Consider the following 227,611-nt stretch of genomic DNA (forward strand, 5'->3'; position numbering starts at 1 on the left):
AGCTACCTCGCCGGCCTACACCTGCGCGCCTCGATGATCTGGCTCAAGGACCTCACCCGAACCACCCATTGATCACGACTCAATACGCGCCCTAGTTTCAAGGCTAGGACTGGGCAGTCTGATGCTGCTCTGCGGGCCCGTTTCAGGGTGCGGGGCGGTATTGGGGAACCATCCACCAGCGGGTAGCCCCACTCGTCCAACGTGATGTGGTCGGGGAGGAGTTCGGCGCACAGGCCATGGGCCTGGCAGGACGTCCAGTCGATGTCGATCTGTTGTTGGTCCATGGTCAGTGGGCCTCGTTCGGGATCGGGAGCAGGGGTGTGGTGCTGGTCGCCGTGCACAATCCCCTTGCGTGGGCGTCGAGTTCGGCCGCGAACGTGGTCAGGGCGCTGCGGACCAGGCGGACCGTGCCGTCGGGGTGGTGGCAGGCGCCCCGGCCCTCGACCAGGCCCGACCAACGGGCCACGTCCTGGCGGGTGTTGCCCTGGGGGCCGGGCGTGGCGAGGGTCTGGAAGGCGGAGGCGATGCGCGGGAGGCCGTTGAGGCAGGGGCCGCACTGGCCGGCCGACTGGAGGGCCAAGTAGCGCAGGACGCGGGCGGTTTCGGCCACTCCGCAGCGGTCTGCTGGGAGGGCTGCCAGGACGCCTGCCCCCAAGTCGGCCGCGTTCAGGGTGCGTTGGGCCGCCTCGGTGGATGGAATCCAGGTGCCGTGGTAACCGCCGACCAGTACTGCGGATGTTCCTTGGAGAGGCAGCAGTCTGTTCAGTGGCAGGCCGAACGGGGCTTCCACCACGCGGACTTCGCGGCCCGGCACGTGCAGGGTGCACAGTGTGCTGCCCGGCTGGGCGGGGGTGCCGGCGGTGCGGAACCAGTCGGCGCCGTAGCGGGCCACCAGGGCCAGGTGGGCCAGGGTCTCCACGTTCTGGACGAGGGTGGGGGCCTTGTGCACTCCGCGTTCGCGGACCGGCGGGCGCTGGTGGCGGGGCAACGGGGCGTTCCCGGAGACGTATTGCGCGAGGGCCGAGGCCTGGCCGGACAAGAAGCGTTTGGGCAGGCGGAGGACCCGTACGGGCAGGGGGTCGTTGCGTTGGGTCAGGGCCGCCTCCAGGTAGGACGCGCCGTCCTCCACCGCCAGGTGGACCTCCCCCGCGCCCACTGCCCGCGCCGCCAACTGCAGGCCGTCCAGGACCAGATGGGGAGAGAGGCGCAGGAGTGTCTTGTCCTTGCGGCTGGCCGGTTCGCCTTCCGCGCCGTTCGCTACGACCACGGCTGCGCGGCCGGTGCGGCGGCTCGCGTCGGCGACCGCGACCAGCTTGCGGTACATCGGGAACGCGGCGCCTCCGCGGCCGGTGAGGCCGGATTCGGCGACGGTTCTGAGGAGGGCGTCGGGATCGCCGTAGGACAGTCGGCCGTAGCGCTGTTCGTGGGTGGCGAGGTCGGCCGCGCTGCCGCCGGGGGCGAGGAGGCGGGGGGACATGTAGACGTCGGTGAAGGTCGTGGTGGTCATGAGCGGGCTCCTTCGGCTGTGCGGAGCAGGGCTGCGGGGGTGCGGCGGGCGGCGCGGGCGGAGTGGGCCAGGCGGATGCCGAAGGCGGCGACCACGGCGGCCACGCAGGACACGGTCAGCCAGGTCATCCAGTCGGTGCCGGTGTCCGTGCCGATGCCGATGCCGTGGATCAGGGCGACCGGCCAGGAGGCGTAGGCCAGCCAGTGGACGGTGCGCCAGGCTCGGTGTCCGATGCGTTCCCGGAGGAGGCTGGTGACCAGGACCGCGAGCATCAGGTCGAGGGCGACCGTGCCGAGGCCGAGCCAGAAGGGTTCGTAGTCGGAGACGAAGGGGACGACCGCGTCCACGACGGTGATGTTCACGTAGCCGTCGATCACCGCCATCGCGATGTGCAGGGCCAGGAAGGCGGTCGCGGAGAGGGAGAGGGTGCGGTGCAGGTTCACCGTGCCGAAGCGGGGCAGGCCGGGGAGCCGGGTGCGCAGGCGGACCGCGATGCCGAGCAGGACCACGACCGTGAACAGGACGAGGCAGACGGCGCCGGTGGCGCGGTTGGCGTACCAGAGGGTCTCGGAACTCATGCGGCGGCCACCGAGTGTGTGGGCCAGCCCGGGGTCGTGACGACCGTGCCGTCCTGCGCGACCAGGCGGGCAGGGAGGCCGAGGCGGGTCAGCCAGCGTTCGGCGCCCGCGCCCTTGACCAGGGACGCCGTGCTCGCCGCGTTGGCGTCGGCGCTCGTCGCGGCGGCGACCGAGACCGTGCGCCAGGGGCTGCGGACGGGGAGGCCGGTGCGCGGGTCGACGATGTGGTGCAGCTCGTGGCCGCCCCGGCGCCAGTTGCGGGCGGCGGTGCCCGAGGTGGCGAGGCCGCCGGAGCGCAGGGCGACCGTGGCGTAGGTGCCGTGGGAGGGGGTCTCGTCGACAGAGCCGGTGATGTCCTGGACCCGGATGTTCCAGCCGCCGGCCGGGGGCTCCCCCGCGATCGCCGTGTCGCCGCCGAGGCTCACCAGCACTCCGCAGCCGGCCACCTCCGCGAGCATCGCGACGGCCCTGTCGGCGGCCCAGGCCTTCGCCGTGGCACCGAGGTCCAGACGGATGCCGGCCGGGACGGTCACCGTGCCCGTCGTACGGTCCAGGTCGATCATGCGCCAGCCCGGGGCCCGCTTCACGGTGAGCCGGATCGGGCGGTCGTCCTCGCGGACGAGGGTGAAGTCGCGGTCGTAGCCGATCGCGTTCATCGCCGAGCCGACCGTGGGGTCCACCGCTCCGTCCGTCGCCTCGGCGGCGCGCAGGGCGACCGCCAGGGCCTCGGCGAGCAGCGGGCTCACGGTGACCGGGCGGCCCGACGAGGCGTCGAGCGCGGCCAGTTCGGAGTCGGAACGGAACCGGCTGCAGGCCGCGTCGACCTCGGCGAGGTGCCGGGCGAGGAGCAGGTTGCAGGAGTCCAGCAGGGCCGGGTCGGTGACGACCAGCCGGACGCTGGTCCCCAGGGCGTGCCAGTCGGCGGCGGCCGTCGTGCGCGGGGGCGCTGTGCGCGGGATCGCTGTGGTCATCACGACGCTCCCGACGTGGAGTCGGTGGAGCTGCCGGAGGACGACGTCACACCGGACGAGGACGACTGGAGGTCCGACGAGGACGAGGACGAGGACGAGGACGAAGAAGACGACGGCGAAGAAGATGAGGAGGATGAAGTCGATGAAGAGGTCGAGCTGTCCGACGTGGACGAGGTGGAAGCAGAGGCGGACGGCGACGGTGTCGAGGACGACGACGAGCTGGTCGTGCCCGTGCTGCTCGCCGTCGTGTCCGCCTCCGCGGCCGACTGCATCGTGCCGACCAGGGCGAACACCCCGGCCGCCGCGGCCAGCGTGACCGCTGCCGTGGCCGCCGCGATGCGCCGCTTGCCTCTGCGGACCGCCGCAGCGGCCCCACGCTCCTTGACTGTCATGACCGTTCCCCTCCGCAGTGACTCTCTGTCACTCACTACGGTCGGGGAACAGCCTGAGAGAAGTCTGTGAGGCGCCCATACGCCTCCCGAGAACTCTCTGAGAGGAATCTTAAATTGCTTGAGGCTTCAACAAGCCTTACGCGGTGAGGCGGGCGATCGCCTCGTCGACGGTCAGTTCCTCGCGCTCGCCGCTCCTGCGGTCCTTGAGCTCCAGGACGCCCTCGGCGGAGCGGCGGCCCGCGACCAGGATCTTCGGTACGCCGATCAGCTCCGAGTCGGTGAACTTCACGCCCGGGGAGACCCCGGCCCGGTCGTCGACCAGGACGCGCAGGCCGGCCGCGCGCAGCTTCTCCGAGACGTCGAGGGCGAGTTCGGTCTGCAGGGCCTTGCCGGCGGCGACGACGTGGACGTCGGCCGGGGCGACCTCGGCGGGCCAGCACAGGCCCTTGTCGTCGGCGGTCTGCTCGGCGAGGGCGGCGACCGCGCGGGAGACGCCGATGCCGTAGGAGCCCATGGTCACGCGGACCGGCTTGCCGTGCTGGCCGAGGACGTCGAGCTTGAGGGCGTCGGCGTACTTGCGGCCCAGCTGGAAGATGTGGCCGATCTCGATCGCGCGGTCGAGCTTGAGGCCGGTGCCGCACTTGGGGCAGGGGTCGCCCTCCTGCACGACCACGACGTCGACGTACTCGCCGACCTCGAAGTCACGGCCCACGACGACGTTCTTGGCGTGCGTGCCCTCCTTGTTGGCGCCGGTGATCCATGCCGTGCCGGGGGCCACACGCGGGTCGGCGATGTACGTGACCTTCTCGCCGAGGCCCTGCGGACCTACGTACCCGCGCACCAGGTCGGGGCGGCCGGTGAAGTCCTCCGCCGTCACCAACTCGACTGCGGCGGGGGCGAAATGGGCCTCGACCTTACCGAGGTCGACCTCGCGGTCACCGGGGACGCCGACGGCCACGATCTCGCCGTCGACCTTCACCAGGAGGTTCTTCAGGGTGGCGGAGGCCTCTACGCCGAGGTGGGCGGCGAGGGTCTCGATGGTGGGGGTGTCCGGGGTGGGGATCTCTTCGAGCGCGGGCACGCCGGTGGCGTCCGCGGGCTTCAACTCGTAGGTGATCGCTTCGGTGTTGGCGGCGAAGTCGCAGTTCGGGCAGTCCGCGAAGGTGTCCTCGCCGGCCTCGGCGGGGGCGAGGAACTCCTCCGACTTGGAGCCGCCCATCGCGCCCGCGGTGGCGGCGCAGATGCGGTAGTCGAGGCCCAGGCGCGCGAACACCTTCTGGTAGGCCTCGCGGTGCAGGGCGTACGACTTGGCGAGGCCCTCGTCCTCCGTGTCGAAGGAGTACGAGTCCTTCATCAGGAACTCGCGGCCACGCAGGATGCCGGCGCGGGGGCGGGCCTCGTCGCGGTACTTGTTCTGGATCTGGTAGAGGATGACGGGCAGGTCCTTGTAGGAGGACGCCTGGTCCTTCACGATCAGCGTGAAGATCTCCTCGTGGGTGGGGCCGAGGAGGTAGTCACCGCCCTTGCGGTCCTGGAGGCGGAACAGTTCGGGGCCGTACTCCTCCCAGCGGCCGGTCGCCTCGTACGGCTCCCGGGGCAGGATCGCGGGAAGCAGCACCTCCTGGGCGCCGATCGCGTCCATCTCCTCGCGCACGATCCGCTCGACGTTCGAGAGGACCTTCTTGCCGAGGGGCAGCCAGGACCAGATACCGGCCGCCGTACGGCGGACGTAACCGGCCCGCACGAGCAGCTTGTGACTCAGGACCTCGGCGTCCGCCGGGTCGTCGCGCAGCGTCTTCGCCATCAACTGGGACATGCGCTGGACCGGTGCGTTCGCCATGGTTCCTGTACTCCTGCCGGGAAAGGGTGATGGCTAGGAGGTTAGCCGGGCTCGCTGTGCCGGTGGAAATCGGTTAGCGGCGGCGGAGCGGCAGGGGGGCGCCCATCACGGCGTACGGCTTCGGGGCGCTGGGGAACAGGACCTGGCGGGCGAGGTCCTCGTAGCCGAGGGAACGGTAGAGGCCGCGGGCCGGGCTGTCGGTGTCGATCGCGGAGAGGATCGAGCGGGGTTCGGTGGCGGCGTCCGTGATGGTGGTGATCAGGGAACGGCCGACGCCGCGGTTCTGGTAGTGCGGGTGGACGTGCAGCTCGGTGATCACGAAGGAGTCGTCGAGCCAGGTGTCGTGGCCGCCGGTGCGGAGGTACGGCTCTACGACCGTGGACCACCAGTGGGTGCGGTTGTTGGGCATGCCGTAGACGAAACCGACGAGGCGCTCCGCTGAGGTGGCACCAAGGGCTCTTGCACCTGGGTAGGTCATGTGGCGCAGGACGATTTGCCTACGTACGGCTACCTCGTCTGCGCCTAGGCCGAATGCGAGGGCCTGAACGGCTAGGGCTTCGTCTACGTGGGCCGAGAGGTCCAGGGGGCCGATCACGACGTCTTGGGGGTGGCGGTGACCGTGACCGGGAAATCGCATGTGGGGAGAGTACAGGGGTGTGACGGTTGTCTTTCGGGTGCGGGCCGGTTGTGGTTGCTCGCGCAGTTCCCCGCGCCCCTTGGGGGTCGCCCCTCAGCGTGTTTCAGAAGAGGACGCTCATGAAGGCGCCGACCTCTTGGAAGCCCACCCTCAGGTACGCCCTTCTCGCCGGTGTGTTGAAGTCGTTGACGTAGAGGCTGACCACCGGGGCCACGTCCGCCAGCGCGTAGCGCAGTACCGCTGCCATCGCGGGGGCCGCCACGCCCATGCCCCGGTACTGGGGGGCCACCCAGACGCCCTGGATCTGGCAGGCCTTGGGTGTCGCGGCGCCGATCTCCGCCTTGAAGACGACCTTGCCGTACTCGTCGAGACGGGCGAACGAGCGGCCGGAGCCCACGAGTTCGGCGACTCGGGCCTGGTAGAGGAGGCCGCCGTCGCCGGCCAGTGGGGAGACGCCCACCTCCTCGGTGAACATCGCCACGCACGCCGGCATGATCGTGTCCATCTCGTCCTTGCGGATGCGGCGGACATACGGGTCGGGGGCGATGTCGGCGGGCATGCGGTCGGCGACCATGAGGGGCTGGTGGGCGCGGACCTCGCGGGCCGGACCCCAGCTGGGTTCGAGGAGCCGCCACAGCTGGGCGGTGGCCTCGGCGGGGCCGACGATGGAGGAGCAGCGGCGGCCGGCCCGGCGGGCGCGGTCGGCGAAGGCGCGGACGGCCCTGGGGGTCGCGCAGATCGGGACGAGGTTGGCGCCCGCGTAGCAGAGGGACGTCAGCATGCCGTCCTCGTACCAGCCCCACATCTCGCCGCCGAGCCGCCACGGGTCCAGGCCCGCGACCTGCACCCGCGAGGTCACGAAGGCGTTCGTGACCGGCTCGCGGTCCAGTACGGCGAGCGCGGCGTCCAGGTCGCTCGGTTCGAGCACCCGAGAGGTGGTCTGGGTCAACACGTACGGGAGCCTCACCCTGGGGACTGCTGATCTCCGCACTTTACCCGGCGAAGTCAAGACTCGCCGCCCGACGGGGGCCCCGGCCATGTCATCCCCGGGACGCGAGCCCCAGGAACGCCTGCCAGGTGGTGGGGGCGAGGGCGAGGACGGGTCCGCCGTCTTCGGGGAGCCGCTTGGAGTCTCGTACGTGGATGGTGGTGGGGCAGGGGGCGATCTCTACGCATTCGCCGCCCTCGCCACTGCTGTAGCTGGATTTGTGCCAGGCGAGCGCGACCTCGACGCATTCGCCGCCGTCGCCGCTGCTGTAGCTGCTCTTGAACCACAACAGCCTGGACGACTCTTCGACGTTCATGTCTCTCCCAGCAACTTCTCTACGAGGGCCAGCGATTCGCGCGGGGTCAGGGCCTGGGCCCGCAGGAGGCTGTACTGCTCCTCCAACTCCCTGACCGTCGTGCGGTCGGTGAAGAGGCGGCTGTGCCGGTGCGCCTCCACGTAGGCGATCCTGCGCCCTTTCTCCGTCTCGATCAAGCTGAACGGACCAGCCAGCGCGGCATGCTCCTCGCGGGCGTCCGGCATGATCTGGATCTGTACATGGCGGCGCTCACCGACGAGCAGGATCTGCTCCAACTGCCCCCGCCAGACGGCCGATCCGCCCAGGCGCTTGCGCACGACGGACTCCTCCATCACGAAGGACATGGTGGGCTCCGGTTTCTGGGCGAATACCTTCTGCCGCGCCAACCGCGCCTCCACCCGCTGCTCGATGGTCACCTCGTCCAGCAGGGGCCGCCGCATGGTGAACACCGCCCGCGCGTACTCCTCCGTCTGCAACAGACCGGGAACTCCCTGCACGGCGAAGAAGTGCAGCGCGACCGCCTTCTTCTCCAGCGCCGCCGCATCCTGGAAGAACGCCGGATACTGCGCCCTCTCCATATCCTCGATGAACTCGCTCAACACCCCCTCCGCGCCCAGCACTTCATCAGCCTGCGCGATAAACCTCCCGGATGGAATCCGCCTCCCCTGCTCGTACGAGGCAATCGTCGACGCCGAGTACCCGGTGAGCGCCCCGAGTTGCGCACGCTCCATCCCCGCCCGCACCCGGAACCGCTTCAACTGCCGCCCGAAGACATGCAGTACCCCCGAACCCGCCTCCGCCTCCGGCGCTTCCCCCTCAGCTGCTGCTTCTTCTTCGCTCATGCACACCTCATTGCCCTCACCCCACCGCCGGTCACGGCTCACACGCGTACAACTGGCCGCCGTACGCGTACAACGCGTGACGGTCACGGCGTCGCCGCTGTTCAACGCTACGCACGAGGCGGGAGCGTGGTGGCATGAAGTCACCGACTCCCCTGGACCGGCATATGCCACAACTCCCGGCGCCCCTGCACGAGTTCGCGATGCGGTTCACGTCCACCCCGCGCGGCGCACGACTCGCCAGGCGGCTTGTCTCCCACCGGCTGCACGACTGGGGTCACCCCTACGACGGTCCCGCCAACGAAACGGTCACGCTGATCGCCGCCGAGCTGGTCGCGAACGCCGTGCGGCACGGGCACGTCCCCGGGCGGGACTTCCACCTGCGCCTCATCGAAGTGCCGTCGTCGCCCGGAACGCCGTACGTCCTCCGTCTGGAGGTCACCGACACCCGTGGTGAACGGCTGCCCGAACCGCAGCGCCAGGACCCGGGGGACGGCGAATCGGGGCGCGGGCTGGTGTTGGTCGAGGCACTCGCCACTCGTTGGGGCGTTGTGACGCGTGCTCCCGGGAAATCGGTCTGGGCGGACGTACACCTGTGCCCCGGCACCACCTGAGGGGATGCCGGGGCACAGTCCACGGAAGAGGGGGAAGCGGGCTTCGAACTTGAGCGGTACGGCCCCTTGCCGCTGCCATCCAGAGCAGACCCTCCCCGCAGAAATGTGACACTTCAGCCCCGAGTGTCACATTTCCGTGCCCCACCCCCCGGCACCGGGCATCCCCGTACACCGCCCCACGGCGAAGACCCGGGAAAAGGCCTCAGCCCGCGATCGACACCGAGGGCTCGCCGGAGGCGACGCCGTCCGCCTCCATCTGCTCGGCGATCTTCATCGCCTCCTCGATCAGCGTCTCCACGATCTTCGACTCGGGCACGGTCTTGATGACCTCGCCCTTCACGAAGATCTGGCCCTTGCCGTTGCCGGAAGCGACGCCGAGGTCGGCCTCGCGGGCCTCGCCGGGACCGTTGACGACACAGCCCATGACCGCGACCCGCAGCGGGACCTCCATGCCCTCAAGGCCCGCCGTGACCTCCTCGGCCAGCTTGTACACGTCGACCTGGGCGCGACCACAGGACGGGCACGACACGATCTCCAGGCGGCGGGGCTTGAGGTTCAGCGACTCCAGGATCTGGTTGCCGACCTTGACCTCCTCGACCGGGGGCGCGGAGAGCGAGACGCGGATGGTGTCGCCGATGCCCTGGGAGAGGAGGGCGCCGAAGGCCACGGCCGACTTGATCGTGCCCTGGAACGCCGGGCCCGCCTCCGTCACGCCGAGGTGCAGCGGGTAGTCGCACTGGGCGGCAAGCTGGCGGTACGCCTCGACCATCACGACCGGGTCGTTGTGCTTCACCGAGATCTTGATGTCCTGGAAGCCGTGCTCCTCGAAGAGGGACGCTTCCCAGAGGGCGGACTCGGCCAGCGCCTCGGGGGTCGCCTTGCCGTACTTCTTCAGCAGCCGGCTGTCCAGCGAGCCCGCGTTCACGCCGATGCGGATCGGGGTGCCGTGGTCCTTCGCGGCGCGCGCGATCTCCTTGACCTTGTCGTCGAACTGCTTGATGTTGCCCGGGTTGACGCGGACCGCCGCGCAGCCGGCCTCGATCGCGGCGAACACATACTTCGGCTGGAAGTGGATGTCCGCGATGACCGGGATCTGCGACTTGCGGGCGATGGTGGAGAGCGCGTCGGCGTCGTCCTGCGTGGGGCAGGCCACGCGGACGATCTGGCAGCCGGACGCGGTCAGCTCGGCGATCTGCTGGAGCGTGGCGCCGATGTCCGACGTACGGGTGGTCGTCATGGACTGCACGGACACCGGCGCGTCACCGCCGACCGCCACGGACCCGACCTGGATCTGCCGGCTCTTGCGGCGCTCGGCGAGCCTGGTCGGAACGGACGGAATGCCGAGAGAAATCGCAGTCATCTGCTGTGCAACCCCAAGTCGTGGATCAAGGCCCCGGTCCCGGAACAACGGGCTCCAGGCTTCGAGATTACGTCACCTGTGCGGGCCCGAGCACATCCCGCCGGTAAACCCACCCATTGGAGGGCGGCCCCGCACAAGGAATGCGAGGCCGCCATGAACCAGGGGTTACTAGGAGATTTTCACCGGGTTGACCACGTCCGCCACGAGGACGAGCAACGTGAAGCAGACGAAGAGCCCCGCCACCACATAGGCGACCGGCATCAGCTTCGCCACGTCGAACGGGCCCGGGTCCGGGCGCTTGAGCACCTTCGCCAGGTTCCGCCGCAGCGACTCCCACAGGGCGCCCGCGACATGCCCGCCGTCGAGCGGGAGCAGCGGGAGCATGTTGAAGAGGAAGAGTGAGAGGTTGAAGCCGGCTACCAGCATCAGGGCCATGGCCAGTTGCTGGGTCGGCGGGATGTCCAGGGTGAAGATCTCGCCGCCTACGCGGGCCGCGCCGACCACGCCCATCGGGGAGTCGGCCTGGCGGGGGGCGCCGTCGAAGGCCGCGTTCCACAGGGCCGGGATCTTGCCGGGGAGGGCCGCGATGGAGTCGACGGCCTCGCCCATGCGGTCGGTCATCCAGGTGACCGAGTCGCCGAGGTCCTGGCGGACGATGCCGGTGGCCGCGCTGAAGCCGAGGAAGCCGGCGGTGACGTACTGGCCCTGCACGATCTGGCCGCTGGAGTCCTTCTTGGCGACCTGGTTGGAGGCGATCTTCGCGTGCAGGGTGACGTCCTGGCCCTTGCGGTCGACGACGATCGGGACCGTCTTGCCGGGGGCGGCGCGGATCAGGTCGGAGAGTTTGTTCCAGTCCGTGGTCTTGACGCCGTTGAAGCTGAGGATCTTGTCGCCGGCCTTGAGGCCCGCCGCCGCCGCCGGGGAGGCCGGGTCGGACTTCTTGCAGGTGTCGCGGTTCTGGCTCTGCGCGATGACGCACTGGGAGACCGAGCTGACCGTGTTGGTCTGCTGCGAGATGCCGAAGCCCATCAGGACGGTGAGGAAGAGCGCCACCGCCAGGATCAGGTTCATGAACGGGCCCGCGAACATCACGATGACCCGTTTCCAGGGCTTGCGTGTGTAGAACAGGCGGGACTCGTCGCCGGGCTCCAGCTCCTCGAAGGCCGCCGAACGGGCGTCCTCGATCATGCTGCGCCAGGGCGAGGTGGAGCGGACCTCGATCCTGCCGTCGGGGCCTGGCGGGAACATGCCGATCATGCGGATGTAACCGCCGAACGGGATGGCCTTGAACCCGTACTCGGTGTCGCCCTTCTTCCGGGACCAGACGGTCGGGCCGAAGCCGACCATGTACTGGGGCACCCGGATGCCGAAGAGCTTCGCCGTGGACAGATGCCCCAGCTCGTGCCAGGCGATCGAGACCAGCAGGCCGACCGCGAAGACGACTATGCCGAGGATCATCATCAGGGCTGTCATGCGCGGGCCTCCGCGTTCGCCGTGGTCGTCTGCGCTGTCAGTTCGCGGGCCCGGGCGCGTGCCCAGGTCTCCGCTTCAAGGACGTCGGACACGGTCAGCGAAGTTCCCGCGGCCGGTGTCCCGTGTTCCTCGACCACCCGTGTCACCGTCTCCATGATTCCGTTGAACGGCAGCGCGCCCGCGCGGAACGCCTCCACGCACTCCTCGTTGGCCGCATTGAACACCGCCGGGGCGGTGCCCGCGAGCTGTCCCACGTGCCGGGCGAGGCCGACCGAGGGGAACGCCTCGGTGTCGAGCGGGAAGAACTCCCACGTCGACGCCTTGCTCCAGTCGAACGCGGGCGCCGCGTCCGGGACCCGCTCGGGCCAGCCGAGCCCGATGGCGATCGGCCCGCGCATGTCGGGGGGCGTCGCCTGGGCGAGTGTCGAACCGTCCGTGAATTCCACCATCGAGTGGATATACGACTGCGGGTGCACGACCACCTCAATGCGATCGAAGGGAATGTCGTACAACAGGTGCGCCTCGATCACTTCGAGCCCCTTGTTCACCAGGGTCGCGGAATTGATCGTGATCACCGGGCCCATGGCCCAGGTGGGGTGCGCGAGGGCCTCTTCCACGGTCACCCGCGCCAGGTCCGCCTTCGTACGACCCCTGAAGGGGCCGCCGGACGCGGTGACGACGAGCTTGCGGACATCGGCGCGGGTACCGGCGGCGAGCGCCTGGAAGAGCGCCGCGTGCTCGGAGTCCACCGGGATGATCTGGCCGGGCTTGGCGAGCGCCTTCACCAGCGGGCCGCCGACGATGAGCGACTCCTTGTTGGCGAGCGCGAGGACGCGGCCCGCCTCCAGGGCGGCGAGGGTGGGCGCGAGGCCGATGGACCCGGTGATGCCGTTCAGCACGGTGTGGCAGTCCGGGGAGCCCGCGAGCTGCGTGGCCGCGTCGGGACCGGCCAGGATCTCGGGCAGCGGCTCCCCCGCGCCGTACCGCGCCGAAAGGGCCTCCCTCAGTGCCGGTACGACGTCCTCGCGGGCGACCGCGACGGTCCGCACCCTGAGCTGGTACGCCTGCTCGGCCAGCAGCCCGACCCGGCCGCCGTTGGCGGAGAGGGCGGTGACCCGGAAGCGGTCCGGGTTGCGCCGCACGAGGTCGATGGCCTGGGTGCCGATGGACCCGGTGGACCCCAGGATCACCAGGGCCCTGGGACCGTCGCCCACGACGGGGTCGTAGACGAGATGTGGGTCGGCGAGGGGTGCTGGACTGTCGCTCATCCCTCCATTGTTGCCGCATCGGGTGGCCGGGGGGACAGCGGTTCCCTCGCTCGGGTGGCTTATCGGCTCTCGTCGGTGATTGAAGGGAAATCCCCCTTTGTGAATACGGCGTGAAGGTCGTGTGATAACACTTCAGTCCTGCGCCGGTGGACGACCGGCGCGTGGACGACATCCTGGGGGGATTCTCCATGCGGATACGCACTGCCCTGCCCGCGCTCGCGGGCGCCGCGATACTCACCGGCACACTCCTGAGCACCCCGGCCGAGGCCGCCGGCGGGGTCACGATCTACCACGTCTGGTTCGACAGCCCGGGCTCGGACAACCGGTCCAACACGAGCCTGAACGGCGAGTGGGTGCAGATCAAGAACACCAGCCGGTCGGCGATCTCCCTCAAGGGGTGGATCCTCAAGGACGTCTCGAACCACCGGTACGCCTTCAAGAACATCAAGATCGGCGCCGGCAAGTACATCAAGGTGCACACCGGCAAGGGCACGGACACCGCGTCGAACACGTTCCAGAACCGCGCCGCCTACGTCTGGAACAACACCAGCGACACGGCGACGCTGACCAGAGCGAGCGGCAGCAAGGTCGACACCTGCTCCTGGACGACGCGGGATCCGAGCGACAAGTACTGCTGATCCGGGGTCAGTTGACGGGTCGGTGCACGTTGTCCAGCTTGCTGGGTCCGGGGGTCGCGTCGGCGATCCACGGGCCCTCGCCCGACGGGTCGACGATGCCCTCCTCCAGCCAGGTGTACGCGCCGCCCATGACGCCCTTGACCACCTTGCGGTCGAGGTCGTCGGTGTTGGTCCACAGGCGGCCGAAGAGTTCCTCGACGCGGATGCGGGACTGGGCGCAGAAGGCGTCGGCGAGTTGGTAGGCCTCGCGGCCGTGTTCGCCCTGGGTGCGCAGGAGTTCGGCCCGTACGCAGACCGCGCTCATCGCGAACAACTCCGCCCCGATGTCGACGATCCGGCCCAGGAAGCCCTGCTTGGTCTCCATGCGGCCCTGCCAGCGGGACATGGCGTAGAAGGTGGAGCGGGCCAGCTTGCGGGCGCCCCGCTCGACGTAGCGAAGGTGCCGGGAGAGGTCGACTTCGTGGCGGAACTCACCGTAGGTGCGCGGGAGTTGACCGTTGCCCGCGACCAGCTTCGGGAGCCACTTGGCGTAGAACACGCCCGCGTTGGCGCCCGCCTTCGCCTTGTCGGACAGGGACTTGTCCGGGTCGATGAGGTCCCCGGCGACCTTGAGGTGGGCGTCGACGGCCTCGCGGGCGATGAGGAGCTGCATGATCTCCGTCGAGCCCTCGAAGATGCGGTTGATACGGAGGTCGCGCAGGACCTGTTCGGCGGGGACCGCCTTCTCGCCGCGGGCCGCGAGGGATTCGGCGGTCTCGAAGCCCCGGCCGCCGCGGATCTGGACCAACTCGTCGGCCATGAGCCAGCCCATCTCGGAGGAGAAGAGCTTGGCCAGCGCGCCCTCGATACGGATGTCGTTGCGGTCCTCGTCGGCCATCTGCGAGGACAGGTCGAGTACGGCCTCCAGGGCGAAGGTCGTCGCCGCGATGAAGGAGATCTTCGCGCCCACCGCCTCGTGCTCGGCGATCGGCCTGCCCCACTGCTCACGGGCCGCCGACCACTCGCGGGCGATCTTCAGGCACCACTTGCCGGCGGCGACGCAGGACGCGGGGAGCGAGAGGCGGCCCGTGTTGAGGGTGGTGAGGGCGATCTTCAGGCCCGCGCCCTCGGGGCCGATGCGGTGGGCCGCCGGGACCCGGACCTGGTGGAAGCGGGTGACGCCGTTCTCGATGCCCCGCAGGCCCATGAAGGCGTTGCGGTTCTCGACGGTGATGCCGGGCGAGTCGGTCTCCACGACGAAGGCCGTGATGCCGCCCTTGTGGCCCTCGCTCTTCGGCACCCGGGCCATCACGACCAGGAGGTCGGCGATCACGCCGTTGGTGGTCCAGAGCTTCACCCCGTCGAGGACGTAGGAGTCCCCGTCGGGCACCGCGCTGGTCGCGAGGCGCGCCGGGTCGGAGCCGACGTCCGGTTCGGTGAGCAGGAAGGCGCTGATGTCGGTGCGGGCGCAGCGGGGCAGGAACTCCGCCTTCTGCTCGTCCGTGCCGAACAGCTTCAGCGGCTGCGGTACGCCGATCGACTGGTGCGCGGAGAGCAGCACGCCGACCGCCGGGCTGGCCGAGCCCGCGAGGGCCAGCGCCTTGTTGTAGTACACCTGGGTGAGACCGAGACCGCCGTACTTGGTGTCGATCTTCATGCCGAGGGCGCCGAGTTCCTTGAGACCTGCGATGACCTCGTCGGGGATGCGGGCCTCGCGTTCGATGCGGGCGGAGTCGATCTGCGTCTCGCAGAAGGCGCGCAGCTTCGCGAGGAACTCCTCGCCGCGCCGGACGTCGTCGTCCGGCGGGAGCGGGTGGGGGTGGATGAGGTCGAGCCGGAAGCGGCCGAGGAACAGTTCCTTGGCGAAGCTGGGCTTGCGCCAGTCCTGTTCCCGGGCGGCCTCCGCCACCTGGCGGGCCTCGCGTTCGGAGACGGTCGGTTTGCTGGGTGGAGCGGACATGAGGCTCACCTCGCCGCGAATCGGGACCTCGGTCCCTTGTGGTTACCGATGGGTGCTACCCGTTCGTATGTACCCGATCCGCCGCGAAGCGGCCACCCTTCGCGCAGCCGTTCAGCCGATGTCGACGGAGTACGCCTTCGTGTCAAGGCGCCCCGAGCCCTTGAAGACCTCGGTGCCGGACTCGATGCCGGAGACGTACTTGTCGTTGCTGAGCAGCTTGCGGCGGACCAGTGCCTGCGTGAAGTCGTCGATGTCGAGCGTGGCCTTGGTGGTGTTGGCCCGGCGGACGAAGGAGTACACGTTCCAGCCGATGTTGCCCTGGTAGATGTCCCACATGGCGCCGTCGAGGCTGACGCTGCCGTACTTGGTGCCGAGCGGGCCCGCGCCGCCCTGCCGGTTGAGCCAGATCATGATCTCGTCGGTGGGCTGGTCCGCCCAGTCGGCGGTGTTCTTGGAGTGCAGCCACAGGTCGTAGGCGACGTCGAGCGTGCCGGGGTTGCCGCTGAGCGCGAAGTCCCAGGTCGTCCTCACGGGCTTGCGGTCGCCGACCCGGACCGGCAGTCCGGTGGTCGCCTTGTCGACCTTCCAGCCCCAGTGCCAGCCGAGGACGGTACTGGCGAACGTCTTCACGTCCGCGTCCGTGCCCTTGCCGCTGTTGGCCCAGCTGAAGGACGTGCCCCACGAAATGGTCGACCCCGACTGGGAGTTGTCCCACACACACTGGCTGCCAGTGGCCTTGTCCCGGCCCCACTGGTTGTTGTTGACGTAGTACTTGCCGAGCGTGACCGTGTCGTCGGCCGTGCACTTCTTGCCCGACTCACCCGCCTGGGCGACGGTGACACCGGCGACGGCCGTAAGGGCGACCGCGGCGGCGGCGAGCACCTTCGCCTTCTTCGAGAGGCGGGGTCTGCGGTGTTGCATCGGGGGTCCTTCCGGGGGACGGTTCGTCTACGGCCCGTCAGCGGCCGTTACGACCTCTCAGTGGTCGCCGACCCGCCCCGAGGTTGCCTTCCTGTGCGGAGAATGTCGTTCTGTTCGATGTCCGGAGAAAGTGTCGAAGCGCTTCGACAACCTATGGACACCCACACCGCCTGAAGCTAATGTCGAACCACCCTCACTCGCCCTTGTCAGCAACGCGCACTGTCGAAGCGCTTCACAAAGCTTGGAGAGCTGGATGGTCACCCTCGCCGAGGTCGCCCAGCACGCCGGAGTCTCGGCGAGCACGGTGAGCTATGTCCTCAGCGGCAAGCGGTCCATCTCCGGAGCCACCCGGCAGCGGGTCGAGCAGAGCATCCGCGAGCTGGGCTACCACCCGAACGCGGGGGCCCGCGCCCTCGCCAGCAGCAAGTCGAACATCATCGCGCTGATGGTGCCGCTGCGCACGGACATGTACGTGCCGGTGATGATGGAGATCGCCATCGCCGTGGCGACCACCGCCCGCCTGCACGGCTACGACGTGCTGCTGCTCACCGGCGAGGAGGGTCCCGACGCGGTCCGCCGGGTCACCGGCAGCGGACTCGCCGACGCGATGATCCTGATGGACGTCGAACTCGCCGACGAGCGGCTGCCGTTGCTGCGCGGCACCGACCAGCCGTCCGTGCTGATCGGCCTCCCCGCCGACACCACCGGACTGACCTGCGTCGACCTGGACTTCGGGGCGACCGGCGCGCTGTGCGTCGAACACCTCGCCAAGCTCGGTCACCACGACATCGCTGTCATCGGCGAGGCACCCGCGGTCTACGAACGGCACACCGGTTTCGCCGAACGCACCCTCGACGGACTCCGGTCCAGGGCGAGGGAGTTGGGCCTGCGGGTGCTGCACAGGCCGTGCGAGGGCGGGTACGACGCGATGACGACGACCCTGGCCCGGATCTTCGACGAGCGCCCCGGCACCACGGGCTTCGTCGTGCAGAACGAGTCGGCGGTCGAGCCGCTGCTCGCCCTGCTGCGCCAGCAGGGCCGGGCCGTGCCGGAGGACGTGTCGGTGGTCGCGGTCTGCCCCGACCAGGTCGCCACCCAGGCCTCGGTGCGACTGACGTCCGTCGCCATCCCCGCGCAGGAGATGGGCCGTTACGCCGTGGAGCACCTGGTGGCCAAGCTGGACGGGCGCGGCAGCGACGAAGTCGTGCTGATCTCTCCCGAGTTGACGGTGCGGGCGAGTACGGGACCGGCACCGTCGGCTTCTTGACCAGCCACGCTCCCCGTGTTTGTGCGGTTACCCCCTTCTGACGTCCTCCAGGAGCGCTCCTCGTGAATCAGCCTGCCGTAATCCAGTCCGAGGTCAGTCTCGCGCAGTCCTCCCCCACCGTCGGAACGTTCCGCGAGCGGGACGGCGCCCTGGAGTGGAGCGGGCGTCAGGAGACATTGCGGATCGAGCCGTGGGGGCCCGACGCGGTCCGGGTCAGGGCCCGGCTCGGCGGTCCGCTGCTCGACGGGCTGCCCGGCGCACTCCTGGACGAGGCACCGCCCACCGGGGCGACGGTCAAGATCGAGGACGGTCAAGGGACCCTGACCGTGGGCGCGTTGACCGTCCACGTCGACGCCGAGGGCCTGGTCCGCTTCCTGCGCACCGACGACTCCGCCGAACTCCTCGCGGAGGCCCGCGCCCACTTCTGGTGGCCCGGCTCGCGCCTCTACACGGCGGTCGGCAACGGCCATCACCGCCTGGAGCAGCGGTTCGCCGCGTACGAGGACGAGAAGCTGTACGGCCTCGGCCAGCACCAGCACGGGCGGTTGGACCAGAAGGGGCTGGTCCTCGACCTGGTCCAGCGCAACGCCGAGGTGGGCATCCCGGTGCTCGTCTCCAGCCGCGGCTACACCCTGCTGTGGAACAACCCGGCGATCGGCCGCGTGGAGCTGGCCGGCAACGGCACGCGCTGGGTGGCCGATTCGGCCCGGCAGATCGACTACTGGATCACCGCGGGCGACCCGGCCGACGGCCAGCGCCGCTACAGCGCGGTGACGGGCCGTACGCCGATGCTGCCGAAGTGGGCGGCGGGCTTCTGGCAGTGCAAGCTGCGCTACCGCACGCAGGCCGAACTCCTCGCCGTGGCACGGGAGTACAAGCGCCGGGAGCTGCCCCTCTCGGCGATCGTCTGCGACTTCTTCCACTGGACGCACCTGGGCGACTGGAAGTTCGACCCGGCCGAGTGGCCCGACCCGGCGGCGATGGTCGCCGAACTCGCCGACATGGGCGTGAAGTTGGTGGTGAGCGTCTGGCCGTCGGTGTCGCCCCTCAGCGAGAACCACTCGGTACTGGAACAACGCGGATACCTCATCGGCACCCAGTACGGGCCGATGGCCCACGCCGACTGGCCGGACAAGGGGGTCGCCTCGACCGTCCAGGTCGCCTTCTACGACGCCACGAACCCCGAGGCCCGCGCGTTCCTGTGGTCGAGGATCCGCGACAACTACCTTGTGCCGTACGGCATCACGGCCTTCTGGCTGGACGCCTGCGAGCCCGAGCTGAAGCCGGGCTTCCAGGAGAACCTGCGCTACTGGGCGGGACCGGGCCTGGAGGTCGGCAACCTCTACCCGGCCGAGAACTCCCGTACGTTCTATGAGGGGTTGCGGGCCTCGGGCTCGGGCGACGACGAGATCATCACCCTCAACCGCTCGGCGTGGGCGGGCAGTCAGCGCTACGGCGCCGCGCTCTGGTCGGGTGACATCGGCACCGACTTCCCGACCCTGCGCCGCCAGATCGCCGCGGGTCTCAACACCGCACTGTCCGGCATCCCTTGGTGGAACACGGACATCGGCGGCTTCCACGGCGGCGACCCGGACGACCCGGCGTACCAGGAGGTCATGGTCCGCTGGTTCCAGTTCGGCGCGCTGTCCCCGCTGATGCGTCTGCACGGCTTCCGCGACCCGGGCATGCCGCTGGGACCCGACATGACCGGCGGCCCCAACGAGGTCTGGTCGTACGGCGATCGGGCCCTGCCGATCCTGGAGAAGTACCTGCGGCTGCGCGAGCGCCTGAAGCCGTATGTCCTCGATGTGATGCGGGCCGCGCACGAGGAGGGGCTGCCGGTGATGCGGCCGCTGTTCCTGGAGTTCCCCGACGACCCGGCGTCCTGGTCGGTCGACGACGCGTACCTCTTCGGCCCGGACCTGCTGGTCGCGCCGGTGCTGACGGCGGGCGCCACGGTCCGTACGGCGTATCTCCCTGCGGGCGCGTGGTGGACGGACGCGTGGACGGGCGAGCCGTACGAGGGCGGTACGGCCGTGACGGTCGACGCCCCGCTGGACCGCATCCCGCTGTTCCTGCGGGACGGGGCGGCGTTGCCTGTGGCGGAGTAGCGGTGCGGGGAGGGGAGTTCGGCGACGAGAGCGGCCTCCCCTCCCTGCCGTGACGCTTCCTTTGCGCGGAACTGTGGCCTCCGTCACAGCCGTGCCGATCTTGTTCTGCTGAACTCCTCCGATGGTGTTACGCAAGCTGGCCACCGCTGCGGGCCTCGCCGCGTTCGCCCTCTATCTCTGGGGTCTGCTCCTTGTCGTCGGCGCGGTGCTGCAGGCGGAGGACGGTGGCACCGACTCGTCACCCCTGCGGCCCTGCCGCACGAACGGCTGGCAGTACGACAAGAAGGTCCTGAGCGTCACGGACTACTCGGTCGACTTCGTCCCGCTCCGGTTCGTCTGCGAGACGTCGGGCGGCGGCAGCTACGTCGCCGACACGGTCCCCGGTTACCTCAACCCAGCGGTGGGCGGCCTCACCCTGGCCGCCCTCGGCTGCTGGGTCGCCGGACTCGTCATGGCGGAGCCGCCCGGCCCTCGCGGAGTACGAGGACCGGGCGGCTGAGCGACCTACCGAACTGCCGGGTGGGTCAACTACTGGTGACGCTCTCGCTGTTGGTGGTGAAGTCCAGGCCGCCGGAGGAGGACGTGATCTCGAAGCCGAACTGGAGGTCTCCGATGGTCACGTTGCCGAACCAGCCCTTGGTGTCCTTGATCCACTTGAGGATCGGCAGGATGTCGACCGTCCCGGACGTCGAGTTGGAGCTGCGCACGAACGAGAACACGTCGTTGCTGCCGTTGTTGCCCTTGTAGACGGTCCAGGTGGAACCGCCCAGCGTCAGACTGCCCTGCGAGGTGCCGAGCGGGCCGACCGCTCCGGTCTTGTTGACCCAGAGCATGATCTCGTAGGCGTAGTTGGTGTCCCAGATGTCGTACGACGTGTTGTACGCGCCGGACGACGGCACCGTGACGTTGTAGCTGCTCTTGAGCGAACCGAGCGAGGTGATCGACTTGTTGATCACCTTCTTGGCGTTGGGGTAGGACTTGATGCCGCCGGTGTTGGGGTGGTTGGCGTTGACGCCCCAGTTGGTACCGGAGTTGGCCCAGATGCACTGGCTGCCGGCGCCGGAGCCCCAGATGTCGTTGTAGAGCGTGTAGCCGTTCAGGGTCGTGGTGCCCCACTGGTCGCAGGAGCTCCAGACGGCGGCGGAGGCGGGGGCCGAGGCGAGGCCGACGGTGGCACCGAGCGCGAGGGCGGGGGCGAGAACGGCCGTAAGAGCGCGGCCCAGCTTGCGTGTTGCCATGGTGTCCCTTCCATGGGTGGGGGCAGAGTGCGAGTGGCTACCGCGCCCCCAGGGTGAGGACGCGGTCTTCTCCGGCGACGAGGTCGAGCGGCTCCGCGCCGGAGGAAGTCCGGAGTTCGACGCGGTGGGTACGGGAGGGCCGGACGACCGCCGTGGCGGAGTGGGGTGTCCAGCTCAGGTCGACCTCCGCCCCGAACCTCGTGCGTACGCCGGTGAGTTGACCGTGCGGATACGCCGCCGGCAGCGCGGGCAGCAGGACCAGCCGGTCCGGGGTCGACTGCACGAGCGCCTCGACGAGTACGCCGGGCAGGGTGTGCGCGGCGTCCGCGTTGTAGACGTCACGGTTCGGGTAGTGCGCGCTCATGAGGGAGGCGTGGAAGAAGTCACCGTCCAGCACCTGCCCGAGGGTGTGCGCGACCCGCTCGGCGTCCCGGAGGCGCGCGGCGACGAGCGCGTGGTGGAGGTACCCGTGCGCGGAATCGTTCTCGGCGCCGCGGAGTTGGAGCGCCCGGTGCGCGGCTGCGGCGAGCTGCGGGGTGTCGTACGGGTTGATCTCGTCGAGCGGCCAGACACCGTAGAGGTGACTGAGGTGCCGGTGGTCGTAGGCGTCGTCCAGCCCCGGCCGCGCCCATTCGGCGAGGGCGCCGTCGGCGTTGACACGGTGCGGCGGAAGCCGTTCGGCGAGGGCACTCCAGCGAAGGGCTTCCGGAGTGTCCGGGTGATAACTGGCGGCCGTTTCGAGGGCGTGCCGGGCGGCGGAGAGGTCCATCGCCGCGTTGATCGCACCCCAACTGGCGTTCGCGGGCCGGTTCTCGGGCGAGTAGGAGGGCACGACGACGAGTTGACCGTGCGCGTCGGTCCGACTGAGGAAGTCCTCGTAGAACAGGGCGACTTCGGCGAGTGCGGCGGCGGTGCGCGGATCGCGTGCGCCACGGGTCTCGTCGTGATCGACGAGCGGCTTGAGCAGCCAGTCCGCCCCCGCGGTCCACAGGTGCAGCGGGTACTCACGGCTGAAGTGGTACGACAGCCCGGACTCCCCGTCGGTGTGCGCGGGCGCGACGACACCCCGGGCACCGAAGACGGCACGGGCGTTCTCCCGCCAGTCGTCGAACTGACGGTGGATCAAGGAGGCGAGGGCGTCGGTGACTTCGGGGAGGGCGGCGCTCGCGGCGGAGGCGGTCTGGAGGTTGAGGTTCGCGTCGTTGGTGAACGCCCCTGACCAGGCCGTGTTCCAGTCGCCGGTCCACAGCCCCGTGAGGCGGGGCGGGAGCAGCCCGCTGGCGGAGAGGAGGTGATACCGGCCGGCGGCGAAGAGCCGCTCCAGCAGGGCGGGGCTGCGGGTCCGCTTCAGCAACTCGCTTCCGGGCAGGGCCCGTTCGGCGTCATCGGCATGGAGATCGAGGGTGACGCGGTCGTAGGCCGTGCGGTGGAGGGGAAGGTGCCGGTCGAGGAGAGCGTCGTACGACTGCCGCTCGTCGATCAGTTCTCGCAGGGCGCGTGTTTCCGCCACGACGTCCAGCTCGCCGGTGTGGCGTCGGACGCGGGTGAGGAGGAGGACCTCGGTGGCCCCGGTGAGATGAACTCCGTGCGGTGCGAGTCGGGTCGCTCCGCCGGTGACCACGACCAGGGTCACACCGGTGTACGCGCGCTCGCTGTCGGGGTAGCGGACGCGGAGCGTGAGCAGGGCGCCGTCGGAGGTCAGGAGGGTGCCCTGGCCGACACTCAACCCCTCAGGTGCTCCCGGGAGTTGATGGTCCTGCGCGAGGTCGAGGGTGAGGTCGGGGGCCGTGACGTGCTGGACGATCACATCGTCCGCCCGGGAGACGAAGACCCGGCTGCGCCAGCCGTCGCAGCGGGCGCCGACCTCGCCGGTGGTGAAGTCGACGGACCGGCGGTAGTCGCGTGCTGCGCCGGGCGGCCTGCGCAGCCGGATCTGGAAGGCCGGGTGGAAGGGCTGCACCCACTGGAGCGGGCGGCCGTCCGTGAAGTCCTCGGCGGCGGCGAGATCACCGGCGAGCAACCGGTCCTGGAGGGAAGGGAGTTCCGCGGCCAGTTGCGGGGACCGGGCGTGCTCTGCGCCGTTCGGGCGGACGAGGGTGTGGTGGGTGACGATGACGCGGTCGTCGTGCGGATCGCCGAAGACGAGCGTGCCGTGGTGACCGTTGCCGCTGAGGAAGGCGTCCTCCCAGCGGGGGGCGGGGAGGGGTTCCCAGGTGGTGTGGGCGGGGTGGCCGGTCATGGTCGCAGCACCGCCGCTCCGTACCGGCCGAGGGTGACCTCGTCCTCGGCGGTCTCGTCGGTGAGCAAGTCGTGGTGGGCGCCCGGTAGTTCGACCGTGACCGGATCGCGGCCGTGGTTGAGGAGGAACAGCAACTCCCCGCGCCGTACGGCCTCGACGCCCGGCGGGAGTGCGGCGAGCACCGGACGGGCGCCCGCGTCGGTGGCGATGCGGGCGAGCAGGGCGCGCAGCGCGTGGGGTTCCGGGAGCGTAGAGACGTACCAGGAACGGCCCTTGCGCAGGACGGCGGGGAGGCCGTCCAACTCGCCGCCCTTGTAAGGGATCGTCTCGTCGACGGCACCGGCCTCGGGCTCGATCTCCTCGGACCAGAGTGTGCCACGGAAGCCCTCGCACTCGGCGGTCTCCCCCGCGTCCAGGGGCCACCACTCGTGCAGGGTGCGGATGCCGAACAGGGCGCGGAGGCGGGCGTCCATGCCGCCGGGCCGTACGCGGTCGTCCTCGTCGGCGATGCCGGTGAGGAAGCCGGAGACGAGGGTGCCGCCGGCGCGGACGTACGCGAGGAGGTTGTCGATGGCCGTGTCCGTGAGGAGGTAGAGCTGGGGGACGACCACCAACTTGTAGGCGGAGAGGTCGTGTTCGGGGTGGGCGAAGTCGGTGGTGAGGTGGGACTCCCAGAGGGCGCGGTGCCAGGCGCGGACGATCCCGGGGTGATCGACCTCGGTGGAAAGCCGGCCGTCCTGCGCGCCGGCCCACCACGCGTGCCAGTCGTGCAGGATCGCGATGTCCGAGGTAATGTGACCATCCGTCACTTCACCGCCTATGCAGGCGAGTTCGGCGCCCAGCTGCTTGACCTCCTGGAACGTGCGTCCTCGCTCCCCCGCGTGGCTGAGCATCCCGGAGTGGAACTTCTCGGCGCCCTGCCGGGACTGGCGCCACTGGAAGTAGCAGACGGCGTCGGCGCCGCGGGCCACGGCCTGGAGGGACCAGAGGCGGTTGAGGCCGCGGGGCTTGGGGTGGTTCACACCGCGCCAGTTGACGGGTCCGGCCGCCTGCTCCATGAGCATCCAGGGGCCGTGCGCCTGCGAGCGGGTCAAGTCCTGTACCAGGGCGGCACTTTGGGCGCCCAGCGGGTCACGCGGATCGGGGTAGAGGTCGACCGAGACGACGTCCTCCTCCTCGGACCAGCGCCAGCCGTCCTGGCCCACCCACAACGGCATGAAGTTGGTGGTGACCGGGAGGTGCGGGGTGTGCCGGCGGACGATGTCCCGTTCGGCGGTGTAGCACTCCAGGAGCATGTCGGAGGTGAAGCGCCGGAAGTCGAGCACGTGGGTGGGGTTGTTGAGGTAGTGGGCGTGGCGCGGGGGCAGGATGCCGTCCCAGGTGTCGTAGCCCTGGCTCCAGAATGCCGTGCCCCAGGCCGAGTTGAGGGCATCCAGCGCGCCGTATCGCGCGCGCAGCCAGCCGCGGAAGGCGACGGCGGCCTCGTCGCCGTAGTCGAAGGTGCAGTACTCGTTGTTGATGTGCCACATCGTGAGGGCGGGGTGGCCGGCGTAACGGGCGGCCAGGTCCTCGGTGATGGCGGCGGCGTGGCGGCGGTAGACGGCGCTGGAGTGGGAGAAGTGCTGCCGTCCGCCCCACCATTCGATCCGGCCGTCCGCGTCGCGGGGCAGCGTCTCCGGGTGGAGCCGGCCGAGCCACGGGGGCGGCGAGGAGGTGGGCGTGGCGAGGACGACCCCGATCCCACTGCCGTGCATCAGATCCATCAGCCGGTCCAGCCAGCCGAACTCCCTTGCCCCCGGCTCGGGTTCGAGTGTGGCCCAGGAGAAGACGCCGAGGGTGACGGAGTTGACGCCGGCGTCCTTCATCAGCCGGACGTCCTCGTGCCAGGTCTCCTCGGGCCACTGCTCGGGGTTGTAGTCACCGCCGAAGAGGATGCGGCCACGGGTGGCGTCGCTGAGGTGAGGCATCAGATCCGCTCCCCGTACTGGATGCCGCGCCCGTTGGTGGCGAGGTACACGCGGCCGTACACGCGCGGGTCACCGGTGATGGACTGACCGGTCCAACCCCACTGGTGCTGGTCGTCGTTGATCCGCGTCCAGGTCTTCGCCTCGTCGTCGGAGCGGTAGACGGCGGTGATGGTCTCGGTCGAACCGACCTGATAGATCGCGGGGTAGTCGGCGCCGGGGGCGGGTCTGCCGAAGCCGAGGGTGTAGGAGGCCCAGCAGCTGGCGACCTTGGCGAAGCTCACTCCCCCGTCTACGGACCGGTACAACCCATTCCATTTGACGCTCAGCCACAGGTCACCGGACCTGCCGGGCGCGGCGACCAGCTGGAACTGACTGTCTCCGGCGGGCAGCCCACTCGCACGCGCAGTGAACGAGAGGCCGCTGTCAGTGCTGGCGTATAGCGTTCCTGTGTCGGTGTCGTATGCGTAGAAGAGCGTCGGGTCGGCCGGGTCGGCGACCGGCGTGGCGCCCTTCGGGAAGGAGGAGATCTCGGACCAGGTCGCGCCGTTGTCCGCCGAGCGGTGAGCCGCGTACTTCGTGCCGTCCCAGTGCACGAAGGACCACAGCAGCGTACCGCCGTCGGCGCTGGTGGCGATCGGCCCCGGTGCGTCGTGGGCGAGGGAGGGCTGGGCAGCGAAGGGCGCCCAGGTCCGGCCGCCGTCGCCCGAGTACGCGCCGTTGCCGTTGTCGCCCCAGCCCGTGCGGACGACGTAGGTCGGCCTGTCCGCGGCCTGCGCGATGCCCGTCGCCGACCCGAACACGGGGTTCGTCGCCATGCCGCGCGACGGAGACGCCGTGAGCCGCTCGTGGTACATCACGCCGATGTCCCGCGAGGCGCTGATCAGGTGCGCCTCCCCGACCGGGGGCGAGATCAGCTGGATCACGGACGTCTCCTCCAGGCCACGTGTCCGCGGCGCCCAGTGGGTGAGGTCACGGGTGCCGTAGAGGGTGGCGCCGGTGCCGTAGACGACGTGCTGCGAGTCGTACGGGTCGACGGCCACGGCCTGGATCCACCAGCCGAACTTCGGCTGGTCCGCACCCCACTTGAGGAAAGGAGTCTCGGACACGTCGAAGACAGCAACGTCCTTGAGGGACGTCCAGGTACGGCCGCCGTCGGTGGTCCGGTACAGGGTGTCGACGGCCGCCCAGCGGTTGTTGGTGGAGACGACGACGGTCCCGGCGCGACAGGCGTCGACGGCGACCCCGCCGTAGCCGAAGGTGTCGCTGCCGCCGGGTTGGACGGGGGTGGCGTCCGTCCAACGATCGCTGGCGGGTGCCAACTTGTGCACACTGCCGGTGGACTGGCCGTTGGGCCCGGGGGCGTCGGCGTAGGTCACGTACAACTCGCGGCTGCGGGCGTCGTACGCGGCCCGGATCGGGACCTTGGCGGAGGTTCCGGTGGGCTGCCCGGGGACGGCCGTCCAGGCGGTGCCGTCAGTGCTGCGGTAGAGGTTGACGGCGGTCGCGCTCCCGTCGCCGTCACCCCACCCGGCGTAGACGGCACGGCCGACGGCGACGAGGAAGGTGACGCCCTGGCCGCTCGGGCCGGCGGTCGCCGGGAAGCCGGTTACCGCTGCCCAAGTGGCGCCCCGGTCGGTCGACTTGAGCAGTCCGTCGTGCCGGGTGCCGAGCCACAGGGTGTCACTGTCACGCGGATCGACGAGCAGCCGCTCGCCGGCACCGCGCCCGTCCTCGTTGCCGCCGAGCTTCACGGTGAGGTCGGTGCGGGTCCAGGTGGCGCCACGGTCCTCGGAGCGCAGGATCGCGCCGTTGCCCGCCCAGGACTGGGCGTACGTACCGACGGCGAGGTACAGCCGGTCCGGATGCGCGGGGTCGACGGCGAGGGCCTCCACCCCGAGGAGATTCCAGTCGTCCCAGCCGAGTTGGTCGGTGAGGGGAATCCAGCGGGCGGTTCGCTCGTCCCAGCGGTAGGCACCGCCGATGTCGGTACGGGCGTAGGCGAGACCCCGGACGGAGGGGTGGAAGAGGACACCGGTGACGAATCCGGTACCGCCGATGGCGGCGTTGCGCCAGCGGTAGGAGGGGGTGACTGTGGTGGCTTCCGCCGCCTGCGCCCTCGTTGTGAGGAGCGGCACGCTGCTGAGCGCGGCGACGGCTGCGGTGCCCGCGAGAACGGCACGCCGGGTCATTTCGGACGCGCGCATGACACACCTCGTTCTACAGAGAAACGGTCAGGGGAGTTTCCTAAGGGGCGCGGGGCTGTATCAATGTGCGGCTCCGCCGCGTGGGCGCGACCAGCCACAACGCACCCGCAGCCAACCGACAAGCTCAGCCCTTGACGGCGCCCGTCAACATCCCCTTCTTGAAATGCCGCTGCACAAACGGCGAAAGCACAGCCACCGGCAGCAACGCCATCACCATGACCGCCATCTGCACGGCCAACCCCGACAACTCCCCCGTCTTGATCGCCTGCCCGAGCCCCACCGGAGCCTCCTGCTTCTGCACCAACTGGATCATGACGTTCTGCAACGGCATCATGTCCTGGTCGTTCAGATACAGAGACGCGTTGAACCAGGCACTCCAGTACCCCACGGCGTAGAACAGCGTGATGACAGCCAGCACCGCACGCGACAACGGCATGACAATCACCCACAGAATCCGGAAGTCACCGGCGCCGTCGATCCGCGCGCTGTCGGTGAGTTCCTGCGAGATGCCCATGAAGAACCCGCGCAGCACAAGGATGTTGAAGACGCTGAGCGCACTCGGCAGGATCAACGCGAGATAGCTGTCGGTCAGGCCGAGCGACTGAACCAGCAGATACGTGGGGATGAGCCCGGCGCTGAAGAACATCGTCGCCAGCATCATCATCAGGATCCACCGGTGCCCGACCGACCCGATACGCGAGAGGCCGTAGGCGCACAGCACGGAGACCGTCATCGAGAACGCCGTGCCGACGACGGTGATGAGGACACTGATGACCGCCGCGCGGGTGACCTGGCCGCCGCTGAGGAGTTCCTTGTAGGCGATGAGGGTGATGCCCTTGGGGACCATGACCAGACCGCCGGCCTCGTCGATGGTCTTGCGTGAGGAGAGGCTGGTGACGAGGACGATCCAGAGCGGGAAGAGGATGCCGAGGCAGGCGAGGGTGAGGACGAGGCCCTTGCCCGCGAGACCGGCCCTGCTGGGTTCCTCCTCCCAGGTCGGGCGGGGCGGCGCGGCCCAACGGCCGGGCTGCCGTGGGGACTTGACTGGCTTGACGGGTTTGTCGACGACGGCGGTCATTTCTTGTACACCCCCTGCTCGCCCATGAGGTGGGCCACTTTGTTCGCGGCGAGGACCAGGCCGAGGCTGATCACGCCCTTGACGAGTCCGGCGGCGGCCGCGTAGCCGAAGTCCTGGTTGCGGACGCCGTTCCACCAGACGAAGGTGTCGAGGACCTCCGCCGCTCCCGGTCCCACGGCGTCGCGTTGGAGCAGGATCTGTTCGAAGCCGACGGTCAGGGCGTCACCGACGCGCAGCACCAGCAGCAGTGCGATCACCGGTCGCAGCGCGGGCAGGGTGACGTGCCACATGCGGCGCCAGCGTCCGGCGCCGTCCATCGCGGCGGCCTCGTACAGATCGGGGCTGACCGAGGACAGCGCGGCGAGGAAGACGATGATCCCCCAGCCGGCGTCCTTCCACACGCTCTGCGCGGTGATCAGGAACTTGAACGTGTGCGGGTCGGTCATGATGTCGAGGCCGTCGTAGCCGTGTTGCCGCAGGAGCTGCGAGAACAGGCCCGCCCCGCCGAGGAGTTGCTGGAAGACGGCGATGACCAGCACCCAGGAGAAGAAGTGCGGGAGGTAGAGGATGGCCTGGGACAGGGCCCGGACCCGGGGCCTGACCACGCTGTTGATGAGCAGCGCGAGCAGGATGGGGATCGGGAAGAACAGGACCAGTTGGAGCGAGAACAGGACGAGCGTGTTCTGTACGGCGCTCCAGAACGCCGAGTCCGCGAAGATCTGCTGGAAGTTCTCCAGGCCGACCCAGGGGCTGTGCAGCATCGAGACGATGCCGTTGTCGCTGACGTAGGGGTCGTAGTCCTCGAAGGCGACGATGTTGCCGAGGATCGGCAGGTAGTTGAAGACCAGGATGAGCAGGACGGCCGGCAGGGTCATCAGGAGCAGGACGCGGTCGCGTCTGAACCTGAGCCGCAGGCTCACCTTCCCGCCGGGACGTTTCCGCCGGGTGCCGGTGGCTGTGCCGGACGCCACCGGGGTCCTGTCCGTCGTGTCGGCCTCGGTCCTGCTCCGAGGCACCGTGCTGTGGGACACGGCCGTTCTCCTCGCCTCGGTACCCGGTCAGCTCGTCGCGGTGCCGTTGTCGTCGAGCAACTTCTGGTACCAGGCGCGGAGTTGGTCGCCGCCCTTGCTCTTCCAGTCCGATACGGCCTGCTGCATGTCGCTGATCTTCTTCCGGCCGCGGGTGATGTCGTCCTCCAACTGCTCGAAGTCGTTGGAGAGGTTGGTGTAGCGGCTCGGCTCGGTGATCTGCTGGCCGTAGAAGCTCGACTTCTTTGTGAAGGCGCCCATCCGCTGCTGCCACTCCACCTGCGCCTTGGCGACCTCGGGGAAGTCGGGGTGGGCGATCGTCGCGGCGGGGCTGGCGACCATGACGTAGGCGTTGATGACCTCGTTGTTGCCCTGGTCGGTCTTGGTGGGCACACCGTTCTTGACGGTGTAATGGGTGCCCTCCACACCGTAGTTGGTGAGCATGTACTCCTTGGTGCCGTACGGCGCGGCGGTGACGTTGGCGACGGCCAGCGCGTCACGGACGACGGACTCGGAGGCCTTCTTGCTGATGAAGGCGAAGATGCCGGCCGGTTCGCCGGCCCAGAGGGTCGGGGCGCCGCCGTCGTGGCCGAAGATGTCCATGCCCCAGATCTTGTAGTCCGGGTTCTGGGTGGCCTGTTCGGCGGTGCGGCTCCACCACTGCGAGATGTCCTGGGCGTAGATGAGGAACTCGCCCGCCGCGAACTTGGGGCCCGGGTCGGTGGCCGCGCTCTTGCCCAACTTGGCGTCGGGGTGCACATATCCGGCGGCGAACAGCTTGCGGGTCCACTCCAGCGCCTCCAGGTACTCCTGGGTCTCGATGCGGTTGACCAGCTTGCCGTCGACGAGGTTCCAGCCGAGCGACTTCTCGCTGCCGGAGAGCACTCCCCAGGCGTTGAACGCGGTCCACTTCATGTCCAGGCAGGCCCAGCGCTTGGCCCTGGCGTTGGTGATCTCCTTGGCCAGGGCCATGAACTCGTCGGCGGAGGTGGGGACTTGGTACCCCTCCTTGTCGAAGATGTCCTTGCGGTAGAGCGGCACGATGTTGGGGACGTACGAGGACGGCATCGGCAGTCCGCGCAGCTTGCCGCCGAAGACGCAGCGCTGCCAGGCGTCGGACGGGATCGCCGCGAGGTTCGGGTAGTCCTTGACCTTGTCGCCGGCCAGGTAGGGGCCGAGGTCGGCGAACTTGCCGATGATGGCGCTGGGTATCTTGCCGCCCATGTTCCAGCCGGGGACGACCACGACGTCCGGGATGTCGCTGGAGGCGAGGACCGCGCCGAGCTTCTGGTCGTAGGTGTTGCCGTCCTGGTTCTGCCAGGTCACGTCGACGCCGATGAGGGCGTTCATCGCCTTGTAGTAGGCGTTGTCGCTCTTCGGCGGGGAGCCCCAGAACGGCGACATGACGGAGACCTTGCCGCCCTTGCCGAGCTTCTTCGGGACCGAGGTCTTCAGCGTGGCGAGGTCCAGCTTGCTGGAGAAGCCGATCGCGGAGCCGTTCTTGGAGGGGAGATCCGGGGTCACCACGTTGCCGGCCACGAACGCCGGCAGCAGCTTCTTGACGCCCTTGCCCGCCGAACTGCCCCCGCCCGAACCGCTGTCCGAGGCGCCGCAGGCGGAGAGCAGCGGGACACCTCCCGCCACCGCTGCGGCGACGACCGCCGTGGAGGCGAGGAAGCTTCTCCGGCTGGGAGCGGAGGCGGCGGAGGCGTTCGGCGTCATTGCGTCAACCCTTCATGGCGCACCAGGACACCCGGCGGTGGAGCCGTCGGCTGCGGTGTCTTGAGTGGAACAGAGCACTTAGTCGAAGCGCTTCGATGTTGCTGCGAGGTTAAGTGAACACCCAGGGGTGCACAAGGGTCGCTCCCAAGATTCCTCCGAGGTGTAGGGGATGACCTGTTCGTATGCGCTGCTTGAAATAACGGTGAAGGTCTCTTGACACCCGCCGCTCATCGAATCAGCATCGAAGCGCTTCGAAAGCGCCGCGCCGCTCCATCGCAAGGGGACCCCCACGTGACCGCACAAACGCCGCCCACGCCGCCTTTCCGCGACCCGCAGCTGCCGTTCGCGAAGCGCATCGACGATCTGCTGGCGCGACTCACCCTCGACGAGAAGGTCGGGTTCCTGCACCAGTACGCGCCCGCCGTGGAGCGCCTGGGCGTCGCCGCGTTCCGCACCGGCCAGGAGGCCCTGCACGGCGTGGCGTGGATGGGCCCGGCGACGGTCTTCCCGCAGGCGGTGGGCCTGGGCGCGACCTGGAACGAGGAGCTCGTACGACGGGTCGGCGAGGCGGTGTCCAAGGAGGCCCGCGCGATGCGCGCCCGGGACGACCGCGTCGGCCTCAACGTCTGGTCCCCCACGGTGAATCTGCTGCGCCACCCGCTGTGGGGCCGTAACGAGGAGGGCTACTCGGAGGACCCGAAGCTGACCTCGGCGATCGCCACGGCGTACACCCGCGGGCTGCGCGGCGACCATCCGACGTACTGGCGCACCGCGCCCGTCCTCAAGCACTGGCTGGCGCACAACAACGAGACGGGCCGCGACGTCTCGTCGTCCTCCGTCCGCCCGCGCGTGCTGCACGAGTACGACCTGCGCGCCTTCCGCGAGACGGTCGAGGCGGGCGCGGTGGCCGGGGTGATGCCTGCCTACAACCTGGTCAACGGGCGCCCCAACCACGTCTCGCCGTATCTGCGCGAGCACCTGCGCACCTGGACCGACGAGGATCTGCTGGTCTGCTCGGACGCGGGCGCGCCCTCCAACCTGGTCGACTCCGAGCACTACTTCGACACCCACGAGGAGGCGACGGCGGCCTCGCTGCTGGCCGGTGTGGACAGCTTCACCGATCACGGCACGGACAGCTCGACGATCGTGGCGCGGATCCAAGGCGCCCTGGAGCAGGGCCTGTTGACGGAGGCGGACATCGACGCGGCGGTCCGCCGTCAGCTCTCGGTCCGGTTCCGGCTCGGTGAGTTCGACCCGGCGCACGACCCGCACGCCGGCATCGAGGACTTCGACACCCCGGCGCACCGGGCGCTCGCCCAAGAAGCCGCCGAACAGGCGGTCGTCCTCCTCAAGAACGACGACGACCTGCTGCCCCTCGCCCACGACACCCGGCTCGCCGTCGTCGGTCTGCTCGCCGACGAGTGCAAACTCGACTGGTACAGCGGCACGTTGATCCACCGCTCCACTCCGCTGGAGGGCCTGTACGAGCGGTTCGGCGCCGAGCGCGTCGAGTTCGCGGAGGGCGTGGACCGGGTCAGGCTGCGGACCTCCCAAGGCACCTTCCTGCACGTCCCGTTGACGGAGGTGGCCGACGAAGTGCGCGGCGCGGAGGGCGCGTTGGACCCAGCTCTCCTCGCGGGCCGCACCGACCTCCCGCCGCTCACCACCGACTCCACCGGCACCGAACTCGCGCTCGTCGACTGGGGCGAGGGTGTCCTCACGCTCCGCGCCCCGGACGGCCGTTACCTCTCGGTCGCCGAGGACGGTTACGTCCGCGCCTCCGCCGACCAGCCCGGAGGCTGGGTCGTCCAGGAGACATTCCGCCTGGAACCCCACGGGAACGGCCACCTCCTGCTGCACATCGGTACGGGTCGGCACGTCTCTGTCGCCGCCGACGGCGTGAAGGTTGCCGAAGAGGGCGCGGAAACCTTCGAGTTGGTGGTCGTCGAGCGCGGCGAGGACGCGGTGACCCGGGTCGCGGTCGCGGCGGACGTGGTGCTCGTCGTCGCGGGCAACGACCCGCACATCAACGGCCGCGAGACCGAGGACCGTACGACGCTGCGCCTCCCCGCCCACCAGGAACGCCTGCTGCGCGCGGCCCGCGCCGCGAACCCCAGGACGGCGCTGGCGCTGGCCTCCGCGTACCCGTACACGGTCGACCCCGCCGCCCTCCCCGCGATCCTGTGGTCCGCCCACGGCGGCCAGGCGGCGGGCACGGCCCTGGCCCGCGTCCTCGCCGGCGACGTCTCCCCCGCCGGCCGCCTCCCCCAGACCTGGTACGCCGACGACACCGACCTGCCCGGCCTCCTCGACTACGACGTGATCGGCGGCCGTCAGACCTACCTCTACTTCGAGGGCGCCCCGCTGTTCCCGTTCGGCCACGGTCTGTCGTACGCGTCCTTCTCCTACGGCGACCTGACCGCTCGGGCCGAACTCGGCGCGGTGCACGTGCGGTTCACGGTCACCAACACGGGCGACGTGACGGCCGACGAGGTCGCGCAGCTGTACACGCGCGCCGCCGACCCGTCGGTCCCGCGCCCGCGCCGCGAGCTGACCGCCCACCGCCGCGTGACCCTCGCCCCGGGCGAGCAGGCGGAACTCTCCTTCGAACTCCCGCTGTCCGCCTTCGAGTTCTGGGATGTGGCGCGGGGCGGCCCGCGTCTGGAACCCGGCCGGTACGACCTCCTCGTCGGCGCCTCCAGCGAGGACATCCGCCTGCGGACGGCGGTGGCGCTCGACGGCGAGCCCGCCGCACCCCGTGCCGTCCTCCAACACGGCCTGGACGCGGCCGACTTCGACGAGCAGTCGGGCGGCGAGATCGTCGACCGGACAAAGGCGGCGGGCGGCGCGGTGACGCCGGTGCGGGGCGGTACGGCGGAACTGGTCTACCGGCACTGCGACTTCGGCGCCGGTGTCACGGAGGTGACCGTGGAGGTGGCGGGCGAGGGGGTCGTGGAACTGTCCCTGGACGGCGGCCCGGCACTCGCCGAACTCGCCCTGCCCGCACCCGCGTCGGGCCCGTACGACTACACCACGCTCGGCGCCGGGATCGTCGCCGAGGGCGTGCACGACGTGCGCATCGGACTGCGCGGCCCGCTGCGGCTCGCGCACGTCGGCTTCTCCGGCTGAGGGTCCGGAAGCAGGCCGACGGAAAGGAGGGGCCCGGCACCGGAAGGCATCGGTGCCGGGCCCCTCCGGAGAGCCTATATGAAAATGGTTACCGTTTACTAGAGTCGGTTCACTAGAGCGCGAGCCCGGTCAGCACCAGCACCCGCTCGTAGGTGTAGTCGTCCATCGCGAACTTCACGCCCTCGCGGCCGAAACCGGACTGCTTGGCGCCGCCGTACGGCATCTGGTCGGCGCGGTAGGACGGGACGTCGCCGATCACGACTCCGCCGACCTCAAGGGCGCGGTGGGCGCGGAAGGCGACCTGCACGTCGTGGGTGAACACCCCTGCCTGGAGGCCGTACTTGGAGTCGTTGGCGGCGGCGAAGGCGGCGGCCTCACCGTCCACCTTCGTCACGGTCAGGACCGGTCCGAAGACCTCCTCGCAGGAGATCGTCGTGTCGGCCGGTACGTCCGTCAGCACGGTCGGCGCGTACGAGGCGCCGTCCCGCTTGCCGCCGGTGAGGAGGGTGGCGCCCGCCTCGACGGCCTCCTGGACCCACGACTCGACGCGCTGCGCGGCGGCCTCGCTGACCAGTGGCCCGACGTCGGTCTCGGCGTCGGACGGGTCACCGGTGACCTGGGCCTCGACGGCGGCGACGATGCGCGGGAGGAGGCGGTCGTAGACGGCCGCGTCCACGATGACCCGCTGCACGGAGATGCAGGACTGGCCGCCCTGGTAGTTCGAGAAGGTGGCGATGCGGGTCGCGGCCCAGTCGAGGTCGGCGTCGGAGGAGTAGTCCCCGAGGACCACGGCCGCGCCGTTGCCGCCCAGCTCCAGGGTGCAGTGCTTGCGCGGCACCGAGTCCATGATCGCGTAGCCGACCTTCTCCGAACCGGTGAAGGAGATCACCGGCAGCCGCTCGTCCTGGACGAGGGCGGGCATGTGGTCGTTGGCGACCGGGAGGATGCTCCAGGACCCGGCGGGCAGCTCGGTCTCGGCGAGCAGGTCGCCGATGACCAGGCCGGAGAGCGGAGTGGCCGGGGCCGGCTTGAGGATGATCGGCACGCCGGCCGCGATCGCGGGGGCGATCTTGTGGGCGCACAGGTTCAGCGGGAAGTTGAAGGGCGCGATGCCGAGGACAACGCCCTTCGGGAAGCGCCGGGTGAGGGCGAGCCGGCCCTGGCCGCCGGCGTCGGTGTCGAGGCGCTGGGCCTCGCCGCCGTTGAACCGCCGGGCCTCCTCCGCGGCGAACCGGAACACGGACACCGCCCGGCCGACCTCGCCGCGCGCCCACTTGATCGGCTTGCCGTTCTCGGCGGAGATGAGCTGCGCGATCTCCTCGGTGCGCTCGACGAGACGCCTGCTGACGTGGTCGAGGGCGGCGGCGCGGACATGGGCGGGGGTCGCGGCGAACTCGTCCCGTACGGCGTACGCGGCGGCCACCGCCTCCTCGACCTGGGCGTCGGTCGGCACGGTGACCTTGCCGACGAGTCGTCCGTCCCACGGGGAGGTGACGTCGAAGGTGTCCTCGCCGGTGGCCTGGCGGCCGGCGAGCCAGAAGGCGTGGGTGGAAGTCATGTCCGGCCCTTCCGCGTTGGGGGTGGTCTTGGGGCTTCTCGGTCCACCGTAGGGGCGGGAGGACTGCGGTGCGTTTAGCCGAGTCGTAGTGGTACCGGACGGGAACACTACAGTTCGGCAGGGCCCGCCACTCCGCGACGGCCATCAGTCCACAGCGACCACTGCACCGCGGCGGCCATCACTCCGCCGCGGCCGTCGCCTTGAGCGCCAGCCACAACTCCATCCGTACGTCCGGATCGTCCAGCGACCGCCCGAGGATCTCCTCGACCCGCCGCATCCGGTACCGCAGCGTGTGCCGGTGCACCCCGAGGTCCGCCGCCGCCGCGTCCCACTGGCCGTGCCGGGACAGCCACGCCCGCAGCGAAGCGACCAGATCGCCCCGCCCGGTCGCGTCGTGCTCGGAGAGCGGTCGTAGCAACCCGTCCGCGAAGGCCCGCACCGCGTCGTCGGCGAGCAGCGGCAGCACGGAACCGGCGGCCAGTTGCTCGTGCTCGACGAGCACCCGCCCGCGTCGCCGGGCCACGGACAGCGCCTGCTCGGCCTGCTTGTAGGCGGTCGCCGCGGCGATGGGTCCCGCCGGTGCCGAGAGCCCCACGACCAGGTCGTCGTTCTCGCCCTGCTCCCGCCCGTCCGAAGAGGCGCGCCCGGCCTCCCGTACCGCCGCGTACTCCCCGCACGCCTCGACCGCAGCGCCCCCGTCCACGGCCAGCACCACCAGCCGTTCCGGCCCTTCCGGTACGACGAGCACGGCCTCCCCCGACCTCGCCGCCGCCGACTCCACGACCTCGGCGAGCCCGCCCAGCGGGTCGCGGTCCGCCGCGGCGGACTCCCCCACGACCACCCGGAACGGCGCGTCGAGGAGCCCGCCGTAGAGTTCCCCGGCGACCGCCCGCGCGTGATCCGGGTGCCCGGCGAGCAGCAGTCGCAGCACCGCCGCCCCGATCCGCTGCTCGGCGGCCTGGAGCGACCGGGAGCGTTCCGTGGTGAGGGTCAGGAGCGCGATCGCGGAGTGTACGGCGTACCGCTCGGCCGTCCCCAGCGCGGACTCGGTCCCCACGGCGAGCGCGGCGCGCGGGCGGCGTCCGGTGCCCAGGGTGTGCAGTTCGACGCGGTCCTCGTTGTCCGGCCCGCCCACCACGGACGAGGCGGGCGCGGGCCGGTCCCGCAACCGCTCCACGTCCGCCGTGAGCCGGGCGGCGCGGCGGCCGGCCCACTCCGGTGCGGTGGCGACGACGGCGCCGGACGCGTCGTAGAGCGCGGCCCATCCGTCGACCTGCGCGGCGAGCGCGCCGAGGAGCCCCTCCGGGCCCTCGGTGAGGGCCTGCTTGGTGAGCTCGCGCTGCGCGGCGAAGCCGGCGGTCACGGCCCGGTACTGGTCGGCGGCGATCGCGGCGGAGACGGCCTTGCTGATCGCGAGGAAGGGGGTCCGGCGGGGCACTTCGAGCAGCGGCAGCCCTTCTTCCCTGGCCGTGTCGACCAGCGCTTTCGGAATCTCGTCGTAGTTGACCCCGACGGCGAACCCGAGCCCGACGACCCCGGCCCCCACCAGCCGCTTCACGTACCGCCGCATGGCCTTGGGATCCTCCGCGTCCAGCTTCAACGCGGTGATCAGCAACAGCTCCCCGCCCTCCATGTACGGCACCGGGTCCGCCAGCTCACTGACATGCGCCCAGCGGACGGGCACGTCCAGACGGTCCTCGCCGGCGCGCACGGTGAGCTTGAGCGCGGAGTGGTGGACGAGGGAGGCGAGCGTGGGGGGCATGGGGCCTTCAGATCGGAGGACATCGAGCACATCGGAAGACATCGGAAGACATCGAAGGACATCGAGCACGGGCGATCATGGCGATCTTTTGGCCGTCGCGTATGAACGGCCTGTGCCGATTCTGCCTCACCGTACGGTCGGGCCGTACCTGTTTGTCCGGTTCAGGGGGCTGGTTCGCGCAGGTCCACGAGTGACGGGGGCGCGTGCTCTCCCTTCACGCTGGTCAGGGAAAGCACGGCGTGGCCGGCCGGCACTCCGTGCGCCAGCTCGGACGCGGACCAGCGTTCCCGTTCCACCTGGCGGACGGTCACGGCCTCCGTGGTCACGGCCTTGCCGGTGATCAGCTTGCGGAGGGCATGGATGGCGCGGGTCATGGGCTGATCGGCGAAGACGGTGTGCTTGGCGACGTCCCTGGTCTCCACCCACTCGGTACCCCACGCGTGTGCGAAGCGGCTGCCGTCCCAGGTGGTGACGCCTGCCAGCGCCATTCGGCAGCCGACGGCGCCGTACAGCGGGCCGTGCAGGGCCTCGGGCACGTCACCGACTGTTCGCAGGGCAAGGACGACACCCGCGTCCTCGGACCGCAGCCGCTGGATCCGGCGCAGCGACTCGGTGGTCACCGTGCCGGTGGCGTCATCGAGGACGAGACACGCGAAGTGCCCACGCTCACGGCCGCGCACCACCGCGGCGAACTGCGCGAGGACCAGCCGGGTGAGCAGCCGGGCCGCCTCATCGTGCCCATGCTCGGGCAGGTCGATACGGACACGCAGCGGATGGTGGGCGACGGCACGCAGCGAGAACGGCCGTACGGTCCCGCCCCCCGCTCCGAAGAACTCGGCGAACACCGGACGATCGAGCAGGGCGAGCCGGTCGGCGAGGGCCTGGCCGGGGTCGTTGCCACCGCCGGCATGGCGCATGCGGGAGTCGAGTTCACGGCGCATCACGCCGTGTTGGTCGTCAGTGAGTGCCGCGCTCAGCTCCGCCAGCGCCCTCGGCTCGCTCTCGAGGAGTTCGCGCAGCACAGGCAGTGTGGGGAACCTGCCGTACACGGCCCGGTAGGGCCCGAGGAGCTGGGCCAGGGCGCCGGCGGCACGCTGGGTGTCCACGGTGTCGAGGTCGCCGACAAGAGCCTCCGCGAGCAGGGCGGCGGCTTCGTCGGGGTCAACGGCCTCGGCGTACGGGTCCAGGTCATGGACGGACGCCGGGTCCCCCACACGGACGATCACGTCGAACCCGTCGTCCGGGCCGAGAGGCGCACCGGTCGCGGACACCACGACAACGGCACACCGGCCGGTGAGAGCCTGCAGGGTGAGATTCTCGACCACCGGCCGCACCACGTGCCGCGTCTTTCCCGAACCCGAAGGTCCGACGACGAGCAGCGAAGTCCCCAGCGTGTCCGGGCCGAGCGCGGTGCCGGCGCCACGATAGGCGAGCGGGATGCGCTCACCCGCCACCCAGGTCCCGATCCGCACCTGCCCGGCGAGCAGGTCGTGCCGCGCGACGCGGCCGGGGAGGTCACGGGAGCCGGAGGGGTGGATCCAGGCGCCGCCCGCGGCCCGCAGCACGGTCTGGGTGAAGGAGGCGAGGTCACCGGTCCGCCGAGCCCGCCGCCAGGCGTGCTCGACGCGCGCGCAGTCCACGTCGTTCATCCGCCCCGCCAGTACCTCGGCGGTGAGGATGTCCGCGGCCTCGAACTGCCCCGCTTCCCGCAGCTCGGGCCAGTGCGCCCGTGACCCGACGGCCGGCGCCTGCTCGGCGACAGCCGTCTGAGCCGCGGTGCCGGGCGCGGCGTACCGCTCCCGGACGAGTGGCAGCCAGCCGCCGATACGGGCGAACGGCCAGACGACGAGCACGCCGATGACCACGTAGAGCAGGTTGCCCATCAGCGGTGTGGAGATGAATTCGTAGCCGCCCGGGAGAAGGGCGATGAGGTGGTACACGGGACGGGCTACCGGAAGCGCGTTCCAGCCGACGGCGGGGAAGATTCTCGGGACCACGACCAGGTTCAGGGCGATCACGGCGCCCAGCAGGGCGAGCAGCGCCCGCGTCGGCTGCGGGCGGCGGGTGACGAGGTGCCTGATGATGTCCGGCCAGCTCCCCAAGCGCCCCATGCCATAGGCCAGGATGCCGAAAAATACGCCGTCGGCGACAATCACGGCCTCGACACCCTTGCCCTTGGGCGTGGTGGTGCCGGCCCACCACCAGTCGCCGGGGGTGAGCACCCTCAGCAGCGCCCATTGGTAAGGGATGCTGCCGTGCCGCCACAGCGACCACAGCAGCATGCCCACGACGAGTGGAACGACGACGCCGACGATGGTGATCGGTGACAGCCGCTCCGGGTTCTGTTCCGGCTTGGGCTTGCGGTACCCGAGCCGCCAGATACCGGGTCCTGCGGCAGGCCGGGGCTCGTTGAGCCAGTCGGCCACGGCGGGGCCGACCGCGCCCGGTGCGTGCGTCGGCCTCGGCGGTACGGCACCCTTCCCGGGCACATCCGCCGGCCCCGCCGGACGCGGCACAGGGTTCGCATGCGTGCCCCGCGCGTCCCGCGTCCCGTCGCTGTCCATCGTCCTCGCCCCTTGACCAGCCGTTCCGTACACCGTCAGCGAGTCAATCTAACGCGCCCACAAGGGGAGTTCACCGCTTACACGGCCTGACAGCCGCACTCCCCCGAACGGGCCGCCATGTCCACCACGGACAAGCCGCCCCGCCGACACCGCCCACATGGAGCATGCCCACCCCCCGCCCCCCGCCCTAGCCTGCGAGAAAAGAAGGAAAAGGAAAGCGCGAAAGCGTCCGCACCACCCCAGGAGCCCCTCATGACCGCACTTCCGCAGGAGCGCCGCGTCCTCACCGCCATCCCCGGCCCCAAGTCGCAGGAGCTGCAGGCCCGCCGTACCGCCGCGGTCGCGGCCGGTGTGGGCTCCGTGCTGCCCGTGTTCACCGCGCGTGCGGGCGGCGGGATCCTCGAGGACGTCGACGGGAACCGGTTCATCGACTTCGGGTCCGGTATCGCGGTGACGAGCGTCGGCGCGTCCGCCGAGGCCGTCGTACGGCGTGCCACCGCGCAGCTCGCCGACTTCACCCACACCTGTTTCATGGTCACGCCCTACGAGGGGTACGTCGAGGTCGCGGAGGCGCTCGCCGAGCTGACCCCCGGCGACCACGCCAAGAAGTCCGCGCTGTTCAACTCCGGCGCCGAAGCCGTCGAGAACGCCGTGAAGATCGCGCGGGCGTACACCAAGCGGCAGGCCGTCGTCGTGTTCGACCACGGGTACCACGGCCGGACCAACCTCACCATGGCGCTGACCTCGAAGAACATGCCGTACAAGAACGGCTTCGGTCCGTTCGCGCCCGAGGTGTACCGCGTGCCTGTGGCCTACGGCTACCGCTGGCCGACCGGTGCGGAGAACGCCGGTGCCGAGGCCTCCGCGCAGGCCATCGACATGATCAACAAGCAGATCGGCGCCGACAACGTCGCCGCGATCATCATCGAGCCGGTCCTCGGCGAGGGCGGTTTCATCGAGCCGGCGAAGGGCTTCCTCCCCGCGCTCAGCGCGTTCGCCAAGGCCAACGGGATCGTGTTCGTCGCGGACGAGATCCAGTCCGGGTTCTGCCGTACGGGTCAGTGGTTCGCGTGTGAGGACGAGGGTGTCGTCCCGGATCTGATCACCACCGCGAAGGGGATCGCGGGCGGTCTGCCGCTCGCCGCCGTCACCGGGCGCGCCGCGATCATGGACGCCGCGCACGCCGGTGGCCTCGGGGGTACCTACGGCGGCAACCCGGTCGCCTGCGCCGGTGCGCTCGGCTCCATCGAGACCATGAAGGAGCTGGACCTCAACGCCAGGGCCAAGAACATCGAGGCCGTGATGAAGACCCGCCTCGGTGCCATGGCGGAGAAGTTCGACATCATCGGCGATGTCCGCGGGCGCGGCGCGATGATCGCCATCGAGCTGGTCAAGGACCGTACGACCAAGGAGCCGAACCCGGAGGCGACCGCCGCGCTCGCCAAGGCGTGCCACCAGGAGGGGCTGCTGGTCCTGACCTGTGGCACCTACGGCAACGTCCTCCGCTTCCTGCCGCCGCTGGTCATCGGGGACGAACTGCTGAGCGAGGGGCTCGACATCATCGAGCAGGCGTTCGCACGTATCTGAGCCATCCACTCCCGTGTGCTCCGGTCCCAGGGAACCCGTGGCTCCCGCACCGGAGCCGCACCCCATGCGCCCCACCCGCCCCAGCCCTTTCCTCCACAGGGATTCACAGGCTGGGGCGGCGGGCGTCAGGCCGTGTGAAGAAGGTGTGCGGGGTGCATGACGGGACGCGAATCCGCCTGTCGTACCCGCCGCCCCTGCCGTAGGTTCTACCCAGATGAGAGATACACCCCGCCCGCAGGGGACTGTGGGTGATTACAGGACGAGGCCTCCCCAGCTTCGCCCTGGTCGTGCCCTCGCGCACACAACAGGAGCCTCTGGCTCCGAATCTCCTCACCGATCGGACAGTCGCCCGCCCCAAACCCCCCGGGGCGCGCGACCCGCCGATCCGGTCGGCCGGCCCGGAACCACCCCCCCTGTTCCGGGTCGGCCGACCTCCTTCTTCTGGCTGTTTATCGCCCTTCCCGCGCTGCTCTTCGCGCTGATCACCTGGCAGGTCGCCGCCAAGGGCCCGCTCCTCCGCCTGGACGCCCGCCTCAGCCGCGCGCTCGTCCACCCGGACCTCTTCTCCAAACTCCTCGCCGACCTCGGCGACGTCCGGGTCGCGCTCCCCGTCCTCGCCGCGGTCCTCGGCTACGTCGCGTGGCGCGCCCGTGCCGCAGGTACGGACCGCTGGTGGCGGCCACCCCTCTCGGCGGCGGTGCTGATGGCCCTGGTGCCGGCGCTGGTCGTCCCCCTCAAGGAAGTGATCGCCCGCGGCGGCACCCCGGCGGTCCCGCCCGGCACCGGCTACTACCCCTCCGGCCACACGGCCACCGCGATGATCGCCTACGGCTCCGCGACCCTGCTCCTCCTCCCCTGGCTCCGGGCGGCGTACGCCCGCCGGGGGTTGGTCATCGCCTGCGCCCTCGTCAACGTCGGCGTCCCGTTCGGTCTGGTCCGGCACGGCTACCACTGGCCACTGGACGTCGTGGCCAGCTGGTGCCTGTGTACGGTGCTGCTCGCCTCGTTCTGGTTGTTCCTGACCCGGGATGTCAGCCGAAGTAGCCGTCGAACGTCTTCTGGAACTCCCCGTTCGCGTAGCGGTCCCAGTTGATCGACCAGGTCATCAGTCCGCGCAGCGCGGGCCAGGTGCCGTGGGTCGCGTACGAGCCGCAACTCACCTTCTTCGTCAGGCAGTCCAGGGTCTTGGTGACCTCGGCCGGGGCGACATAGCCGTTGCCCGCGTTGACCGACGCCGGCATGCCGATGGCGATCTGGTCGGGGCGCAGGGCAGGGAAGACGTTGTTCGTGTCGCCCGCGACCGGGAAGCCGGTGAGCAGCATGTCGGTCATCGCGATGTGGAAGTCGGCGCCGCCCATGGTGTGGTACTGACCGTCGAGACCCATGATCGGGCCCGAGTTGTAGTCCTGGACGTGGAGCAGGGTCAGGTCGTCGCGCAGCGCGTAGACGACGGGCAGATACGCCCCGCACCTCGGGTCCTGGCCGCCCCACTTGCCGGTGCCGTAGAACTGGTGGCCCATCTGCACGAAGAAGGTCTCGGGCGCCATGCTCAGCACGAACTTCGCGCCGTACTTGGCCTTCAGGGTCTTCAGGGCCGCGATCAGGTTGACCACCACGGGAGTTGTGGGGCTCTTGAAGTTCGTGTCGCTCGCGTCGAGCGAGAGGGAGTGGCCCTCGAAGTCGATGTCCAGGCCGTCGAGTCCGTAGGTGTCGATGATGTTCGAGACCGAGGAGACGAAGGTGTCCCTGGCCGCCGTCGTGGTGAGTTGGACCTGGCCGTTGGCGCCGCCGATGGAGATCAACACCTTTTTCCCCGCCGCCTGTTTGGCCTTGATCGCCGCCTTGAAGTCGGCGTCGCTCTCCACGTTGGCGCATTCGCTGACCGGGCAGCGGTTGAAACGGATGTCGCCCGAAGTGGCGGAGGTGGGTTCGCCGAAGGCCAGGTCGATGACGTCCCAGCTGTCCGGGACGTCGGCCAGGCGCGTATAGCCGGAGCCGTTGGCGAAGCTCGCGTGCAGGTAGCCGACCAGGGCGTGGGTCGGCAGGCCGGAGGTGGGGCCCGAGCCGGTGGACGTCGTCGCGGTGACCGCCGTGGACTTCGCGGACTCGCCCGCGTCGTTGACGGCCGTGACCTGGAAGCTGTACGCCGTCGCGGCCGACAGTCCGCTCACGGTGGCCGAAGTCCCGCTCGCCGTCTGGACTTTCACCCCGTCACGGTAGACCGCGTAGCCCGTCGCGCCGGTGACGGCCGACCAGGAGAGAGCGACGGAGGAGGAGGTGACGGTGCCAACGGCGAGGCCCGTCGGGGTGGTTGGCGGTTGGCCTACGTCCACCGCGGGGCCGGTGAGGGAGAGGTCGTCGGCGTAGTAGGCGCCGGTGGCGTACCAGCCGTGGGTGTAGATCGTGACCTTGGTGGTGGACGGGCCGGTGCGGAAGCTCGTCGTCAACCGCTGCCAGTCCGGGGCCGATGGGGTCCAGGTGGAGACGTCCGTGGTGCCGGTGCCGCTCGCGCCGAGGTAGACGTAGCTGCCGCGGACGTAACCGGCGAGCGTGTACGGGGAGTCCGGTTTCACGGTCACCGTCTGCGCGCACTGGGCGTAGTCGTTGCCGGCCGGGGTCGCCTGCAACGCCGAACCGCCGCCGTGCACGGGCGACTTGACCGTCGTACCGCTGCTCGCGGTACAGGACCAGCTGTCGAGGCCGGACTCGAAGCCTCCGTTCTTCGCCAGGTCCGCGTCGGCCGCACGGGCGGCCGACGAGAGCGCGGTGATGCCAGACACGGCCAGGGCCGCGACCGTGAGCATGGTGAGGACGGGTCTGGTGCGGTCCACAAGTGCCTCCGGGCATGGGGGAATTGGAGGGGTGGAGCGCGCCCAATTTGGTCCAGACCAATTAGGTTGTCAAGACCCTGATCTGTTAACCGTCCTCCCCCTCCGTGGCCAGCCCCGCCGCCGCCTCGTGCATGGCGAGTTCGAGGAGCGCCGGATCGGTGAGGGTGCCGGAGCCGTCCGGCGGTACCAGCCAGCGGACCCCGCCGGTCGACCGGCCGGGGTACGGCACGACGATCCAGGTGCCGAGTCCGGCCGTACGGATTCCGGTGCCGAGCCAGCGGGCCGCGGTGCCGGGCGGCACGAGGAAGCCCATGCGCGCGTCGCCGAAGTCGACGAGTACCGGGCCCAGTTGATCGATGACCCGGGTCAGCACATCGAGCGTGGGATAGCCGAGTTCACCCGGCAGGATGAGTACGTCCCAGGCCTTGCCGGCGGGCAGCAGCGCGACCCCGAGGGGGTTGCGCTCCCATTCCCAGCGGCAGGCCTCGGGATCCGGAGCCACGGATGCCAGCCACTCGACGGCCGTCTTCGCCCCAGTCATGAGGAGACCTCCCTTTCTCATGTCGACGCTGGTCGCGTCACAGGAGAGAGGGAGGTACCCGGCGGGCATTACGCGGGTTCCGGCTCCTCGTTGGAGTGAACCGGATCACACCCGCAGGAAGCCGCGCGGCTCAACTGTCGAAGCCGAGGCCCAGCTTGTCCATCGTCTTCAGCCACAGGTTGCGCCGGCCGCCGTGGTCGTCCGCGCGGGCCAGCGACCACTTGGTGAGCGCGATGCCGGTCCAGGCGAAGGGCTCGGGCGGGAAGGGCAGCGGCTTTTTGCGGACCATCTCGAGTTCCGTGCGCTCGGTACGCTCCCCCGCGAGCAGGTCCAGCATCACGTCCGCGCCGAAGCGGGTGGCGCCGACACCGAGTCCGGTGAAGCCCGCCGCGTAGGCCACCTTGCCCTGGTGGGCGGTGCCGAAGAACGCCGAGAAGCGCGAGCAGGTGTCGATCGCGCCGCCCCACGCGTGCGAGAAGTTGAGGCCCTCCAGCTGCGGGAAGCAGGTGAAGAAGTGCTCGGCGAGCTTCGCGTACGTCTCCGGCCGGTCGTCGTACTCGGCGCGCACCCGGCCGCCGTACGGATAGATCGCGTCGTAACCGCCCCACAGGATGCGGTTGTCGGCGGACAGCCGGAAGTAGTGGAACTGGTTCGCCGAATCCCCGAGGCCCTGGCGGTTCTTCCAGCCGATCGACGCCAACTGGTCGGCGGAGAGCGGCTCGGTCATCAGCGCGTAGTCGTAGACCGGGACGGTGTACGAGCGGACCCGCTTGACCAGGTTCGGGAAGATGTTGGTGCCGAGCGCGACCCGGCGGGCGCGGACCGAGCCGTAGGGGGTGCGTACGGCCATGCCGGCGCCGTACGGCTTGAGGGCGAGGGCGGGGGTGTGTTCGTAGACGCGGACGCCGAGTTGGAGGCAGGCGCGCTTCAACCCCCAGGCCAGCTTGGCCGGGTTGAGCATCGCGACGCCCCGGCTGTCGTACAGACCGGCAAGGAAGGTCGGCGAGGCGACCTGTTCCCTGACCGCTTCGGCGTCGAGGAACTCGGTGCCGTCGGCGAGGCCCTTGCGCTCCAACTCGCCGTACCAGTGGTGGAGTTCCTCGGCCTGGTGCGGTTCGGTGGCGACGTCGATCTCGCCGGTGCGCTCGAACTCGCAGTCCAGGGAGTAGCGGACGACCGCGCTCTCGATCTCGTCGAGGTTGCGGGCGCCCAGCTCCTCCAGTTGGTGGATCTCGTCGGGCCAGCGGGTGAGGCCGTTGGACAGGCCGTGGGTGAGCGAGGCGGCACAGAAGCCGCCGTTGCGGCCTGAGGCGGCCCAGCCCACCTCGCGGCCCTCCAGCAGCACCACGTCCCGCTGCGGGTCGCGCTCCTTCGCGAGGAGCGCGGTCCACAGTCCGCTGTAACCGCCGCCGACGACCAGCAGATCGCAGGTCTCGCCGCCGGTGAGCGCGGGTTCGGGGTGGGGTTTGCCGGGGTCGTCCAGCCAGTACGGGACCGGCCGGGCTTCGGAAAGGGATTTGGTCCAGTTGTTGGTACGGCTCATGGCGCTCGGGGCCATGATTTCAACTCCCTACAGGGATAGTACGGTTACGCCTTTACCTTGTTGCGGCGGTTGGTGATCGCCATCGAGAAGAGCACCAACAATACGGCGACGAGGAACATGGCCGTACCGATGACATTGATCTGAACGGGTGTGCCGCGCTGTGCCGAACCCCAGACGAACATGGGGAAGGTGACGGTCGAACCCGCGTTGAAATTGGTGATGATGAAATCGTCGAAGGAGAGCGCGAAGGAGAGCAGCGCGCCCGCCGCGATTCCGGGGGCCGCGATGGGCAGGGTGACGCGCAGGAAGGTCTGCGCCGGGCCGGCGTAGAGGTCCTGGGCGGCCTGTTCCAGGCGCGGGTCCATCGACATCACGCGGGCCTTGACGGCGGTGACGACGAAGCTGAGGCAGAACATGATGTGGGCGATCAGGATGGTGTAGAAGCCCAGTTGGGCGCCCATGTTGAGAAACAAGGTGAGCAGCGAGGCCGCCATGACGACCTCGGGCATCGCCATCGGCAGGAAGATCAGCGAGTTGATCGCGCCACGTGCGCGGAAGCGGTAGCGGACCAGCGCGAAGGCGATCATCGTGCCGAGGAGGGTGGCGCCGATCGTCGCCCAGACGGCGATCTGGAGGCTGATGCTCAGCGAGCCGCACATGTCGGCGACACCGCACGGCTGCTTCCAGGCGTCCAGCGAGAACTGCTGCCACTCGTAATTGAAGCGCCCCTTCGGCTTGTTGAAGGAGAACACCGTGACGATGACGTTCGGGAGAAGGAGATATCCGAGCGTCAACAGCCCGGCGATGACGACGAAATGGCGCTTGAACCAGCGTACGACGGCCATTTAGACCAGATCCTCCGTCCCGGACTTGCGAATGTAGACGGTCACCATGGCGAGGATGGCGGCCATGAGGATGAAGGAGAGTGCCGCCGCTGTCGGGTAGTCCAGAATGCGCAGGAACTGCGTCTGGATCACGTTTCCGATCATGCGGGTGTCGGTGGAGCCGAGGAGTTCGGCGTTGACGTAGTCACCGGCCGCCGGGATGAAGGTCAGCAGGGTGCCGGAGACGACGCCGGGCATCGACAGCGGGAAGGTGACCTTGCGGAAGGTGGTGAACGGCTTGGCGTACAGGTCGCCGGCCGCCTCGTGCAGCCGTCCGTCGATGCGCTCCAGCGAGGTGTAGAGCGGCAGGATCATGAACGGCAGGAAGTTGTACGTCAGTCCGCACACCACCGCGAGCGGGGTGGCGAGGACGCGGTCGCCCGAGGTCCAGCCGAGCCAGTTGGTGACGTCCAGGACGTGCAGCGTGTTGAGGACGCTGACGACCGGGCCGCTGTCCGCGAGGATCGTCTTCCAGGCGAGCGTGCGGATCAGGAAGCTGGTGAAGAACGGCGCGATCACCAGGATCATGATCAGGTTGCGCCAGCGTCCCGCGCGGAAGGCGATGAGGTACGCCAGCGGGTACCCCAGCAGCAGACAGAGGATGGTCGCGGCGGCGGCGTAGAAGACCGAGCGCAGGAACTGCGGCCAGTACTCGGACAGCGCGTCCCAGTAGGTCGCGAGGTGCCAGGTGACCTTGTAGCCGTCCTCCAGGGAGCCCGTCTGGATCGACGTGGAGCCCTGGTAGATCATCGGCAGCGCGAAGAAGACGATCAGCCAGAGGATGCCGGGCAGGAGCAGCCAGTACGGCGTCCAGCGGCCCCTCCTCTTGCGCGGAGGCTTCTCCTCCGGCGCGGGCGCCAGGGGCGGCGCCTCGGTGACAGCGGCCATCAGGCGGCCTCCTCCTCGATGTCGACGCCGGCGTCGATGTCCTGGGCCGCGTCGAGGCCGAAGGTGTGGGCCGGGTTCCAGTGCAGGACGACGTCGGCGCCGGGCACCAGCCGGGTGTCGCGGTCGATGTTCTGGGCGTAGACCTCGAACTCGGGGCAGACGGGGCTGTCGATGACGTACTGGGTGGAGACGCCGATGAAGCTGGAGTCGGCGATCTTGCCGGTGATGCGGTTGCGGCCGGCCGGGATCTCGCCCGCGTCGTCGGCGTGCGTGAGGGTGATCTTCTCGGGGCGTACGCCGACCAGGACCTTGCCGCCGGTCGTCGTGGGCGCCGAACAGCGCGCCTCGGGCAGGACGAGCTTGCCGCCGCCCGCCTTGAGGATGATCTCGTCGCCGCTCTTGGAGTCGACCTCGGCCTCGATGAGGTTGGAGGTGCCGAGGAAGTTGGCGACGAAGGTGGTGTTCGGGTTCTCGTAGAGGTCGCTGGGCGAGCCGAGTTGCTCGACGCGGCCCGCGTTCATCACGGCGACCGTGTCGGCCATGGTCATGGCCTCCTCCTGGTCGTGCGTGACGTGGATGAACGTGATGCCGACCTCGGTCTGGATGCGCTTGAGCTCCAGCTGCATCTGGCGGCGCAGCTTGAGGTCGAGGGCGCCGAGGGGTTCGTCGAGGAGCAGCACCTTGGGGTGGTTGATGAGCGCGCGGGCGACGGCGACACGCTGCTGCTGGCCACCCGACAGTTGGTGCGGCTTCTTGCGGGCCTGCTCGCCGAGTTGGACCAGGTCGAGCATGTCGACGACCTGCTGCTTCACCGACTTGATGCCGCGCCGGCGCAGACCGAAGGCGACGTTCTCGAAGATGTCGAGGTGCGGGAAGAGAGCGTAGGACTGGAAGACGGTGTTCACCGGCCGCTTGTAGGGCGGGAGGTGGGTGACTTCCTGGTCGCCGAGGTGGACGGTGCCGGAGGAAGGTTCCTCCAGGCCCGCGATCATGCGCAGGGTGGTGGTCTTGCCGCAGCCGGAGGCGCCGAGCAGGGCGAAGAAGGAGCCCTGGGGGACGGTCAGGTCGAGCGGCTGGACTGCGGTGAAGCCGTTGTCGTAGGTCTTGCTGATGCCGGAGAGGCGGACGTCGCCGCTGGTGTCCTTGGTGTTCATCGTCGTCACGCCCCTGTGAGCTTTGCGAACTTCTGCTGGTAGGCCGTCTCTTCCTTCGAGCTCAGGGAGCGGAAGGCGTGGGACTTGGCCTGCATGGCCTTGTCGGGGAGGATCAGCGGGTTGTCCGCGGCCGACTTGTCGATCTTGGCGAGGTAGGGCTTCACGTCCGCGACCGGGCTCACGTAGTTGATGTAGGCGGCGAGTTCGGCGGCCGGTTCGGGCTCGTAGTAGTAGTCGATCAGCCGCTCGGCGTTCGTCTTGTGGCGCGCCTTGTTGGGGATCAGCATGTTGTCGGTCGACGTCATGTAGCCGGCTTCCGGAATCACATAGCCGACGTCCGGGTTGTCCGACTGGAGCTGCACGATGTCGCCGCCCCAGGCGACACAGGCCGCGAAGTCGCCCTTGGTGAGGTCGGACGTGTAGTCGTTGCCGGTGAAGCGGCGGATCTGGCCCTTGTCGACGGCCTTCTGGAGGCGGGCGATGACCGCGTCGTAGTCGTCGGTGGTGAACTTCGCCGGGTCCTTGCCCATGTCGAGCATGGTCATGCCGACGGAGTCGCGCATCTCGGTGAGGAAGCCGACGCGGCCCTTGAGCTTGGGGTTGTCGAGCAGGTCGGAGATCGACTTCACCTCGACGCCGTCGAGCGCCTTCTTGTTGTAGGCGATGACGGTCGAGATGCCCTGCCACACGTACGAGTACGCCCGGCCCGGGTCCCAGTCGGGGCTGCGGAACTGGTCCGACAGGTTGGCGAAGGCGTGCGGCAGGTTCGAGGCGTCCAGTTTCTGGACGTAGCCCAGGCGGATCATGCGGGCGGCCAGCCAGTCGGTGAGGACGATGAGGTCGCGGCCGGTGTCCTGGCCGGCGGCGAGCTGCGGCTGGATCTTGCCGAAGAACTCGTCGTTGTCGTTGATGTCCTCGGTGTACTTGACCTTGATGCCGGTCCGCTTGGTGAACGCGTCCAGCGTCGGACGGTGCTTGCCGCTGTCGTCGACGTCGATGTACTCGGGCCAGTTGGAGAAGTCGATCTCCTTCTCCTTGGCCGAGTGGTCGTCGGCGGACACCCCGCCCTGCGTCTTGCCCGCCGCGGGGATCCCGCAGCCGCTCAGGGCCCCGAGTCCGCCGACCGCGAGCGCGCCGCCCGCGGAGGCGCGCAGCACCGATCGGCGGGTCATCGCGGACCTGCTCTTGCGGAAGCTGCGCCGCACGGCGGCCACTTCGGCCGGGGTCAGGCGGTCGGGCTCGTACTGCTTCATGCGCGTGCTGCCCTTTCGGGAGGAGACGGCTGCGGTCGACGCGGCCGTCAGTTCTGCTGTCGGTCCCCGAAGATCGTGCGGTGCCAGTCCTTCCTGGCGACCGCGGTGTTGTCGAACATGACGTGCTTGATCTGGGTGTACTCCTCGAACGAGTAGGCGGACATGTCCCTGCCGAAGCCGGACGCCTTGTAACCGCCGTGGGGCATCTCGCTGATGATCGGGATGTGGTCGTTGATCCACACGCAGCCCGCCTTGATCTCGCGGGTCGCGCGGTTGGCCCGGTAGACGTCGCGGCTCCACGCGGAGGCGGCGAGCCCGTACGGGGTGTCGTTGGCGAGCGCGATGCCCTCGTCGTCGGTGTCGAAGGGCAGCACGACGAGCACGGGGCCGAAGAGCTCCGACTGCACGATCTCGCTGTCCTGGGCGGCGTCCGCGACCAGAGTGGGGCGATAGTAGGCACCGTTCTTGAGATCTCCCTGAGGAGCCTCACCACCGGTCACCACGCGCGCGTAGGCACGCGCCCGGTCGACGAACCCGGCGACGCGGTCGCGCTGGACGTGCGAGATCAGCGGGCCGAGGTCGGTACCGGGGGCGAAGGGGTCGCCGACCCGTACGGACGCCATGAGGGCGGCGGTCTTCTGGACGAACGCGTCGTAGAGGGGCCGTTGCACGTACGCGCGCGTGGCGGCCGTGCAGTCCTGCCCGGTGTTGATGAGCGAACCGGCGACGGCTCCGTTGACGGCGGCGTCGAGGTCGGCGTCGTCGAAGACCACGAAGGGTGCCTTGCCGCCCAGCTCCAGGTGGAGGCGCTTGACGGTGGCGGTGGCGATCTCGGCGACGCGCTTGCCGACGGCGGTGGACCCGGTGAAGGAGGTCATGGCGACATCCGGGTGCCCGACGAGATGCTCACCGGCGACCTTCCCGGTGCCGGTGACGATGTTGATGACACCGTCCGGGATGCCCGCGTCGGTGGCGGCCTGCGCGAACATCAGCGAGGTGAGCGGGGTCAGCTCGGCGGGCTTCAGCACGATCGTGTTGCCCGCGGCGATCGCCGGGAGGATCTTCCAGGCGGCCATCTGGAGGGGATAGTTCCAGGGCGCGATGGAGCCGACGACACCGATGGGTTCACGGCGTACGTACGAGGTGTGGTCGCCGGAGTACTCACCGGCCGACTGCCCCTGCAGATGCCGTGCGGCACCCGCGAAGAAGGCGGTGTTGTCGATCGTCCCGGGGACGTCGAACTCGCGGGTCAGCTTCAGGGGCTTGCCGCACTGGAGGGACTCGGCGCGGGCGAAGTCGTCCGCGCGTTCGGCGAGCACGGCGGCGAAGCGGTGCAGCGCGTCGGACCGCTCGCCGGGCGTGGCGCCCGACCAGCCCGGGAAGGCGGCGCGGGCGGCGGCCACAGCCGCGTCCACGTCGGCGGTGCCGGCCAGCTCGTACGTGTAGACGTCCTCGCCGGTGGCCGGGTCGACGACCGTGTGGGTACGGCCCGAGGTGCCCTTAGCCGGGCGGCCCGCGATGAACTGCGCGCCGTCCGCGAAGTACTCCTGTGCGGGGAATCGTTCCGGGGTGACGCTGCCCGGGTTGTGCATGTCGCTCTCCTCCGCCTTCGCCCCGCTTCGTCCGCTGGCGGGTGGCGTAGCTCCAGCTCGATTTGAGTGCTGATCCTGACAGAGCAAAGGGACTCCAACAAGTGATTCCGTTGTTGCCTTTTGGTTACGCGACGGAATCTGTCGACCAGGTGTCGAGTCCGGGTGGAAAAGGGGGGACGGAGTGTCAGTGGTGCCTGCAAGACTCGCGTGTATGGAAAAGATCACGGGGAAGCTCGCGGGAGAGGTCGCGCGAAAGATCGATTCGCAGGAAGCCCTGATCAGGGAAGTGCGCGCCGGGACCAGGGTCAAATACCTGCGCTTCTGGGGCCACCGGCCGCATCCGGACGGCCGCGTGGGCGCGAGCTGTCTGAGCCAGTGGTGGCCGTCGCCGTTTTCCGTGGCCGGGGTGACGTATGCGACCGCCGAGCACTGGATGATGGCGGGCAAGGCACGGCTGTTCGGCGACGAGGACGCCCTCGCGCGGGTGCTGGCGGCGGGTCATCCGTCCCTGGCCAAGAAGGCGGGGCGGCTGGTGCGCGGCTTCGACGAGGAGACGTGGACGCGGGAGCGGTTCGGGATCGTCGTCGAGGGGAGCGTCCACAAGTTCGCGGCGGACGCGGAACTGCGGGCGTATCTGCTGGGCACGGGCGAGCGTGTGCTGGTGGAGGCTAGTCCGGTGGACCGGGTGTGGGGCATAGGCCTCGCGGCGGACGATCCGGCGGCGGAGGATCCCGAGCGGTGGCGGGGGCCGAATCTGCTGGGGTTCGCGTTGATGGAGGCGCGGGGGCGGTTGCGGGAGGGGTGACGGGGGCGGAGTGTGCGGCTCCGGGGCCGGCGGCTTGAGGGGGGGGCAGCGGGGGCTCGGCGGCTGTGGGAAGGGGGCCGGTGGTCTGAGTAGCCCGGGCCGCTGGAGCGGGGGAGCTCGGTGGCTTGGGTGCGCAGCCCCCGGCCACCGGGATACCGGACGCTGTTGGCGAATCCACGGGCGGCCGGGTGCCGATTTCGCGAATGTGACACTCACGGTAGGAAGTGTCACGTTTGCGGCGAGAGCATCCAGGACCTCCGGCACGGACTCACTCGGATCAGACCTGGGGCTGGAGCGGTGCCGTCAGGCTGGGGGCCGAGTTGAAGGACGGGTCGGAGTTCGTGGTGTCGGTGTCGTTGCCGTGTTTGACGGCGAACGCGATGAAGATGATCATCAAGGCGATCGTGGCGACGCCGAGAAAGGTCCCGACGATGCCCGTGATGAAACCCGCCTGGGCCTGACCTCGGTTCGTGGCCTCGCCCCGGTCCGCCCGCTTCTTGCCCTTGACGCCGAGGATGATCGCGGTGACACCGAGAGCCAGGGACACGACGCCGTAGATGCAGAACAGGCAGCAGGACAGGATGCCCAGCACCATCGCAGCGGTGCCCATGTTGTTCTGCGGCGCCATCGGCATACCGGGCCAGCCGTAGCCCTGCGGGTAGCCGGGGTAGCCGGGGTAGCCGGGGTAGCCGGGGTAGCCGTAGCCGCCGGGCATTCCCGGGGCGCCCTGCATTCCGGGGCCGCCCGGCATTCCTGGACCGCCGGGGGCGTTGGGCTGGCCGTAGCCGGGAGCGCCGTAACTGGGGAGGCCGGGCGGTGTGCCGGGCTGACCGTAGCCGGGGGCCTGGGGAGGCGCGCCGGGTGCGGGCGGGGCGAAGCCGTCGGACGGCAGGGAGGTCACCGTGGCCTGGTTGTGCACGGACGGCGACTGCGGCGGAGGCTGCCGGTCCTGCGGAGCGGACCACTGCCCGGGCGCGGGCTGCTGTCCGGGCGCCGGCTGCTGCGGCACGTTCTTCTCCAGCGACGGCCTGCTCTCCGGCGGCGCCCACGGGTCGCGGTTCGCTCCCGTGCCGTCGTCCGGCTGTGTCTGGTCCCCCACGTCTCGTCCCCGTCCCCGTCGGTCGATCGTCAGACCGACCATGCTAGAGCGTTCCGCCGGCGGTGCCGCCACGTGGGGCGGCCACGGGAGCCGTCCGCCCCACCGGACACCACGGACGGCACCACCACTCCCAGCCGGCCGCTGCCCACCGGCCCCGACCCACCACCCCGGCGCGCCCCCGCCCGTCCCGGCCTACGATGATCCCGAGTCATCGATCAGCCGATCACCCGCGTCCCGCTCGGCACAGCCCGGGGCGCCGTTCCGGGGAGGAACCTTGTCCGACCACAGCGCCGTACCCGTCGCCGGTCAGGCCCGCGAGCTGCATGCCTTCATCGCCGGGCTGCCGAAGGCCGAGTTGCATGTCCACCATGTCGGCTCCGCCTCCCCGCGGATCGTGTCGGAGCTGGCCGCCCGTCACCCCGACTCCCAGGTGCCCACCGACCCCGAGGCCTTGGTCGACTACTTCAGCTTCACGGACTTCGCGCATTTCATCGATGTCTATCTGTCCGTGGTCGACCTCATTCGGACGCCGGAAGACGTGCGGCTGCTGACGTACGAAGTCGCCCGAGACATGGCCCGGCAGCAGGTGCGGTACGCGGAGTTGACCATCACGCCGTTCTCGTCGACGCGGCGCGGGATCGACGAGCGGGCGTTCATGGACGCGATCGAGGACGCCCGCAAGGCGGCCGAGGCGGAGTTCGGGACCGTACTGCGGTGGTGCTTCGACATTCCCGGTGAGGCCGGGCTCGTGTCCGCCGAGGAGACCGTGCGGATGGCCACCGACGACCGGCTGCGGCCCGAGGGGCTGGTGTCGTTCGGGCTCGGCGGGCCGGAGATCGGGGTGCCCCGGCCGCAGTTCAAGCCGTACTTCGACCGGGCCATCGCCGCCGGCCTGCGCTCGGTGCCGCACGCCGGTGAGACGACCGGACCCGAGACGGTCTGGGACGCCCTGAACGACCTGCGTGCCGAGCGCATCGGGCACGGCACGAGTTCCGCCCAGGACCCCAAGCTGCTCGCCCATCTCGCCGAGCGCGGCATCGCGTTGGAGGTCTGCCCGACCTCCAACATCGCCACCCGCGCCGTCCGCACCCTCGACGAGCACCCGATCAGGGAGTTCGTACGCGCCGGGGTCCTCGTCACGGTCAACTCCGACGACCCGCCGATGTTCGGCACCGACCTCAACAACGAGTACGCGGTCGCCGCCCGCCTCCTCGACCTGGACGAGCGCGGTGTCGCGGACCTGGCGAAGAACGCCGTGACGGCCTCCTTCCTTGACCCGGCCGGCAAGGCCCGTATCAACGAGGAGATCGACACGTACACCTCGGCGTGGCTCGCCCCCTGACCACCGGCGTTCCCCGAGCAACCAGCACAATGAGCTCATGCAGAACGTGACCGCCGTGGCCCATCGCGGCGACCCCTACCGCGTCCGTGAGAACACCACCGACTCACTGCGTTCCGCGCTCGAACAGGGCGCGGACGCCGTCGAGTTCGACGTACGGCTGACCCGTGACGACGTACCCGTGCTGCTGCACGACGAGACGCTGAAGCGGCTGTGGGAAGTGGACCGGCCGCTGAAGTCGCTGTCGGTGGACGAGGTGCGCGGGCTCACCGACGGCGGGGTGCCGACGCTGGAGGAGGCGCTGGCCGCGACCGAGGGCGGCCGGGTGATGGTCGACCTGCCCGGGCCCGCCGACGCGCGGGCCGTGCGGCGGGTCGTGGACGTGATCCGGGAGTGCGGGGCGGACGACCGGGCGTACTACTGCGCGGGCGCCGACGCGATGCTCGCCGTCCGCGCGGCCGACCCGGCCGCCGAGATCGCCCTCACCTGGACCTCGCTCGCGCCGCCGCGTCCCGCGGTGCTCGACGCGGTACGGCCGCGCTGGCTCAACTACCGCTTCACCCTGGTCGACCGGGACCTCACCGCACGCGTCCACCGGGACGGCTACCTCCTCTCGGTCTGGACCCCGGACACCCGGCGTTCGATGCGGCGCCTCCTCGACATGGGCGTCGACTCGATCACCACCAACCGCGTCGACGTGCTGTGCGGGCTCAGGAAGGGCTGAGGGCCGGCTTCGTCAGCCGTACTTCCTCCACCCCGAGCAGGCCGAGGAGCGGCACCCTGCCGACCCGCTGCTTCGGGTCGACCACCAGTCCTGCGGCCCGGATGCGGTCGAGGAGGAGTTCGGCGAGCGGCATGACCATGTGGCGGCCCCAGCAGCGCTCGGAGGAGTGTCCGAAGGGAAGGTAGCCGGGAGTCGTGTCGGGGTCGAGACCGTCCCAGCGCTCGGGGCGGAACTCCTCGGGGGCCTCCCACAGGGCCGGGTCACGGTGGGAGAGGAGCGGAAGAAGGAGCACGTCGTCCCGCGCGCCGATGCGGCTGTCGACGGCCGGGTACTCGGGTGAGGCGTTGCGCAGGATGTTCCACGACGGCGGCAACAGGCGCAGGGACTCGTGGATGATGTTCCGGTTCGGCGTGGCGTCGTCGAAGGGGGCGCCCAGCCAGAGGGCGTTGGCCACCAGCGTCGAGATGGTGAAGCAGACCGGGGCGGCGGCCCTGCGGTAGATGCCCATCGCGTGGCGGCGGTCGTGGTAGCCGGTGGCCTCGGCGGCCCGGGAGGCGAGGCCGGTCAGCCGCTCGCTCGGGCGGGGCCAGCCGGGCAGGGCCGCGCCCACCGCGATCACCGACCAGGTGAGTTTGGTGGTCAGTTCGAGGTTGCGGCTCATCAACATCCGCAGCCGGTAGGGGTCCTGACCGAGCATCAGGTCACGGAGGAAGAGATGCCCGGTGAGCGGCCAGGGGCCGGTCAGGTCAACGTCCTCGGGCAAGGGGCGCTTCAACGCCTCCCGTACGTCGGCGCCGACGGTCCGGATCACCGACGCGCCCTCGTTGCGGGAGATGGAACGCCCGTGCAGCGGCTTGAAGGTGGGCCGTTCGGCGTCCGTGGCGCGGCGGGCGGCCAGGATCCGGTCGGTGACCTCGGTTCCGGCGACGCCGATCGTGTCGGGTTCGAGCCGGAAGACGTCCTGGCCGAGGTGATCGCGGAGGAGTGCGGCCAGCCGGGGGGCCAACACGGTGGTGCGGGCGGCACGCGGCGGTGACGACAGGGACATGGGGATCTCCCGGTGTGGCCCCGCCGCGACATCGTTGTCGACATCGCGGCGGGGGTGAGCTGCCGGTCAGTACCAGAGGTACCAGGCCTTCGACTTCAGGCTCTGTCGTGCCGAGACCTTGTTACGGATGGCGAAGAGAAGCTTCATCACTGCACCCCCTCTCCACACGGGAACTGGTGTCCGTTTTTCGGTGACCCGCTGAGCCTTCCCCGGGTGGATGAACGGAAAATCAGCGAGAGATCAATGAATTGGTCAAGTCTGTTCGCTCATCGCCGCCCCCCAACTCCCGTGGCGGGGCGATGGATTGGGCACTCCCCCGCCGCGAACGGCTCGCAGCCCATGTCCCGCACCAACCGCCTTACGACGGCCAGGGCTTCGTCGTCGTCCCCGCTCAGGGGAACGCCGAGGGGGCGGCGGCGAGTTGTTCGGCGGCGGAGGGGCCGCCTGCGGTGAGCAGACGGAAGCCGTCGCCGACCGGGTTCGTGCAGTCGACCAACACCCGTCCTTCCAGGGGGAGTTGCCGGGCCACGTCGACCACCGCCTCCCAGGGCGACGTCATCAGTACGGCGCCGGTGCCGAAGTCGGCGGCCTCGCGGAGGCTGCCGGATACGCCTCGTCGCCGCCGCGCCGGCGCCGCCGCCCGGCCCAAGTCCCGTCCACCGAACAGCACTTCGTGTCCGGCCACGATCCACTGTGTGCCCAGCGCGTCCGCCATGCCGCCGAGGCCCGGGCCTTCGCGCACGGTGACGAGGTCATGGCCGCGCGGGACGACTACACGCGGGATGCCTGAGCCGCGGTCGCCGGGTCGGCCGGGGTGGTGCGGGTGGCGTACTGGGGGATCGGGGTGTCGTCCTTGCCGGTGTCGCGGGTCAGGCCGTAGCGGGTCGCGCCCTGGGCGGGGCCGGTGGAGATGTCCTGCTCCACGGCGTCCCAGGTGGTGGGGAAGACGTTGAGGCCGTAGTCGGCGCCGCGTTCGTTGACGGTGAGGGTGACGCTGCCGTCGACGTAGAAGTACTCGTTCTGCCACATCTGTTGGGTGCCGGTGGGCACGACGTCGTAGCCGGTGGTCGAGTTGCCCATGCCGGTGGCGGTGGTGTCGGTGGTGCTGACGGGGTCGTCCATACGACGTCCGCCGCCCGACGCCACGTGGAAGAGCTTGCCCTTCAGGCCGGTCCAACTGGGCATGACCAGGGCGCCGGAGCGGTACTGCGGCGAGATCTGCCAGCGGACGAGGACGTAACCCTGGCCGCTGAGCGTCACGTTGTCCCCGCGATGGTTCATGGTGGCGTGCGCGCCGCCGGTGCTGGTGATGCCGGACGCGGGGCGGTGCGGGAGCACGGCGGGCGGGGTGTTCGGGTCCGGGGCCCGGTCCACGGCGTCGACGACCGAGCCGTAGGGGCCGGCGGCGGTGGTCGTCTTCGAGGGGGAAGAAGACGAGGAGGAGGAAGGGGAAGGGGATGAAGACGGGGATGCGGACGGTGAGGGGGACGCGGTGGTCGGGGTGGTGGACGAGGGCTGAAGGGTGCCCGCTGTCGCCGTGGGGGCCAGGGCCTTCGGGGGTGGGTCGTTCGGGGACTGGGTGACGACGTAGACACCACCCGCGGCGATCGTCGCCCCCGCCGCAACGGCGACGGCGGGCTTCGTCAACACCCCGAGCACCTTGGCCGACCAGCCGGCGGACGCACCGCCCGAACCGGCGCCCCCGGCGGAACCTACCGCCCCGGAGGCTCCGGCGGAACCGACGACGCCGGAAGCACCGGAAGCGCCTGCAGCCCCGGCTGAGCCGCCGAAGCCCGCAGCGCCTACCGAACCTCCGGCGCCGGAAACGCCCGCGGCCCCGGCCGCACCTCCGACGCCCGAAGCACCTACGGCCCCTGCCGAGCCGGCGGAACCTACGCTCCCTGCCGCACCCACCGAGCCCACGGAACCCGCCGCGCCTACGGCCCCGGCAGAGCCGACCGCACCTGCGGAACCGGCGACGCCCGCAGCACCAGAAGCCCCAGCCGCACCCACCGAGCCGACCGCACCTGCGGAGCCCGCGACGCCCCCGGCACCCGCAATGCCAGAAGCGCCCGCCAAGCCGGCGAACCCTGCGCCGCCGACGGAACCCGCAGCACCCGCAATGCCAGAAGCCCCAGCCAAACCCGCGAACCCTGCGGCACCCGCGCCCCCGGCGAAGCCCGCAGCGCCCGCTACGCCAGTGGCCCCGACGGAACCCGCAGCGCCTGCCGCGCCCGCGGCCCCGGCCGCACCCGCCGCCCCCACGGAACCCGCCGCACCAACTGCCCCCGCGGACCCCACGAATCCAGCGGCCCCTGCCGAGCCCACAAACCCTGCCGCACCCGCGAAACCGGCGGCGCCCGCAGCGCCCGCCGCACCCGCCAACCCAGTTCCCCCCGCCGCCCCTACCGCCCCACTCGCCCCCGCCACAAACGCCGCACCCGCCACCCCCACCGCAGCCGCCGCCGTCTTCGCCCCGAACGCCAACGACAGTGTGAAGCCGAGGGGGAGGGGCACGAGGGCGATGCCGACGAGGAGGCGTTCCGCTGGTACGACGGACTCGCGGGGGTCGCCGCAGTAGGTGCAGCCTCGTAGGTGGCGGGCGAGGCGTTTGCGCCAGACCGAGTCGCGGCGGCCGTCCCAGCGGGCGGTGACGTCGCGGAGGTCGGGGCAGGCGCCGTCGAGGGCGCGGACGACGCCTCGGGCGGTCTCCAGGCGTTCCTTCATCCGCTGGACGCGTACCGCCGCGTGCTGGCGGCTGATGCCTACCGCCGACGCCAGTTCGCGGCGGGTGAGTTCGCCGGCGACCTCCAGCCACCACAGGGAGAGGAGTTGGCGGTCCTCGTCGTCGAGCCAGCGCACCGCCTCCGCGACCTCGCGCCGTTGGCCCTCCAACTGGAGCCGCAGGACCGTGAGTTCGGCGAAGTCGGCCGCGTCTCCCGCTAGCCCGTCCGGGAGTTGGTCGGGGGACTTGCGGCGGCGCGCCCGGTCCCGGATCTGGCGCATGGCGATCGCGACCAGCCAGGAACGGAAGCTGTCGGGGTCGCGGAGTGAGGCAAGGTGGTCGACGGCTCGCAGCATCGTCTCCTGGACCACGTCGTCCACATCCGCATGGCCGTTGAGCGCCCGGCCGACCACGTTGTAGACCAACGGCAGCCAGCCCGCGACCAGTTCGTCCAGCGCCCGCCGGTCACCGGCCTGCGCCGCCGCGATGGTGGGGCGCCACTGTCGTCCGTCCATGTCGCTCCCCGCCCTCCCGGGCATCATCCGCTGTCGCCCGACGTCACTTGCTGTACAGCAGCGTCCCGAAGCCCAGTTGGTCGTAGCCGCCGCTGTTCGGCCCGTAGTCGCCGCCACCGCCCTCCGCACGCACCTTCTCAGCCATGAGGGTGATGAACGGCGTGTTCAGGCGTCGGCGGCGGGCGTAATGATTGTGCAGAATCTCCCAGACCGGGCGAACGGCACCCCTGGCTATGTCGGAGATCACAGGCTGTTCCATGTACCGGCCGTTGCCCTGGCCGCTGCGCCAGGCGTACGTCGTGAAGGGCACGGCCGCGCCGAGGTTGTACTTGGCGACGTACTCGGCGGCCTTCATGAACCGGTTGTCGAGGTAGCCGTAGAGGTCGACGCCCTGGTTCCAGGCCATCTCGCAGATCGCGCCCATGAGGCCGATGCCCATCATGGTGTGGCCCTGGTCCCGGCCGCTCTCCTGCCACTGGGCGAGTTCCTGGCCGCCGTAGACGAAGGGGATGGCGTGCCGGAACGAACCGTTTCCCGCGCCGGACTTCATGTAGGTGACCGCGCGCTGGAAGGTGGCGCGGTCGTCGCACAGGATGCCGGTCGCCATGAGGGAGGCGACGTTGCACAGGTCCCAGTTCGCCCAGTAATTGGTGATGTTGGCGGTGTTGTGGCGGGTGAGGAAGTCGATGTTCATCGGCTTGAAGACGGTGCGCAGCATCTTCTTGAAGCGGGCGGACTCGAAGTGCGGGTGGTCGCGGACGAGTTCGGCGGCGTTCGCGAACTGGTAGCCGTAGATGCCCGCGGCCAGGAAGCGGTCGGCGTTGCCGTTGACCGAAGTGAGGGTGGCCGACCAGGCGTTGAGGATGGCGACGGCGGTGTCGCCGTTGGCCTTCGTGCCGGCGATCTTCCAGCGCAGGGCGTTCTGGTAGGCGGCGTGGATGTCGTTGTAGAGGGTGCGGTAGTTGTCACCGCCGCCACGGACGACCACGGCCTGCGGGCGGGGCTGCCACGTGCTGGACGAGTGGGGGTTGCCGGTGAGCCGCGTCCAGCCCTTCAGCCAGGGGTCCTTGCGCGCGGCGACACGGACCTTGGCGCGGTGCAGGTCGCCGGCGTTGTGCAGCATGCCCGGGTGTGCCAGGGCCTTCGGCCTCGCGGTCGCGGTGCCTATGGCTGTGCCTGTGGCTGTGCCGGTCTGCGCGGCGTCGGCCCCTCCGCCGGAGAACGCGGCGATCCCGCCGCCCACTACTCCCGCCGCCACGACTCCGCCGCCGAGGGTGAAGAGGCCCCGGCGGGTGAGGCGGTGCCTGTTGGTGGGCCGGCGTGCGCTGGTGGCCATGTGGGTGGCTCCGGTGCGTGAGGAGACTGGGGACGCAGAGGGAGACGGAGTGAAGACTTCCGCGATAACAGTTTTTGCGACGCCAAGTGCTGCGCCAAGTGCTGCGCCGAGTGCGACACCTGGTGCGTCGCCGGGTTGGATCCCATAGAGGGTATCCCCGGCAAACCCCTTGCACCGCAGGGCAGTTGGCCCGGTCCGCACCAGGGGTGGGTGCCCTCCTCGCCGACGATCCGCCTACGGCCGCGGAGGACGAGGCCGATCACCGACAGCCACCGGAGATCCCAGGAACAGCCGATGCGCCCCCGCCGCCGCACCACCACCCTCACCACCTCCCTCGTCCTCGCACTCGCGGCCGGCCCGCTGGCCGCACCCGCGTTCGCGAGGCCTTCGAGCCCGTCTCCGTACGGCAGTTGCTCAGGCCTCGGCAGGTCGTGGCGTCGACGGTGGCGAAGGGACCGGAGTCGACGCGAGCGCCAGTGCCGCTTCCAGGCGCTTGATCTTTTTCCGGACGACGTACAGCGGCACGATTCCGATGACCCCGAACGACATGTCGATCACCGTCCACCAGAAGGGGATCCCGCGGATCATCCCGAACTCGACGACCCAGATGTTGCGGACCGGGTCGCGGCAGGGGCCGTAGAAGGCGACCGCGATGACGAGGTGCGCGAAGGCCGGCCGGTCCGTGCCGTGGAGGAGGAAGGGGTAGTCGGTGTCGGCCGTGTCGAGGGACCTCAACACGTCCTCGGTCCAGCGGAGTTCGTGGACCAGCGGGAACGCCGTGGCACCGCTGAGCACCAGGCAGACGACGAACAGGACCAGCCAGGCGCGGATGCCCTTCAAGAGGGCGGCTCTTACTGCACGCGTGTCTGTACCGGCGACGGAGCGATGGAGCGGGCGGTCGGCGAGGAAGGGGTGGAGGCGGAGAGTGAGCCTGTTGACGACGTCGACGCCGATCTCGATGCCGATGCCGATGCCGACGGGGGCCTGGAGGGTTCCATGGTGGGGACGGCCGTGGCGCTCGGGTCCCGGGAGCCTTCGGGGGAGCTCGGGCTGGGGCTCGGTGCCGTGGACGCCGACCGGCTGGGCGGGGGCGTAGGGCTGCTGCTCGCCGGGGGTGGGGCCAGCGGGACCGTGGGGGTCGTAGGGGAATCGTGGTGGGCCAGGCGGGACGGGAGGGCGGCGAGGACGAGTACCGCGCAGGTCGCGCCGGCGCCGGCCGCCGCGCGGAGCAGGCGGCGGCGGTTCGCGCCGCGGCGGATCGACTCGTAGCGGCCGGGGGGCGGGCCGAGGTACTCGGCGGAGGAGGGGCGCAGGATGACCGTGAGGGGGTCGTCGGGGTCCATGTACGGGCTCTCCTCCCCCTCGTCAAAGTGTGTGGTCAAGGCTTCTCCTCAGATGGGCGCGGAGCAGTTCGCGGGCCGCGTGGAGGTCGGCCTTGACGGTTCCTTCCTTGCGCCCGGTCAGCACGGACACCTCGTGGATCGGCATGTCAGCGTAGTAGTGCAGGAGGATTGGGACGCGCAGCCGTTCGGGCAGCGACTGCACGAGGAGCCGTACGGACGGGTCGGTCTGTTCGGTCGGCGGGCGCAGCGCCTCCTCGGTGGTGACGCGGCGCACGGCCCGGCGTTCGCGCTCCAGTTTGCGCCAGTGGTCCCGGACGAGGTTGGCCGCGGTGACGTAGAGGAAACCGCGGGGTTCCGCCACCTTCGTCCAGCGGGCCCAGAGCCGGGTGAACGCCTCGGAGGCGATCTCGTGGGCCGTCTCGTCGTCGTCGACGAGACGGCGGCACCAGCCGGCGAGGCGCGGGTAGACGGCGGCGAACAGTTCGGACGCTGCCCTCTCGCGGGACCGTTTCAACGCTCTCCATGGTCGTGACGTGGTGCGTGCGCCGGTGCGGCGCTCGTGGGGGAAGAGTCCGGGCCGACGGCGTACGTTCCCTCGGCCCGGACTCAGAAGGTACTCAGGCGGTGCTCAGGACCGGCTCAGGAGATCGCCGCGGTGAGCGCCGCGAAGACGATCACGTTGTCGAGGTAGCCCGTACCGGTACGGGTTCCGCCGCAGGTGATGAGCCGCAGTTCGGGCCGGTTCACGTTCCCGTACACCTCGTCCGTCGGGAAGTCGGCCTTGGCGACCGTCCGTACGGCGGTGACGGTGAACGTGGCCGTCGTGCCGTTCTCCAGGCCCGCCTCGATCCGGTCCCCCTTGCGCAGCCGCGCGAGGTGGCGGAAGACCCCGTCCCCGTACGCGCCCACGGTCACATGCCCGAGGATCACCGACGGCCCGGTCTGGCCGGGTGTCGGCGAGTGCCGGTACCAGCCCGCCCGGTCGTGCGCCGTGATCGGCGGCACCTGCACGGTGCCGTCCGCGGCCAGCCCGAGCTTCATGACCGGGGTGTCGACCCCGATGGCCGGGACGCGCAGGGTGACCGGGACGGAACGCGCGAGGGCGTGCGCCTTCTTGGCGCCGGTCTGCGTGGAAGGCTGCCCGGAAGGTGTCGAACTCCCTTGCTGGGAAGCCGTGTTCGCGGCCGGGGTGGTCCCGTTGCCGCCGCCGCAGCCGGCGAGCAGTGTCGCCGTCGCCGCGGTGACGAAGGCGCGCCTGGAGAGCGAGGTCATGCCCCGGTCGCCCTCCGACGCCGTACGACGACGAAGGCGCCGCCGCCGACGAGCAGCGCGGCGGCTCCCCCGCCGGCCAGCCCGGTCGTCAGGTCGTTCGACGACTTCGACACCGGCACGACACCGGTGTCCGGGGCGCCGCTGGGGACGGTGCCGACCTGGCTCGGCGCCACGGTCGGTTCGGCGGAGGGCGCGGCGCTCGCGCCCCGGGTGTCGGCGGTGGCGCTGGGGACCGGGCTCGGGGCCCTGGTGGCGGTCGGCGCCGCGGAAGGCGAGGCGGAGGGGGCGCGGGTCGGGGACGCGGAGGCCCCCGTCGCGAACGCGGGCACGGTGCTCGCCAGGACGGCGCCGCACGCAAGTGCCATGGCGCTGAGGACAGTTCGGCGCATGAATCGCTCTCTCTCGTCGGCCGCCCCGCCGGTCCGTGTCCATTGGACGGGTCCGGCGGCGGGGCGGGTTACGGATCGAGCGGAGAGACGAGGCAGCGGGAGGGCGGGTTGTAAAGAGCAGGCAAAGTTTTCGGGCGGTGAGTTCGACGGTGGGTTGGGCCGCGGGTCGGGTCGCGCGTCGGGCGCCGGTTCACATGTTGATCATGTGTCCGGCCAGGCCGTGCACCGCCTCCTTCACCGCCTCGCCCAGGGTCGGGTGGGCGTGCACGTTGCGGGCGACCTCGTGGACGGTGAGGTCCCACTGCTGGGCGAGGGTGAGTTCGGGGAGGAGTTCGGTGACGTCGGGGCCGATGAGGTGGCCGCCGAGCAGTTCGCCGTACTTGGTGTCGCTGATCAGCTTCACGAAACCGGTGGTGTCGCCGAGGCCGTGCGACTTGCCGTTCGCGGTGAACGGGAACTTCGCCACCTTGATGTCGTGGCCCAACTCCCGTGCCTGCGCCTCGGTGTAGCCGAAGCTGGCGATCTGCGGCTGGCAGTACGTGGCGCGCGGGATCATCGCGTAGTCCAGCTCCATGGTCTCCGCGTCCGCGAGGGTCTCGGCGGCGATCACACCCATCGCCTCGGCGGCGTGCGCGAGCATCAGCTTGGCGGTGACGTCGCCGATGGCGTACAGGTGCGGGACGGAGGTGCGGCAGCGGCCGTCGACGTCGATCGCGCCGCGCTCGGTGACCCGTACGCCCGTGTTCTCCAGGCCGAAACCGGTGACGTTCGGGGCGAAGCCGATCGCCTGCAACACCTTGTCGGCCTCCAGCACTTGCTGGGTGCCGTCCTTGCCGGTGACGGTGACGCGGACCTGCGGGCCGGACTCGTCGATCGACTCGACGCGGGTGGAGGTGAGGACGTCGATGCCCAACTTGCGGTACTGCTTGGCGAGTTCGGCGGAGACCTCGGCGTCCTCAAGGGGGGCCACACGGTCCAGGAACTCGACGATCGTGACCTTCACACCGTAGTTGTGCAGCACATACGCGAACTCGATGCCGATGGCGCCGGCGCCCGCGATCACGATCGACCGCGGCAGGTCGTCGGCGAGGATCTGCTCCTCGTACGTCACGACGCGCGCGCTGCGCTTGGTGCCGGGCAGCAGCCTGGGGGTGGCGCCGGTCGCGATGATGCAGTCGTCGAAGCGGATCGTGCGCGACTCGCCCTCGTAGCCCGCCACTTGGAGCGTGTGCGGGTCGAGGAACGTGCCTCGGCCGTCGATCTCCGTGATCCTGTTCTTCTTCATCAGATAGTGGACGCCCTTGACCCGGCCGTCCGCGACCCGGCGGCTACGGCGGAACGCCTCGCCGTAGTCGAAGGAGACCTCCCCCTCGACCCTGATGCCGAAGGTCTTCGCCTCGCGGGTGAAGATGTGCGCCAACTCGGCGTTCCGCAACAGGGCCTTGGTCGGGATGCAGCCCACGTTGAGACAGACGCCGCCCCAGTACTTCTCCTCGACGACCGCGACCCGCTTGCCGAGTTGGGCGGCGCGGATGGCGGCGACATAGCCGCCGGGGCCCGCGCCGAGTACGACGACATCGAACCGCTCGCCCTGTGAGTCCTGCGTGTCCCGCGCGTCCTGCTGGTCCATCGAAAGATCCTTTCCCACGGGGAGGCCCATGGTCTCGTGGAGATCCTCTTCGGTGTCCAGGATGCCGCGCCCGTCGACGATCAGGCGAACCTCTCGTCCGTGGCGGACGGCGCCGCCCCGCGCCGGTACACGTCCTTGAGGTAGAGCACCAGGGCCGCGCCGAGCACCCACACCGGGAGGATCACCAGGGCGCGGACGAGGCCGTCGTCCTGGAACCGGGACAGGCCCTGCATCGCGCGGACGCCGACGCCGACCGGCAGGATCTCGGAGAGCGGGCGCAGCCAGCCGGGCAGATAGGCGGCCGGCATGATGCCGCCGCTGCTGCTGTTGCCGAGGATCAGCATGAGGATGGAGGCGAGGATGACACCGGCCGAGCCGAACAGCCGGAGCAGCACCATGGTCGTGCCGCCGACGGCGGCGCCCATCAGCGCGATCACCACGACGAGGGGTACGAAGGAGCCGGGCAGCGCGCCGAAGCCCGTACTGCCGGCGATGGTGGCGATCAGGAGACCGCCGACGGCTCCGAACAGGGCCAGGCTGGCCATCCGCCAGCGGTACTGGAGCCGGGGCGCGAGCTGGTAGGTCGTCATGCCGAAGAGGTAACCGGCGAGGACCAGGCCGAAGGCGGCGTAGAAGACGGAGAGACCTCGGGTGTCCCCCGCCGCCGCCGGGGCCACGTCCTCGACGGCGAGTTCGTGCCGCTCCGCGTGGGCCACGGTACCGAAGGCGGTGGTCACGGTCGCGGTGACGGCGGCTCCGTTGGCGCTGCCGTAGAGCAGTTTTCCGTCGCCGAGGTAGGCCGCGTAGACGGTCCTGTCCTGTACGGCGTCCCGGGCGGCGGACTCGTCGGGGTAGGTCTCCACGGTGAAGCCGCCGGGGACGATCCGCTCCAGGTCCTGGGTCAGGTGGATCTGTGTCGTGCCTGTCTCCGTGGTGCCGACGCGGAGCTGGTGCGGGCGCGGGGCGTGGAAGGCGGCGAGGTAGACGCTGACGAACATGGCGCCGATCAGCAGGACGACCGCCACGGGGAGCAGGACGGCACGCAGGTTTCCGGGGCCGGGCGGCGGATGGGCCACGTCCAGGGCGTGCTGGTGCGGCTGTCGGGGAGCGTGCGTGGCTTCGGCGGCTTGGGTGGCTTCGGTGGTGACTTGTTCGGACATCGGGCGCGGTCCTAGATTAGAAGGCAACTGATATTATTTGTACATCACAATCAGCTGCCTTACAAAAAGCTCTCCGCAGAAGAGGTCCACTCCGTGAACCACCCCGACCGCCGTACCGGCTATGTGGCCTGGCAGATCGGCCAGATCATGGCGGCCCGGATGGAGCGCGCCCTGCGCCCGCTCCGGCTGACCCTCGCCCAGCACCGGGCCCTGATGCAGGCCGTCCTCGACCCGGGGGTCTCCAGCGCGACCGCCGCACGCCGGGCGGCGATCACCCCGCAGTCCATGGGCACCGCGGTCAACGGACTGGTCGAGCGCGGGATGCTGGAGCGCCGTACCACCCCCGGCGACCGCCGCACCCAACGCCTGCACGCCACGGAGGCCGGCGTACGGCTCGCGGCCGAGGCCGCGGAGACGGTGGACGCCGCCCACGCCGAGGCACTCCAGGCACTGACACCGGCGGAACAGGAGCAGACGCACGCGCTGCTGCTGAAGCTGCTGGTGTCGCTGAACCCCTCGGCCGTGGAGGGCGGCGACAAGCCCTGAGAGTCTCGGTGGCCGGTGCCGCCGAACGCGCCCGCGCCCGGCGGCACCGTCGGGTCAGGTCGGTTCAGGTGCTCCAGACCTGGAACTCGGAGATCTGGCCGGCGGGCCAGCCGGTGTTCGCGGTGATGTTCACCCGGAGGTACCGCTGGGTGGTCGCGGTGAACGTGAGGGTGACCGTGTTGTTGGTGGTGGGGTCGAAGGTGTACGTCGCCGACGACTTGAGGGTGGTGAAGCTCGCGCCGTCGGTACTGCCCGAGAGGGTCAGCGTCTGGTCGCGGGCGCCCCAGGTGGCGGGGAGTTGGAGGACGACGCGGCTCGCGCTCTGCGCGGAACCGAGGTCGACCTGGACCCACTGCGGGAGGGCGTTGTTGGCGCTCTCCCAGTAGGTGCCCTGGTTGCCGTCCGTCACGTTGGACGACGGGTAGACGTCGGTGTGGCTGGACTCGGTGGTGGCCGCGCCCGCCACCAGGTTCCTGCTCACCGTGCCGGCGCCGGTGCCGGTCAGCGCGACCGTGGTCGTGCCGTTCGACGCGTTGCCGGCGATGCTGAGATCACCGGTGCGGGTGCCGGACGCGGTGGGTGTGAAGGTGACGGCCACCGTGCAGGAGGCGTTCGCCGCGATCGACGAACCGCACGTGTTGGTCTGCGCGAAGTCGCCCGTGACGGTGATGCCGGAGACGGTCGCGGCGGCGGTCCCGGTGTTGGTCACCGTGACCGTCTGCGCGCTGCCGGCGGTGTTGAGCGCCTGGGTGGGATACGTCAGCGAGGTCGGGCTCGCCGACAGGGTCGCCGGTGAGGAGCCGCCGTCACCGGGGAACACCTCGAAGTCCGACAACTGGGCAGCGTCCCAGCCGGTGTTGGCGGTGATGTTCACCCGCACGTATCGCGCCGTGGCGGAACTGAACGTGATGGTCACCGTGTTGTTGTTGGCGCTCGGGTCGAAGGTGTACCCGGCCGACGCCTTGATCGTGGAGAAGCTGGAGCCGTCCGTGGAGCCCTGCACCGACAGGGTCTGTGTGCGGGTCGACCACGCCGTCGCCGGCGGGAGTCTGAGCACGACCCTGCCGACGCCGTAGTTCTGGCCGAGGTCGACCTGGGCCCACTGCGGGAACGAACCGTCCGTGCCCTCCCAGTACGTCGACGCGTCCGTGTCGGTGAGGTTCGAGGCGACGTACGGGCTGGTGCTCGAACTCGCCGACGCGGGACGCCCGGCGGCGATGTTCGTGGTGCTGTCGATACCGGTGCCGGTCAGGGAGACGGTGGTCGGGCTGTTGTTGGCGTTGCCGGTGACGGTCAGGCTGCCGGTGCGGGATCCGCCCGCCGTGGGCTTGAACCCGACGTTCACCGTGCAGGACGCGCCGACCGCGAGGGTGGAGCAGTTGTTGGTCTGGCTGAAGTCACCGGTCGCCGCGACGCCCGAGATGTTCGCCGACGTGGTACCGGAGTTGGTCACCGTCACCGTCTGCGCGGTGGCCGACGAGCCGACCACCGTGGCAGGGAAGGACAGGCTCCCCGGATCGGTGTTCAGCACCGGTCCCGGCGCGGTGCCGGTCCCGGAGAGGCTGACCGTGTTGGTGATCCCGCCCGCGTTGACAGTCAGGGATCCGCTACGGCTGCCGGTCGCCGTCGGCGCGAACCTCACGCTGACGGTGCAGGAGCCGTTCGCCGCGATCGACGAACCGCACGTGTTGGTCTGCGAGTAGTCGCCGCTGGTGGAGACCGACGAGACGGACACGGCGCTGCCGGTCGGGTTGGAGACCGTCACGGTCTGCGCGGCGCTCGTCGAACCGGTCGCCACGGAACCGAAGTTGAGCGCGCCGGGGGTGGCCGTCACGCCCTCCGGCGGGTAGGGCGGGTAGACCGGAGCAGGCCAACCACCGCAGTACGGCGTGCCGTTGATGCCGGAGTTGCCGCCGCCGTCGGTGACGACGAAGTTGCCGCCCGAGCAGTTGTACACCGGGGACGAGTAACCGACGCCGGTGGCCGTGACGTCGGTGAACGTGGCGGCGCCGCCGGTCTGTTCCTGGAGGGCGAAGGTGCCGGTGCCGGCGATGGTCACGTTGCTGAGGTTGACGCCGCTGATGGTGCCCTCGACCCACTGGACGGCTTCGTAGGGACTCTGCTGGATCAGCGCGTTGGTCACGTCGATGGGGCCGGTGATCGCGCCCTGGCTGCCGTCGAACCACAACGCGCCCACCCCGAACTGCCAGTTGGGGTCGAGGCTGCCGTCCCGGATCATGGTGTTGCCGGAGATCGTGGTGGTGCCGACCGGCGTCGACGTGAAGCGCTGCCCCACGTGGATGCCGCCGCCCTGGGCGAGCCCGGTGTCCACCACGCGGTTGCCGCTGACGGTGTTGTCGTGGCCGCCGTAGATCGCGATGCCGTTGGCCAGGATCTGTAGCGACACGGTGTTGTTGGAGATCGTGTCGTTGGCGTCGGCTCCGATGGCGGAGTCCGCCCAGGTGGCGACGCCGTCGTCGCCGGTGTTGCGGATGTCGCTGTCGGTCACCTTCGAGTGGGTGACGCCGCCGTGGAAGTTGACGCCGTCGGCGGTGGTGTCACGGATGCGCATGCCGGTGAACGTCAGGCCGTCCATCGGCCCGTCCATCCAGGCGCCGACCTTCAGGTGGTCGATCCACAGGTTGGCGACGGTCGAGTCGCTCAGCGCGCCGCCGATGCCGTTGACCTGGGCGCTGTCGTCGCGGTCCTGCACATTGCCGAAGACCGCGAAGTTCTGGAGGCGGACGCCGGTGCTCGCGTTGGGCGCGGAGTTGCCGTAGAAGCCGGGGGCCGTGCCGGTGACGGTCGAGTACCACATGCCGGCGCCGGCGATCGTGACGTTGTTGACGCTGATGTGGCCGGGGATGTTGAAGGTGCCCGGCGGGATCCACACGATGCCGCCGGGGCCCGCCGAGCTGATCGCGGCGTTGAACGCGCTGGTCGCGTCGGCCACGCCCGTGGCGTCGGCGCCCTTGCCGGTCACCGACACGGAGCCCGAGGGGGCGGTCAGGGCGGCGCCGACCTGCTCGAAGTCGGCGAAGTCGATCGTGTACGAGGACGCGGTGTCGCCCGAATCGACCTGCAACTTGAAGGTCGTTCCCGCCGGATAGGTGGTGGAGAACAGACGGTGGGCCTCGTCGTAGAAGTGGTGCGGGTTGCTGCCGGGCGTGTTGGTGAAGGGGTAGCTGCCGTAGTACCAGCTGTAGGCGTTGGTCAGGGTGAAGTCGGGCTGCTTGACGCCGTTCACGTACAGCGACAGCGCGGCGGTGTAGACCGAGCCGCCCGAGGTGTCGGGGATGCTGTACCGGAAGTCGATCGAGTTGGTCGCCACCGGCGTGGTGAACGTGACGTACTGACCGGTGCCCTGAAGTGTCGTCGCCTTGCGGTACGACGCCTCGTCGGCGAGCTGGCCCTGGGTGTAACTCGGGCCGATGTTCGTGCCGTTGGTGGCGGAGTTCTCCGCCTGCACCTCGACGTACGGCAGGCTCGCGCCGCTGCCGCCGGTGGCGGTGGACGCCGCCCAGGCGGGTGCGGCGGCCAGAGCGAAGACGCCTACGACGGCCAGCAGCGCGGCGCTGACCGCCCAGACGAGGGCTCGTCTCAGTTCTCGGACGGAATGGAACATTGACCACTCCTTACGTAACCAAACACCGGAAAGGTAGCGATGCAAGGGGGACCGTAATATCGGCGGCATGATCACGCAATAACTAGACAGAGCTTTGCAACAAATAAAAATGACACCTGCAAGATCCCGGGAACCGCACACAGGACGGCGTCGGCGAGATGCGTGCCGGAAGCGCCCGACAGGTGCAGCACGTCGGCCACGAAGGACGGGACGGCATCTGATGCCCCTTCGCAGAGCGGGGCAATGATTCACGCAAATATGCGCAAGATTATTGCAGAATTACGCAATTAGCAGATAGCGGGGCAACGAACAGCCCAGGTAGCATCCGCCACAGGAACCGGAACAGGTCATTCACCGGCCCTCGATCGGCACACGAGGACGGCTCAGCCGCTCGGACATCGTGCGTGTTTCCACGGAAGGGCCCGTCCTGGACATGTCCGGCAGTCACTCGCCGCGGAGCGTCCTGCGGTAGGCGACGCAATCCTCGTACGCGGGGAGCAGGCCCCGGGCTTCCGCGTCGGCGAGCGTCGGCGCCTGCTCGTCCTTCGGGGACAGCAGCGGTTCGACGCCGGCCGGCCACGCGATGGCGAGGTCCGGGTCCAGCGGGTGGATACCGTGCTCGCGCCCGGGCGCGTATCCCTCGGAACAGAGGTAGACCACCGTCGCGTCGTCCGTCAGGGCGAAGAAGGCGTGGCCGAGGCCCTCCGACAGGTAGACGGCGTGGTGGGTCAGGTCGTCGAGCCGGACTGCCTCCCACTGCTTGTACGTCGGAGAGCCGACGCGGATGTCGACGATGACGTCGATGACCGCACCGCGTACACACTTGACGTACTTGGCCTGGCTCGGCGGAACATCGGCGAAGTGGATGCCGCGCAGGGTGCCCCGCTTGGAGACGGAGCAGTTGGCCTGCGCGAGGTTGAGGTCCTGGCCGGTCGCCTCGCGGAACCCGGCGCCGCGGAACCACTCGTGGAAACCGCCGCGGTCGTCCGGGAAGACCTTGGGCTCCAGCACCCAAGCGCCCTCAATGCCCAGTGGTCACACGTGTTGGTCCTTGCTCGCGGGGTTCGGTCACTTCTTCAGGGCCCGACGGACCTTGCCCGCGGCTCGGCGCAGGATCGTCGACGCCGTGGGGCGGGAGGCAGGGCGGCGCCGTCCGGGATCCTTGGCTGCCAGGTCGGCCGCAACGGCAGTGAGACGTTTGACGACGACACCTCCGCTCGCGGCGACATCGAGGGCCAGCGGGAGGGCCACCGGCTTGCCGGCTCCGGCCGAGGGCGGAGTCAGCTCCAGTCGCCACTGGCCGTCCGTCAACTCGTCGAGCGGGAGGTCGGCACTCAGGTCGGCGTCGCCGGTCACGCGGGCGGTCAGCGTGGCGGGGAGGGCGACCTCACGACCGCTCGCGACGTCCGTCAGCTTCAGAGCTGCCGAACTCCCGTCCTGGACGTGGAACGGCAGGACGACGACGAGGCGGCCGGGGTCCGTCGTCACGGTGACGTCGGCGGGGACGAGACGGGCGAACTCGTACGGGAGCCGGTCGGTCCGCTGGTCGACGTCGAGTGAGAGGTTGCCGTGCGGGTCGGTCCAGTACGGCAGGACCAGGTGGGCCGGGGAGCCGACAACCGCGCCGCCGCGCCCGCGCCCGGCCGCCTCGCCGCGGACGGCGCCGAGGCGGGTCTCCTTGGACCACCCGCAGGAGCTGATGCGGACAAGGACGTCCCAGATACCGGCGTCGAGTCCGGCGCCGTTGGCCGCCGACGACGGGTCCACCCGCGAGCCGGCCCGCAGCACCTGCCGGAAGTGTCCCTCCTGCCCCTTCACGGCGACCTTCTCCCGGGTGAGCTCGACCGGCTGGAAGAACTCCGCGCCGGAGGTGCGCTCACGCAGGACGAGATCCGCCCTCGACTTGCCCAGCGGTGCGGAGGTGTCCGCGCCCAGCTTCGCGACGGCCTCCATGCTGTCCTGCGACAACGGCGGGACCAGCAGGTCCTTCTTGCCGTCGTTGCGGAAGGTGAGCGGCTCGCCGCCGGAGGTGAGGGTGGCGGTGAAGCCCACGGTCAGCACGCCCGTGTCCCAGGTGAGGCTGTCCAGGGTGCCGGAGGCCTTGATCCCGGACTCCCAGCGGGCGAATTCCTCGATGTCGGCGAACCGGCCGGCGGTGATCAGCGCGGCGACGATCTGCTGCGCGGGCGGAAGACCTGCGGCGACTCCCGGGCCGAAGCGCTCGACGACCACCTTGTGGATCTCGTCGAACAGCTCCCGGCGGTAGTCCTCCGGCAGCTTCAGCAGGCGCTGTCCGCGCATGCGCTCGACCATCTCGTTGCGCAGCCAGCGCCGGAAGAGCTTGTCCCGCAGCGGGCCGGGCTCGGTGAGTTCCTCGACGACGTCCAGGGCCTCGCGGAGGTTCTTGAAGTAGCCGACCGGGTCGAAGCGCTGGAAACCCGCGTTGGAGGCGTCGTCCCGCTTGATGTGGTAGTAGCACAGGTAGTCGCTGAGCACCGCGACGTTCTCGGCCCGCAGGTACGCCTCGGTGACGAAGACGTGGTCCTCAAGACGCCGGCGCCCCTCCATGTAGCGGAGGTTGTGCCGGTCGAGGAACTCCTTGCGGAACATCTTGTGGGGGGTGAGGCTGTCGATCAGCGGGGCGTTGTCGACATTGGCGTGCGGACGGTTCTTGCGGAACAGTTCGCGGGGGACGCCACGGCCCTTGCCGACCATCTTGCCCACGATGACGTCGGCCCTGTTCTCCACGCCGTAGTTGTACATGCGTTCGAGAGCTTCGTCGCCCAGCCAGTCGTCGTTGTCCACGAACTGGATGAACTCCCCCTTGGCTGCCGCGATGCCCGCGTTGCGGGGCTTGCCGGACCAGCCGGACGCCTCCTGATGGATGACGTGCATGTTCGCGTGCTCGGCGGCCAGCCGGTCCAGGCGCGCGGGAGTGCCGTCGGTGGAACCGTCGTTCACGAAGATCGCTTCGTACTCGTGGTCCGGCAGGCTCTGACGCAGAAGAGAGGCGATGCAGTCCTCGATGTACTCGCCCGGGTTGTAGACCGGGATCACCACGCTCACCTTGATGGGCATGTGTCTTGTTCCGCCTCAGCTGCTGGGAGTCATTCGTCAGGACCCGGCGCATGTCACCGCTCGGTAGACGTTCGATTAAGGCTAGCGGGTGGCGGACCCACCACAGTCACAGCTGAAGTCTCTCGTTCCCTCCGGCGGCTCGGGCACACGCCGGCGCCGAAGTCCGAGGATCGCGCGTCGTCCCCCTACAACCCCACGATCTTGTTCCACTCCTTCGCGAACTCCACCCGCTCCGTCGACGTGATGTCCCGCGCGATCGCGAGACGCTTGCGCATCGTCGTGTCCGGGAAGATCAGGGGGTTCTCGGCGAGGGCCGCGGTGTCCTTGTCCTTGGCGGACGCGAGGACGGCCTGGGCGGCGGGGACGGGGCAGACGTAGTTGACCCAGGCGGCGAGTTCGGCGGCGACCTCGGGGTCGTAGTAGTAGTCGATCAGGCGTTCCGCGTTGGTCTTGTGGCGGGCCAGGTCGGGGATCATCAGGGAGTCCGCCCAGAGTTCGGCGCCCTCCTCGGGGACGACGAAGCGGATGTCCGGGTTGTCGGCCTGGAGCTGGATGACGTCGCCGGAGTAGGCCTGGCAGGCCAGGACGTCGCCGCTGACCAGGTCCTTGGTGTAGTCGTTGCCGGTGAAGCGGCGGATCTGCTTTCTGCCGAGCTGCGTCCGCACCTGGTCGCACACCTTGTGGAAGTCCGCAGCGGTCCACTGGGTGATGTCGACGCCGTTGCCCTGCATCAGCAGCGCAAACGACTCGTCCAGCCCGGAGAGCAGGGTCACCCGGCCCTTGAGGTCACTGGCCCACAGGTCGGAGACCCGGCGGATCTCGCGGCCGAGCTTGCGGCGGTTGTACGCGATACCGGTGATGCCCGACTGCCACGGCACCGTGTACCGGCGGCCCGGGTCGAACGCGGGCGAGCCGAGCTGCGGGTCGAGGTACTTCGCCACGTTGGGCTGCTTGGCCCGGTCCATCCGCTGGACCCAGCCGAGGCGGACGAACCGCGCGCACATCCAGTCACTCATGACGATCAGGTCGCGGCCGGTCTGCTGGTGGTTCATGAGGGCCGGGCTGATCTTGCCGAAGAACTCGTCGTTGTCGTTGATCTCCTCGATGTAGTCGACGGAGATCCCGGTGCGCTTCCCGAAGGCGTCCAGCGTGGGCCGCTTCGTCTGGTCATTGTCATCGGTGTCGATGTACAACGGCCAGTTCGCCCAGGTCAGCCGCTTGTCCGTGGCGGACAGATCGGCACCGGACCGGTCCCCCGCCTTCACATACGCGGCGGGCACACCGCACCCGGCGAGCGCGCCGAGCGCGGCGGCGGAGCCGAGTGCGCGCAGCAGGGAACGGCGGGAGGGCGGGAACGACTTCGGAGTCCGGGGCACCCGCGCAGCATGACCCGCCCGCCCCTGTCCGATCAATGGACGCTGCGTCGAGCGGGTTCCTGCGGACCAGACACCTTGTCGATCGGTCGGCTGTGAGGTAACCGCCTGTTCACACGGCGGGTGCGCGATGCGAGACCCCGGTCGCCGCGGGCGTCGGCACCGGAACGGTCACCGGCACATACCCCGGCAGGCTCACCTCCACCACCAGCCCGCCCCGGGGACGTGTCCGCGCCCGCACCCGACCCCCGTGCGCCGCTACGACCGCCGCCACGACGGACATGCCGAGGCCGAGCCCCTCCCGGCTACGGACCCGCTCCGCGCCCAGCCGCCGGAACGGCTCGAAGAGTCCCGCCGCCTGGTCCGCCGGAATCACCGGCCCACTGTTCTCGATCCGCAACCCGGGCCGGCCCAGCGCGTCGAGCCCCGTCCACACACTCACCCAACTCCCCTCCCCCGACGGGAGGTTGTGCCGTACGGCGTTGTCGGTCAGGTTGACCACCAGCCGCTCGATGAGCTGCGGATCACCGTGCACGGGAGCGGATTCGAGCCGGGCCTCGACACGCAGGTCCGCCTCAAGGAGATCCGCGGCGGGCAGCCGGTCCCGCACGACCGCCGCGAGATCGACGGACTCCCGCACCTTCAGCCCCCGTTGGCTGCGCGCCAACGTCAACAGCGCCTCGATCAGCCGCTCCTGCTCCTGCCCGGCCGCCCGCACCCGCACCCGCGCCAGCGCCGCACGCAGCGCCCGCACGGAGGCGTCCGGATCGGCGAGAGCGACGTCCACGATGGTCTGCTGGAGGGTGAGCGGGGTGCGCAGTTCGTGCGAGGCGTTCGCGACGAACTGCTTCTGTGCCTCGAACGCGCCCTCCAGCCGCGCCAGTACGGCGTCGAAGGTGTCCGCCATCGCCTTCAGCTCGTCGTCGGGACCGGGCACCGCGAGCCGTGCGTGCAGATTGTCGGCGGAGATCCGACGGGCCGAGGCGGTCATCGTGCGCAGCGGCGACAGCACCCGGCCGGCCATCAGCCAGCCCAGCGCGAGCGAGGCCACGGTCATCACGGCGAGCGCGATGACGGCGTAGACGACCAGTTGGTGCAACTGGTCGCTGCGGGCGGCCTCGGCGACGGCGGTGAGCGTCGGCGCGCTCACGGCGGGCACGCCGCCGACCAGTCGGGTGCTCGCCCCGGACCTGGCGGACACACCCCCGGTGGTCTGCGCGAGCAGGTAGACGAAGGTCAGCAGGAGCGCGCCGGCCCCCACGAACAGCGCGCCGTAGAGAAGGGTGAGGCGCCAACGGACGGTGCGCGGCCCGTGCAGCCGTCGCAGGACCCATGCCCTCATCGGATGCGGTACCCGGCCCGGTCCACCGTCTCGACCAACGGCGGTTCCCCCAGCTTGCGGCGCAGTCTGCTGACGGTGACCTTCACTGTCTGGCTGAAGGGATCGGCGGCCTCGTCCCATGCCCGCTCCAGGAGTTCCTCGGTGGACACGACCGTCCCCTGCGCGCCGAGAAGGAGTTCGAGTACGGCGAACTCCTTGGGGCTGAGCGGCAGTTGGCAGCCGGCCCGGGTGGCTTCCCGGCGGGCCGGGTCGAGCCGGAGTTCGCCGCGCACCAGGACCGGCGGCAGCGCGGGCTGCGTACGACGCGCCAACGCCCTGATGCGGGCGACGAGTTCGGTGAACGCGAACGGCTTGGGCAGATAGTCGTCGGCGCCGAGCCCGAGCCCCGCGACCCGGTCGGCGACCGTCCCGGACGCGGTGAGCATCAGCACCCGCGCCCGGCTTCCCCCGGCGGCGAGCGTCCGGCACACCTGGTCGCCGTGGACACCGGGCAGATCACGGTCGAGCACGACGACGTCGTAGCCGTTGATCTCCGCGCGCTCCAGGGCCGTAGGGCCGTCGAACGCGAGGTCGACCGCCATGCCCTCGCGGCGCAGTCCCGCCGCCACGGTCTCGGCGAGTTCTTCGTGGTCCTCGACCACCAGCACACGCATGGCCGTCAGTGTGACGGGCGGGCGGTTACACGGGTATAAGGGCGGCCGTTCCGTCGCTGTAACCGTCCGGGCGGTTGTGTGGATCCCGTCCAGCGACACCCGCACACAGCAGGAGGAACAGATGCGTCCACTCGCGACCAGGCCCCAGCGGCTCGCCCTCGGGATCGCCGTCCTGTCGGCCGCCGCGCTCGGCACGACGGCGGCGCAGGCGTACGGCACGACAACCGCGGAGCCCCGTACGACCGTTGTCTCCGGCTCCGGCGTGACCACCGCGAAGGGCACGGGTGGCGAACACTTCGCGTCTCCCCGGCAGGTGGCCTTCGCGGTCGCCTACCACCCGACCGCGAACGCCCCGGGCGATCTCAACACCGCGAACGGCGACTTCGCCGCGTGCATGCGGGAGCAGGGGCAGGCCGTCTTCCCCGGCTTCCACGCGGCCAAGGACGCCAAGGGCCACATCAGCCTTCAAGTGAAGGTCGGCAAAGGGGACTTCGACCCGACTTCGGGCGGCTACAAGAAGGCCGTCGAGGCGTGCGGGCCCATCCTGCGCAAGGCCGGCGTCACCTTCCCGAACCCGGCCGGCCCGCCCCCGCTGCCGACCCCCGGCAAGCCGGGCGAGCCCGGCAAGGGCACCTCCGAACTCCCCTCGCTCACCCGAGCCTTCGAGCGAGCCTGACCATCCGGAGGGGGAACACCGCGGCCCCGGACGGGAGTTGATCCCGTCCGGGGCCGCGCAGATGTCCGCCCGACCGCCGGAGGCCTACGCCTCCAGCGACGTCATCACGTGCTTGATCCGCGTGTAGTCCTCGAACCCGTACGCCGAGAGGTCCTTGCCGTAGCCCGACTTCTTGAACCCGCCGTGCGGCATCTCCGCGACCAGCGGGATGTGCGTGTTGATCCACACGCAGCCGAAGTCCAGCGCCTTCGACATCCGCATCGCCCGCGCGTGGTCCTTCGTCCACACCGAGGACGCGAGGGCGTAGTCGACGCCGTTGGCCCACTCGACGGCCTGCGCCTCGTCCGTGAAGGACTGGACGGTGATGACCGGTCCGAAGACCTCGTTCTGGATGATCTCGTCGTCCTGCTGGAGACCGGAGACGACGGTCGGCGCGTAGAAGTATCCGACCTCACCGACCCGGTGGCCGCCCGACTCCACCTTCGCGTGCGCGGGCAGCCGCTCGATGAAGCCGGTGACCTGCTTCAGCTGGTTCGCGTTGTTCAACGGCCCGTACAGCACGTCCTCGTCGTCCGGCTGCCCGGTCTTCGTCTCGGCCGCGGCCTTGGCGAGCGCGGCCACGAACTCGTCGTGGATGCCCTCCTGCACGAGCACGCGCGTCGCCGCCGTACAGTCCTGCCCGGCGTTGAAGAACCCCGCGACCGAGATGTCCTCGACGGCCTTGGCGATGGCCGCACTGTCGAGGTCCTCGAAGACGACGACCGGCGCCTTGCCGCCCAGCTCCAGGTGGACCCGCTTGAGGTCCTTGGACGCGGACTCGGCGACCGACATGCCGGCCCGCACCGAACCGGTGATGGAGGCCATCGCCGGGGTGTGGTGCTCGACCATCAGGCGGCCGGTGTCGCGGTCGCCGGTGACGACGTTGAAGACACCCTTGGGGAGGATCGAGCCGAGGATCTCGGCGATCAGGACGGTGGAGGCCGGGGTGGTGTCCGACGGCTTCAGCACGACCGTGTTGCCCGCGGCGAGCGCCGGCGCGAACTTCCACACCGCCATCATCATCGGGTAGTTCCAGGGCGCGACCTGCGCGCAGACGCCGATCGGCTCGCGCCGGATGATGGAGGTCATCCCCTCCATGTACTCGCCCGCGCTGCGCCCCTCCAGCATCCGGGCGGCGCCCGCGAAGAAGCGGATCTGGTCGACCATCGGCGGGATTTCCTCGGAGCGGGTGAGCCCGATCGGCTTGCCGGTGTTCTCCACCTCGGCCGCGATCAGCTCCTCGGCCCGCTCCTCGAACGCGGTGGCGATGTCGAGCAGGAACTTCTGCCGCTTGGCCGGGGTCTCGTCCCGCCAGGCCGGGAAGGCCGCCGCGGCGGCGGCCATCGCGGCGTCCACGTCCGCCGCCCCGGACAGCGGCGCGGTCGCGTACGCCTCGCCGGTCGCCGGGTTGACCACTTCGGTGGTCCGTCCGTCGGCGGCGTCCCGGAACTCACCGTCGATGTAATTGCGCAGACGACGCAGCTCGGTGCTCACTGCCGGCCCTCCAAGTTCAGGTGTCCAATCACTGAGACACCCACCCTAATCGCCCGGCCCACGTTTTCAACACCCCCGATCGCGCCAAGGCTGCGAAATCCGCAAGTCTTGACCGCGTAAACAACGAATTTCATTGAAGCGGCCTTGCGGAACTGTCGAGACGTCGTGCACAGTGAAGCCGTGGCCAGTCGCAGCGCAGAACACAGGGACTCCCGCGAGTCCAGGAGCGGAACTCCGCACCTGGATTCCGTCTCCCTCGCCATCATCGAACAGCTCCAGGAGGACGGCCGCCGGCCGTACGCCGCGATCGGCAAGGCCGTCGGCCTCTCCGAGGCGGCCGTGCGCCAGCGCGTCCAGAAGCTGCTCGACCAGGGCGTCATGCAGATCGTCGCCGTCACGGACCCGCTCACCGTGGGCTTCCGCAGACAGGCGATGGTCGGCGTCAACGTCGAGGGCGACGTCGAGAACGTGGCGGACGCGCTGACGGCCATGCCGGAAGTGGAGTACGTGGTGATGACCGCGGGCTCGTACGACCTCCTCGCCGAGATCGTCTGCGAGGACGACGACCACCTGCTGGACGTCATCAACAAACGCATTCGGGCGCTGCCCGGCGTGCGCTCCACCGAGAGCTTCGTTTATCTGAAGCTCAAGAAGCAGACCTACATGTGGGGAACCCGATAACCGTGAGCAAGGACCTCAGCCGCACCGCGTACGACCACCTGTGGATGCACTTCACCCGCATGTCCTCGTACGAGAACGCGCCCGTTCCCACGATCGTCCGTGGTGAGGGCACCTACATCTACGACGACAAGGGCAAGCGCTACCTCGACGGTCTCGCGGGTCTGTTCGTGGTCCAGGCCGGTCACGGCCGCGCCGAGCTGGCCGAGACGGCGGCCAAGCAGGCGCAGGAGCTGGCGTTCTTCCCCATCTGGTCGTACGCCCACCCGAAGGCCGTCGAGCTGGCGGAGCGTCTCGCCCACTACGCGCCCGGCGACCTGAACAAGGTCTTCTTCACCACCGGCGGCGGCGAGGCGGTCGAGACCGCCTGGAAGCTCGCCAAGCAGTACTTCAAGCTCCAGGGCAAGCACACCAAGTACAAGGTCATCTCCCGCGCGGTCGCCTACCACGGCACCCCGCAGGGCGCCCTGTCCATCACCGGCCTGCCGGCGCTGAAGGCTCCCTTCGAGCCCCTCGTACCCGGCGCGCACAAGGTCCCGAACACCAACATCTACCGCGCCCCGCTGTTCGGCGACGACCCGGAGGCCTTCGGCCGCTGGGCCGCCGACCAGATCGAGCAGCAGATCCTGTTCGAGGGCCCGGAGACGGTCGCCGCGGTCTTCCTGGAGCCGGTGCAGAACGCGGGCGGCTGCTTCCCGCCCCCGCCGGGCTACTTCCAGCGCGTCCGCGAGATCTGCGACCAGTACGACGTGCTCCTGGTCTCCGACGAGGTCATCTGCGCCTTCGGCCGCCTCGGCACGATGTTCGCCTGCGACAAGTTCGACTACGTCCCGGACATGATCACCTGCGCCAAGGGCATGACCTCGGGCTACTCCCCGATCGGCGCCTGCATCATCTCCGACCGCCTGGCCGAGCCGTTCTACAAGGGCGACAACACCTTCCTGCACGGCTACACCTTCGGCGGCCACCCGGTCTCCGCGGCGGTCGGCCTCGCCAACCTCGACATCTTCGAGCGCGAGGGCCTCAACCAGCACGTCCTCGACAACGAGGCCAACTTCCTCCAGACCCTCCAGAAGCTGCACGACCTCCCGATCGTCGGCGACGTCCGCGGCAACGGCTTCTTCTACGGCATCGAGCTCGTCAAGGACAAGGCCACCAAGGAGACCTTCACGGACGAGGAGTCGGAGCGCGTGCTCTACGGCTTCGTCTCCAAGAAGCTCTTCGAGTACGGCCTCTACTGCCGCGCCGACGACCGCGGTGACCCGGTCATCCAGCTGTCGCCGCCGCTGATCTCCGACCAGTCGACCTTCGACGAGATCGAGGGCATCGTCCGCCAGGTGCTGACGGAGGCCTGGACGAAGCTCTAGCCTTCGGCGATTCAGCGGTTTATACGGCCAGGGGTGCACCCGCACGAGTGAGAAGGGCGCACCCCTGGCCGTGTGCTGTCCGGGGTCACGCCCCCCGCTCCTTAGCGTGCCTGGTAACCGATCGGCCCCGTCCTCGTTCCCCCGCTCGGGGGACGCAGTACGGAAAACGGATCTGAACGAGGTGTACGCGCATGGTGGCCCCGCCGGACAACGACGTGCTCTGGGCACGTGCCCTGCACTTCCAGCACCACGACGGAACGCCCGCGCTCAGCGGTGTCTCGCTCGGTGTCCGGGAGGGCGAGATCCTCGCCGTCAACGGCCCGCGCGGCAGCGGCAAGACGACCCTGCTGCGCTGCCTCTCCGGTCTTGAGCGGCCCGGACAGGGCGAGGTCTGGTTCAACAGCGTGCCCGTGCACACCATGGGCCCGATGACCCGCGAACGGCTGCGCCGCGACCGCTTCGGCTGGATCGACCCGGCGCCCGTGCTCGTCCCGGAGCTGAACGTCTGGGAGAACGCGGCCCTCCCCCTGATGCTGCGCGGCACCAGCCGCCGGCGCGCCAAGACCGCCGCCCTGGAGTGGCTGGACCGCCTCGACATCGGCGACCACGCCCGCAAACGCCCGCACGAACTGCGCCAGGCGGAGCGCCAGCGCGTGTCGATCGCCCGCGCGCTGGCCCCGGCGCCCACGGTCCTGTTCGCCGACGAGCCGACGGCCCCGCTGCACCGCGCGGACCGCGCCCACGTCCTGCGCACGCTCACGACAGCCGCCCGCTCGCACGGCATCACGGTCGTCCTCGCGACCCACGAGGCGGAGACCGCGGCCCTCGCGGACCGTACGGTGTCGCTGCTGGACGGACGCCGGGTGAACACGGTCCACCTTCCCCCGGTCACCGAAGCGGAAGGCCGGGCCGAGTGCTCGCTCTCCGTCTGACCCGCGGCTCGCGCCCCGCCGTCCAACTTCGCCGCCTGCTGGTCTCGGTGGCCTCGGCGGGCACGGGCTTCCTGCTGCTGTGCACCCTGGGCTACGCGATGGGCCACCCCGACTCCCCCGCCGCCTCGGCGCTGCGCCTCGGCTGGTGTGCGACCCCGCTGGCCGCCACCGTGTACTTCGCGGTGGCGGTCGCCCGCACCGACCCGGCGACGAAACCCCGCCCCGGCCTCTCCGCGATCGGCCTCGGCCCGGGCCGCCTGATGGCGATCTCGGCGACCACGACCGCCCTCGCCTGCACCCTCGGCTCGATGCTGGCGCTCCTCTTCTTCCTCCACCTCCGGGGCGACCTCACGGGCATGCCCTTCGACGGAGCGGCGGCGGAGTTCCTGGCCTCGGACCAACCCCTGCCCCTCCCGGCCGCGTTGACCCTCCTCGCACTCGTCCCGGTGACCGCCTCCGTCGCGGTGGCCCTCGTCCTACGGCCCCGGGACATCCGCCCGGCCTCCGAGAAGGGCCCGGCGCGGTCGTACGGCCGCTTCGGCGTACAGGGACGCCCGGACTCACGGGAGACCTTCGGGGCGTACGGCCGCTTCGGGGCGCGCCTGCGGGGCGGTGGCCCTCGTAGCGCGGCGGAGAACGGAACCACCGAACAGCCCGAGCCCACCCCCGACCCGGACCCCTCCCGCCCCTCGGCCCCCCGTGAGGCCCCCCGCGGGCTCCCCTGGGGCATCGCGGTGCTGGCCGCCGGACTCGCCGGGGAGGCGTACGCGAGCCGGGCGAAGGACGGCGGCGGGCTGTCGCTGCCCGGCGGGCTCGCGGACGGGCCCGCGAGTGTGCTGGTCGGCTGGGTGCTGACCGCGATCGGGCTGGCGCTGGCCGGACCGGGCCTCACCCACCTCTGCGGCCGGCTGCTCCAGTCCGTCGCCCCGGGCGCGCTGCGGCTGCTGGCCGGGCGGGTGCTGATGGAGGAGGCGACGCGGATCGGGCGTCCGCTGGGCGTGGTCTGCGCGGTGGCGTCCGGCGCCTTCGCGATGACCGCGCTCTACGACCCGCACGCCCCGGCCTTCGGCCCGCTGACCACCCTCGGCGGGCTCCTGGTGACGGGCTGCACGGTGGCGACCCTGCTCACCGCCGCCCTGGAGGCCAAGCACGCCCGCGCCGACACCACGGCCGCGCTGCTCCGCCTCGGCGCCCCCGCCACCATGCTGCGCAGCGCGGCAGCCCTGCGCGCGGGCGCGCTGCTCGCCCTGTTCCTCCCGCTGACCCTGTTCGTGGCCGAGCTGGCGGCTCTGCCGCTGGCCGGCCGATGAGTTTCGCGTCGGCCGCCGGTCTACCCACCGAACAGCACGCACGCCCGATGGGAGAGGCCCCGCATGTACCAGCAGATGATCTTCGTGAACCTGGCCGTGAACGACGCCGCCGCGTCGAAGAAGTTCTTCACCGAGCTCGGTTTCTCGATCAACCCGCAGTTCAGCAGCGACGACACCACCTGTGTCGTGATCAGCGAGACGATCATCGCGATGCTCCTGGAGAAGAAGCGCTACAGCGACTTCACGAAGAAGGAGATCGCCGACTCGGCCAAGACCAGCGAGGTACTGCTGTGTCTGAGCGCCGAGAGCCGCGAGAAGGTCGACGAGCTGATCAACAAGGCGGTCGCGGCCGGCGGCACCGCCAACGACGACGTCCAGGACCAGGGATTCATGTACGGCCGCTCCTTCGAGGACCTCGACAGCCACTCCTGGGAGGTCGTGTGGATGGACCCGGCGGCCGTTCAGGGCTGACCAACTCGGTGCCTAGCATGGGCGCGTGCAGACGAGCCCGGCCCATGCGGCCCACCACGACGAACGCGAGATCGAGACGGTCGAGGACTTCGACGCGACCGTCTCGGCCCGCGGCACCCTCGCCGGATACCGCGTGCAGGCCGTCGATCTGACGGACCGCACAAGGGAGTTGCTCACCACGGACACCACGGGCGCCGTCTTCCTCGGCTGCCCGATGCGCGACGAGGCGGCGGCGAAGATCCGGGCCGACGGCGCCCTGGTCTTCCCGCCGGTCCCACACCTCCCCTTCGACCCCTACCGCGGCCATCTCTACACGCCCACCGAGCTGTTCGCCTCGCTCGACAAGGGGTACGAGCAGACCCCGGACGCGCTCGCGTACACCTGGTTCCAGCGGACCAAGGCCGACGGCGACGTCTACGCGTCCATGCTGCGCTCCGTCCACGACGACTCCATCTCCGACGCCCTCGACGAACTCCTGCGCGGGGCGCGGGTGGTGGGGGTCATGGGCGGCCACGCGATGGCGCGCGGGACGGCGGCCTACGGCGGTGCCGCGCGCCTCGGCCGTGAGCTGAGCCGCGCCGGGTTCACGGTGGCGACCGGCGGCGGACCGGGCGCGATGGAAGCGGCGAACCTGGGCGCATACGCGGCACCCTACGAGGACGCGATGCTGGAGGAGGCGTGCGAACTCCTCGCCGAATCCCCTTCGTTCAGCCCCTCGATCACCGACTGGGCGCAGCGCGCCTTCGAGGTCCGCACCCGCTGGCCGAAGGGCAACCACTCGATCGGCATCCCGACCTGGTTCTACGGCCATGAGCCGCCGAACGCCTTCGCCTCGCACATCGCCAAGTACTTCGCCAACGCCACCCGCGAGGACGGCCTGTTGGCCCGCTCGAACGCGGGTGTGGTGTTTCTGCCGGGCGCGGCCGGGACCGTACAGGAGATCTTCGACAACGCGACGCCGAACTACTACGAGTCGCGGGGCGAGCCCACGCCGATGGTGCTCGTGGACCGGGAGCACTGGACGGAGCGGCTGCCCGCGTGGCCGCTCCTGCGTGCACTTGCCCGGGAACGGTCAATGGAGGCCCGTATCGCCCTCGTTGACCGGATCGAGGAGGCTCCGGAGGCATTGAAACGCCTCACTGTGTAAAACACAGGTAAAGGCAACTGCCGCACACCGCATATGCATTGACACTGCTTACGCAGCACTTATAGACCAGTGAGACTCCTGGGGGTGGTGATGCCTCACCCGCTGCCTCATCTCCCCCTTACACCCCCCGCAGTTGCACATCCCGTGAAGGGCAAACGTGTCCATATCTCGACGTTCCGTACGCATCCTCGGTGTCGCGTCCGCCTCGGCCGCACTCGCGCTCGGATTCGCGGGCAACGCGCTCGCCTGCAACATCAAAGAGTTCTCCGCCGAGGCCACCTGTGACGGCTCCAAGGGTGTCATCCACGTCACCGACAAGGACGCCGGCGGCACCGAGGCCACCGTTACGGTGTTCCTGGAGAACAACAGCGCCGATGTCCGCAAGGTGGGCGAGCAGACGGTCAAGGGCTCGGCCGAGGGTGTCACCATCTCCTTCGCCGAGGACTGGCAGCCGAACGCTGTCTACCGCGTCCACGTCTCGGCCGCCAACGGCCTCGACAAGGACCTCACGGAACTCCTGACCACCCCGTCCAAGGCATGCGCGACGGAGTCCCCCAGCCCCACCCCGACGGAGGCCTCTCCGACGCCGTCGGAGACCGCCTCCACCCCGGCCGAGTCCGACACCCCGACCCCGTCGGCCTCGGAGAGCAGCAGCACCGCCCCCGCGACGACGGACAACGCGCCGTCTCCCGCGGCCGGCAGCTCGAACCTCGCCGAGACCGGTGCCAACTCCAACACCGGCATGATCGCCGGTATCGCGGGCGCGTTCGTCGTCGTGGGCGGCGGAGCCGTCTACTTCGGCATGCGTCGCCGCGGCGCGGCCAACGGCCGCTGATCCACCCGCTGTTGCTCTTGTTGTGGCCCGTCCGGTTCGTGGGGGCGGGCCACACGCATGTCCGCGTCTGCGACAGGATCCGCCGGACAGGCCCTAGGCGTCGCCGAGTACGACGATCTCGGCCGCGTCGAACTCCACCCCGACCGTGCCCCCGACCTCCGGCGCCTCCCGCAGCGCGCAGGCCGCCTCCAGCCTCGGCGCGCCCTCCGGCTGCAGTTGTACGGCGACATGGGTGCCCTTGAAGGTGCGGGCGGCGACCGTGCAGCGCAGGCCCTCGTCGGCGGGCAACAGTCGTACGCCCGCGGGGCGTACGAGGAGCGGGTGGGTGCCCTGGGGGGCGCCCTCGGGGACCGGCACCTTGCCCCAGGGGGTGTCGGCGGCCTCTCCCGCGACTGTCGCCTCCACCACGTTGTCGAAGCCGAGGAAACGGGCGACGAACTCGTCGGCGGGGCGCTGCCAGACCTCAAGTGGCGTACCGGACTGGGCGATCCGCCCGTCCCGCATCACCACGACCCGGTCCGCGAGCGCGAACGCCTCGCCCTGGTCGTGCGTGACCGCGAGCACGGTCGTGCCCAACACCCCGAACAGTTCCCGGAGTTCGACGACCAGCCGCTCCCGCAGTGACCGGTCGAGCTGGCCGAGCGGTTCGTCGAGCATGAGGAGACGGGGGCGGGGCGCGAGGGCGCGGGCGAGCGCGACCCGTTGTTGCTCGCCCCCGGACAGCCCGGCGACGGCACGGCGGGCGGCACCCGGCAGTCCGACGAGGTCGAGCAACTCGCCCACCCGGGCGTCCTGTTGTTTCTTCGACGCCCCGTGCATCCGCAGCCCGAAGGCGACGTTGCCGGCCACGTCCCGCTGCGGGAACAGCTGATGGTCCTGGAACATCAGACCCACCCCGCGCTTGTGCGCGGGCACTCCGGTCTGGTCGCGTCCGTCGAGCAACACCCGCCCGGAGTCGAGTGGTTGCAGCCCGGCCACCACCCGCAGCAGCGTCGACTTGCCGCTGCCGCTGGGCCCGAGCACACACACGATCTCGTGCTCGGCGACACCCAGGTCGACGGTGTCCAGCACGGGCCGCCCACCGAACCGTACGGTCGCACCCGCGAGACTGAGCAGCATCAGAACTCCCCGGTCCGGTCGGTGCGCAGCCGCTCAAGCACCAGCAGAGCCACCGCGCACACCACCATCAGAATCGTCGAAAGGGCCATCGCCTGGCCGTAGTTGAGATCACCGGGCCGGGACAGCAGCCGGGCCACCGCGACCGGCAGGGTCGGGTTGTCGGGCCGCGCGATGAACACGGTCGCCCCGAACTCCCCCAGCGACACCGCGAACGCGAACCCGGCGGCGATCAGCAACGCCCGCCGCACCAACGGCAGATCGACCTCGCGCCACACCCGCCACGGCGATGCCCCGAGCACGGCCGCCGCCTCCCTCAGCCGCCCGTCCACCGCCCGCAGTACGGTCAGCATCGTCCGTACGACGAAGGGGACGCCGACCAGCGCCTGCGCGAGCGGCACCAGGATCCATGAACTCCGCAGATCCAGCGGGGGTGTGTCGAGCGAGATCAGGAAGCCGAAGCCGACCGTGACCGCCGACACCCCGAGCGGCAGCATCAGCAGCGCGTCGAAGCCCCGCACCAGGCGGCCCGCGTCGCGCCGGGTCAGAGCCGCGGCGGCGAGACCGCCGATCACCACCGCGATGGCGGTGGCGGCGACGGCGTACTCCAGCGAGTTGCCGATCGCGGCGATCGGCGGGACCAGGAACGTGCCGCCGTCGTCGTGGGTCAGCGCCCGGTAGTAGCCGAAGTCCGGTGAGTCCAGGGACCGTTGCACCAGCACGGCGAGCGGCAGCACGAGCAGTACGAGGACGGAGACGAGGACCCCGGCGAGCAGGGCCCACTGGCCGGCCCCGCGCGGGCGCCGTGCGGTCACCGACGGGTCCACGAGCCGTAGGGCCGTCTCCCGGCGTCGTACCGTCCAGGAGTGGACGCCGAGGATCGCGCCCACCGCGACGAACTGGACGATCGTCAGCACGGCCGCCGTGGACAGGTCGAAGATCTCGGAGGTCTGGCGGTAGATCTCCACTTCGAGGGTCGAGAAGGTCGGGCCGCCGAGGATCTGCACCACGCCGAAGGACGTGAAGGTGAAGAGGAAGACCATCAGCGCGGCGGCGGCCACGGCGGGCGCGAGCGCGGGCAGCGTCACCTTCCGCCAGGCCCGGAGCCGGGAAGCGCCGAGCATCCGCGCGGCCTCCTCCTGACGCGGGTCGAGCTGGGCCCAGAGGCCGCCCACCGTCCGTACGACAACCGCGTAGTTGAAGAAGACGTGCGCGAGCAGGATGGCCCACACGGTGGTGTCCAGCCGTACGCCCCACAGGTCGTCGAGGAGTCCGCCCCGGCCGACGAGCGCGAGGAACGCCGTACCGACGACGACCGTCGGCAGCACGAAGGGGACCGTCACGACGGCCCGCAGCACCTGCCGGCCCGGGAAGTCGAAGCGCGCGAAGACATACGCGCCGGGGAGCGCGATCAGCAGCGTGAGCGCGGTGGACGCGAGCGCCTGCCAGGTGGTGAACCACAGGACGTGCCGGATGTCGGACTGCGCGAGCACGTCCCCGATCCGGCCCCACTGCCAGGCGCCGTCGACCTTGAGACCGCGCGCGACGATCGCGGCGACCGGGTAGGCGAAGAACACCGCGAAGAACGCGACGGGCAGGGCCATGAGGCCGAGCCGCGTCGCGCTGCCCTTACGGGAGGACCTCCGCGGGGCTGCTTCAGCTACTTCAGTACGAGCGAGGTCCACGACTTGACCCACTGGTCGCGGTCGGCGGCGATCTTCGCGGGCGCCATGGTCGCGGGGTCCGGGGCCTGGCGGCCGTACTTCACGAACTCCTGCGGCACCTGGGCGCCTTCGATCACCGGGTAGACGAACATGTTGAGCGGCATGTCCTCCTGAAACTCCTTGGTGAGCAGGAAGTCGATGAAGGCCTTGCCCCCCTTGGTGTTCTGGGCGTTGCTGAGCAGTCCCGCGTACTCGGTCTGCCGGAAGCAGGTGCCGTACGACACCCCGGTGGGCGCGGTGGTCGGCTTCGGGTCGCCGTAGATGACCTCGGCGGGCGGCGAGGAGGCGTACGAGACGACGAGGGGCCGGTCGCCGCCCGCCTTCTTGCCGCCTGCGGAGCCGGAGAACTCCTGGTCGTAGGCCTGCTCCCAGCCGTCGACGACCTTCACGCCGTTGGCCTTGAGCTTCGTCCAGTACGCCTGCCAGCCGTCGTCGCCGTACTGTGCGGCGCTGCCGAGCAGGAAGCCGAGGCCGGGTGAGGAGGTGGCGGCGTTCTCGGTGACGAGGAGGTTCTTGTACTCGGGCTTGACCAGGTCCGCGAACGAGGTCGGCGGGGTCAGCTTGTGCTTGCTGAACCAGGCCGTGTCGTAGTTGACGCAGATGTCGCCGGTGTCGATCGGGGTGACCCGGTGCTTGGTCTCGTCGACGCGGTACGCGGGCTTGACGGTGGCCGAGCCCTTCGCGTCGTAGGACTGGAAGAGACCGTTGTCGAGCGCACGGGAGAGCAGGGTGTTGTCGACGCCGAAGAAGACGTCGCCCTGGGGGTTGTCCTTGGTGAGGATCGCCTTGTTGACGGCCTGTCCGGCGTCGCCGTCCTTGAGGACCTTGACGGTGTAGCCGGACTGCTTCTCGAAGTCCTTGAGGACGCTCTTCGAGACGGCCCACGAGTCGTGGCTGACGAGGGTGACGGTCTTGTCGGATCCGGAGCCGCCGCCCTGGTCCGACCCCGACCCGCACGCGGAGAGCGTGACCAGGCCGAGGCCGACGAGGACAGCACAGTACTTCTTGGTGTTCACGGTGATGACCGAACTTCCTACCCAGAATGACCTGGGCGAGGTTCAGAGGGTCTGCGGCCCGATTGCCGCACTCTCAGCGCTGCGCGCTCCCCTGTCGGATATGAAGATGTACGTACAGGTCGTACGAGTGAAGGTTACCTCTCGGTGGCCGCGAGCTGGCCACACGCTCCGTCGATCTCCTGGCCCCGGGTGTCCCGGACGGTGACCGGCACCCCGTGGGCCGCGATGGCCTCGACGAACGCCTTCTCGTCCTCGGGACGGGAGGCGGTCCACTTCGAGCCAGGCGTCGGGTTCAGCGGGATGAGATTGACGTGCACGGGCTTGCCCTTGAGGAGGCGGCCGAGGCGGTCACCGCGCCACGCCTGGTCGTTGATGTCGCGGATCAGCGCGTACTCGATGGACAGGCGGCGGCCCGACTTCGCCGCGTACTCCCAGCCGGCGTCGAGGACCTCGCGCACCTTCCACCGCGTGTTCACGGGGACCAGGGTGTCGCGCAGCTCGTCGTCGGGCGCGTGCAGCGAGATCGCGAGCCGGCACTTGAAGCCCTCGTCGGAGAAGCGGTGGATCGCCGGGACCAGTCCGACCGTCGAGACGGTGATCCCGCGCTGCGAGAGGCCGAGGCCGTCCGGCTCCGGGTCGGTCAGGGCGCGGATGGACTGGACGACCCGCTTGTAGTTGGCGAGGGGCTCGCCCATGCCCATGAAGACGATGTTGGAGAGGCGGGCGGGTCCGCCGGGAATCTCGCCGTCGCGCAACGCCCGCATACCGTCGACGATCTGGTGCACGATCTCGGCGGTGGAGAGATTCCGGTCGAGTCCGGCCTGTCCGGTCGCGCAGAACGGGCAGTTCATCCCGCAGCCCGCCTGCGAACTGATGCACATGGTCACCCGGTCCGGGTACCGCATCAGCACGGACTCGACGAGCGTCCCGTCGAACAGCCGCCACAGCGTCTTACGGGTGGTGTCCTGGTCGGTCGACAGATGCCGCACGACCGTCATCAGCTCAGGAAGCAGCGCCTCCTGGAGCTTGGCGCGCGAACCGGCGGGGATGTCGGTCCACTGCTCCGGGTCGTGCGCGAACCGCGCGAAGTAGTGCTGCGAGAGCTGCTTGGCGCGAAACGGCTTCTCCCCGATCGCGGCGACGGCTTCCTTGCGCTCGGCGGGCGTGAGATCGGCAAGGTGCCGCGGGGGCTTCTTGGCTCCGCGGGGGGCGACGAATGTGAGTTCTCCGGGCTTAGGCATGGCCCTACCAGTGTCGCAGACATACGAAGAGGGACTCGCCGCCCTGTGGACAACGAGCCCCTCGTACGCAAAACAGCAGGTCAGCTGGTTTTGTGGCGGCCTTTCAGCCGGACCCGACGAAGAGCACGAACATCAGCCACACCACCGGAGCCGTCGGCAGCAAGGAGTCCAAACGGTCCATGATGCCGCCGTGCCCCGGCAGCAGCGTGCCCATGTCCTTGATGCCGAGGTCCCGCTTGATCATGGACTCGCCGAGGTCGCCCAGCGTGGCGCTGGCCGCGACCGCGAGGCCCAGGAGGAGGCCCTGCCACCAGCTGCCGTCGTCGATCAGGAACTCCATGCACAGCGCGCCCGCCACCATCGCGAAGGACACCGCCCCGAACAGGCCCTCGCGGGTCTTGCCGGGGCTGATGCGCGGAGCGAGCTTGTGCGTGCCGAAGCGCCAGCCGACGGCGTAGGCGCCCGTGTCGCTGACCACGGTCAGCAGCAGGAACGTCATGACCCGCCAGGCGCCGTCGTCCGCGGTGAGCATCAGGGCGACGAACGTGGCCAGGAACGGCACGTAGAACGCCGCGAAGACGCCCGCCGTGACGTCCTTGAGGTAGCCCTCGGGCGGTTCCGTCATCCGCCAGACGAGGACGGCGAGCGCCGTGAGCGCCATGGCGACCCAGGCGCCCTCGGCGCCCCGGACGTATCCGGCGACGACCATCGCCGCGCCGCCGACCGCGAGGGGCACGAGGGGCGCCTTGATGCCCTTGCGCTCCTCCAGCCGCGAGGTCAGCTCCCACAGGCCCACGACGACGGCGACCGCTATCACGCCGACGAACACGGCCTTGACGACGAACAGGGACGCGATGATCACCGCGCCGAGTCCGACACCGACCCCTATGGCCGCACCCAGGTCCCGGCCCGCGCTCTTCTTCTGCGGGGCGGGCGCCGGTGGCGGGGCGTCGGGCATGGGCTCCGGATTCTGCGGCACCGCCTCGTAGGGCAGCGCGTGCGGCGTGTCAGAGGGCTGCGTCCGCGGGTCGTACGGCGGCGACTGCCGTACGTCGTACGGCGGCTGCTGTGTCTCGTCGCGGAACAAGGGGCCGCTCAGCCGAGCGGCCCCCCGGTCGTCATCCTGGTGTCCGCCGTATGCGGGCTCGTCGGGCACGATGGGCATGGGGCGAGTCTGCTGCGCCTCAGGCGCATCGTACGTGGGACCCGCCGGGGCAGCCCCCTGGACAGGCCCCTGGTCGGACGGCCCCCAGTACCCGGCTTGTGGCGGTGCCCCCCAGGAAGAGTCGTTCATCAGACCTCGAGCAGCTCCGCTTCCTTGTGCTTGAGGAGCTCGTCCACCTGGGCGACGTACTTCGCCGTGGTGTCGTCGAGCTCCTTCTCCGCGCGACGGACCTCGTCCTCGCCGGACTCCTTGTCCTTGACGAGCTTGTCCAGGGCGTCCTTGGCCTTGCGGCGGACGGCGCGGATGGACACCTTGGAGTCCTCGGCCTTGGTCCGGGCGACCTTGATGTAGTCCCTGCGGCGCTCCTCGGTCAGCTCGGGGAACGTCACTCGGATGATGTTGCCGTCGTTGCTGGGATTGACGCCCAGGTCCGAGTCACGGATCGCCTGTTCGATGTTCCGCAGCGCGGTCTTGTCGAACGGGGTCACCACGGCCATGCGCGGCTCCGGCACGGAGAACGAAGCCAGCTGGTTGATCGGCGTCAGCGCTCCGTAGTAGTCCGCCACGATCTTGTTGAACATCGCCGGGTGCGCACGGCCGGTGCGGATCGCGGCGAAGTCCTCCTTGGCGACCACGACGGCCTTCTCCATCTTCTCCTCGGCCTCGAGGAGGGTCTCTTCGATCACCACTTGCTCCTGCGTGTCTTGAGTAGGCCCGGCTGCTGTGCTGTGTCGGCGTCGGCGGCCGGCTGCGTCGCGTCTTCTTTCTGCACGGTTCCCGACCGGCAGGACATTGTCCATCCCCCGGTCAGGGTCATCAGCCCTGGCTGCCTTGGTCACCCACAAGCGTGCCGATCTTCTCACCCTTGACGGCGCGGGCGATATTGCCCTCCGCCAGAAGCTCGAAGACCAGGATCGGAAGCTTGTTGTCGCGGCACAGGGTGATGGCGGTCATGTCCGCGACCTTGAGGTCCTGGGTGATGACCTCGCCGTAGCTGAGCGAGTCGAACTTGACGGCCGCCGAGTTCGTCTTCGGGTCGGAGTCGTAGACGCCGTCCACGCCGTTCTTGCCCATCAGCAGCGCCTCGGCGTTGATCTCCAGGGCGCGCTGGGCGGCGGTGGTGTCGGTGGAGAAGTACGGCATGCCCATACCGGCGCCGAAGATGACCACGCGGCCCTTCTCCAGGTGGCGCACGGCGCGCAGCGGGATGTACGGCTCGGCGACCTGGCCCATGGTGATGGCGGTCTGGACGCGGCTGTCGATGCCCTCCTTCTCCAGGAAGTCCTGGAGGGCGAGGCAGTTCATCACGGTGCCGAGCATGCCCATGTAGTCGGAGCGGGCCCGGTCCATGCCGCGCTGCTGGAGTTCGGCGCCGCGGAAGAAGTTGCCGCCGCCGATGACGACGGCGACCTCCGCGCCGTCCCGTACGACGGCCGCGATCTCACGGGCGATCTTGTGCACCACATCGGGGTCGACGCCCAGGCCCCCGCCGCCGGAGAAGGCCTCTCCGGACAGCTTCAACATGAACCTGCCGCGTACCTTGCCGTCGTCGCTCTTCTGGGCCTTGGTGGTCATGACGTTCTCGCCTCTTTTACGTGGTCGCACATACGAAGAAGGCCACTGCCGGTGGGGTGTCGTTCGCATCCCATGCTCGGCAATGGCCTCCTCGTCAGATCTGCTGTCGTCCGCCACGCGCGTGTGTGCGGCGGGATACGCCAGCAATACAGCCGACTGCTGACGACCCTAGCGGGATTCCGCCGGGCGCCGCGCGTCGATCGCGGTACGGACTCAGATGCCGACCTTGATGCGCGTGAAGCGCTTCAGGGTGACACCCGCCTCGTCCAGAACCTTCTGGACGGACTTCTTGGGGTCGAGCGCGTACGGCTGACCGAGCACCGTCGCGTCCTTGAAGAAGCCGTTGACGCGACCCTCGACGATCTTGGCGATCGCGGCCTCGGGCTTGCCCTCGGCGCGGGTGGTCTCCTCGGCGATGCGACGCTCGGACTCGACGACCTCGGCCGGCACGTCCTCCTTGGCCAGGTACTTCGGCGCGAAGGCGGCGATGTGCTGGGCGACACCGCGGGCGACCTCGGCGTTCGGCTTGTCCAGCTCGACGAGGACACCGATCTGCGGCGGCAGGTCGGGCATCGTGCGGTGCATGTACGCGGAGACGTAGCCGTCGGTGTACTGGGCGAAGCGGTCCAGGACGATCTTCTCGCCCAGGTTCGCGTTGGCCTCGTCGACGAACGCCTGAACCGTCTTGCCGGGCTCGATCTCGGACGCGAGGAGCGCCGCGATGTCGGCCGGGGAGGTGGCGGCGACGTGCTGGGCGATCTGGCCCGCGACGGCCTGGAACTTCTCGCCCTTGGCGACGAAGTCCGTCTCGCACTTCAGCTCGACCAGGACACCGGAGGTGTTGTCGTCGGCGATGACGGAGACCACGGCGCCGTTCTCGGCGGAGCGGCCCTCGCGCTTGGCGACACCCTTCTGGCCCTTGATACGGAGCGCCTCGACGGCCTTCTCGACGTTGCCGTCGGCCTCGTCCAGCGCCTTCTTGCAGTCCATCATGCCGGCGCCGGTGAGCTCGCGGAGCTTCTTGACGTCGGCGGCGGTGTAGTTCGCCATGATCTGAAAATCTCTTCTCGGAGTTCGAAGTCTCGAAGTCGGCGGCGGCCGCGTGGTGAGCGGGCTTCCGCCAAAGATCTACGGGCTACGAAGATCTAGGGGCTGTGAGTGAACGGCGGGTGGCGCGGTCGGCACCACCCGCCGTCACTTCAGCTCAGCCCTTTGGCCCGGAAGGTCAGGCCGTTGGCCGGGAGGGTCAGGCCTGCTCGGCGTCGGCGACCGGAGCGGCCTCAGCCTCGGCGGCGGGGGCCTCGACGACCTCGGCAGCGGCCTCAGCGGCAACCGGAGCCTCGTCGGCCTGCTCGGCGTCGGCGACCTTCTCCGTCTCGGCGGAGGTCTGGACCTCGGCCTCGGCGGCGGGAGCCTCGTCGGCCTTCTTCTCGCCCTCGAGCAGGTCGCGCTCCCACGCGGCGAGCGGCTCGCCGGCGGCCTTGTCACCCTTGGCCTCGGCGGCGACACCGGAGCGGCTGATGAGGCCCTCGGCGACGGCGTCGGCGATCACGCGGGTGAGCAGGGTGACGGAGCGGATCGCGTCGTCGTTGCCCGGGATCTTGTAGTCGACCTCGTCGGGGTCGCAGTTCGTGTCGAGGATGGCGACGACCGGGATGTTGAGCTTCCGGGCCTCACCAACCGCGATGTGCTCCTTCTTGGTGTCCACGATCCAGACGGCGCTGGGAACCTTGGACATCTCGCGGATACCACCGAGGGTCTTCTCCAGCTTGGCCTTCTCGCGCGAGAGCACGAGAAGCTCCTTCTTGGTGAGACCGGACGCGGCGACGTCCTCGAAGTCGATCTGCTCAAGCTCCTTGAGGCGCTGCAGACGCTTGTAGACGGTGGAGAAGTTGGTGAGCATGCCGCCCAGCCAGCGCTGGTTGACGTAGGGCATGCCGACGCGGGTGGCCTGCTCGGCGATGGCCTCCTGCGCCTGCTTCTTCGTGCCGACGAACATGACCGTGCCGCCGTGGGCGACGGTCTCCTTGACGAACTCGTAGGCGCGGTCGATGTACGACAGCGACTGGAGCAGGTCGATGATGTAGATGCCGTTGCGCTCCGTGAAGATGAAGCGCTTCATCTTCGGGTTCCAACGACGGGTCTGGTGACCGAAGTGGACGCCGCTTTCCAGCAGCTCCCGCATCGTGACGACGGCCATGGCCGTTCTCCTTGATTTTCTCGGTTGTGCCGCGAGCACCGGGACGGCACTCGCGCCTGACGCCCACATGCGCGTGCCCAGAGGACCGAGGAGCGCTGACACCGGATTTCGTCTCTCGACGGAGGACCGGATGTCGGGGCGTGCGAAGTCGACCCGGTGACCCGGATCGCCAAAGGAAGTGTACGGGACCCGCGAGGTACCGGGTGACGCCGATGTCCACAACCGCCGGCCGGTCCACAGCTCCCGGCCATGATCGCCTCGGATACGGCACGGTTTGCACCATGCGAACACGACGGCATCCACGACATCCGCACATGGCCCTGGCCTTGGCGCTGACCCTCTTCCTCACCCTGCTGACCTGCGCGGCCCGGGCGGACGACGCCCCTCCGCCACCGGGAGTCCCGCCCCCTCCCGTACCGGCCCTGGCCCGCACCTGGCCCGTAGGTTCCCACCCCTTGGTCCTACGAGGCTGGGAACCCCCGGCGACGCTCTACGCCCCGGGCCACCGAGGCGTGGACCTGGCGACCCCGCCCGGCGCTCCGGTACGAGCGGTGGCCCCGGGCCGGGTGTCCTTCGCGGGCCGGGTGGCGGGGAGGGGCGTGGTGGCGGTCGAGCTGACGGGAACGGATCTACGCACGACGTACGAGCCGGTGAGCGCGACCGTGAAGAAGGGCGCCGAGGTGGAGGCGGGCGAGGCGGTGGGAACGGTGGAGATCACCGGCTCGCATTGCACGACGACGTGCGTGCACTGGGGCTTGCTGAGAGGGGAGGTGTATTTGGACCCGCTGGCGTTGCTGCCCCCATGGCTGCTGAATCGGGGCCCATCCCGCTTGTTGCCGGTGCTGGGAGCTTCTTAGGGGCGCGGGGCTGTATCAATTTGCGGCTCCGCCGCGGGGCGCGACCAGCCCCCACCGAACCGGCAGCCAACACTCAACCCTGAAGGCCCCGCAAAGCCATACTCACCGCAGCCTCAGTAATCACCGAGGGATCCTCCGCAGCCCCCAGCTCAATCCTCCGCACAGCCGCATCGACAACCCCTTGCAGCAACATCGCCGCCAGCCGAGGCTCCCCCTGCCCCATCTCCGCCAACGCCTCGACGATCATCGCGACCAACCCCCCATGCGCGGCCCGAATCTTCTCCCGAGCCCCCGCATCGAGTTCGCTCGCGGAGATGGCGACAACAGCCCGATGCCGCCGATCCCCGACCAACGCAAGCTGCTGCCGCACGTACGCTTCGACCTTGCCCTCGGCGGAGCCGGCCCGCTCCATCGCCGCCGACACATCCGCCGCCCAGACGGGAAAGTCGACCTCGCACAACTCCTCGACCACGGCGGCCCGGGAGCGGAAGTACTCGTACACGGACGACCGCGCGAGCCCCGTCCGCTCGGCCAGGGCCGGAAAGGTCAGCGCCTCCGTCCCGCCCTCGGACAGCAGGGAACGAGCCGCGTCCAGCAGGGCGGCTCGCTGCATCGACCGGTGCTCGGCCACGGAGGCCGCTCGAATCCTTGGCACGTCAACCACTCTACGGACGGTCCACCCCCGGCGGGAGTGACCGGGGCCCCGCAGGCACGATTCTGCGAGGTCGAGAACGCCGTACGGCTTGCGCTCAACGGCCGAAACTCGCCAGCTTGGCGCGCAGTTGCAGCACGGACTTGGTGTGGATCTGGCTCACCCGGCTCTCGGTCACCCCGAGCACGTTGCCGATCTCGGCGAGAGTGAGACCTTCGTAGTAGTACAGCGTGACGACGGTCTTCTCGCGCTCGGGCAACGTGTTGATCGCCCGCGCCAGGAACCGTCGCAGCTCCCGCCCCTCGGCCACCTCCACCGGGTTGTCGGCGGCGGTGTCCTCCAGGGTGTCCATCAGGCTGAGCCGGTCGCCGCCCTCGCCGCCGGCGTGCAGCAACTCCTCCAGGGCGACCACGTTGGCCAGCGACAACTGGCTGAAGACGGCGTGGAGTTCCTCCACCGCGATGCCCATCTCGGCGGCCACCTCACCTTCGCTGGGGGTGCGCCTGAGCCGCGCCTCCAGCGTGGCGTACGCCCGCTCCACGTTCCGCGCCTTCTGCCGCACCGAGCGCGGGATCCAGTCCAGCGCGCGCAACTCGTCGATCATCGCGCCCCGGATGCGGGTGATCGCGTACGTCTCGAACTTGATCTCCCGCTCGATGTCGAACTTCTCGATCGCGTCGATCAGTCCGAACACCCCGGACGACACGAAGTCGGCCTGTTCCACATTGGGCGGCAGCCCGACGCTCACCCGTCCCGCGACGTACTTCACGAGCGGCGAGTAGTGCAGGATCAGCTGCTCGCGCAGCCGCTCGTCGCCCGTCGTCTTGTACGACCGCCACAGCTCGTCGAGCGTCGAGGGAGCGGGCGGCCGGACGCTGCCACCGTCACGGGCGGCTGGGGGGATCGCCGCCCGGTCGGACCCGGAGGTGTGCTGGGGCATTCGTCGCCTTGTGCCGTTCTGCCGTGAAGTGGGGTTGCCTGGGTGAGCTGTCGGACTGATGTGGAGTTACCGCTCTGTTTGCCGGTCTGTGCCGGAATCCCCGTGAGCGTAGCGTGACTGGAGTGTCGCGGTGTGCGAAGGGCAAGGCCCGGACCGGGCACGGACGCGTTCGAAGGGGTGCCGGAACAGGTCACTCCGATTGCTCTGCGTGATCATCGGAATGCGCCAACTGCGGGAATTCCCAAGGGTGTCGGGGTTCCCCCGGACGGCCGAACACGCTCGGTCAGCGGCGCCCCCGATCAGCCCGGACCGAGATCATCGCCTGGCGTGTCAACTTCCAGCCGTCGCCGTGTCGTTCGACGTAACCAAGTGCTCGGAGTTCGTACAGTCTCGCGATCGCGTCGTCCTCCGTGGTCTGCGCACCGCGCGCGATCTCCCCCGGTGGCGCCGCCCTGTTGCCGGGCAGTGCGGCGAGGATGCGCCGGGCCGCCGGTTCCAACAGGTCGCGCGGGAGCACCGGCCCGCGTCGGTCCGGGGCCAGTTCGCCCATGTCACCGACCAGTTCGACGACTTCCGCGGCGTCGGTGACCAGCACCGCGTCCCCGCGCAGGAGTTCGTGCACACCGGCGGAGAGTCCGCTGGTGGCGGGGCCGGGCACGCCCATCGTGTGGCGCCCCAGCCGCTGCGCCGCCCGAGCCGTGACGAGGGACCCGCTCCGATACGCGGCCTCGACGACCACCGTGCCCCTGGTGAGCGCCGCGATCACCCTGTTCCGGAGGATGAACCTGCTCGGCGTCGGATGCTCGCCGGGCGGCAACTCGCCCACCACGAGCCCCTGTTCGGCGATCCTGGTGATCAACTCGGTGTGGCCGCGCGGGTAGGGCCGGTCGACGCCGCAGGCGAGTACGGCGACGGTGGCGCCGCCCGCGCCGAGGGCGCCGCGATGTGCGGCACCGTCGACTCCGTAGGCGCCGCCGGACACGACGATCCAGCCCTCCTCGGCGAGGTCGGCGGCGAGGGTGGCCGCCATGTGCGCGCCGTACTCGGTGCAGGCGCGGGCGCCGACGACCGCGACGGACTTGAGCGCCCAGACCCGCAGGCTGGGCCGCCCCCGCACCCACAGTCCGATGGGCCGCGCGTCTCCGAGATCGTCGAGCTGGGCGGGCCACTCGATGTCCCCGGGACACACGAACCGGACACCGGCATCCTGCGCGACGGCCAGGTCCCGCCCGGAATCGACCAGTCCGGCCCGTGCGCACAGCCCGGCCCACCGCTTGTCGGTCACCCCGACGAGCTGCGGCCCAACGTCCCGCAGGCGCCGGGCCACTTCCACGGCCCCCAGCTCACGAATCCAGCGACCGGCCACTTCGTCGCCGGGTTCGATCACCCGGGCGAGGTGGACCCGGGCGTGGAACTCGTCGCCCGGGTTCTCGTGCGCGGTCATGCCAGTGCCCCGAGGGACATCGTCACGCCTCGTGAAATACCTGTGCGCAGTTGCAGGGCGAGGAGCACGTCCGTGTCATCGGGCCGGTCGTGACCCTTGAGATCCGCGACCGTCCAGGCCACCCGCAGGACCCGGTCGATCCCGCGCGCGGTCAGCGCACCCCGTTCCAGACCGCGCTCGGCCTCGTCCATCGCCCCGCGCACGGCGTGCCAGCGGCTGCGCAGTTCACGGCCGGGTACCTCGCTGTTGGTGCGCCACGGAGTGTCCGCGAGGCGTGCCGTCGTCCGCTCCCTGGCCGCCCGCACCCGGTCCGCGACCGCGGCCGTGGACTCGCCCCGCGTACCGAGTCCGGTGAGCTGGTCCCGCGTGACGCGGTCCACCTCCACCCGCAGGTCCACCCGGTCGAGCAGCGGCCCGGAGAGCCGGGCCTGGTACCGCCGGATCGACATCGGCGCGCACTCGCACAGATCGTCGGTCTGCGAGAAACGGCCACACGGACAAGGGTTGGCCGCGAGCACCATCAGAAACCTCGCCGGGAACCGGACGACGCCCGCACTGCGCGCGATCACCACATGCCCTGCCTCCAGGGGCTGCCGCAGCGCATCGAGGGCTTGACTCCTGAATTCGGGTGTTTCATCCAGAAAAAGCACACCTCTATGCGAAAGCGACACCGCACCGGGCCGCGCGATCCCCTGCCCTCCCCCGACGAGGGCCTGCATCGTGGCCGAGTGGTGCGGGGCGCAGTAGGGAGCGGTGTCGATCAGGGGTTTGCCCGGCGGCAGCAGGCCCGCCACCGAGTGCACCGCCGTGACTTCCAGCGACTCCTGCCTACTGAGCCGGGGCAGGACGGCGGGCAACCGTTCCGCGAGCATCGTCTTCCCGGCTCCCGGCGGGCCCTCTAGAAACAGATGATGGCCGCCGGCCGCCGAGACCTCCACCGCCGTCCGCGCCGAGAACTGGCCGACGACATCCGAGAGATCATGCCCCGCGTCGTGCTGGGCCGCGCCCATGCTGTGCATCCCCGTGGCGGCGCCCGTGCCGGGCATGCGCAGTCCGGCGAGAAGCGGGTCCGGGCGTCCCAGCTCGTCCGGTTCCTCGTCAGGTACGGGCTCGTCCGCGAGTACGGCGATCAGCTGACGCAGGCTGCGGACGCCCAGCACGGACACCCCGGGCACGAGGGACGCCTCGGCGGCGGCGCACTCCGGCACGACGACCTGCTCGTATCCGGAGTCCGCAGCGGCCAGCACCGCCGGCAGGATCCCCCGGACCGGGCGGACCCTTCCGTCGAGGCCCAGTTCGCCGATCATCACGATGTCGGCGAGCACCCGGGGATCGATCCGTTCGGCCGCGCCGAGTACCGCCGCGGCGACGGCCAGGTCGAAGCCGCTGCCGCTCTTCGGTACGGACGCCGGGCTCAGGCCCACCGTGAGTTTCTTCTGCGGCCAGGCGGCGCCCGAGTTGACCACAGCGGCCCGCACCCGGTCCTTGCTCTCCGTCAGGCTCTTGTCGGGCAGTCCCACCAGGGTGAACGCGGCGACGCCCGGTTCGAGGTCGGCCTGGACCTCGACCACCACGCCCTCGACGCCCACCAGCGCCACCGAACACGTACGAGCGAACCCCATCTCAGGCCACCCCTCGCGCGTGCTCGACCACGGGCCCGCCGCGCCGGGGCAGGACGACGCCCACCAGGTCGATACGGACCCCTCCCGGCGGGGCTCCGCCGTGCGCGTGGATCCACCGCGCGGCGAGGCCGCGCAGGCGCTCCGCCTTCTCGGGGGTCACCGCGGCCATCGGGTGCTCGAAGGCACCGGCCCGTCGTGTCTTGACCTCGCAGACGACCAGGACGTCGCCGTCCCGCGCCACGATGTCGATCTCGCCCGTCCTGCCACAGCGCCAGTTGCGCTCCAGGACGGTCATCCCGGCCTCGACCAGCCGTCGTGCGGCCAGCGTCTCACCGTACTTGCCGAGTGCACTGCGTGCGTTCATCTCGCACCACCTCCGCGCCAACCGTGACGCGGAACGGTCCACCAAGTGGATCTTGGTGGACCGTTCAGTGGTTGTGGAGAACTCCGTCACCCGCACGAGCGACGGTCATCCCGCGGAGACCTGACAAAGACCCGCCGTCAGCCGCCCGGCAGCTCCAGATCGCTCTTGTTCAGCTCCTCGATGTTCACGTCCTTGAAGGTGAGCACGCGGACCTGCTTCACGAAGCGAGCCGGTCGATACATGTCCCACACCCAGGCATCCGCCATGGACACCTCGAAGAACACCTCGCCCTGGACCGAGTGCACCTGCATCTCGTAGTCGTTGGTGAGGTAGAAGCGCCGCTCGGTCTCGATCACGTATTTGAACAGACCGACGACATCGCGGTACTCCCGGTAGAGCTTCAGCTCCATCTCGGTCTCGTACTTTTCGAGGTCCTCGGCGCTCATGGCATGTTCCCCTTCAGCCGTGCGATCCCACCATTGTGCGCCAGTCCCCTGAGCCCCTAGACGATTTCGGTGTCAAGGGTCACGGGCCCGGCCGGGGGACCTTCGTCGAGCAGCCTACGGAGCAGCTCGGCGAGTCTGGTCGGATACACCGTCTCATGCGCCCGGTCCAGTTCCCGGCACGTCCACCAACGTGCTCCGGAGACGCTGCGTCGCTCCAGCTCGGTGAGGGCCGTGGCGCCGGGCACGCCCTCGGCCGCAGCAGCCGTCCTGGCCAGGTAGTACCACTCGTCCTGGTCCCAGCGGCGGCCCGCGAACGGGAAGGAGCACGTCCGGGTCCACAGCACCGGACCCAGCTCCACCTGTGTGATGCCGGTCTCCTCCGCGAGTTCCCGAAGGGCGGCCTCCTCGCGGGTCTCGTCGCCCTCCAGGCCGCCGCCGGGCGTGAACCACCAGTCGTCGGCCGGATCGTCCGGTTCGTGGCCGTGCAGCAGCAGGATGCGGTCCTGGGGGTCGAGGAGGACCACCCGCGCGACCTTGCGCAGCCCGCCCTCGTACGAGTCGCCGTGCGCGCCCTCCTCGGTGGCCTCAGTGGGCACCGGCGGGCTCCGTACGGGTGCGGGAGCGGCGGCCGGCCAACAGCTTGGCGACGGGGCCGTAGGCGCCGCCGCCGAGGACGAGCACCGCGCCCGCGACGATCAGGGCGACGATCACACTCAGGGGGCCGGGATGCGAGAGGCCGCCGAGTTCCTCGAAGCCGGTGGGGCGCTCCAGCATGCCCTTCATCGGCCAGACGACGGCGTCCACGCGGGCGTTCACGGCGCTGCTCGCGACGGTGCCGCTGGCGACGTCCGTGAGGTGGGTGCTGGAGTCCAGGGAGCCCTGGCGTTCGTCGCCGAGGAGGAACAGTCGGCCCTTGGGGACCTTCACCGTCGGGATCGTCTTGTCCTCGACGGCGCCGCCCTTGAGGTAGCCCTCGGCGATCTGCTTGCCGTTGACGACCAGCTTGCCGTTCGTGCAGCAGGAGACGGTGTCCCCGCCGACGGCGACGACGCGCTTGACCACGGGGGCGTTCGTCACCCAGGTCTTGTCGGTGAAGACGACGACGTCGCCCCGGCGCACCTCGCCGCCGTCGATGCGCTGCGCCAGCACCCGGTCGCCCATGTCGATGGTCGGCGTCATCGAGCTGGTGGGCACCGTGTACGGCCGGTAGACCACCGCTCCCCAGCCGAATCCGCCGAGGAACAGCACAAGGCCCAGTGCGACGGCCAGTCCGGACAACCGCTGTCCGGTCCGGCTGCCCACCGGGCCCTTGCCTGTGCCGCCGCCGGTACGCGGGGCCGTACGTGTTGCGCTCTCGCCACCCATGGGTCCGCACCCTACCCGGCGGTACCGAGGGTGGTCAGCCCTTCCTCCGGGTCCAAGGTCACAAGCTCTACACGGCCTTTACCCGACCTTGGCGGACCGCTTGCGGCGCCACAGGGCCAGCGGCAGCACACCGACGAGGGCGAGGCCCTCCGGAGCGGCCGTCAGCAGGCGGGAGGCCGAGGCCTGGGTGTTGATGCCCGTCTGGTCGAAGGTGTCCGGGATCGGCAGCGTGCCCCAGCGGTTGATGGGCCAGGCCTTGACGATGGCGCGGCCGACGACCTCCTTCACCGGGACCATGCCGTGGTGCTTGTCGGACTGGTTGTAGCGCGAGTCCCGCGAGTTCTGCCGGTGGTCGCCCATCACCCAGATGTCACCCTTGGGGACCTTGACGGTGAACTGGCCGCCCTGGTCGTCGTTGGTGCACGGGGTGTTGCCCGGGTAGACGTACGGCTCGTTCAGCGCCTTGCCGTTGACCATCAGCGGGCCGGTGCCGCTGCAGGAGACGGTGTCGCCGCCGACGCCGATGACCCGCTTGATGAGGTCCTTCTCCTGGGCCGACGGCATCAGACCGATCCAGCTGAGCACCGTCTGCAGGGCGTTGGGGTTGGCCGTGGGCTCGCCCGCCAGCCAGTCGTCCGGGTCGTGGAAGACGACGACCTCGCCGCGCTCGGGCTCGGAGCCGAACCACGGGGTGAGCTTGTCCACCAGGACGCGGTCACCCTGCTGGAGGGTGTTCTGCATCGAGTCGGAGGGGATCGAGAACGCCTGCACCAGGAACGTCTTGATCAGCAGCGCGAGGACGAGCGCGATGACGATGAGGATCGGCAGCTCCTTCCAGAAGGAGCGCGGCTTCCTCGCCTGCGAGGTCGGTTCGCCCGGCCCCTGTTCCTCTACCCGGAGAGCGTCACCCGGCGCCGTACCGTCCTCGTCCGCTCCGGCGTCACTCCCGGAGGTCACGGCGCTGTCCGCGGCCGGGACGGGTGCTTCCACGGGCTGTCCGTGCTGCTCCTCGCCGTCGTGTCCGGACCGTGCGCCAACCGCCACATCCCCCACGCCAACTCCTTACTCTGTGCCGCCGCCTGCCCCATCCTCGGCGCAGACCCACCACTCCCATAACGAGCGGGAGTTCCGCAGGGCTCGGGAGTTGGACCGATCCGTTCGGATCGACCGGGGCAACCCTATGCGACAGTTCGGGGGCGGCGGTCGTCCCCGACACGGAGTTGGAAACCGATGCGAAGGTTTTAGGTTCATCGAGGCTGGTCCAGTGGCCCATGGGCCAGGCGATCATCTTGGCCCTCCCCACCACCAGACTGAGCGGGACCGTGCCTCCGTAGCTGGTGTTCTGGTGGGCGCGGGAGTCCGCCGAGTTGCCGCGGTGGTCGCCCATCACCCACAACCGGCCCTTGGGGACGGTGATGTCGAACGCAGTTTCGGACGGTGCGTTCCCGGGATACAGGTAGTCGCCCTCGGTCAGGGGAACGCCGTTGACGGTCACCCGCCCTTGCGCGTCACAGCACTTGACGTGGTCGCCGCCGACGCCGATGACCCGCTTGATGAGGTCCTTCTCGTTGTCGGACGGCAGCAGGCCGATGAACTGGAGGCCTTCCTTGACCTGCTTGATCACGACGGGGTCGTTCTTCTTGGTGGTCTCCTCGTCCCCCAGCCAGCCGCCCGGGTCGTGGAAGACGACGACGTCGCCGCGCTTGGGCTCGGAGCCGAACCACGGCGTGAACTTGTCCACCAGGACACGGTCGCCGATGCGGATCGTCTGCTCCATGGAGCCCGACGGGATCACGAACGCCTGGACGAGGAAGGTCTTCAGGACAAGGGCTATGAGGACGGCGACACCGACCAGGAGGGGTATTTCCCGGACCGCGCCACGCCTGCGCCGCCGCTTGACCTTGCGCTGGAGCTTGCGCCGCTCGGCCCTGCTGCGGCCGGCGCCCCCCGCAGGGGCGAGCGCGCCCGCGCGCCGGAAGCCGGTGGGCAGCAGGTTCTCGTTCCCGAAGTTGCCGCCCGGCGCCGCGCCGCGCGGTTTGCCGCGGTTACCCATGGGCGCCGTCCGCGGCGGGTACGCGCGCGTAGGCGCCGGGTCGGACGAGGTGGGTCCAGTGCCCGGCGGGCCAGACGATCCAGTCGGCCCGTCCGATGACGTCACCAACAGGGATCATGCCTCCGCCCGGGTCGCCCAGGTGGTCCCGGGAGTCGCTCGAGTCGCTGCGGTGGTCGCCGAGGACGAAGAGCGTGCCCGCGGGCACGACCACGTCGAAAGGAACGGTGGACGGAGTGTCACCGGGGTACAGGAACGCCGTCTCGTCGACCGACCGCCCGTTCACCTGGAGTCTCCCCTCCTCGTCGCAGCAGACCACGTGGTCTCCCCCCACACCCACAACGCGCTTGATGTAGTCGGCGTCCCCGAAATAGCCGGTGCCGTCGAACACGACGATGTCGCCGCGCCGCGGATGGGCACCGAAACGGTACGCCAACTTATTTACGAGAACGCGGTCGCCGATCCTCAATCCGGATTCCATGGATCCGCTAGGAATCTGGAATGGCTGGAGCAGGAAGGTGTTGAGCAGCAGCACGAACACCAGACAGACCAGGGCGGTCAGGGTGATCCGGCCGCCGGGCAGCCACTCGGCGACCCGCGACACCAACGCGAAACGCGACCGTTCCTCCTGGCCTCCTGTGTCGTCCGAGGTGTCCTCGGAGTCGGAGGGGCGGGAGGAGCGGTCGCGCTCCGTCTGCTGTGCTTCGGTGTCCATCGGGGCCAGATGTTATCCGGCCGAGATGTGAACTTCCCGAGCGCGATCAGTTGTCGCGCTTCTCCTTGATCTTCGCGGCCTTGCCGCGCAGCTCACGGAGGTAGTACAGCTTCGCGCGACGGACGTCACCACGGGTCACGAGCTCGATCTTCTCGACGATCGGGGTGTGCACCGGGAAGGTGCGCTCGACGCCGACGGAGAACGAGACCTTGCGGACCGTGAAGGTCTCGCGGACACCGGCGCCCTGGCGACGGATGACTACGCCCTTGAACTGCTGCACACGGGAGCGGTTGCCCTCGATGACGCGGACGTGGACGTTGACGGTGTCACCCGGGCGGAAGGCCGGGATGTCGGTGCGCAGCGAGGCGCTGTCGACGGTGTCGAGCAGGTGGGACATTTCGTCTGCTTTCTTCGTTGATGCCACAGGTCACCAACGGGAGCTGGGTTTTCAGAAGGATGCTGTCCATGTCGGGGCGGGCGTCGTGTCCCCCTGTGGCAGGGGCGCACGCCGGACGACGCACAACAGCGACCTATTGTTCCACGCCTTCGAGCCTGCGCCAAAATCGGCCGTACGGCTCCCCCGCCGGGTCCGGGGCCCAGCCCAGGATCGAGAGCATCTCGCGGTCCTTCTTGTCGAATGCCTTGGGCTCGCAGCGCTCGATCAGGTCGGGCCGGTGGGCGGACGTGCGCTTCAGCGCCTCGTCGCGCCGCCAGCGGGCGATCCTGCCGTGGTGGCCGCTGGTCAGCACGTCCGGGATCTCCCGGCCGCGCCACTGGGGCGGCTTGGTGTAGATCGGCCCCTCCAGGAGGTTGGCCATGGCCCCGGGTGCGAAGGAGTCGTCGCGGTGGGACTCGGCGTTGCCCAGGACACCCGGCAGCAGCCGTGCCACGGCCTCGGTGACGACCAGGACGGCCGCCTCGCCGCCGGCGAGCACGTAGTCGCCGATGGACACCTCGTAGACGGGCATCCGGGTCGCGTACTCGTCGACGACCCGCCGGTCGATGCCCTCGTAGCGGGCGGGCGTGAAGACCAGCCAGGGGCGCTCGGAGAGTTCCACGGCGAGTTCCTGGGTGAACGGCCGGCCGCTGGGCGTGGGCACGATGAGCGCGGGCGCGCCGGAGCCCGTCTCGTAGCCGTCGGCCAGGACGGTGTCCAGGGCGTCGCCCCAGGGCTCGGTCTTCATGACCATGCCGGGCCCGCCGCCGTAGGGGGTGTCGTCGACCGTGTTGTGGCGGTCGTACGTCCAGGAACGCAGATCATGCACGTGCACATTCAGCTGTCCACGCGCGCGTGCCTTGCCGACGAGGGAGACGTTCAGCGGTTCGAGGTACTCGGGGAAGATCGTGACGACGTCGAGCCGCATCAGGACTCTTCTCGGTTCGACACGACCTCTGCCTGGTCGTCGATCAGCCCGGGCGGCGGGTCGATGACCGCGCGCTGCTCCTCCAGGTCGATCTCGGTGACGATCGACTCGACGAACGGGATCATCACCTCGCTGCCGTCGGGCCGCTCCACGATGAAGAGGTCCTGGGAGGGCAGGTGCGAGATCTCGGTGATCCGGCCGACCTCGGTGCCGTCCTTGGTGACCACGTCCAGATCCATGAGCTGGTGGTCGTAGTACTCGTCCTCTTCCTCCGGCAGCTCCTCCGGGTCGATCTCGGCGATCAGGAGGGTGTTGCGCAGGGCCTCGGCGCCGGTGCGGTCGCTCACGCCCTCGAAGCGCAGGAGGAGCCGGCCGCTGTGGACACGGCCGGTCTCGATGGTCAAGGGGCCGGTGGAGGCGGGTTCGGTGGCCAGGACGGCTCCGGGGGCGAGCCTGAGTTCCGGCTCGTCGGTGCGTACCTCGACGGTGACCTCGCCCTTGATGCCGTGGGCACGGCCGATGCGAGCGACTACCAGCTGCACTGTGCTTGATCTCCTGTCATACAACTCACCTGTCACACCTCATACGACCGGCGGTACGACGACGGGCCGGGGACGGCCCGCAGGCCCTCCCCGGCCCGAGCCGGCTTGCTATTGGCGTCAGCGGACGTGGTCCACGTCGACAAGGTCGACGCGGACGCCTCGGCCGCCGATGGCGCCCACGACGGTGCGCAGAGCGCGAGCGGTGCGGCCGTTGCGGCCGATCACCTTGCCGAGGTCGTCGGGGTGCACCCGGACCTCCAGCACGCGCCCGCGACGCAGGTCGCGCGAGGCGACCTGCACATCGTCAGGGTTGTCGACGATGCCCTTCACGAGGTGCTCGAGAGCCTCCTCGAGCATGCTCAGGCCTCGGTCGACTCGGACTCGGCCGAAGCCTCGTCCTTCTTCTCAGCCTTCTTCTTCTGGGTGATGGCCTCACCCTTGCCGGAGTCGTCGCCACCAAGGGCGTCGAACACCGGGCGCGCGGCCTTCGGCTCGGCCACGAGTAGCGGAGCCGGGGCCGGCAGGCCCTTGAACTTCTGCCAGTCGCCGGTGAGCTTCAGGATGGCGAGTACGGGCTCGGTCGGCTGTGCGCCGACACCCAGCCAGTACTGCGCGCGGTCCGTGTCGACCTCGATGCGCGAGGGGTTCTGCACCGGGTGGTACAGACCGATCTCCTCGATGGCCCGGCCGTCACGGCGGGTACGGGAGTCGGCGACGACGATGCGGTAGTGAGGCGAACGGATCTTGCCCAGACGCTTCAGCTTGATCTTGACTGCCACGGGAGTGGGTTCTCCTGGTTTTGACGTGGTTGGGCACGGCGAGATTGCCGCGTGGGGTTGCGGTACCCGAGTGCCCGATGGACGCGTCAGCCGGAGGCGAGAGGGTTCCTGTGCGGCTGTCGAGTACAGCTAGCCATTGTGCCACACCCTGGCGGTCCGCCCGACCGGGGAGCATGCCCCCACATGCTCCCGCCCACGCGGAAGCGACACCCGGCGCCGGGAGGTGACCGGCGCGGGTGTGCGCAACCCGGACCTGCGGGATGCGGCTGCCACGAGCAGCCGCGCCCTCAGGCCGCGCCCACGACCTCCGGGATACGGAAGGGCTTGCCGCAGCCCCCGCACACGATCGGCGCCTGGGCCAGTACGGACGGGACGACCCGTACGTTACGACCGCAGTCGCACACCGCCTTGACGCGGACGCCGCCACCGGAGGAACCGTGACGGGCGGCCGGGCCGCGGAAGGTGCGGGACGTGTCCGCCGAGGTGGCGACGGTGTGGGCCTTGAGCGCGCGCTGGAGGCGCTCGATCGTCGGCCGGTACCGCCGCTTGGCCTCGGGGTTGAGCTGGACCAGCGAGAAACCGCTGCTGGGATGCGGTTCGTCGGGGTGGTCCAGGCCCAGCTCCTCGGCGATCGCGAGGAATCTGCGGTTGTGGTAGCGGCCGGCACGGGACGTGTCGCGCACGCCGCGCGCGGCGGCGATGCCATGGACTGCCTCATGAAGCAGTCGCTCGAAGGAGAGCTCGTGTCCGCAGGCGGACGACGACTCTCCGATCAGGGACTCGGGCGCGGCCAGATCGGGCAGTTCGGGGTGGTACCGCTGAATGTCGGCCCACGCCTCTGCCAGCTCTGCGGCGAGAACAGGTGGTGTCTGTGTCGTGCTCACGTAATGACAACGAGCCGGAGTGCCCCTGTGTTCCGATTCCGGGCCATCCCAAATAATTTGCACGTACCCGTCAGTTGCCGCTGATGCGTCCGGAGGAGGGCGGGTGCGCTGATCTGCGGAGAAGCCTCACAGCTCATACCAAGCTGGTGCGTAGGCCCACGTACGACCCGGCGCGTAGACGGTGTCCGCGCGCCGGGGGAGCTGTTGTCCGCCGTTGTGCAAGGGGCGTTTCGGTCGCTCTGCCGCCGGGGGGGCGCTACCTCAGTAAGCGCGCGCGACGACCGCGACGTTACCGGGTGCCTGGTCGGCGTCCGGTACCGACCCGTCCTCGGCGACCAGACACCGTACGGTCACCGCGTGCTCGGCCAGCTCGGCCTCGCCCTCCTCGCCGAGTGTCGCCCAGGGGATGCGCGCCCAGCCGCCGGCGGTGGCTGCCTCGACGGCCTCCGCGATCGTGGACACCTCGGAGGTGCGGGACTCGCGCCGCTCGCGGGACTGCCTCAGCAGCAGCGCCTGGTCCTCCTCAAGGAGGACGGGAAGCAGCTCTACAAGAGAGTCGATCGCCACCGGCTCCTTCCCGCCCGGGATGCGGCGGGCCAGCATCGCGGTGCCGTTCTCCAGGTCACGGGGGCCGACCTCGATCCGTACGGGCACGCCCTTCAGCTCCCAGTCGACGGCCCGGCGCCCGAAGGGGATGTCCGTGCGGACGTCGACACGGACGCGTACGCCCGCCGCCTTCAGCCGGGCCCCGATCTCGCGGACCTTGGCCAGAACCGCCTCGTCGCCCTTGATCGCGAGGACGACGGCCTGGATGTGGGCGAGCCGCGGCGGCACCCGGAGTCCGTCGTCGTCGCCGTGCATCATCACCAGCGCGCCGATCATGCGCGTGGTGGAGCCCCAGGAGGTCTGCCAGACCAGTTCCTGCTTGCCCTCCTTGGACAGGTACTGGGTGTGGAAGGCCTTGGCGAAGTTCTGGCCCAGCTCGTGGCTGGTCGCCATCTGCAACGCCTTGCCGTCGCCCATCATCCCTTCGAGGGTGAGGGTGTTGATCGCGCCCGCGAACCGTTCCTTGACGGTCTTGCGACCCGGTACGACGTCCATCGCGAGGACGTTGACCATGAAGTCCTCGTAGACCTCGCGATGGATGTGCGCGGCGAAGTCGCGCGCCTCCTCGTAGGTCGCGTGCGCGGTGTGGCCCTCCTGCCAGAGGAACTCACTCGTACGGAGGAAGAGCCGGGGCCGCAGCTCCCAGCGGACCACGTTCGCCCACTGGTTGATCAGCAGGGGCAGGTCCCGGTAGCTCTGCACCCACTTCGAGAAGTACTCGTTGACGATCATCTCGGAGGTGGGCCGGACGACCGCGGGCTCCTCCAGCTCCTTGCCGCCGCCGTGCGTGACCACGGCCAACTCGGGCGCGAAGCCCTCGACATGGTCGGCCTCGCGGGCGAGGTAGGACTGCGGGATCAGCAGCGGGAAGTACGCGTTCTCGGTGCCCGTGTCCTTGATGCGGGCGTCCATCTCGGCCTGCATCCGCTCCCAGATGCCGTACCCGTACGGTCGGATCACCATGGAGCCGCGCACTGGGCCGTTGTCGGCCAGCTCGGCCTTGCTGATCAGATCCTGGTACCAGCGGGGGAAGTCGTCCGCCCGCGGGGTGAGTACGGGTGCCTTGGCCATGGCGAGATCGTACGGCCCCACGTTGCCGTCATGTGAATTCTCGCCACTCCCACAGAGAAGCCACAAGCAGGGCCCCACAACCCCTGGACGCGGTAGCGAGTGCGGAGTTTGCTGGCATACGGGGGAAGTGCGGGCGCACATCACGGGGGCCTCGGAAACGGGCACGGCCACAACTCTCGGCGGATTGGGGCGCTTTCGATGACACCTACGCTCGTGCGGCACTACCTGCCTCATGCGGGGCCCGCGCCCCGCGTGGACCTGGGTGCACGCGCGCGTGACTGGTCCGAGATCCAGGAGCGGATGCTGGTGCCGCTCTACGAAGCCGTCTACGAGCGACTCGAAGTGGGGCCCGGCACCCGGCTGCTCGGCCTCGGCTGCGGCTCCGGGCTCGCCCTGCTGATGGCGGCCTCCAGAGGCGCGGCGGTCACCGGTGTCGAAGGCTCCTCCCCCGAACGACTGGCCCTCGCCCGGGAACGGCTCCTGCCGGACGCCTGGTCGCCACGCGCGCGTGCGCACACCCGACTCGTCTACGGCTCCCCCAGGGACGCGGCCGACGCGGAGACGCCCGCGTACACCCTGGTGACCGCTTTCGAGCCCATCGGGTGCCTCGCCGGCGACTCGGAGGGGCTCGGCCGGCTGCTCGCGTCCGCGACGCCGCTCGCCGCGCGCGGGACACCCGTGGTACTGGCCGGCTGGGGGCCGCCGGAGCGCTGCGCGACCTCGTCCGTGCTGCGGGTGGCCACCAGGCTGGCGGACCCGCTGCGCGGCACGGGGAGCCCGCGCCCGGTCCTGCGCGACGACCTGGAGGAGGTCGCCCACCACGCGGGACTCAGGCCGGACGGCTCGGGACGGGTGGCCTGCCCCTTCGGGTACGCCGACGTGGACAGCGCCGTACGAGGGCTGCTGTCGACGGGGCTCTTCGACGCGGCGATCCTCGCCACGGATCAGGTGCAGGTGGAGAAGGAGTTGGCGGAAGCGCTGCATCCGTATCGGCGGCAGGACGGCACCGTGTGGATGCCGAACGTCTTCCGATATGTGATCGCGCGTACGACCTGAGGATGACTACGGCTCTTCCTTGAAGAGGCGCGTGACGCCCGCGATGCGGTACGCGTCCGTCTCCTCCAGGGTCTCGTTCTCCAGGAGGGCTTCGGCGAGCGCGTCCAACTGGCCGCGGTGGTCGCGGAGTTTGCGGATGGCCTCGTCGTAGCACTCGTCGACGATGCGGCGCATCTCGTGGTCGATCACGTCCAGGGTCTGCGGTGCCGCCGAGAGGCCGTAGGCCTGCTGGGCGTCGTTCGGGAGGGCGGAGAGGCGGCCGACGCGCTCGCTCATGCCCCAGCGGGCGACCATCCCGCGCGCGATGTTGGTGACCTGTTCGAGGTCGCTCTCGGCGCCGGTGGTGATCACGCCGTAGACGACCTGTTCCGCGGCCATGCCGCCGAGGGCGCCGATGATCCGGCCGCGCAGGTACTCCTCGGTGTACGCGTACTTGTCCGCGTCCGGCGTCGAGAGGGTGACGCCGAGGGCCCTCCCGCGCGGGACGATGGTGATCTTGCGGACCGGGTCGGCGCCGGGCTGGAGCATGCCGAGGAGGGCGTGGCCGCTCTCGTGGTAGGCGGTGCGCCGGCGTTCCTCCTCGGGCATCACCAGCGGGCGTTCGGCGCCCAGTTGGACCTTCTCCAGGGCTTCCGAGAGGTCGGCCTGGGTGACCTGGTCCTGCTTGCGCTTGACGGCGAGGAGGGCGGCCTCGTTGGCGAGGTTGGCGAGTTCGGCGCCGGTCATGCCCGGGGTCGTACGGGCGACCTGGGCGAGGTTCACGTCCTGCGCGAGCGGGATCTGGCGGGTGTGGATCTCCAGGATCGCCTCGCGGCCACCCCGGTCGGGCGGCGAGACCATGACCACCCGGTCGAAGCGGCCGGGGCGGGTCAGCGCCGGGTCCAGGACGTCGGCGCGGTTGGTCGCCGCGATGACGATGACGCCCTCGGAGCCGGAGAAGCCGTCCATCTCGGTGAGGATCTGGTTCAGGGTCTGCTCGCGCTCGTCGTGACCGCCCATGCCGCTGCCGCCGCCGCGGGCCCGGCCGATGGTGTCGATCTCGTCGATGAAGATGATGGAGGGGGCCACCTTGCGGGCCTCCGCGAACAGTTCACGCACGCGTGAGGCACCGACACCGACGATCATCTCGATGAACTCGGAGGCCGAGGCCGAGAAGAACGGCACCCCCGCCTCCCCCGCGACGGCCCGCGCGAGCAGCGTCTTTCCGGTGCCGGGCGGACCCGCGAGCAGCACACCGCGAGGCATCTTGGCGCCCATCCTGCGGTACTCGTCGGGGTTCTTGAGGAAGTCGACGACGTCGTTCAGCTCGCCCTCGACCTCGTCGATGCCGGCGACGTCCTCGAAGGTCGTGCGCTGCTTGCCCGGCTCCAGTTCGACCGGTTTCGGCGGGGCCTTGCGGCCGAGCATGCCGCCCGCGCCGCCGAGCCCCGAACTCATCCGCCGCGCGATGAAGATCCACAGGACGACCAGGAGCAGCATCGGGGCCAGCGAGATCAGCAGATTGGCCAGAAAACTGCGGTGCTGGACGACGGGTTCCGCCGTGACGGTGACGTTGTGCTTGGTCAGGTCCTCCCAGAGCTTGTCGTCCGCGAAGGTCGGCCGCTCGGTGTCGAACTTGGTGTACTTGCCGTCGCCGTCCGGCTTGTCCTGGCTCTTCTTGAGCTGGCCCTGGATCGCGTTGCCCTTGGCGTAGATCTTGGTGACGTTGCCCGCGTCGACCTGTTTGCTGAACTCCGTGTACGAGATCGTCGGTTCGTTGCCCTCGTTGAAGAAGGACAGGATCAGGTTCGCGATCAGGTACACGACCAGGGCGGTGAGGACGAGGCTCCACCAGCCGCCGCGCATCTTCTTCCCGCCCGGCGACGGCTTCGGGGGCTCGTCCGGGGTGCCTTCGGTACGCCAAGGCTGATCGGGGGACTTGCGCGGCGGCGCGGGGTTGGTCATATCGGGACGTTACGACACGAACCAACCCTCGGCATGTGCACCCGGTGAACTCAACCCATGAACTTCTTGAACTCGTCCGGCAGCTCGAAGTCCTGGGCGCCCTGCTGGGGCAGCCCGAACGCGTTGCCGCCCTGAGCCGCACCGGCCTCGCGGCGCTGCGCCTCCTCCAGCTCCTGCTGCTTACGCTTCATCGGGTTGCCGGAACGCTGCTTGCCCTTGGCCTGCTTGGGCTGCTTCTTGGTGCGGCCGGGGCCGCCGCCCATGCCCGGCATCCCCGGCATGCCGGGCATCCCGCCGCCCTGCGCCATGCGGGACATCATCTTGCGGGCCTCGAAGAACCGCTCGACCAGGCCCTTCACGGCGCTGACCTCGACGCCGGAGCCCTTGGCGATACGGGCGCGGCGCGAGCCGTTGATGATGGTCGGCTCGGCACGCTCGGCCGGGGTCATCGACTTGATGATGGCCGCCGTACGGTCGACATCGCGCTCGTCGAGGTTGTTGATCTGGTCCTTGATCTGCCCCATGCCGGGCAGCATGCCGAGCAGCTTGGAGATGGAGCCCATCTTCCTGACCTGTTCCATCTGGGACAGGAAGTCGTCGAGGGTGAAGTCCTGGCCCTTCTTGGACGCCAGCTTGGAGGCCATCTTCTCGGCCTCTTCTTGGCTGAACGTCTTCTCCGCCTGCTCGATCAGGGTGAGCAGGTCACCCATGTCGAGGATGCGGGAGGCCATCCGGTCCGGGTGGAAGGCGTCGAAGTCGTCGAGCTTCTCACCGTTCGACGCGAACATGATCGGCTTGCCGGTGACCGAGGCGATCGACAGGGCCGCACCACCGCGGGCGTCGCCGTCGAGCTTGGAGAGCACCACGCCGTCGAAGCCGACGCCGTCGCGGAAGGACTCGGCGGTGTTGACCGCGTCCTGGCCGATCATCGCGTCGACGACGAACAGGATCTCGTCCGGCGAGACCGCGTCGCGGATGTCCGCGGCCTGCCGCATCAGCTCCTGGTCGATGCCCAGGCGGCCGGCGGTGTCCACGATCACGATGTCGTGGACCTTGGACTTCGCGAACTCCATGGAGTCCTTGGCGACCTTGACCGGATCCCCGACCCCGTTGCCCGGCTCGGGCGCGTAGACCGCGACACCGGCGCGCTCGGCGACGACGCTCAGCTGGTTCACCGCGTTCGGGCGCTGGAGGTCGGCGGCGACGAGCAGCGGCGAGTGCCCCTGGTCCTTGAGCCACTTGCCGAGCTTGCCCGCGAGGGTCGTCTTACCGGCACCCTGCAGACCCGCGAGCATGATCACGGTCGGCGGGTTCTTGGCGAACCGCAGCCGCCGGGTCTCGCCGCCGAGGATCGTGACGAGTTCCTCGTTGACGATCTTCAGGACCTGCTGGGCCGGGTTCAGCGCCTTGTTGACCTCGGCGCCGAGGGCACGGTCCTTGACGTTCTTGATGAACGTCCGGACGACCGGCAGCGCCACGTCCGCTTCGAGGAGGGCGATCCGGATCTCGCGCGCGGTGGCGTCGATGTCCGCCTCGCTCAGACGCCCCTTGCCACGCAGATTCTTGAAGGTCGCTGAGAGGCGGTCGGAGAGAGTATCGAACACGGCGGCGTCGGTCCTCGGAGTCGGGGGCAGTGTGAGCGTCTTCCAGGGTATCCGGCCGCGCAAGCGAATCGTCCCCGCCCGCACGGCCGGAAACCCCGGGCGGGATCACGCCCGCAACGTGTCCTCCAGTTTCCGCGCGATCGCCGTGGCCTCCTCGGCCGGCAGCGGCAGGCCCTCGGCGCCGGTGACGTAGAAGGCGTCCACCGCGTTCGAGCCCAGCGTGCTGACGTGCATGCTGCGCACCCGGACCTTCGCCTCGTCCAGCGCCCGCCCGATCCGGTGCAGCAGACCGGGGGCGTCGTGCGCGCGCACCTCGATGACCGTCGCGTGCCGGGAGGCGGCGGGGGCGACCGTCACCCGGGCCGGCGGGGCCACGACACCCCGGCGGCGCGGATACGCGGCGTCGCGCTCGGCGAGGCGGCCCGCGATGTCCAAGGACCCGTCCAGGGCCCGTACGAGATCGGCGCGCAGCCGGGCGGCCTGGGGCAGGGAGCCGTACTCGGCGGCGACCCGCCAGTTCAGCAGCAGCACCGAGCCCTCGACGCCGTCCGGCAGGTCGAGCGCGCGCAACTCCGCCGTGCGGACGGTGAGGCGGTGCATCGCCAGGACGCCGGCCACCGCGGGCAGCACGCCCGGCTGGTCCGGTACGGCGATCAGCAGCTCCACACCGAGCGGTTCGGGGTCGCCGGCGGGCTCGTCCTCGGACGGGGGTTCGGTCTGGGCGCGGAGCGCGAGGACCGGGCCACCCGTTGCCACCGCTTCGATCGCGAGGCGTTCCTGTTCGGCGGTGGCCGCGCCGGCCTCGGGCTCCTCGGGGGCGTCCCCGGAGAGGACGGCGGCGACCCGCTTCACCAGGTCGTTGACGAGCGAGGCCCGCCAGGAGGACCAGGCGGCCGGTCCGGTGGCCAGCGCGTCCGCCTCGGTCAGCGCGTGCAGCAGCTCCAGGGTGCCCGTCGTACCGACCGCCTCGGCGACCGAACGGACCGTCGCCGGGTCCTCCAGGTCGCGCCGGGTGGCGGTCTCGATGAGCAGCAGATGATGGCGTACGAGGGTGGCGAGCACGGCGACTTCCGCGCGGTCGAAGCCGATGCGGGCGGCCACGTCCTTGGCGATGATCTCGCCGGCCACGGAGTGGTCGCCGGGCCAGCCCTTGCCGATGTCGTGCAGCAGCGCGGCGACCAGCAGCAGGTCGGGGCGGCTGACGCGGCGGGCGAACTCCGAGGCGCGGACGGCGGTTTCGATGAGGTGCCGGTCGACGGTCCAGATGTGCACGGCGTTGCGCTGCGGACGGCAGCGCACCCGCTCCCAGTCGGGCAGGAGCCGCGTGATGAGCCCCTCCGCCTCCAACGCCTCCCACACGTTCACCGTGGGCTGCCCGGAACCGAGCAGTGTCACGAGCTGTTCGCGCGCCTCGGCGGGCCAGGGCGTGGGCAGCGGGCGCACGGCGGTCGCCATGCGTCGTACGGCGTGCAGGGAGAGCGGAAGTCCTGCCTGGGCGGCAGCGGCGGCGGCGCGCAGCGGCAGCACGGGGTCGCGCTCGGGGCGTGCGGCGCGGGCGAGCACGACCTCGCCGTCCTGCTCCACGACGCCCTCGGCCAGCGGGGAACGCTCGGCGGCGGGTTTGGCGCCCCCGCCGAGCATGGCGCGCAGCCGGGGCCGCACGGCCCGCGACCGCAGCACGCGCCCCACTTCACGCCAGGTGACATCACTGGCGTACGACACGACGCGTGCCGCCTCGTAGACCTGCCGCAGCAGGGTGTCCGCGTCGAGCAGGCCGAGTTCGGCGGCGACCTGGTCCTGCTCCTGGAGCGCGAGCCGGTCGGTCGCGCGGCCGGTGGTGAGGTGCAGGGCGTCGCGCACGTCGAGGAGCCGGCGGCGGGCGTCGGCGAGGCCCTCGCGCGGGGCGTCGGCGAGCCAGGAGGCCGCTACGGCGCGCAGCGCGGTGGCGTCGCGCAGGCCGCCGCGGGCCTCCTTGAGGTCGGGTTCCAGGAGGTACTGCAACTCGCCCTGGCGCTCGGCGCGTTCGGCACACAGCTCTTGGAGTTCGGGGAGGCGCTTGGGCGCCTGGTTGCGCCAGTCGGCGAGGACGGCCGTACGCAATCCGGCGGTCAGGCCGAGGTCGCCCGCGAGGTGGCGGGCGTCGAGGAGGCCGAGCTGGACCTTGAGGTCCTCGCCGGCCGTCTTGCGGGCCTCGGACGGGGTGCGCACGGAGTGGTCGAGGGCGAGGCCCAGGTCCCAGACCGGGTACCAGATGCGGTCCGCGAGCGCGGCGACGGCGCCGGAGTCGCCGCCGTCGTGCAGGAGGAGCAGGTCGAGGTCGCTGCGCGGGGAGAGTTCGCCCCTGCCGTAGCCGCCGACGGCGACCAGGGAGACGCCCTTGAGTGCCTCGGAGCCGGCGGTGAAGAGGCCGGACAGCCACTCGTCGGTCAGTTCGGCGAGGGCGGCACGGCGCGGCGGCCCGGACCGCGCCCCCTCAGTGAGGAGGCGCAGCCGGGCCGCCGCGTAGCCGCTGGGTCCGGAGTCCTCTGCATCCTTGCGCACGTCCGTACTCGTCACCCAGCGACTCCTGTTCTGTTTCCTTTTAGAGCGCGTCCGGTCCGCGCTCGCCGGTCCTGACCCGGACGGCGGTCTCGACCGGGAGGGACCAGACCTTGCCGTCACCGATCTTGCCGGTGCGGGCGGCCTTGACGATGACGTCGATCAGCTGCTCGGAGTCGTCGTCCTCGGCCAGCACCTCGATGCGGATCTTGGGGACCAGGTCGACCGTGTACTCGGCGCCCCGGTAGACCTCGGTGTGTCCCCGCTGACGACCGTAGCCGCTCGCCTCGGTGACCGTCAGACCGTGGACCCCGAAGGCCTGGAGGGCTTCCTTGATCTCGTCGAGCCGGTGGGGCTTCACGACGGCGGTGATGAGCTTCATGCGTCCACCTTCTTCGTCTCCGGAGCGGCCAGGGCGGAGCTGCCGATGCCACCGCCGGCGCCGCTGAAGTCGTATGCCGTCTCGGCGTGCTCGGCCTGGTCGATGCCCGCGACCTCTTCGTCCTCGGTGACCCGCATACCGATGGTCTTGTCGATGAGGAAGGCGAGGACCGCGGAGGCGACCAGGGAGTAGCCGAGGACCGCGCCGACACCGGCGAACTGCTTCCACAGCTGGGTGAAGGAGTGGTCGCCGTAGAAGACGCCGGTCGCGGCGGACTGGCCCTTGCCGGTGGCGAAGAAGCCGATCAGCAGGGAGCCGAGGATACCGCCGACCATGTGGACGCCGACGACGTCGAGGGAGTCGTCGATGTTGAACTTGTACTTCAGGCCGACGGCCGCGGCACAGCCGACACCGGCGATGGCGCCGACGGCGATCGCGCCCAGCGGGGAGACCGCACCACCGGACGGGGTGATCGCGACCAGACCGGCGACGGCACCCGAGGCCGCGCCCAGCGTGGTGAACGCGCCGTGGCGGATCTTCTCGTAGGCGAGCCAGGCGAGCATGGCGGCGGCGGTGGCGACCTGCGTGTTGACGAACATCAGCGCGCCGACGCCGTCGTCGTTGCCGAGCCACGAACCGGCGTTGAAGCCGAACCAGCCGAACCACAGGAGACCGGCGCCGAGCATGACCAGCGGAAGGCTGTGCGGACGCATGGGGTCACGCTTGAAGCCGACGCGCTTGCCGATGACCAGGATGACGCCGAGGGCGCCGGCACCGGCGTTGATGTGGACGGCGGTACCACCGGCGAAGTCGATCACGCCGAGCTTGAAGGCCCAGCCGTCGGCGCCCCACACCCAGTGGGCGACCGGGACGTAGACGACGGTCAGCCACAGGGCGACGAAGAGCGACCAGGCCGAGAACTTCACGCGGTCGGCGATGGCACCGCTTATCAGGGCCGGCGTGATGACCGCGAACATCATCTGGAAGACCATGAAGACGAAGATCGGGATGGTGTAGCCGGGCCAGAGGTCCGTCAGGCCGACCTTGCTCATGCCGAGCCAGTCGGAGTCGTAGCCGATGAAGCCGTTACTCGAACCGAAGGCGAGCGAGAAGCCGTACAGAACCCACAGGATGGTGACGATCCCGATGCTGATGAAGCTCATCATCAGCATGTTCAGGGTGCTCTTGACGCGGACCATGCCTCCGTAGAAGAAGGCGAGTCCCGGTGTCATGAGCAGCACCAGGGCAGAACAGATCAGCATGAAGCCTGTGTTCGCGGAGGACAGTTTGGGTGCCTCAGCGGCAAGCGTGATGGCGGCTGATGCCATCGGCGTCTCCTCGTCGGTTGTACGGCCCCGTGCGGGCGAAGCCTGGATGCGGTCCGGTCAAGGCGGGGGGGTCCGGTTATGCGCCATGAGATTGGCGCAGCGCGGTTTCCGTCGACGCCCCACGTTGTTTCGCCGGAGTGACGAAGGCGCCGCGCGTGTTACGCGTCGATGAACTGCCGGATCTCCGACCGCGCGATCGTTATCGTGGCGCAACCTTCCCCGACGGTACGAAACCGGCCGCGCCCGGCCTTCCGAGGGCCTGGCGCGGGGAGCCGGGTCCACCGGTCCGGGAGGGGCGGTCGCCCCCGGGGCATGGGGTTCGGACCGCTTCGGGGCTCTCCCGCGGCTCGGCCACGAGCCTCGCGACGCGGTCGACCATTCCGGCCGGAGGACCGGCACCACGGACCACCGCGGGGACGGCCTTTCGAATACGAGTCACCAAGGGCCGGGGGGTGAAGTTCTGGTGCGTGACCTACGGCTGCCGAGCGCGAGCAGCAGGGCGGCGAGTCCTGTCGCGAATGCGGACAGCACGGACTTGGCTCCCGTGTTCATCGGCACCGCGTGGAACCGGCCGCGGTCGGCCTTCCGATGACCTGGCATGGGGGAGCCGAGTCGGGCGGTTCGGGAAGGCCGGCCGCGGCCGGGGCTCGGGGGGTCAGACCGCCTCGGCGGTCTCCGGCAGCTCGATCGCGAGCCGGTCGGTGAGGTCGACTACCACGGCGAGATCGCCGAAGTCACGGACCGCCGTGTCGACGGTCTTTCGGATACGAGTGTTGACGCGCTCGGAGCGCACCTTCTTGGCGATCGTCATGGCCTCCGTCGCCAGCACCGCGCTCTGCTCGGGCTCCCGCTGCAGCAGGTGCACGGTGGCCATTCCGATGAGGTTGAGCGCGTACGACCGCTGGTGCACGTCGTCCTTGGCGAAGAGGTCCACCGCCCGCTGCATGACGGGCTCGGCGAGCGAGGCGTAGGCGGGGCTGCGGCCGGCGACGTAGGCCAGGTCGCGATAGGAGTGCGAGTTCTCGCCGTACAGCTCGGCCTCGGAGAAGAAACGGATCCAGTCCGGGTCCGGGTCGTCCCAGTCGTGCACGTCCGCGAAGGTGTCCTCGGCCATCCGGACCGCCCGCTTGCACTTGCCGGGCTGCCCCATGTTGGCGTAGGCGCGGGCCTCCATCGCATACAGCATCGACTGGGTGCGCGGACCCGCGCAGTCCCGGCTGCCGTACTGCGCGAGATGGATCAGCTCCAGCGCGTCGTCGGGCCGGCCGAGGTGGATCATCTGGCGGCTCATGCTGGACAGGACGTACGACCCGAGCGGCTTGTCGCCCGCCTCCTTGGCGGCGTGCAGGGCGAGGACGAAGTACTTCTGGGCGGTGGGCTGGAGCCCCACGTCGTACGACATCCAGCCCGCCAGCTCGGCGAGTTCGGCGGCGACCTTGAACAACTTGCGGTTGGTGGCCTCGGGTTGGGGCTCCTGAAGGAGGTCGGTCACCTCGTGCAGCTGTCCTACGACCGCCTTGCGGCGCAGGCCGCCGCCGCACTGGGCGTCCCACTTGCGGAACATCGCCGTGGTGGACTCCAGCAGCTCCAGCTCGGGCCGGGAGAGCCGCCCCATGTGCCGGGAGGACGCGGCCGGCTCGGGCTCCTGCTGGAGGACCGAGGGGCCGGGGACGAGCCAGCGCTGCATCGGCTCGATGAGGGACGGCCCCGCGGACAGGGCCAGCGAGGTCCCGAGGAAGCCGCGCCGCGCCAGCATGAGGTCGCTGCGCGAGAACTCGCTGAGCAGGGCCACCGTCTGCGGGGCCGTCCAGGGCAGGTCGACACCGGACACGGACGGTGCCTGGCGGGCCGCGCGCAGGCCCAGGTCCTCGACGGAGACGACACAGCCGAAGCGCTCGGAGAACAGCTCCGAGAGGATCCTCGGGATCGGCTCGCGCGGATTCTCGCCGTCCAGCCAGCGGCGCACGCGCGAGGTGTCCGTCGAGATGTGGTTGGCCCCCAACTGCCGCGCCCTGCGGTTCACTTGACGCGCCAGCTCACCCTTGGACCAGCCGCTGCGCACGAACCACGAGCCGAGCAGCTCATTGGGGCGCTTGTCCGTACTGGCCGCGGTTGTCCCGCTTCCGCCGTTGCCGCCCACTGGAACGCCCCCATCCCTGGAACCACTTGTCGCCGCTGTGCGCCAAGCCCTATCAGAATGCCGGTAAATACGGCCTCCCGTCCGCTACTTGTCACCCTTCGAACGAGATGCCGAGTTGCCTCCGGCATACCCACGAGCGCATGTGCCCCGGGGGCTTGTGCACTCAAAGTAATCCTACGATCACTGCTCCAGCCACGGCGATCCCGGAAACGCCACCATTCGCCACCCCTTCGAATGAACTCCCGGTTGCCCGCGCACGATTCACTTGACATAGGACGGCCGGGAGTGGGCGCAGTGGTGCACGCAGGGGCGCGCGCCATCGAGCACACCACCCGGGGCGCCTCCGAGCGCCGCCTGGACCGGGTGGCACAGGGCAGGTGTGGACGCAGAGTAACGGCCTGCATCCGTCTCGTAACCACCGGTGCGTCGGACCCGTTGGAGGGGGCATGGGCTTCACGATCGGCAGCAGCCGGGGTATCCGCGACATCCGGTCCGGCACGCGCCGCCGCGGCCGCACCTCGGAGTGCACGGCTGTGGCCGAGTTCACCGGGCTGTGGGGCTGGGACGTGGTCGCGGGCGCACGGGCCGCGGGCGGCGCCTGTTCCTGCGGCGACACCACGTGCCCCGCGCCGGGCGCGCATCCGCTGACCTTCGCGCCGGAGGTGCGGGCCGGTGCGACCCTCGACGAAGTGACCGAGACCTGGGCCGAGTTGCCGGGTGCGTCGGTGATGCTGCCGGTGGGGCGCGCGTTCGACGTGATCGAGGTGGCCGAGCCCGCCGGGCGCCGCGCGCTGGCCCGCCTGGAGCGGATGGGCCTCCCGCTCGGCCCGGTCGCGGCGACCCCCGACCACCGCGCCCACTTCTTCGTCGCCCCCGGCGCAGCCGCCGAACTCCCCTCCCTGCTCTACCGCATGGGCTGGGACGACCCCACCTCCCTGGACCTCCGCGGCCTCGGCCCCGGCACCCACATCACCGCCCCGCCCTCCGACCGAGGGGGCCTGGGCCCGGTCACCTGGCTCCGCTCCCCCGCGCTCGACTCGGCGACACGGCCACCGGCGGCACGGCTGCTGCTGGGCACGCTGGCGTACGTGGCACACAGGTCGCGCGCGTAGCCGTAGAGATGACGAAGTGCCCGTCCCCAACGGCGAGTTGAGGGACGGGCACTTCTTGGATGGGGGGACTGCAGCGCGCCCTGAAGGGGCGCGGGGCTGTGACATTTGCGGCTCCGCCGCGCGGGCGCGACCAGCCCCCACCGGGCCCGCAGACAAAAACCCGGGCACCCAGCGGAGCGTCAGTCGCCGATAAGGGCGTCAACAAACGCCTCCGGCTCGAACGGCGCCAGATCATCCGCACCCTCGCCCAGCCCGATCAGCTTCACCGGCACACCCAGCTCCCGCTGCACCGCGACCACGATGCCCCCCTTGGCCGTCCCGTCCAGCTTCGTCAGAACGATGCCGGTGATGTCGACGACCTCAGCGAAGACCCGCGCCTGCACCAGCCCGTTCTGCCCGGTGGTGGCGTCGAGGACGAGCAGCACCTCGTCGAGCGGCGCATGCTTCTCGACAACCCGCTTCACCTTGCCCAGCTCATCCATGAGCCCGGTCTTCGTGTGCAACCGCCCGGCCGTGTCGATGAGGACGACGTCGACCCCCATCTCCTTGCCCTCCTTCACCGCGTCGAACGCGACGGAGGCGGGGTCACCGGCCTCGGGCCCGCGCACGGTGTGGGCACCGACACGCTCACCCCAGGTCTGCAACTGATCGGCGGCGGCAGCCCGGAACGTGTCGGCGGCACCGAGCACGACGGTCCGCCCGTCGGCCACGAGCACCCGGGCCAGCTTCCCCGTGGTGGTGGTCTTGCCCGTGCCGTTGACCCCGACGACCATCACGATGCCGGGCTTGCGGTCCTCGGGCTCGGTCTTCACCGTGCGGTCGACGTCGGTGCCGACCAGCTTGAGCAGCTCCTCGCGCAGCAGCGCGCGCAGCTCCTGCGGGGTCCGGGTGCCGAGCACCTTCACGCGCTCGCGCAGCGCGTCGACCAGCTCCTGGGTGGGCGCGACGCCGACGTCGGCGGTGATGAGGGTGTCCTCGATCTCCTCCCAGGTGTCCTCGTCGAGGTGCTCGCGCGACAGGAGCGTGAGCAGCCCCTGGCCGAGCGCGCTCTGGGAGCGGGAGAGCCGGGAGCGCAGCCGGACCAGGCGTCCGGCGGTCGGCTCGGGGACATCCAGTACGGGGACGTCCAGTACGGGGGGTTCCTCGACGGCGACCGGGGCCGAGCCGTCCGGAAGATCCACCTCCTCTATCGTCCGGCGCGGTTCGTCGCGCGGCGTCTCGGCCTCGTCGCCGACGTGCGGCTCGGCCGGCGGGGCGGTGATGTCGGGGACGGAGGTGGGCGGCGGGGGCAGCGGCTTCTTGCGCCGGCTGCCGACGACGAGCCCGCCCAGCGCACCGAGCACGACCACGGCGATGACTACAGCAAGGATGACGGTTTCCATAACGGGTCCAGTATCCGCCATGGGTCTCGCCGGGGCCCAGCGCGGGCGCGGCCCGGGGCGTCGGCGCCCCGCCGTCCTCGTCCCCAGGCGTCCTCGTCCCCGTCGACCCCGTCCCCACCGACAGGCCCGGATGGTCATAGTCATGACCATGGCCATCTGACGTACCGTCAGCTACCGTCCCCCACCAACCACGTAAGGGGGACCTCCCATGCCCGTCTCGGTCGTACGCTTCAACCTCGTCGAACCCGGCGCCACCCCCGCCTCACTGAGCGCCCGCTACCGCGCCGCCCTGGAGATGGCCGCGTACGCCGACGAACACGGGATCACCACCGTGCAGACGGAGGAGCACCACGGCGTGGCCAACAACTGGCTGCCGTCGCCCTTCGCCTTCGCGGGCGCGGTGTTCGGCGCGACCCGGCACATCGCCGTGACCGTGTCGGCGGTCATCGGCCCGCTGCACGACCCGCTGCGGCTGGCCGAGGACATCGCCGTACTCGATCTGCTGAGCGGCGGCCGGCTGGTGACCGTGGCCGGGATCGGCTACCGGCCCGAGGAGTACGCCCAGTTCGACGTGGACTGGAAGCGCCGGGGCCGGCTCCAGGACGAGCTGCTCGAAACCCTCGTGAAAGCGTGGTCCGGCGAGGAGTTCGAGTACCGGGGCCGTACGGTACGGGTCACCCCGCGGCCGTTCTCGGACCCGCACCCCCTGCTGCTGGTCGGCGGTTCCTCGAAGGCCGCCGCGCGCCGGGCCGCCCGGCTCGGTCTGCCCTTCTTCCCCAGCGCGCACCTGCCCGACCTGGAGGCGTACTACAAGGACCGGCTCGTCGAGTACGGCACCGAGGGCTGGACGATGATGCCGGGGGCCGAGACCCCGCTGCTGCACATCGCCGAGGACCCGGACCGGGCCTGGGCCGAGTACGGCGCGCACTTCCTGCACGAGGCGCGGACCTACGCCTCCTGGCAGTCCGGCGAGATCCGCTCGGCGGTGAAGTCGGGGGCCACGACCGTGGCCGAGCTGCGCGCGGAGGGCGTCTACCGCATCCTCACGCCGGACCAGTGCGTGGCGCTGGGTCTCGACAATCTCGTACTGCATCCGCTGTCGGGCGGGATGCCGGTGGACGAGGGATGGCGGAGCCTGCGTCTGTTCGCGGAGCGGGTGCTGCCGAGGCTCGGGGAGTGACTCTTACCCGTAACCGGTGGACCGGCCGGTCCACCGGTGGTCCACTGCGGTCATGACCTTGGCAGTGGATGTGTTCCTGCGCGACCCGGATGGCAAGTGGAACGTCCTGGACGTTCCGGAGGGGTGTGACGACTCGGCCGGGTTCGAGAACTGGCGCGAGACCGTGTGGGGTTCGCAGGCCGTACGCTCGCTCGGCGCCACGTACCTTCCCGTGCTGGCCTCCAGCGACCTGTACGTCGAGGCCTCGGACGTGCCGGGTTTCCTGGGCGAACTCGCGCTGGTGCGGGCGCACCTCGAAGCCGTCGCGGCGGCGGTCGAGGAGGAACCGGACCTGGTCGGGAGCCGGCTGGACAACATCGAGGCGGCCTGCCTGCGCGCCCGGGAGATCGGCGGCGGCGTCCTGATCTGGTGAGTCCGCCGAGCTACGGCGGAGGGGTTTCGGGGAGACGGGCGGCGGGGGATTGAGCCCGTCCCCCCGAGTTCGTGGGAGGGGGCTCGGTCAGCCCATCTCCTCCAGTTTCTTGCCCTTCGTCTCCTTCACGAACTTCAGGACGAACGGGATGGAGAGCGCGGCGAAGACCGTGTAGATCACGTAGGTCGCGGAGAGGTTCCAGTCGGCCAGCGACGGGAAGCTCGCGGTGATGGCCCAGTTGGCGATCCACTGCGCGGAGGCGGCGACGCCCAGGGCGGCGGCACGGATCTTGTTCGGGAACATCTCGCCGAGGAAGACCCAGACCACGACACCCCAGGACAGGGCGAAGAAGAGGACGAAGACGTGGGCCGCGATCAGGGCGGTCCAGCCCTGCGCGGCCGGCAGCTTGCCGTCGACGAGGTGGTAGGAGAAGGCCCAGGCCTCCAGCGCGAGCCCGACGACCATGCCGACCGAGCCGATGAGGGCCAGCGGCCTGCGGCCGATGCGGTCCACGAAGATCATGGCGATCACGGTGCCGATGATGTTGATGATCGACGTCGTGAAGGAGTAGAAGAACGACTGCGTCGGGTCGACGCCGACCGACTGCCACAGTGTCGAGGAGTAGTAGAACGCGACGTTGATGCCGACGAGCTGCTGGAAGGCCGAGAGGCCGATGCCGACCCAGACGATCGGCTTGAAGAAGAAGCCGCCCCCGCCGAGCAGGTCCTTGAAGGTCGACTTGTGCTCGCTCTTCATCGCGTGCTCGATCTCGGCGACGCGGGCGTCCAGGTCGATGTCGTCGCCCTCGACCTCACGGAGCACGTCGTGGGCGCGGCTGAGCTTGCCGGCGGAGATCAGGAAGCGCGGGGACTCGGGGATCGCGAAGGAGAGCAGGCCGTAGAGGACGGCCGGGACCACCATGACGCCGAGCATGACCTGCCAGGCCTCCAGGCCCATGAGCTTGCCGCGCTGGTCGCCGTCGGCGGCGTTCAGCAGACCCCAGTTGACCAGCTGCGAGATCGCGATGCCGATGACGATCGCGGCCTGCTGGAAGGAGCCGAGCCGGCCGCGGTAGGCGGGCGGGGAGACCTCGGCGATGTAGGCGGGGCCGATGACGGAGGCCATACCGATGGCGAACCCGCCGATGACCCGCCAGAAGGCGAGGTCCCAGAGCGCGAACGGCAGCGCGGAACCGACGGCGCTGACGGTGAACATCACCGCGGAGATCTGCATACAGCGGATACGGCCGATCCGGTCGGCTATCCGGCCGGCGGTCGCCGCGCCGATGGCACAGCCGATCAGGGCGATGGCGATGACCTGCGCCAGGACCGTGGAACCCACGTCGTAGCGGTCGCGGATCGCCTCCACGGCACCGTTGATCACGGAGCTGTCGTAGCCGAAGAGGAAGCCGCCCATCGCGGCCGCCGCCGCGATGAAGATGACATGCCCGAGATGTTCGGGATGAGCCGACCCGGCTCCTGACTGGGATGCCTGCGCAGTGCTGGTCACGTGCAACTCCTGATGCCACCGGCGTCGCTGCCGGGTGGGGGGCGACCCTTCCAGTGGCGCACAGCTTCCCGCCGCCCACCACCTGAAGGCCAAAGCAACGTTGCAGAGACTATTCCTTCAAGTTTCGAAGTCAATAGTGGGTCTGGTGTGACTTTGAACCCCGCAGGTCACAGGTTTGCGTTCAAGAGTTGAACGATTGGGGAAGGCCTAGCGAAGTCGCTGCGAGATGACCTTCGACACTCCGTCGCCCTGCATGGAGACGCCGTACAACGCGTCGGCGACCTCCATCGTGCGCTTCTGGTGGGTGATCACGATCAGCTGCGAGGCCTCCTGCAGCTCCTGCATGATCCGGATCAGCCGCTGGAGGTTGGTGTCGTCGAGCGCCGCCTCGACCTCGTCCATCACATAGAACGGGCTGGGCCGCGCCTTGAAGATCGACACCAGCAGGGCTACGGCCGTCAGCGACCGCTCGCCGCCGGAGAGCAGGGAGAGCCGCTTGACCTTCTTGCCGGGCGGGCGGGCCTCCACGTCCACCCCTGTGGTGAGCATGTTGTCGGGATCGGTCAGGATCAGCCTGCCCTCGCCACCCGGAAACAGTCGGCTGAAGACACCCTCGAACTGAAGGGCCGTGTCCCGGTAGGCCTCGGTGAAGACCTGCTCGACGCGCTCGTCGACCTCCTTCACCACTTGAAGCAGGTCGGCACGGGTCTTCTTCAGGTCCTCCAGCTGTTCGCTGAGGAACTTGTGCCGCTCCTCCAGCGCCGCGAACTCCTCCAGCGCGAGCGGGTTGACCTTGCCGAGCTGCTGGTAGGCCCGTTCGGCGGACTTGAGCCGCTTCTCCTGCTCGGCGCGGTGGAACGTCCGGGGCTGGTTGCGCGGGTCCTCCGGGTCGTCCGGCAGCACCTCGCCCTCGGCGGCGAGCGAGGGCGGCACGAGCTGGTGCGGGCCGTACTCCTCGACGAGCCCCGCCGGCTCCACGCCCAGCTCCTCCAGCGCCTTGGTCTCCAACTGCTCGATCCGCATCCGCTTCTCGGCACCGAGCACCTCACCGCGGTGCACCGAGTCGGTCAGCTTGTCGAGTTCGCCCTTGAGGTCGCGCCCCTGATGACGGGCGGCCGTCAACTCCTGCTCGCGGCGCGCCTTGGCCGCATCGGCGGCGGTCCGCTCCTCGTCGGCACGGCGCAGCGACACCTCGACATGAGCGAGCAACTGCCGCGCCCCGAAGCCGACGGCCGCGGCGACGCCCGCCTCGTGCCGCAGCCGCGCCAACCGCTGCTCGGCCCGCGCCCGCGCCTCACGTTCCGCCCGGGCCCCCCGGTCCAGCGAATCGGCGCGCCCGGCGAGCCCCTTGACCCGCTCCTCATGCGTACGGACCTGAAGCCGCGCCTCCATCTCGGTCTGCCGAGCGTTGGCACCGTCGGCGGCGAGCCGGTCCCGCACGGAGGTGTCGGGCTCCTCCTCGACCGGCATCTCCTCAGCCACCGCCAGCCGCTCGGCGAGCACCTCAACCTCTTCTACGGCCCTGTCGAGCGCCTCCTGCGCCCGTGCCGTCGCCGCAACCGACCGCTCGGCCTCACCCGCGGCACCCCGCGCCTGCCCGGCCAGCCGCCCCAACTGCTGTGCTACGGCGGACTTCTCACGCTCTGCGGCCCGGCGCCGGTCCCCCAACTCCTCGACGAGGGCGGCACATTCCTTGCGCCTTTCGGCTGCGACCTGCTGGGCACCGGCCAACTCCTCGCAGCGGACGGCCAGTTCCTCCAGTTCGGCGGCGGCTTCGTCCACGGAGGCCTGGACTTCGAGGAGGCTGGGGGCGCCGGCGGAACCGCCGTGGGCGAAGTGGGCACCGAGGAGGTCGCCTTCGGCGGTGACCGCGGTCAACTCGGGGTGTGTGTATACGAGTTCTTCGGCGGCTTCGAGGGTGTCGACGACGACGATGTTGTGCAGGAGGCGGCGGACTGCGGGCATGAGGTCGGCGGGGGCGCGGACGAAATCAGCGGCGAAGGGTTGTCTGTTGTCTGCGGGTTCGTCGTGGCTGGTCGCGCCCCGCGGTGGAGCCGCAAATGGATGCTGCCCCGCGCCCCTTTGGGGCGCCCCAGTGGACGGCGTTGAATGGTCAAGGCCGCTTGCCAGCAGCAGCGCCGCCCTGCCCCCGTCCTGCTTGCGGAGCAGGCGGATCGCGTCGGCCGCCGAGGACGGTGTCGTCACGGCGATCGCGTCCGCCGCCGCGCCGAAGGCGGCGGCAAGCGCCACCTCGTGACCCGGGGTCACCGTCAGCAGTTCCGCCGCCGGACCCAGCAAGCCCGTGAGCCTGTCCCGTGCGCCCAGCAGTATCCCCGTGCCGTCCTTCCGCCTCAGGCCCAGCGCCAATGCGTCGCGGCGGGCCTGGGTGGCGGCGCGTTGGCGTTCTGCCGCGGTGGACGCCTCACGGGCGGCGGACTGGGCGGCTTCCGCTTCCGACAGTGCGGCCCGGGCCGCCTCGTGCCACTCGGAGAGTTCCGCGTCGCCCGCGTCGAGGCCGTCGACCTCGGCCTGGAGAGTCTCGTACTCCTGCTGTGCGGTGACCGCACGCTCCTGGGCCTCGTCGCGGGCGGAGGCCAGGCGGTCGATCTCGGCCTGGGCGGAGGCGGCGCGGGAACGGGCCGCGTTGACCTGGCCGTTGAGCCGGGCGAGGCCCTCGCGGCGGTCGGCGATGGAGCGGGCGACATCCTTCAACCGGCGTTCCTCTGCGGCCAGTTCGCGTTCCAGGTCGGAGCGGTGGGCGACCGTGTCCTCCAGCGCGTGCTCGGCCGCCTCCAGGGCCGCTTCGAGTTCGGCCTCCTGTTCGCGGATCCGGGCGGCTTCGCGCTCCATGTCCTCGGGGTCACGGCCGCGCCGTTCCTCGGGGGGTGCGGAGGTCGCGCTCTTCACGCGGGCATCGGCCAGCGAGATCGTGCCGCGCACCCGTTCGGCCAGCTGGGACAGCTCGTACCAGGTCTGCTGGGCGCGCTGGAGGCGCGGGGTGAGCTGCCGTACCTCGTCCTCCAGGAGGCCCTCGCGCTGGAGTGCCTTGCGCAGCTCCAGTTCGGCGGCCTCCTTGCGTTCCTTCAGCGCGGCCTCGTCGGCGATCTCTGTGTTGAGCGCCTGGCGCAGGCGTACGAGGTCGTCGGCCAACAGCCTCAGGCGGGCGTCGCGGAGGTCGGCCTGGATGACGGCGGCGCGGCGGGCGACGGCGGCCTGGCGGCCAAGTGGCTTGAGCTGTCTGCGGAGTTCGTCCGTCAGGTCCTGCACGCGCGCGAGGTTGGCCTGCATCGCGTCCAGTTTCCGGAGCGCCTTCTCCTTGCGCTTGCGGTGCTTGAGGACTCCGGCCGCCTCCTCGATGAAGGCGCGGCGGCCCATGGGGTCGGCGTGGAGCACGGAGTCGAGCTGGCCCTGGCCGACGATGACGTGCATCTCGCGGCCGATGCCGGAGTCGGAGAGGAGTTCCTGGATGTCGAGGAGGCGACACGTGTCGCCGTTGATCTGGTACTCGCTGCCGCCGTTGCGGAACATGATCCGCGTGATGGTGACCTCGGCGTACTCGATGGGCAGCGCCCCGTCGGAGTTGTCGATGGTCAGGGACACCTCGGCGCGGCCCAGCGGGGGGCGGCCGGTGGTGCCGGCGAAGATGACGTCCTCCATCTTGCCGCCGCGCAGCGACTTGGCGCCCTGTTCGCCCATGACCCAGCTGAGCGCGTCCACGACATTGGACTTGCCCGAGCCGTTCGGACCGACGACGCACGTGATACCCGGCTCGAACCGGAGCGTGGTCGCCGAGGCGAACGACTTGAACCCCCGCAGGGTCAGGGCCTTGAGGTGCACGCCGCTGGACTCTACCTTCCGCCGCTCGCTCTCTCCATGAACGTCCGGTTCCCCGCGGTTTCGCCCTTGAACATGCAGGGCACACCAAACGTTAAAGAGGGTGGAAGCTTGCGGGGGAAAGAAAGAAGGGACGCCGAAGCGTCCCTTGCAAACTCTGACAACTTAGCGGTTGATACAGGCCGCCCAACCACTGCTTGTCATGATGCGGTGCAGTGATCAGGTGAGCGCGGGCTCCGCCTGGCGTGCGTCGAGCTCGAGGAGCGAATCGTGAGTTGCGGCAGCCGTCAGCGCGTCGTTCTCTTCCTGGATCCGTACGAGTTCGGATTCCAGGTCCTGGACGCGCTGCTGGAGCCGTCGCATCTCGGCGAGGAGTCGCGGATCGGAGCCGCCGACGTAACCGAGAAGCGCCTTTGCCATGATGGATGGTCCTCCACACTGAGTGACCGACCGAAGCGGTGTGGGTCGTGAGGGAATCGCACCCGCGATGCTTGACACACTCGAGGGTTGCTCTGCTGTTCTTCCATGCCAAACAGCTAAGGTGCGCGGGGTTTTCAGCGTCTCACCAAAATGTTTGACGGTCAACACGATCACGCCCCGTATTGGCGGGCAACCCGGGGGCACGCGGCCCGGACCGGGCGGCGCTGCGACTCCTGCGGGGCCTCTCAGGGTGTGGCGATCATTCTTAGCTGCGGAGCCTGCCAGAGCGAGCCGTTCTTGGCAACCACCAGGCAATCTCTGCTGTGGGCAGCTGCCGTTGGCATGTACCGCCGCTCCCGCCAGGGCCGGTTTACACCGTTTCGCAGAATGTGCTCAGCGGATCGCGAAGCCGTCGTAGCCGCCGCGAGGTGTGTCCCAGATCTCGGTGACGCCGTCCACGCACCCGGGCGTGTCGTGCCCCCTGAGCCAGTCGAGGAGTCCTTCACAGCCCTCGCGTGACCCCTCCGCGACCACTTGCACGCGTCCGTCGCCCAGATTGAGAGCAAAACCACTCAGGCCGCCGATCTCCAGGGCCTTGGCACGGGTAAACCACCGAAAACCCACACCTTGCACACGCCCTCGCACCCAGGCGACCATCCGTACATCCTCGCTCATGGCTGCAACCTAACCGGCCAAAACCTCTCTGGGCACTTGCTCCCCTCGCGCCATGCGGTACCGTCCGCCCCAATGAATCTCATATGAAACTCACTCGATCGAGTGAGCTGGGTCACCGCACGGACGAGTTGACCGCAAGGACGAAAGGCAAGGACATGGGACGCCACCGACGCTCCGCCGCCGGCCGCGCCGCCACGAGCCGCGCCACGGGGGTCACAGAGACGCACGGCTCATACACGAGCGGCTACGACCCGCATGACTCGTACGACTGGAACGACCGCTCCGACCTGAACGACCGCTCCGACTGGAACCCGGCCGCCGGCTCGACGATCGGCATGGCGCCCTATCTGCACCCGGAGGGCCCCGCCGAGTTCCACCCGCACCACCAGGGCCACGCGAACCACCAGGACCCTACGGACCACCAGGTCCCGCCGAAGAGCGAGGCCCGGCTGCGGGCCGAGTCGCGCCTGAAGGCCGAAGGCCGCCTGAAGAGCGAGGCCTATCTGTTCGCCAACGAGGAGGACTACGCCGTGGTCTTCCCGGAGGCGGCGGGCTCCTCCTCGCGGGGCGACGGTTCACGCCCGGGTCGCGGGCGCCGCCGTAAGCGCAAGGGCGTGACGCCGGTCAGGACCGGCCTGCTCGGTGTCTCCGCCGCCGTCGCCATCGGCACGGTCGCGGTCGCCGCCGGCGCGGTGCCGGGGCTGGACAACTACAAGCTCGGCGGCGGCAACAGCTCGGACAAGGTGCAGGCGGCCGGCTCGCCGTCCAACTCGGCGACCGAGCAGGGCGGCACCTCCGGCAGCGCTCAGTCGCGTGACAACGGCTCGTCCACGAGCCGCGACGCGAACCGCCCGGCCTCCCCCTCGGCGGCTCCGACCAAGTCCGCCACCGCTCCCGCCACCAAGGCCCCGACGAAGAAGCCGACGGCCACCCCGACCGAGGAGCCGACCACGGCCCCCTCGGCGAAGCCCACCACTCCGGCACCCACGCAGTCCGCCGCCGCGCCGGTGACCGTCTCCGCGGAGGCCGCCGCCGAGGCCGAGGTGCTCAAGCTCGTCAACGAGCAGCGGGCGCTCGTCGGCTGCAGCCCGGTGTCGGCGAACAGCGCGCTGACCGAGCTGGCCGAGAACTTCAGCACGCAGATGGCCGACGAGGACTTCTTCGACCACACCGACCCCAGCGGGGCCACTCCGTGGGACCGGGCGGAGAAGCTCGGCATCACCAACCTCGGCGGCGAGAACATCGCCCGCGGCCAGGCCGACGCGGCCGCGGTCATGGACGCCTGGATGAACAGCGCAGGCCACAAGGCCAACATCCTGAACTGCGACTTCAAGACCCTGGGTGTCGGTGTGCACTTCGGCACCGGCGGCCCCTGGTGGACGCAGGACTTCGGGTACTGACCAGCTCGTCACCGACAGGGAGCACTAACCTTCGGTTAGTGCTCCCTGTCGGTTAGCGCTGGGTTCGCGTAGGCTGTTGAAATGGACACTACCCAGGAGCGTACGGAGGAGCAGAATTTCCCGTACAACGTGTTCGCCAAGGCCTGCCCCTCCCGAGCCACCCTGGAGCACATCACGGGCCGCTGGGGCGGGCTCACCGTGTGCGCGCTGTACGAGGGCTCGCTGCGCTTCAACGAACTGCGGCGCCGCGTCGACGGCGTGAGCGAGAAGATGCTCTCGCAGACCCTGCACGCCCTGGAGCGCGACGGCCTGGTGCACCGCGAGGCCCAGCCGACCAACCCGCCCCGCGTGGACTACGAGTTGACCCCGCTCGGACACGGCATCGCCGAACGCCTGATGGGACTCGTCGACTTCGTGGAGAGCCGCATGGACGACGTCCTCACGGCCCGCGCACGCTACGACGAGACGCGCGACGGCCTCCAGACCCGCGGCAGCCTCTAGATCCGCGGCGGCCTCTGACACTCCGGGCAGAAGTAGCTCGACCGGTTCATCCACGCCCGCCGGCTCATCGGCGTACCGCAGCGCCGGCACGGCAGGCGCTCGCGGCCGTACGCGTCGAGCGAGCGGTCGGAGTAGCCGGACCGGGTCGGCGACAGCCGAGCCGGCTTCTCCCCAAGACACCGACGCCACGGCGTGAACGTGCAGGTGATGGCCGATCCAGCCGGACGACTGCTGTGGATCTCACCCGCACCACGTCGAGCGCGGCATCGCACGACTGAAGTCGGCCCCGCCGTCAGGGGCGTTGTGCCAGGTGTACGACGTTCCACTCTCGCTCCAAGGGTGTGCCGTGACCGCCCCGCCACGGGCCGGCGACGGGGTCGCGCGCTGATGGACCCTGGACGGAAGGAGTGGCCATGTCATTGCCGGGCCATGTCGGACCTACGGGTGTCCCCCGGCCACCGGCGTCAGTCGCACAGGCTCGCCACCACCAGGCTGTCGAACGCCAGGCGGCCCGACTGGGACGCCGTGACCCGTACCACCGCGTCCTCGCCCGCGTCCTCGACGGGCAGTCGCGTCGCGGAGATCCGGCAGCGGAGGTCCAGTTCCACCGGGGCGTGGAAGGCGCTGCGCAGTTCCACGGGCAGGACGCGGTACGGGGCGCACGCGGCCTGGGTCGCCTGGCGGGCCGCCTCAAGGAGCAGCATGCCGGGGACCTGGTCCGTGGGGTGGTCGAACAGGACCGGGTGACTGGGATCGATCCGCAGCTCCCATTCGAGGCCCCGGCGGGCCGAGGCCGAGCGGGGGATGCCCAGGACCACGTCCCGTTCGTCGAGGCGGCCGACGATCGGGGGTGGGACCGGGTCCGGCTGGGTGGGGAAGTCACCTGGTTCGACTGGGGAGTTGGGCCCGTCGCCGATGGGTGACACGCGTAGCGCCAGACGCCCCGCACCCGCGAAGACCTCGCCGCGCACCAGGTCGGCCTCCAGCGTGAGCCCGGTCAGCGCGCCGGCCTGGCGCCGGACGTCCGTGGCGGAGACGTCCAGGCGTATCTCGGCGGGGCGGGGGCCGAGGAGGACGGCCCCGGGGACGATGCCGACGTCCAGCTCGGCGATGTCGCAGCGATGGTCCGCGGGCACTCCGTAGTACGTCTGCCCGAGCAGGACGGACGCCTGCCGCAGTGACTCCGCGGCGAGCAGCGGGTCGTGCCAGGAACCGGCGATGGGCGCGTAGAAGGTGTGACCGCGCGGCCACTGCGCGCCCAGCCGGAAGGTGTCGGGGCCCAGCCGCAGCCAGTCGGTGATCAGCACCTCGGCGATCGCGCTGCGGTCGACCAGGTGGCGCGGAGCGGTCCGCACGAATCGCAGATCGGCCTCGCCCCTGGCATACGGCGGTGAAGGAAGGATGCGGGAGGAATCGGTGACGGACACGCAGGTTGCCTCTCTGGTGGTCAACGATGCTAGGTCCTGTCGTCACATTCCCGTCGTCCGCCCGGAGGGCGGGTCCTGCGGCGTCAGGTGCGTGCTCTGGGGGTCCCCCGGCCGGAGGCTGAGGGGGTGCCGGGCGCAGGCCCGCGTGCTGGTTGTACGTGGGTCTGTGCCCGGTGCGGCGAGTGGGGGTCCCCCCTCTGGGGAAGCGTGCATGACACCGCAGGACAGACGGGAGTATGGCGACAGGGCCCAGGGACCGGTCCGGCGGTGAGCGGGCCCCCGGCGGTTCGGCAGGCGGTGCGGGTGACGGTGGTGACAGGGGTCGCGGGGCGGGGCATGGCGGGCCCGGGGCGGGGCAAGGGACCGGGTCGGGCGGGTCAGGCGGCTGCGAGGGCGGTGAAGCGACCGGCGTGGAAGACCAGCGGGCCCGCCTGCTCGGTCAGGGCTCCTTCGACGGCCTCGGCGATGACCAGCTCGTGGTCGCCCGCCGGATGAATGGTGGCGATACGGCAGTCCAGCCAGCCAAGACCGTCGGCCGGTATGGGATGCCCGGCCCGGGTCGACACCCAGTCGCCCACGGCGAACCGGTCCGCACCCCTGGCGCTGAACAGGCGGCACAACTCGGCGTGTTGGTCACCGAGGATGGTGACCGCGAAGCCGTCCGCCGCGCGGATGGCCGGCCAGGTGGTGGAGGTGTCCGCGGCGCACAGGGCGACCAGCGGCGGGTCCAGGGACACGGACGTGAAGGAGTTCACCGCCATGCCCTTGGGACCCTCGGCGGTGTGCGCGGTGACCAGCACCACTCCGGTGGTGAACCGGCCGAGGATGTCGCGGAACGAGCGCTGCTCCAGCATGAGTTGAATCCGTTCGCGTGAGGTGTGGGTGGGGCCTGGGGTGGGCTCGGGTGGGTCTCAACCGGGGGAGGGTGCCGGGCCGGAACGGGCGGGGGAACGAACATCCCGGCCCGGCACCCGTCTTGGGGGGCGAATCGGAAGGCGGGGCCTTCCTCACGCCGGCCGGAACTACTTCGCGCGGCTCGCGATCGCCCAGTCCACGGCCTCCTGCGGACGCGCCGCCGAGCCCGTGATGCGCGGCGCGACATACCGGGCGAGCAGCTCCATGCTGCGGTTGGTGCGCTCGTACGACGCCCAGTCGGCGACGTACACGAGGAGCGAGCCGAAGCCGCCGGTGATCTCGTGGAGCCGCTCGATGCCGCTGACCACGTCGTCGACCGAGCCGACCAGCGCGCCGCCGGCCTCGACACGGGCCTCGAGGGCGCGCTCGCGCGGGGTGTCCGGGCTGATCACCTCGCGCCCGGCCGCCTTGCCGAAGTACTCGAACAGCCAGCGGTCGTAGCCCTCGCGGACGTCCGCGAACGCCTCCTCGCGGGTCTCGGCGACATGCACCGGCAGGGCGATCCGCCACTTGTCGCGGTCCAGGGTCTGGCCGTGCTCGGCGGCGGACTCCTCCGCGTACTTCCACTGGTGGGCGAGGTTGATGTGCGCGGGGGCACCAGGTGTGAGCAGGGCGAAGGGCAGCGCGAACGACGTCATGCTCAGGCCGTACTGGCCGATCAGGCTCGGGCTGGTCTTCGAGGTGCCGGAGGTGGCCACGGCCACCTCGATGCCCTGCGGGCTGAAGCGGGGCAACTGGAGCTTGGCCTCGTTGAGTTCGAACCAGTCGGTCTTCTGGTTGATCCGGCCCTCGCCGTTGACGAGTTCGAGGACGGTGGGCAGCGCCTCCTCAAGACGGCGGCGCTGCACCGGCTGCTCCAGGCCGAACATCTTCGCGTCGAACGGCACACCCGGGCCGACGCCCAGGATGTAGCGACCGCGGGTCAGGTGGTCGAGGTGTACGGCCCTGCTGGCCACGTGGAAGGGGTGGTGGCCGGAGAGCGGGACCACGCCGTGGGCCAGCTTGATCTGGCTGGTGCGCTGCGAGGCGGCGGCGATCATCGTCTCGGGGGCGCCGACGAGGCCCCAGCCGAGCGTGTGGTGCTCGCCGAACCACGCCTCGTCGAAGTTGAGGTCGTCGGCGAGCTCGACGAGGTCGAGGTTCCGGCGTATCGCGAGATGCGGGTCCTGGCCGGTCTCGTGGACGGGCGAGAGGAAGAGTCCGATACGGCTGTGCACAGCAGACCTCCGGGAAGCGAGTGCGAAAGGGGTGAATTACCGTGAATAGGGCGCAAGTTGGGCGCGAGAACGAGCGAGAAGTGGCGCAGGGGCGAACGGGGGCGAGTGGCCGGGGAGTTGGACGGGGTGCGAGCCGGTTGTGGCGGGCTACGAGACCCGGTACACCGCGTCCTTCAGTGAGCGGACCTTCTCGTAGTCGGCCTCCAGGACGTGGTCGTCCGGGGCCGTGAGGAACACCCTCATCGAGCTGGTCAGCAGGTCGACCGTGGGGCGGATGCGGGCGCCGGGCGCCAGCTTCACGCCGGCGAAGAACACGCTCTCCAGGCCGCGGATCTCGGCGACGGCGGTCTCGTCGACCGAGGCCACGACGCCGTCGAGCTCGGTCGGGGTGTTGTAGACGACCGCCGGCTGGAGCCTGCGGTAGACCCGGCCCGCGTACGCCGCCCGGAACTCGTCGGGCCGGGCGTACGCCTGTGCCGTGAGCGCCGCCTGGTTGTGGCCCAGGCACACGTCGTGGAACGGGGCGTTGATGTTGCCGTTGAGCCGGGTGCCGATCTCGACCAGGACCGGGCCCTCGTCGGTGACGATGACCTCGGCGTGCGCCGGGCCCCACTGGACGCCGAGCGCGGCGAGCACCTCGTCGACGTACGCGGTCAGGGCGGGTACGGGGTCGGCGTCCGGGTCGGCGAGGAGGTCCCGGTTGTAGATGTTCTTGCCGGACGGCAGCAGCGTCTTCTCGTACTCCCACACCCCGCACACATAGCGCTCGCCCGCGCTGCTGACGGTGTCGACGATGTACTCGGTGCCCTTGAGGTAGGACTGCACGAGGATCTCGGTGTTGGCGCCGCCGAAGATGTCCTGGGTGCCGAGCACCGCCTCCGCCGCCGTACGCACCGCCTCGACGCTGTCGCAGACGACCACACCGTCCGAGGCCGCCGAACTCAGCGGCTTGACCACCACCGGGTAACTGCCCTGCTCCTGCGCCCAGTTCACGATCTCATCCGGGTCCGCGCTCTTGAACTGGCCCGCGCAGCGCACACCGGCCCCGCGCAGCGCCTCGATCATCTCGTACTTGTCGCGGCGGGCCCGGGACAGCGCCGAGCCGTTGGACGGCACACCGAGCGCCTCGCTGAGCCGGTCGGCGAGCCGGACGGCACCCTCCTGCCCGGGGACCACGCACAACGGGCCGTACGGGCGCAGCAGTTCGACGAGTTCACGCTCGTCCGCGCAGACGATGTTGCGGGAGTACGCGGTCAGGTCCGGGGCCTGCATCGTCGGGTTGAGCCGCGGGGTGCTCTGGACATGGACCACGTCCGCGCCGTACGCGGCGAACGCGGCGGGGTAGAAGTTGCCGGCGGAGTAGCCGTCGACCACAACGGCGACGGGGCGGGTGCTGCTGGTCATGAACGGGCCTCCGACTCGATGAAGCGGGCCAGGCGGGCGATGCCCTCCCGCACGGCGGCGGGCGGCAGATTGCTGAAGCCGAGGCGCAGCGCCCGCTCGCCGCCGCCCTCCAGGTGGAACATCCGCATCGGCGCCCACGAGACGGCGAAGTCGCGCGCCGAGCGCCCCATCGCGGCCAGGTCCGCCTCGAACGGCACCTCGACGACGAGGAAGAAGCCGCCGCGCGGCCGGTTCCAGCGCACCCCGTGCTCGGCGTACCGCTCGGGCGGGAAGTGCTCGGCGAGGGCGTCCAGGGTCGCCGCGAGCCGCTCCTGGTACACGGCCGTCAACTCCCGCGTGGCGCTGCGCAGATCATGGTCGGCCTCGACGAGGATGCCGCCGATCGCGGCCTGTGAGAGCGAGGACGAGCCAACGCTGAACATCGCCTTCGCCTTGGACAGTTCGGCCGCGAGGGTGCGCCTGGTGCCGTCCTCGCCGACGACCTCGCGGTCGGCGACCAGATAGCCCAACCGGGCACCGGGGAAAGCCGACTTGGCGAAGGAACCGAGGTAGACGACATCGCCGCGGGTGTCCAGCGACTTCAGCGTCGGCAGCCGTTCGCCGTCCTTGGCGAAGAGCCCGTACGGGTTGTCCTCCAGGATGGTGAAGCCCTCCTCGGCGGCCAGCTCCAGCAGTCGCCTGCGGGCGTCGACCGGGACGACCGTGCCCGACGGGTTGGAGAAGTCGGGGACCAGATAGAGCGCGGCGGGACGCTTGCCCTCGGCCCGCACGGCACGCACCGCGGCGGCCACAGCCTCGGGTTCGAGTCCGTTCGGGCCCTCGGTGACGGCCCTGACCGGGATGTCCAGCATGCGGGCGGCGCCCCGGATACCGACGTACGCGGGCGACACGGACAGCAGGACGTCGTCCGGGGAGCGGAACAGCCCGCGCAGGGCGATCAGCGCGGCCTCCTGGAAGCCGTGCGTGATCATGATCGCGTCGGACGGGACAACGATGTCCTCGTCCCGGTCGAGCATCAGCGCGACCTCGTCCTGGATGAAGCCGTTGACGGGCCCGTACTGGAACATCAGGCGGGTGATGCGCTGTTCGGGCACGCCCCGCTCGCGCAGATGCGCCAGATAGCGGTGCACGTACCGGGAGAGTTTGGCCAGGTCGTGCGTGCCGTCGTGGGGCGCGCCCGACGAGAACGACAGGGCGTCGGGGAACTTCATCGCCGTCTCGCTGAGCAGGCGCATCGAGTCCATGTCCGGATCCACGACGCCGGCGTGCAGTTCGTCCTGGCGGAGCGCGGTGTCTTGCTGAACCGGTGTTGCGAGCACGTCAGTCGGTCCTTCCGAGGAGTCTCTTGCGAGGGAGAGGGAGGGAGAGGGAGGGCGGAGGGGAGGGGAGTTCGCGAGGAGCGGGTCGGGTCGGGTCGGGTCGGGTCGGGTCGGTCAGGCGACGGGCCGGGCGTGTGCGGCGATCCAGGTGCCCTTGCCCGGCGCCCACTGGCGGATCCGGGTGCGGGCGACGATGCCGCCCCTGACGTAGGGCTCGGCGTCGAGGACCTCCTGCAACCGGGCGCGGTCCTCGGCCTCGTAGACCAGCAGCCCGCCGTTCAGGTCCTCCAGCGGACCGGCCAGCAGCAGGACACCGCGTTCGGTGAGGGTGCGCAGATAGTCGGTGTGGGCGGGGTGCAGGTCCTGCCGGCCCGCACGGTCGACGTTGTACTCGAACTCGACGACGAACTTCGCCATGGAAGCCTCCTTGGGCGTGCGGTCACGGTGAGTCGGGGAGGGGCGGGGCTCACATGTAGAGGCCGCCGTTGATGTCGATCACGGAGCCGGTCGAGTAACCGGCGCTCTCGGAGCAGAGGTGCAGCACGCTGCCGACCGCCTCGGTGACCGAGCCGTAGCGGCCCATCGGCAGCCTGGACAGGACGGCCTCCCGCTGTGCCGGGTCGCGCCGCTCGAACGCGCCGGCCACCCGCTCGGTGGCGATCGGGCCGTGCGCGACGACGTTGAGGACGACACCGGTCGGCGCCAGTTCGTACGCCATCTGCTTGGTCATGCCGATCACGGCGGCCTTGGCGGCGACGTACGCGGCGTTGTTGAAGTGGCTGTACGTACGGCCGCCCGCCGAGGCGAAGTTGACGATGCGGCCGTAGCCGTCGGCGGCCATGCGCGGGGCGCAGACCTTCACCGCGATCCAGCTGCTGACCACGTTCTCCAGGAACGACTGGTCGAAGTGATCGGTCGTCAGATCCGCGTAGCCGATCACCCGGGTGTCCCCGCCGACTCCGTTGACCAGGATGGAGGGGGCGAACTGCTCGACGATGTCGGTGAGTTGGCGCTCGGCGCTCGCGATGTCGGTGATGTCGCCGACGACGGTCTCGACCTTGGTGAGGGGCGCGAGCCGCTCGGCGAGCCGGTTCAGCGCGTCCGCGTCCCGGTCGAACAGGACGAGCGTGTGGCCCTCCTCGGCGAGTTTCAGGGCGACTTCGCGGAGGATGCCCCCGGCGGCGCCGACGAGGAGTGCGGTGCGGGGCGTGGGGACGGTCATTCGGGTCACCTTGTCTCTCGGGTGAGTGATTTCTCGGACGGGGTGGCGTCGCTGTCGGCGCCGGCCTGCCCGGCGCCGCTCTTCCCGGTACGGGCACCGGAGTCGGAGTGTCCGCGCTCGAACCCGGCGAGCCGCGGCAGCAGGCAGAAGCCGAGGGTGACGACGGCGCCGAGGACCAGGACGGACGTCCACAGGGCCTCGTAGCCATGGGAGTTGGCGACGGCGAGCCCCGCGGGACCGCCGACCACGAAGGCCGCGTTCCAGGCGAAGAAGTACGAGCCCTGGTAGCTCCCGCTGCGGCCCTCCGGTGCCCGGTTGGCGATGAAGGTCGCCGACATCGGGGCCCAGAAGACCTCGCCGAGCGTCCAGACGACGGTGGCGACGGTGTACGAAACGATGCTGCCCGCAAGGGAGTTGCCGCTGAAGCCGATCGCGATCAGACCGCTCGCGATGACCAGGGGCACCTGGTCGCGCATACCCCTGACGAACCGTGGTACCAGCGGCAGCAGAAGGACGGACAGTACGGCGTTGACGGCGAGGACGACGCCGATGTCCCCGGAGGTCAGCCCGCTCTCGCGCATGTCCAGCGGCAGCGCGGAGTTGACCTGGAGGTAGATGCACGCCAGCAGGAAGGTCAGGACGAGGAAGCCGACCAGGACGGGGGTGCGGAACGGTTCGGTGATGCCACGGGCCGCCGCCGCGAAGGCGGACGTACCACCGGGCCGGCGACTGCGCGGCGGCAACCGGTCGGCGGGCAGCGCGCACACCAGGGCCGCGTAGAGCAGACTGCCCGCCGCCCACACCACGAACAGGGCGCTCGGCCGGACCGCGAGCAGGAAGCCGGACAGGACGGGGCTCAGCGACATCCCGATGTTGAAGCCCACGAGGAAGAGGCTGTACGCCTTCGAGAACTGCTCCTGCGGAACGATCCCGGCGATCAGCCCGGCCACGGCAGGGCGGTCGACCGCCGACAGGAAGCCGGTGATCAGCGCGAGCACGCACAGCAGGACCACGTGGTGGGCGTGGGCGAACAGCAGGGCCATCACGGCGGTGACGGGCTGGGCGGCGATGATCGTGCGGCGCGGCCCGATCAGATCCGCCACGGCCCCGCCGACCAGCCCCGACAGAACGATGCCGGCGCCGAACAGCCCTACGACGAGCGGAGTCGTACCGGGGGAGACCAGGCCCTCCTGCTCCAGATAGAGCACGAGGAATGCGGGTGCGAGCGTCCCGAGCCGGCCGATGGTCTGCCCGCACCAGAACAGCCAGAACACTTTGGGCAGAGCCATCAGGAGCGTCCCGTCCGGGTGGGGGTGAGGGCATTCCGTACAGGCCGGGGCACAGGCCGGGGCACAGGTCGCGGCCCGGGGTGCGGTACGGGGCGCGCCCCGCGGAGAGGCGGCCTGGCCGCCTGACCCGGCGCCCGTGGCGCTCGTACCGCCCGTGACGCCCGCGCCGATCCGAACAACGCGGCGGGCCCCAGGGCGCCGTAGGCGAAGGCCGCCGAGACCAGGGTCATGTGGTGGTGCCAGCCGGGGTACGAGCGGCCCTCGAAGGCGCGCAGCCCGAGGTGGTCCTCCAGCAGCTTCAGGGTGTCGGCGGTGGTCGGGTGCAGACGGGCCAGCGCGAGCGCCTCGCGGGGCGGGCTGTCGACGAGATCGGTGAGCCAGATCCGCCCGCTGCCGGGTTCGGCCGACGGCCACTGGGCGAGCAGGCGGAAGGCGCCGGGGATGCCGGGGAGCCGGACGGTTCCGGTGATGACCGGCGTGTGGGGCTGCCGGGCGTGCCGACGGGCGATGAGGTGGCGGGCGCTGACCGCGATGGCGGTACGGGGGTGAGGGACGGACCCGACGGACACCGCCGGGTCGGGCAGCACCGGCAGGTCCCCGGGTACGGCCACCACGAACTGCCGCTGCCTGGCGGTGAGTCCGCCGATCAGCCGGGCGGGGTCGGCGATCCCGGTCAGGTCGGCGACGACCGGCGGTGCGTCCGGTCCGTGAGGTCCGTGAGGTCCGTCCGGGGAGTCGGTCAGGGCGCGGTCCAGAGCGTCCACCAGGCTCAGCGCCTGGTCGCAGGGCGAGTCCTGGGCGCCGGGCGTGGTGCCGGGGATGCGGGCCCTGCTGCGGACCCGCGGGTCCGCGGTCCACTCCCCCGGCAGCAGCAGCCGCCAGTCGACGGGGACGGTCGCCTCACTCGTGGCGAGGAACGCCCCTATGCCGATCTGGCAGTTGACGGTCCGTCCGGCCTGCGGATCGAACCGCCGGTGCACCCCGCAGGAGCGGTCGCCCCGCTTCGGCAGCACCGCCGAGGTGATGAGGAGGGCGTGCGGCCGGGAGCGGCGGGCGACCCAGCGGGCCAGCCCTGCGCGTACGGGCTCCCAGTCCCAGGGGCTGGCGTTGACGAACTGGTGCAGTGCCTGCGACGCCGTACTGGACTCCGACACGGCCGCCGCCAGCGCCCGTACGGTCTTGCGGCCAGGGGTGATCAGCAGCCCCTGGGTGTAGGCGCGGGCCCATTTGCGCTGGTCGGCGCGGGGCAGCGGCCCGAAGACCTCCGTGACGAAGGCGTCGAAGGCGCCGGCCGCCGCTTCGAAGGTGCCGGTCGCGGCGCCCGGCCGACCGTACTGCCGTGGGGCCCGATATGTGCTCATGGTCATGAGCGGTGCGTCAGGCGCTGCGGAAACCGCCGTGGCCATGCCGCGTTCCTTCCTCTGGACTGTCCTGCCCGGCGGGCCCCGCCGTCCGGGGCCCGCCCTCAAAAAAATAGAGAACGAACTCTTTGTTTTCAATGCGATCGCCTTCCCGTCTTCACGACTTCGGGGAGTCTGCCCGGCCGTACCGCTCCGACCTGCTGTTTCTTCACAGGCCCGGGGAAAGAATCATCGGCTCGCGGACAGCAGTACGGCCTCGCGCACCGCACGTTCCGCCGCGGCGGCCAGTCGCGCGGGGCCCTTGGAGCCGGTGGAGAGCGCCACGGTGAGTGCGCCCATGAACGACGACAGGTGCAGCGTGCCGCCCGGCGGGGCGTCGCCGCGGGCCGCGACCGTACGGAATTCCGTGAGCCGGGCGGTGTGCGAGCCGAGGGCCGCGTCCACCGAGCCGATGTCGGTGACCCGGATCTCCGGCGCCCCGCCGCCCGCGGCCTCGCGCTCGACGGACTGCCGGATCCGGGCGTGTGCGCGCCGCGCCGGACGCCAGGCGTGAGCGGCCGACCGGAGTGCCGCCGCGTTCTCGCGGGCCCGGTCCACCTGGTCGTCGCCGCCGGTCCCGGTCCGTGCCGGTGTCCGGACCAGGCCCAGTACGCAGCCCGGCTCGGTGATCAGTGAGCGCTCGGCGTAACGGCGGCGCAGGGACACCGCCGTGGACACCGTGACCTCCTCGCGGCCGGTCTCCCGGGCGAGCGAGTCGGCGAGCCCGGTCGCGAGCAGCCCGCCCACCGTCAACTCCCGTGCCCGGCACCAGTTCCGCAGCCGCCGGCTCTCGCGCGGTGTGAGGGTGAAGGTCACCGGGTTGCCGGCCGATGCCGTCAGACGTGCGCTGTACGAGCACGGGGACCGGCGGGCCTGCGGGGTGCGAGGGGGACGCATGTCCCCGCTCGCGTAGGTGAGTTCGTCGATGTCGGGCGGCAGGAGGTCCGCGCCCGGACGGAACCCGTCCCCGCCCGGGACACCGAACAGGCCGTCCAGGAAGGCCCGTACGAGATGACCGGTCGAGTAACCGTCGCAGATCGCGTGATGACAGGTGAAGGCGAAGCGTGTCGCCGCCGGACCGTGCCCGACCCGCAGGCGCCACAACCGGCCCTCGGGGGAGGGTGCTTCGGGGGTTTCGCGGCGGAACCAGAGGCTGCCGTCCAGGTCCGCGATGCGCAAGGACAGCAGCGGGAGGCGGCGCAGCCACAGCTCCACCGCCCGCTCCACCCGCTCCGGGGAGAACGCCGCGTTCACCGTGAACTCCGTGGTGAGCTGTGTGTTCCCACCCATGAGCGCGTGGGTGTAGGCGAAGGTCGCCTCGGTGTCGCTGAGCCTGCGCACACCCTCGTCGCCGTTCACGACCCCTCGCGGGCGGCGGGCTCGGGTGCCGTGAGTGAAGGACACCGTACGGTGTTCGCGAGGGTGACGCCGTGGCTGGTGAACTCCAGGGTGACGCGGTCCCCGTCCGCCATCTCGTGGCCGCCGTGGAAGCTGCTGCGGTCGGCGCCGATGTAGACGTAGTGCACGCGGCCAGGGGTGCGCAGGGTGTCGTAGGAGAAGAGCTCGGACATCATGCCGTCGAGGCCGTAGTGCAGGGCCTTGGTCCCGGTGGTGAACTCGCCCTTCCAGACCGCCCCTTCGTCTCCCTCCCGCTCGATCGTCACGCGTCCGGTGACATGCCGGGGCGGGGCGTCGAGAAACAGCCACGGCGCCACGGCCGCGTCGCAGAGCTTGGCGTACGAGAGGTGTCCCCGGTGCCGCCGGAAGCGCCCGATGTCGGTGAGATCGTTGCCGAAGGTGTAGCCGGCGTAGTGGAGTTCGCCGTCCCCGTCGGTGACGTGCACGAGGACGATCTCCGCTTCCTCGCACAGGGCGACGGAACCCGCCGGCGCGCGCAGGTCCTCCCCCGGGAGCTTCAGCGTGTCGCCAAGTCCCTTGACGAACCAGTTGGGTTGGGCCGGGGTGTCCGCCTCCACCTTGACGTTGTGGGTCTGCATGAAGCCGCTGACCATGGCGTCACCCGTGTGGTCGGGCAGCAGCGGGGGACGCATCCGTACGGCCGCGCGGTCCTCGGCCGGGACGGTCACCTCCCCGGGCAGGTCGGCGAGGGCCGCAGCGAGCGCGGCGGGGTCGCCGCCCGCCTCCACGACCAGCGTCCGAAGGTCCCGCCCGCCGAGCGGTCGCAGCCGCAACGGCGCGCCGTCGGCGGGGAGTTCGAGGCCGACGTGGCGACGGCCCTGGTAGGTGCACTCGAAGAGTACGGGCATGACGGTTCCCTTCCTGGACATGCGCAGGGGTGAGTGATCTGGAGACAGGGCAGGTCAGAGGTCCCGGACGGCCCAGCGCTCCGCCGCCGGGGTGAGGCTCAGGCCCCAGCCGGGGCCGCCTGCGGGGGCCAGCACGTTGGCGTCCCGGTCGACGGCCGGGCGCGGGGCGACGATCATCTGCGGGAAGAAGCGGTCGGACTGTCCCGCCTCGGTCGTCATGGCGTCCCGGTGGCGGAAGGCCAGCGCCCGGCCCGCGTTGATGAGCGGGCCCACCTCGGCGACCTGGACGCCGATCTGGAACCGGACGCCGTTCTGCCGCGCATAGGCGACGAGTTCGGCCGCCGGCAGCGGACCGCCGTTCTTCGACACCCGCACGTTGAACGCGTCGCACGCCCCGGACCTGACCGCCTTCCGCGCGTCCCGGCCCGTGCACACCGACTCGTCGAGCATGACCCGCAGACCGCCACGGCGGCGCAGCTCCCGCAGCACCTCCCAGGAGCCCTTGGCCAGCGGCTCCTCGACCCAGTCGGCGCCGGCCTCGCGCAGACAACGCGCCTGGGACAGCGCGGTGTCGGGCGCCCAGCTCATGTTGGCGTCGACCATGACGGGCACGTCGTCCCCGAGCCGCTCGCGGACCGTCCGTACCGTACGGGCGTCGTGTTCCGTGTCGTCCGACGCCTTGATCTTCACGAAGTGGAACGGGCCCCGGGTGGCCAGGAACTCCTCGGCGCCCAGGCTGAGATCGAGCACCTGGGAGACGGGCAGGGACCGTGGTCCGGGTCCGGTCTCCTCGCCGCCGGGCAGCAACTGCCGTGCGTCCAGGCCCAGTCGGTGCCCGATCCAGTCCAGGACCGCGGTCTCGAGCAGACAGCGCAGATTGTTGCCGCCGTCGATCCCGAAGACACGGGCGAAGCCGTCCCGGTGCAGAAGTGCGAGCAACTGCCGGGGCCGAACATCGGTCAGCCGCGCGAACAGGGCGTCGAGGTCGACCTTTTCGAGCTGCGCCCGTACGCCGTCACAGGTCTCGCCGGTGACGTAGGGACGCGGCGCGCACTCGCCGAGGCCGCGCACGCCGTCGTCCGTCGTCAGGCCGAGGACCAGACTGTCGGAGGTGCGGCGGCGGGCCGCGGGATGGTCGAACGGCGTCCGCATGGGCAGTTCGACGTGGTACAGGCGCGCCCGCGCGCCGCCGGCGAACAGGCCGTCAGAAGCCACGGTTCAGCCCCTGGAGCAGGGTGTACGTCGACGTCCAGTCGACGAGCGAGTCGCTGACGTCGGTGTAGAAGAGGTAGTGCCGGTCGGTGGGGAACTTGATGATCGCCCCGCGCTCGGACATCAGGTCCTGGAACACCCCGTGTGCCGCGTCCAGATCGACGATCGGGTCGGTCATGCCGGACACGAAGGTGGCCGTGACCGGCGCGAGGGCACGCCGGGGCGCCAGGTAGCGCCGCTCCAGTTCCAGCAGCACGGCCCGCGAGCGGCGCGTCAACCGCCGTACGGCCAGGTCGTCGTGGTCGATGAAGTGCCGGTACTTGGCCTCGTCGGTGAAGTCGGCGGACCGGAGCCCGGCGTCCCAGGGCGCGTCGCCGGTCTCCCCGGCGAGCGCCCGGAGTTCGTCGGCGCCGAGGGTCGCGTGCAGACGGCCCAGCCAGGACGAGCAGAACACGGCCGCGTCGTACCGGGTGGTGAACGACTCGTGGTGCATCAGGGCCGCCATGAAGGAGCCGCCCAGGCAGTGCCCGAACAGCGACAGCGGTACGGAGTCGCCGATCATCCCGCGGACGAAGGCTACGGCGTTCGCGTAGTCGTCGAGGATGGTGTCGGCGTCCGGTATCTCGTGCCGCGGGCCCGCGCTGATGCCGCTGCCGCGCCGGTCGAGCACGAAGAGCGCGATGTCGTTGTCGGCGAACCGGGGTCCCACTTCCCACAGCCACCCGGCGTGGCTCTGCAGTCCGTGGAAGTAGAAGACGGCTCCCTTGATCCGTTCCGGACGCCATACGTGCAGCGCCAACTCGGTGTCACCGGAAGCCAGTTGGACGATCTCCCGACGGGTGTTCTGCGGGGGCCTGAGGGTCTCGATCATGTCCCGTACTCCTTGTCGCTTCTCTTGGTCTTCTGGGGATGGTCTTCTGGGGAATTCCTGATTGCTCGTCACCTGCCGGACGGGCGGCGCGTGTTCAGCTGCCGGTGATCGCGGCGACGAAGTCGATGTCCTGCTGGAACGGCTTGTACTTGTACTGGGTGGCGTTGCCCTGCTGTCGCCGCGACTCGACATACGCGGCGATCGCGCCCTGCGGCACGGTCACCACCCGCATGCCGCCGAGCCGGCCGCTGTCCCGCTTCGAGGCGTACTCGATGTTGATCACGGACAGTTCGCGGTCCACCCCGGCGGACAGTTCCCGGTCCAACTCGGGCGAGGGTTCCGGGACTTCGGCGGCGACGACGTAGTACGGCAGCTCGGCCCAGCGCGGGCCGCACATGTAGAGGCCGGTGTCGTGACCGCTCGCCGCCAGGCCCTGCTGGATGGCCTGGGTGACCTGGCCCTCGGTGATCTTCTCGCCGGTGAAGGAGTGGAAGACGCCGTCGCGGTGGGTGAAGTGGATCCAGGGCGTGCCGTCCACGATCCGGTCGACGCGGTAGATGTCACCGGTCCACAGCCGGTAGAGCCCGTTCCCCTGCGACATGATCAGGTGGTAGTCACGGCCCGCCTCGACCTCGTCGAACAGCAGGGTGTCGATCCGCTCGCCGGCCTCCACCAGCGCGCCCAGCGGCACATCGGCGGGGACGAACTCGAAGTAGGCCTGGCTGACGGCGAGCGGCTGGCTGTCCAGCGAGTCGTCGACGGGGATCGTGGTGACGCCCTCCGTGCCGCAGCTCATGAACGGCAGCTTGTCGACGCCCGGCAGCACGGCGTCCAGACGCGGGCGGTACAACTCCGCGGAGGCCGACAGCCAGCAGCTGTACAGGGTCAGCGAAGGCCATACGTCGACCAGGCTGAACCCGTCCCGTGCCAGGGCCTGTTCGAGGTGCCGGGCGGCCTTCTCGTCGGGCTCGGTGCACGGCCGGCCCTGGAGCGTGCCGTCGCGCAGATCACGTACCAACTCCTCCCCGTGGTCGGCGATCAGATCGCGCAGCGAGACCAGGGTGCTCGGGTTGATGGCCGAGATGTAGTGCAGATCGCGGCCGACGAGGTGCCGGATGCGGTGGTACATCCGCCCGGCGTGCGAGGCGGGTGCGTCCGGGCCGAACCACGGGGACCGGTACCACGGCGGGCTCCAGTCCCGGCTGTTGATCTGCGGGTGCCGGTTGCTGATCGCCTGGTGCTCCACACCGTGCACGAAGTCGTACACGTCCTCCCGGACCGTCTGGGTGTCGAGGGTGGCGAAGGGGTGCGCGAGGATCTCCGGGTGGTGCTCCAGATACGTGCCCCACATCGCCTTCATGGCCGGAATCCGGTAGGTCAACAGCCAGTGCAGCGTGTACGGGACGCGCTTGGGTGTGCCCGTCGTCCCGCTGGTCTTGAGCCAGCGCAGCACCGGGCTGCACGACAGGACACCGCCCTTGGTGCGGGTCTCCCGGTCGATCTCGTCGACGAAGTCGCCGTACCGCATGACCGGCAGGACCGAGCGGAAGCTGTCCGGGTCGGCGGCGACCCGGGTGTACCCCCGCTCCTTCCAGTGCAGCGAGCCGGCGCCGATGTGGATGAGGTCGTCGAGCACCCGGGCCTGGGCGGTGTGCGGGTCCTTCAGATCGGCGAGCAGGGTCTCGCGAGCCTGACGGCACTCCTCGATGAAGGGGGCGCGCCGGCTGTCCCAGTACTGCTGCCACTGCGGGGCCTCGGCGGCTGTGTCCGTTGATTCCAGGGCGCTTGCCACGGTTCGTCTCCTCAAGTGGATTGCTCAAGTGGGTTGCCGACGGGCCGTTTTCGGGCATGCGTCGGCACCGCGCGGCGGGTGCCGGACGGTGGGGTGGTCGAGAGATACGGGTGACGGGGAGGGAGAGCGGGGCGGGCTCAGGTGCGGGGCGTGCCGGTCTCCCCGGCCGCCAGTGCGGCGAGCTCGGAAAGGTCGTACAGCGCCTGCCTCCTGGTGCCGTAGCGGGTCACTTTGCCGCGCCTGGCCCACTGGCGGATGGTGCCCTCCTGCACACCGAGGGCCAGTGCGGCCAACGAGGTCGGGACGCGCCTGCTGCGGCCGTTGGTGGTCATGCCCTCTCCTTCGTCGTGGTCGTACGCTCCTTCAGCACCAGCCACTGACGGGGCGTCAGAATGTGTCCCGCCTCGCACATCGGGCCGCGCAGGACCAGGTCGTCGCCGCCCCGGCCCGGCAGCGACACCTCGGCGTCGCAGCCCGGCTCGACGCAGCGGCCCAGCGGCACGAGGTCGGCCTTCGGCTCCGCGGCGAGGGCCCGCAGGGCCGCCGCCGCGCCCGCGATCTCGTCGGCGGCGGCGCCTGCGGCGGGGTGGGCGGCCAGCAGGCCGACATGCCGGCCGAGGAAGGCGGCCAGCTCGGCGACGGTCCGGCGGGGCGGGGCCGGGGCCCGCACGCCGTCGGCCTCGTCGAGCACCAGCCGGGCCCAGGAGGCCAGTCGTACGACGACGTCGTGCCGCACCTCAAGTGCCTTGTCGCTGACGGGCGGTGGGCACGACCGGCTGCCGGTGACGCGTGGCACGAGCCCGCCGCCCGAGACCGGCGCCAGGTCCTGCTCGCTCTCGCGGTGCAGGCCGGGCAGCGCGGCCAGGTCGGCCTCCAGGGCCCGCTTGCAGGCCGTGCAGAGCCGGGCGTCGGGAGAGGCGGGCCGGCGGGCCAGCCGGCCGGTGCGGGCCGCCCGACGGCAGCGGGTCGACGCGCAGAGCGTGGGAGTCGGGGGGGCGGAGGTGCGGGGCGAGGGTGTTCGGTCGGCCATGGTCGGCTCACCTTCGGGAAAACGGGTTCGGGGCAAGGGTGCCTGCGGGGAACGCCGGTTCTTGGGCAACAAAAAAGCGCCGCACGACGGCGACGCGGTGGCAGTTCGAAGGCTCCTCGAAGAGGGCAGACTGCCTCGCGAAGAAGCGTGACACAGGCTGACGGTCGAGCGCAAGAGGCTCCGGGAAAAACTCCAACTGCCTTGCAATACAGGGGAGTTGGTCGGAGACAGCAGATGCCGCCCATCCCGGCGGCTGGCCGGGCGGACGGCATCTGTGGACATGACCGGCTGCCCGGTTACCGGGGAAGCGGCAGACCGAGGACACGGTCACGCAGTACGGGGAACTCGGCGCGCGTCTTCGCCACGAGCGCGGGATCGAGGTCGGCGACGAGCGTCTCCTCACCCTCCCCCGCCTCGGCCACGACCTCGCCCCAGGGATCGACCACGACACTGTGCCCCGCCTGCTCGACGCCCGCGTGGGTGCCCGCGGTGCAGCAGGAAAGGACGTACGCCTGCGACTCGACGGCCCGTGCGCGGGTCAGCAGCGACCAGTGCGCACGGCGTGCCGCGGGCCAGCCGGCGGTGACGAGCAGGAGTTCGGCACCGGCATCGGTCAACTGCCGGAACTGCTCGGGGAATCGGAGGTCGTAGCAGGTGGCAAGACCCGCCGAGGCCATGGGGAGCCCGGCGGTGACGATCTCGTCGCCCGGCGCCATCAGCGCCGCCTCGCCGCTGTCGAAGCCGAAGCGGTGGATCTTCCGGTACGTGCGGTGGAGCCGGCCGTCGGGCGCGAACAGCAGGGAGGTGTTGAACAGGACGTCCCTGGGCCCGAGTTCGACGATAGACCCCGCGTGCAGCCACACCTGCGCGGCGGCGGCGGCCTCGCCCATCGCCCGGGCCGTCGGCCCGGCCTGCGGCTCGGCGTGCGCACGGAACGCGTCGAAGGCGAACGCGCCGCACGTCCAGAGTTCCGGCAGCAGCACCAGATCGGCGCCGCGCTGTTCCCGTACGAGCGCGGCCACGCGGGCGCGCCGCTCACCGGCCGGCTCGTCCGGTCGTACGGCGATCTGGAGGAGGGCCGCGCGCATGGTGAATCCCTTCTGGCAGGCGGGAGTTGGGGTGGGGTCAGCGCAGGTGGGAGGCGCCGTTGACGTCGAGGACGGCGCCGCTGCACCACTCGGCCCCGGCGGAGCCGAGCCAGGCCACGGCGGCGGCGACGTCGGAGGGCACGGCGATCCGGCGCAGCGGACTCTGCCGCCGTACCCCCTCACCGGCCTCCCCGACGAGCATGGGCTCGGTCAGGTCGGTCCGTACGAATCCGGGCGCCACGGCACTCACGGCGATACCGTCGGGCCCCAGCGACTGGGCGAGCGACTGCGTCAGCGCGTGCAGGGCGGCCTTGCTCGCGCCGTAGGCGGGGGCGTTCGGCTCGCCCCGGTACGCGCCGCGCGAGCCGACGTTGATGATGCGGGCGCCCTGCGGCCCCTGGAGCCGGTGCCTGAGATGGTCGACCAGACACCAGATCAGGTCGGCGGGCCCGAACAGGTTCACCTCGACGAGCCGCCGCCAGTCCCGCTGCCAGTCCTCGTACGAGGTGGTGGCGACGGGCTGTTCGGTGTACACACCGGCGTTGTTGACGAGCACGTCCACCGTGCCGAGCCGCTCGACCGCGGAGTCGATGATCTCCTGGGCCGCGCCCGGGCTCCCCAGGTCCCCGGTGACCAGGACATGGCCGGTGCCGGGCAGGTCGTCCAGTACGGCCTTGGCTGCGGTGGTGTCCGTACGGCAGTGCACGGCCACGCGGTGCCCGGCGACGGCGAGTTCGCTCGCGATCGCGGCGCCGATTCCCCGGGAACCGCCGGTGACGAGCGCGCAGCGTCGAGTCATGGATCGAGCCCATTCGTGAGAGGGAGTGAACCCGGGCGGCGCTCCGGGAGGAGCGGACGAAAGTCCGGGGCGGGGCAGGGACCGGGGTTCGACGCCGACTTGGGTGCGGCGTCGAGGACGAGCCCCCACAGACGTTCCAGCTGGGCCCGTACCTCACCGCCGGGCTGTCCCGCGCGCAGGGCCGCCTCGGCGCCGGCGGTCAAGTAGACGGCCATCAGCTCCAGTTCGCCGGGCTGCGGCCGTGCGCCCGGGGTCGCCGCCCGCTGGAGCAGCGGCACGAGATCCCGCAGGGCGGCCCGCCACACGCCGTGCCACTGGGCGGACGGCATCCGCTCCTGGCTGAGCCGGGCCGCCGCACGGACGGTGACCTCGCACTCCAGCAGGTCGGCGACCACGAGGGTCAGCTCCGCCACCGACCGGACGGTGGGCGCCGGTTCAGGGCCGGGCAGCGCCGCGCGAGTGACCGCCTCGGCCTCCCGGCAGACGGCGGACGCGAGGTCGGCCTTGGCGGGGAAGTGGAAGGTGAGCGCGCCCATCGTCACACCACAGGCACCGTGGACGGCGGACAGGGAGGTTCCGGAGTACCCGTGCCGGTCGAACTCGATGGCAGCCGCCGCGATCAGAGCCTGGCGGGTGCGTTGTGCCCGCGTCTGCTTCACCATGGACTTGACCTCGTTATCGACGAACCGGTGCCGCGAACCTACTGCCGCGGACGGCCGCCGATAACTTGCAGGAGCAACTCCAGGACAACTTGGGCAAGTCGAGGGGCGGGGGGGGTGCCCTCCGGCGGAGGGCGACCGCACCCACCCGGAGGGGACTCAGGAGGTGATGTCCTCCGCCTGCTCACTTCTGGTGAAGTGCAGCGTCGCGATCACCTCGGCCGGCGCGAGGGCCGGCAACAGACATCGCAGCATCATCTCTATGCGCTCGGGCAGATCGGCCCGTCCGCTGGAGAGCCGCGCCATGATCTGCGTACCCGTGTACGCGGCCACGATCACCTGTGCGAACGCCGCCAAGTCCACGTGCGGATGCAGCTGACCGAGTTCCCGCGCCTCAGTGAGGTGTTCGCGGAACCGCTCGGACCACCAGTCGTAGATCGAGTAGTCGAGCAGCCCGACCTCGTTCTGCTCGACCGCGAGCCGGACTCCCGCCCGGAACAGGACGTTGCGCCGCATCTCCACGGCCAGGTAGCCGCACATGTCCAGCAGTTGCTGCAGACCGCGCTCGCCCTCGGGCCACTGGAGCTCGGCGGCCTGTTCCACGATGACCGCTCTGGCCAGTTCCTCCTTCGACTTGAAGTGGAAGTACATGGCTCCGGTAGTGATTCCGGCCCGTTGCAGAATCGCGTTGAGGCCTGCTCCGTGGTATCCGGCCTGGTCGAACACCTCCGCCGCCGAGCGGATGAGCGCGGCTCGTGTCTTGTTCGCGCGCTCCTGCCGTTGTCGTGCCATCGGCGGGACTCTCCTTGCATCTAGACAAACAAAAAGAACGACCTCTATTTTATTCACGTCGACGTCCCCCTGTCACTGGGGGCGCCTTCGATCGGTCTGCGCGTGCCCGTAAATCAGCGCCTCATCAGGGGGAACCACCATGTCGTACAGCCTTGCCCAAAACCGTGTCGAAGCCGGTTTCGAGCTGGTCGAGCCCACCTTCACGCACAAGACGAACCAGGACGAAGTGCTCCTGCGCAGCTGGCGGCGGTCCGCGCCCGATGCCTTCGCCGTCACCGCCGAGTGGCCTGCGACGCATCCGTTCTACCGCACCCACCTCGGCCTGCACGACCCGCTCCTTCTCAGCGAGACCGTCCGGCAGGCCCTGCCGCTGCTGTCCCACCGCGCCTACCGGGTGCCGCTCGGCCACCAACTGCTGTGGAAGGACTTCAGCTGGGTCGTCGACCCCGAGGCCATGCACGCCGACGGCAGTCCGGTCGAGCTCGACCTGCGCATCAGCTGCCACGACGTGAAGTACCGCCGCGACCGCGCCGCCGCGATATCCATGACGGTCGACGTCGAACGCGCGGGCCGCCCCATGGCCACCGCCCGTTCGAGCTTCTCCATACAGGACCGTGCGATATACGAGCGGCTGCGTGGCGGCTACGCCGACGCTGCCGCCGCCACCGCCCGTGCCGTACCCCTGCCGCCCCCGGCCGGGGTGGAGGCCTTCGGCCGCGACCGCTTCGAGGACGTGGTGCTGGCCGCCACCGACCGGCCCGGCCGCTGGCAGCTGCGGGTGGACACGACGCATCCCGTCCTCTTCGATCACGTCGTCGACCACGCCCCGGGCATGCTGCTCCTGGAGGCCGCCCGCCAGGCGTCCCTGGCCGCGGCCCATCCCCGGCGGACGGCCGTGACCGGCATGGACTCCGTCTTCGTCAAGTACGCCGAACTGGACGCGCCCTGCTGGCTGGAGACCGAGCGCAGCGTGGACGGCGACCAGGTCAGGGTCGTCGCGCGGCAGCACGACAGGGAGATCTTCTCCAGCACCGTCACCCTGTCCGCCACCCCCGGCACGTCCGCCACCCCGGCCACCGCCTCCGCCACCTCCGCGCCCGTGGCCGTCTGACATGCGCCGCCACCGCCGACCCGCCGCCCGCCGCCCCTGCTCATCGCGACCGGGACACATCGGCCGGACCGGCGGTGGCAGGCTCGCGCCGCACCTCGGACCGCCCGCCCGCGCCGGCCGTACCGACTGTGCCGGTTGCGTCGGCTGCGTCGGCTGCGTCGGCTGCGTCGATCGTGCCGGCTGCGGCACCTGTGCCGACCGCGCCGGCCGCCTCCCGCAGTGCGTCCACCAGGCCGCGCAGCGCGGGCTGCTCCGGTGCGGTGCGGCGGGCCGCGGCGGAGATGACGCGCACCGGCTCGGGATTGCGGACCTCGCGCACGACCACGCCCGGGTGCGGGGTACGCAGCCCCAGCCGAGGCATCAGACCGATGCCGAGGCCGGCCGCCACGAAGCCCTGCGCGGTCGCGTAGTCCTCGGTCTGGATGACGAAGTCGGGGCTGAAGCCCGCCGCCGCACAGGAGTCGAGCACCGGTTCGAGACAGGGTCCTGGCGGCTCGCTGCCCACCCACTGTTCGCCGGCGAGCTCGTTCAGGTTGAGCACCTGCCGCCCGGCGAGCGGGTGGTCGGCGGGCAGTACGGCGGCGTACGGGTCGTCCAGGAGATGGACGAGACGGATGGAGCCGTCGCCGGTCCTGTCCCGGGCCTGTACGACCACGGCCAGGTCGGCCCGCCCCTTGACCACCTCGTGGAACGGGTCCTCGGGGTCGGCGAGTTCGAGGTCGATCCGTACGCCGGGGTGTTCGAGCCGGAGCCGGGCCAGCGCGGGCGCGACCAGCGTGGAGCCCGCCGTGGCGAAGTAGCGGACCGAGAGGCGGCCGGTCCGCCCGGCCCGCAGATCGGCCAGGGCCGTCTCCGCCTGGGAGACCGCCGCGCTGATCAGACCCGCGTGCTCGGTGAGCAGCAGACCCGCGGCGGTGGGCCTGACCCCCCGGCCGACCCGCTCCAGGAGTGCCGTACCCGCCTGTTTCTCCAGAGCCGCCACCTGCTGGCTGACGGCGGAAGGGGTGTAACCGAGATGGGCCGCGGCAGCCGTCACCGTGCCGCTGGTGACCACCGCGCGCAGGACCTGGAGGCGCCTCACATCAAGCATGCAGTACAGCTTAACAAAAGGTGTAGAACCATTTGCTTGTCCTCAAAGCTTGGCTGGGGCACCTTCATAACAGGGATGCCGGACCAAGCCAGCCACGGACCAGACACAGATCCGGACACAGATCCAGACACAGATATGGAGGCACCATCGTGAACAGTGGCAGCGCGCAGAGTCTGAGGGGTGCGGCACGAGTGGCCGTGCTCGCCCTGCTGTGGGGATCGACCTTCCTGTGGATCGAACTGGCGCTACGGGGGCTGTCCCCGCTCCAGGTCACGCTCGCCCGCTGTGTGCTGGGTGCAGTCGTGCTCACCGGCGCGCTGTACGCCAGCGGGCGGCGCCTGCCGACCGGCCGCACGGTCTGGCGGCACATCGTCATCGCCGCCTTCTTCTGCAACGCCCTACCGTTCGCCCTGTTCAGCATCGGCCAGCAGACCGTCGACTCGGGCCTGGCCGGCGTACTGAACGCGACGACCCCGTTCTTCTCCCTCGCCCTCGGGCTCGCCCTGGGCACCGAGCGCGGTCTGCGCCCGGTCCGGCTGGCCGGGCTGCTGCTCGGCTTCGGCGGGGTCGTGGTCATCTTCGCGCCCTGGGAGCGGTCGGGCTCGCTCGGCTGGGGCGCCCTCGCGATCCTCGGCGCCGCGGCCAGCTACGCCGTCGCCTTCGTCTACATGGGCCGCAACCTGGTCGGCCGGGGCATCCCGACCCTCTCCCTCTCCGCCGCCCAGCTGATCGCGGCGAGCGGACTGAGCGCCATGGCCGTGCCGGTCGGCGGCCTGGACGCGATCCACCTCAGCGCGACGGCCCTGGTCGCGGTCCTGGTCCTCGGGGTCTGCAGCACCGGCGTCACCTTCCACCTCACCTACCGGATCATCGCGTCCGAGGGCGCCACCCAGGCCGCCGTCGTCGGCTACCTGCTGCCCGTGGTCTCCGTGGCGCTCGGCGCGGTCTTCCTGGGTGAGAGCGTCGGCCTCCGGGTCGCGGCCGGCATGGTCGTCGTCCTCGTCGGCGTCGGCCTGACCCGCCGCAAGGGCGCCCCGAAGCCGGCGCCGGCCGTTGAGTCGCCCGGATCCGCACCCGCCGTGATGGCACCCGCACGATGACTCCTTCCGCTCGCGACCCACAACCCGGGCTCCCTGAGCCCGGGTTGTGGGCTGCGTACCGCGAACCGGCAGCCAAGACCGTCCGTACGGACCTCACACACGCCTTCCACCCCGGCCGGCCGCGCTTCGCGGGCTTCCCCGACAAAGGCCGCGAGAGCCTCTTCGACTCCGAACGCGGCGACGGATTCACCGTGCACCGCCACACGTTGGTGGGCCAGTGGGCCACCCATGCCGACCCACCCGCGCACTTCGTGGCCGGCGGGCGCACCCTGGACCTGGGAGCTGGGAGCGCCGCAACGGCCGTGTACCGGCAGGGTCGTTCGTCGCGCTGCGCACCGGTTGGAGCCGGCGCCGGCCGGACCCGGTGGCGACGGCCAACCGCGACGAGGCGGGCATCAGCCGTACGCCGGGCTGGTCGCCGGACGTCCTGCGGCAACGGTGTTCGCCCTGCACCCGGTGCCCTGAAACGGCCATGTGCGCCTGAATCGGTCTCGTATGTACGGCAGTTGAGCCAGCCGCGAACGGGCATGCCAAGCTTGTCGTGCCCGCCGGACGGGAGCCTCCTGCCCTCGGGAGTGCGGTAGCCCCGATGCCTCCGGCCGGTCGAACGACGGCCCGTGAAGGGGCAGTTGGGCAGAGGGCAGCCGAACCACCGCGTCGAGCCCACCCGTCGCCGCCCAGGTGCCGTCCTTCGAGCGCGGCAGCCGGATGTGCTCGTCGGCCAGCGCGGGCAGACCACATCGCTGCCGCGGCGGCATGGGAGGAACGTGACCGCAGCCCCCGCTTCCCTGGACGCGGACGTGATGACGGTGGCGTCGATGTCGATCCAGCCGGTCAGTCTCTTCCCGTCAGCCACCACCGACAACCGACGGTCCCACCCTGTACTCTTGCTCACCGGATCGGTGCCCTGATTCTTGCGGCGGATACGACGTAGACACTCGCGTCCTCGCAGGTCAGCGGCACTATTCTGCTATCGGGGCGTCAGGTCACCCCAATCCACTGGACTATCCAGGGCCAAAGAGGTGCCGGGCGATGACGCGGAGGGCGCCGCTCCATGAAACCCATGCGGGTGCTGCTGACCGGTTCGACCGGATTCGTCGGCCGGGCGGTGCTCCGTCTGCTGCTGCGCGAACGGGCGGACGGCCGTGCCGTCGAGGTGCGCGCCGTCGCCCGCTCCGTCCCGGCCGACCGGCGGGAGTCGGCGGGTGTGGAGTGGATGCACGCGGACCTGTCGGACCCCGCGTCGCTCGACGGAGCGGCGAGCGGTGCAGACGTCCTCGTCCACCTCGCCTGCCGCGTCGACGGCGGAGTGCCGGAGTGTGAGCGGACGAACATCGGTGGCACCCGGGCGGTCGTCGAGGAGGCCCGGCGTGCCGGGGTGAGGCACATCGTCCACCTGTCGACGGCGGCGGTGTACGGGCCCGGACCGCACCGCGGCATCCCCGTCGACGGGGTCCCGCCCGTGCCCGTGTCGGCGGCCAGCCGTTCCCGGCTGGCCGCCGAGCAGATCGCGCTCGACGCGGGCGCGGTCGTACTGCGGCCCGGTCTCGTCCTCGGTACCGGAGACCGCTGGGTCGTGCCCGCGCTCGGCGAACTGCTCCGGCGGGTGCCGTTCCGCTGGGACGGCGGTCGCGGGCGGGTCTCCGCAGTGGCCGTCGAGGACCTGGCCCGGCTCGTCACGGCCCTGGCCACGGCACCGGACACCGTGCCCTCTGGGGTCTTCCACGCCAGCCATCCGACGCCGGTGCGCAACCGCGACCTCATGACGAGGCTCGCGGAGCTGGACGTGCTGTCACCGGTCACCGGTGACTTGACCTGGGAACAGTGTCTGGCGCGGCTTCGGGAGGTGCCCGGCCGCGTCAGCGAGAGGCAGTTCGCCCTGCTGGCGCGCGACCACTGGTACGAGAGCGAGGAGATCTGGCGGCTCGCGGGATGCGCTCCAGGTCCCGGTCCACTGGACCGATTGACCGAGGCGGCCCCCTGGTACCGGGCGCACCTCGTGGCCGGATGAGCGTGGCGCTCGGGCCTCGTCCGACGAAGCCAAGTGCTCCATGGCGGCCGGATGTCCGGCCTGGGCGGCTCGGGTGATGAGCTGCGGTGACTCGCGCATCCTTTGCCGCATGCCGAGATTCAGCCAGGGCTCCCCAACGACAACTCTTACGTGAAAGCACTCTTCGGAATGGGCTGACACTTCGGGCAGAAGTAGGAAGAGCGGTTCATGAACGGGGCTCTTCTGATCCTCGTTCCACACCGGTTACATGCCTGGTCAGAGCGCCCATATACGTCCAATTCCCTACTGAAGTAGCCCGACTCCCCGTTCACGTTGACGTACAGGCTGTCGAAGCTGGTGCCGCCCACGGAGAGGGCCGCGTTCATCACGTCCCGTGCGTGGCCCAGGAGTTCGGCGGTGCGCGGGCGGGTGAAGGTCGCGGTCGGTCGGTCGTAGTGGACGCGGGAGCGCCAAAGGGTCTCGTCCGCATAGATGTTGCCGACTCCGCTGATCAACGACTGGTCGAGCAGGGCCCGTTTGATGGTCGTGCGCTTGCGGCGCAGGGCCTGGTGGAACAACTCGTCGTCGAACAACGGATCCAGGGGGTCACGCGCGATGTGCGCGATGACGTCCGGCAGTCCGTCGGGGGTGTTGTCGTGCAACGACAGCCCGCCGAAGGTGCGTTGGTCGACGAAGCGGAGTTCGGTGCCGAGGGCGTCGGCGAAGCGGACCCGGATGCGCAGGTGCTTCTCGTCGGGGAACTCGTGCTGCTGGACCAGGAGTTGACCGCTCATCCCGAGATGCGCGAGCACCGACTGGTGGGTGTCCTCCAGCGGCAGCCACAGGTACTTGCCGCGCCGGCTGGGCGTGCCGATCCGATGCCCCTTGAGCCGGTGGGCGAAGTCGTCGGCGCCGGCGACATGGCGTCGTACCGCACGCGGATGCAGTACCTCGGCGTCGGCGACGGTGCGCTGGGCGACCCACCGCTCCAGACCGCGTCGGACGACCTCGACCTCGGGCAACTCGGGCATGGCATCCCCTGTGGACACGGGTGAACGATCCGAGCGCCCGCCCCGCGAAGGGACGGGCGCTCGGTCGAGTTGTTCGGTCAGGCGGACGCCGACGACGTGTCGGCGCTCTCCTCGGCAGGCTGCTCGGCGGCCTCGGCGACGACCTCGGCGGGCTGCTCGGCCGCCTCCTTCGCCTTCTCGGCACGCTCGTCCGCGTCGGCCCGGATGGACCGCCAGGCGGACTCGGCGGCCTGCTGCTCCGCCTCCTTCTTGCTGCGGCCGGTGCCGGTGCCGTACGAGACGCCTCCGACGCGGGCGGCAGCAGTGAAGGTCTTCTCGTGATCGGGGCCGGTCTCCGTGACCAGGTACTCGGGGACACCGAGCCCCTCGGTCGCGGTGAGCTCCTGGAGACTGGTCTTCCAGTCCAGGCCGGCACCGAGGTTCGAGGACTTCTCGATCAGCGGGTCGAACAGGCGGTGCACCAGTTCGGAGGCCGCGTCGAGGCCCTGGTCGAGATAGACCGCGCCGATCACCGCTTCAAGGGTGTCGGCGAGGATGGACGCCTTGTCCCGGCCCCCCGTGCCCTCTTCACCGCGGCCGAGCCGGATGAAGGAGCCGAGTTCCAGACCGCGACCGACCTCCGCCAGCGCACGAGAATTGACCACCGCGGCCCGCAGCTTGGCCAGTTGGCCTTCGGGCAGGTCGGGGTGGGTCGTGTACAGCGTGTCCGTGACGACGAGGCCGAGCACGGAGTCCCCGAGGAACTCCAGCCGCTCGTTCGTCGGCAGACCGCCGTTCTCGTACGCGTACGAACGGTGGGTCAGCGCACGCACCAGAAGGGCGGACTCGAGGTGATACCCGAGCCGCCCTTCCAACAGCGTGTGGGACGAGGCCGTGTCCGCCTGTTTCTTGGCGGCTGATTCCGCCTTGACGTCAGACATGGAGCCTCTCACCAGCCGCTCAGACCTCGAGGACCTGGCGCTTGTTGTACGTGCCGCAAGACGGGCACGCGATGTGCTGCTGCTTGGGCTCGTGGCAGCGCTCGCACGCAACCAGAGGGGTGACCGCAGCCTTCCACTGCGACCGGCGGTGGCGCGTGTTGCTGCGCGACATCTTCCGCTTCGGAACAGCCACGGCTACTTCTCCTGCTTCTCGTTGGCGCGCGCCGGTCGGGGCGCCTCGCCACTGATCTCGTCCTTCTCGCCGTCTTCGAGTGAACCGGCGAGTCCCTGCAGTGCCGCCCAACGGATGTCGACGGCTTCATGGTGGTGGTCCGGGTCGTCCGTGAGCCGTACTCCGCACTCGGAGCACAGGCCCAGACAGTCGTCCTGGCACACCGGCTGCATCGGTAGTGCGAGCACCACCGCATCGCGCAGCACGGGTTCGAGGTCGAACAGGCCGTCCTCGATGAAGAGCCTGTCCTCGTCTTCCTCGGCGTCGTCGACCGGTTCCGCCTTTACACGGCCACGGTCGTCGGCGTCAGGGTACGAGAACATCTCCTGGAAGTCCGCTGCGAGCGACAGCTCGAGCGGCTCCAGACACCTTACGCACTCCCCCTTGGCCTGTGCACGGGCGGTGCCTGTGACAAGCACCCCTTCCATGACCGACTCAAGGCGGAGGTCGAGCTCCACCGGGGCGCCTTCCGGCACTCCGATGACTCCCTGGATACCGAGATCCTTGGGAGCGTCGATCGAACGGTTCAGGCGCTGCAGCGCACCAGGACGCCGACCCAGCTCGTGAGTGTCGAACACGAGTGGGTTGCGGTGGTCGAGGCGGGCGTTCAGAGCCATCCCTGTCTTTCGGTCTGCTAGCTCAAGAGGACGCCGCCCTTCGGTGCTTCCGGGCAGCGTTGATCGCGGACGTACACGCGACCGAAGAGCCAGGATACTGGACCTTTCGCTCACGGCCCAATCCGGTGGCCCCTTACAGGCCTCGGCCCTGCTCGTACGCCCGCAGCTGCTCCGCGCTGATCATGCCGGTGTCGAAGAGGCTGGTCTCGTCGAGCGCGTACCCCTGCTGCTGGGCCTGCTGGTCGAGCTGGGCCTGTTGCATCTGGTTCGGGTCGTACACGGGCTGCTGGCCGGTGTCGTAGCCCTGGTAGGCATAGGGGTCGGCCTGCTGGTACCCGTAGGGGTCCTGCTGCTGGGGCTGGGCGTACTGCTGCTGGTACCCGTACGGGTCCTGCTGCTGGGCGGTCTGCTGGTAGTCGTAGGCCGCCTGCGGGGCGTAGTCCTGCTGCTCGGGCTGGAGCGGGGTGGCCGAGACCGGGGTGTCCGTGACGGTCGCGAGGTCGGCGAGGTAGTCGGCGTCGCTGGTGTGCTGGACCTGGTTGCCGTCGTCGTCGAGGGCGAGGTCGCCGAGGTCGTCGCTGGCGAGCCGGCCGTGCAGCTTCTGCCGGCCCTTGCCCACGGCCTCCAGGGTCTTGGCGAGGACCGCCTCGAAGGCGCCGAGCTTGACGTCCACGTACGCGTCGGCGTCGCGGCGCAGGGTCTCCGGGTCGTGGCTGCGCTCGGGGGCGTCGTCGTCTTCGGGGTTCTCGTATCCCAGCTCGTCGATGCCGGGGCCCGTGCCGAGCAGCTTCTCGCGGCCACGGCCGACCGAGCCGAGGGTCTTGGTGAGGACGACCTCGAAGTTGGCGAGCTTGGAGTCGACGTAGTCGTCGGCCTCCGCGCGGACCTCCTCGGCCTCCTGGCGGGCCTCGGCGAGGATGCGGTCGGCCTCGTTCTGCGAGCGGCGGGCGACCTCGGTGTCGGAGATCAGCGAGCCGCGCTCGGCGTGCGCGGTCTGGATGATCCGCTCGGCCTCCTGGCGGGCCTGCTCGACCATCTCGTGCCGGCCGCCGATCAGCTCCTGCGCCTCGGCCAGCGAGTCGGGCAGGGCCGCGCGCACCTCTTCGAGCAGCGTGAGCAGCTCGGCGCGGTTGACCACGCAGGAGGCCGACATGGGCATGGACCGGGCGCTGGAGACCGAGGCGACGATCTCGTCGAGCTTCTTCTGCACGTCCACCGTGTGCTCGCCACTCTCTACCGACGTGTTGGAGACGGACGGGTCGACTGTACGACCACTCCCGCCCCGCCCGACACCGGGTGACGCACTGTCAGTCCCTCAGGCCTTGCCGAGCCGCTCCTGGAGCGCTTCCAGGACGACCGCCGGCACCAGGTGGGAGATGTCACCGCCCCACTGCGCGACCTCCTTGACCAGCGAGGACGACAGGAAGCTGTAGGTGGGGCTGGTCGGGATGAACAGGGTTTCGACGCCCGACAGTCCGTTGTTCATCTGGGCCATCTGGAGTTCGTAGTCGAAGTCACTCACCGCGCGCAGGCCCTTGACGATGGCGGGGATGTCGCGCTGCTTGCAGAAGTCGACGAGCAGGCCGTGGTAGGCCTCGACCTGGATGTTGCCGAACTCCGCGGTGGCCTCGCGGATCAGCTCGATCCGCTCGTCGACGGTGAACATGCCCTTCTTCGACTGGTTGATCATCACGACGACGTGCACCACGTCGTACAGCCTGGAGGCACGGGCGATGATGTCGAGGTGTCCATTGGTGATGGGGTCGAACGACCCCGGACAAACGGCGCGGCGCAACTGGGTTCCCTCGCTCTCCGGTCCGGTCATCGTGCGTCTTCGCACGTAGAGGCGGCGCGACCGTACCAAAAGGTCCCCTCGCCGTAACGACGGGCCCGGATCCCCTCGAAACCGTCCGGCCACCCGAATTCGCCGCCCCTGGTGCTGCGCTCCACGGTGACGAGAGCGTCCGGCGCGAGCCAGCCCCCGGACCGGAGTGTGAGGAGAATCTCCCGAAGATCGTGATCTGGGACAACGTACGGCGGGTCCAGGAAGACGATGTCGTACGGGTCTGTCGGCGCCGGCGTCTGGACGATCTGTTCGGCTTTGCCCGCCCTGACCTCGGCACCGGGGAGGCCGACGGCTTTGACGTTCTCCCGGATGACACGGGCGGCCTTCGCGTCGGCCTCGACGAGGAGGGTGTGGCTCGCGCCGCGGGAGAGGGCCTCCAGGCCTACGGCTCCGGAACCGGCGTACAGGTCCAGGACTCTTTCGCCGCTCAGGGGGGCGCCCAGGAGGGACTGCCAGGTGGAGAAGAGGCCCTCGCGTGCGCGGTCGGAGGTGGGGCGGGTTCCGGTGCCGGGCGGGACGGCGAGTCGACGTCCGCCGGCTGCGCCGGCGATCACGCGGGTCATGTGGGGTCCTTGCTTGTGGGCGTGTTCAGGTATCAGTGTGGCTGGTCGCGCTCACGCGGCGGTAGCCGCATATGGAGTACAGCCCCGCGCCCCTAGGGCATCACCGCTAGCCCTTTTCCAAGTACTGCTCCCTTTCCTCGTCCAGGAGGGCGTCCAAGGCCGTACGGAGGCCAGGCAGCCCCGTCAGCTCGGGATCGGCCTCCACCACCTTCGTCGCCTCCTCCCTCGCCTCCGCGATGACCTCCTCGTCCTCGATGACCGACAGCACCCGCAGGGAAGTGCGCGCACCGGACTGGGCCTGGCCCAGCACGTCGCCCTCCCTCCGCTGCTCCAGGTCGATACGGGAGAGTTCGAAGCCGTCCAGCGTGGAGGCGACGGCGTTGAGGCGTTGGCGGGCGGGGCTGGCCTCGGGCATCTCGGAGACCAGGAGGCAGAGGCCGGGCGCGGAGCCTCGGCCCACTCGGCCGCGCAGCTGGTGGAGTTGGGAGACGCCGAAGCGGTCGGCGTCCATGATCACCATGGCGGTGGCGTTGGGCACGTTGACGCCGACCTCGATGACCGTGGTGGCGACCAGGACGTCGGTGTCCCCGGCGGCGAAACGGCGCATCACGGCGTCCTTGTCGTCGGGGTGCATACGGCCGTGCAGGACCTCGATCCTGAGTCCCTGGAGGGGGCCCTTGGCGAGTTGGGCCGCGATGTCGAGGACGGCGAGCGGTGGGCGCTTCTCGGCCTCGTCCTCGGGGGACTTCTTCTTGCCGGCCTTCTTGGGGTCGTCCTCCTCGTCGCCGATGCGGGGGCAGACGACGTAGGCCTGGTGGCCGTTGCCCGCCTCTTCGCGCACTCGTTCCCAGGCGCGGGCCAGGAAATGGGGCTTGTCGGCGGCGGGGACCACGTGGCTGGCGATCGGTGAGCGGCCGGCCGGGAGCTGGTCGAGGACGGAGGTCTCCAGGTCGCCGAAGACCGTCATGGCGACCGTGCGCGGGATGGGGGTGGCGGTCATGACGAGGAGGTGCGGGGGCTGCTTGCCCTTGCCGCGCAGGGCGTCGCGTTGCTCCACGCCGAAGCGGTGCTGTTCGTCGACCACGACCAGGCCCAGGTCGTGGAACTGGACCTTGTCCTCGATCAACGCGTGCGTGCCGATCACGATCCCGGCCTCGCCGGTGACGAGATCGAGGAGGGCCTGGCGGCGGGCGGCGGTCCCCATGGAGCCGGTGAGGAGCGTGACCTTGGTGGCCCGCTCGGCCCCGCCCAGCATCCCGCCCTCGGCCAGCTCCCCCATCATCTCGGTGATGGAGCGGTGATGCTGCTGGGCGAGCACTTCGGTGGGCGCGAGCATCGCGGCCTGGCCGCCGGCGTCGACCACGGCGAGCATGGCGCGGAGGGCGACCATCGTGTTGTGGGTCACTGTGAAGTTGTCGGTGACGTAGGCGTGGCTTGGGTGCGCGACGCTGATGCACTGGACGGGCTTGCGTCCGACGTACTCGACTGCTCGGATTCCGCGGCGGAACGTGTTGTATTTCGGCCTGGTCCTTACGCGTTCGGCCTTGCGGGCGAGCCTGAACGGTCCGTAGTCATCGGGCAGTGCCACGGAGACGTTGAGGGACGCCTTCTTCGGCAGGACACGCGCTCGACCGCCGAGTGAACGCACCAGCCAGGCAACATCGTTTGCCAATGCGAGCGAGGCAGAACAGAAGGAGATGCTGAAGCCGTCTGCGTCGACGGTGCCATCCGTGTCCATCAGCCCTTGCAGCAGAGCAAGGCGGTTCTTGATCGATGTGTTCTTGAACGCGTCGGGAACGAACTTGCCGTGCGATGTGACGCCCCAGAGATTCAGCCCCCGCAGGGTCTGGATCACGGGGTTACGGACGCCTCCGGCCCGTTGGGCAAGCTGAATGGTGAAGTCACAACGGGTTCCCTTCACCGGGACCACTTGGCACTCCGGGGCCACAGCTGTCGCCACGGCGTCACGAATCTCGTCGTCCATCGTGGACAACCGCAGATCGTGCCGGAACGAGCCGCCTCCCAGAAGGACACCGAACAGGTAGGGATCGAGAGGCAGTCCGCAGTCGCCTCCGAGATCGACCGGGGCAGCTGCTGGGAGATACCACTTCGAGGATCCGTTGGCCTTGAACGTGTCCAGACGGATCTCCCGAGTCGTCATGACTTCGGGAGCCTGTCCTCGGTGCCACCCGCAGCTCGTACCGACGATCCAAAGGTGCTCGTCGTCGCACTCCACATGGCTCCCGTCGGACAGGAGCAAGCGCCAGACCTCGCGCTCTCCCTGGGGGAAAACCCCGTCGATCAATGCGATCTCCCCGTCCGGCACGACAACCTCGTCCCCCACCTTCAGATCGCCCATACGGCGGAACCCGGCGGGCGTGAGCACGAGGGAATCGAGGGGCTGGGCCTTCCCCGATCCGACCTCCCCCTGCAACAACCGATGCATCGGATGCTCCGTAGCCAGGTCGTCGAAGATCTCCCTGGAGACCTTCACCTGGCCGTCCGTGAGGGTGAACGGGAGGCGGTCGTCGAAGGCGGTGAGGAGGCCGTCGGGGGACGGTTTGCGGGCTACGGCCGGGAGTTGGGCGTCGGTGTGGCGGCGGCGGGCGAGGGCGACCTGGAGGACGAAGGCCTCGTCCCACTTGAGGCGGTCGCGGGCGGCGGCGATGTCCGCCTTGGTGTGGGGGCGGTGGATCTTGAGAAGGGCTTCGGGGAGGGAGACAAGGCCGCGGCCCTCGCGGAGGGAGTCCGGGAGGGGGTCGACGGCCTCCTGGGCGCTGGGCAGGACCGTCTGGAGGGCCTTGCCGATCTTCCAGGACTCCAGTTTGGCGGTGGCGGGGTAGAGGGGGATCAGGCTGCCCGCCCAGGTCTCCACCGTTTCCTCGGTGTCACCCTTGAGCAACTCGTATGCCGGGTGGGCGAGTTGCAGACGGCGGTTGAAGACGGAGACCTTGCCGGCGAACATCGCGCGTGTGCCCGGCAGGAGTTCCTTGTGGGGTTTGTGAACTCCTGAGCCGAAGAAGACGAGTTGGAGCCGGCCGCTGCCGTCCGTGATCGTGACTTCGAGACGCTGGCCCTTGCCCCGGGGGGCCTTGCTGGACGCGAAGGTGTGCAGACGGGCGTCGGCGACCTGGGCGACCACGGTGACGTGCTCGTCCATCGGCAGCTCGGCGAGGTGCGTGAGCTGGCCACGCTCCTCGTACCGGCGCGGGTAGTGGTGCAGGAGGTCGCCCACGGTGTGCAGGCCGAGATGCTCGGCCATCACCTTCGCGGTGGCGGGGCCGAGCACCTTTTTGAGTGGTTCTTCCAGTGCGGGCACGAGATCCATTGCACACCACGCCACTGACAATGCCGTATACGTCTTGCGAAACCCCTGGTCAGGCGGGTCGTTCGGGCTCTAGGATGGCGCGCTCCGGCCATCCCCCGCGGTCACCGCCTCACAGGGACCGCCCGACCCCCGCGCCGTTCGCACCTTCCCCCACCTCGGCGCTGCGACGATGGACTCCCAGACCTCACAGTCATCCCAGGCATCAGAGCCACCTCATACGTTCCAGGTCGACCTGCGCGGTCTGGTGGACCTGCTCTCCCATCACCTCTACTCCAGCCCCAAGGTCTATCTGCGCGAGCTGCTGCAGAACGCGGTGGACGCGATCACCGCCCGCCGGGCCGAGCAGCCCGACTGCCCTGCCCTGGTGCGGTTGTACGCCGAGGGCGGCACCCTGCGCGTCGAGGACTCCGGCGTCGGGCTCACCGAGGCGGACGTGCACAACCTGCTGGCGACGATCGGCCGTAGCTCCAAGCGTGCCGAGGGGCTCCAGGAGGTCCGCTCCGAGTTCCTGGGCCAGTTCGGCATCGGGCTGCTCGCCTGTTTCGTGGTCGCCGAGCGGATCCGGGTCGTCAGCCGCAGCGCCCGTACGCCGGACGCGCCGCCCGTGGAGTGGACGGCGACCGACGACGGGTCGTACACCGTGCGGACGCTGCCCGCCACCGAGCACCCCGAACCGGGCACCACCGTGCACCTGGTGGCGCGTGCCGGGGCCGGCGAGTGGCTCACCAAGGAGCGCGTCCTCGCGCTGGCGCGGGACTTCGGGGCGCTGCTGCCGTACGACGTGCGGGTGGACGGTGAGGCGATCACCGATCTGCCCGCGCCCTGGGACCGTTCGTACCCGAGTCCCAGCACCCGCAGGGTGGCGCTGGCCCGGCACTGTCACGAGCTGTTCGGGTTCACGCCGCTGGACTCGATCGAGCTGTCCGTCCCGCTCGCCGGGATCCGGGGGGTGGCCTACGTCCTTCCGAGCGCCGTCAGTCCGGCGCAGCGGGCGACGCACCGGGTGCATCTCAAGGGCATGCTGCTGACCGAGCGGGCCGAACAGCTGCTGCCCGACTGGGCGTTCTTCGTGCGCTGTGTGCTGGACACGGACAGCCTGCGGCCCACGGCCTCGCGCGAGTCGCTGTACGAGGACGAGACGCTGGCCGCCGTACGGGAGGCGCTCGGGGAAAGGATTCGCTCCTGGCTGACCGGGCTGGCGGCGGGCGATCCGGAGCGGCTGGCCGCGTTCCTGTCGGTGCACCACCTGGGGGTGAAGTCCCTGGCGCGGCACGACAAGGAGATGCTGCGCACGATGCTGCCGTGGCTCCCCTTCGAGACGACCGACGGACGGGTCTCCCTGGAGGAGTTCGCGCAGCGCCACCCGGTGGTCCACTTCACGCGGACCGTCGAGGAGTACCGGCAGGTCGCCCCGATCGCGTCCGCGCAGGGCATCGGGGTGGTCAACGGCGGTTACACCTACGACGGCGAGCTGGTCGAGGCGCTGCCGTCGGTGCGCCCGGGGACGGTGGTCGCCGAGCTGGACTCGGACACCGTGACCGCGCACCTGGACTCGGTCGACCCGGCCGAGGAACTGGCGCTGGCGGACTTCCTGGCCGCCGCGCGGGCCAGACTGGACCCCCTGGGCTGCGATGTCGTGCTGCGGGCCTTCCATCCGCTGTCGGTGCCCGCGCTGCACCTGGACGACCGCTCGGCCCGGCACGAGCAGGCCCGCGCGGAGGCCGAGGAGCAGGCCGACGACCTGTGGGCGGGCATCCTCGGTTCACTGCGGGGCAGCGCTCCCCGCGCGCGTCTCGTGCTCAACCATCTCAACCCGCTGATCCGGCGCATCAGTTCACTCAGGGACCGGGACCTGATCGGGACGGCCACGGAGTCCCTGTACGGGCAGGCGCTCCTGATGGCGCAGCGACCACTGCGCCCCGCCGACTCAGCACTGCTGAACCGGGCGTTCATCGGCCTCCTGGAGTGGGCCACACACGGGGAGGGCGACCACTGATGACAGGGATCACGGACATCGACGCGCTGCGCCGGGCGATGGCGGAGAACTCCGAGGAGCCGGAGGGACCGGCCCGCAACGCGCGCGCGGAGCACCTGCTCGCCGAGGCCGAGAAGCTGGACATCCCCCTCGCGGTGATCGAGGCGCTCGGACACCAGCTGAAGGTCTACAACTACAGCTCCGAGAAGGCGAAGATGTTCGTCCCCTTCGCGCGCCTGCTGCGCATGTGGGACGAGAAGCCCGAGGACTTCGACGAGTACGAGGTCCACTCGCTGCACTGGGTCTTCAAGTGGATGTCGTCCGGCATGCTCGGCCAGCCGCACATCCCGCTCGCCTCGATCGAGAAGTGGCTCGGCGAGATGGAGCACCGCTACCGGCTGGCCGGGCACTCCGAACGGGCCGTCCGCAGCGCCGAGTTCAGCGTCGCCTCGCACATCGGGGACCTGGCGCGGGCCGAGCGGGCGTACGCCGCGTGGCTGGCCGCCGACCGGGACACCATGGCCGACTGCCACGCGTGCGAACTGCACAGCCAGGGCGAGTGGCAGGTGCGGCGGGAGCGGGACGCCGAGGCCCTCACCCTGTGGGGGCCGGTCCTGGAGGGCGAGTTCACCTGCGCCCACGAGCCGCACACCGTCCTCGCCTCCTCCCTGGCGCCCCTGCTGCGTCTGGGGCGGCCCGACGAGGCGCGCGCCCATCACCTGCGGGGCTTCCGTCTCGTACGACCCATGGAGAGCATGCGGGGCGCGTACGCGGACCATGTGGAGTTCTGCGCCCTGAGCGGCAACGAGGCGCGCGGTCTGGAGCTGCTCGCGGAGCGTCCGGCGTACTTCACGGACTCCGGGAACCCGAGCAGCGGGCTGGACTTCCTGTCCGTGGTGACGCTGCTGATGAACCGCCTGACCGAGCTGGGGCTCGGCGACCAGCGGGTGCCGGGCCCGGCCGGCCGTGCCTGGACGGCACGCGAACTCGCCGTCCACGCGCGCGCGGAGACCCTCGCGCTGGCCGCCCGCTTCGACGAGCGGAACGGCACGACGTACGTCGGGGACCGGGCACGCGCGCGTATGGACCAGCAACCCCTGGTGGAACGCCTCCCCCTGGGAGTGCGTTCGGCGGGCCGGCCGACCACGGCACCGGTGCCGCCGAGTACCGCACCTGAGCCCGCTCCGAAGAAGGACCTCTCCGAACTCCTCACGGAGGCGCGGCGGCTGTCGGACACGCTCCAACCGCACGCCGTGGAGGCCTGGTTGACGGTCGCCCGGGCCGCCGAGGGCGTGGAGCTGGCCGCCCTCGACCGCGCCGAGATCGCCGACCACCAGGCGATGGACCAGGGCCCCGAGGGCATCGCCCTCTTCGAGCGCGCCGCCGAGCTGTACGCGGAGGCGGGCGACCCCGGGGAGGCGTTGGCGGCACGCGCGCGTGGAGCGTACGTACGCGCTCTCACGGGCGAGGTCGACGAGGCCCTCGCGGCGATCTCCGGGCCGTACGACGGGGTGCTCGCCCTGTACTCCGAGGACGCCACGGGCGTACGGCAGACGGCGGCCGTGCTGATGAGCCGGGCCCGCATCCTGATGCGGGGTGTGCAGGAGGACCCCTCGGGCGACTCCCCCAGCAGCGCGGTCCTGGCCGCCGCCGAAGCCGCCGTCCGTGAGGTGCTCGCCCTGGTCGAGGGGCAGCCCCTCCAGGGTGGCACGGCCGACGTCCGGCTGGCCGCGCGGGGTGCCGAGGGGCAGGCGATGCTGGCCGAGCTGGCGGTGCGGGGCGGGGACGTGGAGACGGCCGTACGGCTGTTCTCGAAGGCGACGACGGCCTTCGTGGGCGCGGGGCTGCCGTGGTTCGCGGTGGAGTACGAGGCCCGGCTGGCCGGGCTCGCCCATCACCTCGGGGACATCGCGGAGGCGGAGCGGGCGCTGCGGGCGGCCCTGGAGCACGGTGGGCCGTATCTGGAGGCTCCAGGGAAGGCGCAGCTGCATCTTCAGCTCGCCGAGGTGCTCGGCGGCCGGGGGCGGTCCGAGGAGGCCGCGGAACACGCCCTGGAGGCCGCGCACTGGTCCGACGAGGCGGGCGAGGGCCCGACACTGGGTGCCTGGGCACGCCACCAGCTCGGCGGCTTCCTGCTGCGCCAGGGCCGGTGGGCCGAGGCCGCGGAGGTGCTGGAGTCGGCGCTGCCCGACCTGAGCGCCGCGACGCACGGCGACGGCGCGGTCGTACAGGCGCAGTGGTGGCTCGGGGACTGTCTGAGCGAGCTGGGCGAGCACCGGGCGGCTGCCGAGCGGCGGTTGCAGGCCGCCGAGATCGCCCGGCACTGGCCCGAGCAGAACGACCACGCGACGCTCGCGCACCTCGCGGCCGAGTCGCTGGGGCACGCGGAGCTGCACGCCGAGGCGGACCGGGCGTACGCGCGCGCGGGTGACCTGTGGCGGACCCTGGGGAACGTGCACGGGCTCGTCCGCTCGCTGCGCGCCCGCGCGTGGCTGGCGCTGCGCGCGGACCAGGAGGACCGGGGCCTGGACGGCGCGCGGGAGTTGATGTCGGCCGCGATCGAGGAGTGCGAGGCCGCGCTGCTCGTGACGGACGACGAGGAGGCACGGCAGCGGCTCACCGGTGAACTCGCCCACACCCACCGCCAGTTCGGCGAGCTACTGGCGCGTTCCGTCGCCGAGGAGGCCGAGGACACCGCGATCCGGGCCGCGTTCGAGGACGCCCTGACGCAGACCTCGGAAGCGGTCACCGTCTTCGCCGCCCTCGGGGAGGGCGCGGTGCACACCCGCACCAGCGCCGAACTCGCCGCGGGCTGGCTGGAGGCCGGCCTCAGCCGTCCCGCCGACGCGGCGGCACGCGCGCGTGGCGTGCTGAAGGCCTACGAGGGTGCCGACGACGGCGACGAGACGGTACGGGCCCGTCGCGCCGAGGCGGAGCAGCTCCTCCAACTCATGGAGGAGCAGACGGGCGAGTAGGGGTCTACTCCACGCCGATGAGCAACAAGGCGCCCTGCCGGCCGCCGCGGTACACCACCGTGTCGACGGCGAGGTACGACTCCCGGACGTGCGCCTCCAGGATGTCGGCGACGCTCGCCGGGGCGTCGTCGCCGAGGACGAACGTGACGAGTTCGCCGCCGGCCGCGAGCATGCGGTCGAGGACGGACCGGGCGGTGGCCGTGACATCGACGCCGATCACGGCCACGTCGCCGTCGACGAGGCCCAGGACGTCCCCGGCCTGGCAGATGCCGGCCATGGTCCAGGACTGGCGTTCCGCGACGGCGACCTCGGCGTAGCGGGTCGCGCCCGCCGCCGAGGTCATCGAGACGACGTCCTCGTCGAAGCGGCGCTCCGGCTCGTGCACGGCGAGCGCCGCGATCCCCTGCACCGCGGACCGCGTCGGGATCAGCGCGACCCGGATGCCCTCGGCGCGGGCCTGCTCGGCGGCAGCGGCGGCGGTGTGGCGCAGGTCCGCGTCGTTGGGCAGCAGCACGACCTCACGCGCGTGTGCCCGCCGCACGGCCGCGACCAACTCCCCGCTGGCGGGCGGCTCCCCGGGGCGCGCGAGCACGGTGGTCGCGCCCGCCTCGCCGTAGAGCCCCGCCAGACCCTCGCCGGGAACCACGGCGACGACGGCCCGCTGCGCGCGTTCCCGGGGCGGCCGTTCGGCACCGGTGGTGTGGACGTCACCGAGCCCGAAGTGGGTGATCCGGATGCGGTACGGCCGTCCCGCCTCGACGCCCGCCTCCACGGCGGCGCCGGCGTCGTCGACATGCACGTGGACGTTCCACAGGCCGTCGCCGCCGACCACGACGAGCGAGTCGCCGAGGGCGTCGAGTCGGTCCCGCAGCCGTGTCACGGCCGAGTCGTCGGCCTCCAGGAGGTAGATCACCTCGAAGGCGGGGCCGCCGTCCTGGAGTGCTTCCGGACCGTCCTCGCAGACGGTGACGTCGGCGGCATCGGGAACACCGGACGGGACTTCAGGGGCACCGGAAGCCAGAACGGCCTCCATGCGTGCGTGCGTCACATCAGCGGCCACGCGTGCGTGCCCCCCGAAGACCGGCGCCTCCCGTGTGAACGTCTCCACCAGCGCGGCCAGCACCGCCACCAGCCCCCGCCCGCCCGCGTCGACGACTCCCGCGCGCTCCAGGACGGCCAGTTGCCCCGGGGTCGCGGCCAGCGCCGCGCACGCCCCGTCGTAGGCGGCCCGTGCGACGGTCCCGCAGTCGCCCTCGGTGTCGCCGGCCGCGTCGGCAGCCGCCGAGGCGACCGAGAGGACCGTGCCCTCGACCGGGTGGGCCACCGCGTGCCGGGCGGAGTCGGCCGCGCGCCGCAGGGCGAGCCGCAGCCCTTCTCCGTCCGTGTGAGCCGTCTCGCCGTCGGCGGCGAGCACCTGGGCCATGCCCCGCAGCAGCTGCGCGAGGATCGTCCCGGAGTTGCCGCGCGCCCCTATGAGCGCTCCGTGGGCCATCGCGCGGGCGGCGTCGGCCAGCGGCGGCTTCTGCTCGGTCAGGGTGCCGTGTCCGTCGAACACCGCCTCGACCGCGGCGACGGCGGACTCCATGGTCAGGTACAGGTTGGTACCGGTGTCCCCGTCGGCCACGGGATACACGTTGATCGCGTCGATCTCCTCGCGCGCACGCCCCAGCGCCCGCAGCGCGAGACCGCACCAGGTACGCACCGCGAGAGCATCGAAGAATGTCTGCGGCACCTGCGGCACCTGCGCCTCCTTGAGCTGCTGGACTGGGAACGCAGCGTAGACCCCGGGGCGGCCCCTGCCCGAGGAGGGCCGGAGTGGGCCCCCGACCAGGCATGGTAGTTTCGTTGTACTGGCGCAGCCCTTGTATCCTGCTCCGGTTGCCCGGTCCCGATCGGGCCATCCCCACTGGCAGCACCACTCAGATCTTACGATCTCGATTGCGACGTCTGCGGCAGGGGACCGGGCTTCGGCAACGACATCTCGCGCTGACGTACTGCTAGCGCAACGCCCACCCGTGATCCACAGGGCCGATCCCGCCGCCCAGCGCGAACCCCGCCGCGATCGCCCCCGTGACATACGCCTTCGCCGCCGTCACCGCCTCCGGCACCGACCGCCCCAGGGCGAGATGCGCGGCGATCGCCGAGGCGAGGGTGCAGCCCGTGCCGTGGGTGTGCCGGTTGTCGTACCGGGGTGCGCGCAGCCAGTGCTCCTCGGAGCCGTCGGTCAGCAGGTCCACGGCGTCGCCGGGCAGATGACCGCCCTTGACCAACGCCCAGCGCGGCCCGTACGCGAGCACAGCCGACGCGGCCTCCCGCAGCTGCTCCTCCGACTCGACCCGTACACCGGTCAGCTGAGCCACCTCGTCGAGGTTCGGCGTCGCCACGGTCGCCACCGGCAACAGCTTCGTCCGTACGGCGTCCAGCGCGGAGGCCGCCAGCAGCGAGTCCCCGTGCTTCGAGACGCCCACCGGGTCGACGACGACCGGCGCGTCCGTCCCGCCGAGCAACTCCGCGACGGCCCCGACGAGTTCGGCCGAAGCGAGCATCCCGGTCTTCACCGCCTGGACGCCGATGTCGTCGACGACGCTGCGGTACTGGGCGCGCACCGCCTCCGCCGGAAGTTCCCAAGCCCCTTGCACCCCGAGGGAGTTCTGCGCGGTGACCGCCGTGACGACGCTCATGCCGTGCACGCCGAGCGCGAGCATCGTCTTCAAGTCGGCCTGGATTCCCGCCCCTCCACCGGAGTCGGAGCCGGCCACCGTGAGGACGTTGGGCTTCACGACTCGATGTCCCCGAAGTGGTCCCAGCCGCCCTTGCTGGTCCACGGCGCCCCGTCCACCGTCACCTGGGGCAGCGCGGAGGGGTTGAGGACCTCGCCGATGACCTTCCAGCGGGCCGGCAGCTTCACGTCCGGCGCGAAGGTCGCCACGATCGCGTGGTCCTCTCCCCCGGTGAGCACCCACTGGATGGGGTCGACGCCGACGGCCTGCCCGATGTCGTTCATCTGCGTGGGGATGTCGATCGCGCCCGATCGGATGTCGATCCGGACCTTGCTGGCCTCCGCGATGTGCCCGAGGTCGGCGATCAGCCCGTCGCTGACGTCGCACATCGAGGTCGCGCCGAGCCCGGCCGCCGCCGGTCCCGCGTGATACGGCGGCTCGGGGCGCCGGTGCGCCTCCACGAACGCGCGCGGCGAGCGGAAACCCCGCGACAGCACCGCGAACCCGGCCGCCGACCAGCCCAGCCAGCCCGTCACGGCGACCACGTCACCGGGCTGCGCGCCGCCCCGGGTGACCGGCTCGCGGCCCCGCAGATCGCCGAGCGCGGTGATCGACACCATGATCGTGTCGCCCCGTACGACATCGCCGCCGACCACCGAGGCACCCGCGACCTGGCACTCGTCGCGCAGGCCGTCCATCAGCTCCATGGGCCAGGTGACCGGGAGTTCGGCCGGTACGACGAGGCCGAGGAGCAGCGCGGTCGGTACGGCGCCCATGGCGGCGATGTCCGCGAGGTTCTGCGCGGCGGCCTTGCGCCCGACGTCGTAGGCGGTGGACCAGTCGCGGCGGAAGTGCCGCCCCTCCAGCAGGATGTCGGTGCTCGCCACGACCCTGCGGTCGGGCGCGGCGACGACCGCGGCGTCGTCGCCGGGGCCGACCCGGACCGCGGGAGTGGTGGTGAGCCGGGAAGTGAGCTCCCTGATGAGCCCGAACTCCCCCAACTCACCGACGGTGCCCTTCATCGTTCGTCCTCTTCTCGTGACGGCAGCGCCCGGTCGCGAGCCGTCGGTGTGCTCGGTACGGTCGAGGTGACCGTCGACTTCAGTCGTGCCCACGTCCCGGCACGGGGGCCCGGGCCGCCGCGGGTCTCCCCGCGGCGAGCGGCGACGCGATACCGTGGCGTTCCTTTTCCCCACATGATCCTCGTGGCCGCCCTGGAGGTTCCGTGGTACAGGCGTACATCCTGATCCAGACGGAGGTCGGCAAGGCGTCGACCGTCGCCGATACGATCAGCAAGATTCCTGGAGTGATCCAGGCCGAGGACGTGACAGGACCGTACGACGTGATCGTGCGGGCCCAGGCCGACACGGTCGACGACCTCGGCCGCATGGTGGTCGCCAAGGTCCAGCAAGTGGACGGCATCACCCGCACCCTGACCTGCCCGGTGGTGCATCTGTAGCCCCCGTCTACCCTTGGCCGGTGAACTCTCTCCGTCCCCGGCACCGTTCTGTCCTAGGGCTGTCCGTGCTCGCCCTGCTGGTCACCGTCGCGGGCTGCTCCTCAGCAGACGACAGCGTGTCGGCGGCGGTTCCCTCGCCGGGCGCGAAGGTCACCGGGCTGTGCCGGAATCTGGACAAGGTGCTGCCGTCCCACGTCGACGGCCAGGGCCGCCGGGATCCCGAGCCCGCGTCCGCGCTGACCGCGGGCTGGGGGAACCCGGCGATCATACTGCGCTGCGGTGTCGTGAGACCCGCGAAGATGAACGACCCGGAGGCCGACGGCGTCGAGGTGAACGGGGTCGGCTGGCTGCTGCAGAAGCAGGACGACGGCTCCTTCCGGTTCACCACGACGCTGCGGAAGGCGTACGTCGAGGTGACCATCCCGAAGGACCGCACCGGAGACGGACTGGCGCCCCTGGTCGACCTGGCGAAGGCCGTCAAGAAGGCGATCCCCGAAGGGATCGCCGACTAGACCGACCGCTGGTCCAACTGGACCGACCGGTTCAGCGCAGTCCCGTGGACCGGCGCAGCGCCGCCTGGATCAGGAGTTCCACCAGCTCGGGGTAGCTCACCCCGCTCGCCTGCCACATCTGCGGGTACATCGAGATCGGTGTCATGCCGGGCATGGTGTTGATCTCGTTGATGACGAACTCGCCGTCCTCGGTGAGGAAGAAGTCCGCGCGCACGAGTCCCTCGCAGGAGGCCGCCTCGAAGGCGTCCACGGCGAGCTTCTGGACCTCGGCGGTCTCCTCCGGGGTCAGCGGGGCGGGCACGATGCCGGGGGTCGAGTCGATGTACTTCGCCTCGAAGTCGTAGTACGCGTGCGCGTCCGGCGGCGGAATCTCGGAAGGCACGCTCGCGCGCGGCCCGTCCTCGAACTCCAGCACCCCGCACTCGATCTCGCGTCCGCGCAGCCCGGCCTCCACGAGGATCTTCGGGTCGTGCCGCTGCGCCTCCGCGATCGCCTCGTCGAGTCCGGCGAGGTCGTCGACCTTGGTGATGCCGATCGACGAACCCGCGCGCGCGGGCTTCACGAACAGCGGCCAGCCGTGCTCACCCGCGAAGTCGACGATCTTCTTGCGGGCGGCGGACTCCTCCCGCTCCCACTCGCGGGGCCGGATCACCACGTAGGGGCCGACCTTGAGACCGAACGAGGTGAACACCCGCTTCATGTACTCCTTGTCCTGGCCGACGGCCGAGGCGAGCACACCCGCGCCCACGTACGGGACACCGGACAGCTCCAGGAGTCCCTGAAGGGTGCCGTCCTCGCCGTAGGGGCCGTGCAGGACGGGGAAGACGACGTCGACCTCGCCGAGGGCCTTGGGCACGGATCCCGGTTCGCTGACGACGACTTCGCGGTTCCCGGGGTCGAGCGGGAGCACCACTCCGCCCTCGCTCGACTCGGTGAGCTGGTCGACGTCCGGGGTGCGGCGGTCGGTGATCGCCATGCGTTCCGGTGCGTCGGCGGTGAGGGCCCAGCGGCCTTCGCGGGTGATGCCGATCGGCAGGACGTCGTACTTGGTCCGGTCGATGGCCCCGAGGACGGCGCCGGCGGTGACCACGGAGATCCCGTGTTCAGAGCTGCGACCGCCGAACACGACGGCCACACGCGGCTTGCGAGGCGGCTGCTCAGGGTTCTGGGAGAGGTTCTCGGTGCTCATATCGCGATGAGAGTACCCGGTGGTCGTGGCTTGAGTCAGCGTCCGTTGACGGGCGGCGGTTCGATCAGCGCCCCAAAGGGGCGCGGGGCTGTATCGATATGCGGCTACCGCCGCGTGAGCGCGACAAGCCACGACGGCGCCGCAGCCACCCGACGACGCCATGCGACCCCTCACCCAGCGGAGCGTTCCGCGTCCGTTGACTCGCGTTGCTCACCGTCGCTCGGGCTTCGCGCTGCGCGACATCAGCTCCTTCACCGCGACCACCGGCGACTTCCCCTCGTGCACGATCTCGAACACCGTCTCGGTGATCGGCATGTCGACCTCGTGCCGTCGGGCCAAGTCCAGCACGGACTCACAGGACTTGACACCCTCCGCGGTCTGCTTGGTGACCGCGATCGTCTCCTGGAGGGTCATGCCCTTGCCGAGGTTCGTACCGAAGGTGTGGTTGCGCGACAACGGCGAGGAACAGGTCGCCACCAGGTCACCCAGACCCGCGAGCCCGGAGAACGTGAGCGGATCCGCGCCCATCGCGATACCGAGCCGGGTCGTCTCGACGAGACCGCGCGTGATGAGCGACCCCTTCGCGTTGTCTCCGAGCCCCATGCCGTCCGCGATGCCGACGGCGAGCCCGATCACGTTCTTCACCGCGCCGCCGAGCTCGCAGCCCACGACGTCGGTGATGGTGTACGGCCTGAAGTACGGCGTGTGGCAGGCGGACTGGAGCCGGCGGGCCACGGCCTCGTCGGTGCAGGCGACCACCGCGGCGGCCGGCATCCGGGAGGCGATCTCGCGTGCGAGGTTGGGCCCGGAGACCACGGCGATACGGTCCTGGCCGACCTTGGCGACGTCTTCGATGACCTCGCTCATCCGCATGACGGAGCCGAGTTCGACGCCCTTCATGAGCGAGACGAGGACCGTGTCGGGCGCCAACAGGGGTGCCCATTCGGCCAAGTTGGCGCGCAGCGTCTGCGAAGGGACCGACAGGACGGTGAAGTCGGCGTGGGCGGCGGCCTCGGCGGGGTCGGTGGTGGCCCGCAGGTTCTCCGGGAGTTCGACGCCGGGGAAGTAATCGGGGTTCGTACGCGTGGAGTTGATGGCTTCCACGACTTCCGCGCGGCGCCCCCACAGGGTGACCTCGCACCCCGCGTCGGCGAGCACCATGCCGAAGGCCGTGCCCCACGAACCGGCGCTGAAGACAGCCGCCTTGACCGGCTTGCTCACGTGCCCTGCCCCTCTTCCTGCTCGACCTTCGGCTCGGTCGCCGACTCGGCCCGCGCCTCCGACTCCTGGGTTTCCGCGGCTGTCCGCCGCCGCTGCTCGATCCGCTCGCGGCGCGGGTCGTAGGGCGTCTCGGGTGCCTTCGCGCCGCGGATCTGCTCCAACAGGCGGGTGATGTCGGCCATGATGACCTCGGTCGCCTCCTTGAGGAGGTCCGGGCTCATGTCCTTGCCGTAGAAGCGCGTGAGGTCCACCGGCGGGCCCGCGAGCACATGGCTGGTCTTGCGCGGAAAGACGTGCAGCTTCTTGGCGTACGGAGGGAGCAACTCGTTGGCGCCCCACTGCGCTACGGGAATCACCGGGCACTTGGTCTGCAGGGCCACGCGCGCGGCACCGGTCTTGGCGGTCATCGGCCACTGGTCGGGGTCCCGGGTGATGGTGCCCTCGGGATAGAAGGCGACGCACTCACCGCGCTCCACGGCGTCGATCGCGGCGCGGAAGGCGCTCAGCGCGTCGGTGGTCTCGCGGTAGACGGGGATCTGTCCGGTGCCGCGCATCGCGGCGCCGACGAATCCCTTCCGGAAAAGCCCGCTCTTCGCCAGGAATCGCGGAACGCGCCCGGTGTTGTACTGAAAGTGAGCGTACGCGAAGGGGTCCACGTGCGAATTGTGGTTCACCGCGGTGATAAATCCGCCCTCGGCCGGAATGTGCTCCATTCCACGCCAGTCCCGCTTGATCAGAACCACCAACGGCGGTTTGCAGAGGACCGCTGCGAAGCGGTACCAGAACCCGATTCTGCGGCGGGGCACGCGAACACCTTCCTCTAGGGCCTGGGGGGCCGCACAAGTGTCGCCCGAGGCCGTCGGTCTGTCGAGAACACCGTACGCCCCGCCACCGACACCGCCAGGGGTGCCGGGTGACAATGGCCGCGACAAGAGAGGGACGGAACGCTCGTGCAGTGGACCTTGGTCATACCCCTGAAGTCTCTGGCGCGAGCCAAGAGCAGGCTCTCGGACACCGCGGACGACGGCCTGCGTCCGGGCCTCGCCCTCGCCTTCGCCCAGGACACCGTGGCGGCCGTGCTGGCCTGCCGGGCGGTCCGCGATGTGGCGGTCGTCACGGACGACGCCCTGGCCGGCCGCGAACTCGCCGCGCTGGGCGCCCGTATCGTCGCCGACGAGCCGGGAGACGGCCTGAACGCCGCTCTGCGGCACGCGGCGGCGGTCGTACGGGTTTCCCGACCCGAAAGCGCGGTCGCGGCCCTGAACGCCGATCTGCCGGCGCTGCGCCCCGCGGAATTGGCCCGTGTCCTGGATGCCGCGGCGGAATTCCCGCGCGCTTTTCTCCCGGACGCGGCCGCAATCGGCACCACCTTGCTCACCGCGCGAGAGGGCCGCGAATTGCGCCCGGCATTCGGCACGGATTCCCGCGCCCGCCATCGCGCTTCGGGGGCGAGCGAACTCACCCTGGACGCGGTGGATTCCGTACGCCAGGACGTGGACACCGGCGAGGACCTGCGGGCGGCGCTGGCCCTGGGAGTGGGGCCGCGCACCGCGGCAGCGGCGGCGGGGCTGCTGATTCCGGGCCAGCCATAGGCAGGGGCGGGCAGTAGGCTGCGGCCATGCAGGCGACCGCTTACACCTACGACGCCGGGACCCGTACCGGAAGTGTGCTGCTCGACGACGGCACCCCGGTGTCCTTCGGCTCCGCCGCGTTCGACGCGGGCGGGCTGCGGCTGCTGCGGCCGGGACAGCGGGTGCGGATCGAGACCGAGGGGCCGAGGGACGGACTCAGGGTCACGCTGGTGACGCTGCAGACCTTCTGAACACCCGCCTACGGGCCGTGAACACGCCGCGGGCCGGACTCCCAGCGGGAGTCCGGCCCGGCGCGTGAGTGCCCTGCGTTCCGCCGACTAGCGGGTGGCGGTGGCCTTCTTGGCGGTGGTGGTCTTGCGCGCCGTCGACTTCTTGGCGGGGGCCTTCTTGGCCGTCGCCTTCTTGGCCGGGGCCTTCTTGGCGGTGCCGGTGGCCTTCTTGGCCGCCGTCTTCTTGGCCGTCGCCGTGGTCTTCTTGGCGGTCGCCTTCTTGGCCGTGGTCTTCTTGGCGGTGGCCGTGGTCTTCTTGGCGACCGTCTTCTTCGCCACGGTCTTCTTCGCGGCGGCCGTGGCCTTCTTGGCGACCGTCTTCTTCGCCGCGGCCTTCTTGACCGTCGCCGAAGCCGTGCCGCTCAGGCTGCCCTTGGGCGCCTTCTTGACGGCGACCTCGCCGCCACGCGGGAGCTTCTTCGAGCCGCTCACCAGGTCCTTGAAACCCTGGCCCGCGCGGAAGCGCGGCACGGAGGTCTTCTTGACCCGAACCCGCTCGCCCGTCTGGGGGTTGCGGGCGTAACGGGCCGGACGGTCGACCTTCTCGAACGAACCGAAGCCGGTGACCGAAACCCGGTCCCCATTGACGACGGCACGGACGATGGCGTCCAGAACCGCGTCGACCGCCTCGGCGGCCTGCTGACGGCCACCGACCTTGTCCGCAATCGCTTCTACGAGCTGCGCCTTGTTCACGTCTTCCCCTTCGGAGACATTGCCGGAACGAAACTGCTCCGGCTTTTTCGCACGTTAGGCAGATATATACCGCAAATCAAACACGAAACGGGCTAATCACCCGTGCGCCGCAACGAACTCGGCTGTCCTGGACTTGTTTCAGCGTTCCTCTTCCGGGAATCGACCCGCGTCGAGGTCCGCCGTGAACCGGTCCAGCCGCCTTGTCGCGTCGGCGAGATCGTGCTTGGCCGCGGCCGTAATGACCAGCAGCTTCCGGGCCAGCGCCATCCGTACGCCCTCCGGGACTTGCAGTGCGCGCACCCTTGTGTGCGCTTCCTTGAGTTGGTCCGCGACTGCCGCATAGAGCTTGAGTTGGCCGTCGTGTTCCATGCACAGATTGTGCCATCTGGGGCGAGTTGTCGCCTGCGGGGGTAGCAACTGGCACCTCAAACAGCCTTCCGGAGCCCGGCGGCAGACGTGGCTCAAAGCTGCGCCTACCCAGTCAACACCCTGTCTAACATGGGAAGTTGAGCAAAGCGTTGCAGGCGCGCAGGGCCGTTCGGGTGCGGACATGGCTGTACCCCCAATCGTGGCGATCGGGGGTACAGACGGGGTGTCGCGTGGCCGAATCTCGACCCGGGGAAGGCCTCGTGAGGTCCTTCGGGTCAGACCTGGACCGTCCGGGGCTTGTACGAGGGGCGCTTGGCCTCGTACGTGGCGATGTCGCCCTCGTTCTGGAGGGTGATGGAGATGTCGTCCAGGCCGTTCAGCAGCCGCCAGCGGGCGTTCTCGTCGAGCTCGAAGGCCGCGGTGATGCCCTCGGCGCGCACCTCGCGGGCCTCCAGGTCGACCGTGACCTCGGCCTGCGGGTCCTTCTCGGTGAGATCCTGCAGCGCGTCCACGATCTTCTGCTCCAGAACCACCGTGAGCAGGCCGTTCTTGAGCGAGTTGCCGCGGAAGATGTCGGCGAACCGGGAGGAGACGACGGCCTTGAAGCCGTAGTTCTGCAGCGCCCACACGGCGTGCTCGCGGGAGGAGCCGGTGCCGAAGTCGGGGCCGGCCACCAGGACCGTCGCGCCCTTGCGCTCGGGGCGGTTGAGGACGAAGTTCTCGTCCTTGCGCCAGGCCTCGAACAGCCCGTCCTCGAAGCCGTCCCTGGTCACCTTCTTGAGCCAGTGGGCGGGGATGATCTGGTCGGTGTCCACGTTGCTGCGGCGCAGCGGGACGGCCCGGCCGGTGTGCGTGGTGAATGCTTCCATGACTCTCAGACTCCAGCGGACACAGGGGCGTCGGACAGGTCGGCGGGCGAGGCCAGATGGCCCAGCACGGCGGTCGCGGCGGCGACCTGCGGCGAGACCAGGTGGGTACGGCCGCCCTTGCCCTGCCTGCCCTCGAAGTTGCGGTTGGAGGTGGACGCGGAGCGCTCACCGGGTGCCAACTGGTCCGGGTTCATGCCCAGACACATCGAGCAGCCCGCGTGCCGCCATTCGGCGCCGGCCTCCTTGAACACGACGTCCAGGCCCTCGGAGACGGCCTGCAGACCGACCCGCGCGGAGCCCGGGACGACCAGCATCCGTACCCCGTCGGCGACTTTGCGTCCCTCGACGATCGCGGCGGCGGCACGCAGGTCCTCGATACGGCCGTTGGTGCACGAGCCTACGAAGACGGTGTCCACCTTGATGTCGCGCAGCGGCTGGCCGGCCTCCAACCCCATGTACTCCAGGGCCTTTTCGGCGGCGAAGCGCTCCGAAGCGTCTTCGTACGAAGCCGGGTCGGGGACGGTCGCCGAAAGCGGCGCGCCCTGACCGGGGTTGGTGCCCCAGGTGACGAACGGCGCCAGCGAGGGACCGTCGATGACGACCTCGGCGTCGAATTCCGCGTCCTCGTCGGTCTTCAGGGTCTTCCAGTACGCGACGGCGGCGTCCCAGTCCTCGCCCTCGGGTGCGTGGGCGCGGCCCTTGATGTAGTCGAAGGTGGTCTCGTCGGGGGCGATCATGCCCGCGCGGGCGCCGGCCTCGATCGACATGTTGCAGATGGTCATGCGGGCCTCCATCGAGAGCTTCTCGATGGCCGAGCCGCGGTATTCCAGGATGTAGCCCTGGCCGCCGCCGGTGCCGATCTTCGCGATGATGGCGAGGATCAGGTCCTTGGCGGTGACGCCGTCGGGCAGTTCGCCGTCGACCGTGATGGCCATGGTCTTCGGGCGGGCCAGCGGCAGCGTCTGGGTGGCCAGCACGTGCTCCACCTGGGAGGTGCCGATGCCGAACGCCAGCGCGCCGAAGGCACCGTGGGTGGAGGTGTGGGAGTCACCGCACACGACGGTCGTACCGGGCTGGGTCAGACCCAGCTGCGGGCCTACGACGTGGACGACACCCTGCTCGACATCGCCCAGGGAGTGCAGGCGCACGCCGAAGTCGGCGCAGTTCTTGCGCAGCGTCTCCAGCTGGGCCCGGGAGACCGGGTCCGCGATGGGCTTGTCGATGTCGAGGGTCGGGGTGTTGTGATCCTCGGTGGCGATGGTGAGGTCGAGGCGCCGCACGGGACGCCCGGCCTGGCGGAGACCGTCGAAGGCCTGCGGGCTGGTCACCTCGTGCAGCAGGTGCAGATCGATGAAGAGGAGGTCGGGCTCGCCCTCGGCGCGCCGGACGACGTGGTCGTCCCAGACCTTCTCCGCGAGTGTCCTACCCATCGCTTTCCCTCCGGCCGGCGAAACAGCGCCGGCCCAACTAGAGATCCTGAGGAGACGGCGCTCGCACCCCTGGTTCACGGGCAGCCGCCGCCTGGCCCGTTTGGTACGCGGGCCGCTGTGCCTACAAGAGTTGCGCGTCTCACGAAAAAAGGAACTTGCGTTTCACAGAGTGAGACGCGAGTATCGTTTCATGGACAACAGTAGCGGCGTCGGCGTCCTGGACAAGGCAGCCCTTGTCCTGGGCGCTCTGGAGTCCGGTCCGGCCACCCTCGCGGGTCTGGTCGCGGCGACCGGGCTGGCACGACCCACGGCACACCGGCTGGCCGTGGCTTTGGAACACCACCGCATGGTGGCGCGCGACATGCAGGGCCGTTTCATTCTCGGCCCCCGCCTCGCCGAGCTGGCCGCGGCGGCCGGCGAAGACCGCCTGCTCGCCACGGCGGGCCCGGTGCTCACGCATCTGCGGGACATCACGGGCGAGAGCGCGCAGCTCTACCGCCGCCAGGGCGACATGCGCATCTGCGTCGCCGCGGCGGAACGCCTGTCCGGCCTTCGGGACACGGTCCCGGTCGGCTCGACCCTCACCATGAAAGCCGGCTCCTCGGCCCAGATCCTGATGGCCTGGGAGGAGCCGGAGCGCCTCCACCGCGGCCTCCAGGGCGCCCGCTTCACCGCCACGGCCCTCTCGGGCGTACGGCGCCGGGGCTGGGCCCAGTCCATCGGCGAGCGCGAGCCGGGCGTCGCGTCCGTCTCCGCGCCCGTACGCGGCCCCTCGAACCGCGTGGTGGCCGCGGTGTCCGTCTCCGGCCCCATCGAGCGCCTGACGCGCCACCCGGGCCGTATGCACGCCCAGGCGGTCATCGACGCCGCCGCCCGTCTCTCCGAGGCCCTGCGCCGCACCGGCTGACCCCGGGGAACATCACAGAAGGGCCTGCCTCAACGCCGCGGCAGGCCCTTCGTCATGTCCGGGGCGGAACGCTCCGCCGGCTGTGTCGATATGCGGCTCCGCCGCAGGGCCGCGATGTGCCGTCGTTCCGCTGCCGCACCGTCGTGGCTGGTCGCGCCCACGTGGCGGAGCCACATATCGACACAGCCCCGCGCCCCTGAAGGGGCGCGACCGAAGCACAGCCGTCTCGACTCGCCCCGCCTAGTCGGACGTCACCTTCTCCGACCGGTACGCGAACCGGTCCTTCGCCCGCCTCCCCCGCTTCTCCACCGACACCTGCCCGTGCGCCGCCGCGAGGCCGAAGGCCGGCATGTCGGCGTAGATCGCCTCGTAGGACCCCTCGGGCACGACGTAGCTCTCGTGCCACAGGCCGACGTGTCCGCGCACCTTCCCCGCCTTCTCCTTGCGGTTGATGATCGCCCACGCCTTGTGGTGGAACATGTCGGGCGAACTCGCGTACGCGTAGAGCTTCTCCCTGGACTCCCAGTACTGGACGACGTAGTACGTCCGCGGGGACGCCGTCAGCAGTACGTGCCCGAGCAGTCCGCGACCGGGATCCTTCCCCAACTCCCGCAGCATGCGCGGCATCGCGAGGAACACCGGCACCCAGTGGTGCACGGCCCAGAAGCGGTTGATCCGCATCCCGATGAGCAGTACCACCACCTCCCCCTCGGCGGCTGCGGTGGTACGGCCGTTGACCGGCTTCGCGAACATGACTCCCCCTTGTTGGGTACCAGCACTATCCGATGACCCGTGTTTGGATAGTGCCGGTACCCGAGGAAGGACGCAAGACATGCGGCTGGCCGAGTTGAGCGAGCGCAGCGGTGTGTCCATCGCGACGGTCAAGTACTACCTGCGCGAAGGGCTGTTGAGCCCCGGCCGCCAGATCAACGCGACCACCGCCGAGTACGACGAGGAGCATCTGCGCCGGCTGCGGCTGGTGCGCGCGATGGTCCAGGTCGGCCGGCTGCCGGTGGCGACGGTCCGCGAGGTGCTCGGCCATGTCGACGACGACTCCCTCGGCCGTACGATCCGTCTGGGCGCGGCACTTTGGGCCCTGCCGCAGGTCCCCGAGCCGGACGCGGAGGACGAGCACGTCCGGGCCGCGCACCAAGAGGTCGACAAGCTCTTGGAGACGCTCGGCTGGTCCAACTCCCAGGCGCTGGTGACCATTTCGCCGTCCTACCGCTCACTGGTGGTGGCGGTGGCCGCACTTCGCCGGCTCGGGTACGACTGGCCGCCCGAACTCGTCGTGAACTACGCCAAGTTGATGCACCAGGCGGCCGTGTTCGACCTGGACTTCGTGGAGACGCATCCCTCGGAGGCCGAGAAGGTGGAGACGGCGGTCGCGGGCGCGATCTTCGTCGAGCCGGTGCTCCAGGCGCTGCACCGGCTGGCGCAGGAGGAGGAGTCGGCGCGGCGCTACGGCTTCGAGTGAGCCGGGCATGGACAAGGCCCCCCACCGAGGTGGAGGGCCTTCCCTGTATGTACCCCCGACCGGATTCGAACCGGCGCTACTGCCGTGAGAGGGCAGCGTGCTAGGCCGCTACACAACGGGGGCCTGATCATGCAGGCGTTTAAAACTACACAGCCGCAGATCAAAGCTGGTCTACCAGGACTCGAACCTAGAATGACGGTACCAGAAACCGTAGTGTTGCCAATTACACCATAGACCAAGGTAACTCAAGGTAATGCGTACCCCCGACCGGATTCGAACCGGCGCTACTGCCGTGAGAGGGCAGCGTGCTAGGCCGCTACACAACGGGGGCCCTAGCGATCCTGCATGAGAGGTGGCGGGTGCGACCCGGACCACCTTCCTGGGAAGGATCTGTACCCCCGACCGGATTCGAACCGGCGCTACTGCCGTGAGAGGGCAGCGTGCTAGGCCGCTACACAACGGGGGCGTGCAGATACTGCGTGCAATTCGAAGCATCTGCGATGCTGGCCTACCAGGACTCGAACCTAGAATGACGGTACCAGAAACCGTAGTGTTGCCAATTACACCATAGGCCACTAAAACGCAAGCCCTTGCGGGGATCTTGTTCTAGTTGCCGCCTCCGGTCCCCGGCCTTTCGGCCCGTTCCCCGGCGGCGACAGGAACAACATTACCTGAAGGTGGACGGGGCTCCAAAACGGGTATCGGCGCCGAGGAGCGCGGGGAGTTCGGCCAGCGAGACGATCCGGTGCCGCCCCACCAGGGCCTCCCCGGGAGTGTGCCCGCCGTGGCGGTCGATCCAGACGGAGAGCAGACCGGCGTCGGCCGCGCCCCGCCAGTCGATCTCGGGATGATCCCCGACATACGCGACCTCGTGCGGGGGCAGCGCCAGCGCCTCGCAGGCCGCGAGGAAGGCGCCGGCCTCGGGTTTGGAGACGCCCAGTTCGGCCGCGCACAGGATGACCTCGAAGCGGTCGTGGACACCGAGGGCGCGCAGTTTGCGGTCCTGGACGGTGAGGCTGGAGTTGGAGAGGACGGCGTGCCGGTAGCCGGCCGCGAGGGTGTCGAGGACGGGCAGGACGTCCGGGAAGAGGGCCCAGGCCGTCTCGTAGTGGTCCTTGTAGCGCCGGAACCAGTCCTCGGCCTCGGCGTCGGTCAGCTCCCGGTCCAGGAAGTGCCGGACCCGGTCCAGCCGCTGTCCCTCGAACGAGACCTCGCCGGCCGAGAAGCGCGCCCAGTGGAACTCGGTGGCCACCCGCCAGCGCTCCAGGGCGTCCGCCACGCTCGCGTGCCCGTCGAGCAGCCCCTCGGCCGCCAGGTGGGCGCACATGGCCGCGCGGTCCGCGCCGGTGTAGTCGAACAGGGTGTCGTCGACGTCCCAGACCACGGCGCGAATGCTCATGATCCGACGGTAACGCGGGGCCCCGGGACGCGTCTGCCCTTTACAGGTCGTCGGACAGGGGCGCGACGAAGAAGTCCGTGACGAAGCAGGTGACCTCGCCGGCCGCCGTACGGCCGATCCAGGTGGGGTAGGCGCCGTCGCCCCAGCCCGAGCCGAAGGCCGCCAGGGTGTGGCCGGTGGAGGGCGACGTGACCAGATACGGCCCCGGGGCGTGGCCGTCCTTCTCGAAGGCGTCCCAGAGCGGGCCCTCGTCGCCCTCGCACTCGGGGAAGGAGCCGTCCACCGAGGCGTCGTAGAAGCAGCCCGTGCCGGCGTCGACTCCGTAGCCGTAGAACTCGTCCTCGGTGAGTTCGGTGAGGTCCTGGCCGGGTTGGAGGGCGAGTTCCCAGGTGGTGGTGGGTTCGTCCCGTATGACGAGGCGGGCGGCGGCTACGCGCAGGTGGGGGTCGTCGGAGGGGGGTTCGTCGCGGTGGGTGATGGTGGCGACGGCTGCCTCGACCCGGTAGTGGCCGGGGGCCACGGCGACCGTGAAGGGTTCCGCCTCGCCGCCGCCCAGGCAGACGAAGGGGTCGCAGGCCACCACCTGGCCGGTGGGCAGCCAGAGCTGGCCGCCGTCCGCGAGGTGGATCACGCCGACCGTGCCGGTCTCTTCCTCCGTGAACGTGCTGCCGGGCGTGAACAGCCAGGTGTAGTCACGTGCGGTCATCGGCATGAAAGGCGCCTCTCCTGAACGATCTTCAATGATCCGGAACCCTAACTCCCCGCACTGACAACGCCGAAGGGGCGGCGGCCGTTTACGGCCGCCGCCCCTCCACGCGCGTGTGCGTTACGCGGCCAGCTTGGCGAGGGCCGCGTCGATCCTGGCGAGGGTCTTCTCCTTGCCGAGGATCTCCAGGGACTCGAAGAGCGGCAGGCCGATCGTGCGGCCGGTGACGGCGACGCGGACCGGGGCCTGGGCCTTGCCGAGTTTGAGGCCGTGGGTCTCGCCGGCGGCCAGGACGGCCTCCTTGAGGGACTCGGCGGAGGTCCAGTCCGCCGACTCCAGCTTCTCGCGGGCCGTACGGAGGAGGGCGTCGGAGCCCTCCTTCATGGCCTTCGTCCAGGACGCCTCGTCCTCGACGGGCTGGGCCAGGAACAGGAAGTCGACGTTGTCCGTGATCTCCGAGAGGACCTTGAGGCGGGTCTGCGCGTGCGGCGCGACGGCCTGCCACTTGGCCTCGTCGAAGTCCTCCGGCGCCCAGGGGGCGAACGGCGCCTTCAGCCACGGGGCGCAGCGCTCCGTGAAGTCCTTCACGTCGAGCAGGCGGATGTGGTCGGCGTTGATCGCCTCGCACTTCTTCAGGTCGAAGCGCGCCGGGTTCGGGTTGACGTCCGTGATGTCGAAGGCCGCGACCATCTCGTCCATCGCGAAGACGTCCCGGTCGGCCGCGAGCGACCAGCCCAGCAGGGAAAGGTAGTTGAGCAGTCCCTCGGGCAGGAAACCGCGCTCCCTGTAGAGGTTGAGCGAGGACTCGGGGTCGCGCTTGGAGAGCTTCTTGTTGCCCTCGCCCATCACGTACGGCAGGTGCCCGAAGGAGGGGATCTCCTTGGCGACGCCCAGGTCGACCAGCGCCTTGTAGAGGGCGATCTGGCGCGGGGTGGAGGAGAGCAGGTCCTCGCCGCGCAGGACGTGGGTGATCTCCATCAGGGCGTCGTCGACGGGGTTGACGAGTGTGTACAGCGGGGCGCCGTTGGCCCGGACGATCCCGTAGTCCGGCACGTTCTCCGGGGTGAACGTCAGCTCGCCGCGGACCAGGTCCGTGAAGGTGATCGTCTCGTCGGGCATCCGGAAGCGGACGATCGGCGTGCGGCCCTCGGCCTGGTACGCCTCGACCTGCTCGGCGCTCAGATCGCGGCAGTGGCCGTCGTAGCCGGACGGCCTGCCCGCGGCGCGGGCGGCGTCGCGGCGGGCGTCCAGCTCCGCGGTGGAGCAGTAGCAGTCGTACGCGTGGCCGGCGTCCTGGAGCTTCTTGGCGACGTCCTTGTAGATGTCCATGCGCTGCGACTGGCGGTACGGCGCGTGCGGGCCGCCGATCTCGGGGCCCTCGTCCCAGTCGAAGCCCAGCCAGCGCATCGCGTCGAGCAGCTGGCCGTAGGACTCCTCGGAGTCGCGGGCCGCGTCGGTGTCCTCGATGCGGAAGACCAGCGTGCCCTGGTTGTGCTTGGCGAACGCCCAGTTGAACAGGGCGGTGCGGACCAGGCCCACGTGCGGGTTGCCGGTCGGCGAGGGGCAGAAACGGACACGGACAGCTGGGGCAGATGCGCTAGCCACGCTTGACAACCTTGTTGGTGAGAGTGCCGATGCCTTCGATGGAGACGGCGACCTCGTCGCCGACGGTGAGCGGTCCGACGCCTGCCGGGGTGCCCGTGAGGATCACGTCGCCGGGGAGCAGCGTCATGGCCTCGGTGATGTTGACGATCAGATCCTCGATCGAGTGGATCATCTCGCTGGTGCGGCCGAGCTGCCGCTGCTGTCCGTTGACGGTCAGCTGGATGGTGAGGTCCCTCGGGTCGAGGTCCGTCTCCACCCAGGGGCCGAGCGGGCAGGAGGTGTCGAAGCCCTTGGCCCTGGCCCACTGCTTCTCGCGCTTCTGGACGTCCCGCGCGGTGATGTCGTTGGCGCAGGTGTAGCCCAGGATGACGTCCTTGACGCGCTCGCGCGGGACCTCGCGGCACATCCGGCCGATGACGACGGCCAGTTCGGCCTCGTGGTGGAGGTCCTCGGTGAAGGAGGGGTACTGGATGTCGTCGCCGGGGCCGATCACCGAGGTGGACGGCTTGAAGAAGGCGAAGGGGACGTCCGGCACCTCGTTGCCCAGTTCCCGGGCGTGCTCGGCGTAGTTGCGGCCGTAGGCGACGACCTTGTTCGGGAGCACCGGCGGCAGCAGCCGGACCTTGCTCACCGGGACCTTCGTACCGGAGAGTTCGAAGTCCGCGAACGGGATGCCCTTGATGATGTCGAGGACGAGCTCGTCCGGCCTGTCGCCCTCGACCGCGCCGAAGGCGACGTTCCCGTCGATGGAGAATCTGGCGATGCGCACGGGATCCTGGCGCCCCTCACTGAGCTGGCTGGAGTCTGACGCTCCAGGCTAACGCGGTGCGGGGCCCCTCCTCGCGCGATTACTCCGCGGCGGCGGTGACCGGGATCTCGGTGAGGATCGTGCGGCGCGGGTTGGCGGTCTGGGCCGGCAGGTCGAGCGAGTGTTCCTGCAGCTCCGGCGTCTGCAGCGCCTCGGCGTCCGTGAGGTGCGCCAGCGTCGTGCGTCGCGGGTTGGCAATGTTGCGGAACATCATCGTCGTCTTCACTGTTGTACTCGACCCTCGTCGTCCGTGGGTGGGCGGTTGGCAGATTGTGCCCTCATGTAAAGCGTCAGGCTAAACATGCAATTCCCGGCCGAAGACGTGAAGAGCCCCTGATCCGCATGTGAGTTTGCTCACCACCCTGTGGGCATACCGACCAATTCGGACCCCCAACTCACCTCAACGAAACGGACATTGACCCCCTGAAGCTCCCATTCCGCTCCTGATCATGGCGACTTGGGCACATCCCACGCTCCACGAGATGGTGGGGATTTGCCCACTTTGGAGTGAATAGCTTTCTACGTCCCGTGACACTGTCCTCACGGGGTGTCACACAGGTCACGGCCTGGCCTACGGGCCTTGTTGGAGATCCGGCACTGTGCTGGAATTCCACGGACCGCCGCAGAATCAGCCCGGCGCGCAGAGGGCGCAACGCAGCGCCAGGGGCGGCGGAAGGGGGAGCAGCGCCGGTCACTCACGACCACACACTGGGGTGCGCGTTCAGGGCGCTCCCTAAGACGCCGACACCGTCCTTCCGTTCACGCGGAGGGGCGCCTGGTCCAGAGGTTGCGACGCTAGTGCAGGGACGTTTCAAGAGGGATGGCAGTGCTTCGGCGGAGCCGGAGCCGCATGGCGGGGCTGGCCCCAAGACCGGCAGCTCCTCGCCCCAGCACGCCCAGAACCCGGGCCCGGCACCGTCAGGCGACGGCGGAGGCCCCGGGCGCCCCGGCGCGTCCGCAGCCCCGACCCCCGCGCCCCCGAAGCCGCCGACGGGTTCGCCCGGACCCGGCTCGCGCGTCGCCCTGCGCAACTGGCGCATCTCCACGCGCCTGGTGTCGCTGCTCGCGCTCCCCGTGGTCGCGGCCACCTCGCTGGGCGCACTGCGCATCAGCGACTCCATGACCGACATCCAGCAGCTCGACAACATGAAGCTGCTGACGGACATGACCAAGCAGGCCACCGCGCTCGCCACCGCGCTCCAGGACGAGCGCGACCTGTCGGCCGGCCCCCTGGCCCACGGCGGCAAGGCCACCGACTACGAGGTCAAGGGCTACGAGGACAAGACCGACCGCGCCAAGGACGCCTTCATCAACGCCTCGGAAGAGGTGGACAGCGCCAGCAAGACGGGCAACCTCCAGGGCGTCCGGGAGAGCCTGGTCGGTCTCGCGACCGAGCTGGACAACCTCGACAAGATCCGCAAGTCGGCGTATCAGTCGAAGAACAACTCGACGCAGACGGTCGACGCCTACCACCGTCTGATCACCCAGCTGCTCGGCCTCTCGCAGGACATGGCGGAGGCCACCAGCAACCCGGAGATGATCCAGCGCACCCGCGCCCTGGCGGCCTTCTCCTCCGCCAAGGAGTTCTCGTCCGTCCAGCGCGCCGTGATCGCGGCGGCCCTGCCGCCCAACAACACGCAGACGGGCAGCCTCTCCCCGAACGACCGGCTGTACGCCGACTCCGCTCTGGAGAGCGAGAAGTCGGAACTGAGCATCTTCCGCAACATCTACGGCGACCAGGGCGCCGAGGAACTCATCACGCCGATCGAGGACAGCAACCCGATCATCGAGTCGGCCGACACCTACGCCCAGCGTGTCCTCGACAACCAGAACGGCCTGGCCTCGCTGGACAAGCGGTCCTACAAGGACTGGGTGGACGACAGCTCGACGAAGATCGAGCAGATGAAGAAGATCGAGCACACGCTCCTGGAGGACATGGAGCAGAAGGCCCGCGAGCTGCGCTCCGCCTCCGAGCGCGAGGCGATCATCTCCGGTGCGCTGATCCTGCTCGTGCTCGGTGTCTCCCTCGTCGGCGCCTTCGTCATCGCCCGGTCCATGATCCGCTCGCTGCGCCGCCTCCAGGAGACCGCCAACAAGGTCGCCCAGGACCGCCTGCCCGAGCTGGTCAAGCAGCTGTCCGAGTCCGACCCGCAGGACGTCGACACGTCCGTGGAGTCGGTCGGTGTGCACTCCCGGGACGAGATCGGCCAGGTGGCCGCGGCCTTCGACGACGTGCACCGCGAGGCCGTTCGCCTCGCCGCCGAGCAGGCCCTTCTGCGGGGCAACGTCAACGCGATGTTCACCAACCTCTCGCGCCGCTCGCAGGGCCTCATCCAGCGTCAGCTCTCGCTCATCTCCGAGCTGGAGTCCCGCGAGGCCGACCCGGACCAGCTGTCCTCCCTCTTCAAGCTCGACCACCTCGCGACCCGCATGCGCCGTAACGGTGAGAACCTCCTGGTCCTCGCCGGTGAAGAGCCCGGCCGCCGCTGGACCCGTCCGGTCCCGCTGGTCGACGTGCTCCGCGCCGCCGCCTCCGAGGTGGAGCAGTACGAGCGCATCGAGCTGTCCTCCGTGCCGACCACCGAAGTGGCCGGCCGTGTGGTCAACGACCTCGTGCACCTCCTCGCCGAGCTGCTGGAGAACGCGACCTCCTTCTCCTCGCCGCAGACCAAGGTCAAGGTCACCGGTCACGCGCTGCCCGACGGCCGCGTCCTGATCGAGATCCACGACACCGGTATCGGCCTCTCCCCCGAGGACCTCGCGGCGATCAACGAGCGGCTCGCCTCGCCGCCCACCGTGGACGTCTCGGTCTCCCGCCGCATGGGCCTGTTCGTGGTCGGCCGCCTCTCGCAGCGCCACGGCATCCGCATCCAGCTGCGGCCGTCCGACTCCGGTGGTACGACCGCGCTGGTCATGCTCCCCGTCGACGTCGCCCAGGGCGGCAAGAAGCCCGCTCCGGGCAAGCCCGGCCAGGCCGCCGTCGGCGCCGCAGCGGCGGCTGCCGCGGCTGGCGCCGGTGCGGCCCGCCGGGGCAACGGCCAGAACGGCTCCGCCCTCGGCGCGGGTGCGCCGGGCGGCGGGAACACCGGACTTCTCGGTGCCGGGGCCGCTCCGCGCGGCCAGGTCGGCGCCGGTCAGGGCCCGCGGGCCGCGCTGCCCGGCGCGGGCGGCGGACGCCCCGGTGGTCCCGGCGGTGCGCGTGGACCGCAGGGTCCCTCGGCGCCGCAGGGCCGTCCGGCCAACACGGGTGCCGGTCTCTTCGGCCAGGCGCCGGGCGCTCCGCAGGGGCTCCAGGCCACCGGCCCGGGTGCCCCGCAGGGCTTCGGCGACGGCCGCCAGGACGCCTTCGGCGGGATGCCGCCGCAGGGCAACCCGGTGCCGCCGCAGCGCACGAGCAACGACGAGCCCGAGCCGCCCCGCGGTGGTGGCCGGCGCCGCGGGCGTCAGCCGCAGCTCCCGCCGCGCGGTGGCGCGCGGGCCGAGCTGCCGGGCGGCAACAACCAGCGCCCCAGCTGGAGCGACGAGAACGCGCAGCCCCCGCTGGGCCGCGGCAACCTCGACGCCCCGCGCGGCCACGACGAGCGGGACGCGGAGCAGACCTCCCGGATGCCCCGCGTCGACGACCGCCAGGGCCCCGCGGCCACGACGGAGATGCCGGCGATCCCGCGCCTCGACCCGCAGAGCACCGGGTCGTTCCCGCGCCCGGGCACCAGCGCGCCGCAGGACACGGGCTCGTTCCCGCGTCCCGGTGTCAACGGCTCCCAGGACACCGGGTCGTTCCCCCGCCCCGGTGCGGGCGGACCGCACGACACCGGATCCTTCCCCCGCCCGGGTGTCAACGGCTCACAGGACACCGGCTCGTTCCCCCGGCCCGACTTCGACGCCCCGCGTCCCGGCGCGAACTCCCCGCAGAACGGCGGCCAGTTCGTCCGCTCGGACGTCTTCGGCAGCCCGAACAGCCCGGCCAACAACCCGTCCAACCCGGCCAACACGGGACAGTTCGCAGTCCCCACGGCCTACGACGGCAGCTCCACGGGCCAGTTCGCGACGCCCGGCTTTGACAACGGCTCCACCGGTCAGCACAATCTGCCGAACCGTCAGAACCCCGCGAACACCGGGCAGTTCGAGCGACCGCAGGTCAACGGGAACCGCAACGGCGCCGACTTCGGCACCCCGCGGCCGCCCGCCCCGCAGCGTCCCACCCGCCAGGAGCCCGAGGCGTTGCCGCCTGCCACGGGTCCCGGCGACGGCAGGACGCCGCTGTACGACACGCTGGAGACCAACTGGTTCCACGGCCAGCAGGCGGAACAGCAGAGCAACGGCTCCCCGAGCAACGGCTCCGCTCCCGCCCCGCAGCCGCAGGCACCGCAGGCTCCGGCGACACCCCCCCAGCGTCCCACGGGCGGTACCTGGCGCAGCTCGCCGAACGACGATCTCGTTCGGCAGGCGGAGCGCGTACGGCAACCGGCCGCGGGCGGCGTCACCACCTCCGGTCTGCCGCGCCGGGTGCCCAGGGCGAACCTCGTCCCGGGTACGGCACAGCAGCAACAGCACCAAACGGGTCCGCAGGTCTCCCGTGCGCCTGATGACGTACGCGGCCGGCTGACCAATCTCCGTCGGGGCATCGCACAGGGCCGACAGGCCGGTACGGGTACCGGCCAGACCGGCAGCTTCCCCAGCCCCACTCACCAGCAGGAGCGTTAGTTTTGAGCCAGATGAGCCAGGCGGCACAGAACCTCAACTGGTTGATAACCAACTTCGTGGACAACACCCCGGGTGTGTCCCACACCGTCGTCGTGTCTGCCGACGGACTCCTTCTGGCCATGTCGGAAGGCTTCCCGCGCGACCGCGCCGACCAGCTCGCGGCCGTGGCCTCCGGGCTCACCTCGCTGACGGCCGGGGCATCCCGGATCTTCGAGGGCGGCGACGTGGCACAGACGGTCGTCGAGATGGAGCGGGGATTCCTCTTCCTCATGTCCGTCTCGGACGGCTCGTCCCTGGCAGTGCTCGCGCACCCCGAGTGCGACATCGGTCTCGTCGGCTACGAGATGGCACTGCTCGTCGACCGTGCGGGGGCGGTCCTCACACCGGACCTGCGCGCCGAACTCCAGGGCAGTCTGCTTCACTGACCGGCCCCGGCACCACCCGTCTCACCAAATCACCGTCCGGCCGCCACAATCCCCCCACCGGCCCTGTCAGACGGCTAGCCCGACCGACTTGCTGTCCCGCCCGGAGGATTCATGACCCCGCCCACCGCCTCTCATGATCCGTACGCCGAGCCGTACGGGGACGAGGGCGACCAGCCGCTGGTACGTCCTTATGCGATGACCGGCGGCCGGACCCGGCCGCGCTACCAGCTCGCCATAGAGGCCCTGATCAGCACCACGGCCGACCCGGCGGCGCTGATGGGGCTGCTCCCTGAGCACCAGCGCATCTGCCACCTCTGCCGTGAGGTCAAGTCGGTCGCGGAGGTGTCGGCACTCCTCGCCATGCCCCTCGGTGTGGCCCGGATCCTCGTCGCGGACCTCGCCGAAGCCGGACTGGTGGCCATCCACCAGCCGGGCGGCGATGAGAACAACGGCGGCGCTCCGGACGTGACGCTGCTCGAAAGGGTGCTCAGTGGACTTCGCAAGCTCTGACGGAGGGCGGGCGACCACCTCCGCGAAGATCGTGGTGGCGGGTGGCTTCGGTGTCGGCAAGACCACGTTCGTGGGTGCCGTCTCGGAGATCAACCCGCTGCGCACGGAGGCCGTCATGACGTCCGCGAGCGCGGGCATCGACGACCTCACCCACACCGGGGACAAGACCACCACCACGGTGGCCATGGACTTCGGCCGTATCACCCTGGACCAGGACCTGATCCTGTACCTCTTCGGTACGCCGGGTCAGGACCGCTTCTGGTTCATGTGGGACGACCTGGTGCGCGGCGCGATCGGCGCCGTCGTCCTGGTCGACACCCGCCGTCTCGCCGACTGCTTCCCCGCGGTCGACTACTTCGAGAACTCGGGTCTCCCCTTCGTCATAGCCCTCAACGGCTTCGACGGGCACCAGCCGTACAACCCCGAAGAGGTGCGCGAGGCGCTGCAGATCGGTCCGGACGCGCCGATCATCACGACGGACGCCCGGCACCGCTCGGACGCGAAGAGTGCGCTGATCACGCTGGTCGAGCACGCACTCATGGCTCGTCTGCGGTAGCTTTCGGCCAGCCCTGAAGCAGTGCGCAAGTCGGCAGCGCCATACGGCAGTTGTCGTAGACACCCCGGAGCCGGCTGTGGCTTTTGACACGGTCGGCCCCGGTGTTCATAACGTTTCGGCAGAGGAATCGGGTGGTACGGCCACTCGTCGCGGTCATCCGGTGCCACTGCGCGAACAAAGCCCCGCCTTTTGGCGGGGCTCGCTCTTTATGACCGTTTTATCTGGGGCTTACATCACTCGGAATCCGCCGTTCCGACTGTTTGGAATCGCGCATGCTGACGTGCTGGAATGCCTGAACTGCCCAATAGTCAATGACGTACTGATAGGCAGAGGTCGTTGACGGGCTTGAGACACTGCGGCACGACGGTGCCGACCGCCGGAAGGTTGTTGGTCGAGTGAGGCGAAGCAAGAACGGTCCCGAGCCGTCGGCCCGGGGCAACTTCACCCCGCCGCCGCGCGGAGCGGCGTCCGCCCCTGTGCCGGGCTCGGAGCCGACGGCGCCACCGGCTCCGAGCGGTGGCCGTTTCTCCCCGCGGAACTGGCGGGTGCCGACCAGGCTGAACGCGATCCTGCTCATACCCGTCGGTGTCGGCCTCATCATGGGCGGCTTCCAGGTGAAGAGTTCGATCGACACCTGGCAGAACGCGCGGGACGCGGCGAACACGGCCCGTCTCATACAGGCCGCCCTGGCCTACAGCAACGCGGTCACCGTCGAGCGCGACACCAGCGCCGCTCCGCTCCTGCTGGGCAAGGGCCAGAAGGACAAGACGGTCGTCGCCGTCCGCAAGGCCACCGACCAGGCCGCCGACGCCTTCGACGCAGCCGTGCAGAAGATGCCGAAGCGGGCCAACCTGGAGCGCCGTCTGGAGCGCTTCCGCAAGGTGGAGCCCTCGCTGCAGACGATCCGCGCCGCCGCCTACACGTCCAAGATGACGGGCGTGAAGACGGAAGAGAGCTACGTCAACATCGAGCACCCGCTCCTCGAGTTCTCGAACGAGCTCGGCCTCGGCACCGGCAACATCACCAGCTACGGCCGCTCCGTCTACGCCATCGCACTCGCCAAGGGCGCGCTCTCCCTGGAGCGCTCCATCGGCATGCACCTGCTCGTCAAGCCCGGCCCCGGCCAGGGCAGCCTCGCCACCCAGCGCACCGCCATCACCTCGTACGCCTACCTGGAGGGCATCGCCATCCAGGAGTACCAGGCCGGTGGCACCGACGAGGACATCGCGAAGCTGACCACGGCCGAGGCGAAGATCAAGACCGACGGCGCGGCCATGGTCAAGCAGGCCGCCGCGCAGGCGAAGTCCGCGGGCGAGACCTACGTACCGCCGCCGGCCAACCCGATCGACATGGTCACGGCCATGTCGCAGCTGCAGACCACCGACGCCTCGGCGCGCGCCGTCCTCGCCACGAAGGGCATCACCGCGCAGAACTGGTGGGCGGTCACCACCCTCAAGTACGACGCGTACAACAAGCTGGAGACGAGCAAGGCCGACACCGCGGTGAGCGAGGCCTCGGTCATCTCCGACAACGCCAAGCGCGACGCCATCATCACCGGTGCCGCCGTCGTCGTCGCCCTGCTCCTCGCCTTCATCCTGGCCGGCGCGGTCGCCCGCCAGATGAGCCGCGCGATGCGCCAGCTGCGCAACGCGGCCTTCGGCATCGCCGAGCAGCGCCTGCCGATGCTGGTCGACCAGCTCTCGCGCACCGACCCCGGCCGCGTCGACACCCGTGTCCAGCCGATCCCCATCACCACCACGGACGAGATCGGCGAAGTCGCCCGCGCCTTCGACCAGGTCCACCGCGAGGCCGTACGACTGGCGGCCGAGCAGGCCCTCCTGCGCGGCAACATCAACGCGATCTTCACCAACCTCTCGCGCCGCAACCAGTCGCTGATCGAGGGCCAGCTGACCCTGATCACCGACCTGGAGAACAACGAGGCCGACCCGGACCAGCTGGAGAACCTCTTCCGCCTGGACCACCTCGCGACCCGTATGCGCCGCAACGGCGAGAACCTCCTGGTCCTCGCCGGCGAGGAGCCCGGCCGCCGCTGGGACCAGCCGGTCCCGCTGGTCGACGTGCTGCGCGCCGCCTCCTCCGAGGTGGAGCAGTACGAGCGCATCGAGCTGTCGGGCGTCCCGGAGGCCGAGATCCACGGCCGCGCCGTGACCGACCTCGTGCACCTGCTCGCCGAGCTGCTGGAGAACGCGACGACGTTCTCCTCCCCGCAGACCAAGGTCCGCGTGACCGCCACCCGTCTTCCCGACGGCCGCGTGATGATCGAGATCCACGACAAGGGCATCGGCCTCACCGCCGAGGACTTCGCGGACATCAACCACAAGCTGGCCAACCCGCCGACCGTGGACGTCGCGATCTCCCAGCGCATGGGCCTGTTCGTGGTCGGCCGGCTGTCCGACCGGCACGGCATCCGCGTCCAGCTCCGCCCCTCGGGCGAGCAGGCCGGTACGACCTCACTGGTCATGCTGCCCGACGCGATCACCCACGGTGGCGGTGGCGAACAGCAGCTCCAGCGCGACGAGTTCACCGTCTCGCAGATCATGCCGGAGCAGCCGCAGCAGCAGTTCCAGGGCGAGGACTTCAACCACGCCCCGATGCGCACCGCGGCCGAGCTGGGCTTCGACGACACCCGCTACTCCGAGGTGCCCGACGACATCCGCGAGCTGGACCCGGTGGGCCGCTCGCTGATGCGCGAGGAGCGCCGCGCGGCCCTGGAGAGCCACAAGCCCGGCCAGGAGGCCCTGGAGGCGGGCGAGTACCCGGAGTTCGACGACCCGCAGCAGCCGTACGGCAACGGGCAGCAGGGCTACCAGGAGCTGCCGTCGGCGTACAACGGGCAGCCGACGTACGAGGAGCAGCAGCAGACGTCGTACGACGAGCCGCAGCAGCCCGCGTACGACGAGCAGTACTTCGCGCCGAACGGCGCGCTGCCGCAGAACGACACCTTCGCCGACTCCTTCCCGTCGAACGGCGGTTACCCGGAGCCCGGGTACGCGGAGCCGGTCCAGGAGGAGCACGCGTCGGCGCACCCTGCCGCGTCGGAGGCGTTCTCGGGCTTCGAAGAGCCGTCCTACCAGGGCGACTGGCCGCAGCAGGACGGTTACCGCAACGGCTACCCGGACCAGTACGCTCCGGAGGCGGAGTCCACGCAGGCCGCTGACGTGAGTGAGCGGGATCACGTAGGCTTCGACCGTCCGGGACCGGCCCCCTCCGCCGTCCACGCGCTGACCGACGCCGGGCTGCCGCGCCGCGGTTCGGCCGCGAACGGCGCCAACGGTTCGCAGCCCGTGCACCAGGAGGCGTCGCCCTCCGCACCGGAGAGCAAGGTCAATGTCTTCGGCACCGCGAACGGCAGCGCCAACGGCACCACCGGCACTGTGGACTGGCAGTCGGCGAACGACGCGCGCTGGCAGCAGGCCTCGGCGCTGAAGAAGCCGAAGGCGGGCGGGGTCACCTCCTCCGGCCTGCCGCGGCGGGTACCCAAGGCCAACCTGGTCGAGGGCACCGCCGAGAGCACCCCCCAGGGCGGCCCCCAGGTCTCCCGCGCTCCCGAGGACATCCGGGGCAGGCTGAGCAACCTGCGCCGCGGGGTCCAGCGGGGACGCAGCGCGGGCAGTGAAACGAACGGTCAGGGTTTCGGCTCTGACAGCACCTACAACCAGGAGCGTTAGTGTGAGCCCGATGAGCCAGGCGGCGCAGAACCTGAACTGGTTGATCACCAACTTCGTGGACAACACCCCGGGTGTGTCGCACACGGTGGTGGTCTCCGCCGACGGACTCCTTCTGGCGATGTCCGAAGGGTTCCCGCGTGACCGTGCCGACCAGTTGGCGGCCGTCGCGTCGGGTCTTACCTCACTGACCGCCGGTGCCTCGCGCATCTTCGAGGGCGGCAGCGTGAACCAGACGGTTGTGGAGATGGAGCGGGGATTCCTCTTCATCATGTCCGTGTCCGACGGTTCCTCGCTCGCGGTCCTCGCCCACCCGGAGGCGGACATCGGCCTCATTGGGTACGAGATGGCACTTCTGGTGGACCGTGCCGGCACGGTCCTGACCCCTGACCTTCGAGCAGAGCTCCAGGGGAGCCTTCTCAACTAACAGACGGACGGTGCGTTTTGGCGTCCCGAGGCCATAAGGTTTCGGGACGCGGCTCCACATTGATGGGTGCCCGGCACAGTCGGAGGAGGAGAAAGTGGCAACACCCCCAGGCGGTTCGTCTTCGGGCAACTGGTCGTACGGCCCCGGGCAGGGGCAGGGCGACGGTTCCCAGAACCGGTACAACTTCCCCTCCTCGCCGTCCCCGCGCCGCGGCCAGCCGTACAACACGCCCCAGGGCCCCGGTCCTTCGCCGTACGACCAGCCGCCGGCGCCGCGCATCCAGCCCGTGCAGCCGCACCGCCGCTCCCCCGAAGCCGCGCCCGCGGGGGCGGCGAACAACCCCTTGGTGCGTCCGTACGCCATGACCGGCGGCCGGACTCGCCCCCGCTACCAGCTCGCCATCGAGGCGCTGGTGCACACGACCGCGCAGCCGCACCAGTTGCAGGGCCAGTTGCCCGAGCATCAGCGGATCTGCAACCTCTGCCGGGAGATCAAGTCAGTGGCCGAGATCTCGGCCCTCCTGACGATCCCTCTCGGTGTGGCCAGGATCCTCGTCGCCGACTTGGCGGAGGCGGGCCTGGTCGCCATTCATCAGCCCGGCGGCGACGAGAACGCCGGCGGCCAGCCAGATGTGACACTGCTCGAAAGGGTGCTCAGTGGACTTCGCAAGCTCTAGCGGCGGTCCTTCCCGCTCCACCACCTCGGCGAAGATCGTGGTGGCGGGTGGCTTCGGCGTGGGCAAGACCACGTTCGTCGGGGCCGTCTCGGAGATCAACCCGCTGCGTACCGAGGCTGTGATGACGTCCGCGTCGGCGGGCATCGACGACCTCACCCACACCGGAGACAAGACCACCACCACGGTGGCCATGGACTTCGGCCGTATCACCCTGGACCAGGACCTGATCCTGTACCTCTTCGGTACGCCGGGTCAGGACCGCTTCTGGTTCATGTGGGACGACCTGGTACGCGGCGCGATCGGCGCGATCGTCCTGGTCGACACCCGCCGCCTCGCCGACTGCTTCCCCGCCGTCGACTACTTCGAGAACTCGGGTCTCCCCTTCGTCATCGCCCTCAACGGCTTCGACGGCCAGCAGCCGTACAACCCGGACGAGGTCCGCGAGGCGCTGCAGATCGGCCCGGATACCCCGATCATCACGACGGACGCCCGCCACCGCGCGGACGCGAAGTCGGCTCTGATCACGCTGGTGGAGCACGCGCTGATGGCGCGGCTGCGGTAGGACCACGCGAAAACGGCCCCTGTGTCTCCGTCGGGAGGCACAGGGGCCGTTCGCGTTCACCAGAGCCCGGCGGGGTCGCGGCCGGCCGCTCTGCGCAGGATCTCCTGAACGGAACCCATCCCGTACTTGGCCTCGGCGCTGGAGAGTTCGGCCACCTCCAGCAGGAGGGGCCGGATGTCGATCCGGGCGGCACAGGCCTCCTCGCACAAGCCCGGCACGTGCGTGGCCCGGCGGAACGAGCCGCAACGGTTCAGCGGTTCCCGTACGGCACTCCGGGTCTGCTCGTCGCCCCGTTCGTAGAGCACGAGCAGTCGGCGCAGTGCCGTCTCGGCCTCCTCGCGGACGCCGGCCTCGTCCAGCGGGTGCGGTCCTTCGCCCAGGCGGACCGTCCAGTCGGGGTCGGTCATGTCCACCGGTCTGTCCGCCAAAGGCTTCAGCAGGGCGTCGACCAGCTCCACCTCGTCCGCCAACTCGCCCGGCACACCCACGAGTTCCCCCTCGTCGCCGTCCAAGGGCCACTGTAGGCACGCGAAGGCCCCGCCCGCCCGGTGAAGGACGGCCGGGGCCCTGTGCGCGCTTCGGGGCTCAGTGCCAGCTGTGCGGCGCCCGGAATCCACCCTCGCGCTCCAGCCGGCGCCAGCCGGCCTTGGGGAGGGGACGGTGGGTCGGGGTCGCCGGGGCGGCCGCCGCGCGGGCCAGGAGGACGGCCGTGATGGCGGCGACTTCCTCGGGCTCGGCGTGGCCCTTCTCGACACGAATGTCAGGGGTACTCATAGGTCTCAGTCTCCGTGGATGAGGTTTCCGCGGGGGTGGCGCGGAGAGTCCGCTGGGTTACTGCGGGGGGTTGCCGTGCTTGCGCGAGGGCAGGTCCGCGTGCTTGGTGTGCAGCATCGCGAGCGACTTGATGAGTACGTCGCGGGTTTCGGCGGGGTCGATGACGTCGTCGACCAGTCCGCGCTCGGCCGCGTAGTACGGGTGCATCAACTCGGACTTGTACTCCTTGACCATGCGCGTCCGCATCGCCTCGGGGTCCTCGGCGTCGGCGATCTGGCGGCGGAAGATGACGTTGGCGGCACCTTCGGCGCCCATCACGGCGATTTCGTTGGTGGGCCAGGCGTAGGTGAGGTCGGCGCCGATGGACTGGCTGTCCATGACGATGTAGGCACCTCCGTACGCCTTGCGCAGGATGAGCGAAATCCTCGGCACGGTGGCGTTGCAGTACGCGTAGAGCAGCTTCGCTCCGTGCCGGATGATTCCGCCGTGTTCCTGGTCGACGCCGGGAAGGAATCCCGGGACGTCCAAGAACGTAACGATCGGAATGTTAAAAGCGTCACACATCTGGACAAAGCGCGCAGCTTTTTCACTGGCCTCGATGTCCAGGACGCCGGCCAGGGTCTGCGGCTGGTTGGCGACGATGCCGACTACCTGGCCGTCGAGGCGAGCGAGCGCGCAGATGATGTTGCGGGCCCAGCGCTCGTGGATCTCCAGGTAGTCGCCGTCGTCGACGATCTCCTCGATGACCTTCGCCATGTCGTACGGCCGGTTGCCGTCGGCCGGTACCAGGTCCAGCAGGATGTCCGAGCGGCGGTCGGCCTCGTCGGTCGACTCGGCGCGGGGCGGGTTCTCCCGGTTGTTCTGCGGGAGCATCGACAGGAGGTAGCGCACCTCGGCGAGGCAGGTCTCCTCGTCGTCGTAGGCGAAATGACAGACGCCGGAGGTCTCGGCGTGCACGTCCGCGCCACCCAGGCCGTTCTGGGTGATCTCCTCGCCCGTGACCGCCTTGACGACGTCCGGGCCGGTGATGAACATCTGCGAGGTCTCGCGGACCATGAACACGAAGTCGGTGAGGGCGGGCGAGTAGGCCGCGCCGCCGGCGCACGGGCCGAGCATGACGGAGATCTGCGGGATCACCCCGCTCGCCTTGGTGTTGCGCTGGAAGATGCCGCCGTAGCCGGCGAGGGCGGAGACGCCCTCCTGGATACGGGCGCCGGCGCCGTCGTTGAGCGACACCAGCGGGGCACCGGCCGCGATGGCCATGTCCATGATCTTGTGGATCTTCGTGGCGTGGGCCTCGCCCAGCGCGCCGCCGAAGATGCGGAAGTCGTGCGCGTAGACGAAGACGGTACGGCCCTCGACCGTGCCCCAGCCGGTGATGACACCGTCGGTGTACGGCTTCTTGGCCTCCAGGCCGAAGCCGACGGCCCGGTGCCGGCGCAGCTGCTCGACCTCGCGGAAGGACCCGGGGTCGAGGAGCAGGTCGATGCGCTCCCGGCCGGTCAGCTTCCCCTTGGCGTGCTGCGCCTCGGTCGCCTTCTCGCTCGGGCCGGCCAGTGCCCGCGCACGGATCTCGTGCAGTTCGGCCACTCGCCCGCGCGCGTCCGTCGGCTCACCCGGCGCCTCATCCAAAACGGTCATGTACCGACCCTACGAAGGACACCAAGGAATGTGCGCCGTCGACTCTGCACAGTCTCCGGCCCGTTTTCCTGGTACCCCTGAACAGAACCTCACCGGCATGCAGCCGTTCCGACTGCTCAGGGGGCGTGCCCGTTGTAGGGGTTACACAAAGGCGACAGCCGAGAGCCACCTCACATTCACATCGGGAGGATGCCATCCGTGGAGTGATCCCCGCGTTGCCGACGCCGCCGGGAGAGCGTACTCGTAGTAGTTGCCCCAACACCCTGCGGATGATGTTGAAAATTGAATGGAATAGGTCTACGGTCCTTCGTGTTGGCATCGTTGAACGTTCAACTGCTTCACCCTCCGCACTTCCCGTCCCCTTAGGAGCACGTCATGGGCATCTTCGGCCGCAAGAGCGACGACACGGACACCACCGCGGCGCCCGCCGCCGTCAACCCCGACCTGGCCGCGCTGACCGGCGACTACACCATCGACCCGTCGCACACGACGCTCGGTTTCGTCGCCCGCCACGCCATGGTCACCAACGTCAAGGGCGGCTTCCTCGACTTCACCGGCACGCTGCACCTGGACGGCAGCGACCCGGCCAAGTCCACCGCGTCCCTCGACGTCAAGATGGAGAGCATCAGCACGGGCTCCCCGGACCGCGACGGTCACCTCAAGAGCGCCGACTTCTTCAAGACGGAGGAGTTCCCGACGATGACCTTCCGCTCCACCTCGGCGGAGGCCCTCGGCGGCGACGACTACCGCATCACCGGTGACCTGGAGATCCTCGGCACCACCAAGCCCCTCACCATCGACCTGGAGTTCAACGGCGCCGCGAAGGACCCGTTCGGCAACGAGCGCGTCGGCTTCGAGGGCAAGGCCGAGATCCTGCGCTCCGTTTGGGGCCTCACCTGGAACGCGGCGCTGGAGACCGGTGGCGTCCTCGTCTCCGACAAGATCAAGCTGAACTTCGACATCTCGGCGATCAAGAGCGCCTGAGGTTGAGCCAGACCGCCAGGTCCTCGATCTCGGCCTCCACGGCATCGGCGACGCTCCTGGTGAACTCCACGTCCTGATGGACGGCGTTCACCAGGAGCACGCCGGCCTTGCGGTCGGCGACCGCGTCGAGCTTCCCGACGAGCCGGTCGCCGTAGAGGATCGGCAGTGCGAAGTAACCCCAGCGGCGCTTCTCGGCCGGCTTGTACATCTCCAACTGGTAGTCGTAGCCGAAGAGTTCGGTGGTGCGCTTCCGGTCGTGGAGGAGCCGGTCGAACGGCGAGAGCAGCGCGGCGCGCCCGCTGAACGGCCGTTCCAGGTACGCCGGATCGACCCGCCACTCCCCCTTCACCCCTTCTACGACGGCCGGTTCGCCGACCTCGCCGACAACCGCGGGTTCGACGGGGAGTGCGGTGCCGGTGGCGCGGGCGATACCGAGGGCGCGCAACCGCCGTTCGTTCCGCAGCCGGCGCGCCTCGTCGAGCGGAACGGCGGGCTCGTCCGGGTAGACGCGTGCGGCCAGGTCCCACAGCCGCTCCCGCCCCGCCCGCCCCGCGATCGCGACTTCCCCCCTCAGCACCATCAGCTCCAGGAGCTGACTGACGTTCCGGTGGTGGGTCCAGCCGGACGACTTCCAGGGCACCGCACACGTGTCGGGCAACTCCCGTGAGGTGAGCGGCCCTTGACTCCCGAGCCGGTCCAGGATGTCGCGCCGGCAACGGTCGTTGGCCGCGACCCACTCCCGGTGGTGCTTCGACTCCTTCTCCCCTACGGCCATGTCGGCGCGGTACAGCGCCAGGTCCTCGCTCGGGCGGATCATCGCGCGGAGTTCGAGGAGGGTGCGGTCCTTGAGCGCGGCGGTCAGCTCGTCCGGGGTGTACGAGGATCCGAGGCGGCTCCAGGCGACCAGGTCGGCGTTGGGCGCGATCGCCGCCGTGGGGTCGATCTGAAGGAGGGTCAACTGGCGGACCGTGGTGTGGAGTTCGGTGGGGCGGTGGGCGTCGAGGAGTTGGGCCTGGACGGCGATTCGGCGGGATTGGGGGCGGGTGAGTTCATGCATGGGGGCTCGACTCGGCGGGTTCGGTGAACGTGGCGGGCTCGGCTTGGCGGATCCTTTCGCACTCTATAGAACACATGAACTATTAACCTAGAGGGAACGCGCCTCCGGGCGGACGGCGTTTCACTCCCCTCACTCCCCCCGGTAGAGACGCTCCAGGTCCACCAGCACGGCCTCTCCCCGGTCCCCTGCGGCTCGCAGTTCGTCGGTGAATCCGGCCCCGCTGTAGCAGGCGAGCCGGACGACAGACGTGTCGACTCCGCGTCCGGCGAGCAGCGTGGCCGCGTGCCGCAACCGCTCCAGATGCCCGATTCCCATGACCTGATCCCACTTCGCCTCGCCGAGGGAGAGCAGGACGCCGTTGTCCTGGCCCACCGCGCCCCGTACGACCACGTCGATCTCGTGGGCGGTGCGCTCCGTCCGGTCCGGAACGGTCCCGTAGGAGACGTCGATCGGCATGCCACCGAAGGTCTCGGGAGCGGCGAAGTGGACCACCCATTCGCGGCAGATCTGCTCGAAGTGGGGTCCTACGACAGCGGAGAGGAATCGGGGCCGGGAACTCGCCCAGACCTGATCCGCCAATCCCCTGTCCAGCAGGGGGAGTTTGGGGCGGGAGACGGCGTGGTCGAAGGCGATGAGGGGTTCGCCGATGCGGTAGACGCTCCGGTTTCGGCGGAAGGCGTCCGTCTCCTTGCGGACGAGTCCGCAGTCCTGAAGGACCGTGAGGGGGTGGGTGATGTCGCTGGTGGGCCGCTCCAGGCAGCCGGCGATCCGGCCCGCCGTGGCGTTGCCCGAGGCGAGAGCCGCGAGTACGGAGTGGTACAGCGCTCGGTCCCGAAGGTCGGATTCGTCGGCCAGGAGGTAGCGGGCCTCGCGGTAGAGCGGGGAGCGGGGCGAGAGCGCTGTGCGGCACACCCAGGCATCGAAGTCGTCCAGGTCGGCCGGGACGTCGTCGCGTACGAACTCCCTTCGGTAGGCGGGGGTTCCGCCCACGACGCTGTGCACGAGGAGTGCGAGCCGGGGGTCTTCTTCGATGCCCCAGAATGCCGCGGCCTGCCGGAAGTCCAGTGGCTGGACGACGAGTTCGAGACTGGCGCGGCCTCGCAGGGGTGAAGTGCCGCTGAGGAGCTTGCCCATGAAGGACAGGGAGCTGCCGCAGAGGAGGAGGCGGGTGCGGGACTCCAGCCGTTCGGGGCGGCGGGGGCCGTAGGCGACCTGCACGATGGAAGGGAGCGAGGGGGTGGCCCTGGCGAGGTACGGGAACTCGTCGATGACCACGGGGACAGCTCTGTCCTTCCCGAGGGCGAGCAGCGCGTCGACGGCCTGTTCCCAGCGGTCGAAGCGCATGGGGGCGATGCTGCCGGTGTACTGGCCGAGTTCCTCACCGAAGCGGCGCAGGGACTCGGCCTCCGTCGCCTCGTACGCACAGAAGTAGAACCCGTCGGCGGCCCGGGCGAGGGAGTCGAGCAGGAAGGACTTGCCCTGTCGGCGGCGTCCGGAGACCACGGCCATGGTGGCCTCCGGACCTTCGTCCGCCGCGAAGGCGGTGAGTTCGCTCCATTCCCGGTCGCGGGCGAACATGTCGGAAGGTTTACGCAGGTGGGCCTGTGTGCGAGTCATGGCTGTCCCCAAACGAATAGTTAAGGAAGTACGCTTCCCGGAAATACGCTTCCCTTAATGAGAATCGCAGCACCCGGGCACGGCCCGGATGGTGACCGTGTCTGTTTTCCTGTCTCCGCCCGCGCCTCTGACGCGTGGGCCAAGATGTGGTCGAAGACTGTGCGGGGGAATGGACGAAGCTGATGGGCGACGGGGACTATTTCGACTTCAGCCGTAGCGTCTTCCACGGTCCCGTAACCGGCGTGGCAGCGCCGTCGGGCACAGCCGCGACTCCCCCACCGCCTCCACCGTCCACCTTGCAGGCACCACCGGCTTTCTTCACCGGACGAGACTCCGAAGTCGAGGAACTCCTCGCCCTCCTCGCTCCGCCGGACGAACCAGCCGCCCAGGACAGGGGCGCCTGCGCGCTGTCAGGGCTGGGCGGAGTGGGCAAGACCGCTCTTGCTCTGCACACGGCGCACATCGCGCGGACGCGAGCCTGGTTTCCGGGTGGCACGCTCTTCGCCGACCTGCGCGGATACGACGACACTCCGATGTCGGCGGATCGCGCAGTCACCCTGCTGTTGGAGATGTTGGGCTTGCGGGACGCAGAACTGCCCCAGTCACCTGAGGCCCAGTTCGCTCGGTACCGATCCGAACTGGCCGACCGACCCCGGATGTTGATCGTTCTCGACAACGTCTCCGACCCGAGACAGATCTGGCCGCTGCTCCCCGGAGAGGGCACGGACCACCGAGTCCTGATCACATCGCGGGACGTCCAGGACTCCCTCCCAATGCGACAGTTGACGGTCGCCACGCTCAGTCCGCAGGCCGCACAGGACTTCATCGACCGCTCGCTGCGCCACCAGGACCCGGACGACCACCGTGTCGCCGACGAGCCGGATGCCGTACGGGATCTGGCCGAACTCTGTGGACACCTGCCCTTGGCACTCTCGATCGGGGCGGCCCTTCTACAGCGGCGTCGGCAGCGACCAATCGCCACACTCACGGCCGAGCTACGGGACGCCGCCGACCGCTTGCGGGCCCTGAGCACGAAGGGGGTGGATCAGTACGGCAAGGACCTGGCCCTACGCCCCGTGTTCGACGTGATGTATGAGCGTCTGGAGCCGCGTCTCGCGCGGGTACTCCGGCTGATCGCCCAGGCTCCCGCTGACGTGGTGGGGCTCGGCGGGGCGATGGCCCTCTCCGAACTGCCCCAGCAGAAGCTGGAGTCGGCGCTGGAAGACCTCGTCGCCTGCTCTTTGCTCGTCCCTGTGAGACCGTTCCGCAGTCACGGATGTTGGCAGATGCACGACTTGGTGCGGCTGTATGCCCAAAACGTCGTCGAAAACGATTCCTCGCTCCAGTCGGAGGCAACCCGTGCTCGCATGATGCTAACCGCCTACTACTGGCAGACATTGCAGTCCGCTTTGGCCCTGATCTGGGGACCACCAATCGATGATGCCCCGGACGTGTTCACGGGTGATCGCTCGCTGGCCCTGGCGTGGTGCAACAACGAACGCGCCGATCTGCTCTCCGTATCGCTGTGGGTGCTCAGCGACGATGAAGACGAATTCACCTGTGCCTCAGTCCTGGCCGAGGCGTTCACCAACTATTTGAAGCACCTCCGCCATCGCCGCGCATACCAGGACGTGGAGATCGTGGCCCGCGCCGTGCTCGCGGCCGCCGCCCGGCGTCACCTTCGCTCGACCGAGGGATCGGCCTGGGAATGGCTCGGTCAGGCCCTTGACGGTCTGCGCAGGCTCGACGAGGCACTCGACTGCTACGACCATGCGGAGAGAATCGGCGAGGAGCTGGGCGACCTGGCTGCGCTGGCTGATGTGCTCGCCAATCGCGGAGCGACCCTTTGCCAGTCAGGACGATACGAAGAGGGGATCGCCGCCCAGACCCGTGCGCTGCGCGCTCTCGACGATCTTGGCCGACACAGGTCGGCGGCCCAGTGCCAGCTCAATCTGGCTCAGCTACTGACCCTGATCGGGCGTCTTTCCGAAGCGCACGGCCACCTGACCCAGTGTCTGCCGTACTTTACGAGGACCGGGGACCGAGTGGCGGAAGCCACCTCTCGCCGCTGGCTCGGCACCCTACTTGGGAAGCTCGGACGCTTCGAGGAGGGCGTCAATGCCCATGCCCTCGGCCTCTGCGCCGAATTGGGCGACTGGCACGGTCGAGCGGCGGGATGGGGCAATCTGGGCGGCCTGTGGGCCGACATGGGCCGACATGAAGACGCAGTGAAGGCCCACATGCGCGCCCGCGACTGGTTCGCCTCACTTGACGACCATCATCAGGAAGCCATCGCTTGGAGCAATCTCAGTGGCGTACTCACCCGCCTGGGCCGCCAGGACGAAGCTCTCCGGGCCGCGCACGCCGCACGCGATCTACTTGAGGCGTCCGGTGACTTCTCCATGCTCGTCTTTCAGCTCAATAAGATCGGCGAGATACACCAATCGGCCGGTCGTCGCCCGGAAGCGCGGGCCGCGCTCACCGCTGCGGTAGCTGTAGCAAAGCGTGCGGGCCTCCTCCGCGAGGACACCGAGGCCTGACGGAACAGGCACTCGGTCTCGGTTTCACCCGCCGAACTCGCACCACACCACCTTGCCGGGGCACCGCTCCCCCACCCCCCACTTGTCCGCCAGCACGGCGACCAGCATCAGGCCGCGTCCGTCCTCCGCGTGCAGTGACCTGTACGGCGTCCGGACCAGGTGGAGTTCGCCGGTGCCGCTGTCGTGGACCTCGATGCGGAGGACTCCGTCGGGGTGCAGGGAGAGGTGGAGGGCGAAGCCTCGGCCGGGTGGCACGCCGTGGAGGATCGCGTTTGTCGTCAACTCGCTTACGCAGAGCAGTACGTCGTCGGTGCGGGCCGTGACGGATCAGTCCGTGAGGGTGGTCCGCGTGAAGTCGCGGGCCAGGGCTACCGATCTACGGTCGCGGCGGTAGAACGCCTCGCGGGTGTGGCCCTGTTGGAGTTGTTCGTTCATGGGGCCACTGTCACAGGGAGTCACTATCTTGGGTCAGTGAGTGAGGTCGTAGTTCTCATTGCTACGACCTCACTACGACGACTTCGGGTGTGCGCGGGGGAAAGGGACACGCATGCAATCGGCGAAGAGGCCCAAGAAGGTCGGTACTTGGCAGGCGGTGGGCGGGCTGGTCGCCCACTTCCGGAGGAAGGCGCGGCTGACGCAGGAGCAGTTCGCCGAGATCGCGAACCTGCATGTCGACACGATCAGGTCGATCGAGCAGGGGCGGCTTGCGCTGCAGGACCATCGGGCCATTGAGTTCGATGAACTGCTGCACACGGGTGGGGCGTTGTTCGCACTGGTCGACAAGTTGCCGGTGCAGGCGCGGATGCCCGCGTTCGCACAGGGGCTGGTCGACAATGAGCAGGAGGCCATCGCCATCCTGTCGTACGAGGCCATGGTCGTGCCCGGTCTGCTCCAGACCGAGGCGTACGCCCGCTGCGTCTTCGAGGCCCGACATCCGGCGGTCGCGGACGAGACGGCCGACGAATGGGTGTCCAACCGACTGAAACGACAGGAGATCTGGACGCGGGAGCGGCCCCCGGTGGGGCACTTCATCATCGAGGAGAGCGTCCTGCGGCGGAACGTCGGCGGCCCGGAAGTTATGCGGGACCAGATCCGCAAACTGATCGAGGCCAACGAACCGGCCCACATGAGCGTGCAGATCATGCCGATGGACCGGATGCCCCACGCCTCCCTCGGCGGTCCTCTGGTACTGCTGGAGACTCCGGACCACGAGCGCCTCGCCTACCTGGAAGTTCAGCGCGCCAGCTTCCTCGTCGAGGACCCGGAAGAGGTGAGTAACTATCACCTGAAATATGGAATGCTGCGGTCACAGGCGCTCTCTCCCTCCGAGAGCATGCGCCTCCTGGAGCGACTGCTAGGAGAGCAATGAACACCGCAGCACGGCAGCACATGGCGTGGTTCAAGTCCAGCTACAGCAGCAGCGAGGGTGGCAACTGCATCGAAGTTGCCACCCACCCTGCCGCCGTCCACATCCGGGACTCCAAGATTCCCGCCGGTGGCATCCTCACTGTCTCGCCCGGCACTTGGTCCGAGTTCCTCGGTCAGGTCACGCGTCCCGGAGCCTGAACCACGCTCCACCGACCCCCAACAACCCCATCGCATACGCCGCCAGCACCCCAAGCCCCGCCCACGGACCGATAGCCAACCGGTCCAGGTTCGTCGTCGCCTGGATGGACAGGCCCGCCGGCATCGGGGTCCAACGCTGCAAACGGTGTTGCCAGGTTGGGGAGTTGACCAGGTGGGACAGGAGTGGGACGACGTAGAGGAGGCCCAGGCCCAGTGTGATCGCGGCTCCCGTGTCTCGGAGCAGGGTTGCCAGGGAGAGGCCAAGTAGCGTCACCAGGACGAGGATGAGGGTCGAGCCGGTCGCCGCTCGGAGTGTCGCGCTGTTCGTCGGGGTCGTGGGGAGGATCAGGTGGGCCAGGACCAGGGAGGACAGGACCGCCAGGGCTCCCGCCACTGCCGTGAGCAGTGCCAGTGTCGCCGCCTTTGAGGCCAGTACCCGCCACCGGCCCGGCATCGCGGTGAGCGTGGTGCGGATCGTGCCTGTGGCGTACTCCGCGCCCATGGACAGCGCGCCCAGGACCAGGCAGATCGCCTGGCTCAACTGGACTCCGGTGAGGGCGAGTTTGACCGTGTCCTCGTGGCATGCCGTCGGGGTCGGGCAGATCCCGGTCGTGAGGGACGAGGCCGCCGCCGCGCCGACCGCCGCCGTCAGGGCTACCGTTGCCGCCAGGAGCCACCAAGTGCTGGGCAGCGTACGGAGTTTGGTCCATTCGGCGTGCAGAGGACCGAGCCACCTCACGCGTCCCGCCTCCTTACCGTCCAGGTCGCCAGGAGCAGGGCCGCTGCCGTGTAGGCCACCAGGACCGCCAGGCCGTGGTACGGGGTGAGGGGGTAACAGCCGCTCTCGGGAAGGCAGTTGTGCTGGACCTGCGGGTAGTACGTCACGCCCTGCTGGATCGCGAAGGCCGCCGCCGGTGTCACCCGCAGGAGCCATTGCGCGGCCGGGAGCGGGAGGGCGAAGGACAGGATCTGCGGGAGGATCACCAGGACCACCACCGTCGCGATCGTGCCCGCGCTGCTGCGAAGCACCACTCCTACGGCCAGGGCCAGGACCGCGACCAGGGTGAGGAGCAGCGCGCTGCCCACCACCGCCCTCGACGCCGGGTTCTCCAGGAGGGAGAGGTCGGGGAACTCCGGGGGCTTGAAGCCGTTCGAGCGCAGCGTCTTCTTGGCCAGGGTGAAGCCGATCGCCGTCGCCGGCAGGCCTGTTGTGAAGGTGATCAGCGCGATCACCGTCGCCTTCGCCGCCAGCACCTTCAGTCGGGACGGGGTCGCCGTGAAAGTCGTACGGATCAGGCCTCGTTTGTACTCGGTCGTCACGAAGAGTGTGCCGAGGGCGGTCATGAAGAGGAGGCCCACGAAGACTCCCTGGAAGCTCATCTGGACCATGTCGGGGCTGTTCTCGTCGGGGGCGATGTCCCCCTGGCCGGTGAGGTTGTAGGTGCCGGTCGGGGACACCGTCGTCGTTCCCGGTTGGCTGTTCGGGCCGCCCGGGGCGGGGGCGCCCACGTCCGTGGCCGTCCAGGCGTTGTCGGTCGACCTGCCCTGGAAGGCCAGGTGGTCGAAGGTGCCCGTGGCCTGGCCGCTGCCCGCCACCTCGCTCGTGCCGCCGAAGGAGCGGTGGACGATCTCGTGCACGGGGGCCGCCACGAACAGGCCCACCTGAACCGTCCCGGGCAACCTGCCGACCCCCACCTCCCCAAGCCGGGTCCACTTCTGACCGTCTACCGACGCATAGCCGGTTAGTTTCGCACCCAGCCTTTTCAGACGGAGCCACTGCGGGGCCTTCGCCAGGTCGCTGCCCGGGCCCGCCTTGTCGTGCGTGAAGTTCCACTGCATGCGGACGCCATGGCCAGGAGTCGCCATCACCGCCGCGTACGGCGAGCCCTGCTTCAGGCTCGCCTTGACGATGATCCCGGCCTTCGTCCAGGGCCCCAGCCCCTTGCCGGAGCGGTCCCTCAGGCCGGTGACCCGAACCGTGACCGTCCCGTCGCCGGTCAGTGTGCGGTGGGAGAAGCGGAAGGAGTCGTTGACGACCTCGCCGCCCGGACCGACGACGATCGCGGGGCCCCCGCCGACGCTGGAGCCACTCGCGCCCAACTCACAGATCACGACCGTCACCACGGCGCCGATCGCCAGCACCAGCGGCCAGGCCCTGACCGTCCAGAACTTCGTCCACTCCGCGCGCAACAGACCGCCGAAACCGGCACGCGCCGGGTGCAGGGCCGAGCGGTACGGGGGGACCGTCCTCGTGGGTGTCGTCGTCATCGGGCCGTCACCCCGTCCTCGTCCGTGGCCGCCGACGTGAACTCGATCGCGTCCCTTGTGAGTTCCATGTAGGCCTCTTCCAACGTGGCCCGGTGCGCGCCCACTTCGGCGAAGGGGACCCGGGACGCGGAGAGGAGTTCCACGATCCGTTCGGCGGGCAGGCCGGTGACGGTGAGGGTCTCGCCGTCGGTGACGGCCACCGTGCCGCCCTCCCGGGCGAGGAGTTCCATGGCTTCCGTACGACTGCTCGTGCGCAGGCGTACCCGGTCGCCGGAGGCCGCCGCGAGGAGGTCGGCGACGGCCGTGTCGGCGATCAGGCGGCCCCGGCCGATGACCACCAAGTGGTCGGCGGTGTCTTCGAGTTCGCTCATCAGGTGGCTCGACACCAGGATCGCCCTGCCCTCCGCGGCCAGGTGGCGGAGCAGGGTGCGGATCCACTGGATGCCCTCGGGGTCCAGGCCGTTGACCGGTTCGTCGAGGAGGAGGACCGGGGGGTCGCCGAGCAACGCGACGGCTATGCCCAGGCGTTGGCGCATGCCGAGGGAGTAGCCGCCGGCCCGCCTGCGGGACGCCTGCTCCATGCCGACCTGTTCGAGGACCTCGTCCACGCGCCGCATCGGCAGGCCGTGGGAGTGGGCCAGCCAGCGGAGGTGGTCGCGGCCCCGGCGGCCGGGGTGCAGGGCGGCGGCGTCCAGGAGCGCGCCGACCTCCAACAGCGGGGTGCGCAGGGCGTGGTAGGGGCGGCCACCGATCAGCGCCTGGCCCTCGTCGGGGGTGTCCAGGCCGAGGAGGGAGCGCATGGTGGTGGACTTGCCCGCGCCGTTGGGACCGACGAAGCCGGTCACCGTGCCGGGCTCGACCGTGAAGGACAGGCCGTCGACCGCGAGGGTCCGGCCGAACCGCTTCCGTAGCTCGCGGACTTCGATGGTTGCGTCGCTCATGGTGAGGGAGGCTAGGGGCGCGGAGTGCCGTGCGTCGTCACGCCGAAGGGGTCCCTCACGAGGGGGACGCCGACGGGGAAGGGGGTCGGCACAATGACCGGGTGGGTGAGAAGAGTGCGGGCGTGCGGGCGGTGACGTCCCGGTGGCGGAGCGCCGAAGCCGGTGCACGTGCCGTGATGGTGGCGGTCGTCCTCGCCGTTCTCGCCGTCTCCGAAGTCCTCGTCCGTGGCGGCCACTTGGCCGGTGGTTTCGCCGCCCTGCTGCTGCTCGCCCTCGCCTCCACCCTCCCCCTCTCCTTCGTCCTCGGCACCGGCCGCCTCGCCCGGAGCTGTGCCGCCGTCGCGCTCGGCGCCGCCTGTGTGCTGTCCCTCGTGCCCTTCGGAGGGCTCACCGTCGGCGGGGTCGGGGCCCAACTGGCGTGCGTGTACGTGCTGGGGCGCGCCGGAGCGACCCGGCTCGGCGGGCTGTCCGTCCTCCCCTACGTCGTCATCGCGCTCGCCAGCCACGAGGAACCGACCCGGATCGTCGCCGTCCTCGTGGCGACACTCGCCTCCGCCGCCGCGGCCACCGGGATCGCCCACCATGTGCGCAGCACCGCACAGGCGCACAGCGCGACGGAACGGGCCTTCGCGGACACGCTCCTCGAACATGCCGCCCGGGGTGAACGGGCGCGCATCGCACGGGAGTTGCACGATGTCGTCGCCCATCACATCTCGATGATCGCCGTGCAGGCGGAGACGGCCCGGCTCACCACCCCCGGGCTGCCGTCCGAGGGCGCCACCCGCCTCCTCGCCATCGGCGACACCGCGCGCACCGCCCTCACCGAGATGCGGCGACTGCTGGGCGTGCTGCGGGAGGACGCCGACACGGGGGTCCAGCGGCGGCCCCAGCCCGGCCTCCGTCAACTCATGGAACTCGTCGACGAGTCACGGGACGCGGCCGGTTCCCGTACCCGGTTCATCGTCAGCGGACCCGTCGCCTCACTCGACCCCGGCATCGAGGTCACCGCGTACCGGATCGTCCAGGAGGCCCTGACCAACACCCGCCGGCACGCGCCGGGCGCCGCCGTGGACGTAGAACTCCGTTATGGGGACAAGGAGTTGGCGGTACGCGTACGCGACAATGGGCCCGGCCCCGCGGCCGACGTCACCGGCCACGGCCTGCTCGGCATGCGCGAGCGCGCCGCCACGGTCGGAGGCACGCTGCGCACCGGGCCCGCGCCCGGAGGCGGTTTCCTGGTCGAAGCGCGCCTCCCCGTCGCGCCGGTGGAGGAGGCAGAGGAGACAGAGGAGGCACCGGCATGACGTCCATCCGTATCGTCGTCGCCGACGACCACGAGATCGTGCGGGTCGGATACGCCGGACTCCTCGGCACCCAGGCGGACTTCACGGTCGTCGGCACGGCCCCCGACGGCGCCGAGGCGGTACGCGTCTGCCGCGAGCTACTGCCCGACGTGGTGCTGATGGACGTACGCATGCCGGTCATGGACGGCATCGAGGCCACCGCCCGGCTCCAGGGCCCCCACGCGCCCCGCGTCCTCGTCCTGACCACCTTCGACCTCGACGAACACGTCTACGACGCACTCGCCGCCGGCGCCAGCGGCTTCCTCCTCAAGGACGTCACCGCCGAACGGCTCTTCGAGGCGGTACGGGTCGTCGCCGCCGGCGAGGCCCTGCTCGCACCCGGCATCACCCGACGCCTGATCGCCGAGTTCGCGCGACTACGGCCCAAGGCCCCCACCCAGGGCACCCTGGACGTCCTCACCCCGCGCGAGACCGACGTCCTGCGGCTCCTCGCGGAGGGACTGTCCAACCCCGAACTCGCCGAGCGCCTCCACGTCGGCGAGGAGACCGTGAAGACCCACGTCAGCCGCATCCTGTCCAAGCTGGGGCTGCGGGATCGCACACAGGCCGTGGTGACGGCCTACGAGACGGGGCTGGTCGTGCCCCGGACGGGCTGACGGCGGGCGCGCGGTACCGGCAGCAGCCACCACGCCGACGCCACCGACAGTGCCGCGCCGACCGCGATGCCTTCGAGGCGGGTGGGCAGCAGGTGCGGGGCGTTCTGGCCGAAGTAGCCGAGGAGGAGGGAGAGGGCGCAGGTCATGCCGGCCGCCCAGTAGGCGTAGTTGAGGGGGCGCAGCCACAGTGCCACCGCGAGGACGGCGAACATCAGCGCCACGGCGGTGTCGCCGGTGGCGCCGGCCGCCGCGACGCCCGCGGCCAGCAACGTGCCGACCGTGGCTCCGGCGAGGCGCTCAACCCCCTTGCGCAGTACGTCGGTTCGGCCGCGGTTGCCGCTCGCGGCGACGTACGCGGTGAGGACCACCCAGGGCCAGTGGTCGTCGAAGAACAGCCGCCCCACGACGAACGCGGCGGCGATACCGGCCGCCATCTGGAGGGCCATGCGGGTGCTGGGGCGGGGGTGGAGGCGGGAGCGGCGCGGGGGTTGGTCGGGGGCGGGTACCGCGCGCCAGGGCCGGGGCCCGTAACGGTCGCCCAGCCCCTGCACCAGCCAGACCCCGCCGCACGCCAGCGCCCCGACGAGTGCCGACCAGCCCCAAGTCACCAGCCCGCTCTGCGCTGTGGGCGGGAGCGCGGGGCCGGGTACGACGAGGAGGGCGACCAGCGGGAGGGCCAGCAGGGTGCCGATCTTCGTGGCGGCCGGGCCGTAGCGGCGGATCCAGACGGCCAGTGCCATGCCCGCCGTGTAGACGGCGGCACCGAGTGTGTAGTGGGAGGCCAACAACCTGCCGAGGAAGATCGAGGCGCCTGCGGTGACGGGCAGCACGACGAGCGCGGTGAGCCTGCGGCGGGTGTCGGCGGTGCGCTGGGTGGAGGACAGGGTGAGGGTCAGGGCGACAGCCAGGACCAGCACGTCGGTGTGGAGTCCTTCGGCGCCCTCCAGCCACAGGGCGATGCCCCAGCTGAGCAGCACGGCGGTCATCGTCAGAGCCGCTTCGTACGCGTTGCGTATTAGTTTTGCGGTCACTATCCCCACGGTACTGGGGCACAGAGACCGTGGATAGTAAGTATTCACGTACTATCCCTGCCATGGATCATCTCTCCGAGGCCGCCCGAATTCGTCGTGGTGTCGTCCGGCTGAACCGGCGGCTGCGGCAGGAGCGCGGCGGCGAAGGCGGGCTCACTCCGAACCAGTTGATCGTGCTCGGGCATCTGCACCGGCACGCGTCGGCGACACCCGGCGACGTCGCGGCGGCCGAGCGGCAGCGGCCCCAGTCCCTCACGCGGACCTTCGCCGAACTGGAGGCGGAGGGGTTGATCGCGCGTGCACCGGACCCCGTGGACCGGCGACAGTCCGTGCTCACGCTGACGGAGGAGGGGAGGCGGGCGGTGGAGCGGGACATGGGTGAGCGGGATGTGTGGCTGGCGGGGGCGTTGGGGTCGTTGAGCGCGACGGAGCGGGGGGTGCTGGAGCTGGCGGCAGTGCTGATGGAGCGGCTGGCGGACGTAAGCGTTTCGACGGAGGGTCGCTGAGAAATCTGCGGGCCGGTGGGGGCTGGTCGCGCAGTTCCCCGCGCCCCTGAGGGAGTTGCCCCTGACCGGAGTTGCCATGAGTCCATGAGGTCTGTGAGCGGCTCAGAAACCGCCGCCGAAGTCTCCACCGCCTCCCCCTCCGAAGTCCCCTCCCCCGCCGCCGTCCCCGAAGCCCCCGCCGAAGTCGCCGGGGTCGAAGTCCGCCCCGGAGACGTCCCCGCCGTCGTAACCGCCGCTGCCGAAGTCGCCGTAACCGGTGCCGTAGTCGGAGGCGTAGGACGGGGTGGACATCATGCTGCCCAGGAGCGTGCCGACGAGGAGGCCGGGGAGGAGGCCGCCGCCGAAGTAGCCGCCGGCCCAGGGGCCGTAGGCCGGGCCCGCGTCCCAGTACGGGCGGCGGCCGTAGTCCGTGTCGACCTCGCGGATCATCGGGTCCCGGCCGTCGGCGAGGCGGGCCTGGTCGGCCGCGCAGACCGGGACCTCGCGGGGCGCTCCCCCGGCCGGAGTCCAGGTGGCGTCGGCGACCGAGGGGCCGTGGCGCGGGTCGAAGAAGCAGGGGGCACGGCGTTCGGGCAGCGGGCGGCCCTCGCGGCGGGCGGCGAGCTGCGCGAGGGAGAAGCGGCCGTCCTCCAGGGCCTGGGTGACGGACCGGACGTCCTCGGGTTTCGTGGCCGCCGCCATGTACGTCTTCGCCTGCTCGTAGGCGTCGAGGGCGCGTTCGTAGTCGGCGCGCATCGCGTCGTCGGCGCGCGGCTCGGCCGGGTGGAAGTCGAGGCGGTCCAGTTCCTCGCCGAACGCCGTGATGTCCTCGTCGACCACCACCCGCAGCTTGTCGAGCGCGGCCCGCCGCTCCTCCAGCCTGCGGCGGCGGGAACGCCGTACGAGGGTGTACGCCCCCGCGCCGCCGGCCACCAGGACGCCGCCCGCGACGATCAGCGCCGTGGTGGAAACCCCGTTGCCGCTTGAAGAGCCGCCCCAGGACGCGGGCGCCGAGCCGCCCATGTTGGCGAGCGCGCGGTCGGTGAAATCGGCGAGCTGGGTCTTCGCGTCCTCGCCCTGCACGCTGCTGACCAGGTTCTTCACGGCCGCGTTCGACAGGACCCGGGAGTCCGCGCGGGCGTCGAAACGGTCGCCGAGGCGGATCGCGTAGAGCCCGGTGATACCGGTGGCGGTGCGGAGGTTCGTGAAGAGGTTCGCCGTCGGGTAGCCGGCGGGCAGGACCACGACGAAGACAGGCTTGTCGGCCTTCTTGATCCGCTGCGCGAGCGCGTCGGCGGACGGCAACGCGGACGCAGAAGGGTCGACGTAGACGGGCCCCTTGCGCAGGGCCTGCCCGATCGTCGAGACGCCGGTGTCCGCGCCGGCCGGGGACGCCATGGTCAGCGCGGTGAGCAGCACGGCCAGCAGCAGCCCCGGGAGGCTTCGGCTCCAAGCGACAGCCTTCATAATCCGACGCTATCCGAAGCGCCCTGAAGGGGCGCGGGGAACTGCGCGACCAGCCACGACAATGCCGCAGCCGACCGACAACCCCTCGCGCCCCTGCAGCGGCTCCCTTACGCCGCCCGGTAAGCCTCCTCCAGCTTCTGTACGGCCGCGCCGTACTTCCCGGTCAGCAGCAGATGGTCCGCATCGGCGAACGGCTTCGACACCGCCGCCGTGATGTTCTGGCCCACCTTCCGCTGGACGATCAGCCGCGCCTCGGTGACGAGCGCCTTGCCGGTCTCCGCGGACTTGGCGCGCGCCGCCGCGCTCTCCAGGGCCTTCAGAGCGGCCGTGCCACCCTCCGGCGCCTTCGTCAGCGTCGTCAGACCCCAGCCGTACGGGAACTGCGGATCGTACGACGTGTCGCCGACGTTGATCGGCAACTGGGCCTCCGACTTCGGCCAGGTGACCGGGAGTTGGCCGGTGAAGGACCGCTTGCCGTAGAGGACGTCGGCCACGCCGTCGCCCTCGGTGCCGGGCAGCCAGGAGGCGACCAGGGCGTCGATCTTGGGGAGCCGGTCGCCGATCAGCTGCGGGCGCCCGGAGACGATCAGCACCGCGCACTTCATCGCCGCGCACACCTTGTCCACGGCTGCCTGGTCGGCCGGGGTGAGGGTCAGGTCGTTGCCGTTGCCGACATCGCCGATGCCCTCGGCGTACGGGGTCTCGCCGACGACGACCACACCCACGTCGTAACCGCTGGTCGGGGCGGAGGCGTCCTTGGAGTACGTGACGTTCCCGCCGGCGTTCTTCATGCCCTGGAGGATCGTCGTGCCGGTGGTGTGGGTGCCGGACGAGCCCTGCCAGGTGATGGTCCAGCCGCCGGTCTGGTTGCCGAGGTCGTCGGCGTTGGAACCGGCGACGTAGACCTTCTGCGACTTCTTCAGCGGGAGCACCCCGCCCGCGTTCTTCAGCAGCACCTGCGACTCGGCGGCGGCCTGGCGCGCTACGGACCGGTGCGAACTGGAGCCGATCTGCGCCGCGTTGCTCGTGTCGGCGTACGGCTTCTCGAAGAGGCCGAGCTTGAACTTCTGGGTGAGGATGCGGGAGACGGCGTCGTCGATCCGCTTCTCGGTGACGTGACCGGCCTTCACCTCGGCGACGAGCATCGCGCTGAAGTCCTTGTAGCTGTACGGGACCATCATCATGTCGACGCCCGCGTTGACCGCCGTGTCGACGTGCGCCGCGTAGTCGCCGGGGAGTTGGTCGATGGCGTTCCAGTCGCTGATGACGAAGCCGTCGAAGCCCATCCGGTTCTTGAGGACGCCGTTGATCATGTCGGCGCGGGCGTGCATCTTCACCGGGCCGAGGCCGTCGCCGACGATGTCGAGAGAGGAGTAGGACGGCATGACCGTGCCGATGCCCCGGTCGACGGCCGTCTGGAACGGGGCCAGGTGGATGGCCTCCAGCTGCTGGCGGGTGACCGTGGTGACGCCCTGGTCGATGGTGTAGGTGCCGGTGGTGGAGGAGCCGTAGGCCGTGCCGCCGTCGCCGACGAAGTGCTTGGCGGTGGCGAGGACCTTGTCGTCGTCCTTCAACTGCCTGCCGTTCGCGGCGCCTTGGAGACCCTGGATCATCGTCTCCATGGACTGCACGAGCGCCGGGTCCTCGCCGAACGACTCGTAGGAGCGGCCCCAGCGTTCGTCACGGGTGACGCAGAGGCAGGGCGCGAAGTCCCAGGGGACGCCGGTCGACCGGACCTCACTGGCCGTCACCGCGCCTGTCCTCCGGGCGAGTTGGGGGTCGCGGGTCGCGCCGATGCCGATGTTGTGCGGCATGATCGTGGCGCCGGCCAGGTTGTTGTGGCCGTGGACCGCGTCGACGCCGTAGATCAGCGGGATCTGGAACCGGGTTGCCTGCGCCCGGAGTTGGAACGCGTCGATCATCTTCGCCCAGGCCGCGGCCGTGTTGGGGGTCGGGGTCGAGCCGCCGCCGGAGAGCAGTGAGCCGAGGTCGTAGGTGGCGACGTCGGCGCCGGTGCCCACGCCGCCGCGCTCGGCCTGGGTCATCTGCCCGGCCTTCTCCTCCAGGGACATGCGCTTGACCAGGTCGGCGACGCGCTTCCTGATCGGCAACTTGCTGTCCAGGTACGGCAGTCCGTGCGCGTCGATGACGACCTGCGGGGTCTCGGTCGGGGCCTTGGCGCCGGTGACCGTCAGCTTGAGCGGGATCGTCTCGGCGTTCTCGGCCGACTTGCCCTTGAGCGTGCGGACCTTGACGGTCTGGGTGGTGCCGGACGCGGTGCCCGCCGGGAAGGTGAGGGTGCCGGAGACCGGGGTGTAGTCCTTGCCGGCGGTGGCGGTGCCGCCGTCGGAGGCGTAGGCGACGGTCACCGGGTCGTCGAGCGGGACGGCGCCGGTGGTGGCCACGGTGACCTCGGCCGTGGCCGTACCGCCCTCCTTGACCGGGTAGACGGCGGAGTCGGTGGTGACGGAGGCGCGCAAGGACTGGTCGGCCTTGCCGTA

The 227,611-nt window shown here is 70.1% G+C and carries 201 protein-coding genes, 5 tRNA genes, 4 pseudogenes and 1 riboswitch (1 of these 211 cut by a window edge); of the genes and pseudogenes, 57 read left to right on the forward strand and 153 right to left on the reverse strand.

Going from position 1 to position 227,611, the window contains the following annotated elements; genetic code table 11:
* Positions 1-2 precede the first annotated feature (2 nt).
* The 4 genes from ACIQBL_RS34205 to ACIQBL_RS34220 are packed head-to-tail and all read right to left on the reverse strand — an operon-like array spanning position 3 to position 3,056.
* Complete coding sequence (locus ACIQBL_RS34205) at positions 3-284, reverse strand: ferredoxin (RefSeq protein ID WP_401948828.1); 282 nt, start codon at positions 282-284, stop codon at positions 3-5.
* A gap of 2 nt (positions 285-286) precedes the next feature.
* Positions 287-1,507, reverse strand: a complete 1,221-nt coding sequence (locus tag ACIQBL_RS34210) for an NADH-ubiquinone oxidoreductase-F iron-sulfur binding region domain-containing protein (RefSeq protein WP_401948831.1) — start codon at positions 1,505-1,507, stop codon at positions 287-289.
* The gene (locus ACIQBL_RS34215; protein WP_401948834.1) at positions 1,504-2,085 is read right to left on the reverse strand and encodes a ferric reductase-like transmembrane domain-containing protein; all 582 of its coding nucleotides are present in this window, start codon (positions 2,083-2,085) and stop codon (positions 1,504-1,506) included. Before ACIQBL_RS34215 ends, ACIQBL_RS34210 begins: the two co-directional genes overlap by 4 nt.
* Positions 2,082-3,056 (reverse strand): FAD:protein FMN transferase, encoded by a 975-nt coding sequence (locus ACIQBL_RS34220; RefSeq protein ID WP_401948837.1) that lies wholly within the window; start codon positions 3,054-3,056, stop codon positions 2,082-2,084. Before ACIQBL_RS34220 ends, ACIQBL_RS34215 begins: the two co-directional genes overlap by 4 nt.
* Before the next feature lie 15 nt (positions 3,057-3,071).
* On the opposite strand from ACIQBL_RS34220, the gene ACIQBL_RS34225 reads away from it, so the two are divergent.
* Positions 3,072-3,518: a hypothetical protein gene (locus ACIQBL_RS34225; RefSeq protein ID WP_401948840.1), complete on the forward strand. Its 447-nt coding sequence runs from the start codon at positions 3,072-3,074 to the stop codon at positions 3,516-3,518.
* A 66-nt stretch (positions 3,519-3,584) separates the two neighbouring features.
* Here ACIQBL_RS34225 and ACIQBL_RS34230 read toward each other — a convergent pair whose 3' ends face one another.
* The 5 genes from ACIQBL_RS34230 to ACIQBL_RS34250 all read right to left on the reverse strand — a co-directional run bounded on the left by ACIQBL_RS34230 (position 3,585) and on the right by ACIQBL_RS34250 (position 8,071).
* Entirely contained in the window at positions 3,585-5,288 is a 1,704-nt protein-coding gene (locus ACIQBL_RS34230) for a proline--tRNA ligase (RefSeq protein WP_401948843.1), read from the reverse strand.
* Positions 5,289-5,361: 73 nt separating this feature from the next.
* The gene (locus ACIQBL_RS34235) at positions 5,362-5,925 is read right to left on the reverse strand and encodes a GNAT family N-acetyltransferase (protein WP_401948846.1); all 564 of its coding nucleotides are present in this window, start codon (positions 5,923-5,925) and stop codon (positions 5,362-5,364) included.
* A 103-nt stretch (positions 5,926-6,028) separates the two neighbouring features.
* Complete coding sequence (locus ACIQBL_RS34240; protein WP_401948848.1) at positions 6,029-6,877, reverse strand: GNAT family N-acetyltransferase; 849 nt, start codon at positions 6,875-6,877, stop codon at positions 6,029-6,031.
* 88 nt (positions 6,878-6,965) lie between these two features.
* Positions 6,966-7,229, reverse strand: coding sequence for a DUF397 domain-containing protein (locus ACIQBL_RS34245; RefSeq protein ID WP_401948851.1), 264 nt, complete (start codon positions 7,227-7,229; stop codon positions 6,966-6,968).
* Positions 7,226-8,071: a helix-turn-helix domain-containing protein gene (locus ACIQBL_RS34250; RefSeq protein WP_401948853.1), complete on the reverse strand. Its 846-nt coding sequence runs from the start codon at positions 8,069-8,071 to the stop codon at positions 7,226-7,228. Before ACIQBL_RS34250 ends, ACIQBL_RS34245 begins: the two co-directional genes overlap by 4 nt.
* 134 nt (positions 8,072-8,205) lie before the next feature.
* Between ACIQBL_RS34250 and ACIQBL_RS34255 the strand changes: the two genes are divergently transcribed.
* Positions 8,206-8,682, forward strand: coding sequence for an ATP-binding protein (locus tag ACIQBL_RS34255; protein WP_401948855.1), 477 nt, complete (start codon positions 8,206-8,208; stop codon positions 8,680-8,682).
* 202 nt (positions 8,683-8,884) lie between these two features.
* On the opposite strand, the gene ispG is transcribed toward ACIQBL_RS34255, so the two are convergent.
* The 3 genes from ispG to dxr all read right to left on the reverse strand — a co-directional run bounded on the left by ispG (position 8,885) and on the right by dxr (position 12,783).
* Positions 8,885-10,042, reverse strand: a complete 1,158-nt coding sequence (gene ispG, locus ACIQBL_RS34260) for a flavodoxin-dependent (E)-4-hydroxy-3-methylbut-2-enyl-diphosphate synthase (protein WP_401948858.1) — start codon at positions 10,040-10,042, stop codon at positions 8,885-8,887.
* Positions 10,043-10,210: 168 nt separating this feature from the next.
* Positions 10,211-11,503 carry a M50 family metallopeptidase gene (locus ACIQBL_RS34265; RefSeq protein WP_401949611.1) on the reverse strand — a complete coding sequence of 431 codons (1,293 nt, stop codon included), beginning with the start codon at positions 11,501-11,503 and terminating at the stop codon, positions 10,211-10,213.
* Between the two features lie 8 nt (positions 11,504-11,511).
* Positions 11,512-12,783, reverse strand: a complete 1,272-nt coding sequence (gene dxr / locus ACIQBL_RS34270) for a 1-deoxy-D-xylulose-5-phosphate reductoisomerase (protein WP_401948861.1) — start codon at positions 12,781-12,783, stop codon at positions 11,512-11,514.
* 188 nt (positions 12,784-12,971) lie between these two features.
* Here dxr and ACIQBL_RS34275 point away from each other — a divergent pair, with 188 nt between their 5' ends.
* Entirely contained in the window at positions 12,972-13,421 is a 450-nt protein-coding gene (locus ACIQBL_RS34275; protein ID WP_401948864.1) for a lamin tail domain-containing protein, read from the forward strand.
* A 7-nt stretch (positions 13,422-13,428) separates the two neighbouring features.
* Here ACIQBL_RS34275 and ACIQBL_RS34280 read toward each other — a convergent pair whose 3' ends face one another.
* Both ACIQBL_RS34280 and ACIQBL_RS34285 read right to left on the reverse strand, forming a co-directional pair.
* On the reverse strand, positions 13,429-15,360 hold the full coding sequence (locus ACIQBL_RS34280) for an acyl-CoA dehydrogenase family protein (RefSeq protein WP_401948867.1): 1,932 nt from the start codon (positions 15,358-15,360) through the stop codon (positions 13,429-13,431).
* Positions 15,361-15,471: 111 nt separating this feature from the next.
* Positions 15,472-16,281 carry an endo-1,4-beta-glucanase gene (locus ACIQBL_RS34285; RefSeq protein ID WP_401948869.1) on the reverse strand — a complete coding sequence of 270 codons (810 nt, stop codon included), beginning with the start codon at positions 16,279-16,281 and terminating at the stop codon, positions 15,472-15,474.
* A gap of 253 nt (positions 16,282-16,534) precedes the next feature.
* On the opposite strand from ACIQBL_RS34285, the gene ACIQBL_RS34290 reads away from it, so the two are divergent.
* The 3 genes from ACIQBL_RS34290 to ACIQBL_RS34300 all read left to right on the forward strand — a co-directional run bounded on the left by ACIQBL_RS34290 (position 16,535) and on the right by ACIQBL_RS34300 (position 20,158).
* Positions 16,535-17,548, forward strand: a complete 1,014-nt coding sequence (locus ACIQBL_RS34290) for a LacI family DNA-binding transcriptional regulator (RefSeq protein ID WP_401948871.1) — start codon at positions 16,535-16,537, stop codon at positions 17,546-17,548.
* Positions 17,549-17,610: 62 nt separating this feature from the next.
* Positions 17,611-19,659, forward strand: coding sequence for a TIM-barrel domain-containing protein (locus ACIQBL_RS34295; protein WP_401948874.1), 2,049 nt, complete (start codon positions 17,611-17,613; stop codon positions 19,657-19,659).
* A 121-nt stretch (positions 19,660-19,780) separates the two neighbouring features.
* Positions 19,781-20,158: a hypothetical protein gene (locus ACIQBL_RS34300; protein ID WP_401948877.1), complete on the forward strand. Its 378-nt coding sequence runs from the start codon at positions 19,781-19,783 to the stop codon at positions 20,156-20,158.
* A 25-nt stretch (positions 20,159-20,183) separates the two neighbouring features.
* Here ACIQBL_RS34300 and ACIQBL_RS34305 read toward each other — a convergent pair whose 3' ends face one another.
* From ACIQBL_RS34305 to ACIQBL_RS34335, 7 genes are all read right to left on the reverse strand, one after another.
* Complete coding sequence (locus ACIQBL_RS34305; RefSeq protein WP_401948880.1) at positions 20,184-20,897, reverse strand: hypothetical protein; 714 nt, start codon at positions 20,895-20,897, stop codon at positions 20,184-20,186.
* A 37-nt stretch (positions 20,898-20,934) separates the two neighbouring features.
* Entirely contained in the window at positions 20,935-23,136 is a 2,202-nt protein-coding gene (locus ACIQBL_RS34310) for a glycosyl hydrolase family 95 catalytic domain-containing protein (protein ID WP_401948883.1), read from the reverse strand.
* On the reverse strand, positions 23,133-25,103 hold the full coding sequence (locus ACIQBL_RS34315) for a beta-galactosidase (RefSeq protein WP_401948886.1): 1,971 nt from the start codon (positions 25,101-25,103) through the stop codon (positions 23,133-23,135). Before ACIQBL_RS34315 ends, ACIQBL_RS34310 begins: the two co-directional genes overlap by 4 nt.
* Entirely contained in the window at positions 25,103-27,307 is a 2,205-nt protein-coding gene (locus ACIQBL_RS34320) for a 1,4-beta-glucanase (protein ID WP_401948889.1), read from the reverse strand. Before ACIQBL_RS34320 ends, ACIQBL_RS34315 begins: the two co-directional genes overlap by 1 nt.
* Before the next feature lie 124 nt (positions 27,308-27,431).
* A complete protein-coding gene (locus ACIQBL_RS34325; protein WP_401948892.1) occupies positions 27,432-28,385 on the reverse strand; it encodes a carbohydrate ABC transporter permease in 954 nt (317 codons plus the stop codon).
* On the reverse strand, positions 28,382-29,416 hold the full coding sequence (locus ACIQBL_RS34330) for an ABC transporter permease (protein ID WP_401948894.1): 1,035 nt from the start codon (positions 29,414-29,416) through the stop codon (positions 28,382-28,384). Before ACIQBL_RS34330 ends, ACIQBL_RS34325 begins: the two co-directional genes overlap by 4 nt.
* Positions 29,417-29,443: 27 nt before the next feature.
* Positions 29,444-31,135, reverse strand: a complete 1,692-nt coding sequence (locus tag ACIQBL_RS34335; protein WP_401948897.1) for an extracellular solute-binding protein — start codon at positions 31,133-31,135, stop codon at positions 29,444-29,446.
* Between the two features lie 291 nt (positions 31,136-31,426).
* Between ACIQBL_RS34335 and ACIQBL_RS34340 the strand changes: the two genes are divergently transcribed.
* Positions 31,427-34,264, forward strand: coding sequence for a glycoside hydrolase family 3 C-terminal domain-containing protein (locus tag ACIQBL_RS34340; RefSeq protein ID WP_401948899.1), 2,838 nt, complete (start codon positions 31,427-31,429; stop codon positions 34,262-34,264).
* Positions 34,265-34,376: 112 nt separating this feature from the next.
* On the opposite strand, the gene ACIQBL_RS34345 is transcribed toward ACIQBL_RS34340, so the two are convergent.
* From ACIQBL_RS34345 to ACIQBL_RS34355, 3 genes are all read right to left on the reverse strand, one after another.
* Entirely contained in the window at positions 34,377-35,822 is a 1,446-nt protein-coding gene (locus ACIQBL_RS34345; RefSeq protein WP_401948902.1) for an aldehyde dehydrogenase family protein, read from the reverse strand.
* A 178-nt stretch (positions 35,823-36,000) separates the two neighbouring features.
* Entirely contained in the window at positions 36,001-37,584 is a 1,584-nt protein-coding gene (locus tag ACIQBL_RS34350; protein ID WP_401948904.1) for a PucR family transcriptional regulator, read from the reverse strand.
* Positions 37,585-37,745: 161 nt separating this feature from the next.
* Entirely contained in the window at positions 37,746-40,148 is a 2,403-nt protein-coding gene (locus tag ACIQBL_RS34355; protein ID WP_401948907.1) for an ATP/GTP-binding protein, read from the reverse strand.
* Positions 40,149-40,400: 252 nt separating this feature from the next.
* On the opposite strand from ACIQBL_RS34355, the gene gabT reads away from it, so the two are divergent.
* Positions 40,401-41,735: a 4-aminobutyrate--2-oxoglutarate transaminase gene (gabT, locus tag ACIQBL_RS34360; protein ID WP_401948909.1), complete on the forward strand. Its 1,335-nt coding sequence runs from the start codon at positions 40,401-40,403 to the stop codon at positions 41,733-41,735.
* Between the two features lie 244 nt (positions 41,736-41,979).
* The gene (locus ACIQBL_RS34365) at positions 41,980-42,828 is read left to right on the forward strand and encodes a phosphatase PAP2 family protein (RefSeq protein WP_401948912.1); all 849 of its coding nucleotides are present in this window, start codon (positions 41,980-41,982) and stop codon (positions 42,826-42,828) included.
* On the opposite strand, the gene ACIQBL_RS34370 is transcribed toward ACIQBL_RS34365, so the two are convergent.
* The 8 genes from ACIQBL_RS34370 to ACIQBL_RS34405 all read right to left on the reverse strand — a co-directional run bounded on the left by ACIQBL_RS34370 (position 42,767) and on the right by ACIQBL_RS34405 (position 52,421).
* Positions 42,767-44,539 carry a chitinase gene (locus ACIQBL_RS34370; protein ID WP_401949613.1) on the reverse strand — a complete coding sequence of 591 codons (1,773 nt, stop codon included), beginning with the start codon at positions 44,537-44,539 and terminating at the stop codon, positions 42,767-42,769. The two genes, ACIQBL_RS34365 and ACIQBL_RS34370, sit on opposite strands and share 62 nt — an antisense overlap.
* A 112-nt stretch (positions 44,540-44,651) precedes the next feature.
* Entirely contained in the window at positions 44,652-45,107 is a 456-nt protein-coding gene (locus ACIQBL_RS34375; protein WP_328828431.1) for a hypothetical protein, read from the reverse strand.
* Positions 45,108-45,237: 130 nt separating this feature from the next.
* Entirely contained in the window at positions 45,238-46,665 is a 1,428-nt protein-coding gene (locus ACIQBL_RS34380; protein WP_401948915.1) for an NAD(P)/FAD-dependent oxidoreductase, read from the reverse strand.
* Positions 46,666-46,694: 29 nt separating this feature from the next.
* Entirely contained in the window at positions 46,695-47,495 is an 801-nt protein-coding gene (locus ACIQBL_RS34385; protein WP_401948918.1) for an ABC transporter permease, read from the reverse strand.
* Positions 47,496-48,422, reverse strand: a complete 927-nt coding sequence (locus tag ACIQBL_RS34390; RefSeq protein WP_401948921.1) for an ABC transporter permease — start codon at positions 48,420-48,422, stop codon at positions 47,496-47,498.
* Entirely contained in the window at positions 48,422-49,576 is a 1,155-nt protein-coding gene (locus tag ACIQBL_RS34395; RefSeq protein ID WP_401948924.1) for an ABC transporter ATP-binding protein, read from the reverse strand. Before ACIQBL_RS34395 ends, ACIQBL_RS34390 begins: the two co-directional genes overlap by 1 nt.
* Before the next feature lie 5 nt (positions 49,577-49,581).
* Complete coding sequence (locus ACIQBL_RS34400) at positions 49,582-50,829, reverse strand: PotD/PotF family extracellular solute-binding protein (RefSeq protein WP_401948927.1); 1,248 nt, start codon at positions 50,827-50,829, stop codon at positions 49,582-49,584.
* A gap of 47 nt (positions 50,830-50,876) precedes the next feature.
* Complete coding sequence (locus ACIQBL_RS34405; protein ID WP_401948930.1) at positions 50,877-52,421, reverse strand: gamma-aminobutyraldehyde dehydrogenase; 1,545 nt, start codon at positions 52,419-52,421, stop codon at positions 50,877-50,879.
* Between the two features lie 211 nt (positions 52,422-52,632).
* Here ACIQBL_RS34405 and ACIQBL_RS34410 point away from each other — a divergent pair, with 211 nt between their 5' ends.
* Complete coding sequence (locus ACIQBL_RS34410) at positions 52,633-53,226, forward strand: NADAR family protein (RefSeq protein ID WP_401948933.1); 594 nt, start codon at positions 52,633-52,635, stop codon at positions 53,224-53,226.
* Between the two features lie 277 nt (positions 53,227-53,503).
* On the opposite strand, the gene ACIQBL_RS34415 is transcribed toward ACIQBL_RS34410, so the two are convergent.
* Positions 53,504-54,325, reverse strand: a complete 822-nt coding sequence (locus ACIQBL_RS34415) for a DUF4190 domain-containing protein (RefSeq protein ID WP_401948935.1) — start codon at positions 54,323-54,325, stop codon at positions 53,504-53,506.
* A gap of 274 nt (positions 54,326-54,599) precedes the next feature.
* On the opposite strand from ACIQBL_RS34415, the gene ACIQBL_RS34420 reads away from it, so the two are divergent.
* Both ACIQBL_RS34420 and ACIQBL_RS34425 read left to right on the forward strand, forming a co-directional pair.
* Positions 54,600-55,667 (forward strand): adenosine deaminase, encoded by a 1,068-nt coding sequence (locus tag ACIQBL_RS34420; protein ID WP_401948938.1) that lies wholly within the window; start codon positions 54,600-54,602, stop codon positions 55,665-55,667.
* A 37-nt stretch (positions 55,668-55,704) separates the two neighbouring features.
* On the forward strand, positions 55,705-56,388 hold the full coding sequence (locus ACIQBL_RS34425) for a glycerophosphodiester phosphodiesterase (protein ID WP_401948941.1): 684 nt from the start codon (positions 55,705-55,707) through the stop codon (positions 56,386-56,388).
* Here the strand turns inward: ACIQBL_RS34425 and ACIQBL_RS34430 are convergent.
* From ACIQBL_RS34430 to ACIQBL_RS34485, 12 genes are all read right to left on the reverse strand, one after another.
* Positions 56,375-57,436, reverse strand: a complete 1,062-nt coding sequence (locus ACIQBL_RS34430; RefSeq protein ID WP_401948943.1) for a cytochrome P450 — start codon at positions 57,434-57,436, stop codon at positions 56,375-56,377. The genes ACIQBL_RS34425 and ACIQBL_RS34430 overlap by 14 nt on opposite strands.
* 66 nt (positions 57,437-57,502) lie before the next feature.
* Positions 57,503-57,583: a tryptorubin family RiPP precursor gene (locus ACIQBL_RS34435; protein ID WP_356382820.1), complete on the reverse strand. Its 81-nt coding sequence runs from the start codon at positions 57,581-57,583 to the stop codon at positions 57,503-57,505.
* Positions 57,584-57,827: 244 nt separating this feature from the next.
* Positions 57,828-58,178, reverse strand: coding sequence for an NAD(P)-binding domain-containing protein (locus ACIQBL_RS34440; RefSeq protein WP_401948945.1), 351 nt, complete (start codon positions 58,176-58,178; stop codon positions 57,828-57,830).
* 29 nt (positions 58,179-58,207) lie between these two features.
* Entirely contained in the window at positions 58,208-60,676 is a 2,469-nt protein-coding gene (locus tag ACIQBL_RS34445; RefSeq protein ID WP_401948948.1) for an RNA polymerase sigma factor, read from the reverse strand.
* 43 nt (positions 60,677-60,719) lie between these two features.
* On the reverse strand, positions 60,720-62,012 hold the full coding sequence (locus ACIQBL_RS34450; protein WP_401948950.1) for an alginate lyase family protein: 1,293 nt from the start codon (positions 62,010-62,012) through the stop codon (positions 60,720-60,722).
* 414 nt (positions 62,013-62,426) lie between these two features.
* The gene (locus tag ACIQBL_RS34455) at positions 62,427-62,852 is read right to left on the reverse strand and encodes a hypothetical protein (protein ID WP_401948953.1); all 426 of its coding nucleotides are present in this window, start codon (positions 62,850-62,852) and stop codon (positions 62,427-62,429) included.
* Between the two features lie 11 nt (positions 62,853-62,863).
* Positions 62,864-63,394: a hypothetical protein gene (locus ACIQBL_RS34460; RefSeq protein ID WP_401948956.1), complete on the reverse strand. Its 531-nt coding sequence runs from the start codon at positions 63,392-63,394 to the stop codon at positions 62,864-62,866.
* Positions 63,378-63,869, reverse strand: a complete 492-nt coding sequence (locus ACIQBL_RS34465) for an RNA polymerase sigma factor (RefSeq protein ID WP_401948958.1) — start codon at positions 63,867-63,869, stop codon at positions 63,378-63,380. The genes ACIQBL_RS34460 and ACIQBL_RS34465 overlap by 17 nt, the downstream gene beginning before the upstream one ends.
* Before the next feature lie 125 nt (positions 63,870-63,994).
* Complete coding sequence (locus ACIQBL_RS34470) at positions 63,995-64,627, reverse strand: class F sortase (RefSeq protein ID WP_401948961.1); 633 nt, start codon at positions 64,625-64,627, stop codon at positions 63,995-63,997.
* Positions 64,624-65,016 (reverse strand): sortase-dependent protein, encoded by a 393-nt coding sequence (locus tag ACIQBL_RS34475; RefSeq protein ID WP_401948964.1) that lies wholly within the window; start codon positions 65,014-65,016, stop codon positions 64,624-64,626. The genes ACIQBL_RS34470 and ACIQBL_RS34475 overlap by 4 nt, the downstream gene beginning before the upstream one ends.
* A gap of 190 nt (positions 65,017-65,206) precedes the next feature.
* Entirely contained in the window at positions 65,207-66,646 is a 1,440-nt protein-coding gene (gene lpdA, locus ACIQBL_RS34480; RefSeq protein WP_401948966.1) for a dihydrolipoyl dehydrogenase, read from the reverse strand.
* Between the two features lie 80 nt (positions 66,647-66,726).
* The gene (locus ACIQBL_RS34485) at positions 66,727-67,806 is read right to left on the reverse strand and encodes an ABC transporter permease (protein ID WP_401948969.1); all 1,080 of its coding nucleotides are present in this window, start codon (positions 67,804-67,806) and stop codon (positions 66,727-66,729) included.
* Positions 67,807-67,899: 93 nt separating this feature from the next.
* On the opposite strand from ACIQBL_RS34485, the gene ACIQBL_RS34490 reads away from it, so the two are divergent.
* Positions 67,900-68,352 (forward strand): MarR family winged helix-turn-helix transcriptional regulator, encoded by a 453-nt coding sequence (locus tag ACIQBL_RS34490; RefSeq protein ID WP_401948971.1) that lies wholly within the window; start codon positions 67,900-67,902, stop codon positions 68,350-68,352.
* A gap of 64 nt (positions 68,353-68,416) precedes the next feature.
* Here the strand turns inward: ACIQBL_RS34490 and ACIQBL_RS34495 are convergent, their stop codons facing one another.
* From ACIQBL_RS34495 to ACIQBL_RS34520, 6 genes are all read right to left on the reverse strand, one after another.
* The gene (locus tag ACIQBL_RS34495) at positions 68,417-71,977 is read right to left on the reverse strand and encodes a choice-of-anchor D domain-containing protein (protein WP_401948974.1); all 3,561 of its coding nucleotides are present in this window, start codon (positions 71,975-71,977) and stop codon (positions 68,417-68,419) included.
* A gap of 444 nt (positions 71,978-72,421) precedes the next feature.
* The gene (gene rfbC, locus ACIQBL_RS34500; RefSeq protein ID WP_401949616.1) at positions 72,422-73,009 is read right to left on the reverse strand and encodes a dTDP-4-dehydrorhamnose 3,5-epimerase; all 588 of its coding nucleotides are present in this window, start codon (positions 73,007-73,009) and stop codon (positions 72,422-72,424) included.
* Positions 73,010-73,045: 36 nt separating this feature from the next.
* Positions 73,046-75,055 (reverse strand): glycosyltransferase family 2 protein, encoded by a 2,010-nt coding sequence (locus ACIQBL_RS34505; protein ID WP_401948976.1) that lies wholly within the window; start codon positions 75,053-75,055, stop codon positions 73,046-73,048.
* Positions 75,056-75,240: 185 nt separating this feature from the next.
* On the reverse strand, positions 75,241-76,431 hold the full coding sequence (locus tag ACIQBL_RS34510) for a spermidine/putrescine ABC transporter substrate-binding protein (RefSeq protein WP_401948979.1): 1,191 nt from the start codon (positions 76,429-76,431) through the stop codon (positions 75,241-75,243).
* Between the two features lie 109 nt (positions 76,432-76,540).
* A complete protein-coding gene (locus ACIQBL_RS34515) occupies positions 76,541-77,770 on the reverse strand; it encodes a sensor histidine kinase (protein ID WP_401948982.1) in 1,230 nt (409 codons plus the stop codon).
* Complete coding sequence (locus ACIQBL_RS34520; RefSeq protein WP_401948984.1) at positions 77,767-78,423, reverse strand: response regulator transcription factor; 657 nt, start codon at positions 78,421-78,423, stop codon at positions 77,767-77,769. Before ACIQBL_RS34520 ends, ACIQBL_RS34515 begins: the two co-directional genes overlap by 4 nt.
* Before the next feature lie 121 nt (positions 78,424-78,544).
* Between ACIQBL_RS34520 and ACIQBL_RS34525 the strand changes: the two genes are divergently transcribed.
* Positions 78,545-79,099 (forward strand): hypothetical protein, encoded by a 555-nt coding sequence (locus tag ACIQBL_RS34525; RefSeq protein WP_401948987.1) that lies wholly within the window; start codon positions 78,545-78,547, stop codon positions 79,097-79,099.
* A gap of 84 nt (positions 79,100-79,183) precedes the next feature.
* Here ACIQBL_RS34525 and ACIQBL_RS34530 read toward each other — a convergent pair whose 3' ends face one another.
* Positions 79,184-80,632, reverse strand: a complete 1,449-nt coding sequence (locus ACIQBL_RS34530) for a gamma-aminobutyraldehyde dehydrogenase (protein WP_401948989.1) — start codon at positions 80,630-80,632, stop codon at positions 79,184-79,186.
* Positions 80,633-80,797: 165 nt separating this feature from the next.
* Between ACIQBL_RS34530 and ACIQBL_RS34535 the strand changes: the two genes are divergently transcribed.
* From ACIQBL_RS34535 to ACIQBL_RS34565, 7 genes are all read left to right on the forward strand, one after another.
* Positions 80,798-81,313 (forward strand): Lrp/AsnC family transcriptional regulator, encoded by a 516-nt coding sequence (locus ACIQBL_RS34535; RefSeq protein ID WP_355919314.1) that lies wholly within the window; start codon positions 80,798-80,800, stop codon positions 81,311-81,313.
* A complete protein-coding gene (locus tag ACIQBL_RS34540) occupies positions 81,298-82,677 on the forward strand; it encodes an aspartate aminotransferase family protein (RefSeq protein WP_401948992.1) in 1,380 nt (459 codons plus the stop codon). The genes ACIQBL_RS34535 and ACIQBL_RS34540 overlap by 16 nt, the downstream gene beginning before the upstream one ends.
* Positions 82,678-82,868: 191 nt before the next feature.
* Positions 82,869-83,609 carry an ABC transporter ATP-binding protein gene (locus ACIQBL_RS34545; protein WP_401948995.1) on the forward strand — a complete coding sequence of 247 codons (741 nt, stop codon included), beginning with the start codon at positions 82,869-82,871 and terminating at the stop codon, positions 83,607-83,609.
* A complete protein-coding gene (locus ACIQBL_RS34550) occupies positions 83,591-84,919 on the forward strand; it encodes a hypothetical protein (RefSeq protein ID WP_401948998.1) in 1,329 nt (442 codons plus the stop codon). Before ACIQBL_RS34545 ends, ACIQBL_RS34550 begins: the two co-directional genes overlap by 19 nt.
* 63 nt (positions 84,920-84,982) lie before the next feature.
* Entirely contained in the window at positions 84,983-85,390 is a 408-nt protein-coding gene (locus ACIQBL_RS34555; protein WP_401949001.1) for a VOC family protein, read from the forward strand.
* Between the two features lie 25 nt (positions 85,391-85,415).
* Positions 85,416-86,537, forward strand: coding sequence for an LOG family protein (locus ACIQBL_RS34560; protein WP_401949004.1), 1,122 nt, complete (start codon positions 85,416-85,418; stop codon positions 86,535-86,537).
* 157 nt (positions 86,538-86,694) lie between these two features.
* Entirely contained in the window at positions 86,695-87,372 is a 678-nt protein-coding gene (locus ACIQBL_RS34565) for an LAETG motif-containing sortase-dependent surface protein (RefSeq protein WP_401949006.1), read from the forward strand.
* Positions 87,373-87,465: 93 nt separating this feature from the next.
* Here ACIQBL_RS34565 and ACIQBL_RS34570 read toward each other — a convergent pair whose 3' ends face one another.
* The 9 genes from ACIQBL_RS34570 to rpsB form a co-directional block, all read right to left on the reverse strand.
* Positions 87,466-88,491, reverse strand: coding sequence for an ABC transporter ATP-binding protein (locus ACIQBL_RS34570; protein ID WP_401949009.1), 1,026 nt, complete (start codon positions 88,489-88,491; stop codon positions 87,466-87,468).
* Entirely contained in the window at positions 88,491-90,092 is a 1,602-nt protein-coding gene (locus ACIQBL_RS34575) for an ABC transporter permease (RefSeq protein ID WP_401949012.1), read from the reverse strand. Before ACIQBL_RS34575 ends, ACIQBL_RS34570 begins: the two co-directional genes overlap by 1 nt.
* Before the next feature lie 56 nt (positions 90,093-90,148).
* Positions 90,149-91,228, reverse strand: coding sequence for a thiamine ABC transporter substrate binding subunit (locus tag ACIQBL_RS34580; protein ID WP_401949014.1), 1,080 nt, complete (start codon positions 91,226-91,228; stop codon positions 90,149-90,151).
* A riboswitch (TPP riboswitch) is annotated at positions 91,225-91,331 on the reverse strand. Its footprint overlaps the gene before it by 4 nt.
* Before the next feature lie 31 nt (positions 91,332-91,362).
* Complete coding sequence (gene rlmN, locus ACIQBL_RS34585) at positions 91,363-92,469, reverse strand: 23S rRNA (adenine(2503)-C(2))-methyltransferase RlmN (RefSeq protein ID WP_401949017.1); 1,107 nt, start codon at positions 92,467-92,469, stop codon at positions 91,363-91,365.
* Positions 92,470-92,572: 103 nt separating this feature from the next.
* A complete protein-coding gene (locus ACIQBL_RS34590; protein WP_401949019.1) occupies positions 92,573-93,763 on the reverse strand; it encodes a phosphatidate cytidylyltransferase in 1,191 nt (396 codons plus the stop codon).
* Positions 93,763-94,320, reverse strand: coding sequence for a ribosome recycling factor (frr, locus tag ACIQBL_RS34595; RefSeq protein ID WP_401949022.1), 558 nt, complete (start codon positions 94,318-94,320; stop codon positions 93,763-93,765). Before frr ends, ACIQBL_RS34590 begins: the two co-directional genes overlap by 1 nt.
* Positions 94,321-94,450: 130 nt before the next feature.
* Positions 94,451-95,209, reverse strand: a complete 759-nt coding sequence (gene pyrH, locus ACIQBL_RS34600; protein WP_401949024.1) for a UMP kinase — start codon at positions 95,207-95,209, stop codon at positions 94,451-94,453.
* Positions 95,210-95,422: 213 nt separating this feature from the next.
* On the reverse strand, positions 95,423-96,259 hold the full coding sequence (gene tsf / locus ACIQBL_RS34605; protein ID WP_401949027.1) for a translation elongation factor Ts: 837 nt from the start codon (positions 96,257-96,259) through the stop codon (positions 95,423-95,425).
* A gap of 196 nt (positions 96,260-96,455) precedes the next feature.
* Entirely contained in the window at positions 96,456-97,409 is a 954-nt protein-coding gene (rpsB, locus tag ACIQBL_RS34610; RefSeq protein WP_401949030.1) for a 30S ribosomal protein S2, read from the reverse strand.
* A gap of 281 nt (positions 97,410-97,690) precedes the next feature.
* Here rpsB and ACIQBL_RS34615 point away from each other — a divergent pair, with 281 nt between their 5' ends.
* Complete coding sequence (locus ACIQBL_RS34615) at positions 97,691-98,266, forward strand: murein hydrolase activator EnvC family protein (RefSeq protein WP_401949033.1); 576 nt, start codon at positions 97,691-97,693, stop codon at positions 98,264-98,266.
* 73 nt (positions 98,267-98,339) lie between these two features.
* On the opposite strand, the gene ACIQBL_RS34620 is transcribed toward ACIQBL_RS34615, so the two are convergent.
* The 18 genes from ACIQBL_RS34620 to proS all read right to left on the reverse strand — a co-directional run bounded on the left by ACIQBL_RS34620 (position 98,340) and on the right by proS (position 113,110).
* Positions 98,340-98,897 carry a TetR/AcrR family transcriptional regulator gene (locus ACIQBL_RS34620; RefSeq protein WP_401949035.1) on the reverse strand — a complete coding sequence of 186 codons (558 nt, stop codon included), beginning with the start codon at positions 98,895-98,897 and terminating at the stop codon, positions 98,340-98,342.
* A gap of 118 nt (positions 98,898-99,015) precedes the next feature.
* Positions 99,016-99,858: an RNA polymerase sigma factor WhiG gene (gene whiG / locus ACIQBL_RS34625; protein ID WP_019058710.1), complete on the reverse strand. Its 843-nt coding sequence runs from the start codon at positions 99,856-99,858 to the stop codon at positions 99,016-99,018.
* 283 nt (positions 99,859-100,141) lie between these two features.
* Positions 100,142-101,302: a DNA-processing protein DprA gene (dprA, locus tag ACIQBL_RS34630; RefSeq protein WP_401949037.1), complete on the reverse strand. Its 1,161-nt coding sequence runs from the start codon at positions 101,300-101,302 to the stop codon at positions 100,142-100,144.
* Positions 101,299-102,924, reverse strand: coding sequence for a YifB family Mg chelatase-like AAA ATPase (locus ACIQBL_RS34635; RefSeq protein ID WP_401949040.1), 1,626 nt, complete (start codon positions 102,922-102,924; stop codon positions 101,299-101,301). Before ACIQBL_RS34635 ends, dprA begins: the two co-directional genes overlap by 4 nt.
* A gap of 1 nt (position 102,925) precedes the next feature.
* A complete protein-coding gene (locus ACIQBL_RS34640; protein WP_401949042.1) occupies positions 102,926-103,288 on the reverse strand; it encodes a YraN family protein in 363 nt (120 codons plus the stop codon).
* Positions 103,289-103,425: 137 nt separating this feature from the next.
* Entirely contained in the window at positions 103,426-103,734 is a 309-nt protein-coding gene (locus tag ACIQBL_RS34645; protein ID WP_003965949.1) for a DUF2469 domain-containing protein, read from the reverse strand.
* Between the two features lie 56 nt (positions 103,735-103,790).
* Positions 103,791-104,330 carry an NUDIX hydrolase gene (locus ACIQBL_RS34650; RefSeq protein ID WP_401949045.1) on the reverse strand — a complete coding sequence of 180 codons (540 nt, stop codon included), beginning with the start codon at positions 104,328-104,330 and terminating at the stop codon, positions 103,791-103,793.
* Positions 104,320-105,099 (reverse strand): signal peptidase I, encoded by a 780-nt coding sequence (gene lepB, locus ACIQBL_RS34655; protein WP_401949048.1) that lies wholly within the window; start codon positions 105,097-105,099, stop codon positions 104,320-104,322. The genes ACIQBL_RS34650 and lepB (ACIQBL_RS34655) overlap by 11 nt, the downstream gene beginning before the upstream one ends.
* A 78-nt stretch (positions 105,100-105,177) precedes the next feature.
* Positions 105,178-106,152 (reverse strand): signal peptidase I, encoded by a 975-nt coding sequence (gene lepB / locus ACIQBL_RS34660; protein ID WP_401949051.1) that lies wholly within the window; start codon positions 106,150-106,152, stop codon positions 105,178-105,180.
* Positions 106,040-107,152: a signal peptidase I gene (gene lepB, locus ACIQBL_RS34665; protein ID WP_401949053.1), complete on the reverse strand. Its 1,113-nt coding sequence runs from the start codon at positions 107,150-107,152 to the stop codon at positions 106,040-106,042. Before lepB (ACIQBL_RS34665) ends, lepB (ACIQBL_RS34660) begins: the two co-directional genes overlap by 113 nt.
* Positions 107,145-107,864, reverse strand: a complete 720-nt coding sequence (lepB, locus tag ACIQBL_RS34670) for a signal peptidase I (protein WP_401949055.1) — start codon at positions 107,862-107,864, stop codon at positions 107,145-107,147. The genes lepB (ACIQBL_RS34665) and lepB (ACIQBL_RS34670) overlap by 8 nt, the downstream gene beginning before the upstream one ends.
* 46 nt (positions 107,865-107,910) lie before the next feature.
* Complete coding sequence (rplS, locus tag ACIQBL_RS34675; protein WP_007384968.1) at positions 107,911-108,261, reverse strand: 50S ribosomal protein L19; 351 nt, start codon at positions 108,259-108,261, stop codon at positions 107,911-107,913.
* Positions 108,262-108,394: 133 nt separating this feature from the next.
* Positions 108,395-109,228: a tRNA (guanosine(37)-N1)-methyltransferase TrmD gene (gene trmD, locus ACIQBL_RS34680; protein WP_401949058.1), complete on the reverse strand. Its 834-nt coding sequence runs from the start codon at positions 109,226-109,228 to the stop codon at positions 108,395-108,397.
* Positions 109,228-109,770, reverse strand: a complete 543-nt coding sequence (rimM, locus tag ACIQBL_RS34685; protein ID WP_401949061.1) for a ribosome maturation factor RimM — start codon at positions 109,768-109,770, stop codon at positions 109,228-109,230. Before rimM ends, trmD begins: the two co-directional genes overlap by 1 nt.
* Positions 109,771-109,887: 117 nt before the next feature.
* Complete coding sequence (locus tag ACIQBL_RS34690; protein ID WP_005479813.1) at positions 109,888-110,127, reverse strand: RNA-binding protein; 240 nt, start codon at positions 110,125-110,127, stop codon at positions 109,888-109,890.
* A 2-nt stretch (positions 110,128-110,129) separates the two neighbouring features.
* Positions 110,130-110,549: a 30S ribosomal protein S16 gene (gene rpsP, locus ACIQBL_RS34695; protein WP_401949063.1), complete on the reverse strand. Its 420-nt coding sequence runs from the start codon at positions 110,547-110,549 to the stop codon at positions 110,130-110,132.
* Positions 110,550-110,836: 287 nt separating this feature from the next.
* Positions 110,837-111,433: a hypothetical protein gene (locus ACIQBL_RS34700; RefSeq protein ID WP_401949066.1), complete on the reverse strand. Its 597-nt coding sequence runs from the start codon at positions 111,431-111,433 to the stop codon at positions 110,837-110,839.
* 261 nt (positions 111,434-111,694) lie between these two features.
* Positions 111,695-113,110: a proline--tRNA ligase gene (gene proS, locus ACIQBL_RS34705; protein WP_401949069.1), complete on the reverse strand. Its 1,416-nt coding sequence runs from the start codon at positions 113,108-113,110 to the stop codon at positions 111,695-111,697.
* 198 nt (positions 113,111-113,308) lie between these two features.
* On the opposite strand from proS, the gene ACIQBL_RS34710 reads away from it, so the two are divergent.
* Entirely contained in the window at positions 113,309-114,166 is an 858-nt protein-coding gene (locus ACIQBL_RS34710) for an SAM-dependent methyltransferase (RefSeq protein ID WP_401949071.1), read from the forward strand.
* A 6-nt stretch (positions 114,167-114,172) separates the two neighbouring features.
* Here the strand turns inward: ACIQBL_RS34710 and ftsH are convergent, their stop codons facing one another.
* The 6 genes from ftsH to ACIQBL_RS34740 form a co-directional block, all read right to left on the reverse strand.
* Positions 114,173-116,110 carry an ATP-dependent zinc metalloprotease FtsH gene (gene ftsH, locus ACIQBL_RS34715; protein WP_401949074.1) on the reverse strand — a complete coding sequence of 646 codons (1,938 nt, stop codon included), beginning with the start codon at positions 116,108-116,110 and terminating at the stop codon, positions 114,173-114,175.
* 50 nt (positions 116,111-116,160) lie between these two features.
* Positions 116,161-117,714, reverse strand: coding sequence for a signal recognition particle protein (gene ffh, locus ACIQBL_RS34720; RefSeq protein WP_401949077.1), 1,554 nt, complete (start codon positions 117,712-117,714; stop codon positions 116,161-116,163).
* A gap of 105 nt (positions 117,715-117,819) precedes the next feature.
* A complete protein-coding gene (locus ACIQBL_RS34725; RefSeq protein ID WP_401949080.1) occupies positions 117,820-120,270 on the reverse strand; it encodes a [protein-PII] uridylyltransferase in 2,451 nt (816 codons plus the stop codon).
* Between the two features lie 25 nt (positions 120,271-120,295).
* Positions 120,296-120,634, reverse strand: a complete 339-nt coding sequence (locus tag ACIQBL_RS34730; RefSeq protein WP_043680493.1) for a P-II family nitrogen regulator — start codon at positions 120,632-120,634, stop codon at positions 120,296-120,298.
* The gene (locus ACIQBL_RS34735) at positions 120,631-121,962 is read right to left on the reverse strand and encodes an ammonium transporter (protein WP_401949082.1); all 1,332 of its coding nucleotides are present in this window, start codon (positions 121,960-121,962) and stop codon (positions 120,631-120,633) included. Before ACIQBL_RS34735 ends, ACIQBL_RS34730 begins: the two co-directional genes overlap by 4 nt.
* A 655-nt stretch (positions 121,963-122,617) precedes the next feature.
* Positions 122,618-124,102, reverse strand: a complete 1,485-nt coding sequence (locus ACIQBL_RS34740; protein ID WP_401949085.1) for a hypothetical protein — start codon at positions 124,100-124,102, stop codon at positions 122,618-122,620.
* Between the two features lie 446 nt (positions 124,103-124,548).
* On the opposite strand from ACIQBL_RS34740, the gene ACIQBL_RS34745 reads away from it, so the two are divergent.
* Positions 124,549-125,214, forward strand: coding sequence for a bifunctional DNA primase/polymerase (locus ACIQBL_RS34745; RefSeq protein WP_401949087.1), 666 nt, complete (start codon positions 124,549-124,551; stop codon positions 125,212-125,214).
* A 179-nt stretch (positions 125,215-125,393) separates the two neighbouring features.
* Here ACIQBL_RS34745 and ftsY read toward each other — a convergent pair whose 3' ends face one another.
* A complete protein-coding gene (gene ftsY, locus ACIQBL_RS34750; RefSeq protein WP_401949090.1) occupies positions 125,394-126,596 on the reverse strand; it encodes a signal recognition particle-docking protein FtsY in 1,203 nt (400 codons plus the stop codon).
* A 208-nt stretch (positions 126,597-126,804) separates the two neighbouring features.
* Here ftsY and ACIQBL_RS34755 point away from each other — a divergent pair, with 208 nt between their 5' ends.
* Together ACIQBL_RS34755 and ACIQBL_RS34760 are read left to right on the forward strand one after the other, a co-directional pair.
* Positions 126,805-127,776, forward strand: coding sequence for an LLM class flavin-dependent oxidoreductase (locus tag ACIQBL_RS34755; RefSeq protein WP_401949093.1), 972 nt, complete (start codon positions 126,805-126,807; stop codon positions 127,774-127,776).
* Positions 127,777-127,828: 52 nt separating this feature from the next.
* A complete protein-coding gene (locus ACIQBL_RS34760; RefSeq protein ID WP_401949095.1) occupies positions 127,829-128,188 on the forward strand; it encodes a hypothetical protein in 360 nt (119 codons plus the stop codon).
* A gap of 87 nt (positions 128,189-128,275) precedes the next feature.
* On the opposite strand, the gene ACIQBL_RS34765 is transcribed toward ACIQBL_RS34760, so the two are convergent.
* The 4 genes from ACIQBL_RS34765 to ACIQBL_RS34780 all read right to left on the reverse strand — a co-directional run bounded on the left by ACIQBL_RS34765 (position 128,276) and on the right by ACIQBL_RS34780 (position 134,626).
* Positions 128,276-129,697 carry a sugar porter family MFS transporter gene (locus tag ACIQBL_RS34765; protein ID WP_401949098.1) on the reverse strand — a complete coding sequence of 474 codons (1,422 nt, stop codon included), beginning with the start codon at positions 129,695-129,697 and terminating at the stop codon, positions 128,276-128,278.
* Between the two features lie 207 nt (positions 129,698-129,904).
* Positions 129,905-133,534 carry a chromosome segregation protein SMC gene (smc, locus tag ACIQBL_RS34770; protein ID WP_401949100.1) on the reverse strand — a complete coding sequence of 1,210 codons (3,630 nt, stop codon included), beginning with the start codon at positions 133,532-133,534 and terminating at the stop codon, positions 129,905-129,907.
* Between the two features lie 216 nt (positions 133,535-133,750).
* Entirely contained in the window at positions 133,751-133,951 is a 201-nt protein-coding gene (locus ACIQBL_RS34775; RefSeq protein ID WP_019068749.1) for a hypothetical protein, read from the reverse strand.
* A 393-nt stretch (positions 133,952-134,344) separates the two neighbouring features.
* On the reverse strand, positions 134,345-134,626 hold the full coding sequence (locus ACIQBL_RS34780) for an acylphosphatase (protein WP_401949103.1): 282 nt from the start codon (positions 134,624-134,626) through the stop codon (positions 134,345-134,347).
* Positions 134,627-134,781: 155 nt separating this feature from the next.
* On the opposite strand from ACIQBL_RS34780, the gene ACIQBL_RS34785 reads away from it, so the two are divergent.
* Together ACIQBL_RS34785 and ACIQBL_RS34790 are read left to right on the forward strand one after the other, a co-directional pair.
* Positions 134,782-136,026, forward strand: coding sequence for a CAP domain-containing protein (locus ACIQBL_RS34785; protein ID WP_401949106.1), 1,245 nt, complete (start codon positions 134,782-134,784; stop codon positions 136,024-136,026).
* A gap of 81 nt (positions 136,027-136,107) precedes the next feature.
* The gene (locus tag ACIQBL_RS34790) at positions 136,108-136,527 is read left to right on the forward strand and encodes a winged helix-turn-helix transcriptional regulator (RefSeq protein ID WP_401949108.1); all 420 of its coding nucleotides are present in this window, start codon (positions 136,108-136,110) and stop codon (positions 136,525-136,527) included.
* On the opposite strand, the pseudogene ACIQBL_RS34795 reads toward ACIQBL_RS34790, so the two are convergent.
* Positions 136,524-136,667 (reverse strand): annotated as a pseudogene (locus ACIQBL_RS34795) (DNA-formamidopyrimidine glycosylase); the annotation flags it as partial. The gene ACIQBL_RS34790 and the pseudogene ACIQBL_RS34795 sit on opposite strands and share 4 nt — an antisense overlap.
* On the opposite strand from ACIQBL_RS34795, the pseudogene ACIQBL_RS34800 reads away from it, so the two are divergent.
* Positions 136,666-136,803, forward strand: a pseudogene (locus ACIQBL_RS34800) (IS5/IS1182 family transposase); the annotation flags it as partial. The pseudogenes ACIQBL_RS34795 and ACIQBL_RS34800 sit on opposite strands and share 2 nt — an antisense overlap.
* A gap of 188 nt (positions 136,804-136,991) precedes the next feature.
* On the opposite strand, the gene ACIQBL_RS34805 reads toward ACIQBL_RS34800, so the two are convergent.
* The 20 genes from ACIQBL_RS34805 to ACIQBL_RS34900 all read right to left on the reverse strand — a co-directional run bounded on the left by ACIQBL_RS34805 (position 136,992) and on the right by ACIQBL_RS34900 (position 157,230).
* Complete coding sequence (locus ACIQBL_RS34805) at positions 136,992-137,954, reverse strand: ScbA/BarX family gamma-butyrolactone biosynthesis protein (RefSeq protein WP_401949111.1); 963 nt, start codon at positions 137,952-137,954, stop codon at positions 136,992-136,994.
* A gap of 377 nt (positions 137,955-138,331) precedes the next feature.
* Complete coding sequence (locus tag ACIQBL_RS34810) at positions 138,332-138,808, reverse strand: flavin reductase family protein (protein WP_401949114.1); 477 nt, start codon at positions 138,806-138,808, stop codon at positions 138,332-138,334.
* Positions 138,809-138,976: 168 nt separating this feature from the next.
* The gene (locus tag ACIQBL_RS34815) at positions 138,977-140,086 is read right to left on the reverse strand and encodes an LLM class flavin-dependent oxidoreductase (RefSeq protein ID WP_401949117.1); all 1,110 of its coding nucleotides are present in this window, start codon (positions 140,084-140,086) and stop codon (positions 138,977-138,979) included.
* 147 nt (positions 140,087-140,233) lie between these two features.
* Positions 140,234-141,490, reverse strand: a complete 1,257-nt coding sequence (locus ACIQBL_RS34820; RefSeq protein ID WP_401949122.1) for an ATP-grasp domain-containing protein — start codon at positions 141,488-141,490, stop codon at positions 140,234-140,236.
* Entirely contained in the window at positions 141,487-142,809 is a 1,323-nt protein-coding gene (locus ACIQBL_RS34825; RefSeq protein ID WP_401949124.1) for a PLP-dependent aminotransferase family protein, read from the reverse strand. The genes ACIQBL_RS34820 and ACIQBL_RS34825 overlap by 4 nt, the downstream gene beginning before the upstream one ends.
* A gap of 114 nt (positions 142,810-142,923) precedes the next feature.
* Positions 142,924-143,226, reverse strand: coding sequence for a YciI family protein (locus tag ACIQBL_RS34830; protein WP_401949126.1), 303 nt, complete (start codon positions 143,224-143,226; stop codon positions 142,924-142,926).
* Between the two features lie 49 nt (positions 143,227-143,275).
* Positions 143,276-144,031, reverse strand: a complete 756-nt coding sequence (locus ACIQBL_RS34835; protein ID WP_401949128.1) for an SDR family NAD(P)-dependent oxidoreductase — start codon at positions 144,029-144,031, stop codon at positions 143,276-143,278.
* 5 nt (positions 144,032-144,036) lie between these two features.
* The gene (locus ACIQBL_RS34840; RefSeq protein ID WP_401949131.1) at positions 144,037-145,320 is read right to left on the reverse strand and encodes an MFS transporter; all 1,284 of its coding nucleotides are present in this window, start codon (positions 145,318-145,320) and stop codon (positions 144,037-144,039) included.
* Entirely contained in the window at positions 145,320-146,687 is a 1,368-nt protein-coding gene (locus tag ACIQBL_RS34845; protein ID WP_401949134.1) for an IS701 family transposase, read from the reverse strand. The genes ACIQBL_RS34840 and ACIQBL_RS34845 overlap by 1 nt, the downstream gene beginning before the upstream one ends.
* 222 nt (positions 146,688-146,909) lie before the next feature.
* Entirely contained in the window at positions 146,910-148,079 is a 1,170-nt protein-coding gene (locus ACIQBL_RS34850) for a hypothetical protein (RefSeq protein WP_401949137.1), read from the reverse strand.
* Positions 148,076-148,987 (reverse strand): FAH family protein, encoded by a 912-nt coding sequence (locus ACIQBL_RS34855; protein ID WP_401949140.1) that lies wholly within the window; start codon positions 148,985-148,987, stop codon positions 148,076-148,078. Before ACIQBL_RS34855 ends, ACIQBL_RS34850 begins: the two co-directional genes overlap by 4 nt.
* Positions 148,988-149,041: 54 nt before the next feature.
* On the reverse strand, positions 149,042-150,202 hold the full coding sequence (locus ACIQBL_RS34860; RefSeq protein ID WP_401949143.1) for an enolase C-terminal domain-like protein: 1,161 nt from the start codon (positions 150,200-150,202) through the stop codon (positions 149,042-149,044).
* A complete protein-coding gene (locus ACIQBL_RS34865; protein WP_401949146.1) occupies positions 150,192-151,070 on the reverse strand; it encodes an alpha/beta hydrolase in 879 nt (292 codons plus the stop codon). Before ACIQBL_RS34865 ends, ACIQBL_RS34860 begins: the two co-directional genes overlap by 11 nt.
* A 94-nt stretch (positions 151,071-151,164) precedes the next feature.
* A complete protein-coding gene (locus tag ACIQBL_RS34870) occupies positions 151,165-152,862 on the reverse strand; it encodes a GH3 auxin-responsive promoter family protein (RefSeq protein ID WP_401949148.1) in 1,698 nt (565 codons plus the stop codon).
* Between the two features lie 137 nt (positions 152,863-152,999).
* Positions 153,000-153,194 carry a hypothetical protein gene (locus ACIQBL_RS34875; RefSeq protein WP_401949151.1) on the reverse strand — a complete coding sequence of 65 codons (195 nt, stop codon included), beginning with the start codon at positions 153,192-153,194 and terminating at the stop codon, positions 153,000-153,002.
* Positions 153,191-153,892: a hypothetical protein gene (locus tag ACIQBL_RS34880; protein WP_401949154.1), complete on the reverse strand. Its 702-nt coding sequence runs from the start codon at positions 153,890-153,892 to the stop codon at positions 153,191-153,193. The genes ACIQBL_RS34875 and ACIQBL_RS34880 overlap by 4 nt, the downstream gene beginning before the upstream one ends.
* Positions 153,893-154,188: 296 nt before the next feature.
* Positions 154,189-154,980 (reverse strand): carbon-nitrogen family hydrolase, encoded by a 792-nt coding sequence (locus ACIQBL_RS34885; protein WP_401949156.1) that lies wholly within the window; start codon positions 154,978-154,980, stop codon positions 154,189-154,191.
* Between the two features lie 37 nt (positions 154,981-155,017).
* The gene (locus tag ACIQBL_RS34890; protein ID WP_401949159.1) at positions 155,018-155,779 is read right to left on the reverse strand and encodes an SDR family NAD(P)-dependent oxidoreductase; all 762 of its coding nucleotides are present in this window, start codon (positions 155,777-155,779) and stop codon (positions 155,018-155,020) included.
* Positions 155,776-156,441, reverse strand: coding sequence for a TetR family transcriptional regulator (locus ACIQBL_RS34895; RefSeq protein WP_401949162.1), 666 nt, complete (start codon positions 156,439-156,441; stop codon positions 155,776-155,778). Before ACIQBL_RS34895 ends, ACIQBL_RS34890 begins: the two co-directional genes overlap by 4 nt.
* Positions 156,442-156,597: 156 nt before the next feature.
* Positions 156,598-157,230, reverse strand: coding sequence for a ScbR family autoregulator-binding transcription factor (locus ACIQBL_RS34900; RefSeq protein WP_401949164.1), 633 nt, complete (start codon positions 157,228-157,230; stop codon positions 156,598-156,600).
* Between the two features lie 139 nt (positions 157,231-157,369).
* Between ACIQBL_RS34900 and ACIQBL_RS34905 the strand changes: the two genes are divergently transcribed.
* A complete protein-coding gene (locus ACIQBL_RS34905; RefSeq protein WP_401949167.1) occupies positions 157,370-158,341 on the forward strand; it encodes a ScbA/BarX family gamma-butyrolactone biosynthesis protein in 972 nt (323 codons plus the stop codon).
* 40 nt (positions 158,342-158,381) lie between these two features.
* Here ACIQBL_RS34905 and ACIQBL_RS34910 read toward each other — a convergent pair whose 3' ends face one another.
* The gene (locus tag ACIQBL_RS34910) at positions 158,382-159,431 is read right to left on the reverse strand and encodes a LysR family transcriptional regulator (protein WP_401949170.1); all 1,050 of its coding nucleotides are present in this window, start codon (positions 159,429-159,431) and stop codon (positions 158,382-158,384) included.
* A gap of 149 nt (positions 159,432-159,580) precedes the next feature.
* Between ACIQBL_RS34910 and ACIQBL_RS34915 the strand changes: the two genes are divergently transcribed.
* The 4 genes and pseudogenes from ACIQBL_RS34915 to ACIQBL_RS34930 all read left to right on the forward strand — a co-directional run bounded on the left by ACIQBL_RS34915 (position 159,581) and on the right by ACIQBL_RS34930 (position 162,542).
* On the forward strand, positions 159,581-160,531 hold the full coding sequence (locus tag ACIQBL_RS34915; RefSeq protein WP_401949173.1) for a DMT family transporter: 951 nt from the start codon (positions 159,581-159,583) through the stop codon (positions 160,529-160,531).
* Positions 160,528-160,746, forward strand: a pseudogene (locus ACIQBL_RS34920) (cyclase family protein); the annotation flags it as partial. The gene ACIQBL_RS34915 and the pseudogene ACIQBL_RS34920, both read left to right, overlap by 4 nt.
* Before the next feature lie 2 nt (positions 160,747-160,748).
* Positions 160,749-161,015, forward strand: a complete 267-nt coding sequence (locus ACIQBL_RS34925) for a cyclase family protein (RefSeq protein ID WP_401949175.1) — start codon at positions 160,749-160,751, stop codon at positions 161,013-161,015.
* A 570-nt stretch (positions 161,016-161,585) separates the two neighbouring features.
* Positions 161,586-162,542 (forward strand): NAD-dependent epimerase/dehydratase family protein, encoded by a 957-nt coding sequence (locus ACIQBL_RS34930; protein WP_401949178.1) that lies wholly within the window; start codon positions 161,586-161,588, stop codon positions 162,540-162,542.
* A 146-nt stretch (positions 162,543-162,688) separates the two neighbouring features.
* On the opposite strand, the gene mutM is transcribed toward ACIQBL_RS34930, so the two are convergent.
* From mutM to ACIQBL_RS34970, 8 genes are all read right to left on the reverse strand, one after another.
* Complete coding sequence (gene mutM, locus ACIQBL_RS34935) at positions 162,689-163,552, reverse strand: bifunctional DNA-formamidopyrimidine glycosylase/DNA-(apurinic or apyrimidinic site) lyase (RefSeq protein ID WP_401949619.1); 864 nt, start codon at positions 163,550-163,552, stop codon at positions 162,689-162,691.
* A 77-nt stretch (positions 163,553-163,629) separates the two neighbouring features.
* The gene (gene rnc, locus ACIQBL_RS34940; RefSeq protein WP_401949181.1) at positions 163,630-164,472 is read right to left on the reverse strand and encodes a ribonuclease III; all 843 of its coding nucleotides are present in this window, start codon (positions 164,470-164,472) and stop codon (positions 163,630-163,632) included.
* A 19-nt stretch (positions 164,473-164,491) separates the two neighbouring features.
* A complete protein-coding gene (gene rpmF / locus ACIQBL_RS34945) occupies positions 164,492-164,665 on the reverse strand; it encodes a 50S ribosomal protein L32 (protein ID WP_015657589.1) in 174 nt (57 codons plus the stop codon).
* A 2-nt stretch (positions 164,666-164,667) separates the two neighbouring features.
* Entirely contained in the window at positions 164,668-165,321 is a 654-nt protein-coding gene (locus ACIQBL_RS34950) for a YceD family protein (protein WP_401949184.1), read from the reverse strand.
* Between the two features lie 133 nt (positions 165,322-165,454).
* Positions 165,455-166,537 (reverse strand): ATP synthase F0 subunit B, encoded by a 1,083-nt coding sequence (locus ACIQBL_RS34955; RefSeq protein WP_401949186.1) that lies wholly within the window; start codon positions 166,535-166,537, stop codon positions 165,455-165,457.
* Between the two features lie 99 nt (positions 166,538-166,636).
* Positions 166,637-167,146: a pantetheine-phosphate adenylyltransferase gene (gene coaD / locus ACIQBL_RS34960; protein WP_401949189.1), complete on the reverse strand. Its 510-nt coding sequence runs from the start codon at positions 167,144-167,146 to the stop codon at positions 166,637-166,639.
* A complete protein-coding gene (gene rsmD, locus ACIQBL_RS34965) occupies positions 167,143-167,730 on the reverse strand; it encodes a 16S rRNA (guanine(966)-N(2))-methyltransferase RsmD (protein ID WP_401949192.1) in 588 nt (195 codons plus the stop codon). The genes coaD and rsmD overlap by 4 nt, the downstream gene beginning before the upstream one ends.
* A gap of 106 nt (positions 167,731-167,836) precedes the next feature.
* Complete coding sequence (locus ACIQBL_RS34970; RefSeq protein WP_401949195.1) at positions 167,837-171,058, reverse strand: helicase-related protein; 3,222 nt, start codon at positions 171,056-171,058, stop codon at positions 167,837-167,839.
* Between the two features lie 169 nt (positions 171,059-171,227).
* Between ACIQBL_RS34970 and ACIQBL_RS34975 the strand changes: the two genes are divergently transcribed.
* The gene (locus tag ACIQBL_RS34975; RefSeq protein WP_401949197.1) at positions 171,228-173,054 is read left to right on the forward strand and encodes an HSP90 family protein; all 1,827 of its coding nucleotides are present in this window, start codon (positions 171,228-171,230) and stop codon (positions 173,052-173,054) included.
* On the forward strand, positions 173,054-176,008 hold the full coding sequence (locus ACIQBL_RS34980) for a tetratricopeptide repeat protein (protein WP_401949200.1): 2,955 nt from the start codon (positions 173,054-173,056) through the stop codon (positions 176,006-176,008). Before ACIQBL_RS34975 ends, ACIQBL_RS34980 begins: the two co-directional genes overlap by 1 nt.
* A 4-nt stretch (positions 176,009-176,012) precedes the next feature.
* On the opposite strand, the gene ACIQBL_RS34985 is transcribed toward ACIQBL_RS34980, so the two are convergent.
* The 3 genes from ACIQBL_RS34985 to ACIQBL_RS34995 all read right to left on the reverse strand — a co-directional run bounded on the left by ACIQBL_RS34985 (position 176,013) and on the right by ACIQBL_RS34995 (position 179,750).
* A complete protein-coding gene (locus ACIQBL_RS34985) occupies positions 176,013-177,749 on the reverse strand; it encodes a DAK2 domain-containing protein (RefSeq protein ID WP_401949203.1) in 1,737 nt (578 codons plus the stop codon).
* A gap of 256 nt (positions 177,750-178,005) precedes the next feature.
* Positions 178,006-178,788: a bifunctional hydroxymethylpyrimidine kinase/phosphomethylpyrimidine kinase gene (gene thiD / locus ACIQBL_RS34990; protein ID WP_401949206.1), complete on the reverse strand. Its 783-nt coding sequence runs from the start codon at positions 178,786-178,788 to the stop codon at positions 178,006-178,008.
* Positions 178,785-179,750 (reverse strand): thiamine-phosphate kinase, encoded by a 966-nt coding sequence (locus ACIQBL_RS34995; RefSeq protein WP_043680430.1) that lies wholly within the window; start codon positions 179,748-179,750, stop codon positions 178,785-178,787. The genes thiD and ACIQBL_RS34995 overlap by 4 nt, the downstream gene beginning before the upstream one ends.
* Positions 179,751-179,953: 203 nt before the next feature.
* Here ACIQBL_RS34995 and ACIQBL_RS35000 point away from each other — a divergent pair, with 203 nt between their 5' ends.
* Both ACIQBL_RS35000 and ACIQBL_RS35005 read left to right on the forward strand, forming a co-directional pair.
* Positions 179,954-180,187: an Lrp/AsnC family transcriptional regulator gene (locus tag ACIQBL_RS35000; protein ID WP_019068732.1), complete on the forward strand. Its 234-nt coding sequence runs from the start codon at positions 179,954-179,956 to the stop codon at positions 180,185-180,187.
* Positions 180,188-180,207: 20 nt separating this feature from the next.
* Positions 180,208-180,699, forward strand: coding sequence for a DUF3515 domain-containing protein (locus tag ACIQBL_RS35005; protein ID WP_401949209.1), 492 nt, complete (start codon positions 180,208-180,210; stop codon positions 180,697-180,699).
* Positions 180,700-180,730: 31 nt separating this feature from the next.
* On the opposite strand, the gene ACIQBL_RS35010 is transcribed toward ACIQBL_RS35005, so the two are convergent.
* The 3 genes from ACIQBL_RS35010 to ACIQBL_RS35020 form a co-directional block, all read right to left on the reverse strand.
* The gene (locus ACIQBL_RS35010; RefSeq protein WP_401949212.1) at positions 180,731-181,888 is read right to left on the reverse strand and encodes a D-alanine--D-alanine ligase family protein; all 1,158 of its coding nucleotides are present in this window, start codon (positions 181,886-181,888) and stop codon (positions 180,731-180,733) included.
* A 210-nt stretch (positions 181,889-182,098) separates the two neighbouring features.
* Positions 182,099-183,109 carry an NAD(P)H-dependent glycerol-3-phosphate dehydrogenase gene (locus ACIQBL_RS35015; protein ID WP_401949214.1) on the reverse strand — a complete coding sequence of 337 codons (1,011 nt, stop codon included), beginning with the start codon at positions 183,107-183,109 and terminating at the stop codon, positions 182,099-182,101.
* Entirely contained in the window at positions 183,106-183,915 is an 810-nt protein-coding gene (locus ACIQBL_RS35020) for a lysophospholipid acyltransferase family protein (RefSeq protein ID WP_401949217.1), read from the reverse strand. Before ACIQBL_RS35020 ends, ACIQBL_RS35015 begins: the two co-directional genes overlap by 4 nt.
* A 144-nt stretch (positions 183,916-184,059) precedes the next feature.
* Here ACIQBL_RS35020 and cofC point away from each other — a divergent pair, with 144 nt between their 5' ends.
* Positions 184,060-184,701 (forward strand): 2-phospho-L-lactate guanylyltransferase, encoded by a 642-nt coding sequence (gene cofC / locus ACIQBL_RS35025; protein ID WP_401949220.1) that lies wholly within the window; start codon positions 184,060-184,062, stop codon positions 184,699-184,701.
* A gap of 26 nt (positions 184,702-184,727) precedes the next feature.
* Positions 184,728-184,931, forward strand: a complete 204-nt coding sequence (locus tag ACIQBL_RS35030) for a hypothetical protein (RefSeq protein WP_401949223.1) — start codon at positions 184,728-184,730, stop codon at positions 184,929-184,931.
* Between the two features lie 87 nt (positions 184,932-185,018).
* On the opposite strand, the gene ACIQBL_RS35035 is transcribed toward ACIQBL_RS35030, so the two are convergent.
* From ACIQBL_RS35035 to leuC, 4 genes are all read right to left on the reverse strand, one after another.
* The gene (locus tag ACIQBL_RS35035; RefSeq protein ID WP_401949225.1) at positions 185,019-185,663 is read right to left on the reverse strand and encodes an HU family DNA-binding protein; all 645 of its coding nucleotides are present in this window, start codon (positions 185,661-185,663) and stop codon (positions 185,019-185,021) included.
* Between the two features lie 138 nt (positions 185,664-185,801).
* Positions 185,802-186,032, reverse strand: coding sequence for a hypothetical protein (locus ACIQBL_RS35040; protein ID WP_019068724.1), 231 nt, complete (start codon positions 186,030-186,032; stop codon positions 185,802-185,804).
* A gap of 275 nt (positions 186,033-186,307) precedes the next feature.
* Positions 186,308-186,901, reverse strand: a complete 594-nt coding sequence (leuD, locus tag ACIQBL_RS35045) for a 3-isopropylmalate dehydratase small subunit (RefSeq protein ID WP_401949228.1) — start codon at positions 186,899-186,901, stop codon at positions 186,308-186,310.
* A 5-nt stretch (positions 186,902-186,906) separates the two neighbouring features.
* Positions 186,907-188,331 carry a 3-isopropylmalate dehydratase large subunit gene (leuC, locus tag ACIQBL_RS35050; protein ID WP_401949231.1) on the reverse strand — a complete coding sequence of 475 codons (1,425 nt, stop codon included), beginning with the start codon at positions 188,329-188,331 and terminating at the stop codon, positions 186,907-186,909.
* Positions 188,332-188,521: 190 nt separating this feature from the next.
* Between leuC and ndgR the strand changes: the two genes are divergently transcribed.
* On the forward strand, positions 188,522-189,238 hold the full coding sequence (gene ndgR / locus ACIQBL_RS35055; RefSeq protein WP_019068721.1) for an IclR family transcriptional regulator NdgR: 717 nt from the start codon (positions 188,522-188,524) through the stop codon (positions 189,236-189,238).
* 240 nt (positions 189,239-189,478) lie between these two features.
* On the opposite strand, the gene ACIQBL_RS35060 is transcribed toward ndgR, so the two are convergent.
* Positions 189,479-189,991, reverse strand: coding sequence for a DUF4188 domain-containing protein (locus ACIQBL_RS35060; protein WP_401949234.1), 513 nt, complete (start codon positions 189,989-189,991; stop codon positions 189,479-189,481).
* Positions 189,992-190,070: 79 nt separating this feature from the next.
* Here ACIQBL_RS35060 and ACIQBL_RS35065 point away from each other — a divergent pair, with 79 nt between their 5' ends.
* Positions 190,071-190,715 (forward strand): MerR family transcriptional regulator, encoded by a 645-nt coding sequence (locus tag ACIQBL_RS35065; protein ID WP_401949237.1) that lies wholly within the window; start codon positions 190,071-190,073, stop codon positions 190,713-190,715.
* A 50-nt stretch (positions 190,716-190,765) separates the two neighbouring features.
* On the opposite strand, the gene ACIQBL_RS35070 is transcribed toward ACIQBL_RS35065, so the two are convergent.
* The 10 genes from ACIQBL_RS35070 to ACIQBL_RS35115 form a co-directional block, all read right to left on the reverse strand.
* Positions 190,766-190,838 (reverse strand) — tRNA-Glu (locus tag ACIQBL_RS35070).
* A 43-nt stretch (positions 190,839-190,881) separates the two neighbouring features.
* A tRNA-Gln gene (locus ACIQBL_RS35075) sits at positions 190,882-190,953 on the reverse strand.
* Between the two features lie 20 nt (positions 190,954-190,973).
* Positions 190,974-191,046: transfer RNA gene (locus tag ACIQBL_RS35080), tRNA-Glu, on the reverse strand.
* A gap of 62 nt (positions 191,047-191,108) precedes the next feature.
* Positions 191,109-191,181 (reverse strand) — tRNA-Glu (locus ACIQBL_RS35085).
* Between the two features lie 37 nt (positions 191,182-191,218).
* A tRNA-Gln gene (locus ACIQBL_RS35090) sits at positions 191,219-191,290 on the reverse strand.
* A 92-nt stretch (positions 191,291-191,382) separates the two neighbouring features.
* Positions 191,383-192,114, reverse strand: coding sequence for an HAD family hydrolase (locus tag ACIQBL_RS35095; protein ID WP_401949240.1), 732 nt, complete (start codon positions 192,112-192,114; stop codon positions 191,383-191,385).
* Positions 192,115-192,154: 40 nt separating this feature from the next.
* Positions 192,155-192,826: a DUF4241 domain-containing protein gene (locus ACIQBL_RS35100; protein ID WP_401949242.1), complete on the reverse strand. Its 672-nt coding sequence runs from the start codon at positions 192,824-192,826 to the stop codon at positions 192,155-192,157.
* Positions 192,827-192,940: 114 nt separating this feature from the next.
* Positions 192,941-194,425: a glutamate--tRNA ligase gene (gene gltX, locus ACIQBL_RS35105; protein ID WP_401949245.1), complete on the reverse strand. Its 1,485-nt coding sequence runs from the start codon at positions 194,423-194,425 to the stop codon at positions 192,941-192,943.
* A complete protein-coding gene (locus ACIQBL_RS35110) occupies positions 194,418-195,194 on the reverse strand; it encodes a fumarylacetoacetate hydrolase family protein (RefSeq protein WP_401949248.1) in 777 nt (258 codons plus the stop codon). Before ACIQBL_RS35110 ends, gltX begins: the two co-directional genes overlap by 8 nt.
* 79 nt (positions 195,195-195,273) lie before the next feature.
* On the reverse strand, positions 195,274-195,459 hold the full coding sequence (locus tag ACIQBL_RS35115) for a hypothetical protein (protein ID WP_401949251.1): 186 nt from the start codon (positions 195,457-195,459) through the stop codon (positions 195,274-195,276).
* A gap of 572 nt (positions 195,460-196,031) precedes the next feature.
* On the opposite strand from ACIQBL_RS35115, the gene ACIQBL_RS35120 reads away from it, so the two are divergent.
* The 8 genes from ACIQBL_RS35120 to ACIQBL_RS35155 all read left to right on the forward strand — a co-directional run bounded on the left by ACIQBL_RS35120 (position 196,032) and on the right by ACIQBL_RS35155 (position 206,779).
* On the forward strand, positions 196,032-199,937 hold the full coding sequence (locus tag ACIQBL_RS35120; protein ID WP_401949254.1) for a nitrate- and nitrite sensing domain-containing protein: 3,906 nt from the start codon (positions 196,032-196,034) through the stop codon (positions 199,935-199,937).
* 11 nt (positions 199,938-199,948) lie between these two features.
* A complete protein-coding gene (locus tag ACIQBL_RS35125; protein ID WP_005479910.1) occupies positions 199,949-200,362 on the forward strand; it encodes a roadblock/LC7 domain-containing protein in 414 nt (137 codons plus the stop codon).
* Between the two features lie 111 nt (positions 200,363-200,473).
* Positions 200,474-200,872, forward strand: a complete 399-nt coding sequence (locus ACIQBL_RS35130; protein ID WP_019058642.1) for a DUF742 domain-containing protein — start codon at positions 200,474-200,476, stop codon at positions 200,870-200,872.
* Positions 200,853-201,428 (forward strand): ATP/GTP-binding protein, encoded by a 576-nt coding sequence (locus tag ACIQBL_RS35135; RefSeq protein WP_006375318.1) that lies wholly within the window; start codon positions 200,853-200,855, stop codon positions 201,426-201,428. Before ACIQBL_RS35130 ends, ACIQBL_RS35135 begins: the two co-directional genes overlap by 20 nt.
* 395 nt (positions 201,429-201,823) lie before the next feature.
* Entirely contained in the window at positions 201,824-205,117 is a 3,294-nt protein-coding gene (locus tag ACIQBL_RS35140) for a nitrate- and nitrite sensing domain-containing protein (protein ID WP_401949258.1), read from the forward strand.
* 10 nt (positions 205,118-205,127) lie between these two features.
* Complete coding sequence (locus tag ACIQBL_RS35145; RefSeq protein WP_005479603.1) at positions 205,128-205,541, forward strand: roadblock/LC7 domain-containing protein; 414 nt, start codon at positions 205,128-205,130, stop codon at positions 205,539-205,541.
* 94 nt (positions 205,542-205,635) lie between these two features.
* Complete coding sequence (locus ACIQBL_RS35150) at positions 205,636-206,217, forward strand: DUF742 domain-containing protein (RefSeq protein WP_401949261.1); 582 nt, start codon at positions 205,636-205,638, stop codon at positions 206,215-206,217.
* Positions 206,198-206,779, forward strand: a complete 582-nt coding sequence (locus ACIQBL_RS35155) for an ATP/GTP-binding protein (protein ID WP_009314218.1) — start codon at positions 206,198-206,200, stop codon at positions 206,777-206,779. Before ACIQBL_RS35150 ends, ACIQBL_RS35155 begins: the two co-directional genes overlap by 20 nt.
* A gap of 56 nt (positions 206,780-206,835) precedes the next feature.
* Here ACIQBL_RS35155 and ACIQBL_RS35160 read toward each other — a convergent pair whose 3' ends face one another.
* From ACIQBL_RS35160 to ACIQBL_RS35170, 3 genes are all read right to left on the reverse strand, one after another.
* Positions 206,836-207,291 (reverse strand): hypothetical protein, encoded by a 456-nt coding sequence (locus tag ACIQBL_RS35160; RefSeq protein WP_401949264.1) that lies wholly within the window; start codon positions 207,289-207,291, stop codon positions 206,836-206,838.
* 73 nt (positions 207,292-207,364) lie between these two features.
* Positions 207,365-207,553 carry an acyl-CoA carboxylase subunit epsilon gene (locus ACIQBL_RS35165; protein WP_401949267.1) on the reverse strand — a complete coding sequence of 63 codons (189 nt, stop codon included), beginning with the start codon at positions 207,551-207,553 and terminating at the stop codon, positions 207,365-207,367.
* 57 nt (positions 207,554-207,610) lie between these two features.
* On the reverse strand, positions 207,611-209,194 hold the full coding sequence (locus ACIQBL_RS35170; RefSeq protein ID WP_401949270.1) for an acyl-CoA carboxylase subunit beta: 1,584 nt from the start codon (positions 209,192-209,194) through the stop codon (positions 207,611-207,613).
* 375 nt (positions 209,195-209,569) lie between these two features.
* On the opposite strand from ACIQBL_RS35170, the gene ACIQBL_RS35175 reads away from it, so the two are divergent.
* On the forward strand, positions 209,570-210,178 hold the full coding sequence (locus tag ACIQBL_RS35175) for a YceI family protein (protein ID WP_401949272.1): 609 nt from the start codon (positions 209,570-209,572) through the stop codon (positions 210,176-210,178).
* Here ACIQBL_RS35175 and ACIQBL_RS35180 read toward each other — a convergent pair.
* Together ACIQBL_RS35180 and ACIQBL_RS35185 are read right to left on the reverse strand one after the other, a co-directional pair.
* Positions 210,165-211,235 (reverse strand): DNA glycosylase AlkZ-like family protein, encoded by a 1,071-nt coding sequence (locus tag ACIQBL_RS35180; protein WP_401949275.1) that lies wholly within the window; start codon positions 211,233-211,235, stop codon positions 210,165-210,167. The genes ACIQBL_RS35175 and ACIQBL_RS35180 overlap by 14 nt on opposite strands.
* A gap of 129 nt (positions 211,236-211,364) precedes the next feature.
* On the reverse strand, positions 211,365-212,852 hold the full coding sequence (locus ACIQBL_RS35185; protein ID WP_401949277.1) for an ATP-binding protein: 1,488 nt from the start codon (positions 212,850-212,852) through the stop codon (positions 211,365-211,367).
* A 182-nt stretch (positions 212,853-213,034) separates the two neighbouring features.
* Here ACIQBL_RS35185 and ACIQBL_RS35190 point away from each other — a divergent pair, with 182 nt between their 5' ends.
* A complete protein-coding gene (locus ACIQBL_RS35190) occupies positions 213,035-215,392 on the forward strand; it encodes a tetratricopeptide repeat protein (RefSeq protein ID WP_401949279.1) in 2,358 nt (785 codons plus the stop codon).
* Positions 215,393-215,416: 24 nt separating this feature from the next.
* On the opposite strand, the pseudogene ACIQBL_RS35195 reads toward ACIQBL_RS35190, so the two are convergent.
* Positions 215,417-215,827: pseudogene (locus ACIQBL_RS35195) on the reverse strand (ATP-binding protein).
* 112 nt (positions 215,828-215,939) lie between these two features.
* On the opposite strand from ACIQBL_RS35195, the gene ACIQBL_RS35200 reads away from it, so the two are divergent.
* Both ACIQBL_RS35200 and ACIQBL_RS35205 read left to right on the forward strand, forming a co-directional pair.
* Positions 215,940-216,761, forward strand: a complete 822-nt coding sequence (locus ACIQBL_RS35200) for a helix-turn-helix domain-containing protein (protein WP_401949281.1) — start codon at positions 215,940-215,942, stop codon at positions 216,759-216,761.
* Positions 216,758-216,958 (forward strand): DUF397 domain-containing protein, encoded by a 201-nt coding sequence (locus ACIQBL_RS35205; protein ID WP_401949283.1) that lies wholly within the window; start codon positions 216,758-216,760, stop codon positions 216,956-216,958. The genes ACIQBL_RS35200 and ACIQBL_RS35205 overlap by 4 nt, the downstream gene beginning before the upstream one ends.
* Here the strand turns inward: ACIQBL_RS35205 and ACIQBL_RS35210 are convergent.
* Genes ACIQBL_RS35210 through ACIQBL_RS35220 form a run of 3 tightly spaced genes read right to left on the reverse strand, consistent with a single transcriptional unit; the run spans position 216,939 to position 220,167 of the window.
* Entirely contained in the window at positions 216,939-217,697 is a 759-nt protein-coding gene (locus ACIQBL_RS35210; RefSeq protein WP_401949286.1) for an ABC transporter permease subunit, read from the reverse strand. The genes ACIQBL_RS35205 and ACIQBL_RS35210 overlap by 20 nt on opposite strands.
* Positions 217,694-219,226, reverse strand: coding sequence for a hypothetical protein (locus ACIQBL_RS35215; protein ID WP_401949288.1), 1,533 nt, complete (start codon positions 219,224-219,226; stop codon positions 217,694-217,696). Before ACIQBL_RS35215 ends, ACIQBL_RS35210 begins: the two co-directional genes overlap by 4 nt.
* Positions 219,223-220,167 carry an ABC transporter ATP-binding protein gene (locus tag ACIQBL_RS35220; protein WP_401949291.1) on the reverse strand — a complete coding sequence of 315 codons (945 nt, stop codon included), beginning with the start codon at positions 220,165-220,167 and terminating at the stop codon, positions 219,223-219,225. The genes ACIQBL_RS35215 and ACIQBL_RS35220 overlap by 4 nt, the downstream gene beginning before the upstream one ends.
* A 176-nt stretch (positions 220,168-220,343) precedes the next feature.
* On the opposite strand from ACIQBL_RS35220, the gene ACIQBL_RS35225 reads away from it, so the two are divergent.
* Positions 220,344-221,471 carry a sensor histidine kinase gene (locus ACIQBL_RS35225; RefSeq protein ID WP_401949621.1) on the forward strand — a complete coding sequence of 376 codons (1,128 nt, stop codon included), beginning with the start codon at positions 220,344-220,346 and terminating at the stop codon, positions 221,469-221,471.
* Entirely contained in the window at positions 221,468-222,127 is a 660-nt protein-coding gene (locus tag ACIQBL_RS35230) for a response regulator (protein WP_401949294.1), read from the forward strand. The genes ACIQBL_RS35225 and ACIQBL_RS35230 overlap by 4 nt, the downstream gene beginning before the upstream one ends.
* Here ACIQBL_RS35230 and ACIQBL_RS35235 read toward each other — a convergent pair.
* Positions 222,091-223,158 (reverse strand): FUSC family protein, encoded by a 1,068-nt coding sequence (locus tag ACIQBL_RS35235; RefSeq protein WP_401949296.1) that lies wholly within the window; start codon positions 223,156-223,158, stop codon positions 222,091-222,093. The genes ACIQBL_RS35230 and ACIQBL_RS35235 overlap by 37 nt on opposite strands.
* A gap of 62 nt (positions 223,159-223,220) precedes the next feature.
* Here ACIQBL_RS35235 and ACIQBL_RS35240 point away from each other — a divergent pair, with 62 nt between their 5' ends.
* Complete coding sequence (locus ACIQBL_RS35240) at positions 223,221-223,664, forward strand: MarR family winged helix-turn-helix transcriptional regulator (protein WP_401949299.1); 444 nt, start codon at positions 223,221-223,223, stop codon at positions 223,662-223,664.
* 102 nt (positions 223,665-223,766) lie between these two features.
* Here the strand turns inward: ACIQBL_RS35240 and ACIQBL_RS35245 are convergent, their stop codons facing one another.
* Both ACIQBL_RS35245 and ACIQBL_RS35250 read right to left on the reverse strand, forming a co-directional pair.
* Positions 223,767-225,110: a hypothetical protein gene (locus ACIQBL_RS35245; RefSeq protein ID WP_401949302.1), complete on the reverse strand. Its 1,344-nt coding sequence runs from the start codon at positions 225,108-225,110 to the stop codon at positions 223,767-223,769.
* A 107-nt stretch (positions 225,111-225,217) separates the two neighbouring features.
* Positions 225,218-227,611: the 3' portion of a glycoside hydrolase family 3 protein gene (locus ACIQBL_RS35250; RefSeq protein WP_401949304.1), read on the reverse strand. 609 nt of this gene lie beyond the right edge of the window; only the last 2,394 of its 3,003 coding nucleotides appear in the window; its start codon lies beyond the right edge, outside the window — the gene reads right to left on this strand; it ends in the stop codon at positions 225,218-225,220.

Origin of the sequence: Streptomyces sp. NPDC088350 (genome assembly GCF_044753545.1) — a bacterium.
Lineage (GTDB): Bacteria > Actinomycetota > Actinomycetes > Streptomycetales > Streptomycetaceae > Streptomyces.

Bases quoted from the DNA above. Each gene is read 5' to 3' on its own strand.
- ACIQBL_RS35190 (WP_401949279.1), top strand. From the start codon at position 213,035: ATGGGCGACGGGGACTATTTCGACTTCAGCCGTAGCGTCTTCCACGGT.
- ACIQBL_RS34970 (WP_401949195.1), bottom strand. From the start codon at position 171,058: ATGGATCTCGTGCCCGCACTGGAAGAACCACTCAAAAAGGTGCTCGGC.
- ACIQBL_RS34980 (WP_401949200.1), top strand. From the start codon at position 173,054: ATGACAGGGATCACGGACATCGACGCGCTGCGCCGGGCGATGGCGGAG.
- ACIQBL_RS34810 (WP_401949114.1), bottom strand. From the start codon at position 138,808: ATGCTGGAGCAGCGCTCGTTCCGCGACATCCTCGGCCGGTTCACCACC.
- ACIQBL_RS34375 (WP_328828431.1), bottom strand. From the start codon at position 45,107: ATGACTGGGGCGAAGACGGCCGTCGAGTGGCTGGCATCCGTGGCTCCG.
- ACIQBL_RS35095 (WP_401949240.1), bottom strand. From the start codon at position 192,114: ATGAGCATTCGCGCCGTGGTCTGGGACGTCGACGACACCCTGTTCGAC.
- ACIQBL_RS34410 (WP_401948933.1), top strand. From the start codon at position 52,633: ATGGAAAAGATCACGGGGAAGCTCGCGGGAGAGGTCGCGCGAAAGATC.
- ACIQBL_RS34835 (WP_401949128.1), bottom strand. From the start codon at position 144,031: ATGACCGTCCCCACGCCCCGCACCGCACTCCTCGTCGGCGCCGCCGGG.
- ACIQBL_RS34840 (WP_401949131.1), bottom strand. From the start codon at position 145,320: ATGGCTCTGCCCAAAGTGTTCTGGCTGTTCTGGTGCGGGCAGACCATC.
- rsmD (WP_401949192.1), bottom strand. From the start codon at position 167,730: ATGACCCGCGTGATCGCCGGCGCAGCCGGCGGACGTCGACTCGCCGTC.
- ACIQBL_RS34245 (WP_401948851.1), bottom strand. From the start codon at position 7,229: ATGAACGTCGAAGAGTCGTCCAGGCTGTTGTGGTTCAAGAGCAGCTAC.
- ACIQBL_RS34310 (WP_401948883.1), bottom strand. From the start codon at position 23,136: ATGACCGGCCACCCCGCCCACACCACCTGGGAACCCCTCCCCGCCCCC.
- ACIQBL_RS35215 (WP_401949288.1), bottom strand. From the start codon at position 219,226: ATGACGACGACACCCACGAGGACGGTCCCCCCGTACCGCTCGGCCCTG.
- ACIQBL_RS34300 (WP_401948877.1), top strand. From the start codon at position 19,781: ATGGTGTTACGCAAGCTGGCCACCGCTGCGGGCCTCGCCGCGTTCGCC.
- ACIQBL_RS34570 (WP_401949009.1), bottom strand. From the start codon at position 88,491: ATGCTGCTCAGTCTCGCGGGTGCGACCGTACGGTTCGGTGGGCGGCCC.
- coaD (WP_401949189.1), bottom strand. From the start codon at position 167,146: ATGACCGGACCGGAGAGCGAGGGAACCCAGTTGCGCCGCGCCGTTTGT.
- ACIQBL_RS35040 (WP_019068724.1), bottom strand. From the start codon at position 186,032: ATGGAACACGACGGCCAACTCAAGCTCTATGCGGCAGTCGCGGACCAA.
- ACIQBL_RS34305 (WP_401948880.1), bottom strand. From the start codon at position 20,897: ATGGCAACACGCAAGCTGGGCCGCGCTCTTACGGCCGTTCTCGCCCCC.
- ACIQBL_RS34760 (WP_401949095.1), top strand. From the start codon at position 127,829: ATGACCTTGGCAGTGGATGTGTTCCTGCGCGACCCGGATGGCAAGTGG.
- ACIQBL_RS34645 (WP_003965949.1), bottom strand. From the start codon at position 103,734: ATGAGCGCCGAGGACCTCGAAAAGTACGAGACCGAGATGGAGCTGAAG.
- ACIQBL_RS34445 (WP_401948948.1), bottom strand. From the start codon at position 60,676: ATGGACGGACGACAGTGGCGCCCCACCATCGCGGCGGCGCAGGCCGGT.
- ACIQBL_RS35125 (WP_005479910.1), top strand. From the start codon at position 199,949: ATGAGCCAGGCGGCACAGAACCTCAACTGGTTGATAACCAACTTCGTG.
- ACIQBL_RS34575 (WP_401949012.1), bottom strand. From the start codon at position 90,092: ATGGCCCTGCCCGTCGCGTTCTTCGCGGTGTTCTTCGCCTACCCGGTC.
- leuD (WP_401949228.1), bottom strand. From the start codon at position 186,901: ATGGAAGCATTCACCACGCACACCGGCCGGGCCGTCCCGCTGCGCCGC.
- ACIQBL_RS34545 (WP_401948995.1), top strand. From the start codon at position 82,869: ATGGTGGCCCCGCCGGACAACGACGTGCTCTGGGCACGTGCCCTGCAC.
- dprA (WP_401949037.1), bottom strand. From the start codon at position 101,302: ATGACCGCGCACGAGAACCCGGGCGACGAGTTCCACGCCCGGGTCCAC.
- ACIQBL_RS34335 (WP_401948897.1), bottom strand. From the start codon at position 31,135: ATGACGCCGAACGCCTCCGCCGCCTCCGCTCCCAGCCGGAGAAGCTTC.
- ACIQBL_RS34930 (WP_401949178.1), top strand. From the start codon at position 161,586: ATGAAACCCATGCGGGTGCTGCTGACCGGTTCGACCGGATTCGTCGGC.
- ACIQBL_RS34390 (WP_401948921.1), bottom strand. From the start codon at position 48,422: ATGGCCGCTGTCACCGAGGCGCCGCCCCTGGCGCCCGCGCCGGAGGAG.
- ACIQBL_RS34730 (WP_043680493.1), bottom strand. From the start codon at position 120,634: ATGAAGCTCATCACCGCCGTCGTGAAGCCCCACCGGCTCGACGAGATC.
- ACIQBL_RS34900 (WP_401949164.1), bottom strand. From the start codon at position 157,230: ATGGCACGACAACGGCAGGAGCGCGCGAACAAGACACGAGCCGCGCTC.
- lepB (WP_401949055.1), bottom strand. From the start codon at position 107,864: ATGGACACCGAAGCACAGCAGACGGAGCGCGACCGCTCCTCCCGCCCC.
- rnc (WP_401949181.1), bottom strand. From the start codon at position 164,472: ATGTCTGACGTCAAGGCGGAATCAGCCGCCAAGAAACAGGCGGACACG.
- ispG (WP_401948858.1), bottom strand. From the start codon at position 10,042: ATGACTGCGATTTCTCTCGGCATTCCGTCCGTTCCGACCAGGCTCGCC.
- ACIQBL_RS35185 (WP_401949277.1), bottom strand. From the start codon at position 212,852: ATGACTCGCACACAGGCCCACCTGCGTAAACCTTCCGACATGTTCGCC.
- ACIQBL_RS34865 (WP_401949146.1), bottom strand. From the start codon at position 151,070: ATGATCGAGACCCTCAGGCCCCCGCAGAACACCCGTCGGGAGATCGTC.
- ACIQBL_RS34875 (WP_401949151.1), bottom strand. From the start codon at position 153,194: ATGACCACCAACGGCCGCAGCAGGCGCGTCCCGACCTCGTTGGCCGCA.
- gabT (WP_401948909.1), top strand. From the start codon at position 40,401: ATGACCGCACTTCCGCAGGAGCGCCGCGTCCTCACCGCCATCCCCGGC.
- ACIQBL_RS35205 (WP_401949283.1), top strand. From the start codon at position 216,758: ATGAACACCGCAGCACGGCAGCACATGGCGTGGTTCAAGTCCAGCTAC.
- dxr (WP_401948861.1), bottom strand. From the start codon at position 12,783: ATGAGCGACAGTCCAGCACCCCTCGCCGACCCACATCTCGTCTACGAC.
- ACIQBL_RS34710 (WP_401949071.1), top strand. From the start codon at position 113,309: ATGACACCTACGCTCGTGCGGCACTACCTGCCTCATGCGGGGCCCGCG.
- ACIQBL_RS34325 (WP_401948892.1), bottom strand. From the start codon at position 28,385: ATGACCGCCGTCGTCGACAAACCCGTCAAGCCAGTCAAGTCCCCACGG.
- ACIQBL_RS34820 (WP_401949122.1), bottom strand. From the start codon at position 141,490: ATGACCAGCAGCACCCGCCCCGTCGCCGTTGTGGTCGACGGCTACTCC.
- ACIQBL_RS34950 (WP_401949184.1), bottom strand. From the start codon at position 165,321: ATGGCTCTGAACGCCCGCCTCGACCACCGCAACCCACTCGTGTTCGAC.
- ACIQBL_RS34640 (WP_401949042.1), bottom strand. From the start codon at position 103,288: ATGAACGCACGCAGTGCACTCGGCAAGTACGGTGAGACGCTGGCCGCA.
- ACIQBL_RS35065 (WP_401949237.1), top strand. From the start codon at position 190,071: ATGCGGCTGGCCGAGTTGAGCGAGCGCAGCGGTGTGTCCATCGCGACG.
- ACIQBL_RS35165 (WP_401949267.1), bottom strand. From the start codon at position 207,553: ATGAGTACCCCTGACATTCGTGTCGAGAAGGGCCACGCCGAGCCCGAG.
- ACIQBL_RS34555 (WP_401949001.1), top strand. From the start codon at position 84,983: ATGTACCAGCAGATGATCTTCGTGAACCTGGCCGTGAACGACGCCGCC.
- ACIQBL_RS34845 (WP_401949134.1), bottom strand. From the start codon at position 146,687: ATGACCATGAGCACATATCGGGCCCCACGGCAGTACGGTCGGCCGGGC.
- ACIQBL_RS34515 (WP_401948982.1), bottom strand. From the start codon at position 77,770: ATGAGGGCATGGGTCCTGCGACGGCTGCACGGGCCGCGCACCGTCCGT.
- ACIQBL_RS34285 (WP_401948869.1), bottom strand. From the start codon at position 16,281: ATGCAACACCGCAGACCCCGCCTCTCGAAGAAGGCGAAGGTGCTCGCC.
- lepB (WP_401949053.1), bottom strand. From the start codon at position 107,152: ATGGGTAACCGCGGCAAACCGCGCGGCGCGGCGCCGGGCGGCAACTTC.
- ACIQBL_RS35240 (WP_401949299.1), top strand. From the start codon at position 223,221: ATGGATCATCTCTCCGAGGCCGCCCGAATTCGTCGTGGTGTCGTCCGG.
- ACIQBL_RS34975 (WP_401949197.1), top strand. From the start codon at position 171,228: ATGGACTCCCAGACCTCACAGTCATCCCAGGCATCAGAGCCACCTCAT.
- ACIQBL_RS34280 (WP_401948867.1), bottom strand. From the start codon at position 15,360: ATGTCCGCTCCACCCAGCAAACCGACCGTCTCCGAACGCGAGGCCCGC.
- ACIQBL_RS34890 (WP_401949159.1), bottom strand. From the start codon at position 155,779: ATGACTCGACGCTGCGCGCTCGTCACCGGCGGTTCCCGGGGAATCGGC.
- ACIQBL_RS34830 (WP_401949126.1), bottom strand. From the start codon at position 143,226: ATGGCGAAGTTCGTCGTCGAGTTCGAGTACAACGTCGACCGTGCGGGC.
- ACIQBL_RS35175 (WP_401949272.1), top strand. From the start codon at position 209,570: ATGGGCATCTTCGGCCGCAAGAGCGACGACACGGACACCACCGCGGCG.
- ACIQBL_RS34505 (WP_401948976.1), bottom strand. From the start codon at position 75,055: ATGCCCATCAAGGTGAGCGTGGTGATCCCGGTCTACAACCCGGGCGAG.
- pyrH (WP_401949024.1), bottom strand. From the start codon at position 95,209: ATGACCACCAAGGCCCAGAAGAGCGACGACGGCAAGGTACGCGGCAGG.
- ACIQBL_RS35225 (WP_401949621.1), top strand. From the start codon at position 220,344: ATGGTGGCGGTCGTCCTCGCCGTTCTCGCCGTCTCCGAAGTCCTCGTC.
- ACIQBL_RS34895 (WP_401949162.1), bottom strand. From the start codon at position 156,441: ATGGTGAAGCAGACGCGGGCACAACGCACCCGCCAGGCTCTGATCGCG.
- ftsY (WP_401949090.1), bottom strand. From the start codon at position 126,596: ATGGAAACCGTCATCCTTGCTGTAGTCATCGCCGTGGTCGTGCTCGGT.
- ACIQBL_RS34380 (WP_401948915.1), bottom strand. From the start codon at position 46,665: ATGGCCCCGAGCGCCATGAGCCGTACCAACAACTGGACCAAATCCCTT.
- ACIQBL_RS35060 (WP_401949234.1), bottom strand. From the start codon at position 189,991: ATGTTCGCGAAGCCGGTCAACGGCCGTACCACCGCAGCCGCCGAGGGG.
- proS (WP_401949069.1), bottom strand. From the start codon at position 113,110: ATGGCCAAGGCACCCGTACTCACCCCGCGGGCGGACGACTTCCCCCGC.
- ACIQBL_RS34205 (WP_401948828.1), bottom strand. From the start codon at position 284: ATGGACCAACAACAGATCGACATCGACTGGACGTCCTGCCAGGCCCAT.
- ACIQBL_RS35200 (WP_401949281.1), top strand. From the start codon at position 215,940: ATGCAATCGGCGAAGAGGCCCAAGAAGGTCGGTACTTGGCAGGCGGTG.
- ACIQBL_RS34485 (WP_401948969.1), bottom strand. From the start codon at position 67,806: ATGTCCGAACAAGTCACCACCGAAGCCACCCAAGCCGCCGAAGCCACG.
- ACIQBL_RS35130 (WP_019058642.1), top strand. From the start codon at position 200,474: ATGACCCCGCCCACCGCCTCTCATGATCCGTACGCCGAGCCGTACGGG.
- ACIQBL_RS34495 (WP_401948974.1), bottom strand. From the start codon at position 71,977: ATGTTCCATTCCGTCCGAGAACTGAGACGAGCCCTCGTCTGGGCGGTC.
- ACIQBL_RS34215 (WP_401948834.1), bottom strand. From the start codon at position 2,085: ATGAGTTCCGAGACCCTCTGGTACGCCAACCGCGCCACCGGCGCCGTC.
- ACIQBL_RS34265 (WP_401949611.1), bottom strand. From the start codon at position 11,503: ATGATGATCCTCGGCATAGTCGTCTTCGCGGTCGGCCTGCTGGTCTCG.
- rpsB (WP_401949030.1), bottom strand. From the start codon at position 97,409: ATGGCCGTCGTCACGATGCGGGAGCTGCTGGAAAGCGGCGTCCACTTC.
- ACIQBL_RS34425 (WP_401948941.1), top strand. From the start codon at position 55,705: ATGCAGAACGTGACCGCCGTGGCCCATCGCGGCGACCCCTACCGCGTC.
- ACIQBL_RS34230 (WP_401948843.1), bottom strand. From the start codon at position 5,288: ATGGCGAACGCACCGGTCCAGCGCATGTCCCAGTTGATGGCGAAGACG.
- ACIQBL_RS34880 (WP_401949154.1), bottom strand. From the start codon at position 153,892: ATGGCCGACCGAACACCCTCGCCCCGCACCTCCGCCCCCCCGACTCCC.
- tsf (WP_401949027.1), bottom strand. From the start codon at position 96,259: ATGGCGAACTACACCGCCGCCGACGTCAAGAAGCTCCGCGAGCTCACC.
- ACIQBL_RS34210 (WP_401948831.1), bottom strand. From the start codon at position 1,507: ATGACCACCACGACCTTCACCGACGTCTACATGTCCCCCCGCCTCCTC.
- leuC (WP_401949231.1), bottom strand. From the start codon at position 188,331: ATGGGTAGGACACTCGCGGAGAAGGTCTGGGACGACCACGTCGTCCGG.
- ACIQBL_RS34435 (WP_356382820.1), bottom strand. From the start codon at position 57,583: ATGAAGCTTCTCTTCGCCATCCGTAACAAGGTCTCGGCACGACAGAGC.
- ACIQBL_RS34755 (WP_401949093.1), top strand. From the start codon at position 126,805: ATGCCCGTCTCGGTCGTACGCTTCAACCTCGTCGAACCCGGCGCCACC.
- ACIQBL_RS35245 (WP_401949302.1), bottom strand. From the start codon at position 225,110: ATGAAGGCTGTCGCTTGGAGCCGAAGCCTCCCGGGGCTGCTGCTGGCC.
- ACIQBL_RS34290 (WP_401948871.1), top strand. From the start codon at position 16,535: ATGGTCACCCTCGCCGAGGTCGCCCAGCACGCCGGAGTCTCGGCGAGC.
- trmD (WP_401949058.1), bottom strand. From the start codon at position 109,228: ATGCGGCTCGACGTCGTCACGATCTTCCCCGAGTACCTCGAACCGCTG.
- ACIQBL_RS34780 (WP_401949103.1), bottom strand. From the start codon at position 134,626: ATGAGCGAGGATGTACGGATGGTCGCCTGGGTGCGAGGGCGTGTGCAA.
- lepB (WP_401949048.1), bottom strand. From the start codon at position 105,099: ATGGGTGGCGAGAGCGCAACACGTACGGCCCCGCGTACCGGCGGCGGC.
- mutM (WP_401949619.1), bottom strand. From the start codon at position 163,552: ATGCCCGAGTTGCCCGAGGTCGAGGTCGTCCGACGCGGTCTGGAGCGG.
- ACIQBL_RS35030 (WP_401949223.1), top strand. From the start codon at position 184,728: ATGCAGGCGACCGCTTACACCTACGACGCCGGGACCCGTACCGGAAGT.
- ACIQBL_RS34520 (WP_401948984.1), bottom strand. From the start codon at position 78,423: ATGCGTGTGCTGGTGGTCGAGGACCACGAAGAACTCGCCGAGACCGTG.
- whiG (WP_019058710.1), bottom strand. From the start codon at position 99,858: ATGCCCCAGCACACCTCCGGGTCCGACCGGGCGGCGATCCCCCCAGCC.
- ACIQBL_RS34315 (WP_401948886.1), bottom strand. From the start codon at position 25,103: ATGCCTCACCTCAGCGACGCCACCCGTGGCCGCATCCTCTTCGGCGGT.
- ACIQBL_RS34250 (WP_401948853.1), bottom strand. From the start codon at position 8,071: ATGAGCGAAGAAGAAGCAGCAGCTGAGGGGGAAGCGCCGGAGGCGGAG.
- ACIQBL_RS34590 (WP_401949019.1), bottom strand. From the start codon at position 93,763: ATGAACGACTCTTCCTGGGGGGCACCGCCACAAGCCGGGTACTGGGGG.
- ACIQBL_RS34910 (WP_401949170.1), bottom strand. From the start codon at position 159,431: ATGCTTGATGTGAGGCGCCTCCAGGTCCTGCGCGCGGTGGTCACCAGC.
- ACIQBL_RS34355 (WP_401948907.1), bottom strand. From the start codon at position 40,148: ATGGACAGCGACGGGACGCGGGACGCGCGGGGCACGCATGCGAACCCT.
- ACIQBL_RS34690 (WP_005479813.1), bottom strand. From the start codon at position 110,127: ATGCTCGAGGAGGCTCTCGAGCACCTCGTGAAGGGCATCGTCGACAAC.
- ACIQBL_RS34235 (WP_401948846.1), bottom strand. From the start codon at position 5,925: ATGCGATTTCCCGGTCACGGTCACCGCCACCCCCAAGACGTCGTGATC.
- ACIQBL_RS34350 (WP_401948904.1), bottom strand. From the start codon at position 37,584: ATGCCCCCCACGCTCGCCTCCCTCGTCCACCACTCCGCGCTCAAGCTC.
- ACIQBL_RS35230 (WP_401949294.1), top strand. From the start codon at position 221,468: ATGACGTCCATCCGTATCGTCGTCGCCGACGACCACGAGATCGTGCGG.
- ACIQBL_RS34385 (WP_401948918.1), bottom strand. From the start codon at position 47,495: ATGGCCGTCGTACGCTGGTTCAAGCGCCATTTCGTCGTCATCGCCGGG.
- ACIQBL_RS34275 (WP_401948864.1), top strand. From the start codon at position 12,972: ATGCGGATACGCACTGCCCTGCCCGCGCTCGCGGGCGCCGCGATACTC.
- ACIQBL_RS34615 (WP_401949033.1), top strand. From the start codon at position 97,691: ATGCGAACACGACGGCATCCACGACATCCGCACATGGCCCTGGCCTTG.
- ACIQBL_RS34635 (WP_401949040.1), bottom strand. From the start codon at position 102,924: ATGGGGTTCGCTCGTACGTGTTCGGTGGCGCTGGTGGGCGTCGAGGGC.
- ACIQBL_RS34735 (WP_401949082.1), bottom strand. From the start codon at position 121,962: ATGGCATCAGCCGCCATCACGCTTGCCGCTGAGGCACCCAAACTGTCC.
- ACIQBL_RS34525 (WP_401948987.1), top strand. From the start codon at position 78,545: ATGCGTCCACTCGCGACCAGGCCCCAGCGGCTCGCCCTCGGGATCGCC.
- ACIQBL_RS34345 (WP_401948902.1), bottom strand. From the start codon at position 35,822: ATGACTTCCACCCACGCCTTCTGGCTCGCCGGCCGCCAGGCCACCGGC.
- ACIQBL_RS35180 (WP_401949275.1), bottom strand. From the start codon at position 211,235: ATGCATGAACTCACCCGCCCCCAATCCCGCCGAATCGCCGTCCAGGCC.
- ACIQBL_RS35170 (WP_401949270.1), bottom strand. From the start codon at position 209,194: ATGACCGTTTTGGATGAGGCGCCGGGTGAGCCGACGGACGCGCGCGGG.
- ACIQBL_RS35145 (WP_005479603.1), top strand. From the start codon at position 205,128: ATGAGCCAGGCGGCGCAGAACCTGAACTGGTTGATCACCAACTTCGTG.
- ftsH (WP_401949074.1), bottom strand. From the start codon at position 116,110: ATGACCAACCCCGCGCCGCCGCGCAAGTCCCCCGATCAGCCTTGGCGT.
- ACIQBL_RS34905 (WP_401949167.1), top strand. From the start codon at position 157,370: ATGTCGTACAGCCTTGCCCAAAACCGTGTCGAAGCCGGTTTCGAGCTG.
- ACIQBL_RS34220 (WP_401948837.1), bottom strand. From the start codon at position 3,056: ATGACCACAGCGATCCCGCGCACAGCGCCCCCGCGCACGACGGCCGCC.
- ACIQBL_RS35220 (WP_401949291.1), bottom strand. From the start codon at position 220,167: ATGAGCGACGCAACCATCGAAGTCCGCGAGCTACGGAAGCGGTTCGGC.
- ACIQBL_RS34995 (WP_043680430.1), bottom strand. From the start codon at position 179,750: ATGAAGGGCACCGTCGGTGAGTTGGGGGAGTTCGGGCTCATCAGGGAG.
- rplS (WP_007384968.1), bottom strand. From the start codon at position 108,261: ATGTCCCACCTGCTCGACACCGTCGACAGCGCCTCGCTGCGCACCGAC.
- lpdA (WP_401948966.1), bottom strand. From the start codon at position 66,646: ATGGACCAGCAGGACGCGCGGGACACGCAGGACTCACAGGGCGAGCGG.
- ACIQBL_RS34405 (WP_401948930.1), bottom strand. From the start codon at position 52,421: ATGCACAACCCGGGCAGCGTCACCCCGGAACGATTCCCCGCACAGGAG.
- ACIQBL_RS35010 (WP_401949212.1), bottom strand. From the start codon at position 181,888: ATGAGCACCGAGAACCTCTCCCAGAACCCTGAGCAGCCGCCTCGCAAG.
- ACIQBL_RS34255 (WP_401948855.1), top strand. From the start codon at position 8,206: ATGAAGTCACCGACTCCCCTGGACCGGCATATGCCACAACTCCCGGCG.
- ACIQBL_RS34475 (WP_401948964.1), bottom strand. From the start codon at position 65,016: ATGCGCCGAACTGTCCTCAGCGCCATGGCACTTGCGTGCGGCGCCGTC.
- ACIQBL_RS34790 (WP_401949108.1), top strand. From the start codon at position 136,108: ATGGACACTACCCAGGAGCGTACGGAGGAGCAGAATTTCCCGTACAAC.
- ACIQBL_RS34370 (WP_401949613.1), bottom strand. From the start codon at position 44,539: ATGCTCACGGTCGCGGCCCTGGCCGTGTCTGGCATCACCGCGCTCTCG.
- ACIQBL_RS34775 (WP_019068749.1), bottom strand. From the start codon at position 133,951: ATGGCAAAGGCGCTTCTCGGTTACGTCGGCGGCTCCGATCCGCGACTC.
- ACIQBL_RS34395 (WP_401948924.1), bottom strand. From the start codon at position 49,576: ATGAACACCAAGGACACCAGCGGCGACGTCCGCCTCTCCGGCATCAGC.
- ACIQBL_RS34430 (WP_401948943.1), bottom strand. From the start codon at position 57,436: ATGTCCCTGTCGTCACCGCCGCGTGCCGCCCGCACCACCGTGTTGGCC.
- ACIQBL_RS34855 (WP_401949140.1), bottom strand. From the start codon at position 148,987: ATGCCCGTACTCTTCGAGTGCACCTACCAGGGCCGTCGCCACGTCGGC.
- ACIQBL_RS34450 (WP_401948950.1), bottom strand. From the start codon at position 62,012: ATGGCCACCAGCGCACGCCGGCCCACCAACAGGCACCGCCTCACCCGC.
- ACIQBL_RS34885 (WP_401949156.1), bottom strand. From the start codon at position 154,980: ATGCGCGCGGCCCTCCTCCAGATCGCCGTACGACCGGACGAGCCGGCC.
- ACIQBL_RS34785 (WP_401949106.1), top strand. From the start codon at position 134,782: ATGGGACGCCACCGACGCTCCGCCGCCGGCCGCGCCGCCACGAGCCGC.
- ACIQBL_RS35100 (WP_401949242.1), bottom strand. From the start codon at position 192,826: ATGCCGATGACCGCACGTGACTACACCTGGCTGTTCACGCCCGGCAGC.
- ACIQBL_RS34320 (WP_401948889.1), bottom strand. From the start codon at position 27,307: ATGCGCGCGTCCGAAATGACCCGGCGTGCCGTTCTCGCGGGCACCGCA.
- ndgR (WP_019068721.1), top strand. From the start codon at position 188,522: ATGGACAACAGTAGCGGCGTCGGCGTCCTGGACAAGGCAGCCCTTGTC.
- rlmN (WP_401949017.1), bottom strand. From the start codon at position 92,469: ATGCCTAAGCCCGGAGAACTCACATTCGTCGCCCCCCGCGGAGCCAAG.
- ACIQBL_RS34745 (WP_401949087.1), top strand. From the start codon at position 124,549: ATGGGCTTCACGATCGGCAGCAGCCGGGGTATCCGCGACATCCGGTCC.
- ACIQBL_RS34470 (WP_401948961.1), bottom strand. From the start codon at position 64,627: ATGACCTCGCTCTCCAGGCGCGCCTTCGTCACCGCGGCGACGGCGACA.
- ACIQBL_RS34400 (WP_401948927.1), bottom strand. From the start codon at position 50,829: ATGAAGCAGTACGAGCCCGACCGCCTGACCCCGGCCGAAGTGGCCGCC.